General features: G+C 67.9%; 224 protein-coding genes and 4 tRNA genes (1 of these 228 only partly in view). 96 read left to right on the top strand and 132 right to left on the bottom strand.

Annotated features, from left to right (window positions below; genetic code table 11):
- Positions 1-905: the 5' portion of an efflux RND transporter periplasmic adaptor subunit gene (locus U742_RS0121095; protein ID WP_051661391.1), read on the bottom strand. 385 nt of this gene lie to the left of the window's left edge; only the first 905 of its 1,290 coding nucleotides appear in the window; the start codon lies at positions 903-905; the stop codon falls past the left edge of the window.
- Positions 906-923: 18 nt separating this feature from the next.
- Complete coding sequence (locus U742_RS0121090) at positions 924-1,742, bottom strand: alpha/beta hydrolase (RefSeq protein WP_038362295.1); 819 nt, start codon at positions 1,740-1,742, stop codon at positions 924-926.
- A gap of 153 nt (positions 1,743-1,895) precedes the next feature.
- Here U742_RS0121090 and U742_RS0121085 point away from each other — a divergent pair, with 153 nt between their 5' ends.
- A complete protein-coding gene (locus U742_RS0121085) occupies positions 1,896-2,819 on the top strand; it encodes a LysR family transcriptional regulator (RefSeq protein WP_029356693.1) in 924 nt (307 codons plus the stop codon).
- A gap of 8 nt (positions 2,820-2,827) precedes the next feature.
- On the opposite strand, the gene U742_RS0121080 is transcribed toward U742_RS0121085, so the two are convergent.
- Positions 2,828-3,727, bottom strand: a complete 900-nt coding sequence (locus U742_RS0121080) for a LysR family transcriptional regulator (protein WP_029356691.1) — start codon at positions 3,725-3,727, stop codon at positions 2,828-2,830.
- Between the two features lie 92 nt (positions 3,728-3,819).
- Here U742_RS0121080 and U742_RS0121075 point away from each other — a divergent pair, with 92 nt between their 5' ends.
- The 22 genes from U742_RS0121075 to U742_RS0120970 all read left to right on the top strand — a co-directional run bounded on the left by U742_RS0121075 (position 3,820) and on the right by U742_RS0120970 (position 25,857).
- Positions 3,820-5,112: an MFS transporter gene (locus U742_RS0121075; RefSeq protein ID WP_029356689.1), complete on the top strand. Its 1,293-nt coding sequence runs from the start codon at positions 3,820-3,822 to the stop codon at positions 5,110-5,112.
- An 84-nt stretch (positions 5,113-5,196) separates the two neighbouring features.
- Complete coding sequence (locus U742_RS0121070) at positions 5,197-6,573, top strand: sensor histidine kinase (RefSeq protein ID WP_248310451.1); 1,377 nt, start codon at positions 5,197-5,199, stop codon at positions 6,571-6,573.
- Between the two features lie 4 nt (positions 6,574-6,577).
- A complete protein-coding gene (locus tag U742_RS0121065) occupies positions 6,578-7,585 on the top strand; it encodes an NADH-quinone oxidoreductase subunit B family protein (RefSeq protein WP_029356686.1) in 1,008 nt (335 codons plus the stop codon).
- Positions 7,582-9,054: a nickel-dependent hydrogenase large subunit gene (locus U742_RS0121060; RefSeq protein WP_029356684.1), complete on the top strand. Its 1,473-nt coding sequence runs from the start codon at positions 7,582-7,584 to the stop codon at positions 9,052-9,054. Before U742_RS0121065 ends, U742_RS0121060 begins: the two co-directional genes overlap by 4 nt.
- A gap of 8 nt (positions 9,055-9,062) precedes the next feature.
- Entirely contained in the window at positions 9,063-11,348 is a 2,286-nt protein-coding gene (hypF, locus tag U742_RS0121055; protein ID WP_038362292.1) for a carbamoyltransferase HypF, read from the top strand.
- A 171-nt stretch (positions 11,349-11,519) separates the two neighbouring features.
- Complete coding sequence (locus U742_RS0121050) at positions 11,520-12,620, top strand: hydrogenase small subunit (protein WP_029356680.1); 1,101 nt, start codon at positions 11,520-11,522, stop codon at positions 12,618-12,620.
- Positions 12,617-14,428, top strand: a complete 1,812-nt coding sequence (locus U742_RS0121045) for a nickel-dependent hydrogenase large subunit (protein WP_029356678.1) — start codon at positions 12,617-12,619, stop codon at positions 14,426-14,428. The genes U742_RS0121050 and U742_RS0121045 overlap by 4 nt, the downstream gene beginning before the upstream one ends.
- A gap of 11 nt (positions 14,429-14,439) precedes the next feature.
- Positions 14,440-15,180, top strand: coding sequence for a Ni/Fe-hydrogenase, b-type cytochrome subunit (cybH, locus tag U742_RS0121040; RefSeq protein ID WP_051661390.1), 741 nt, complete (start codon positions 14,440-14,442; stop codon positions 15,178-15,180).
- Positions 15,181-15,469: 289 nt separating this feature from the next.
- Positions 15,470-16,084 carry a HyaD/HybD family hydrogenase maturation endopeptidase gene (locus U742_RS0121035; RefSeq protein ID WP_029356675.1) on the top strand — a complete coding sequence of 205 codons (615 nt, stop codon included), beginning with the start codon at positions 15,470-15,472 and terminating at the stop codon, positions 16,082-16,084.
- 11 nt (positions 16,085-16,095) lie between these two features.
- The gene (locus U742_RS0121030) at positions 16,096-16,419 is read left to right on the top strand and encodes a HypC/HybG/HupF family hydrogenase formation chaperone (protein ID WP_029356673.1); all 324 of its coding nucleotides are present in this window, start codon (positions 16,096-16,098) and stop codon (positions 16,417-16,419) included.
- Positions 16,416-16,829, top strand: a complete 414-nt coding sequence (locus U742_RS0121025) for a thioredoxin domain-containing protein (protein WP_029356671.1) — start codon at positions 16,416-16,418, stop codon at positions 16,827-16,829. Before U742_RS0121030 ends, U742_RS0121025 begins: the two co-directional genes overlap by 4 nt.
- 8 nt (positions 16,830-16,837) lie before the next feature.
- On the top strand, positions 16,838-17,713 hold the full coding sequence (locus U742_RS0121020; RefSeq protein WP_029356669.1) for a hydrogenase expression/formation protein: 876 nt from the start codon (positions 16,838-16,840) through the stop codon (positions 17,711-17,713).
- Between the two features lie 12 nt (positions 17,714-17,725).
- Positions 17,726-18,613, top strand: coding sequence for a [NiFe]-hydrogenase assembly chaperone HybE (gene hybE / locus U742_RS0121015; RefSeq protein WP_029356668.1), 888 nt, complete (start codon positions 17,726-17,728; stop codon positions 18,611-18,613).
- Complete coding sequence (locus tag U742_RS0121010; RefSeq protein WP_029356666.1) at positions 18,610-19,596, top strand: nickel-dependent hydrogenase large subunit; 987 nt, start codon at positions 18,610-18,612, stop codon at positions 19,594-19,596. The genes hybE and U742_RS0121010 overlap by 4 nt, the downstream gene beginning before the upstream one ends.
- A 1-nt stretch (position 19,597) precedes the next feature.
- Positions 19,598-19,939, top strand: coding sequence for a hydrogenase maturation nickel metallochaperone HypA (gene hypA, locus U742_RS0121005; RefSeq protein ID WP_029356664.1), 342 nt, complete (start codon positions 19,598-19,600; stop codon positions 19,937-19,939).
- Positions 19,939-20,820, top strand: a complete 882-nt coding sequence (hypB, locus tag U742_RS0121000) for a hydrogenase nickel incorporation protein HypB (protein ID WP_029356662.1) — start codon at positions 19,939-19,941, stop codon at positions 20,818-20,820. Before hypA ends, hypB begins: the two co-directional genes overlap by 1 nt.
- Complete coding sequence (locus tag U742_RS0120995) at positions 20,817-22,289, top strand: sigma-54-dependent transcriptional regulator (protein ID WP_029356660.1); 1,473 nt, start codon at positions 20,817-20,819, stop codon at positions 22,287-22,289. Before hypB ends, U742_RS0120995 begins: the two co-directional genes overlap by 4 nt.
- A gap of 11 nt (positions 22,290-22,300) precedes the next feature.
- Positions 22,301-22,606: a HypC/HybG/HupF family hydrogenase formation chaperone gene (gene hypC / locus U742_RS0120990; RefSeq protein ID WP_029356658.1), complete on the top strand. Its 306-nt coding sequence runs from the start codon at positions 22,301-22,303 to the stop codon at positions 22,604-22,606.
- A 12-nt stretch (positions 22,607-22,618) separates the two neighbouring features.
- Entirely contained in the window at positions 22,619-23,755 is a 1,137-nt protein-coding gene (hypD, locus tag U742_RS0120985; RefSeq protein WP_029356657.1) for a hydrogenase formation protein HypD, read from the top strand.
- Positions 23,752-24,816 carry a hydrogenase expression/formation protein HypE gene (gene hypE / locus U742_RS0120980; protein ID WP_029356655.1) on the top strand — a complete coding sequence of 355 codons (1,065 nt, stop codon included), beginning with the start codon at positions 23,752-23,754 and terminating at the stop codon, positions 24,814-24,816. Before hypD ends, hypE begins: the two co-directional genes overlap by 4 nt.
- Before the next feature lie 34 nt (positions 24,817-24,850).
- Positions 24,851-25,453 (top strand): HupE/UreJ family protein, encoded by a 603-nt coding sequence (locus U742_RS0120975; protein WP_029356653.1) that lies wholly within the window; start codon positions 24,851-24,853, stop codon positions 25,451-25,453.
- A complete protein-coding gene (locus U742_RS0120970) occupies positions 25,450-25,857 on the top strand; it encodes a hypothetical protein (RefSeq protein ID WP_156034298.1) in 408 nt (135 codons plus the stop codon). The genes U742_RS0120975 and U742_RS0120970 overlap by 4 nt, the downstream gene beginning before the upstream one ends.
- Before the next feature lie 22 nt (positions 25,858-25,879).
- Here U742_RS0120970 and U742_RS0120965 read toward each other — a convergent pair whose 3' ends face one another.
- From U742_RS0120965 to U742_RS0120890, 16 genes are all read right to left on the bottom strand, one after another.
- Positions 25,880-26,695, bottom strand: a complete 816-nt coding sequence (locus U742_RS0120965) for an NAD-dependent epimerase/dehydratase family protein (RefSeq protein WP_029356649.1) — start codon at positions 26,693-26,695, stop codon at positions 25,880-25,882.
- Positions 26,696-26,698: 3 nt separating this feature from the next.
- Entirely contained in the window at positions 26,699-27,901 is a 1,203-nt protein-coding gene (locus U742_RS0120960) for a pyridoxal phosphate-dependent aminotransferase (protein ID WP_029356647.1), read from the bottom strand.
- Positions 27,898-29,517, bottom strand: coding sequence for a hydantoinase B/oxoprolinase family protein (locus U742_RS0120955; protein WP_029356644.1), 1,620 nt, complete (start codon positions 29,515-29,517; stop codon positions 27,898-27,900). Before U742_RS0120955 ends, U742_RS0120960 begins: the two co-directional genes overlap by 4 nt.
- Positions 29,514-31,610: a hydantoinase/oxoprolinase family protein gene (locus tag U742_RS0120950; RefSeq protein ID WP_029356643.1), complete on the bottom strand. Its 2,097-nt coding sequence runs from the start codon at positions 31,608-31,610 to the stop codon at positions 29,514-29,516. The genes U742_RS0120955 and U742_RS0120950 overlap by 4 nt, the downstream gene beginning before the upstream one ends.
- A complete protein-coding gene (locus tag U742_RS0120945; RefSeq protein ID WP_029356641.1) occupies positions 31,607-33,277 on the bottom strand; it encodes a thiamine pyrophosphate-binding protein in 1,671 nt (556 codons plus the stop codon). Before U742_RS0120945 ends, U742_RS0120950 begins: the two co-directional genes overlap by 4 nt.
- A 150-nt stretch (positions 33,278-33,427) precedes the next feature.
- Positions 33,428-34,192, bottom strand: coding sequence for an amino acid ABC transporter ATP-binding protein (locus U742_RS0120940; RefSeq protein ID WP_029356639.1), 765 nt, complete (start codon positions 34,190-34,192; stop codon positions 33,428-33,430).
- A gap of 11 nt (positions 34,193-34,203) precedes the next feature.
- Entirely contained in the window at positions 34,204-35,277 is a 1,074-nt protein-coding gene (locus tag U742_RS0120935) for an amino acid ABC transporter permease (protein WP_051661389.1), read from the bottom strand.
- Between the two features lie 3 nt (positions 35,278-35,280).
- The gene (locus U742_RS0120930) at positions 35,281-36,444 is read right to left on the bottom strand and encodes an ABC transporter permease subunit (protein WP_029356637.1); all 1,164 of its coding nucleotides are present in this window, start codon (positions 36,442-36,444) and stop codon (positions 35,281-35,283) included.
- A gap of 67 nt (positions 36,445-36,511) precedes the next feature.
- The gene (locus U742_RS0120925) at positions 36,512-37,549 is read right to left on the bottom strand and encodes an amino acid ABC transporter substrate-binding protein (RefSeq protein ID WP_029356635.1); all 1,038 of its coding nucleotides are present in this window, start codon (positions 37,547-37,549) and stop codon (positions 36,512-36,514) included.
- 75 nt (positions 37,550-37,624) lie between these two features.
- On the bottom strand, positions 37,625-38,575 hold the full coding sequence (locus U742_RS0120920) for a LysR substrate-binding domain-containing protein (RefSeq protein ID WP_029356633.1): 951 nt from the start codon (positions 38,573-38,575) through the stop codon (positions 37,625-37,627).
- Positions 38,576-38,659: 84 nt separating this feature from the next.
- Complete coding sequence (locus tag U742_RS0120915; protein ID WP_029356631.1) at positions 38,660-39,409, bottom strand: SDR family NAD(P)-dependent oxidoreductase; 750 nt, start codon at positions 39,407-39,409, stop codon at positions 38,660-38,662.
- 11 nt (positions 39,410-39,420) lie between these two features.
- Entirely contained in the window at positions 39,421-40,134 is a 714-nt protein-coding gene (locus tag U742_RS0120910) for an SDR family oxidoreductase (RefSeq protein ID WP_081853133.1), read from the bottom strand.
- Positions 40,135-40,385: 251 nt separating this feature from the next.
- Positions 40,386-41,174, bottom strand: a complete 789-nt coding sequence (locus U742_RS0120905) for a FadR/GntR family transcriptional regulator (protein WP_029356628.1) — start codon at positions 41,172-41,174, stop codon at positions 40,386-40,388.
- A 60-nt stretch (positions 41,175-41,234) separates the two neighbouring features.
- The gene (locus tag U742_RS0120900; protein ID WP_029356626.1) at positions 41,235-41,582 is read right to left on the bottom strand and encodes a RidA family protein; all 348 of its coding nucleotides are present in this window, start codon (positions 41,580-41,582) and stop codon (positions 41,235-41,237) included.
- A gap of 12 nt (positions 41,583-41,594) precedes the next feature.
- Entirely contained in the window at positions 41,595-42,401 is an 807-nt protein-coding gene (locus U742_RS0120895) for an SDR family NAD(P)-dependent oxidoreductase (protein ID WP_038362284.1), read from the bottom strand.
- Entirely contained in the window at positions 42,394-43,314 is a 921-nt protein-coding gene (locus tag U742_RS0120890) for a shikimate dehydrogenase family protein (protein WP_248310450.1), read from the bottom strand. Before U742_RS0120890 ends, U742_RS0120895 begins: the two co-directional genes overlap by 8 nt.
- A gap of 89 nt (positions 43,315-43,403) precedes the next feature.
- Here U742_RS0120890 and U742_RS0120885 point away from each other — a divergent pair, with 89 nt between their 5' ends.
- Together U742_RS0120885 and U742_RS0120880 are read left to right on the top strand one after the other, a co-directional pair.
- Positions 43,404-44,168 carry an HpcH/HpaI aldolase family protein gene (locus U742_RS0120885; protein WP_029356620.1) on the top strand — a complete coding sequence of 255 codons (765 nt, stop codon included), beginning with the start codon at positions 43,404-43,406 and terminating at the stop codon, positions 44,166-44,168.
- A gap of 15 nt (positions 44,169-44,183) precedes the next feature.
- Complete coding sequence (locus tag U742_RS0120880) at positions 44,184-45,401, top strand: NAD(P)/FAD-dependent oxidoreductase (protein ID WP_029356618.1); 1,218 nt, start codon at positions 44,184-44,186, stop codon at positions 45,399-45,401.
- A 91-nt stretch (positions 45,402-45,492) separates the two neighbouring features.
- Here U742_RS0120880 and U742_RS0120875 read toward each other — a convergent pair whose 3' ends face one another.
- The 21 genes from U742_RS0120875 to U742_RS0120775 all read right to left on the bottom strand — a co-directional run bounded on the left by U742_RS0120875 (position 45,493) and on the right by U742_RS0120775 (position 66,818).
- Positions 45,493-46,425, bottom strand: coding sequence for a choline/ethanolamine kinase family protein (locus U742_RS0120875; RefSeq protein WP_029356616.1), 933 nt, complete (start codon positions 46,423-46,425; stop codon positions 45,493-45,495).
- 13 nt (positions 46,426-46,438) lie between these two features.
- On the bottom strand, positions 46,439-47,401 hold the full coding sequence (locus tag U742_RS0120870) for a phosphotransferase family protein (RefSeq protein ID WP_029356614.1): 963 nt from the start codon (positions 47,399-47,401) through the stop codon (positions 46,439-46,441).
- Complete coding sequence (locus U742_RS0120865) at positions 47,398-48,684, bottom strand: Zn-dependent hydrolase (protein WP_029356613.1); 1,287 nt, start codon at positions 48,682-48,684, stop codon at positions 47,398-47,400. The genes U742_RS0120870 and U742_RS0120865 overlap by 4 nt, the downstream gene beginning before the upstream one ends.
- A 24-nt stretch (positions 48,685-48,708) precedes the next feature.
- Positions 48,709-48,996, bottom strand: coding sequence for a hypothetical protein (locus U742_RS0120860; RefSeq protein WP_029356611.1), 288 nt, complete (start codon positions 48,994-48,996; stop codon positions 48,709-48,711).
- A 5-nt stretch (positions 48,997-49,001) separates the two neighbouring features.
- A complete protein-coding gene (locus U742_RS0120855) occupies positions 49,002-49,700 on the bottom strand; it encodes a tetratricopeptide repeat protein (RefSeq protein ID WP_197028304.1) in 699 nt (232 codons plus the stop codon).
- Between the two features lie 5 nt (positions 49,701-49,705).
- Positions 49,706-50,806, bottom strand: coding sequence for a Rieske (2Fe-2S) protein (locus U742_RS0120850; protein WP_029356608.1), 1,101 nt, complete (start codon positions 50,804-50,806; stop codon positions 49,706-49,708).
- Between the two features lie 73 nt (positions 50,807-50,879).
- Complete coding sequence (locus U742_RS0120845) at positions 50,880-53,276, bottom strand: N,N-dimethylformamidase beta subunit family domain-containing protein (protein ID WP_029356607.1); 2,397 nt, start codon at positions 53,274-53,276, stop codon at positions 50,880-50,882.
- A gap of 133 nt (positions 53,277-53,409) precedes the next feature.
- A complete protein-coding gene (locus U742_RS0120840) occupies positions 53,410-53,850 on the bottom strand; it encodes a hypothetical protein (RefSeq protein ID WP_029356606.1) in 441 nt (146 codons plus the stop codon).
- Between the two features lie 190 nt (positions 53,851-54,040).
- Positions 54,041-54,739 carry an urea ABC transporter ATP-binding subunit UrtE gene (gene urtE / locus U742_RS0120835; protein WP_029356605.1) on the bottom strand — a complete coding sequence of 233 codons (699 nt, stop codon included), beginning with the start codon at positions 54,737-54,739 and terminating at the stop codon, positions 54,041-54,043.
- A 2-nt stretch (positions 54,740-54,741) separates the two neighbouring features.
- Positions 54,742-55,488 (bottom strand): urea ABC transporter ATP-binding protein UrtD, encoded by a 747-nt coding sequence (gene urtD, locus U742_RS0120830; RefSeq protein ID WP_029356604.1) that lies wholly within the window; start codon positions 55,486-55,488, stop codon positions 54,742-54,744.
- Between the two features lie 6 nt (positions 55,489-55,494).
- Positions 55,495-56,598 carry an urea ABC transporter permease subunit UrtC gene (urtC, locus tag U742_RS0120825; protein ID WP_029356602.1) on the bottom strand — a complete coding sequence of 368 codons (1,104 nt, stop codon included), beginning with the start codon at positions 56,596-56,598 and terminating at the stop codon, positions 55,495-55,497.
- Positions 56,599-56,645: 47 nt separating this feature from the next.
- Entirely contained in the window at positions 56,646-57,521 is an 876-nt protein-coding gene (gene urtB, locus U742_RS0120820; protein ID WP_029356600.1) for an urea ABC transporter permease subunit UrtB, read from the bottom strand.
- Positions 57,522-57,656: 135 nt separating this feature from the next.
- Positions 57,657-58,958: a transporter substrate-binding domain-containing protein gene (locus U742_RS0120815; RefSeq protein ID WP_029356598.1), complete on the bottom strand. Its 1,302-nt coding sequence runs from the start codon at positions 58,956-58,958 to the stop codon at positions 57,657-57,659.
- Between the two features lie 491 nt (positions 58,959-59,449).
- Positions 59,450-60,286 (bottom strand): urease accessory protein UreD, encoded by an 837-nt coding sequence (locus U742_RS0120810; RefSeq protein ID WP_248310449.1) that lies wholly within the window; start codon positions 60,284-60,286, stop codon positions 59,450-59,452.
- 23 nt (positions 60,287-60,309) lie between these two features.
- The gene (ureG, locus tag U742_RS0120805; protein WP_029356594.1) at positions 60,310-60,960 is read right to left on the bottom strand and encodes an urease accessory protein UreG; all 651 of its coding nucleotides are present in this window, start codon (positions 60,958-60,960) and stop codon (positions 60,310-60,312) included.
- A 5-nt stretch (positions 60,961-60,965) separates the two neighbouring features.
- Positions 60,966-62,678 carry an urease subunit alpha gene (gene ureC / locus U742_RS0120800; protein WP_029356593.1) on the bottom strand — a complete coding sequence of 571 codons (1,713 nt, stop codon included), beginning with the start codon at positions 62,676-62,678 and terminating at the stop codon, positions 60,966-60,968.
- A 10-nt stretch (positions 62,679-62,688) separates the two neighbouring features.
- Positions 62,689-63,384 (bottom strand): urease subunit gamma, encoded by a 696-nt coding sequence (locus U742_RS0120795; protein ID WP_029356591.1) that lies wholly within the window; start codon positions 63,382-63,384, stop codon positions 62,689-62,691.
- Between the two features lie 14 nt (positions 63,385-63,398).
- Positions 63,399-64,064, bottom strand: coding sequence for an urease accessory protein UreF (locus U742_RS0120790; RefSeq protein ID WP_029356590.1), 666 nt, complete (start codon positions 64,062-64,064; stop codon positions 63,399-63,401).
- Complete coding sequence (ureE, locus tag U742_RS0120785) at positions 64,061-64,525, bottom strand: urease accessory protein UreE (protein WP_029356588.1); 465 nt, start codon at positions 64,523-64,525, stop codon at positions 64,061-64,063. Before ureE ends, U742_RS0120790 begins: the two co-directional genes overlap by 4 nt.
- Positions 64,526-65,047: 522 nt before the next feature.
- Entirely contained in the window at positions 65,048-65,656 is a 609-nt protein-coding gene (locus U742_RS0120780) for an ANTAR domain-containing response regulator (protein ID WP_029356586.1), read from the bottom strand.
- 7 nt (positions 65,657-65,663) lie between these two features.
- A complete protein-coding gene (locus U742_RS0120775; protein WP_029356584.1) occupies positions 65,664-66,818 on the bottom strand; it encodes a transporter substrate-binding domain-containing protein in 1,155 nt (384 codons plus the stop codon).
- A 227-nt stretch (positions 66,819-67,045) separates the two neighbouring features.
- Between U742_RS0120775 and recA the strand changes: the two genes are divergently transcribed.
- The 3 genes from recA to U742_RS0120760 all read left to right on the top strand — a co-directional run bounded on the left by recA (position 67,046) and on the right by U742_RS0120760 (position 72,721).
- Positions 67,046-68,125 carry a recombinase RecA gene (gene recA / locus U742_RS0120770; protein ID WP_029356582.1) on the top strand — a complete coding sequence of 360 codons (1,080 nt, stop codon included), beginning with the start codon at positions 67,046-67,048 and terminating at the stop codon, positions 68,123-68,125.
- Between the two features lie 277 nt (positions 68,126-68,402).
- Entirely contained in the window at positions 68,403-71,057 is a 2,655-nt protein-coding gene (gene alaS, locus U742_RS0120765; RefSeq protein ID WP_029356580.1) for an alanine--tRNA ligase, read from the top strand.
- A 407-nt stretch (positions 71,058-71,464) separates the two neighbouring features.
- Positions 71,465-72,721, top strand: a complete 1,257-nt coding sequence (locus tag U742_RS0120760) for a cyclic nucleotide-gated ion channel (protein ID WP_029356579.1) — start codon at positions 71,465-71,467, stop codon at positions 72,719-72,721.
- A gap of 117 nt (positions 72,722-72,838) precedes the next feature.
- Here U742_RS0120760 and U742_RS0120755 read toward each other — a convergent pair whose 3' ends face one another.
- Positions 72,839-74,050, bottom strand: coding sequence for an NADP-dependent isocitrate dehydrogenase (locus U742_RS0120755; protein WP_029356577.1), 1,212 nt, complete (start codon positions 74,048-74,050; stop codon positions 72,839-72,841).
- A 313-nt stretch (positions 74,051-74,363) separates the two neighbouring features.
- Between U742_RS0120755 and U742_RS0120750 the strand changes: the two genes are divergently transcribed.
- From U742_RS0120750 to rpsD, 4 genes are all read left to right on the top strand, one after another.
- Positions 74,364-75,194 (top strand): RNA methyltransferase, encoded by an 831-nt coding sequence (locus tag U742_RS0120750; protein ID WP_029356575.1) that lies wholly within the window; start codon positions 74,364-74,366, stop codon positions 75,192-75,194.
- A gap of 163 nt (positions 75,195-75,357) precedes the next feature.
- Positions 75,358-76,197 (top strand): glutamate racemase, encoded by an 840-nt coding sequence (gene murI / locus U742_RS0120745; RefSeq protein WP_029356573.1) that lies wholly within the window; start codon positions 75,358-75,360, stop codon positions 76,195-76,197.
- A 141-nt stretch (positions 76,198-76,338) separates the two neighbouring features.
- A complete protein-coding gene (locus tag U742_RS0120740; protein WP_248310453.1) occupies positions 76,339-77,514 on the top strand; it encodes a lytic murein transglycosylase in 1,176 nt (391 codons plus the stop codon).
- Positions 77,515-77,705: 191 nt separating this feature from the next.
- Positions 77,706-78,323 carry a 30S ribosomal protein S4 gene (gene rpsD / locus U742_RS0120735; RefSeq protein ID WP_029356568.1) on the top strand — a complete coding sequence of 206 codons (618 nt, stop codon included), beginning with the start codon at positions 77,706-77,708 and terminating at the stop codon, positions 78,321-78,323.
- 77 nt (positions 78,324-78,400) lie between these two features.
- Here rpsD and U742_RS0120730 read toward each other — a convergent pair whose 3' ends face one another.
- The 8 genes from U742_RS0120730 to purC form a co-directional block, all read right to left on the bottom strand.
- On the bottom strand, positions 78,401-78,793 hold the full coding sequence (locus U742_RS0120730) for a DUF1801 domain-containing protein (RefSeq protein WP_029356566.1): 393 nt from the start codon (positions 78,791-78,793) through the stop codon (positions 78,401-78,403).
- Between the two features lie 125 nt (positions 78,794-78,918).
- The gene (gene grxD / locus U742_RS0120725) at positions 78,919-79,257 is read right to left on the bottom strand and encodes a Grx4 family monothiol glutaredoxin (RefSeq protein WP_029356564.1); all 339 of its coding nucleotides are present in this window, start codon (positions 79,255-79,257) and stop codon (positions 78,919-78,921) included.
- Between the two features lie 135 nt (positions 79,258-79,392).
- Positions 79,393-79,629, bottom strand: coding sequence for a BolA family protein (locus U742_RS0120720; RefSeq protein ID WP_029356562.1), 237 nt, complete (start codon positions 79,627-79,629; stop codon positions 79,393-79,395).
- A gap of 12 nt (positions 79,630-79,641) precedes the next feature.
- Entirely contained in the window at positions 79,642-81,852 is a 2,211-nt protein-coding gene (gene purL, locus U742_RS0120715) for a phosphoribosylformylglycinamidine synthase subunit PurL (protein WP_029356560.1), read from the bottom strand.
- Positions 81,853-81,892: 40 nt separating this feature from the next.
- Entirely contained in the window at positions 81,893-82,591 is a 699-nt protein-coding gene (purQ, locus tag U742_RS0120710; RefSeq protein ID WP_029356558.1) for a phosphoribosylformylglycinamidine synthase subunit PurQ, read from the bottom strand.
- On the bottom strand, positions 82,588-82,824 hold the full coding sequence (locus U742_RS0120705; protein ID WP_029356555.1) for a hypothetical protein: 237 nt from the start codon (positions 82,822-82,824) through the stop codon (positions 82,588-82,590). Before U742_RS0120705 ends, purQ begins: the two co-directional genes overlap by 4 nt.
- A gap of 33 nt (positions 82,825-82,857) precedes the next feature.
- Entirely contained in the window at positions 82,858-83,100 is a 243-nt protein-coding gene (gene purS, locus U742_RS0120700) for a phosphoribosylformylglycinamidine synthase subunit PurS (protein ID WP_029356554.1), read from the bottom strand.
- A 108-nt stretch (positions 83,101-83,208) separates the two neighbouring features.
- The gene (purC, locus tag U742_RS0120695) at positions 83,209-84,021 is read right to left on the bottom strand and encodes a phosphoribosylaminoimidazolesuccinocarboxamide synthase (protein WP_029356552.1); all 813 of its coding nucleotides are present in this window, start codon (positions 84,019-84,021) and stop codon (positions 83,209-83,211) included.
- Positions 84,022-84,312: 291 nt separating this feature from the next.
- Between purC and U742_RS0120690 the strand changes: the two genes are divergently transcribed.
- The 3 genes from U742_RS0120690 to U742_RS0120680 all read left to right on the top strand — a co-directional run bounded on the left by U742_RS0120690 (position 84,313) and on the right by U742_RS0120680 (position 86,309).
- Positions 84,313-84,636: a DUF1476 domain-containing protein gene (locus U742_RS0120690; protein ID WP_029356550.1), complete on the top strand. Its 324-nt coding sequence runs from the start codon at positions 84,313-84,315 to the stop codon at positions 84,634-84,636.
- Positions 84,637-84,655: 19 nt separating this feature from the next.
- Positions 84,656-85,447 carry an HpcH/HpaI aldolase family protein gene (locus U742_RS0120685; RefSeq protein WP_051661386.1) on the top strand — a complete coding sequence of 264 codons (792 nt, stop codon included), beginning with the start codon at positions 84,656-84,658 and terminating at the stop codon, positions 85,445-85,447.
- A gap of 193 nt (positions 85,448-85,640) precedes the next feature.
- Positions 85,641-86,309, top strand: a complete 669-nt coding sequence (locus tag U742_RS0120680) for an SH3 domain-containing protein (RefSeq protein ID WP_051661385.1) — start codon at positions 85,641-85,643, stop codon at positions 86,307-86,309.
- A gap of 103 nt (positions 86,310-86,412) precedes the next feature.
- Here the strand turns inward: U742_RS0120680 and purB are convergent, their stop codons facing one another.
- Entirely contained in the window at positions 86,413-87,720 is a 1,308-nt protein-coding gene (gene purB, locus U742_RS0120675) for an adenylosuccinate lyase (RefSeq protein WP_029356546.1), read from the bottom strand.
- Between the two features lie 148 nt (positions 87,721-87,868).
- On the opposite strand from purB, the gene U742_RS0120670 reads away from it, so the two are divergent.
- Positions 87,869-88,138, top strand: coding sequence for a DUF3303 domain-containing protein (locus U742_RS0120670; RefSeq protein ID WP_029356545.1), 270 nt, complete (start codon positions 87,869-87,871; stop codon positions 88,136-88,138).
- Positions 88,139-88,147: 9 nt separating this feature from the next.
- On the opposite strand, the gene rpe is transcribed toward U742_RS0120670, so the two are convergent.
- Positions 88,148-88,834: a ribulose-phosphate 3-epimerase gene (gene rpe, locus U742_RS0120665; RefSeq protein WP_029356544.1), complete on the bottom strand. Its 687-nt coding sequence runs from the start codon at positions 88,832-88,834 to the stop codon at positions 88,148-88,150.
- 161 nt (positions 88,835-88,995) lie between these two features.
- Between rpe and U742_RS0120660 the strand changes: the two genes are divergently transcribed.
- Positions 88,996-89,325, top strand: coding sequence for a hypothetical protein (locus U742_RS0120660; RefSeq protein ID WP_029356543.1), 330 nt, complete (start codon positions 88,996-88,998; stop codon positions 89,323-89,325).
- Between the two features lie 93 nt (positions 89,326-89,418).
- Here the strand turns inward: U742_RS0120660 and U742_RS0120655 are convergent, their stop codons facing one another.
- From U742_RS0120655 to U742_RS0120640, 4 genes are all read right to left on the bottom strand, one after another.
- A complete protein-coding gene (locus U742_RS0120655) occupies positions 89,419-90,273 on the bottom strand; it encodes a glycine betaine ABC transporter substrate-binding protein (protein WP_029356541.1) in 855 nt (284 codons plus the stop codon).
- A gap of 71 nt (positions 90,274-90,344) precedes the next feature.
- The gene (locus U742_RS0120650; protein WP_029356539.1) at positions 90,345-91,199 is read right to left on the bottom strand and encodes an ABC transporter permease; all 855 of its coding nucleotides are present in this window, start codon (positions 91,197-91,199) and stop codon (positions 90,345-90,347) included.
- Between the two features lie 9 nt (positions 91,200-91,208).
- Complete coding sequence (locus U742_RS0120645) at positions 91,209-92,417, bottom strand: quaternary amine ABC transporter ATP-binding protein (RefSeq protein WP_029356537.1); 1,209 nt, start codon at positions 92,415-92,417, stop codon at positions 91,209-91,211.
- Between the two features lie 87 nt (positions 92,418-92,504).
- Positions 92,505-93,509, bottom strand: coding sequence for a P1 family peptidase (locus U742_RS0120640; protein ID WP_029356536.1), 1,005 nt, complete (start codon positions 93,507-93,509; stop codon positions 92,505-92,507).
- Between the two features lie 137 nt (positions 93,510-93,646).
- Between U742_RS0120640 and U742_RS0120635 the strand changes: the two genes are divergently transcribed.
- Together U742_RS0120635 and U742_RS23305 are read left to right on the top strand one after the other, a co-directional pair.
- Complete coding sequence (locus tag U742_RS0120635; RefSeq protein WP_029356534.1) at positions 93,647-94,378, top strand: cytochrome c biogenesis CcdA family protein; 732 nt, start codon at positions 93,647-93,649, stop codon at positions 94,376-94,378.
- Between the two features lie 30 nt (positions 94,379-94,408).
- Positions 94,409-94,801, top strand: coding sequence for a hypothetical protein (locus U742_RS23305; RefSeq protein ID WP_156034297.1), 393 nt, complete (start codon positions 94,409-94,411; stop codon positions 94,799-94,801).
- A 66-nt stretch (positions 94,802-94,867) separates the two neighbouring features.
- Here U742_RS23305 and U742_RS0120630 read toward each other — a convergent pair whose 3' ends face one another.
- From U742_RS0120630 to U742_RS0120605, 6 genes are all read right to left on the bottom strand, one after another.
- Positions 94,868-95,968 carry a branched-chain amino acid ABC transporter substrate-binding protein gene (locus U742_RS0120630; RefSeq protein WP_029356532.1) on the bottom strand — a complete coding sequence of 367 codons (1,101 nt, stop codon included), beginning with the start codon at positions 95,966-95,968 and terminating at the stop codon, positions 94,868-94,870.
- Positions 95,969-96,097: 129 nt separating this feature from the next.
- Positions 96,098-96,469, bottom strand: a complete 372-nt coding sequence (locus U742_RS0120625; protein ID WP_051661402.1) for a DUF6867 family protein — start codon at positions 96,467-96,469, stop codon at positions 96,098-96,100.
- Between the two features lie 106 nt (positions 96,470-96,575).
- Complete coding sequence (locus U742_RS0120620) at positions 96,576-97,289, bottom strand: ABC transporter ATP-binding protein (RefSeq protein ID WP_248310447.1); 714 nt, start codon at positions 97,287-97,289, stop codon at positions 96,576-96,578.
- Positions 97,290-97,342: 53 nt separating this feature from the next.
- Positions 97,343-98,305, bottom strand: a complete 963-nt coding sequence (locus U742_RS0120615; RefSeq protein WP_029356527.1) for an ABC transporter ATP-binding protein — start codon at positions 98,303-98,305, stop codon at positions 97,343-97,345.
- Positions 98,305-99,792 carry a high-affinity branched-chain amino acid ABC transporter permease LivM gene (gene livM, locus U742_RS0120610; RefSeq protein ID WP_029356525.1) on the bottom strand — a complete coding sequence of 496 codons (1,488 nt, stop codon included), beginning with the start codon at positions 99,790-99,792 and terminating at the stop codon, positions 98,305-98,307. Before livM ends, U742_RS0120615 begins: the two co-directional genes overlap by 1 nt.
- A gap of 12 nt (positions 99,793-99,804) precedes the next feature.
- Positions 99,805-100,722: an ABC transporter permease subunit gene (locus tag U742_RS0120605; RefSeq protein ID WP_029356523.1), complete on the bottom strand. Its 918-nt coding sequence runs from the start codon at positions 100,720-100,722 to the stop codon at positions 99,805-99,807.
- Between the two features lie 376 nt (positions 100,723-101,098).
- Here U742_RS0120605 and U742_RS0120600 point away from each other — a divergent pair, with 376 nt between their 5' ends.
- Positions 101,099-101,593 carry a flavin reductase gene (locus tag U742_RS0120600; RefSeq protein ID WP_248310446.1) on the top strand — a complete coding sequence of 165 codons (495 nt, stop codon included), beginning with the start codon at positions 101,099-101,101 and terminating at the stop codon, positions 101,591-101,593.
- Between the two features lie 9 nt (positions 101,594-101,602).
- On the opposite strand, the gene U742_RS0120595 is transcribed toward U742_RS0120600, so the two are convergent.
- Both U742_RS0120595 and U742_RS0120590 read right to left on the bottom strand, forming a co-directional pair.
- The gene (locus U742_RS0120595) at positions 101,603-102,799 is read right to left on the bottom strand and encodes a BaiN/RdsA family NAD(P)/FAD-dependent oxidoreductase (RefSeq protein ID WP_282568335.1); all 1,197 of its coding nucleotides are present in this window, start codon (positions 102,797-102,799) and stop codon (positions 101,603-101,605) included.
- On the bottom strand, positions 102,796-103,872 hold the full coding sequence (locus U742_RS0120590) for a lysine-2,3-aminomutase-like protein (protein WP_029356517.1): 1,077 nt from the start codon (positions 103,870-103,872) through the stop codon (positions 102,796-102,798). Before U742_RS0120590 ends, U742_RS0120595 begins: the two co-directional genes overlap by 4 nt.
- A 90-nt stretch (positions 103,873-103,962) precedes the next feature.
- Here U742_RS0120590 and U742_RS0120585 point away from each other — a divergent pair, with 90 nt between their 5' ends.
- From U742_RS0120585 to U742_RS0120575, 3 genes are read left to right on the top strand one after another with little or no spacing between them, the layout of a single operon-like run.
- Complete coding sequence (locus U742_RS0120585; protein ID WP_029356515.1) at positions 103,963-104,286, top strand: XdhC family protein; 324 nt, start codon at positions 103,963-103,965, stop codon at positions 104,284-104,286.
- Entirely contained in the window at positions 104,286-104,987 is a 702-nt protein-coding gene (locus U742_RS0120580) for an XdhC family protein (RefSeq protein ID WP_029356513.1), read from the top strand. The genes U742_RS0120585 and U742_RS0120580 overlap by 1 nt, the downstream gene beginning before the upstream one ends.
- Positions 104,984-106,651, top strand: a complete 1,668-nt coding sequence (locus tag U742_RS0120575; RefSeq protein WP_081853129.1) for an NTP transferase domain-containing protein — start codon at positions 104,984-104,986, stop codon at positions 106,649-106,651. The genes U742_RS0120580 and U742_RS0120575 overlap by 4 nt, the downstream gene beginning before the upstream one ends.
- Before the next feature lie 3 nt (positions 106,652-106,654).
- Here the strand turns inward: U742_RS0120575 and U742_RS0120570 are convergent, their stop codons facing one another.
- Both U742_RS0120570 and bcsS read right to left on the bottom strand, forming a co-directional pair.
- The gene (locus U742_RS0120570) at positions 106,655-107,614 is read right to left on the bottom strand and encodes a threonine dehydratase (RefSeq protein WP_029356509.1); all 960 of its coding nucleotides are present in this window, start codon (positions 107,612-107,614) and stop codon (positions 106,655-106,657) included.
- A gap of 62 nt (positions 107,615-107,676) precedes the next feature.
- On the bottom strand, positions 107,677-108,417 hold the full coding sequence (bcsS, locus tag U742_RS0120565) for a cellulose biosynthesis protein BcsS (protein WP_081853128.1): 741 nt from the start codon (positions 108,415-108,417) through the stop codon (positions 107,677-107,679).
- A gap of 201 nt (positions 108,418-108,618) precedes the next feature.
- On the opposite strand from bcsS, the gene U742_RS0120560 reads away from it, so the two are divergent.
- Complete coding sequence (locus U742_RS0120560) at positions 108,619-109,836, top strand: MFS transporter (protein ID WP_029356504.1); 1,218 nt, start codon at positions 108,619-108,621, stop codon at positions 109,834-109,836.
- On the opposite strand, the gene U742_RS0120555 is transcribed toward U742_RS0120560, so the two are convergent.
- Positions 109,837-110,295, bottom strand: coding sequence for a DUF488 domain-containing protein (locus tag U742_RS0120555; RefSeq protein ID WP_029356502.1), 459 nt, complete (start codon positions 110,293-110,295; stop codon positions 109,837-109,839).
- 175 nt (positions 110,296-110,470) lie between these two features.
- Between U742_RS0120555 and U742_RS0120550 the strand changes: the two genes are divergently transcribed.
- On the top strand, positions 110,471-111,949 hold the full coding sequence (locus U742_RS0120550) for an ATP-binding protein (RefSeq protein WP_029356500.1): 1,479 nt from the start codon (positions 110,471-110,473) through the stop codon (positions 111,947-111,949).
- A gap of 39 nt (positions 111,950-111,988) precedes the next feature.
- Here the strand turns inward: U742_RS0120550 and U742_RS0120545 are convergent, their stop codons facing one another.
- The 3 genes from U742_RS0120545 to U742_RS0120535 form a co-directional block, all read right to left on the bottom strand.
- Entirely contained in the window at positions 111,989-113,317 is a 1,329-nt protein-coding gene (locus U742_RS0120545) for a TRAP transporter large permease (RefSeq protein WP_029356498.1), read from the bottom strand.
- On the bottom strand, positions 113,317-113,937 hold the full coding sequence (locus tag U742_RS0120540; RefSeq protein WP_029356495.1) for a TRAP transporter small permease subunit: 621 nt from the start codon (positions 113,935-113,937) through the stop codon (positions 113,317-113,319). Before U742_RS0120540 ends, U742_RS0120545 begins: the two co-directional genes overlap by 1 nt.
- 151 nt (positions 113,938-114,088) lie before the next feature.
- On the bottom strand, positions 114,089-115,225 hold the full coding sequence (locus tag U742_RS0120535) for a TRAP transporter substrate-binding protein (protein ID WP_029356494.1): 1,137 nt from the start codon (positions 115,223-115,225) through the stop codon (positions 114,089-114,091).
- Positions 115,226-115,502: 277 nt separating this feature from the next.
- Between U742_RS0120535 and U742_RS0120530 the strand changes: the two genes are divergently transcribed.
- Entirely contained in the window at positions 115,503-117,713 is a 2,211-nt protein-coding gene (locus U742_RS0120530) for an esterase-like activity of phytase family protein (protein ID WP_029356492.1), read from the top strand.
- Positions 117,714-117,788: 75 nt separating this feature from the next.
- Here U742_RS0120530 and U742_RS0120525 read toward each other — a convergent pair whose 3' ends face one another.
- From U742_RS0120525 to U742_RS0120505, 4 genes are all read right to left on the bottom strand, one after another.
- Entirely contained in the window at positions 117,789-119,354 is a 1,566-nt protein-coding gene (locus U742_RS0120525; protein ID WP_038362271.1) for an ABC transporter permease, read from the bottom strand.
- Positions 119,355-119,474: 120 nt separating this feature from the next.
- The gene (locus U742_RS0120520) at positions 119,475-120,665 is read right to left on the bottom strand and encodes an acyltransferase family protein (protein ID WP_081853127.1); all 1,191 of its coding nucleotides are present in this window, start codon (positions 120,663-120,665) and stop codon (positions 119,475-119,477) included.
- Between the two features lie 137 nt (positions 120,666-120,802).
- Positions 120,803-121,828: an extracellular solute-binding protein gene (locus U742_RS0120510; protein WP_029356485.1), complete on the bottom strand. Its 1,026-nt coding sequence runs from the start codon at positions 121,826-121,828 to the stop codon at positions 120,803-120,805.
- A 104-nt stretch (positions 121,829-121,932) separates the two neighbouring features.
- The gene (locus tag U742_RS0120505; RefSeq protein ID WP_029356483.1) at positions 121,933-122,463 is read right to left on the bottom strand and encodes a hypothetical protein; all 531 of its coding nucleotides are present in this window, start codon (positions 122,461-122,463) and stop codon (positions 121,933-121,935) included.
- Positions 122,464-122,817: 354 nt separating this feature from the next.
- Here U742_RS0120505 and U742_RS0120500 point away from each other — a divergent pair, with 354 nt between their 5' ends.
- From U742_RS0120500 to U742_RS0120485, 4 genes are read left to right on the top strand one after another with little or no spacing between them, the layout of a single operon-like run.
- Positions 122,818-123,513, top strand: coding sequence for a TetR/AcrR family transcriptional regulator (locus tag U742_RS0120500; protein WP_081853126.1), 696 nt, complete (start codon positions 122,818-122,820; stop codon positions 123,511-123,513).
- Positions 123,510-124,469 carry an HlyD family secretion protein gene (locus tag U742_RS0120495; RefSeq protein WP_029356478.1) on the top strand — a complete coding sequence of 320 codons (960 nt, stop codon included), beginning with the start codon at positions 123,510-123,512 and terminating at the stop codon, positions 124,467-124,469. Before U742_RS0120500 ends, U742_RS0120495 begins: the two co-directional genes overlap by 4 nt.
- On the top strand, positions 124,466-125,446 hold the full coding sequence (locus U742_RS0120490; RefSeq protein WP_051661384.1) for an ABC transporter ATP-binding protein: 981 nt from the start codon (positions 124,466-124,468) through the stop codon (positions 125,444-125,446). The genes U742_RS0120495 and U742_RS0120490 overlap by 4 nt, the downstream gene beginning before the upstream one ends.
- Positions 125,443-126,606 carry an ABC transporter permease gene (locus U742_RS0120485; protein ID WP_029356474.1) on the top strand — a complete coding sequence of 388 codons (1,164 nt, stop codon included), beginning with the start codon at positions 125,443-125,445 and terminating at the stop codon, positions 126,604-126,606. The genes U742_RS0120490 and U742_RS0120485 overlap by 4 nt, the downstream gene beginning before the upstream one ends.
- A gap of 47 nt (positions 126,607-126,653) precedes the next feature.
- On the opposite strand, the gene U742_RS0120480 is transcribed toward U742_RS0120485, so the two are convergent.
- A complete protein-coding gene (locus tag U742_RS0120480) occupies positions 126,654-127,490 on the bottom strand; it encodes an oxidoreductase (RefSeq protein WP_029356471.1) in 837 nt (278 codons plus the stop codon).
- 121 nt (positions 127,491-127,611) lie between these two features.
- Between U742_RS0120480 and U742_RS0120475 the strand changes: the two genes are divergently transcribed.
- A complete protein-coding gene (locus U742_RS0120475) occupies positions 127,612-128,286 on the top strand; it encodes a TetR/AcrR family transcriptional regulator (RefSeq protein WP_051661383.1) in 675 nt (224 codons plus the stop codon).
- A gap of 156 nt (positions 128,287-128,442) precedes the next feature.
- Here U742_RS0120475 and groL read toward each other — a convergent pair whose 3' ends face one another.
- Together groL and groES are read right to left on the bottom strand one after the other, a co-directional pair.
- On the bottom strand, positions 128,443-130,080 hold the full coding sequence (groL, locus tag U742_RS0120470) for a chaperonin GroEL (RefSeq protein WP_029356467.1): 1,638 nt from the start codon (positions 130,078-130,080) through the stop codon (positions 128,443-128,445).
- Positions 130,081-130,163: 83 nt separating this feature from the next.
- A complete protein-coding gene (groES, locus tag U742_RS0120465; protein ID WP_029356465.1) occupies positions 130,164-130,478 on the bottom strand; it encodes a co-chaperone GroES in 315 nt (104 codons plus the stop codon).
- A gap of 302 nt (positions 130,479-130,780) precedes the next feature.
- Between groES and U742_RS0120460 the strand changes: the two genes are divergently transcribed.
- Both U742_RS0120460 and U742_RS0120455 read left to right on the top strand, forming a co-directional pair.
- Positions 130,781-131,068, top strand: coding sequence for an usg protein (locus U742_RS0120460; protein ID WP_029356463.1), 288 nt, complete (start codon positions 130,781-130,783; stop codon positions 131,066-131,068).
- Between the two features lie 185 nt (positions 131,069-131,253).
- Positions 131,254-131,856, top strand: coding sequence for an exopolysaccharide biosynthesis protein (locus tag U742_RS0120455; RefSeq protein WP_029356461.1), 603 nt, complete (start codon positions 131,254-131,256; stop codon positions 131,854-131,856).
- A gap of 3 nt (positions 131,857-131,859) precedes the next feature.
- Here U742_RS0120455 and U742_RS0120450 read toward each other — a convergent pair whose 3' ends face one another.
- The 6 genes from U742_RS0120450 to U742_RS0120420 form a co-directional block, all read right to left on the bottom strand.
- On the bottom strand, positions 131,860-132,627 hold the full coding sequence (locus U742_RS0120450; protein WP_029356459.1) for an SDR family oxidoreductase: 768 nt from the start codon (positions 132,625-132,627) through the stop codon (positions 131,860-131,862).
- Positions 132,628-132,895: 268 nt separating this feature from the next.
- Positions 132,896-133,642: a proteasome-type protease gene (locus U742_RS0120440; RefSeq protein WP_029356457.1), complete on the bottom strand. Its 747-nt coding sequence runs from the start codon at positions 133,640-133,642 to the stop codon at positions 132,896-132,898.
- A gap of 149 nt (positions 133,643-133,791) precedes the next feature.
- A complete protein-coding gene (locus U742_RS0120435; RefSeq protein ID WP_029356454.1) occupies positions 133,792-134,628 on the bottom strand; it encodes a transglutaminase family protein in 837 nt (278 codons plus the stop codon).
- 14 nt (positions 134,629-134,642) lie between these two features.
- Positions 134,643-135,587 carry an alpha-E domain-containing protein gene (locus U742_RS0120430; RefSeq protein WP_029356453.1) on the bottom strand — a complete coding sequence of 315 codons (945 nt, stop codon included), beginning with the start codon at positions 135,585-135,587 and terminating at the stop codon, positions 134,643-134,645.
- A gap of 11 nt (positions 135,588-135,598) precedes the next feature.
- Positions 135,599-136,222 (bottom strand): LysE family translocator, encoded by a 624-nt coding sequence (locus U742_RS0120425; protein WP_029356451.1) that lies wholly within the window; start codon positions 136,220-136,222, stop codon positions 135,599-135,601.
- 102 nt (positions 136,223-136,324) lie between these two features.
- Positions 136,325-137,746 carry a circularly permuted type 2 ATP-grasp protein gene (locus U742_RS0120420; RefSeq protein WP_029356449.1) on the bottom strand — a complete coding sequence of 474 codons (1,422 nt, stop codon included), beginning with the start codon at positions 137,744-137,746 and terminating at the stop codon, positions 136,325-136,327.
- A 223-nt stretch (positions 137,747-137,969) separates the two neighbouring features.
- Between U742_RS0120420 and U742_RS0120415 the strand changes: the two genes are divergently transcribed.
- From U742_RS0120415 to U742_RS0120375, 9 genes are all read left to right on the top strand, one after another.
- The gene (locus U742_RS0120415; protein ID WP_029356447.1) at positions 137,970-138,713 is read left to right on the top strand and encodes a competence/damage-inducible protein A; all 744 of its coding nucleotides are present in this window, start codon (positions 137,970-137,972) and stop codon (positions 138,711-138,713) included.
- Positions 138,714-138,996: 283 nt separating this feature from the next.
- Entirely contained in the window at positions 138,997-140,004 is a 1,008-nt protein-coding gene (locus U742_RS0120410; RefSeq protein ID WP_029356445.1) for an ABC transporter substrate-binding protein, read from the top strand.
- A gap of 7 nt (positions 140,005-140,011) precedes the next feature.
- A complete protein-coding gene (locus tag U742_RS0120405) occupies positions 140,012-140,848 on the top strand; it encodes an ABC transporter ATP-binding protein (RefSeq protein ID WP_051661382.1) in 837 nt (278 codons plus the stop codon).
- Entirely contained in the window at positions 140,841-141,665 is an 825-nt protein-coding gene (locus U742_RS0120400; RefSeq protein WP_248310445.1) for an ABC transporter permease, read from the top strand. Before U742_RS0120405 ends, U742_RS0120400 begins: the two co-directional genes overlap by 8 nt.
- Positions 141,666-141,785: 120 nt before the next feature.
- The gene (gpt, locus tag U742_RS0120395) at positions 141,786-142,292 is read left to right on the top strand and encodes a xanthine phosphoribosyltransferase (protein ID WP_029356438.1); all 507 of its coding nucleotides are present in this window, start codon (positions 141,786-141,788) and stop codon (positions 142,290-142,292) included.
- A 7-nt stretch (positions 142,293-142,299) separates the two neighbouring features.
- Positions 142,300-142,701 (top strand): hypothetical protein, encoded by a 402-nt coding sequence (locus U742_RS0120390; protein WP_051661381.1) that lies wholly within the window; start codon positions 142,300-142,302, stop codon positions 142,699-142,701.
- A gap of 92 nt (positions 142,702-142,793) precedes the next feature.
- Complete coding sequence (locus U742_RS0120385; RefSeq protein WP_029356435.1) at positions 142,794-143,204, top strand: DoxX family protein; 411 nt, start codon at positions 142,794-142,796, stop codon at positions 143,202-143,204.
- Between the two features lie 90 nt (positions 143,205-143,294).
- Complete coding sequence (locus U742_RS0120380) at positions 143,295-144,989, top strand: formate--tetrahydrofolate ligase (RefSeq protein ID WP_029356433.1); 1,695 nt, start codon at positions 143,295-143,297, stop codon at positions 144,987-144,989.
- A 12-nt stretch (positions 144,990-145,001) separates the two neighbouring features.
- A tRNA-Leu gene (locus U742_RS0120375) sits at positions 145,002-145,086 on the top strand.
- 47 nt (positions 145,087-145,133) lie between these two features.
- On the opposite strand, the gene U742_RS0120370 is transcribed toward U742_RS0120375, so the two are convergent.
- From U742_RS0120370 to U742_RS0120335, 8 genes are all read right to left on the bottom strand, one after another.
- Positions 145,134-145,814 carry a flavin reductase family protein gene (locus U742_RS0120370; RefSeq protein ID WP_051661380.1) on the bottom strand — a complete coding sequence of 227 codons (681 nt, stop codon included), beginning with the start codon at positions 145,812-145,814 and terminating at the stop codon, positions 145,134-145,136.
- On the bottom strand, positions 145,811-146,497 hold the full coding sequence (locus U742_RS0120365; protein WP_029356429.1) for a GntR family transcriptional regulator: 687 nt from the start codon (positions 146,495-146,497) through the stop codon (positions 145,811-145,813). Before U742_RS0120365 ends, U742_RS0120370 begins: the two co-directional genes overlap by 4 nt.
- Positions 146,498-146,620: 123 nt before the next feature.
- Complete coding sequence (locus U742_RS0120360; RefSeq protein ID WP_029356427.1) at positions 146,621-147,133, bottom strand: nucleoside deaminase; 513 nt, start codon at positions 147,131-147,133, stop codon at positions 146,621-146,623.
- A gap of 47 nt (positions 147,134-147,180) precedes the next feature.
- Complete coding sequence (locus U742_RS0120355) at positions 147,181-148,269, bottom strand: ABC transporter ATP-binding protein (protein ID WP_029356424.1); 1,089 nt, start codon at positions 148,267-148,269, stop codon at positions 147,181-147,183.
- A 14-nt stretch (positions 148,270-148,283) separates the two neighbouring features.
- Complete coding sequence (locus U742_RS0120350) at positions 148,284-149,096, bottom strand: ABC transporter permease (RefSeq protein WP_029356422.1); 813 nt, start codon at positions 149,094-149,096, stop codon at positions 148,284-148,286.
- Positions 149,093-150,022, bottom strand: a complete 930-nt coding sequence (locus U742_RS0120345; RefSeq protein ID WP_081853121.1) for an ABC transporter permease — start codon at positions 150,020-150,022, stop codon at positions 149,093-149,095. The genes U742_RS0120350 and U742_RS0120345 overlap by 4 nt, the downstream gene beginning before the upstream one ends.
- 27 nt (positions 150,023-150,049) lie before the next feature.
- Positions 150,050-151,180, bottom strand: coding sequence for an ABC transporter substrate-binding protein (locus tag U742_RS0120340; RefSeq protein ID WP_029356417.1), 1,131 nt, complete (start codon positions 151,178-151,180; stop codon positions 150,050-150,052).
- 299 nt (positions 151,181-151,479) lie between these two features.
- Positions 151,480-152,409, bottom strand: a complete 930-nt coding sequence (locus tag U742_RS0120335; protein ID WP_029356415.1) for a LysR family transcriptional regulator — start codon at positions 152,407-152,409, stop codon at positions 151,480-151,482.
- A gap of 158 nt (positions 152,410-152,567) precedes the next feature.
- On the opposite strand from U742_RS0120335, the gene U742_RS0120330 reads away from it, so the two are divergent.
- The gene (locus tag U742_RS0120330) at positions 152,568-154,106 is read left to right on the top strand and encodes an MFS transporter (RefSeq protein ID WP_029356413.1); all 1,539 of its coding nucleotides are present in this window, start codon (positions 152,568-152,570) and stop codon (positions 154,104-154,106) included.
- 70 nt (positions 154,107-154,176) lie between these two features.
- On the opposite strand, the gene U742_RS0120325 is transcribed toward U742_RS0120330, so the two are convergent.
- Positions 154,177-155,556 carry an aminotransferase class III-fold pyridoxal phosphate-dependent enzyme gene (locus U742_RS0120325; protein ID WP_051661378.1) on the bottom strand — a complete coding sequence of 460 codons (1,380 nt, stop codon included), beginning with the start codon at positions 155,554-155,556 and terminating at the stop codon, positions 154,177-154,179.
- A gap of 160 nt (positions 155,557-155,716) precedes the next feature.
- Positions 155,717-156,454, bottom strand: a complete 738-nt coding sequence (locus U742_RS22700) for a GntR family transcriptional regulator (protein ID WP_051661377.1) — start codon at positions 156,452-156,454, stop codon at positions 155,717-155,719.
- A 374-nt stretch (positions 156,455-156,828) separates the two neighbouring features.
- Between U742_RS22700 and U742_RS0120315 the strand changes: the two genes are divergently transcribed.
- Genes U742_RS0120315 through U742_RS0120300 form a run of 4 tightly spaced genes read left to right on the top strand, consistent with a single transcriptional unit; the run spans position 156,829 to position 161,077 of the window.
- Positions 156,829-157,770, top strand: coding sequence for a branched-chain amino acid--2-keto-4-methylthiobutyrate aminotransferase (locus tag U742_RS0120315; RefSeq protein ID WP_029356407.1), 942 nt, complete (start codon positions 156,829-156,831; stop codon positions 157,768-157,770).
- Positions 157,771-157,820: 50 nt separating this feature from the next.
- Positions 157,821-158,867 carry an amino acid ABC transporter substrate-binding protein gene (locus U742_RS0120310; protein WP_248310444.1) on the top strand — a complete coding sequence of 349 codons (1,047 nt, stop codon included), beginning with the start codon at positions 157,821-157,823 and terminating at the stop codon, positions 158,865-158,867.
- Positions 158,868-158,917: 50 nt separating this feature from the next.
- Positions 158,918-160,024, top strand: a complete 1,107-nt coding sequence (locus tag U742_RS0120305) for an amino acid ABC transporter permease (protein ID WP_038362266.1) — start codon at positions 158,918-158,920, stop codon at positions 160,022-160,024.
- A 3-nt stretch (positions 160,025-160,027) separates the two neighbouring features.
- On the top strand, positions 160,028-161,077 hold the full coding sequence (locus U742_RS0120300; protein ID WP_051661376.1) for an amino acid ABC transporter permease: 1,050 nt from the start codon (positions 160,028-160,030) through the stop codon (positions 161,075-161,077).
- Between the two features lie 3 nt (positions 161,078-161,080).
- Here U742_RS0120300 and U742_RS0120295 read toward each other — a convergent pair whose 3' ends face one another.
- Positions 161,081-162,178 carry an acyltransferase family protein gene (locus U742_RS0120295; protein ID WP_029356399.1) on the bottom strand — a complete coding sequence of 366 codons (1,098 nt, stop codon included), beginning with the start codon at positions 162,176-162,178 and terminating at the stop codon, positions 161,081-161,083.
- Between the two features lie 107 nt (positions 162,179-162,285).
- Positions 162,286-166,113, bottom strand: coding sequence for a trifunctional transcriptional regulator/proline dehydrogenase/L-glutamate gamma-semialdehyde dehydrogenase (gene putA, locus U742_RS0120290; protein ID WP_029356398.1), 3,828 nt, complete (start codon positions 166,111-166,113; stop codon positions 162,286-162,288).
- A 157-nt stretch (positions 166,114-166,270) separates the two neighbouring features.
- On the opposite strand from putA, the gene U742_RS0120285 reads away from it, so the two are divergent.
- Positions 166,271-167,356, top strand: a complete 1,086-nt coding sequence (locus tag U742_RS0120285; protein ID WP_051661375.1) for an LLM class flavin-dependent oxidoreductase — start codon at positions 166,271-166,273, stop codon at positions 167,354-167,356.
- Here U742_RS0120285 and U742_RS0120280 read toward each other — a convergent pair.
- The 4 genes from U742_RS0120280 to U742_RS0120265 all read right to left on the bottom strand — a co-directional run bounded on the left by U742_RS0120280 (position 167,296) and on the right by U742_RS0120265 (position 172,221).
- The gene (locus tag U742_RS0120280) at positions 167,296-168,282 is read right to left on the bottom strand and encodes a DMT family transporter (RefSeq protein ID WP_248310443.1); all 987 of its coding nucleotides are present in this window, start codon (positions 168,280-168,282) and stop codon (positions 167,296-167,298) included. The two genes, U742_RS0120285 and U742_RS0120280, sit on opposite strands and share 61 nt — an antisense overlap.
- Before the next feature lie 147 nt (positions 168,283-168,429).
- Complete coding sequence (locus U742_RS0120275) at positions 168,430-169,731, bottom strand: alpha/beta hydrolase (RefSeq protein WP_051661374.1); 1,302 nt, start codon at positions 169,729-169,731, stop codon at positions 168,430-168,432.
- Between the two features lie 35 nt (positions 169,732-169,766).
- Positions 169,767-171,377 (bottom strand): hypothetical protein, encoded by a 1,611-nt coding sequence (locus tag U742_RS22295; protein WP_156034296.1) that lies wholly within the window; start codon positions 171,375-171,377, stop codon positions 169,767-169,769.
- Between the two features lie 100 nt (positions 171,378-171,477).
- The gene (locus U742_RS0120265) at positions 171,478-172,221 is read right to left on the bottom strand and encodes an alpha/beta fold hydrolase (protein WP_029356391.1); all 744 of its coding nucleotides are present in this window, start codon (positions 172,219-172,221) and stop codon (positions 171,478-171,480) included.
- Positions 172,222-172,415: 194 nt separating this feature from the next.
- On the opposite strand from U742_RS0120265, the gene U742_RS0120260 reads away from it, so the two are divergent.
- Entirely contained in the window at positions 172,416-173,816 is a 1,401-nt protein-coding gene (locus U742_RS0120260; RefSeq protein ID WP_029356389.1) for an ethanolamine ammonia-lyase subunit EutB, read from the top strand.
- The gene (gene eutC / locus U742_RS0120255) at positions 173,813-174,676 is read left to right on the top strand and encodes an ethanolamine ammonia-lyase subunit EutC (RefSeq protein ID WP_051661373.1); all 864 of its coding nucleotides are present in this window, start codon (positions 173,813-173,815) and stop codon (positions 174,674-174,676) included. The genes U742_RS0120260 and eutC overlap by 4 nt, the downstream gene beginning before the upstream one ends.
- Here eutC and U742_RS0120250 read toward each other — a convergent pair whose 3' ends face one another.
- The 3 genes from U742_RS0120250 to U742_RS0120240 are packed head-to-tail and all read right to left on the bottom strand — an operon-like array spanning position 174,677 to position 176,789.
- Positions 174,677-175,360, bottom strand: coding sequence for a YoaK family protein (locus tag U742_RS0120250; protein ID WP_081853119.1), 684 nt, complete (start codon positions 175,358-175,360; stop codon positions 174,677-174,679).
- Entirely contained in the window at positions 175,348-176,529 is a 1,182-nt protein-coding gene (locus U742_RS0120245) for an FAD-dependent monooxygenase (RefSeq protein WP_029356385.1), read from the bottom strand. Before U742_RS0120245 ends, U742_RS0120250 begins: the two co-directional genes overlap by 13 nt.
- 11 nt (positions 176,530-176,540) lie before the next feature.
- Positions 176,541-176,789 (bottom strand): zinc-finger domain-containing protein, encoded by a 249-nt coding sequence (locus tag U742_RS0120240; protein ID WP_029356383.1) that lies wholly within the window; start codon positions 176,787-176,789, stop codon positions 176,541-176,543.
- 132 nt (positions 176,790-176,921) lie between these two features.
- Between U742_RS0120240 and U742_RS0120235 the strand changes: the two genes are divergently transcribed.
- The 5 genes from U742_RS0120235 to U742_RS0120215 all read left to right on the top strand — a co-directional run bounded on the left by U742_RS0120235 (position 176,922) and on the right by U742_RS0120215 (position 180,769).
- Positions 176,922-177,938 (top strand): hypothetical protein, encoded by a 1,017-nt coding sequence (locus U742_RS0120235; protein WP_248310442.1) that lies wholly within the window; start codon positions 176,922-176,924, stop codon positions 177,936-177,938.
- A gap of 65 nt (positions 177,939-178,003) precedes the next feature.
- Complete coding sequence (locus U742_RS0120230; protein WP_029356380.1) at positions 178,004-178,756, top strand: alpha/beta fold hydrolase; 753 nt, start codon at positions 178,004-178,006, stop codon at positions 178,754-178,756.
- A gap of 298 nt (positions 178,757-179,054) precedes the next feature.
- Positions 179,055-179,906 carry a serine O-acetyltransferase gene (gene cysE / locus U742_RS0120225; RefSeq protein ID WP_029356378.1) on the top strand — a complete coding sequence of 284 codons (852 nt, stop codon included), beginning with the start codon at positions 179,055-179,057 and terminating at the stop codon, positions 179,904-179,906.
- Positions 179,907-179,990: 84 nt separating this feature from the next.
- Positions 179,991-180,203: a DUF3126 family protein gene (locus tag U742_RS0120220; RefSeq protein ID WP_029356376.1), complete on the top strand. Its 213-nt coding sequence runs from the start codon at positions 179,991-179,993 to the stop codon at positions 180,201-180,203.
- Positions 180,204-180,238: 35 nt separating this feature from the next.
- Complete coding sequence (locus U742_RS0120215) at positions 180,239-180,769, top strand: gamma carbonic anhydrase family protein (protein WP_029356373.1); 531 nt, start codon at positions 180,239-180,241, stop codon at positions 180,767-180,769.
- A gap of 126 nt (positions 180,770-180,895) precedes the next feature.
- On the opposite strand, the gene U742_RS0120210 is transcribed toward U742_RS0120215, so the two are convergent.
- Positions 180,896-181,531, bottom strand: a complete 636-nt coding sequence (locus U742_RS0120210) for a transglutaminase-like cysteine peptidase (RefSeq protein ID WP_029356371.1) — start codon at positions 181,529-181,531, stop codon at positions 180,896-180,898.
- 307 nt (positions 181,532-181,838) lie between these two features.
- A complete protein-coding gene (locus U742_RS0120205; RefSeq protein WP_038362257.1) occupies positions 181,839-182,447 on the bottom strand; it encodes a PilZ domain-containing protein in 609 nt (202 codons plus the stop codon).
- Between the two features lie 467 nt (positions 182,448-182,914).
- Here U742_RS0120205 and U742_RS0120200 point away from each other — a divergent pair, with 467 nt between their 5' ends.
- Positions 182,915-183,685 (top strand): rhomboid family intramembrane serine protease, encoded by a 771-nt coding sequence (locus tag U742_RS0120200; RefSeq protein ID WP_029356366.1) that lies wholly within the window; start codon positions 182,915-182,917, stop codon positions 183,683-183,685.
- A 138-nt stretch (positions 183,686-183,823) separates the two neighbouring features.
- Positions 183,824-184,255, top strand: a complete 432-nt coding sequence (locus U742_RS0120195) for a CBS domain-containing protein (protein WP_029356364.1) — start codon at positions 183,824-183,826, stop codon at positions 184,253-184,255.
- 28 nt (positions 184,256-184,283) lie between these two features.
- Here U742_RS0120195 and hisI read toward each other — a convergent pair whose 3' ends face one another.
- Together hisI and folE are read right to left on the bottom strand one after the other, a co-directional pair.
- Positions 184,284-184,790, bottom strand: a complete 507-nt coding sequence (hisI, locus tag U742_RS0120190) for a phosphoribosyl-AMP cyclohydrolase (protein ID WP_029356363.1) — start codon at positions 184,788-184,790, stop codon at positions 184,284-184,286.
- Positions 184,791-184,821: 31 nt separating this feature from the next.
- On the bottom strand, positions 184,822-185,481 hold the full coding sequence (gene folE / locus U742_RS0120185; RefSeq protein WP_029356361.1) for a GTP cyclohydrolase I FolE: 660 nt from the start codon (positions 185,479-185,481) through the stop codon (positions 184,822-184,824).
- A gap of 230 nt (positions 185,482-185,711) precedes the next feature.
- Between folE and U742_RS0120180 the strand changes: the two genes are divergently transcribed.
- Positions 185,712-186,158: an iron-sulfur cluster assembly scaffold protein gene (locus U742_RS0120180; protein ID WP_029356359.1), complete on the top strand. Its 447-nt coding sequence runs from the start codon at positions 185,712-185,714 to the stop codon at positions 186,156-186,158.
- Positions 186,159-186,167: 9 nt separating this feature from the next.
- Here U742_RS0120180 and U742_RS0120175 read toward each other — a convergent pair whose 3' ends face one another.
- Positions 186,168-186,644, bottom strand: coding sequence for a hypothetical protein (locus U742_RS0120175; protein ID WP_051661372.1), 477 nt, complete (start codon positions 186,642-186,644; stop codon positions 186,168-186,170).
- 83 nt (positions 186,645-186,727) lie between these two features.
- On the opposite strand from U742_RS0120175, the gene yidD reads away from it, so the two are divergent.
- From yidD to U742_RS0120155, 4 genes are all read left to right on the top strand, one after another.
- Positions 186,728-187,045 (top strand): membrane protein insertion efficiency factor YidD, encoded by a 318-nt coding sequence (yidD, locus tag U742_RS0120170; protein ID WP_081853117.1) that lies wholly within the window; start codon positions 186,728-186,730, stop codon positions 187,043-187,045.
- Between the two features lie 49 nt (positions 187,046-187,094).
- The gene (thrS, locus tag U742_RS0120165; RefSeq protein WP_029356353.1) at positions 187,095-189,101 is read left to right on the top strand and encodes a threonine--tRNA ligase; all 2,007 of its coding nucleotides are present in this window, start codon (positions 187,095-187,097) and stop codon (positions 189,099-189,101) included.
- 71 nt (positions 189,102-189,172) lie between these two features.
- Complete coding sequence (locus tag U742_RS0120160) at positions 189,173-190,186, top strand: Nal1-like putative serine protease (protein WP_038362318.1); 1,014 nt, start codon at positions 189,173-189,175, stop codon at positions 190,184-190,186.
- A 9-nt stretch (positions 190,187-190,195) separates the two neighbouring features.
- Positions 190,196-190,426 carry a hypothetical protein gene (locus U742_RS0120155; protein WP_029356349.1) on the top strand — a complete coding sequence of 77 codons (231 nt, stop codon included), beginning with the start codon at positions 190,196-190,198 and terminating at the stop codon, positions 190,424-190,426.
- 24 nt (positions 190,427-190,450) lie between these two features.
- On the opposite strand, the gene parA is transcribed toward U742_RS0120155, so the two are convergent.
- Positions 190,451-191,092, bottom strand: a complete 642-nt coding sequence (parA, locus tag U742_RS0120150; protein ID WP_029356347.1) for a ParA family partition ATPase — start codon at positions 191,090-191,092, stop codon at positions 190,451-190,453.
- 77 nt (positions 191,093-191,169) lie between these two features.
- Entirely contained in the window at positions 191,170-191,883 is a 714-nt protein-coding gene (locus U742_RS0120145) for a L,D-transpeptidase (protein ID WP_029356345.1), read from the bottom strand.
- A gap of 168 nt (positions 191,884-192,051) precedes the next feature.
- On the opposite strand from U742_RS0120145, the gene U742_RS0120140 reads away from it, so the two are divergent.
- Complete coding sequence (locus U742_RS0120140; RefSeq protein ID WP_348981023.1) at positions 192,052-192,663, top strand: NAD(P)H-dependent oxidoreductase; 612 nt, start codon at positions 192,052-192,054, stop codon at positions 192,661-192,663.
- Between the two features lie 12 nt (positions 192,664-192,675).
- Here U742_RS0120140 and U742_RS0120135 read toward each other — a convergent pair whose 3' ends face one another.
- Together U742_RS0120135 and U742_RS0120130 are read right to left on the bottom strand one after the other, a co-directional pair.
- Positions 192,676-193,275, bottom strand: coding sequence for a flavin reductase family protein (locus tag U742_RS0120135; RefSeq protein WP_029356341.1), 600 nt, complete (start codon positions 193,273-193,275; stop codon positions 192,676-192,678).
- Between the two features lie 3 nt (positions 193,276-193,278).
- Positions 193,279-193,842 carry a nitroreductase family protein gene (locus U742_RS0120130; protein WP_029356339.1) on the bottom strand — a complete coding sequence of 188 codons (564 nt, stop codon included), beginning with the start codon at positions 193,840-193,842 and terminating at the stop codon, positions 193,279-193,281.
- A 226-nt stretch (positions 193,843-194,068) separates the two neighbouring features.
- On the opposite strand from U742_RS0120130, the gene U742_RS22290 reads away from it, so the two are divergent.
- Entirely contained in the window at positions 194,069-195,142 is a 1,074-nt protein-coding gene (locus U742_RS22290) for a hypothetical protein (RefSeq protein WP_248310441.1), read from the top strand.
- Positions 195,143-195,214: 72 nt separating this feature from the next.
- Positions 195,215-196,447: a DUF2336 domain-containing protein gene (locus tag U742_RS0120120; protein ID WP_248310440.1), complete on the top strand. Its 1,233-nt coding sequence runs from the start codon at positions 195,215-195,217 to the stop codon at positions 196,445-196,447.
- 13 nt (positions 196,448-196,460) lie between these two features.
- Here the strand turns inward: U742_RS0120120 and U742_RS0120115 are convergent, their stop codons facing one another.
- Positions 196,461-197,288 (bottom strand): NAD kinase, encoded by an 828-nt coding sequence (locus U742_RS0120115; RefSeq protein ID WP_029356332.1) that lies wholly within the window; start codon positions 197,286-197,288, stop codon positions 196,461-196,463.
- Positions 197,289-197,317: 29 nt separating this feature from the next.
- Here U742_RS0120115 and cutA point away from each other — a divergent pair, with 29 nt between their 5' ends.
- Positions 197,318-197,647 (top strand): divalent-cation tolerance protein CutA, encoded by a 330-nt coding sequence (cutA, locus tag U742_RS0120110; protein WP_029356330.1) that lies wholly within the window; start codon positions 197,318-197,320, stop codon positions 197,645-197,647.
- A 10-nt stretch (positions 197,648-197,657) separates the two neighbouring features.
- On the opposite strand, the gene U742_RS0120105 is transcribed toward cutA, so the two are convergent.
- The 8 genes from U742_RS0120105 to U742_RS0120070 all read right to left on the bottom strand — a co-directional run bounded on the left by U742_RS0120105 (position 197,658) and on the right by U742_RS0120070 (position 204,907).
- Positions 197,658-197,921 (bottom strand): DUF3297 family protein, encoded by a 264-nt coding sequence (locus U742_RS0120105; protein WP_029356327.1) that lies wholly within the window; start codon positions 197,919-197,921, stop codon positions 197,658-197,660.
- A gap of 103 nt (positions 197,922-198,024) precedes the next feature.
- On the bottom strand, positions 198,025-198,369 hold the full coding sequence (locus U742_RS0120100) for a cupin domain-containing protein (protein ID WP_029356325.1): 345 nt from the start codon (positions 198,367-198,369) through the stop codon (positions 198,025-198,027).
- A gap of 13 nt (positions 198,370-198,382) precedes the next feature.
- Entirely contained in the window at positions 198,383-199,369 is a 987-nt protein-coding gene (locus tag U742_RS0120095) for an MBL fold metallo-hydrolase (RefSeq protein ID WP_029356324.1), read from the bottom strand.
- Positions 199,370-199,472: 103 nt separating this feature from the next.
- Positions 199,473-200,276 carry an ABC transporter permease gene (locus U742_RS0120090; protein ID WP_029356322.1) on the bottom strand — a complete coding sequence of 268 codons (804 nt, stop codon included), beginning with the start codon at positions 200,274-200,276 and terminating at the stop codon, positions 199,473-199,475.
- 175 nt (positions 200,277-200,451) lie between these two features.
- Positions 200,452-201,489 (bottom strand): ABC transporter permease, encoded by a 1,038-nt coding sequence (locus U742_RS0120085; protein WP_029356320.1) that lies wholly within the window; start codon positions 201,487-201,489, stop codon positions 200,452-200,454.
- Complete coding sequence (locus U742_RS0120080; protein WP_029356318.1) at positions 201,482-202,558, bottom strand: ABC transporter ATP-binding protein; 1,077 nt, start codon at positions 202,556-202,558, stop codon at positions 201,482-201,484. Before U742_RS0120080 ends, U742_RS0120085 begins: the two co-directional genes overlap by 8 nt.
- Positions 202,559-202,725: 167 nt before the next feature.
- Positions 202,726-203,850 carry an extracellular solute-binding protein gene (locus U742_RS0120075; protein WP_029356316.1) on the bottom strand — a complete coding sequence of 375 codons (1,125 nt, stop codon included), beginning with the start codon at positions 203,848-203,850 and terminating at the stop codon, positions 202,726-202,728.
- Positions 203,851-204,013: 163 nt separating this feature from the next.
- Positions 204,014-204,907, bottom strand: coding sequence for a lytic transglycosylase domain-containing protein (locus tag U742_RS0120070; protein ID WP_029356314.1), 894 nt, complete (start codon positions 204,905-204,907; stop codon positions 204,014-204,016).
- Positions 204,908-205,150: 243 nt separating this feature from the next.
- Here U742_RS0120070 and U742_RS0120065 point away from each other — a divergent pair, with 243 nt between their 5' ends.
- Complete coding sequence (locus U742_RS0120065) at positions 205,151-205,891, top strand: TerC family protein (protein WP_029356312.1); 741 nt, start codon at positions 205,151-205,153, stop codon at positions 205,889-205,891.
- Positions 205,892-205,972: 81 nt separating this feature from the next.
- On the top strand, positions 205,973-206,656 hold the full coding sequence (locus tag U742_RS0120060; RefSeq protein ID WP_051661369.1) for a sulfite oxidase-like oxidoreductase: 684 nt from the start codon (positions 205,973-205,975) through the stop codon (positions 206,654-206,656).
- Positions 206,657-206,679: 23 nt separating this feature from the next.
- On the opposite strand, the gene U742_RS0120055 is transcribed toward U742_RS0120060, so the two are convergent.
- Positions 206,680-207,705, bottom strand: coding sequence for a chromosomal replication initiator protein DnaA (locus tag U742_RS0120055; RefSeq protein WP_029356309.1), 1,026 nt, complete (start codon positions 207,703-207,705; stop codon positions 206,680-206,682).
- 82 nt (positions 207,706-207,787) lie between these two features.
- Between U742_RS0120055 and U742_RS0120050 the strand changes: the two genes are divergently transcribed.
- Positions 207,788-208,702 (top strand): pirin family protein, encoded by a 915-nt coding sequence (locus U742_RS0120050; protein ID WP_029356307.1) that lies wholly within the window; start codon positions 207,788-207,790, stop codon positions 208,700-208,702.
- Positions 208,703-208,775: 73 nt separating this feature from the next.
- Here the strand turns inward: U742_RS0120050 and U742_RS0120045 are convergent, their stop codons facing one another.
- Together U742_RS0120045 and U742_RS0120040 are read right to left on the bottom strand one after the other, a co-directional pair.
- Positions 208,776-209,273: a YciE/YciF ferroxidase family protein gene (locus U742_RS0120045; RefSeq protein WP_029356306.1), complete on the bottom strand. Its 498-nt coding sequence runs from the start codon at positions 209,271-209,273 to the stop codon at positions 208,776-208,778.
- Positions 209,274-209,500: 227 nt separating this feature from the next.
- Positions 209,501-209,752, bottom strand: a complete 252-nt coding sequence (locus tag U742_RS0120040; RefSeq protein WP_029356304.1) for a hypothetical protein — start codon at positions 209,750-209,752, stop codon at positions 209,501-209,503.
- A 290-nt stretch (positions 209,753-210,042) separates the two neighbouring features.
- Here U742_RS0120040 and U742_RS0120035 point away from each other — a divergent pair, with 290 nt between their 5' ends.
- Positions 210,043-210,762, top strand: a complete 720-nt coding sequence (locus tag U742_RS0120035; protein WP_029356302.1) for a response regulator — start codon at positions 210,043-210,045, stop codon at positions 210,760-210,762.
- Positions 210,759-212,276, top strand: coding sequence for a sensor histidine kinase (locus tag U742_RS0120030; RefSeq protein ID WP_029356300.1), 1,518 nt, complete (start codon positions 210,759-210,761; stop codon positions 212,274-212,276). The genes U742_RS0120035 and U742_RS0120030 overlap by 4 nt, the downstream gene beginning before the upstream one ends.
- Here the strand turns inward: U742_RS0120030 and soxA are convergent.
- Genes soxA through U742_RS0119990 form a run of 8 tightly spaced genes read right to left on the bottom strand, consistent with a single transcriptional unit; the run spans position 212,273 to position 218,537 of the window.
- Complete coding sequence (gene soxA / locus U742_RS0120025) at positions 212,273-213,046, bottom strand: sulfur oxidation c-type cytochrome SoxA (RefSeq protein WP_029356297.1); 774 nt, start codon at positions 213,044-213,046, stop codon at positions 212,273-212,275. The genes U742_RS0120030 and soxA overlap by 4 nt on opposite strands.
- Entirely contained in the window at positions 213,046-213,366 is a 321-nt protein-coding gene (gene soxZ / locus U742_RS0120020) for a thiosulfate oxidation carrier complex protein SoxZ (protein ID WP_029356295.1), read from the bottom strand. The genes soxA and soxZ overlap by 1 nt, the downstream gene beginning before the upstream one ends.
- Entirely contained in the window at positions 213,363-213,812 is a 450-nt protein-coding gene (locus tag U742_RS0120015; RefSeq protein ID WP_038362251.1) for a SoxY-related AACIE arm protein, read from the bottom strand. The genes soxZ and U742_RS0120015 overlap by 4 nt, the downstream gene beginning before the upstream one ends.
- A 20-nt stretch (positions 213,813-213,832) precedes the next feature.
- Positions 213,833-214,285, bottom strand: a complete 453-nt coding sequence (soxX, locus tag U742_RS0120010) for a sulfur oxidation c-type cytochrome SoxX (RefSeq protein WP_029356292.1) — start codon at positions 214,283-214,285, stop codon at positions 213,833-213,835.
- An 11-nt stretch (positions 214,286-214,296) separates the two neighbouring features.
- A complete protein-coding gene (locus tag U742_RS0120005; protein ID WP_029356290.1) occupies positions 214,297-215,568 on the bottom strand; it encodes an NAD(P)/FAD-dependent oxidoreductase in 1,272 nt (423 codons plus the stop codon).
- The gene (locus U742_RS0120000) at positions 215,543-215,884 is read right to left on the bottom strand and encodes a c-type cytochrome (protein WP_051661368.1); all 342 of its coding nucleotides are present in this window, start codon (positions 215,882-215,884) and stop codon (positions 215,543-215,545) included. Before U742_RS0120000 ends, U742_RS0120005 begins: the two co-directional genes overlap by 26 nt.
- Positions 215,884-218,067 (bottom strand): xanthine dehydrogenase family protein molybdopterin-binding subunit, encoded by a 2,184-nt coding sequence (locus U742_RS0119995; protein ID WP_029356286.1) that lies wholly within the window; start codon positions 218,065-218,067, stop codon positions 215,884-215,886. The genes U742_RS0120000 and U742_RS0119995 overlap by 1 nt, the downstream gene beginning before the upstream one ends.
- Positions 218,068-218,078: 11 nt before the next feature.
- Positions 218,079-218,537 carry a (2Fe-2S)-binding protein gene (locus tag U742_RS0119990; RefSeq protein ID WP_029356284.1) on the bottom strand — a complete coding sequence of 153 codons (459 nt, stop codon included), beginning with the start codon at positions 218,535-218,537 and terminating at the stop codon, positions 218,079-218,081.
- A 451-nt stretch (positions 218,538-218,988) separates the two neighbouring features.
- Between U742_RS0119990 and U742_RS0119985 the strand changes: the two genes are divergently transcribed.
- Positions 218,989-219,063, top strand: a tRNA-Thr gene (locus tag U742_RS0119985).
- Between the two features lie 88 nt (positions 219,064-219,151).
- Complete coding sequence (locus U742_RS0119980; RefSeq protein ID WP_029356282.1) at positions 219,152-219,493, top strand: RidA family protein; 342 nt, start codon at positions 219,152-219,154, stop codon at positions 219,491-219,493.
- 180 nt (positions 219,494-219,673) lie between these two features.
- On the opposite strand, the gene U742_RS0119975 is transcribed toward U742_RS0119980, so the two are convergent.
- Positions 219,674-221,341 carry an MFS transporter gene (locus U742_RS0119975; RefSeq protein ID WP_029356281.1) on the bottom strand — a complete coding sequence of 556 codons (1,668 nt, stop codon included), beginning with the start codon at positions 221,339-221,341 and terminating at the stop codon, positions 219,674-219,676.
- A gap of 297 nt (positions 221,342-221,638) precedes the next feature.
- The gene (locus U742_RS0119970) at positions 221,639-222,487 is read right to left on the bottom strand and encodes a TrmH family RNA methyltransferase (protein ID WP_081853115.1); all 849 of its coding nucleotides are present in this window, start codon (positions 222,485-222,487) and stop codon (positions 221,639-221,641) included.
- Between the two features lie 238 nt (positions 222,488-222,725).
- Between U742_RS0119970 and U742_RS0119965 the strand changes: the two genes are divergently transcribed.
- The 3 genes from U742_RS0119965 (at position 222,726) to tuf (ending at position 224,274) form a co-directional block, all read left to right on the top strand.
- Positions 222,726-222,810: transfer RNA gene (locus U742_RS0119965), tRNA-Tyr, on the top strand.
- A gap of 29 nt (positions 222,811-222,839) precedes the next feature.
- Positions 222,840-222,913: transfer RNA gene (locus tag U742_RS0119960), tRNA-Gly, on the top strand.
- Positions 222,914-223,083: 170 nt separating this feature from the next.
- A complete protein-coding gene (gene tuf / locus U742_RS0119955; RefSeq protein ID WP_029356276.1) occupies positions 223,084-224,274 on the top strand; it encodes an elongation factor Tu in 1,191 nt (396 codons plus the stop codon).

Raw genomic sequence — 224,274 nt, 5'->3', positions numbered from 1 at the left:
GTGGCGGCGTCGACCTGGTTGTCGACCAGTTGGAGATGCCCGCGCATCGGCTCGGCGCCGGTGGTGGCCGTGGTGATCTCGACCGGGATGCGGTCGATCTGGCTGAGCACGTCGCCCTCGCCGATGGTGGCGAGCGCCTCGCTCACCGCGTTCTCGTCGGCGTCGAAGCCGACATAGATCGGGTCGACCGACACCAGTGAGGTCAGCACCGGCGAGGTGGGGCCGGCGGCGACGAGGTTGCCGACCGTGACCTCAAGCCGGCCGACGCGCCCGTTCACCGGCGCGCGCACCTCGGTGTAGTCGAGGTCAAGCTGCGCCGTCTGCACCGCGGCCTGGGCGGCGCGCAGATTGGCCTGCGCTTCCTTGAAGTTGTTGGTCCGCTGGTCGAGGTCCTGCACCGAGACGACCCGGGAATCGACCAGCTTCTGGCCGCGCTCGAGCTCGTTCTTGGTCAGCAGGACCCGCGCCTCGGCGGCGGCGGCCTGCGCCACGGCGCGATCCAGCGCGGCCTGGAACGGCTCGGGATCGATGGTGACCAGACGGTCGCCCGCCTTGACCAGCGCGCCCTCACGGAAATGCACGGTCTTGACCGCGCCGGCGACGCGCGGGCGAACCTCGACGCGCTCGACCGCCTGGAGGCGGCCGGAGAACTCGTCCCATTTCATGGTGTCGCGGACCTTCAGCACGGCGACCGAGACGGGCGTCGCGGGCAGTGCCTTTGCCTGGGCGGCCGGCGGATCGGTGGCGAGCGCGGCACCCATCGGCCAGGCGAACCACACCGCCGCGGCAGTGGCCGCGGTGGCAAGGCCAAGGGCGACGCCGGCCTCGCGCCAGCGGCGGCTAGACTTGCCTCCGCCCTGCGCGGGAACCTCGGCGGTGACATTGCGAGCGTGTTCGGTGCTCATGCGGCTATCTCCTGGCCTTCAGGCCTGAACGGTACGAACTGCGGCGGGCTGGGCCGCCAGAAAGCTGGTGAAGAGCGGAAGCAGCGACTGCGCCCAGGGCGGCAGGCTGGCGGTATCGGGCGGCGTGTCGGCGGCGTCCGGTTCCTCAGGGACGACATGGGTCTCGACCGACACCCCACAGGCGGCGAGGCGCTTGCCGTAATCGAGGCTCTCGTCGTGCATCGGACAGTCGGCGGCGGTGATGATCAGCGCCGGCGGCACGCCGCCGAGGCGGCGGGAGGCAAGCGGCGCGGCATAGGGATGCGCGGCCTTGTCGGCGGAGCCGAGATAGAAATGCCAGCCATCCGCCCATTTGCAGCCCATGGCGCCGGCCTCGGCCGCGTGGATCGAGCCGGAGGCGAGGCACGGGTCGAGCATGGGCGAGATCAGGATTTGCCCGGTGAGCGGCGGGCTGTGCTGGTCGCGCGCCATCAGGGTCAGCGCGGTGGCGATGTTGGCGCCGGCCTCCTCGCCAGCCACGAACAGACGCGCCCCACGGCCCGCCCACCGGGCGCGCTGGCGATAAAGCAGCGCGAGCGCGGCGAAACTGACGTTCAGCGCGGCGGGGAAGGGGTGCTGGGGGGCCAGCGGATAGTCCACCGAGACGACCACGGCTCCCGCCTCGGCCATGGTCCGGCAGATGATGGCGCTGCAGTCGAGGTCGCCGCAGGTGAAGGTGCCGCCGTGAAGATGCAGCACGAGCGGAGTCGGGCGCGCCGAAGCGGCCGCGCGATAGACGCGGATCGGCAGCTCCGTGCCGTTCAGATCCAGCCTGTCCTCGGTCCATAGAGCCGGCATGGCGCCACCTAACGCAAACGGGCGGACCATGGCCCACCCGATCTCATCCTTGCTGCAATGCGGCGAAAACTAGTCTCTTGCCGCGGACGAAAAAATACCGGAATCGGGATTTCATTATTCACACAAGGAAACAATCGGGCCCGGATGTCAGGCATGGATCAGTTCGCCGCGATGCGCGCCTTCGTCCGCGTGGTCGAGGCCGGGAACTTCACCCGTGCCGCCGACCTGCTCGAGATGCCGAAACCGACGGTGACGAAGCTGATCCAGCAGCTCGAGGCGCATCTGCGCACCAAGCTGCTCAACCGCACCACCCGCCGCGTTGGGGTGACGCCGGACGGCGCCGCCTATTACGAGCGCGCGGTGGCGCTGCTCTCGGACCTCGAGGAACTCGACGGCTCGATGACCCGCTCGCAGGCACGCCCGGCGGGGCGGCTGAGGGTCGATGTGGGTACGGCGCTGGCGCTCTACGTGTTCATCCCGGCGCTGCCGGACTTCCACGCCCGCTACCCCGATATCCAGCTCGACCTCGGCGTGTCGGACCGCCCAGCGGATCTGGTGGCGGAGAACATCGACTGCGCCATCCGCGGCGGCGACGTGCTCGATCCCAGCCTGATCGCGCGGCGGGTGGGGGAGATCGATCTGGTGCTGTGCGCGACGCCGGACTACATCCAGCGGCACGGCATGCCGCAGCATCCGCGCGATCTGGAGAACGGCCACCGCACCATCGCCTATTTCAGCCCGCGCACCGGCCGGCGCACGGGTTTCGATGTCGTGCGCGGCGAGGAGAGCTACGAGTTCGACCTGCCTTATGCGCTGGCGGTGAACGATTCCACCGCCTATCTCGCCGCCTGTCTCACCGGGCTCGGTATCGGGCAGTCCATCTATTCGCTCATCGAGCCGCATCTGGAGGCGGGCAGGCTGGTGCGGGTGCTACCGGAATGGCGCTCCGCACCCATCGTGCTGCATGTCGTCTACTCGCCCAACCGGCATCTGAGCAGCCGGCTGCGTGTCTTCGTCGACTGGGTGGCCGAGCTCTGCGCGACGTCGGGCACGCTGCGCCGCCGCCCGCCGTCCTGAGGTGGGTATCAGCGCCGGTCGCGCGCGACGTTGCGTGCGATCCGCGCGAAATTGGTGGCGAGGGGCGGGGGCAGGGTCTTGCGGTACACCACCGCCAGCCCGATGCGCGGCGTCGGCGCGCGGATCGAACGGAAGACGACGCCATGAACATTGAGCTGACGCATCGAGGCGGGCACCAGCGACACGCCGAGCTCGGCGGCGACCAGCGAGAGGATCGAGGCGATCTGCGGCGCCGGCTGGCCCAGCCGCGGCTCGAAGCCGGCCGCACGGCAGGCCGCCAGCGCGGCGTCATGGAGGCTGGTGCCGACCGAGCGCGGGGTGAGGATCAGCGCATCGTCCCTGAGCAGGGGGAGGTCGAGGGGGCGCCTGTCCTGCGCCGCCGGATGCGCGGCCGGCAGCACCACCACCAGCGGCTCCTCGGCCAGGCTCTCTTCCCTCAGCTCGACGGGATCCGACTCGGCGGGGCGCAGGATCGCGACGTCGAGCCTTCCCTCGACGATGTTGTTGAGCAGGGTGAGCGAGCTCGCTTCCTCGACCCTCAGCTCGACGTCCGGATAGGCCCGCCCGAAGGAGCGGATCGCGTCGGGCACGATCGGGTTGAGGGCCGCGGTTCCGGTGAGCCCGATGCCGAGCTGGCCGGTCTCGCCCCGCCCCGCGCGCTGGGCCACGCGGATGGCGGCGGCGAACTGGCCGGGCAGCGGCGCGACCGCGTCGCGGAACCCCTGTCCCGCCTCGGTCAGCTCGGCGCCGTGGGCGACACGGTGGAATAGCTGCACGCCGATCTCCGCCTCGAGATCCCTGATCTGCGAGCTGAGCGGAGGCTGCCCGATGCCGAGCCGCGCGGCGGCGCGGGTGAAGTTGCGCTCCTCGGCGACGGCGAGGAAGTAACGGATGTGGCGAAGCTCCATGCCATATCTATGACATATGGAGAAAGCCACTTCCATATATTGGACGGATGGGGCGGCGCTCGCTATTTCCCGGTCAAACAGGAAATAAGCGCATGTCTCCCCCCGTGGCCGTCGCGTCCGACGCCGTGTTCGATCCGTCCTCCCCCGTCTCCGGTTCCATGTTTGCCCGCGAGGAACAGGGCTCCCGGGCCGCCGTCTGGATCCGGCGGGGAACCCCCGAATATCGCCACGCGGGCCTTGCCCTCTTCCTCGTCGGCTTCGCCAGCTTCTCGCTCGCCTATTGCGTCCAGCCGCTGCTGCCGGCCTTCGCGAAGAGCTTCGCCATCACCCCGGCGGAGAGCTCGCTGGCCTTGTCGCTCACCACCGGCATGCTGGCCTTCTCCATCGTGCTGGCCGGCGCGTTCTCGCAGATGCTCGGCCGCCGCGAGCTGATGTTCGCCTCGATGACGCTGGCCGCGGCGCTCAACATCGTCGCGGCGATGGTGCCGAGCTGGCACGGCCTTCTGGTCGCCCGTGCGCTGGAGGGCTTCGTGCTGGGCGGTGTGCCGGCGGTGGCCATGGCCTATCTGGCGGAGGAGATCGAGCCCGGCCATCTCGGCAAGATGATGGGCCTCTATGTCGGCGGCACGGCGTTCGGCGCGATGACCGGGCGCGTCGGCATGGGCCTGATGACCGAGTTCACCTCCTGGCGCGCCGCGCTGTTCGTGCTGAGCGCGCTGTGCCTCGTCTCGGCCATCGGCTTCCTGCTGCTGCTCCCGCGCTCGCGCAATTTCGAGCCGGAGCGCGGCTTCCGTCCGGGATTCCATGTCGCGGCGTGGCTGCTCCACCTGCGCAACGTCGGGCTGGTGCGCCTCTATGCGCTGGGCTTCGTGCTGACGAGCATCTTCGTCACGCTCTTCAACTACGCGACCTTCCGGCTGTCGGGCGCGCCCTACAATCTGAGCCAGACCGCCGTCAGCATGATCTTTCTCGCCTTCGGCTTCGGCATCGTGTCGTCGTCGGTGGCTGGCGGATTCGCCGACCGCTTCGGGCGCCGCCCGCTGCTGATCGCCGGCTTCCTGATCATCCTCGCCGGCGTCGCGCTGACGCTGATCGAGTCGCTGGTCGCTATCGGCGCCGGCATCGCGCTGGTGACGACTGGCTTCTTCATCGGGCACTCGGTTGTGAGCGGCTCGGTCGGCCCGCTCGCCGGGGTGTCCAAGGGACATGCGGCCTCGCTCTATCTGCTCTTCTACTACATGGGGTCGAGCATCACCGGCTCGGTCGGCGGCTGGTTCTGGCAGCATGGCGGCTGGGGTTATGTCGCCGCGCTGACAGGCACGCTGGCGCTGGCGGGTGTCGTGCTGTCGAGCATCGGCCCGCGCCGGGCGAAGGGCGCCGGCTGAGCGCCGCCGGTCGCCGGGTTCGGTTGCGGGGTTCGCGGGCTTCGCCCTACTATGCCCCGCTTAGCGGAAGGATCGGCCCTCGACGTGTCCGAGCAGCATGACAGAGCGGCAGCCGGGCATGCGCAGGGCTCGCCGGCGATGGCGGACCCCGGATCGGCGCCCGCGGAGACCGATCGTGCCTGGATCGCCGTCATCCGCAAGATGGACGAGACCTACGCCGAGCTCGTCACCCAGCAGGTCGCCCTCGAACAGAAGAATGCCGAGCTCGAAGAGGCGCAGACCTTCATCGCCGGCGTGATGGCGTCGATGACCGACGTGCTGATCGCCTGCGACCTCAACGGGCGCATCGAGCAGGTCAACCTTGCCGCCGAGCGCATCTTCGGCGCCGGCGGGCGCAGCCTCACCGAGCGCCGGGTCGAGGAACTGCTCGCGCCCGGCACGCCCACCAGCTTCCGCGACGTGCTCTCGGCCGTCGAGCGGCGCGAGCGCATCACCGACCGCGAATTCGCCTTCCGGACCGCCGAGGGCGACCTGCCGGTCTCGGTCAACGGCGCGGTGCGCTTCGATTCGCGCGGGCGCGCGGTCGGCATCGTGCTGGTCGGCCGGCCGATCGGCGAGCTGCGGCAGGCCTATAGCGACCTCGCCGCGGCGCATGAGCGGCTCAAGCAGACCCAGCAGCAGCTCGTCCATTCGGAGAAGATGGCTTCGCTCGGCCGGCTGGTGGCCGGCGTGGCGCACGAGCTCAACAATCCGATCTCCTTCGTCTACGGCAACGCCCATACGCTGAAGCGCTATGCGGGCCGGCTCACCAGCTATCTCGACGCGGTCAACAGCGGCGTGAGCGGACCGGCACTCGCCAAGCTGCAGGCCGATCTCAGGATCGACGCTACGCTCGCCAACATTGCCGGCACGCTCGACGGCATGCTGGAGGGCGCCGAGCGCGTGCGCGACATCGTCGCGGACCTGCGGCGCTTCTCCTCCGACCGGCGCGAGACCCGCGAGGCACTCGATCTGGCGGCGCTGGTCCGCTCGGCGCTCGACTGGGTGGCCAAGGCGCAGATGCCGGGCATCGAGACCCGCATCGACATGGCCGAGGGCCTGACCGCCACCGGGCATTCCGGCCATATCCATCAGGTTCTGATGAACCTGATCCAGAACGCTGTCGACGCGATGGAGGACCGGCCGGTGCGCCGGCTGGAGATCATCGGCACCGGCGCCGGTATTGGCGGCGAGGCCGCCGTGCTGACCATCCGCGACACCGGGCACGGCATTGCCCCGGACATCGCTTCGCGTATCTTCGATCCGTTCTTCACGACCAAGCCGGTCGGCAAGGGCACCGGCCTCGGCCTGTCGATCAGCTACCGCATCGTGCAGGAGCACGGCGGCACGCTGGAGGCGGGCAACCATCCCGATGGCGGGGCCGTCATGACACTGACGCTGCCGACGGCGCAGGGAGGCTGAGGCCATGCCCGAGAGCTTCAACGTGCTGTGGGTCCAGTCCGGCGGCTGCGGTGGCTGCACCATGTCGATGCTGTGCGCCGAGGCGCCCGACCTCGCCACCACGCTCGCGAGCGCGAACATCCGCATGCTCTGGCATCCGACCCTGTCGGAGGAGACGGGCACGGAGGCGGTGGCACTGTTCGAGCAGGTGCTGGCGGGCGAGGTCCGGCTCGATGCGCTGTGCGTCGAGGGGGCCATGCTGCGCGGGCCGAACAATACCGGGCGCTTCCACACCCTCGCCGGCACCGGCGTCGCGACCATCGAATGGGTGCGCCGACTCGCGGCGGTCGCCGAGAATGTCGTGGCGGTCGGCACCTGCGCCGCCTATGGCGGCGTCACCGCGGCTGGCGTCAACCCGACCGACGCCTGCGGCCTGCAATATGACGGCCGCCGCGAGGGCGGGGCGCTTGGCGCCGATTACCGCTCGCGCTCGGGCCTCCCGGTGATCAATGTCGCCGGCTGCCCGACGCATCCAAACTGGGTGACCGAGACGCTGATGCTGCTGGCCGCCGGGCTGCTCGGCGCACACGATCTCGACGTCTACCGGCGGCCGCGCTTCTACGCCGACCACCTCGTGCATCACGGCTGCCCGCGCAACGAGTATTACGAGTACAAGGCGAGTGCCGAGAAGATGTCTGATCTCGGCTGCATGATGGAGCATCTCGGCTGCCTCGGCACGCAGGCCCATGCCGACTGCAACACCCGGCTGTGGAACGGCGAGGGCTCCTGCACGCGCGGGGGCTATGCCTGCATCAACTGCACCGCGCCGGAGTTCGAGGAGCCGGGGCATCCCTTCATCGAGACGCCGAAGATCGCTGGCATCCCGGTCGGCCTGCCCACCGACATGCCGAAGGCCTGGTTCGTGGCGCTGTCCTCGCTCGCCAAGGCGGCGACGCCGGAACGGCTGCGCCGCAACGCGACGAGCGACCACGTGATCACGCCGCCGACCGTGCGCGACATCAAACGGCGATGAGCGAGCGTAGCCCGGCCGACGCCACGACGCGTCTCGTCGTCGGCCCGTTCAACCGGGTCGAGGGCGACCTCGAGGTGCGGCTCGAGGCCCGGCAGGGACGTGTCGAGGCGGCCTATGTGTCGTCGCCGCTGTTCCGCGGCTTCGAGCGGATTCTCGAAGGCCGCGATCCGCGCGACGCGCTGGTCATCGCGCCGCGCATCTGCGGCATCTGCTCGGTTTCCCAGTCGCATGCGGCGGCGCTGGCGCTCGCCGGCGTGCAGGGGCTGGAGCCTACGCAGAACGGCCGGACCGCCACCAATCTCATCGTCGCGACGGAGAACGTCGCCGACCACCTGATGCACTTCCACGTCTTCTTCATGCCGGACTTTGCCCGCGGCATATATGCCGACCGGCCGTGGTTCGCCAAAGCCGAGGCGCGGTTCAAGGCGGCGCAGGGGACGAGCGTGCGCCGGGCGCTGGAGACCCGCACGACGCTGCTGCACATACTCGGCCTGCTCGCCGGGCGCTGGCCGCACACGCTGGCGATCCAGCCGGGCGGGGTGACGCGCGGTGCGGATGCGCGCGACCAGATGCGGTTGCTGGCGACGCTCGGCGCGGTGCGGCGCGCGCTGGAGGACCACCTGTTCGGTGCGAAGCTGGAGCGCGTCGCCGCGCTGGCCTCGGTCGAGGAGATCGAGCAGTGGCGGGCGAACGGGCCCGAGGGCGATTTCCGCCTGTTCCTGGAGATCGCCGCCGATCTTGATCTCGGCCGGCTGGGTCGCGCCTATGACCGCTATTTCAGCTATGGCGCCTATCCCGGCATGGAGGCACCGCTCTATGCGCGCGGCACCTTCACCGCCGAGGGACCCGGCGCCATCGACACCGGCGCGATCACCGAGGACCACACCAATGCGCGGATGGAGGGGCGCTCGCGCCCGCACCATCCATTCGAGGGCTCGACACTGCCCGACCCGGACGACGAGGAAGGCTATACGTGGTGCAAGGCGCCGCGGCTCGGCGGCGTGCCGTTCGAGGCGGGCGCGGTGGCGCGGCAGATGGTGGACGGCCAACCGCTGATCCGGGACATCGTCGCGCGGAGCGGCGGCAGCGTGCTCGCCCGCGTGGCGGCGCGGCTCGTCGAGACCGCGCGCACGCTGATCGCCATGGAGGGCTGGGTGCGCGAGCTGAGGCCCGGCGAACAGTGGTGCGCGCAGGGCACCATGCCGAGCCGTGGCCGCGCCGCCGGCCTGACGGAGGCGGCGCGCGGCGCGCTCGGCCACTGGCTGAAGGTGGAGAACGGGCGCATCGCCAGCTACCAGATCATCGCCCCCACCACCTGGAACTTCTCGCCGCGCGACGCTGCAGGCGTGCCGGGGCCGCTGGAGGCGGCGCTCGTCGGCGCGCCGATCCGGCAGGGTGAGACGACACCGGTCGCGGTGCAGCACATCGTGCGCTCCTTCGATCCCTGCATGGTATGCACGGTGCACTGAGCCCCGCCATGCCGGCCGAGCAGATCATCGTTCGCGGCCTCGTGCAGGGAGTGGGTTTCCGTCCCTTCGTCTGGCGGCTGGCGCAGCGGCTCCAACTCGCCGGCGAGGTGAGCAACCGGGGCGACGCGGTGGTGATCCGCGCGGCGGGCATGCAGGCCTCGCTCGACGCGCTGGCGCTCGCGCTGGAGAGCGAGGCGCCGCCGCTCGCCCGGGTCGACAGCGTCGAACGGACGCCGACCGATGCCGTCGCCGGGCAGGGGTTCGTGATCGCGGCGAGCGCGCCCGGCGCGCTGTCGGTCGGCGTGGTCGCCGATATCGCGACCTGCGGGGCGTGCCTTGCCGAGGTCCACGATCCCGGTGCGCGGCGCCACCGCTACGCCTTCACCAACTGCACCGATTGCGGGCCGCGCTTCTCCATCGTCGAGGGCCTGCCCTATGACCGCGCCACCACCACCATGCGCGGCTTCGCGCTGTGCCCCGACTGCCGCGCCGAATACGCGAACCCGGCCGATCGGCGCTTCCACGCCCAGCCCATCGCCTGTCCGCAATGCGGACCGCGCCTGCGGCTGGAGATGAGAGGAGCGGAGGTCGCGGGCGATCCGGTCGTCACCGCCGCGGAGTTGCTGCGGGTGGGGAAGATACTGGCGATCAAGGGCATAGGCGGCTTCCACATCGCCTGCGACGCCACGGATGAGGCCGCCGTCGCCGAACTGCGCCGGCGCAAACACCGCCCGGCCAAGCCGCTGGCGGTGATGCTGCGCGACCGCGCCATGCTGGAGGCGTTGTGTGCGGCCGGGGAGGCGGAGCATGCCGCGCTCGCCCATCCCACCGCGCCGATCCTGCTGTTGCGCGTCAGGGCCGAGGCGGCCATCGCCGCCGGTGTCGCCCCGGGCCAGACGCGGCTCGGCGTGATGCTGCCCTACACGCCGCTGCATCACCTGCTGATGGAAGCATTCGGCCGCCCGCTGGTGCTGACCAGCGGCAACCACTCCAGCGAGCCGCAGATCTTCCGTGATGCCGAGGCGTATGCCGGGCTCGGCGGTATCGTCGACGCCTTCCTCACCCATGACCGGCCGATCGCGCGGCGGCTCGACGATTCCGTGGCGCAGGTGATCGGCGGCCGGATTCAGGTGATGCGGCGCGGGCGCGGCTTCGCCCCGGTTCCGCTCGACCTGCCGGCGGCGCTGGCTGGCGCGCCTCCCGTGCTGGCGCTGGGCGGCGAGCTGAAGAGCGCGATCTGCCTGACGCTTGGCCGCAAGGCGCTGCTCTCCAACCATCTCGGCGATCTGGAAGAACCGGCGACGCAGGACGAGTTCGAGCGCGCCATCGCCGACTACAGCGCCATCTTCGATCACCGGCCGGCGGCCGTCGCGGTCGACCTCCACCCGAACTACCGGCCGAGCCGGCTGGGGGCGGCGCTCGCGGAGGCGCGGGGGCTGCCGCTGATCGCCGTGCAGCACCACCATGCCCATATCGCCGCGGTTATGGCCGAGCACGGCCGCCCGCCCGAGGCCGGGCCGGTCATCGGCATCGCGCTGGACGGGCTGGGGTTCGGCGAGGACGGCACCGTATGGGGCGCCGAGGTCCTGCTCTGCGACTATGCGTCGAGCCGCCGTCTCGCCCGGCTGCTACCGATCCCGCTCGCCGGCGGCGACGCCGCCAGCCGCGAGCCGTGGCGGGTGCTGCTCGCCCATCTCGACGCCGCGCTCGGACCCGATGCCGTTCCCCCGACGCTGTTCGAGGGTCGACAGGTGGCGACGCTCCGGGCGATGATCGCGCGCGGGATCAACGCGCCGCCGGCGAGCTCGGCGGGCCGGCTGTTCGACGCCATGGGGGCACTGCTTGGTCTGGCGCCGGCGCGCCTCGGCTTCGAGGGCGAGGCGGCGATGGCGCTGCAGGCGCTGGCGGAGGCCGCGCCCTCCGGCCTGCCGCCCTATCCCTTCGCGACCGCGTCCGTCGACGGCCTCGTCGAGATCGATCCGTCTCCGATGTGGCGAGAGGCGCTCACCGACCGGCAGGCGGGTGTGCCCGCCGCGACCATCGCCCGGCGCTTCCATGAGGGCGTGGCCGCCATCTTCGCCGACACCGCCGCCTCGCTCGCCGCCGTGCATGGCGCGAACGCCGTCGCGCTGTCCGGTGGCGTGTTCCAGAACGCCCTGCTGCTGGAGGCGGTGGCGGCGCGGCTGGCCGACCGGTCGCTCGAACTGCTGCTGCCCGGACAGGTGCCGGCGAATGACGGCGGCCTTGCCTTCGGCCAGGCGGCGGTGGCGGCCGCGCGGCTCCTCGGGCGGTAAGCAGCTTTCCGCCGGCGCTGGAAAGCGCATTTCCGGCTTCCGCCGGCAGATCCGGCCTGATCCTTCAATTCATTGAAATATAATGGAAATCAACCGTGGCATGGCGGTTGCTGAAGCCTTCGTTCAGCCGGGCGCCTCGAAGCGTCCGGGCCGAAAATGGAGGGATGCCGCATGCAAGGGCTTGAGACGTTCTACGAGGTGATGCGACGGCAGGGCATCACCCGCCGCTCGTTCCTGAAATACTGTTCGCTCACCGCCGCGGCGCTCGGCCTCGGCCCGGAATTCGTGCCGCAGATCGCCCACGCCATGGAAACCAAGCCGCGCACCCCGGTGCTGTGGCTGCACGGGCTGGAATGCACCTGCTGCTCGGAGAGCTTCATCCGCTCGGCGCATCCGCTCGCCAAGGATGTCGTGCTGTCGATGATCTCGCTCGACTACGACGACACGCTGATGGCCTCCGCCGGTCATCAGGCCGAGGCGATCCTCCATGAGGTGATGGAGAAGTACAAAGGCAATTACATCCTCGCCGTGGAGGGCAACCCGCCGCTCAATGAGGACGGCATGTTCTGCATCATCGGCGGCAAGCCCTTCATCGACCAACTACGCATGGTGGCGAAGGACGCCAAGGCGGTGATCTCCTGGGGCTCCTGCGCCTCGCATGGCTGCGTGCAGGCGGCGCGCCCGAACCCGACCCGTGCTACGCCGGTGCACGAGGTCATCACCGACAAGCCGATCATCAAGGTGCCGGGCTGTCCGCCCATCGCCGAGGTAATGACCGGTGTCATCACCTACATGCTGACCTTCGACCGCATCCCCGAGCTCGACCGGCAGGGGCGGCCGAAGATGTTCTATTCGCAGCGCATCCACGACAAATGCTACCGCCGGCCGCATTTCGACGCCGGCCAGTTCGTCGAGGCGTTCGACGATGAGGGCGCGCGCAAGGGCTATTGCCTCTACAAGGTCGGCTGCAAGGGGCCGACCACCTACAATGCCTGCTCGACCACGCGCTGGAACGAGGGCACCTCCTTCCCGATCCAGGCCGGCCACGGCTGCATCGGCTGCTCGGAGGACGGCTTCTGGGACAAGGGCTCCTGGTACGCCCGCCTCACCGACCTGCATAACGCCGGCTTCGGCATCGAGGCCAATGCCGACAAGATCGGCCTTACCGCCGCCGCCACGGTCGGCGGCGCGGTTGCCGTGCATGCCGCCGTCAGCGCGCTGAAGCGCGCCCAGCACAAGGGAGACGTCGGGCACCAGGGAGACGCCAAATGACCATCCAGACGCCGAACGGCTTCACCCTCGACACCTCCGGCAAGCGCGTCGTGGTCGATCCGGTCACCCGCATCGAAGGCCATATGCGCTGCGAGGTGAACGTCGATTCCAACAACGTCATCCGCAACGCGGTCTCCACCGGCACCATGTGGCGCGGGCTGGAGGTCATCCTCAAGGGCCGCGACCCGCGCGACGCCTGGGCGTTCGTCGAGCGTATCTGCGGCGTGTGCACCGGCTGCCATGCGCTCGCCTCGGTGCGCGCGGTCGAGGACGCGCTGCAGATCAAAATCCCCACCAACGCCCATCTGATCCGCGAGATCATGGCCAAGGTGCTGCAGTGGCACGACCATGTCGTGCACTTCTACCACCTGCACGCGCTCGACTGGGTGAATCCTGTCAATGCCTTGAAGGCGGATCCGAAAGCGACCTCTCAGCTCCAGCAGATGGTCGGGCCGGACCATCCGATGTCGAGTCCGGGCTATTTCCGCGACATCCAGAACCGACTGAAGAAGTTCGTCGAGAGCGGCCAGCTCGGTATCTTCAAGAACGGCTACTGGGACAATCCGGCCTATAAGCTGTCACCGGAAGCCGACCTGATGGCGGTGGCGCATTATCTGGAGGCACTCGATTTCCAGAAGGAGATCGTGAAGGTCCACACCATCTTCGGCGGCAAGAACCCGCACCCGAACTACATGGTCGGCGGGGTGCCCTGCGCCATCAACATGGACGGCAACATGGCCGCCGGCGCGCCACTGAACATCGAGCGGCTGTACTTCGTGCGCCAGCGGCTGCTGGAGGCCTTCGAGTTCTCCAAGAACGTCTACGTGCCGGACGTCATCGCCATCGCCAGCTTCTACAAGGAATGGCTCTATGGCGGCGGGCTCTCGGCGACCAACGTGCTCGACTATGGCGACTACGAGCTGGTGCCGGGCGACAAGTCGAGCGAGCAGCTTCCCGGCGGCGTCATCCTGAACGGCAACTGGGACGAGGTGCACCCGATCGACCCGCGCGATCCCGAGCAGGTGCAGGAGTTCGTCGCGCATAGCTGGTACAGCTATGGCGACGAGACGCGCGGCCTGCACCCCTGGGACGGCGTGACCCAGCCGAAATACGAGCTCGGCCCGAACGCCAAGGGCACCCGGACCGATATCCGGCAGCTTGACGAGGCGGCGAAATACTCGTGGATCAAGTCGCCGCGCTGGCGCGGCAACGCCTGCGAGGTCGGGCCGTTGGCGCGCTACATCCTCGCCTGGGGGCACAACGTCACCTATGTGAAGGACCAGATCACCGACTCGGTCGGCCGCTTCAACGCGCTGGCCGGCACCAGCCTCACGCCGAAGCAGGCGCTGCCCTCCACCATCGGGCGCACGCTGGCCCGCGCGCTGGAGGCGCATTACTGCGCCAAGATGATGCTGGAGGACTTCGATCGCCTGATGGCCAACATCAAGGCCGGCGACAGCTCCACCGCCAATGTCGAGAAATGGGACCCGGCGACCTGGCCGAAGGAGGCCAAGGGCGTCGGCACGGTGGCGGCGCCGCGCGGCGCCAATGCGCACTGGATCAAGATCAAGGACGGGCGCATCGAGAACTACCAGTGTGTGGTGCCGACCACCTGGAACGGCGGTCCGCGCGATCCGAAGGGGAATATCGGCGCCTTCGAGGCCTCGCTGATGAACACGCCGATGGAGCGCCCCGAGGAGCCGGTCGAGATCCTGCGCACGCTGCATTCCTTCGACCCGTGCCTCGCCTGCTCGACGCACGTCATCTCGCCGGACGGCGAGGAGATGGCGCGGGTCACGGTGCGCTGAGGGAGGGGGCGATGAGCAGCATCGAACATCCTGACATCGGCCGGCCGGACGAGTTCCACGTCGACGGCGAGACCGCTGGCCGCGTCACTGCGGTCTATGTGTACGAGGCGCCGGTGCGCCTCTGGCACTGGATCAACGCGCTCTCGATCACCGTGCTCGCGGTGACCGGCTATCTCATCGGTTCGCCGCTGCCGACCCTCTCGGGCGAGGCGAGCGCGCATTACCTGATGGGTACCATCCGGTTCCTGCATTTCGCGGCGGGGTACATCTTCGCCGTCGGCTTCGTTTTCCGCATTTACTGGGCGTTCGTCGGCAACCACCATGCGCGGCAGCTTTTCGTGCTGCCGTTCTGGCGCCGTTCCTTCTGGGCGGGGCTGCTCGGCGAAGCGAAGTGGTACCTGTTCCTGGAGCGGCGGCCGAAGAAATATATCGGCCACAACCCGCTGGCGCAGTTCGCCATGTTCTGGGCGATCGGGGTCGGCAGCATCTTCATGATCGTCACCGGCTTCGCGCTCTATTCGGAGGGTGCAGGCCCGGACAGTTGGCAGGCGCATCTGTTCGGCTGGGTGATCCCTCTGCTGGGCGGCAGCATGGCAGTGCACACCTGGCACCACCTCGGCATGTGGGCGATCCTGCTGTTCGTGATGATCCACATCTATGCGGCGGTGCGTGAGGACATCATGTCCCGCCAGTCGATCGTCTCCACCATGATTTCCGGCGTGCGCACCTTCAAGGACGACGATCCGGACTGACATTCCGGCTCCCAGCCGGGGTCCGGTCATGTGGGGACGTGACCGGTATTGGGCGCGGCTTCGGCCGCGCCCTTTCTTCTTGGATAGCAGCTTTCCAGAAATCGAATAAAGTGATCATTATCTTTCCATGCGCACGTGGCCTGCTTCGCGGTCTTCGTAAAATTATCGTTTAATTTCAATGTGATGCAGGGTCTCGAACGCTTGGCACGGCGCTTGAATTGAGAAGCATTCGAAAGAGGCGGCAGCAGACCGCCCGGACGCCTAGGGAAAACGCACAGGAGACGTCGCGATGGGCGGCGAACGCATCCTCATACTCGGCATCGGCAACATATTGTGGGCGGACGAGGGCTTTGGCGTCCGCGTCGTCGAGGCGCTGCACCAGCGCTACGAGCTGCCCGAGCATGTCCGCGCCCTCGATGGTGGCACGCAGGGCCTTTATCTGCTGCCCTATCTGGAGGAGGCGACCGGCGTCGTCATCGTCGACGCCATCGATTACGGCCTGCCGCCTGCCACCATGAAGGTGCTGCGCGACGACGAGGTGCCCGCCGTGCTCGGCGCGCGCAAGGTCAGCCTGCACCAGACCGGCTTCCAGGAAATCCTCGCGCTTCTGCAACTGCGCGGCCGCATGCCGCCCAGACTGCGGCTGGTCGGCATCCAGCCGGAGCTGCTCGACGACTATGGCGGCGGCCTGACGCCGGCGATCGCGGCGCAGATCGAGCCCGCTATGGCGATGGTGCTGGAGATCCTCGCCCGCGAATTCGGCGTGATGCCGACCGTCCGCTCGAACGCCGAGAGCAGTTGCCTCGCCCCGGCCATCACCCGCGACGCCTATGAGAGCGGGCGGCCGAGCGCCGAGGACGCGTGCCGGATCGGCGACGAGCGCGTGCTCGTCAACTGGCGCTAGGAGCGGCGGCGATGTGCCTCGGCATTCCCATGCGGATCGAACATATCGACGGCCTTCAGGCGCAGTGCAGCCATGATGGCGAAGTCCATCTCATCGACCTCGCGCTGCTGCCCGACGCCAGGGTCGGCGACCATGTGCTGACCTTCCTCGGCACCGGGCGCCGCCTCCTCGACGCCGAGGAGGCCGGGCTCATCGGCGAGGCGCTGGCCGCCGTCGCCGCCGTGATGAGCGGTTCATCCGCCGACATCGAGGCCGCCTTCGCCGACCTCGTCGGGCGCGAGCCGCAACTGCCGGCCCATCTCGTTCCTCCCGCACGCCAGGAGCCCGCCGCATGACGACCGACACGCTGCATCCGCTGGTCGCCCGGCTCACCCGCGAGTTCGGCTTCCCCTATCTCGACGCCGGCGGCGAGGCCGCCCTGCCGGCCGGCGACAGCCTCCTGTTCCTGCCGGCCCACGGCAAGGGGCATCTGGAGACGCCGGACCTCGCGGTGGTGCTTCCCGAGCTCGTTCAGGCACTCGGCGGGCCGTCGTCCGGCATGGGTGGCGCGGTGGCGAGCCCGGCCTACGAGAAGCAACTGCGCGAGCAACTCGGCGGCATCGCGCTGCCGGCCATCGTGGTGATGCGCGACGGGCGGCCGCTCGGCTCGCTGTCGCGGATGCGCGACTGGGACGAGTTCCTCGAGCGCTTGTCCGCCGTGATCGCCCGCGCGGACGCGCCCGCGTCCGTCCCCACCAGCCATTGAGGCCCGTCATGTCGTCGATCCCCTTCGCCACGGTACCTCCAATCGGCTACGGCCCCGGCAGCCAGCCGGATGACGGCGAGGAGGGGCTCGCCTATCTGCCCATGCCGTCCGGCATGCGCACCTATGATGCCCGCCTGCCGGAGATCGATGATCCCGGACGCTTCGCTCCGGCGCTGGCGACGCTGGAGGCGATCCGCGCCGCGCTGGCCGCGTGGACGCCGAACGGCACGACCACGATTGCGCTCGGCGGCCTCGACGCGGAGAACCGGGCGCTGCTCGACGAGACGCTGGGCGAAGGCGAGGTGTCGATCGTGGTGGAGGCGCCCGGCGAGCGCATCGAGATCCAGGAGGCAAGTTGCGCCGGCATATGGCGGGTGCGCGGCTCGACGACTGGCGGTCCCGGCAAGGCGCCCGCGGTGCGCGAGCGCATCGAGATCGCCGCCTTCCCGCGCGGCGCGCTGGTACGGGCCTTCCCACGCGAATGGCCGGTCGATGCCGACTTCGCCACCCGGCTGCGTCCGGGCGTGGTCAATGCGCCCGCGATCCTCACCGAGATCGTCCACCGCAGCCGCGAGCGCCGGCCCGGTGGCCTGCCGCATGTGGTGAATATGAGCCTGCTGCCGCACACGCCGGAGGACCGCGCGATGATCGAGGCCGGCCTCGGGCGCGGTGGCATCACCATCCTGTCGCGCGGTTACGGCAACTGCCGGATCGACGCCACCGCGATGAAGGACGTCTGGTATGTGCGCTACTACAACTCGGCCGACACGCTGATCCTCGACACCATCGAGGTGACCGAGGTGCCGGACGTCGCCTGCGCCGCTCCCGAGGACATCGCCGATTCCGCCGTGCGGATCGCCGATATCCTGGATTCGCTGAAATAGGGGGAGGCGACGATGCTCACGAGGCGCTTCGAAGGCTCCTTCCTCGGCGACGCCGCCCGGCTGGCGCCGACCGCCGTGCTGGAATGCAAGATCTGCTGGCATGTCTACGACCCGGCCGAGGGCTGCGAGGTTTGGCAGGTACCTGCCGGCACGCCCTTCGCCGAGCTGCCGGAGGACTGGCGCTGCCCGAAATGCGACGGCGCGCGCGAGCAGTTCATGGTGATCGACGACGGCGCGGGAGCCGCGTCTCTTCCGGCCTCCGTGGAACCCAAGGCGCCGGCGCATGACGGGCGCCTCGAGGCGCTGGTCGCCGGGATGCCGGCCCGCTTCGAGGCGCTGTTCCGCGAAATACACATCGGGCAGATGCGCGGCGTGCCGCTGCTGAACGAGACGCTGGAGGTGAAGGCCGTCGGCTTCCGTCCGCATGAGGGGCGGGTACTCGGCATGCTTATCACCCCCTGGTTCATGAACATCGTGCTGATTCCCGGGCCGGAGGACGACTGGTCGGGGCTGGTGCCGGGCGCCAAGGAGCTCGTCGCCTTCCCCTCCGGCCATTACGAGTTCCTTGGTGCCAATCGCGCGGAGACCGGTCCCTACAAGGCGTGTTCGCTGTTCTCGCCGATGTTCGACTTCACCTCGATGCTGCAGGCCGAGGAGACCGCGCGGGCGGCGCTCGCCGCGCTGTTCGACGCCGCGATCCGTGAAGAGGGCGACCGCTCCGGCGACATCCGCCGGGCGCGCGAGGATGCCCTTCGCGCCATGGAGGAGGGCGGTGCAGCCGAAGTGGTGGCGGCGGACGCGGTGGAGGTGGCGCCTCCTCCCGCCGTACCGACGCGGCGGGCGCTGATCTTCGGGGCGGGTCTCGCCTCCGACGCCTCGGGAGACCGGGTGGCATCATGACCGGCGCTCTCGACATCGAGCTGGTGACAGAGCGGGGAAGGGCGGACTGGCGCCTGACGCTGCTGGGCGGTGTCGACACCGCCGCCTGGGCGGCCGGCCGGAAGCCGGAGCAGGTCGCGGCGCTGGTCCCGCGGGTCTTCAATCTGTGCGGGGCGGCCCATGCGCAGGCGGCCCGTGCCGCCCTCGACCTGCCGACACCCGAGGATGGCGCGCGGCAGGACGAGGTGGCGCGGCAGGAGCGGCTGCGCGACCACGCGGTCGCGATCCTTGCCGACTGGCCGCGCATCTTCGGGCAGGAGCCGTCGCGCGACGCGCTGAGGGGGATCGGTGGCGGCGAAGCCGCGTGCTCGTCGCTTCGCGCCGCGCTGCTCGGCACCGAGCTCGACCTCGCCGAGGCGATGCCGCCGGCGCTCGACCGTTGGCTGGAGGCGGGCGTGAGCCCGACCGCGCGGCTGCTGGCGCGCTGCCGCCGCGAGATCGATCCCGCCTGGGGGCGCGCCGAACTGGCCTCTCCCGCGATGGACGATATCGCCGCGGCGCTGGATGCCGGCCGCCCGACTGTGGCGCGCGAATCGACGGCGGCCGATCTCTGGCGCGGCTCGCCGCTTCTCGCCGCGCTCATGGCGCACGAAGGCGCCAGCCTGTTCGTGCGCATGGTGGCGCGGCTGCTCGATCTGCTCGGCTGCCTCGAACCGTCACGCCGGGAAGGCGAGGGCGCATTCGCGGCACCGCGTGGCATCGGCCTCGCCCGCGCCGCGCGAGGCCTGCTCGCGCATCGCGCCCGCGTCGAGGACGGCATCGTCACCGACTATAGGGTGCTCTCGCCGAGCGCCTGGAACCTCGCCGGCGGCGGGCTGCTGGCGCGGATGCTGGCCGCCTTGCCGATCAATGCGCGGACGCCGATGCTGGCGCGGCTCGTGGTCTCCTGCGTCAATCCCTGCGTGCCGGTGAGACTGCGGCTCGGCGTGGCGGGGGAGGGCTGACATGCATGAGATGGCGCTCTGCGAAAGCCTGCTGGACTCGATGCGCGATGCCGCGCGCACCCACGGCTTCGACCGGGTGAAGCGGGTGCGGCTGGTGGTCGGATGCTTCGCCGGGGTCGAGGTCGAGGCGCTGCGCTTCGGCTTCGATGTGGTGATGCGCGGTTCCCTCGCCGAAGGAGCGGAACTGGAAGTGCTCGACGAGCCCGGCACCGGCTGGTGCTTCGACTGCTCGCAGACCGTCGACATGCCTGACCGCCTCTCCGCCTGCCCGAGCTGCGGCGGCGAGCGGCTGCGGCCGAACGGCGGCACCGAGATGCGGATCAAGGACCTGGAGGTGGTGTGATGTGCGTTTCATGCGGCTGCGGAGCGGACAAGGTGACGATCTCGGACGCGCATGGGCACGGCCACGCGCATCATCACGGCCACCATCATCACGGGCACGATCACGGCCACCACGGGCATGATCATCCTCACCGGCCTGACGCTCCCACGGACGAAATGCATCGGACGGTGGAGATCGAGCAGGCGATCCTCGCCAAGAACGACGCCTATGCGGCGCGCAACCGCGCCCGGCTCGGGGCGGGCGGCATCCTCTCGCTCAACCTTCTCGCCGGGCCGGGCGCCGGCAAGACGACGTTGCTGGTCGAGACCCTGCGCACGCTCGGCGGCCGCATTCCGGCGGCGGTGATCGAGGGCGACCAGCAGACGGCGAACGACGCCGAGCGCATCCGCGCCACCGGCACGCCGGCGGTACAGATCAATACCGGCAAGGGCTGCCATCTCGACGCGCACATGGTCGGCCATGCCCTCGACGAGCTGGAGCTGCCGCCCGACGGGGTTCTGTTCATCGAGAATGTCGGCAACCTCGTCTGCCCGGCCGCCTTCGATCTCGGCGAGGACAGGCGCGTCACTCTGCTCTCGGTCACCGAGGGCGAGGACAAGCCGCTGAAATATCCCGACATCTTCGAGACGGCCGATCTCGTCCTGCTGACCAAGACCGATCTGCTGCCGCATCTCGACGTCGACCTCGCCGCCATCGAGCGCAACATCGCCCGCATCAACCCCGTCGCCCGGATCATCCACACCTTCGCCCGGGGCGAGGGCGGACTGGGCGGGTGGCTGGACTGGCTCGGCGAAGCGCGCCGGGAGCGGCTGGCTGGGCTCGCCGCGGAATCCGAGGGCCGTGCGAGCCGGCTGCGCGCCGTCGCGGAGGCGCTGCCATGAGCCAGTCGCGCGCCGGCATATTGGTGGTCGACGACGAGCCGCGCTCGGTCGAGGTGATCGCGCGCGTCCTCGGCGAGGAGTTCGACGTCCACACCGCCTTCGGCGCCTCGGACGCCCTGAAAATCCTCGAGAACGAATGGATCCAGGCGATCTTCTGCGACCAGCGCATGCCCGAGCGTTCCGGCGTCGACCTGCTGACCGAGGTGCGCGCGCGCTGGCCCGAGGTGGTGCGCATCATCGTCACCGGCTACACCGACCCCGAGGACATGATCGGCGCCATCAACGAGGCGGGCATCTATCAGTTCATCACCAAGCCCTGGCACCCGGACCAGCTATTGCTGGCGGCGCAGGGCGCGGCCCGCCTCTACCACCTTCAGCGCGAGCACGACCGCCTTTCGCTCGAACTCAAGCTCGCCGCCCCCGCCGCCGAGGTGCGCTTCGCCGAGCAGCATGAGCGGGTGCTGCGCAACTTCCATTTCGACGCGCTGATCCGCACGCCGGGCAGCCCGCTGAATGAGGTCTGCCGCCGCGCCGCGCAGGTCGCCGCCTTCGACGTCCCGGTGTTGGTGCTGGGCGAGACCGGCACCGGCAAGGAACTGCTCGCCCGCGCCATCCACTATTCCAGCCTGCGTTCGGAACGGCCCTTCTTCGCGGTCAATTGCGGGGCCATTCCCGACGAACTTCTGGAGTCCGAACTGTTCGGCCACAAGAAGGGCTCCTTCACCGGCGCCCACGCCACCCGTATCGGCCTGCTCGACCAGGCTGACGGCGGCACCGTGCTGCTGGACGAGATCGGCGACGTCTCGCCCGCCTTCCAGGTGAAGCTGCTGCGCTTCATGCAGGAGGGCGAGATACGTCCCGTCGGCTCCAACGAGACCAAGCGCGTCGACGTCCGCGTGCTCGCCGCCACCCATCGCGACCTCGCCCGCGAGGTGCAGGGCGGCCGCTTCCGCGAGGACCTCTATTACCGGCTCTCCGCCATGGTGCTGTCGCTGCCGCCGCTGCGCGAGCGCAGTGCCGATCTGCGGGTGCTGGCGCAGCGCATCCTCGACAGCCTCTCCGGCACGCATGGAAAGCGCACCAAGGGCTTCACCGAGGAGGCTCTGGCCTGCATCGAGGCCTATGAATGGCCGGGCAATGTGCGTGAGCTGCAGAACGAACTGACGCGGATGCTGGTCCTGTGCACGGGCGACCAGCTTGGCGCCGACCTTTTGTCACCGCACGTGCTGCGCGGCGCCGTCGCCACCACCGCGAAGGCCGTGCCGGCCGAACTCGACGTGAGGAACGACGGTCCGCTGAAGGACCGCATCGAGCGCATGGAAGCGTTGATCCTGATGGAGACGTTGGTGCGCTGCCGCTGGAACAAGAGCCGCGCGGCCGAGGAACTCGGTCTCTCGCGGGTCGGATTAAGAGCCAAGCTCGACCGTTACGGCATCGCCCGCGACGGTACGTTCGGGCGTAGCCATTAGGAGGATTCGCCATGTGTCTCGGGATACCCGGCTGTATCGTCTCGATCGTCGATGCGGATGCCATGCTCGCCAGCGTCGACGTCTCCGGCGTGCGGCGCACCGTCGATGTGGTCTGCGTCGCCGAACCGGGACGCAGCCTCGATGAACTCGTCGGCGCCTGGGTGCTGGTTCATGTCGGCTTCGCCATGAGCCTGATCGACGAGGAGGAGGCCGCCGCCACGCTCAAGGTCCTCCACGAGATCGGGGAGGCGCAGAGCGAGATCGAGGCGATGCGCACCGGCAGCGTCGAACCCTTCCACCCCTCCACCACGCACTGAAGGATCATCGCCATGCGCTATGTCGACGAATTTCGCGACCCAGCCCTCGCGCGCGGTCTGATCCGCGAGATCGGCGCGATCGCCGCCCGCATGGAGCGCGGGCGCGACCGGCCCTTCGCCATCATGGAGGTGTGCGGCGGGCACACCCACGCCATCTTCCGCTACGGCCTCGAAGACCTGCTGCCCGACGTCATCGAGTTCGTGCACGGACCGGGATGCCCGGTCTGCGTGCTGCCGATGGGCCGGGTCGACGACTGCGTCGCCATCGCCGAGCGGCCCGAGGTGATCTTCGCCACTTTCGGCGACGCCATGCGCGTGCCGGGCTCGCGCAAGAGCCTGCTCGCCGCCAAGGCCGACGGCGCCGATGTGCGCATGGTCTATTCGCCGCTCGACGCTCTGGCGCTCGCCCGACGCAATCCGGACCGCGAAGTGGTGTTCTTCGGCCTCGGCTTCGAGACGACGATGCCCTCCACCGCGCTCACCGTGCTGCGTGCGGCGCGCGAGGGCGTCACCAATTTCTCGGTCTTCTGCAACCACATCACCATCATCCCGACGCTGCGGGCGCTGCTGGAGAAACCCGATCTCGGCATCGATGCCTTCATCGGCCCCGGCCACGTCTCGATGGTGATCGGCATGGCGCCGTACCGCTTCATCGCCGAGGAGTTCGGCAAGCCCATGGTGGTGTCGGGCTTCGAGCCGATCGACCTCCTGCAGTCCCTGCTCATGGTGCTGCGCCAGCTCGAGGAGGGCCGCGCGGCGATCGAGAACCAGTATGCGCGGGTGGTTCCGGATGCCGGCAATCCGCAGGCTATGGGCGCGGTCGACGAGGTGTATGAGCTGCGCCCGACCTTCGAGTGGCGCGGTCTCGGCTCGATCGCTCAGTCCGGCGTCCGCCTGCGCGAGCCCTATGCGCAATTCGACGCCGAGCGGCGCTTCGCCGTGCCGGAGGTGCAGGTCGCCGACCCCGCCGCATGCCGCTGCGGCGAGGTGCTGACCGGCCAGATGAAGCCGTGGGCCTGCCCGATGTTCGGCACCGCCTGCACGCCGGAGGCGCCGCTCGGGGCGCTCATGGTCTCCTCGGAAGGCTCCTGCGCCGCCTACTATCAGTATGGCGGCATGCGCCAGCCCCATCTGGAGGGTGTGGCATGAACTCGCTCTTCCTGCCTCCCGGCCGCGTGGCACGCCGTGCGCTGCCGAAATCCGTCACCCTGGCGCATGGTGGTGGCGGCACCGCCATGCGCGACCTGATCGACGAGATCTTCGTCTCGGCCTTCTCGGAACGGCCGGTGGCGCTGGAGGATCAGGCGCGCATCGATCTCGCCGCGCTCGCGGGGCAGGGCGACCGGCTCGCCTTCACCACCGACGGCTTCGTGGTCGACCCGCTGTTCTTCCCGGGCGGCGACATCGGCAAGCTGGCGGTCTGCGGAACGATCAACGATCTCGCGGTCGGCGGGGCGCGCCCGGTGGCGTTGTCCTGCGCCGCGATCATCGAGGAGGGGCTGCCGGTCGAGACGCTGCGGGCGGTCGCGCAGTCCATGGCCGAGGCGGCGCTGGCGGCCGGCGTGCCCATCGTGACCGGTGACACCAAGGTCGTGGCGCGCGGCGCCTGCGACAAGCTCTTCCTCACCACCACCGGCGTCGGTGTGGTGCGGGCGGGGCTGGAGATCGGCATCGGCCGCGCCCGGCCGGGCGACGTCATCGTGGTGAACGGCCAGCTCGGCGATCACGGCGCGGCGATTCTCAATGCACGGGGTGATCTCGCGCTGGAGGCCGCGATCGAAAGCGACTGCGCGCCGCTGCATGACATCATCGACGCGCTCATCGCTGCCGCGCCGGGCGTGCGCTCAATGCGCGACGCGACGCGCGGCGGGGTGGCAGCGGTGCTCAACGAGCTCGCCGAGGCGAGCGGCGTCGGCGTGCGCGTCCGCGAGACCGACACCCCGGTGCGCGCCGACGTGCAGGGCTTCTGCGAGATCCTCGGGCTTGATCCGCTCTACCTCGCCAATGAAGGCAAGTTCGTCGCCGTCGTGCCGCCCGAGCAGGCCGAAAGCGCGCTTGCCGCCCTGCGCGGCCATCCGCTCGGGCAGGGCGCGACGGCGATCGGCATCGTCACCGACGGCCGTCCCGGGCGGGTGGTGATGGAGACCCGCTTCGGTGGCGAACGCATCGTCGACATGCTGGTCGGCGACCAGCTTCCCCGCATCTGCTGACACCTCAAGAACAGTCCTCAGGGAGACAACGCCAATGCCTATCCGCGCCCTCCGCATCGCCGGCCTCGCCACGCTGGCCGCGCTGACGCCCACGCTCGCCTTCGCCCATACCGGCGTCGGTGAAGCTCATGGCCTCGTGCACGGCTTCCTGCATCCGGTGACCGGGATCGACCATGTGCTCGCCATGGTCACCGTCGGGCTTCTGGCCTGGCAGCTCGGCGGTCGGGCGCTGTGGGCGGTTCCGGCCACCTTTGTCGCCGTCATGGCCGCCGGCGGCGGGCTCGGCGTGGCGGGGATCGAGGTGCCGTTCGTGGAACTGGGCATCGCGCTGTCGGTCGTCGCGCTCGGCGCCTGCGTCGCGTTCCGCGTAAAGGCGCCGCTCGCCATCATTGTCGGTCTCGTCGGCTTCTTCGCGATCTTCCAGGGCTATGCCCATGGCGCCGAGATGCCCGAGGATGCGGGCGGCGCCGCCTATGGCCTCGGCTTCATGCTCGGCACGGCGCTGCTGCATTTCGCCGGCATCGGCGTCGGCTATCTGATCGGGCGCTTCGCCGACATGCGCGGGCCGATATGGATGCGTGCCGCCGGCGGCGCGGTCTGTCTCGCCGGGGTGCTGATCCTCGTCGGCGTGGCGTGAGCCGACGTCTCCGGCCGCGCGGCACCGCCATGACGATCCGGGTCGGCGACGTGTTGAAGGCGGCCGGCTGCCCGCTGGTCGAGGTGGCGGCCGACGAGCCGCTGCCGTCGGTCGCCGGCATGATGGCCTTTGCCGGCCTGTCCGCGGTTCTCCAGGTGGCTCCCTGCGGCCGTCCCGTCCGCCTCCTGTCGGAGCAGTGCCTCGCGCATGCGCTCATCGCGGATAGGCATGAGACGGCGAGGGCCGGCGTGCCGTGGTGCACGCCGGCGGACGAGCTTCCGGGCGTCGTCGACGTCATGCTGCAAAGCCGGGAGCAGGCCGTCCTGGTCGAGCATCAGGGCGATCGGATCGCCATCCTGACGCTCGACGCTGTGGCTGATTTCCTATGTGACAGAGTGGTGTAGGCTCGAAACCTCAACACCTTTGTCACGGCTTCGGGTCGTCGTCCGGGTGGCCGAGCTCGCAGAACCAGCCGCCGAGATATTTGACCGACGGCTTCGTCGGGTCGGGAAGAGGAGTCCTGGCTTCCACGCCGGCGCGGAAGGGTTCCGAGCTGTCCTGCGGAATGAAGCCGAGGTGAGCCGCTCCTCCGTTGTCGACGGTCTTCACCTTGTTGTCGGAGATGCCGAAGGAGATCGTGTGGCCGACGCGCGGCGCGGTGAGCGATGCCTCGACCAGCCGCACGCAGTCGGCGAAGGACAGGTACGACCACAGCATCCGCCGGTCGGCGGGCTCGGGGAAGGACGAGAAGATGCGCAGGCACACCGATTCGATGCCGAACTTGTCCCAGTAGAGCCGGCTGAGGCTTTCCACGAAGGTCTTCGAGACGCCGTAGAGACTGTCCGGCCGCACCGGGTCATCGACGCCGATATGAGCTTCCAGCTCATGGTAGCCGATGGCATGCACGGAGGAGGCATAGACGACGCGCCTGGCGCCATGCTTCCGGGCGCCTTCATAGACGTGATAGGAGCCGCGGATATTGGCATCCAGAACCGTTTGCCACGGACTCTCCAGCGAGGCGCCGCCGAAATGGACGATGGCGTCGCAGCCTTCGGTGGCCGCGATGGTGGCCTCCATGTCGGCGAGATCGAATACCGCCTGCTCTTCGTGAGGCGCCAGATCGCCCAGCGGCTCGAGGGCCGCAAGCCGGATCTTGCCCGCCAGCGGCGCTAGCGCCTTGCGCAGTTCCGATCCGAGCCGGCCGGCCGCGCCGGTGATCAGGATGCGTTCGTAGTGCGGCATAATCTACTCCACATGCGCGACGGCCGCGCCGATACGCGTGATCGCTTCGGTGAGCACCTCCTCGCCGGTGGCGGTGGAGATGCGGAAATAGGGGGAGAGCCCGTAGGCGACGCCGGGCACCGACGCCACGCGGCCCTCGTTCAGCAGATAGTTGGCGACGGCGGCATCGTCTTCGAGCACGGCGCCGCCCGGCGTCTTGCGGCCGATCAGGCTGGCGCAGCCGATATAGGCGTAGAAGGCGCCTTCCGGCGGCGAGAGCGTCAGTCCGTTGATCTTCCTGATGCCGTCGACCACCAGATTCCGCCGCGCCTCGAAGGCTTGGCGGAACTGCGCGACCGCCTCCTGCTGACCATTGAGAGCGGCGACTGTCGCCGCCTGCGCGATCGAGCAGACCGAGGTGACGGACTGGCTCTGGATGGTCGCCATCGCCTTGACGAGCGGCGCCGGACCCGCCGCGTAGCCGACGCGCCAGCCGGTCATCGCATAGGACTTCGAGACGCCGTTGACGATCAGGCTGCGGTCCTTCAGCTCCGGGCAGGCCTTGCCGAAGGAGACGAATTCACGCCCGTCGAACAGGATGTGCTCGTAGATCTCGTCCGACAGCACGAGCACCTGCGGATGGCGGGCCAGCACCGCGCCCAAGGCCTTCAGGTCGCGCTCGGAATAGACCGCGCCCGAAGGATTGCCCGGCATGTTCAGGAACAGCCACTTGGTCTTCGGCGTGATGGCGCGCTCCAGCAGCTCGGGCGTGAGGCGGAAGCCAGTCTGCTCGGGGCATTCGACGATGACCGGCGTGCCGCCCAGCAGCTTCACCATCTCCGGATAGGAGACGAAATAGGGCGCGGGCAGGATGACCTCGTCGCCGGTCTCCAGCGTCGCCATCAGCGCGTTGAAGATGATCTGCTTGGCCCCGTTCGCCACGACGATGTCGTCGGCCGTGTAGTCGAGCCCGTTCTCGCGGCGGAACTTGCTGGCCACTGCCTCGCGCACCTCCGGCGTCCCGGTCGCGCCGGTATAGAGCGTCTGGCCCGCCTTGGCCGCCGCATAGGCTGCCTCGATGATGTGATCGGGGGTCGGAAAGTCGGGCTCGCCGAGGCCAAGGTCGATCACCTCGACGCCCTTGGCCCTGAGTGCCTTGGCAGCCTGCGATGCCGCCATCGACGCCGATGGCTTGACCGCCGCGAGGCGCGAGGAAATGTAGCTCATTGGTCGTTCTCCGACACATATCCCTTGGATTTGTCCTCCGCCCGCGCCCGCGCATCGCGTCTGGCCGGATCGCCATAGCCGCCGCCGCCCGGCAGCTCCATGACCAGCCGGCGGCCGGCGGGGACGTGCTGCCATCCCTTGGGCCGCAGCAGCGTGCCGTCGTCCAGCCGCACCACGCCGGCCGCGCCATCGCCGCCGCCATTGCGGCCTTTTGCGGGATGCCGCACGCGATCGAACATGGCGGAGAAATCGAATTCGTGACCTTCCAGCGGGGCGATCTCGATCACCTGTCCGAGGCCGCCTCGGAACTCGCCGTCGCCGCCGGAGTCGGGGCGCAGCTCCTTGCGCCAGATGACGATCGGGCCGGTGTGCTCGGTGGCTTCGATCGGCATGGTGTGCACGCCGGAGGGGAAGGCGGTGGCCGACAGGCCGTCGAGGGAAGGACGTGCACCCATGCCGCCGGAATTGAACATCAGCACCTCGGCCCGGCGCCCGGCGACGCCGTTGGAAGGCCGCACCGAGATGTGGATGTTCCACAGCGCGGCCGCGCCCTCGGCGAGGATTTTTCCGGGCAGCGCCTTGGTTAGAGCCCCCAATATGAGGTCAGGGACCATGTGGCCGATGACGTGCCGCAGTGCCACCGGCGCCGGACGGGCCGCATTGAGGATGTTCGTCGGCGACGAGACGGTGAAGAAGGCGAGCGAGGCGGCGTTGTTGGGGATGTCGGGCGCCACCACGCATTTGAGCGCGTAGCAGGCATAGGCCTTGCTGTAGATGATGGGCACGTTGATGCCCCAGCGGCTCATCGGGCTGCTGCCGGTGAAGTCGACGTCGATATGGCTGTCATGCACCGTGACGGCGGCAGCCAGCCTGACCGGCTCGTCATAGCCGTCGGTCACGAGTTCGTTCGACCAGGTGCCCTTCGGCAGGGCCCTGATCCTTTCCAGCATGGCATCATGCGTGCGCGAGAAGATGAAGGCGCCGAGAGCGTCAAGCGACGTCAGACCGATCTCGTTCATCATGTCGACGAGGCGCCGGTGGCCGACATCGTTGCAGGCGGCCAGCGAATAGAAGTCGCCGACCACCTGGTTGGGCTCGCGAACGTTAGCGCGCAGGATGCGGATCAGATCGCGATTGACCTCGCCCCGCTCGGCGAACTTCATGATCGGGATCTGGATGCCTTCCTCATAGACCGACTTGCCGTCGGCGCCGAAGCCGCGCCCGCCCACGTCCACGACATGCGCCGTGCAGGCGAAGAAGGCGACGAGTTCGCCATTGAGGAAGGACGGCGACACCATGGTGATGTCGTGCAGATGACCGGTGCCCTGCCAGGGGTCGTTGGTGACGTAGGTGTCGCCTTCGAACATCTCCTCGTGGGGGATCTCGTTCATGAACTGCAGCACGGCCTCGGCCATGGTGTTCACGTGGCCGGGCGTTCCCGTCACGGCCTGCGCCAGCATCTCGCCGCGCGGGTTGAACACGCCGGCGGAGAGGTCGCCGGATTCGCGCACCGAGGTGGAGAAGGCGGTGCGCAGCAGCGTCAGCGCCTGTTCCTCGACCACCGAGACCAGCCGGTTCCACATGACCTGCATGCGGATGTCGCTCACGTCGCTCATGCCGCGATCTCCTTGCGGACCAGAAGTATCCCGCCGTCGCTCTGCATGACCGCGTCGAAGGTGGTGGTGACGACCGTCGAGGTCTCGCGTTCGACGATCACCGCTGGACCGGGGACGCGGTCGCCGGGGGCGAGGCTGGCGCGCTCGACGATCGCGGAGATCTGCATCGTCCCGGTTGCGGGATCGAAGACGGCACGGGTATCGCGTGCCGGGACGGTCCGCGTGCCTGTGGTGATGGCATGCCGTTCCGGGGCCGGGCGCTCGTCGCTGGCCTTGACCGACCAGGTGACGACCTCGATCTCCAGACCGTCGAGGCCGTCGATGGCGCGACCGAAGAAACGCGCATAGTTCCTGCGGAAGGCCTCGGCGAGACCGGCGGCGGCGTTGTCGCCGAAGGGCTCGTCGGGCAGCGGTACGGGGATTTCCCAGCCCTGCCCGGCGTAGCGCATGAAGGCGGTGATCTCGCGCCGGATGATGCCGCTGGTGCCGGCGCGCACGAAGCTTTCGGCCGACGCCTTGAGGTCGGCAAGCAACGCGTTCACCTCGTCGGCGCGGAACTGGGACAGCCGCACCAGCTTCGAGGCCAGCGCCTCATAGCCGAAGGGCGCCTTGAGGAAGCCGATCGCCGAGCCGACGCCGGCGCCCTGCGGGACGAGGCAGCGGTCGAGGCCGAGCTTCTCGCACAGGCGCGCGGCATGAAGGGGGGCGGCGCCGCCGAAGGCGATCATGACGTTGTCGGAGATGTTCTTGCCGTTCTCGACGGCGTGGACGCGGGCGGCATTCGCCATGTTCTCGTCCACGACCTCGCAGATGCCGAAGGCGGCGGCCAGAGGCTCCAGCGACAGGCGGTCGCCGACATCGCGGGTGATTGCCCGCAGCGATGCCGCGGTGTCGAGCCGGATGGCGCCGCCGGCAAAGTTGTCGGGGTCGAGCTTGCCGAGCAGCAGATCGGCGTCGGTGATGGCGGGGCGCTCACCGCCGCGGCCGTAGCAGGCGGGACCCGGCTCGGAGCCGGCGCTTTCCGGCCCGGTCTGGATGCGCCCCATGGCGTCCACCCAGGCAAGCGAGCCGCCGCCGGCCCCGATCTCGATCATCTCGATCACCGGGATCGAGATCGGCATGCCCGAGCCCTTGCAGAAGCGATAGGTGCGCGCGACCTCGAAGGTCCGCGCCGTCTGCGGCGCGAAGTCCTCGATCAGGCAGATCTTCGCGGTGGTACCGCCCATGTCGTAGGAGACGACGGAATCGAGGTCGAAGCGCCGGGCGATGTCGGCGGCGAAGATGGCGCCGCCGGCCGGACCCGACTCGACGAGGCGGACCGGGAATTCCGAAGCGGTCTCCACCGAGATCAGGCCGCCACCCGAATGGATCATAAAGACCGGGCAGTTCGCGCCCATGTCCTTCAGGCGGACCTGGAGCCGGGCGAGGTAGTCGGCCATCTGCGGGCGCACATAGGCGTTGGCGCAGACCGTGTTGAAGCGCTCGAACTCGCGCATCTGGGGCGAGACCTCGGCGCTGATCGAGATCGGCACCGAGAGCCTACGGGCAAGGATTTCGCGCGCCCGCCGCTCATGGGCCGGGTTCATGTAGGAATGGATGAAGCCGATGGCGACGGCGCCGAAGCCGCTGGCGGCGATGGTGTCGGCGATCTGTTCGAGTGCCGCCTCGTCGAGCGGCTGCAACTCCTGTCCCTCGGCGCCGATGCGCCCCTTCACGGTGAAGCGGTGCTCGCGGGGGATCAGCGGCGTGGGAAGCTTCAGGTTCAGGTTGTACTGCTCGAAGCGGTTTTCCGTGCGCATCTCGATGACGTCGCGGAATCCCTCGGTGGTGACCAGCGCCGTCCTGGCGCCGCGCCGCTCGATCAGCGCGTTGGTGGCGAGCGTCGTGCCGTGGATGACGAGGCCGATCTCGGCGGGAGAGATGCCGGCGTCGCGGATGACAATCGCGATGCCGTCCAGAATCGCCTGTTCGGGGGCAGCGTAGTTGGTCAGCACCTTGGTCGAGAAGATCGTCCCGCGCAGGTCGAGGGCGATGTCGGTGAAGGTGCCGCCGATGTCCGCGCCGAGACGGATGTCGTCAGTCCTGGAAGTCATGCGGGGGCCTTCTGCGAAGCGAGCGCAGCATCGCGCATCTGTGACAGGGTCTGGCGGGGCGTCAGCGCCTCGGCCGATATAGCGAGCTCCAGCACGGCGCCCGTCGGCGAGGTGAGCGCCCGCTCGAACGCGGCGGGGAAAGCGGCCGTGGAGCGGACGTGCTCGGCATGGAAACCATAGGCGCGGGCAAGGCCGACGAAGTCGGGGTTCTCCAGCGTCGTGCCGGAGACGCGCGTCGGGTAGTTGCGCTCCTGATGGGCGCGGATGGTGCCGTAGACGCCGTTGTTGAGGATGAGCACGATAGGCTGCGCGCCGGCCTGCATGGCGGTGCCGAGCTCTTGGCAGTTCATCTGGAAATCGCCGTCGCCGGCGAAGCACACGACGGTGCGCTCGGGGTAGGCGACCTTGGCGGCGATGGCGGCCGGCAGTCCGTAGCCCATCGCGCCCGATTGCGGCGCCAGCAGCCGCGCCTTGCGGCCGAACTTGAAGAACTTGTTCGGCCAAACGGTGAAATTGCCGGCGCCGTTGGTCAGGATCACATCGTCGGGCAGGTTCTCGCGCAGCCAGGCGCAGACCGCGACCATGTCGACCGGGCTCGGCTGCGCCGGCGCCTCGAACGAGGCCTCGTATGCGGCCCGCGCGTTGCGCCGCCATTCGCCCCAGCCTCCCTCGACGGGGATGAGCGCCCGGGCGAAGGCGTTGGGGCCGGCGACGATGCCGAGGGCGGGCACATAGATCTTGCCAATCTCACGGTCCGACGCATGGATGTGGATCAGCTTCTGCCGTGACTCGGGCACGGAGAGCAGGGTGTAGCCGTCCGTCGTCATCTCGCCGAAGCGCACATTGATGGCCAGGATGACATCCGCCTCGCGGATCAGCGCCTTGACGTGCGGCGCCATGCCGACACCGGCCTCGCCGACGAAGGCCGGGGAATGGTTGTCGAACTGGTCCTGAAAGCGGAACGCCGCGACGATCGGGATGTCCGAGGCCTCCACGAAGGCCTGCAGCGCGGCGCGTCCCTCGGGGCTCCAGTTGACGCCGCCGATCAGCACAAGCGGGCGCTGTGCCTGCGCGAGCATGGCGCGGGCGGCGGCCACCGCCTCGCGGGCGGGCGAGGGCTCGAACACCGTCGCCGGGCCGCGGAGAGGCGCGATATCCGTTTCGGCGCTCAGCATGTCCTCGGGCAGGGCGACGACCACAGGTCCCGGCCGCCCGGTGAGCGCCGTCGTCCAGGCCCGCGCCACGATCTCCGGCAGGCGGGCGACGTCGTCGATCTCCACCGCCCACTTCGCGAGGGTCCCGAAGACGGCACGGTAGTCGAGCTCCTGGAAGGCCTCGCGGCCCTTCATATCGGTACCGACCTGGCCGACGAACAGCAGCATCGGCACGCTGTCCTGCATCGCAGTGTGCACGCCGATCGAAGCGTTGGTGGCGCCGGGACCCCGGGTCACGAAGCAGATGCCGGGCGAGCCGGTCAGCTTGCCATAGGCGCTCGCCATGAAGGACGCGCCGCCCTCGTTGCGGCACAGCACGTAGTCGAGCTTCCCGGTGGTGTCGTGCAATGCGTCGAGAACCGCGAGGTAGCTCTCGCCGGGGACGCCGAAGCTCTTGGTCGCGCCCAGCGCGATCAGGCACTCGACAAGAAGGCGGCCCCCGTTCCTCACCATACTCGACGTCCTCACTTCAACGGCCCTGAGCCTGCTCGACCGTGGACCGGGGCGGGCCATGGTGAAATCAAGAAATCCGGCCCACAGGAAAGTTCTTCTTTATTCCGCAGGGTTGGGCCGGAGCATCCGGAAGCGGCGCACCCTTCGCCCTCAATGGTTCAGTATCTGCGCCAAGAACTGCCGGGTGCGCTCATTGCTCGATCCGGCGAAGAACTCCTCCGGAGGCGCCTCCTCGATGATCTCGCCGTGGTCCATGAAGATCACGCGGTCGGCGACACGGCGTGCAAAGCCCATCTCGTGCGTCACGCAGATCATCGTCATGCCGTCGGCGGCGAGGGTGACCATCACGTCCAGCACCTCGGAGATCATTTCCGGGTCGAGCGCCGAGGTCGGCTCGTCGAAGAGCATGATCTGCGGCTGCATGCACAGCGCCCGCGCTATGGCGACGCGCTGCTGCTGGCCGCCCGAAAGCTGGCCCGGATATTTCGAGGCCTGCTCGGGAATGCGCACCTTCTCCAGAAAGCGCAGCGCGGTCGCCTCCGCCTCGGCGCGCGGGAGTTTGCGCACCAGCATCGGCGCCAGCACGCAGTTCTCCAGCACGCTCATGTGCGGGAACAGGTTGAAATGCTGGAACACCATGCCGACCTCGCGGCGTATCTCGTCGATGTTGCCGATGTCGTCGTTCAGCTCGGTGCCGAGCACGACGATCCGCCCGCTATTGTGTTCCTCGAGCCGGTTGATGCAGCGGATCATCGTCGACTTGCCCGACCCGGATGGTCCGCACACGACGATCTTCTCACCGCGTGCCACGCTGAGATCGATGTTCCGCAAGGCGTGGAAGCCTCCGTAATATTTGTTCATGGCCTCGATCCTCAGCGCGAGAGCCGGGGAGTGAGACTGGGCGAGGGCAGCCATGCGACGCGTCCCTATCGTTCGCCGACCGACATGCGCCGTTCGAGGAAGGCGCCGTAGCGGGACAGGCTGAAGACGAAGATGAAGTAGATGAAGGCGATGAAGGTGTAGACCTCGACATAGGCGAACCGCCATTCACCGGTTCCGTAGGCGGCATTGCCCGAGGCGAGGATCTCGAAGAAGCCGACGATGACCACGAGCGAGGTCTCCTTGAAGGCGATCACGAACTGGTTGATCGTCGCCGGCAGGGCGTTGCGCATCGCCTGCGGCAGCAGGATGCGGCTGATGCGGTGCCAGTAGCCGAGGCCGAGTGCCATCGCGGCTTCTTCCTGCCCGTGTGGGACGCCCTGCATGCCGCCCCTCACGATCTCCGCCTGATAGGCCGAGAAGAACAGCGCGGAGCCGACGATCACCCGGTACAGCTTGTCGCCCTGCAGCCAGTGCGGCAGCGCGAACGGAAGCACGATGGCGAAGGTGAAGAGGATGGAGATCAGCGGCAGCGAGCGCACCGCATCGATGATGAGGCCGGTCGTGCTGGATATCCACGGCAGCTCGGACCGGCGCAGCAAAGCGAGAACGATCGCCAGCGGAAAGCCGATCAGGCAGGTCGCCACGAAGATGAAGAGCGTCAGCGCGAGGCCGCCCCACATCTCCTCGCCGACATGGGAGAGGCCCAGCACGCCGCCCTTCATCAGGATGTAGAAGGCGCTCGTTCCGGCCAGCCAGATGGCCGCGATGCGGCGCCCCGTCCAGAAGGCGGGGATGCAGGACAGCACGGTCATCGCCACCACGACGGCGCAGGCCAGCGCTGAGCGCCACTGCTCCTCATAGGGGTAGAGGCCGAACAGGATGATCCGCCAGCGCGCCGCAATGACCGACCAGCAGGCCCCGCCCGCCGCCTGGCACGCCTCGGCGCCACCGGCGGTGCCGAACACGGCGGAGAAGAGCGCCCAATCGAGGAGTTTCCAGCCCAGAAAGGCGATCACGCCGAGGCAGAGCAGCGATATGAGCGACTGCAGGGAACTGGCGAAGAATCGTCGCCGCAGGTCTTCCACCATGCCGGGCATCGGCGGAGCGAGATCGGCCATGTCCTAGCCCCGTAGCTGATTGCCCTTGAGGGCAATCGCCTTGTTGATGCGGTTGAACACGGCCGCAAGGCTGAGGTTGATCACCAGGAAGCCGGCCATGAGGATGCCGATCGCCTCGATGGTCTGGCCGGAATGGTTGATGGTGAGGGCGACGATCATGAAGAAGTCGGCGAAGCCGACGGCAATCCCCAGCGTCGTGGCCTTCATCAGCCAGATGTACTGATTGGCGAGGATCGGCAGCATGGCCCGCAGGGCGAGCGGCAGGCGGATGCGGGAGAAGACCTGCCAGGGCGTCAGGCCGAGCGAATTGGCGGCCTCGACCTGACCCTTGCTCACCGCGTTGAAGCCGCCGCGCACGATCTCGGCGATATAGGAGCCGCCATAGATCGCGATCGCCACGACCAGCGCGGTGAATTCCGGCGGGATGCGGAGACCGCCCTGCAGGTTCAGCCCCTTCAGTGCCGGCAGGTTCAGCAGCGGCGTATCCGGCAGACGGCCGAAAGACAGAATGAGCACGGCGCATGCGAGGGTGGCAGCAGCGGCCGCGAGCTGAATGGAGCGACGCTGATCCGGAGTCTTGCCGAAGCGCGATGTCTTGCCGACCCAGATCGGCAGGGCGATCGCGGCGACCAACGCCACCGCGGCCCCCAGAAGCGCGAGGCCGTGGACATTGAGGGAGGGGGTGTAGACTCCGCGACTGGTCAGCACGAAGCCCCACGCCTCATGCGCGCTGCGCGGGGAGGGAAGGTGAGTGATGACCGCGTTCCAGAAAAACACCTGAAGGATCAGGGGAATATTGCGGAACACGTCAACATAGGAGCGGCCGAGCAGTCGGGCGAGATCGTTCGACGATGTCCTGGCGAGCCCGACGACCGCTCCCACCAGCGTCGCGGAAACGAGGCCGAAGCTTCCCAGGAACAGCGTGTTGATGATGCCGATCAGGAAGTACCACCAATAGGGGTCGGTCGGCGAAGCCGGCAGAAGCGAGAAGGTCACCTCCCAGCCGGTTGGCTTCAGGAGGAAATCGAAGCCGGAGGTGATGCCCTGCGCCGCGAGGTTCTGCCGCGCGATGAGGAAGCCGGCGAGAACCAGCGAACCCAGCGTGCCGACATAGAGCACCTGCAACACTGCGTTGCGGGCCTTCTGATTTCTCAGCAGGCTTCCCATCAACCGACTTCTCCGGAAAGGGAACGACGGCTCCACCCGATGTCGACCGGGTGGAGCCGGAGCGCGCTCAGTCGATGACCAGCGGGAACAGGACGCCGCCATTATTCCAAAGGTTGGTCAGGTCGCGGTCCATCTTGTAGGGGGAGTCCTTGCCGAGATCGCGATCGAAGATCTCGGAGTAGTTCCCGACCTTCTTGATGACGTTGTAGGCCCAGTCGTCGGACAGGCCGAGGCCCTTGCCCATGCCGGGCGTCGCGCCGAGGAACTTGGCGACCTGCGGCGAGGTGGGCTTGGCCCGGAGCTCGTCGACGTTCTTGGAGGTGATGCCCTCCTGTTCGGCGAACAGCAGCGCGGTCAGCGTCCAGTTCGCGATGTCGACCCAGTTGTCGTCGCCCTGCCGCACGATCATGACTTCCGGCTCGACGGCCAGGACGTCGGGCAGCAGCACGTGCTCGTCGACCTTGCCCTTGGCGACGCGGGCGATGGCGAGCACCGGCCCCCACTGGGCGTAGAGATCGCAGCGCTTGGAGAAATAGGCCTGCTCCAGCTCCTCGGTCTTCTCGATGACGACGGGCTGGAGCTTGATGCCGATCTTCTGGGCGTAGGCCGCGACCTGCTGCTCCTGCGAGGTGCCGGCCGGAATGCAGATGGAGCCGCCGTCGGCGTCCTTGAGCGTCTTCAGGTTGAGTTCCTTGTGCGCCATCACCTTGGTGGTGCCGAGGTAATAGGACATCGAGAACTGCAGGCCGAGCTCGGTGTCGCGGCTCAGCGTGCCGCCGGACGCCTTGATGATGATGTCGACGTCGCCGGACTGCACCGACGGCCAGCGCTGCGCCCAGCTAATCGGCACGATCTTCAGCTTCGACGGATCGCCCAGGACGGCCGTTGCTACGGCGCGGCACAGGTCGATGTCCATTCCCTTCCAGTTGCCCTTGTCGTCGACCTCGGCGAAGCCGAGATAGGAGCCGTCGTGGCCCGTACAGTTCAGCACGCCGCGCGCCTTCACGGCGTCGAGCGTCTTGCCGCCGGCGGCTTCCGCCGACGGGGAGATCTGCGTGAGACCGAGCGCCAGGGCGGCGGCCGCACCCCATTTGAGAAGCTGCATGTTCCGTTCTCCACTCTTGAAGTTGTTCGGTTTTCCGGTTGTTGGGGCGCTGCCGCCCGGTTCGCAAAGCGGTCGTCAATCGGGCCGGCGGGTCAGGTCGGGGAGGGGCGCGATCTTCAGGTCGCTTCCCCAATCCTGCTGAATGAGCCAGCGATGCAGGGCCGCGACGGCCTTCACACGCAGATGGCCCTTGGGCACGATGAGGTAGAAGCCCGGGATCTCCTCCGGCGGCATGTCGACGAGGGCGTCGCGGCCGAGCGGCGCGACGAGTGCGCCGGAGCGCAGATCCTCCTCGGCGTCGATCACCGAGACCAGCCCGACGCCGATGCCCTGCAGCGCCGCGCGCCGCATGGTGGCGGCGTCGTCGAAGCCGATGCTCCGGTCGCTGTCGGCCTGCTGCACGCCGAGATGGCGCAGGATGTCCGGCCACAGGCGCTTCGACTTGACGGTGTCGAGCAGCGTGAAGCGCGTCAGGTCCTGCGCCGATCTGATCTGTTCGCCGATCTGCCGCGTGCAGCAGATGATCTTGGGGTCGGGAACCAGCAGGATCGTCTCGTAGTCGGACCAGCCGCCATAGCCCCACTGGACGGTCATATCGATGTCGTCGCGGGCGAAGTCGGGCAGATCGACCATGGTGGTCAGGCGCAGGTCCGCACCGGGCAGGATCTCGCGGAACGAGGACAGCCGCGGCAGAAGGTAATGCGTGGCGAAATACGGGCTTGCATTTAGGTTGATGCGGTCCCGGTAGGTGGTCTTGGTGACCCGGCGCACCCCTTCGGCGAACTCGTCGAATCCGGCCTTCACGTAGTGCGACAGCAGGATCGCCGACTCCGTCGGCTCGATCGAGCGACCCTTGCGCTCGAACAGCGTCACCTGGAGGATGTCCTCCAGAAGCTTGATCTGCTGGCCAACCGCCTGTGGCGTCACCAGCAGCTCATCGGCCGCGTGGCGAAAGCTCTTGTGCCGCGCGACCGCGTGGAAGACCCGCAGCGCGTTCAGCGGGGGAAGACGCAGCTTTCCGGTCATTGCCTCTCCCACCCCGTCCCGCTTCAGGACACCATCGATCACGCGAACAGACGGAACACCGCCGCCGAATGGCCGCGCCGGCCGTCAGGCATAGATGTAACCGCCTGACACGATGACGTTTTCGCCGGTCATGTAAGTGTTCTTCGGCCCGCCGGTCATGAGCACCCACTGGGCGATCTCGGTCGGCTGCGCGCCGCGCCCGAGCGGGCTCGCCTTGGCGAGCTCCTCGAGGAAGCCGAGCTGGCGCGCGCGCTCGGTCGCCATGCCGGCCGGGGCGACGGAATTCACCAGGATGCCATCCTTGGCGACGTGATGGGCGACCGAACGGGTCAGGCTGACCACCGCGGCCTTGGTGGCGGCGTAGTGGGCGTTCTGCGGATGCGCCTTGAAGGCGTCGACCGAGGTCAGGTTGACGATGCGCCCGCGCACCTGGTCTTTCGGCTCCTGGGACTGCATGTGCCGGATGGCGGCAACCATCATGTGATAGGTGCCCTTGATGTTGATACCGTTGGAGGCGTCCCACTCCTCGTCTGTGATTTCAAGGATGGGGCGGCGCGGATAGATCGCGGCGCAGTTGACCAGCGTGTCGATGCGCCCGAGCTGGGCGGCGACGGCCTCAAAGGCAGCATGGCACTGGGGACCGACCTGGATGTCGCATTCGGCGACCGCCGTCGGCAGCCCCTTGGCGCGCGCCGGCTCCAGCGCGGCCTCAGCCGCCGCGCGGTTGATGTCGATGATGCCGATGGCGGTCGCACCGTCGTCGACCGCCATGCGGGCGAGCAGAGCGCCGAGCCCGGAGCCGCCGCCAACGATGAGCGCGGAAAGTCCCTGCATTGTCCTTAACCTCACTTGCTGCCGCTCGGCGTGGTCGGGCGGGTGGGCATGATGTCGAAGCGGGTGACGTCGGCCCATTGGGGCAGGCTGAGGAGGGTAACGACCATGCTGGCGACGTCCTCGGGCTGGACCGCGACGTTGCCGGCGTACATGGCGGCGCGCGCCTTGGCGTCGAGAATGTCCTTGTAGAGCTGCGTCTCGACGCGGCCGGGTACGATCTCGGTGACGCGGATCCCGTAGGGCGAGAGATCGGCCCGCAGGGCGGCGGCGAAGCCGGCAAGGGCCGCCTTGGTGGCGGAATAGACCGCGACGTTGGGAAACGGCGCATGGGCCGCGGACGAGCCCGTGAAGATGACGTGCCCCGACTGCCGCTCGCGCATCTGCGGCACGACCAGCCGCGTCAGGAGGATCGCCGCGCTGAGATTGATCTCCAGCGCGGTGTCGATGTCCGACAGCTTCATGTCCGCGAAATTGCCGAGCGGCGGCATGATGCCCGCATTGTTGATCAGCACGTCGATGTGCAGATCGCTGACGATGGCCTCGATGGCCTCGCGGTCGGTGACATCGACGGCGATCGGCGTGATGCCCGGGCGCTCGGACCGCAGTTCCTCCAGCGCGGCCTTGCTGCGGCCGATGGCATAGACCTCGTAGCCGGCCTCGCTCAGCGCCAACGCCATCGCCCGGCCGATACCGCTCGTCGCACCCGTGATGAAGGCTGTGGTCACGTGGGCTTCCCCAATTGTTCCGCAGACGAGTGTGTGGCTTCCGTCGGCGACGGCAAACCAAGAAAACCCCAGAGATTCGAAAGATAAGCTTTCCAATCCCTCCGGTGCGCGAAGAACGGCGCGCGGTCGGCGGGCTCGCGCCAGCGCCGGAGAAGCCTTGGCTCTTGCTGAAAGTCGGCGGCCCCGGATTCCGGTGGCAGGGCCGCAGCGGATGGGTGCGGCGACAAACCTGGCTTTCGCGCGCCGCGCGATCACTTGTCGACGCGGGCCGGCCTTTCCAGATCGGCGAAAAGAGACGCAGCGGTTGCCTTCTGGTCGCCGCCCGCCGCGTCGATGCCGGATGCCAGAGCGAGCGCGCGCACGCGCGCAAGGCTGTTGGTCAGATGCCCGCGCATGGCCCGTCGCGCCGCGCGCGCATCCTGCTTCTCGATCGCCGTCACGATCTGCCGATGCTCGTCGTGGATGCGGGCATAGTAGGTCTCCTTAAACTCTGCGGCCACGATATGCCCGAGCTGGAAGCGCGGCACGATGATGGGGCGCAGATACGTCAGGAAGCCGTACATGAACTCATTGCGTGCGGCCTTGGCGATGGCGAGGTGGAAATCGTAGTCGTAGTGGATCTGGACCGCGTCCGGGTCCTCGTGCCGGGCATCGACCTGTTCCATCAGCGCGCGGATGCTGCTGGCCTCCGCGGACGTCCGGCGCTCGGCGCAGAGTCCCGCCGCCTCCACCTCGACGCTCAGGCGTAGTTCCAGCAACGAGATGGTTTCCGGCAGCGTCCTGAGCGCCTCCTCCGGTATCGAGAAGTTGTGCGGCGCCGGTGCCTCGCTGACGAACATGCCGCGCCCCTGCTGCGGCACCACCACGCCTTCGGAGCGCAGGCGCGCGATCGCCTCGCGCACCACCGTGCGGCTGACGTCATATTCGGCGCAGAGCTCGGCCTCGGTCGGCAACTGGGCGCCGGGCTGCAAGCCGCCGGAGCGGATCTTCTCGCTCAGGCTTTCGGCGACCATGGCGGAGAGCGGCTTGCGCTTCGTCATCGCGTTCCCTTCATCCTGTCAGGCGCGGATGGACGATGTTGCGCCGATCGGCAAGCCCCTTCAAATCGCGGCCGTGACGATCAGCTCGACGAGCATGCCGGGCTTGGCCATGCGGCCCTCGCCCGAGGAACGCGCCGGCGCGTGTTCCTTCGGCATCCAGGCGTCCCACACCGTGTTGACCTCGTCGAAGTCGCGCACGTCATCCAGCCACATCTGGACGTGCAGGATCCGCGTTTTGTCGGTACCCGCCTTGGTGAGCAGCGTGTCGATCTTGCCGAGCACCTCACGCATCTGCGCGGCGGCGGATTGCCCCGGCGTCGCGACCTGCCCGGTCAGATAGAGCGTCCCGTTGTGGATGACGCCGTGGTGGATGCGGGTATCGAACTCGAAGCGCCGAATGTCGTTCACGGGTCTCGCCTGTCATGTCGTGGGGGTGGGGCGGATCGGATTGCCCTGCAGATATTGCGCGTAGGGCGCCTGGACCAGCCAGCCGGCATCGACCGGCAATGTCACGCCGGTGATGGAGGCCGCGCGTTCCGAGCACAGGAACAGCGCGGCTTCTGCGACGTCCCGCGGGTCGACGAAGCGGCGCAGCGCGGTGGTCGCCTGAATGGCCTCGGGGTTGCGCTCGCCCTTGGCGATCTTGGCCTTCAATCCGTCGGAGAGGGTGTAGCCGGGCGCCACGGCATTGACCCGCACGCCATGCGGTCCGAGCTCGGCGGCGAGTATCTGCGTCAGCGCCAGCACGGCGTGCTTGCCGGGCGTATAGGCCGGCAGCGACAGTGGTGCGAAGGAGGCCAGCGAGCCGACATTGAGGATGGCGCCGCGGCCGGCGCCCGACATCAGCCGGCCGAAGACCTGACAGCCCAGCAGCGTGCCGCGGTAGTTCACGCGCCACATCCGCTCGTCCTCGTCGAGGTCCTGATCGAGCACGTGCTTGCCGCTCTGCAGGATGCCGGCGCAGTTCACGACGACGTCCGGCACCCCGAACGCCGCCTCTACCGCCTGCGCCAGCGCCTCGACCGATGCGGCATCGGCGACGTCCGTCTCGAAGAACGCCGCGGCGGGAGCGCCCGCGGACAGGCAGGCCGCCGCGACGGCCTCGCCGCGCGCCGCGTTGCGCCCCGAGACCGCCAGACCCCAGCCATCCTCCGCGAAGCGCAGGGCGATGGCGCGGCCGATACCGGACGTGCCGCCGATGACGACAGCCGTGCGCGTTTCAGCCATTGGACCGGCTCCGGCGTTCGATGTCGAAGAATTCGGACATGCCCTGGACCTGGAAATCCATCATCGGGCGGCCGGGCTGGATGCGGCAGCCGATCTCCTTGGCCGCGCGAAGCAGGGTGGTTTCGGCCGGTTCCATGATGATGTCCACCACCGTCATGTCCGGTGTCAGCCTGCTGACGTCGAGGGGGAGGGGGTCGGTCGCCTTCAGCCCGGAAGGGGTCGCGTTGATCGCCATGTCCATTCCGGACGGATCGGGCTCGCCGACGGTGACGCGGCATTGCGGGAATGCCTTGTTCACCAATGCCGCGAGGTTCTCCGCCCGGGCAGAGTCGATATCTGCGAGGCGGATCTCCGCCGCTCCGGCTTCCGCGAGACAATAGGTGAGGGACGAACCGGCGCCGCCGGCGCCCACCTGAAGGATGCGCTGGCCTGCGATCCGGTGGCCGCCCGCCTTCAGCCCGTCGATGAAGCCCACACCGTCGAAATTGTCGGCGTACCAGGTCCCATCCGGCAGCCGGCGGACCGAATTGGCGCTCTGCACCCGCGCGGCACGGTCATGGGCAGCAGCGCATTTGCGGAAGACTGCCGTCTTGTAGGGGACGGAAATGATCACGCCGCGAATGTTCTCGGCCGCGGTGATGCCGGCCCAGAAGGTTTCGAAGTCCTCTGGGCGGCAGCTAAGCGGCACCATCAGGCTGTCGAGGCCCTTGCGCTCGAAAATCTCGTTGAAGATTCCGGGGCTTTTCGCGTGCCCAACCGGATGGGCCAGCATCACGAAGACATCGGCCTTGCCAGTCCCGCGCATCGGTTCACTGCCTTTCGTTCGTGGGTTCGCGTAATCCCGATGGCAGCCGAACTTGCCGGCGCGGCGCTGGCCGAACGCGCGACTGGGGCGCCGCGACTTCCAGCTCACACAACACGTAAAGTGGCTTCCGTCTCTGACTCATACGATATATGACATAATACAAATTTCAATGCGCGCGTTCTATGGAGACCGACGAGATGCAGGAGCGACCCAATTCCCTGAAGGCGGCGGTGACGGCCGGTCGGCCGCATATCGGCGTCTGGTGTTCCCTCGCTTCCGCCCTGACGACGGAGATCGTCGCGGGCTCGGGCGCGGGCTGGGTTCTCATCGACGGCGAGCACAGCCCCAACGACCTGCGCAGCATCATGGCGCAGCTCCAAGTGCTGAACGGCTCCACCTGCGAGGGCGCCGTCCGGCTTCCCTCCGACGATCCCAATCTGATCAAGCAGATGCTGGATGCCGGGGCGCGCAGCCTGATGATTCCCAATGTCCGCTCGGCGGATCAGGCGCGCGCCATCGTCGCCGCGATGAGCTATGCGCCGCACGGTATCCGCGGCTTTTCCGTCGCTCATCGGGCCAATGCCTTCGGCCGCATCGCCGGCTATCATGCCAATGCCCGGCGGGAGCAACTGCTGGCGGTGCAGATCGAGTGCGAGACGGGCGTCGCCAAGGCGGCCGAGATCGCGGCGGTCGAGGGCGTCGACGTGCTTTTCGTCGGCCCCGGCGACCTGTCCACGAACATGGGGGCCATGGGCAATCCCGGTGCCGCGCATGTGCAGGAGGCTATCGCCTCGGTTCGCAAGGCGGCTGCGGCGGCCGGCAAGGCCAGCGGCATTCTGGCGCCGGTGAAGGCCGATGCCGACCGCTATATCGCGGACGGTTTCACCATGGTGGCCGTCGGTTCGGACCTCGGCCTGCTTGCCCGCGGTTCCGACGCTCTGGTCGCTTCTTTCGCCCGCTGAGCTGGAACCTTCGCCATGGCCATTCCTCCCTACAAGCCGCCGGCGCGCGCGGCCTACGACATCGTCATCGTCGGCGGTGCGGTCGTCGGATCCTCGGTCGCCTACTGGCTCAGCCAGGCTCTCGGCACGCGCCTGTCCATCCTCGTGGTGGAGCGCGACAGCAGCTATGAATTCTCCTCGACGGCGCTGTCGACGAGCGCGATCCGCCAGCAATATTCCAACCCGATCAACGTCAAGATCAGCCAGTTCGGCATCGAGATCATCCGCAGCTTCGCGGAGCGGATGGCGCCTTTCTACAAGGACGAGCCGGCCCCCGATCTGGGCTTCAAGGAGCACGGCTATCTCTATTGCTGCTCGCCCGAGGGCGTCGAGGCGGCCAAGGACCGGGTGGACCTCCAGCGCAGCCTCGGTGCTCACACCGTCTTCCTCGATCCCGGCCCGCTGAAGGATCGCTTTCCCTGGCTCAATGTCGAGGACCTCGGCGGTGGCGCGTGGGGTTCGCGCGACGAGGGCTGGTTCGATTCGATGGGCCTGCTCAACGGCTTTCGCCGCGCGGCCCGCGCCTCCGGCGTCGAATATATCGACAATGCCGTGACCGCCCTGTCGGTGACGGGCGGGCGCGTCGTCGCCGTGCATCTGGCGACCGGCGAGACCGTCTCTTGCGGAACGCTCGTCAACGCCGCCGGTCCGCGTGCCCAGCAGGTCGCCGCGATGGCCGGGCTGTCGATCCCCGTCGCGCCCTTCAAGCGCTACAGCTTCGTGTTCTCCAGCGCGACGCCGATCCCCGGCCGGATGCCGAACGTGATCGATCTGTCGGGCACCTTCGTGCGTCCGGAGGGCGAGCTCTTCCTGACCGGAAACACGCCGGTCGACGACGGCCCGGCCGATTACGACGACTTCCAGATGCATCACGAGGAATTCGACGAGCGCATCTGGCCCGCGCTGTGGCACCGCATTCCCGCCTTCGAGGCGCTGAAGGTGCAGCAGAGTTGGACCGGCCACTACGAGTACAACATGCTCGACCACAACGGCATCGTCGGCTTCCACCCGGAGGTGACGAATTTCATGTTCGCCAACGGCTTTTCCGGGCACGGGCTGCAGCAGTCGCCGGCGGTCGGGCGCGCGGTCTCCGAGCTGATCGTCCACGGCGCCTTCCAGACCCTCGACCTGTCGCCCTTCCGCTACGAGCGAGTGCCGCGCAACGAGCCGTTCCTCGAGGAGGCCGTCATCTGAACGATCCGCGAAGGGGCTGCTCGCGCGGAGGCGGCGCGGGCAGCGATTGCCCGCTGCGGGCGGAGACGCGCCGTTCCGACTAGCCGCCGGCTCACAGCGCCTTCAGGAAGGCCGGCCAGCGAGTGTCCTGGATGATCGAGCGCGCCCGCATGTATTTCCAGATGCCGTATTTGTAGAAATCGAAATCCAGGGCCGACACCCGGTTCTGCACCATCGCCCATGTCGACCACTTGATGTCGGCAAGCGCCTTGTGGACGGCAAGGCGGGCGTAGAGCTGCTCCGTGCAGCGGCCGTAATAAATCTCGATCAGCTCCCGCTCGACCGGCTCGGAGAAGAACATCTCGCCGCTCCAGATGGCGAGGTCGTACATCCGGTCATTGTTCGACGCATATTCGAAATCGATGAGCAGGATGGAGCCATCACCGCGCATCAGGAAGTTGCCCGGCATCGGGTCGTTGAAGGACGGCACCAGATCGAGACCGGCGGCCTCCATCGCGGAGCGCGCCATGGCGTATTGCCGGTCGAGCCAGGTGAAGTCCGCCGGCACGGCGCCGCCCAGCTCCGCGACCTGCCGTTTGTGCTCGTCGATCATGTCGAACACCGTCTTCGTCAGCGGCAGCAGCGGCGCCTCGTGGAGGAGGCGATAGACGCGCACCACCTCGGCCCGCACGCCTGAATCGGCGAAATCGCGATTGGTGGAGGGACGGCAATCGTCGAGGAATTCGGTAATCTCGATGCCCCGGTCGGCCAGATGGTCGAAGGTGCACGGGCCGATGCCCAGCATCTCGGCCTGACGGCCGGCGGCGGCCGCGACGTTGCGGTCGATGAACATCTCGGTGCCGCGGCCGGGGATCTTCACGAAGTAGACGCCATAACCCTCCACCTCCACGCGCCAGTTGGTGTTGGAGATGCCGCCGAGCACCGGGCGATAGCCGATCTGCCGGCCGTGCCAGGGTCGCACAGCCGCTATCGCGGCTTCGATGTCGCGTTCAGCCTCGGTACTCGCCATGCCGAGCCGGTTCATGAGCACGCTTCCTTCACAGCGATCGCAGGGCTTCCTCGAAGCCGGGGCGGCCGACCAACATGCGGCACCGCAGGAACCGCCAACTGGCGTATTTGCGGAATTCGAGGCCCCGGCGCGGATGCAGCCGGTCGAGCAGGAGGCTGCGCAGCGCCCAGTAGAGATCGTCCGCCGCCGCATAGGCCCGGCAGCGCTGGAAGGCGCTCTCGCGCACGGCGCCGTCGAACATCTCGAGCGCAGCCCGCATTTCGGTGTCGAACTGGTAGGCCTCGTTCATCAGGGCGCCGAGCTGATAATAGGGGTCCACATTGGCGGCCATGTCGAAATCGACGAGCCGCAATGCCCCGCCGGGACCGATCATCAGATTGGAGGCATGCGGGTCGGCATGCGCCGGTTTCAGGTCGCTGCCGGCCGCGGCGATGGCCTCGCCGATGGCATCGACGTTCTGCTTGAGCCACCAGCCATCGGGAGGAAGACCGGGATCGGCGGGGTCGAAGGCCGCCCACAATTCGCCGATGCCGTCGAACACGTTCCAGTCCCGGCCCAGCGGCGGTCCATCCGCGATGCTCCGATGCGCGACGATCACGCCCGCCATGATGTCCGGCCGGCGAAGGTCGTCGATGCGGGCGACACGCCATCCCTCGCCGAGATGCTCGAACAGGATGGCTCCCTCGTCCCCGGCGACGAAGAGTGGCTTGGGGGCGAGCCCGAGCGAGGATGCCCACCGGGCGGCCTCCGCCGCGGCGGTGACATCCACCAGATGACGGATTTCGGCGACGGCGACCTTCAGGAAGCCGGTGGGCGCCCCCTCCACCACGACCTGATAGGTCGAGGATTCGACGCCGTGATAGGAGGGCGAGGCCACGCCCGGCACGCCGGGGGCGAGCTCGGTATCGCGTCCGGCGAGTATCGGCGCCTTGGCCAGCGCGGCCCTCGCCAGCAACTCCTGCGGGTCCGAGAGCGTCTGCGGCTTGTTCATCGACTTTCCCCACCGTGCCGGATGGCCGAGAGACCCTGCGTCGCCAGCGCCAGAAGCATGTCGGCGAGAATCTGCGCTCCGAATGCCTGATGTTCCGGCGCGGTCAGCTCGGTCGGATGGTGGATGACGCCGCCGACGCTCGGCACCGCCAGTATCAGGGCGGGACAGACCGCCGAGAGGCTCACCGCATCGTGGCCGCTCACGGTATCGAGCGCGATCACCGGTACGCCATGCGCGCTGGCGGCTTTCTCCGCCAGAGCGAGCAGGCCCGCATCCATGCGGCCGGCCGCGCGCCGATCGATCGCACGCACCTCGAAGGCGACATCCGCCCTGGCCGCCGCCGCGCTGATCATCACCTCCAGCCGCTCTTCCGCCTTTGCTAGGATTTCCGGCGAGGCGGAGCGCAGCTCGATGAACAGCAGCGCTTCGCCCGGCACGGTGTTGGGCGAATTCGGGAACACTTCGAGCCGCCCGACCGAGGTGTGCAGCTCGAGCCCGTACTCGCCCGCCAGATCCTTCAGGCCGGCGATGACATAGGCCCCGGCGAGCAGCGCGTCCTTGCGCTCGGCCATCGGGGTCGGACCGGTGTGGGCCTGTCGGCCGATGAAGGCCAGACGGTATTTGGAGGCGCCCCAGAAGCGGGCGAAGGCCCCGAGAGGCCGTCCGGCGCGCTCGAGCACCGGCCCTCCCTCGATGTGGAGTTCGAGAAAGGCGTCGGGCACCGCGACCGTGTCGACACCGGCATAGCCTATGGCATCCAGCGCCTGCGCCACGCTCACGCCGTCCCCGTCGCGGCGCCCGAGCGCCCAGTCGAGCTCGGCGGCGCCGGTGAAGACGCTGGAGCCCAGCAGGCTCGGCTGGAAGCGGGCGCCTTCCTCGTTGGTCCAGTTGACGATCACGAAATTGCAGGCCGGCGCCACGCCGCGCCGCTGCATCTCCGTGCGGACGGCCAGCACCGCCTCGCAGGCGCAGACCACGCCGAGCGCGCCGTCGAAGCGCCCGCCATTGGGCTGGCTGTCGAGATGCGATCCCACCATGACGACCGGCGCGCCTGGTCCGGCGAGCTCCAGCCTGCCGAACTGGTTGCCGATCGCGTCGACGGCCGGCGCAAAGCCGTTATCCCGAAACCAGCCGGCCAGCCAGCCGCGGGCTGCCTTGTCCTCGGGCGAGAGCGCGAGGCGCATCATGGCGCCGCCTTCACCGCCCCCGAAGACCGAGACGGCTTCCATCATCGCCGCGAGCCGCGCCGGGTCGATGGGCGCCCCGGCTGCGGAGGGCGGCATGGAAGCCGCGGGTCCGGCCCGCATTCAAACGGCTCCCTTGCGGAACAGGAACACGCAGCGCCCCTCGCCGCTGCGCTCGGCGGGCGGCACATGGAACTGCTCGGTCATGTAGCGGTAGACGGTGCGCGCCGCCGCCGGCGTCAGCGCCGGCTTCCAGCACCAGATGTCGACCTTCTCGTCGACGGCGTTCTCCTGGAACAGGGCCCGCGGCGCGTCGTCGGCCACGCCAACCTTCCAGTCCGCGGCACGCCCTCCGAACTCCTTGATGTACAGGAGCAGCTCGTACTTGATCTGCTGGACGCTGAGGATCATCGCCATCACCCCGGAAGCGGCATGAGGCGCGCGTGGCGCGAGACGTCGCGCGTGCGGGCGCGCCATTTGTCGACCTCGGCCGCCGCCCGGTTCTTCTCCGCGGCCGACATCTGGGTGACGATCGCCTCCAGCGCCGCGAGCGCCGCGCCGATGCCGTGCTGGGCGGCAAGCGAGAGCCAGAGATAGGCCTGGACGAAGTCCTTCTCGACGCCGATGCCGTTGGCGCAGAGATAGCCGAGCCGCGCCTGCGAGGGGTAATGGCCGGCCTCGGCGGCGCGGCGATACCATTTCGCCGCCGCCTCGTCGTCGCGCGCGATGCCCTCGCCCCTGGAATAGAGCGTGGCCAGATTGTACTGGGCGTAGAGATCGCCTTGCTCCGCGGCACGGGCGAGCCACGCCGCGCCCGTCGCGACATCGCGCGCGACGCCGTTGCCCATGACCAGCATGGCGCCAACATTGGTCTGCGCCATCGGGTTTCCGGCTTCGGCGCCGACCAGATAATGGGCGAACGCCTTGGAAAGCGAGGCCTCGACGCCCTCGCCATGCGCGTAAAGCGCGCCGAGCCAGGTCGCGGCCTCGGCATCTCCCTGCTCGGCCTGCTCGGAGAACAGAGCGAACGCCGTCGTGAAATCCCCGGCATTGTAGGCATGGACCGCCCCGGCGAGCGGGGAGGCGTGATCCGGTTCCATTCGAAGGGACAGCACGGCTATCAGTTCCTCGGATTCTGGTAGATGGGCTGCTCGATCGCTTCGCTCGGCACGCGGGCGACCCGCGCGACGAGCTGCCGCTGGAGCCACAGGCCCTGCGGCACGGTCTGAAGCGGCGGCGCGAGACCCACCGTCTCGGGACGGTGGCTCGCCCCCCAGCGGGAGAAATTGGCGTGATCGGCGACGGCCCGTTCCGCCCGCGCGCGGACCTCGCCGCACCAGCGTTCCAGCTCCTCGGCGTCGGGATTGCCATGGACACGGACGCGGCAAAGCGTCTGGCCGAGCGCGGTGGGCTGGAGAATGATCGCGCAGGTTTCGCCGGCAGCGGCCATCAGAACGAGATTGGGGAAGACGAGCGCCGCGCGGGCGGTCGCGCCGCCTTGCAGCGAGATCTCGGAAAGTTGCCAGACGCCGGTCTCGTCCTCGTCGACCGGCGTGCCCGCCGTCAGGCTCTGGGCGACCAGCTTCCAGTTCGCCGCGAATTCGAGCCAGCGTTCGTCCGAGCAGGCGCCATGGCCTTCGCCGAAAAAGCCCGCGGCGTGATCGAGCGCCGCTAGGCTCGCCTCCGGCGCTGCCGGAAACATGTCGAGATTGACGAAGATCAGCGGCCCCCAGTTGCGGACATGGACGCCGAGCAGCCGCTCGGGCCTCAGGCCGAGATACTGGTGCATCTCCGGGGTGCCGTCGCCGAGCGCGCCCGCCGGAATGGCCGGCCGGTCGCGGCTATAGCCGCAGGAGGTGAAGGAACAGCGCGTCTTCGTTCCGGTCTGGCACTGAAGGGGCACCATCCGGCAGCCGCCGTGCTGCGCCTTGTTGAACCGGCCCCTGAGACCCTGCGGCGTGCGCTGGACATGGATGCCGTGCGTGCCCACGGTGAACGGCAGCAGGTCACCGACCTCGGGTAGTGCCCCCCGAGAGCCGATGCAAATCCAGTCCCGCGTCCAGACCGCCTCGTCCTCCAGATTGGAGAAGACGAGCGAACGATAGGCTTCCGGCGGCAGCACGCGCGCCTGGCCGATCTCGCCGACAGCCGCCGCGTAGAAGTCCGGGCTCGCGAGGTCCTTGCCTTCGTCGACATAGCCGAGGTCCGGCCGGTTGAGCATGTTCGACCCTCCTGCACCTGCACGGTCCTGCCCCGCGCCGCGCGTGCGGCGCGGGGCAATGGTCGATATCCGGTCAGCGACCGGCGGCGACCGGGGCCTCGTAGTCCGCACGTCCGCGATACTTGATGGCGTCGGCGGGCGGAGGCGGCAGCGGCCCGTCCGTCGAGAACCGGTCCAGAACGTTTTTCACCAGCGTGGAGATGTTGTTCTGGCAGTTGTTCCACGGCAGCGAGCCGCAGAAGGCGATGGACGAGAAGGAGAAGGCCGCGCCGCCGTTCGGCGTCTCGTGATAGGCGATGTCGGCGCGCACGCGGGGATGCACCGTGCCGTCGAGGCCCTGCTGGTTGAAGCCGAAATCCTCCATGACGAGGAGATAGGCCTCGGTGTGCCGGCCGGCCGAGGTGGCGACCGCCAGGGTGTGGGGCGGCGAGCCGAGCATGGTGTCGACGATATCGAGCTCGAGGCCGGCGGCGCCGCCGCCGACGAGGCCGAAATTGCCGAGCGGCTCGTCATAGGTGATGCCGTCGAACGCCCAGGAGACGCGCGGATCGAGGCTCTCCGGCGTGCGGCTGAAATAGCTCGATATGTCGAAGCCCTCGGACGACATGCCAACGCCGGCGACCGAGTGGAGGTAGCGCCCGCGATAGCGCCACATGCCGCCGAGCTCGCCCGTGCCCTGATGGTAGTACTCGCCCGGATCGGCGCGCCAGGTGCGGATGCCGGACTCGCAGCGCCGCATCTCGGTGACGACGCCGCGCCCGAGGCCGTCATAGGCCGGGTGATAGGAATGCACCCAGTACCAGGCGTCGGCGCCCATATACATCAGGCGCCCGCCGCGCTGCGTGTAGTTGTGCAGGGCATCGAGCTGCGGGCCCGAATTGTGCTCGGGATGCGAGCCGGTGATGACGACGTTGTAGTTCTCCAGCCGCGCGAGGCCGTCATAGGTGACGTCCTCGTCGGTGACCACGTCGTACTCGTAGCCCATCGTCTCCAGCCAGTAGATGAGGTGGAGGTCGGCCGGGTACTGCCACGGTGCCTGGGCGAGGAAGTGATCGTATTTCGGCCGGATCGACAGGATCGGGCGCAGCCGCGACGACAGGCAGATGCCCGAGCCGTCGGTGTGCGTGTCGTAGATCGAGCCGCCATATTCGCGGTGCTCGGCCAGGAACATGTTCTGCTGCTGCATGATCGGCACGCGGTAGACGAACAGCTCCGCGCCGCCGGCGTTGCAGGCCACATGCTCGTTGGCATAGGCCATGTAGCTGATGGTCGGGACCATCACCGCGATCTTGGACTGTTCCTTGCCGACGCGCGGCACGATCCAGAACGGGACGTAGTCCTCGTCGCCTTCCGAGGTGGTGAGCTTGAGGGCGTAGAAGCGGCTCTTGAGCCCCTCCGCCGGCACCGTCCACTCGACATCGACCTCCCAGCGGGCGTCGTCCACGTCGTCGTCGTGGAAGTGGATCGCGCCGTATTCCTTCTTGGCGAACTTCCAGTCGAAATTCTCGCCGGCCCAGTTGTGGCCGGTCATGGCGCGGGTCGGGCAGTTCACGAGCTGTGCGTCGAAGCGGTAGGGGCCGTTGTCCTTGGCGACGATGGTGTCGATGCCGTCCCAGAAGTCCCAGGCGGCGACGATGGCTTCGGACAGCGCGCCGGTCGGGCCGGAGTTGCGGCGCTCGGTGAGGCCCGGTTGGGCGCCTGCCTTCATCTGCTCGATCTCGAAGCGCGACAGCGCCTTGTTGCAGATGCGCGGGCTGTCGATCTTGCCGTTGTATTTGCCGGTGAACCAGACACCGGCCGGACGCGCCGACTTGGCGAGCGGGCTGTCGTCCATCTTCTCGACATAGGCGGCGAGGGCGACCGGGGCGGCGCTATGCTCGATCTTCGCCGCGACGGTGGTCTTGACCGGCTCGATCACCGGGTCGAGGGCATAGACGATCTGCGGCTCGTGATAGAGCACGACCTCGCCGGTGGTGGCGTCGAAGCTCGCGGCGATGAAGTGCCAGGCGTGATCGCGGATCGGCGCACCCGTCGTGATCCTATGCTCGTTGATGCGCAGCTCGACGAAGCCCTCCTCGTTGATGAAGAGACCATAGCCCTTGCCCTGCGACCACTTGGTCACGAGGCCCTGCGCCCCGTGCTTCCAGTAGCGCGGATGGGTCTTCGGCGTGGTCGGCCAGATCCAGCACTGCAGAGTGAAGCTGTCGACATGGAACTGCGGCGCATCCACGACATAGCCGTAGGAGCCGCCGTGGATGATCTGCTTGCGCCCCTTATAGGTGCCGTTGCAATCCGCCGCGATGAACTTCTCGATGAAGCCCGGCCCGCGCGGGTTGGTGTCGCCGTTGATCATGTGCACGACCTCGGCCTTGAACTCGGCCGGGCCGTCGCAATTGACGTAGAACTTGATCTTGTCGCCGGGGTGGACGCTGAATTTGTCAGCGTAGCCAGTCAACCGCATGGCGCACATGGCATTCTCCAGTCCTTGAGACTTGCGCGAGGCAAGCAGCCGCCGTTCGCGCCCTCGCTCGAAGGCGCGCTTTCAATCGATCGGGAAAAGGCGGAGCCGGACCGACTGTCCGGCCCCGGAGGGGAAGCGGGCGTCAGGTCACCGGCCAGTTGTCGTCCCTGCGCTTCCACCCCTCTCTGAAGTGCTCCGGCATGCCCGCCGTCTCCGGCAGCTCGTCGAGCCGCATCAGGAAGATGTCGTGCTGGATCTCCTGCTCGTCGGTGTAGACCTTGTCGTTGACGAATTCCGGCGGCACGCCGCGGATGCCCGACAGGCGGCCGATGCGCCACTCGGCGTCGACCTTGGTGCAGATGACGACGAGCTTGCCCTTGGGCGACTCGCCGCGCATGCGCAGCAGGACACGGCGGAGCACCGGATTCTCGTGCACGCCGCCGGTGACGACCGTGGTGTCGCCGGGCGTCTCGCATTTCAGGACCGAGAAGCCGGCGACGCCCTTCATGGAGTCGACGCATTCCCGATGCTCACGGATGAGCGCCTCGCGCTCAGGCGTTCCCTTCTTTGGAATAGGGATCATGACGACCTCGCTTTTTGGAAGAGCGCCCCTGCCCCGGAGCGCAACACATCAGTCGGCCAGCAGTTAAAGGCCGATCATGCTCAGTAACGACGATGCGTCACCAAGATTTTTTACGATTCAAAATCTACAGTAACGCGCCGTATCGGTCAATACTAAAGAATAAAGTTTTCTGCTCAGGAAACTAAACTCGTCAGATGGTCATGTGCTCTTCGACGAGCTCGTCGGTCATCTCCGCGATGGCGCCGCGGGCGACGACGCGGCCGTTGTCGACCATCAGGAAGGCGTCGCCGAGCTTGCGGGCCACCTTGATGTGCTGCTCGGTCAGGATGAGGCTGATGCCGAGCTCCCGGTTCAGCATCTGCAGGATCTCGCCGATCTCGTGGACGATGTTCGGCTGGATGCCTTCCGTCGGTTCGTCCAGCAGCAGCACCTGCGGCCCGACGGCGAGCGCGCGGGCAATGGCGAGCTGCTGCTTCTGGCCGCCGGACAGCAGTCCGGCCCGCCGGTCAAGGTTGTCGCGCAGATAGGGGAAGATGCGCAGGCAGATTTCCGGAATCTCCGGCGCCTTGTCCTTGCGGGCGAAGGTGCCGAGCAGGATGTTCTCCCGCACCGTGAAGTCCGAGAGTATGCCGCGCCCCTGCGGCACATAGCCGATGCCGTAGGTCGCGCGCTGATAGGGGGCCTTGCCCTCGATCGCCTCGCCATTGATGCGGATCGAGCCGGTCGAGCGGTCGGTCAGCCCCATGATGGTGCGCATCAGCGTCGTCTTGCCGACACCGTTGCGCCCGAGCACGCACAGGCACTGCCCCTTCTCCATCTCGAAGGAGAAGTCGCGCAGGATGCGCGTCGCGCCGTAATAGGAGGAGACGTTGTCGAAGTTGAGCAGCATGGTCAGGCGGCCTCCTGCTCGCCGAGATAGACGTCGCGCACCCGCGGGTTGGCCTCGATCTCCTGGATCGAGCCCCGCGCCAGCAGCGAGCCCATGTGCATGACGGTGACGACGTCGGCGATCTCGCGGACGAAGCCCATGTCGTGCTCGACCACAATGAGGGTCGTGGTCTGGCGGAGTGCCCTGAAGATGCGGGCCGTCTTCTCGATCTCGCTCTCGGTCATGCCGGCGATGGGTTCGTCCATCAGCATGAGCCGCGGCTCCTGCATCAACACCATGCCGATCTCCAGCCACTGGGTCTCGCCATGGGAGAGGATGCCGGCGCGCTCGTTCAGCCTGTCGGTGAGGCCCGCGAGCGTTGCGATCTCGTCGAGCTTCTGGTCGAGGCCCGGCGCGCGGAAGCGGAACAGGTTCCAGAACGGATTGGTCTGCCGGCTATAGGCGACGGTAAGGTTCTGCCGGACCGTCAGGTCGCGCAGGACCGCCGGCACCTGAAACTTCCGGCCGATCCCGGCGCGGGCGATGACGTGCTCGTCGAGGCCGGTGATGTCCTGGCCCGCGAAGACGACCCTGCCGGCGGTCGGCTTGATGCGTCCGGTGATGAGATCCATCGTCGTGGTCTTGCCGGCCCCGTTCGGGCCGACGAGGCAGCAGAGCGTGCCTTCGACGACTTCGAGACTGAAGTCGTCGATCACCTTGATGGTGTCGAAGCTCTTGGAGAGGTTGTGGATTTCGAGAAGTCCCGGCATCGGCCTTTACTCCGCTGGAACCGGCTTGGTGCCGTTCGACTGCTCCGGGGAGGCGCCGTTCTTCCGGGTCGAGAGCAGGCCGAGGGCGGCTTCGAGCAGGCTCGAAAGACCGTTCGGCAGGAAGCGCACGATCACGATGAAGAAGGCGCCCAGGATCAGCAGCCAGGTGGAGAGGAAGGTGTCGCCGAGATAGCTCTGCGCGCCCTGGATGACGAAGGCGCCGACGATCGAGCCGATCAGCGACAGCCGCCCGCCGATCGCCGCCCAGATGACCATGGAGAGACTGAAGCCGACATCGAGCTGAGCCGGCGACACATACTGCACCAGCATCACCCACAGGCAGCCGGCGACCGACGCGATAAGGCCGGCGACCGTGTAGATCATCGTCTCGTAGCCGGCGACGCTGTAGCCGAGGAAGCGCACGCGCTCGGCATCGTCGCGGATCGCCTGGGTGACGAGGCCGAACCAGCTCTGGGTGATCAGCTTGGCCAGCACGGCGGCGATCAGCAGCGCGAAGAACACGCACCAATAGGCGAGCGGGCTGTAGGGATCGACCTCGATGCCGGCGAACTGGAACGGCGAGGGCGGGGTGATGCCGTTGACGCCGCCGGTATAGGGCTGCCGGTCGAGGATGATCGTGTAGAAGGCGGACAGCATCGCGAGCGTCATGATCGCGAAGAACGGACCCGAGACGCGCGCGCGGAACATGATGCCGCCGAAGATCGCGCAGAACAGCGTCGGCACCGCCACCGCGAGGATCAGCCCCAGCATGGTGCTCTGGAAGGGCTGCCAGAGCAGGGGCAGGTAATCCAGGCTGTTGTTCAGCATGAAGGGCGGGATCGGGTTCGATTCCGTCTGCGTCTGCATCTGCATGGTCATCGCCATGCCGTAGGCGCCGAGACCGAAGGCGATGCCCTGCCCGAGATTGAGGATGCCGCCAAATCCCCAGCACAGGCTGATCGACAAAGCGAGCATGCCGTAGACGCCGTAGGTGGCGAGCTGGTTCAGCAGGAAGTCGTCGTCGATGTTCAGCGGGATGGCGGCCAGGGCGGCGAAGAACGCCGCATAGGCCACCCACTGCGCCGTCTTGTTGTGATAGAGATTTCCCATGGCGCCTCAGCCCGCGTCCCGCGTGATCTTCAGGTTGCTCTTCCGTTTCATCGACGCGCTCCTGCCTGGGCGAAGAGGCCCTGGGGCCGGAACCTGAGGAAGACGACGATCAGCACGAAGATGACGAAGCGCGCGAAAGTGTCGTTGGTGAAGAAGGCGAAGACCGACTGCAGCTCGCCCGTCACGCCGCTCGCGACGACGCTGCCAGCGAGCGAGCCGCCGCCTACCACGACCATGAGGAAGGCCTGCACGACATAGCTCGACCCCATGGTCGGCAGCACGATGTTCAGCACGCCGAACAGCGAGCCGGCAACGCCGGCCAGCCCCGCGCCGAGCGCGAAGGTGAGCATGTAGATGCGGCTGGAATTGATGCCGAAGGAGGCGGCCATCTCCTTGTTCTGCATTACCGCGCGCACCTGCACGCCGAAGCGCGTCTTGTAAAACAGCGCCCAGAGCGCCAGCACCAGAAGCGCGGTGATGCCGAACACGATGACGCGGAAAGTGGAGATCGACACGAAGCCGAGCGAGAGGTTCGAGGAGAAGATCTCCGGCACCGCCAGATACTTCGGGTCCGAGCCGAAGATCAGCCGTACGCCCTGCATCAGCACGAGCGAGACGCCGTAGGTCGCGAGCAGCGTGTCGAGCGGGCGCTTGTACAGATACTGGATCAGCCCACGCTCGAGCACGAGCCCGACCAGGGCGACGATGACGAAGGAGATCGGAATGCAGAAGAGATACGGGACCCCGACGTAATATTGCAGCATGTAGGAGCTGTAGGCGCCCAGCATGATGAATTCGCCATGCGCCATGTTGATGACGCCGGCAGCTCCATAGATGATGGTCAGCCCTAGAGCGGCGATAAGCCAGATACTCGCGATGCTGATACCCAGTATGAGCGCGTTCAGGATCGATCCGAAGTCCATCGCAAACCCTTCGTCGCGGAAAGCTGCCACCGATATCCACCGCGGATTCCGCCGCGTCTGAACTCCTGGTGGCCTGATCGTTTCTTTGGGGCGGCCGCCCCGCCGGCCGGAGCCGGCGAGGCAGTCTGATCGCGGTCAGATGACGCTCTTGCGGACCTTGCCGTCGGGGGCCTTGAGGCCTTCCTTGGTGCACACGCCGGCATCGGGGTAGATCGAATAGGGATCGGGTGCGACCTGCTCGGAGGCGGCCTTCACTACCTTGAACGTGCCGTCCGCCTGGCATTGGCCGATCTTGGGCTTCAGCCAGGTGTTGAAGTTGTTCTCGTCGATCCAGACCAGGCCTTCCGGCGAGACGTTGTCCTCGATGCGGATGCCGCCCGAATTGTCGCGGATGGCGCGCGGCGTAACGTTCTCGAAGCCGACGGCCGCCGCCGCCTTCTCGAAGCCGGCTTTGAACACATAGGCGGAGAGGTAGGTCTCCTCCATGTTGTAGTGGGTCGTGCCGTTCTTGCCGTACTTGCTCTTCAGGAAGCCCTCGACGAACTTCTGGTTCGTGGGGTTGTCGAGCGTCTGGAAATACGGCGCGGAGAGGAAGTGCCCGGCGCCGAACTCGGCGCCCATCGCCCGCGTCTCGATCTCGCCGGTGGTGAGCGAGGCGATCGGCATGGAGTCGACCTTGAAGCCTTCCTGCTTGAACTGCTTGTGGAAGGCGATGTCGGAGGCGCCGACCACGGTGGAGAAGATGAAGTTCGGCTTGGCGTCGCGGATCTTGTTCAGCACCGGGCCGAACTCCGAGCTGCCGAGCGGGATGTATTCCTCGCCGAGCAGCTCGCCGCCCGCCTGCTGCAGCCAGATCTTGGCGTTCTTGTTCGACTCCTTCGGCCAGACGTAATTGGAGCCGACGAAGAAGACCTTCTTGCCGAAGTTCTGCACCATGAAGGGGATCAGGTCCTTCGAGTGCTGATTGGCGAGCGGGCCGGTGCAGATCGTGTTCTGCGTGCACTCCGCGCCTTCGTAGCAGGTCGGATAATAGAGCAGGTGATCGCGCTGCATGACCGTCGGCAGGATCGCCTTGCGGCTCGCCGAGGTGTAGCAGCCGAAGATCGCGGTGACCTTCTCGCGCAGGATCAGCTCCTTGGTCTTCTCCGAATAGACGTTGAAGTCCGACTTGGCGTCGACGATCACCGGCTCGACCGGCACGCCGCCGACGCCGCCGGCCTTGTTGATCTCGTCGAAGGCGTATTGGAGCACGAGGGTCGAATCCTCCTCCGGAACGGCCAGTGCGCCGGTGAGGGAGAACAGCAGGCCGACCTTGAGCGGCTCGCCCTTCTTGAGCGCCGCGCCCCAGGCCTCGCCGGGGATCCAGAGATGCGGAGCCGCCAATGCTGCAGATGCGAGGCCGGCGGTCTTGAGCAATTTCCTACGCGTGAAATCCATCGTTGCGACCCCTTGGAAGTATGGAAACGGTGAAAGCGCGGGCACCCGCCAGCCCCAGGCCAAGCACTCGGAGCGCCGATCGCTACGACAAGACGCTATGTCGAAGCATTCTTACCTGTCAATAATATTTCTTCTCAGTTATAATAATATTCTCGTGCGGAAAACGTGTGGCAAAATATTGATCAGCGTATTGATGAATTTATGTGCATCTCAATATTGAGAATATTCCTTTGAAGCCGTGAATATATTCATATGCATTCCTACATTATCGGTATGAATGACTACATCGATCCATAATTATCTAACATCCGTACGCATTTAACTGATGGCGCTCTTCATATAGACAGTATCCCACCCGTCTCACGCGAACCCGGGATGCGCGCTCATGGTCGGAGCGCGCAGCGGGAATGCCCGCGAAGACGGCACCCCGGTCGAAGCGGCGGCCCGCAGCCCGCCGCCGGCGCAGCCGGGTTCGGAGCGCCCCGCGGGGCTCATTTGCGGCGACGAGCGGGCTCAAAGCCGAGCATCCTTTCGACACCGAGGGAAAAGAGACCTTCGACGGCGCGCACGATCTGCCCTCCGTTCGGCGCGATCATCCGGACGGAAATCCCCATGTCGTTCGGCGCGGCGCAGGCGCCACCGAGGCAGCCGGTGCGATCCAGCATGTCCTCGATGGCTGCCGCCTCCGGCAGGCGCTCGGTCGGCCCCAGCAGCAGGGCCGAGCCGAAGGCGCCGGCCCCGGCGCCCAGAATTGAGGCGGCGCCGGCGAGCTCCGCGCCGGTGATCGTCGCGCGGTCGATCACGGCCGTCCGATCGCCCCCGTCGAACACCAGCGTCTCCGAGGAGAGCCGGCCGAACGGGCGCCCCTCGCCGGAATAGTCGTGCCAGGCCACGCCTTCCGCGAAGATCGCGCACGCGCCCTCGGCGAGATGGATTTCGGTGCGGGTGTCGAGCTCCGCACCGGGAAACAGGATCAGTGGATCGAGGGTTAGCGCCGTGAAGGCCTCCCGTCCCAAGCGCAGGACCGTGTGCTGGCTGGCGGGCCGCGCGCCGGTGTCGTGCACCACGGTCGCCGCCTGGCTGGTGACATGGGCGAGCGCACCATCACGCACATCGATGCGCAGGCTCAGCTCGTCGCCGCGATAGATCCCTCCGGATGCCGACTGGAGATAGAGCGTGGCGAGGTCAGCGCGCTCGGCATCGAGCGCGAAAGGGCGCGTGATGTGAAAGGGGTAGGGCGCGATCTGGCGGATGAGGGCGGATCGTCCTCCTCCTTGCGCGAAGACGAGTTCGGCGGCCCGCCGGCGACCGGCGGCGGAGGGGCCCATACCTTCGGAATAGGTCGCCGGCCTCATGTGTGAAACAGCACGGCGCGACAGATCATGTCGGCCACCGTGTCCACGCCTTCGCCCGACCGGGCATTGGTGGCGACGACGGGGCGCTCGCCCCGCGCCGCCTGTGCCTCGGCGAGCATGGAGGACAGATCGACCCCGACATGCGGCGCGAGATCGACCTTGTTCACCACCAGCAGGTCGCATTTCAGGACGCCGGGACCCTTCTTGCGGGGGATGTCGTCGCCGCCGGCGACATCGATCACGAACATCCACCAGTCGACGAGGTCCAGCGAGAAGGTCGAGGCGAGGTTGTCGCCGCCGGATTCGAAGATCACCAGCTCGAGCCCCGGGAAACGGCTCTCCAGGTCGTCGCCCGCCGCCATGTTGAGGGTGGGGTCTTCCCGAATGACGGTATGCGGGCAGGCGCCGGCCTCGACCGCCGACACGCGTTCGGGGTCGATCAGGCCGGAGCGTCGCAGCCGCTCGGCGTCCTCCTTGGTGACGAGATCATTGGTGACGACCGCGAAATCGACGTTGCGCGCGTCGAGCGCCGGGATCAGCCGCTCGATCAGCGCGGTCTTGCCCGACCCGACCGGGCCGCCGATGCCGATCCGCGCCGCGGACGACGTCCGCGGTCCGATCCCCTGTGTCGCTCCCCATTCCAGCATGGCGGTCACCGCAGCATGTAGCGCTGCGCGAGCGGCAGCGTCTCGGCGGGCTCGCAGGTCGCGAGCTCCCCGTCCACGAACACGTCGAAGGTCTGCGGATCGACGCGGATGTTCGGGCAGGCGTCGTTGTGCAGCATGTCCGACTTGCGCAGTCCGCGCGTGCCGCTGGCCGGAAGCAGCCGCTTCGACAGGCCGAGTTCCTCGCCGAGCCCGCGTGCAATGGCGAGCGGATGGACGAAGCAAGCCGAGAGCGCCGGTGCGGCGCGGCCGAAGGCGCCCCATTGCGGGCGCAGCAGCACGGGCTCGCAGGTCATCAGCGAGGCGGCGCTGTCGCCCATCGCGCCCCAAGCGATGAAGCCGCCCTTGATGACGAGTTCGGGCTTGATGCCGAAGAAGGCCGGCCGCCAGACCACGATGTCGGCCATCTTGCCGGCTTCCAGCGAGCCGACATGTTCGGCGATGCCGAAGGTGCGCGCCGCGTTGATGGTGTATTTCGCGATGTAGCGCCGGATGCGCTCATTGTCGCCGAAGCCCGGCTTCTCTTCCGGCAGGGCGCCACGCTGGTCCTTCATCTTGGAGGCGAGCTGCCAGGTCCGGCAGATCACCTCGTGGATGCGGCCCATGCCCTGGCTGTCCGAGCCGAGCATCGAGATGGCGCCGATGTCGTGGAGGATGTCCTCGGCGGCGATGGTCTGCGCGCGGATGCGGCTCTCTGCGAAGGCCACGTCCTCCGGCAGGGCCGGATTGAGGTGGTGGCAGGTCATCGTCATGTCGAGATGTTCGTCGAACGTGTTGACCGTGTAGGGATTGGTCGGGTTCGTCGACGAGGGCAGGCAATGCGCTACGCCCGCCACGCGGATGATGTCCGGCGCGTGGCCGCCGCCCGCGCCCTCCGTGTGGTACATGTGGATGGTGCGCCCGCCGATGGCGGCCAGCGTGTCTTCGAGGAAGCCGCTTTCGTTCAGCGTGTCCGTGTGGAGCTGGACCTGGTAGTCGAGTTCGTCCGCCGAGCGCAGGCAGGCGTCGATGGTCGCCGGCATGGCGCCCCAGTCCTCATGGATCTTGAGGCCAAGGCAGCCGGTTTCCAGTTGCTCCTTCAGCGAGCCGGGAATGTGGCTGTTGCCGCGCCCGAGGAAGCCGAAATTCATCGGCCAGGCCTCGGAGGCCTGCAGCATCTTGCCGGTGTTGAACGGCCCGCCGGAATCGATGCCCACGGTGATCGGCCCGAGCGAGCCGCCCAGCATGGTGGTGATCCCGCTCGCCAGCGCGTGCTCGACAAGGCCGGCGCTATCGAAATGCACATGCACGTCGATGCCGCCGGCGGTGGCGATCAGCCCCTCGCAGTCGCGCACCGTAGTGCCGGCGCCGACGATGAGCCGCGGATCGACCCCGTCCATGACGGCGGGATTTCCGGCCTTGCCGATGCCGACGATGCGCCCGTCCTTGATGCCGAGATCGCCCTTCACCACGCCGAGGACGGCGTCGATCACCGTCACGTTGCAGAGCAGGAAGTCGAGTGCGCCCTCGGCATTGGTGATGCCGGCGGCGAGACCCATGCCGTCGCGCAGCGTCTTGCCGCCGCCATGCAGGCATTCGTCGCCATAGACCGCATGGTCCTTCTCGACCACGGCGACGAGGGACGTGTCGCCCAGGCGGACGCCGTCACCGACGGTCGGGCCGTAGAGGGCTGCGTAGTCGCGACGCCGGATGATCGCCATCGCCGCCTCCTCACGCGCCCCGGAAGCCGGCGGCGCGCGCTCGTTCGAGCGCTGCGTCGCGGGCTTCCGCCGTGGTGGTGTCGCCGTCCGAGAGGCCGTTCAGGCCGCCGAGGAAGCGCCGGCCGCCGAACGGGACAAGCGTGACCTCCTTGGACTGGCCGGGCTCGAAGCGCAGCGCTGTCCCTGCCGGAATGTCGAGTCGCATGCCGAAGGCCGCCGCGCGGTTGAACTCCATCGCGCGGTTCACCTCGAAGAAATGGAAGTGCGAGCCGATCTGCACCGGCCGGTCGCCGGTGTTGACGGCCTGAAGCGTGACTTTCGGGCGCCCGGCATTGAGCTCGATCTCGCCGTCCAGCGGCAGGCTCTCGCCGGGTGTCACCGTCGCTGCGGCCGAGCCTTCCTCGGGACGGATCGGCTCGTGCACGGTCACCAGCTTCGTGCCGTCGGGGAACACGCACTCGACCTGCAGTATGTCGATCATCGCCGGCACGCCCGGCATCACGTCCGCGCTGGTCAGGATGGTCGCGCCATGGCCGATCAGCTCGGCGACCGAACGGCCGTCGCGCGCGCCTTCCAGTATCTCGTCGGTGATCAAGGCCACCGCCTCCGGATGGTTGAGCTTGCAGCCGCGCGCGCGGCGCTTTCGCGCCAGCTCCGCCGCGGAGAAGATCGTCAGGCGTTCCAGTTCGGTCGGCGTCAGCAGCATGGGCGTTCAAGCACTCAATTGGAGAACAGGCGGACCTCGCCGCGCGCATGACGCATCGCGGCGATGTCGAGACGCGGGGAGAAGCTTTCGATCCGGGACGGCAGCGGAGCGGCCGCGAGTTCGGCCAGCAGCGGCAGGAGGCGGCGCACAATGCCCTGCGCGCTCACCGCGCCGAGCAGGCCGAGCCGGACCGCCGCCGTGGTGAAGCCGGAAAGCGCCACATAGCCGGACGCCAGCATGGCGCTGGCGGCATCCAGCCCGGCGCCGCGCCACAGCACGCCCTGCGCCACCGGCAGATGGCCGAGCGCGCGGCCCTGCCGCACCCGCCCCTGGAATTCCCGCGCACCGGGCGTGCCGATGCGCGCATGGGCCGCGATCAGGCTCGCCCCGTTGCGCCGGGAACCGAGGCGGAACGGCTCGGCGAGGGTCGAGGCCTCGACCTCGCGATCGATCGCCTCGACGCGATCGAGATCGTCGGCCACCCGATAGGCCCGAGCCAAGGCCACCCGATCGGCGCTCGCCCAGCGGCGGCGCAGTGCGTTGGCGACGACATTCTCCAGCTCCATCTCGTCGATCGGCCCGGAGAGCGCCGCGAGGCCTTCCAGCCCGTTGGAGAAAGCGAAGCCACCGCTCGGAAAGGCCGTGTCGGCCTGCCAGATGGCGAGGAGCTGCCCGATCATGCCGCCATCTCCCCGGTCACGACCAGACGGGGGATCGAGGAGACGCCGGGCAGCGCGTCGAGCCGCGCATAATAGGTCTCGATCGGGCCTTCGAGCGCGACGAGCAGCCGTTCGCCCGCGAAGCGCACGCGCCAGTGCAGATTGCCGGCGTGATAGCCGAGCTCGACCCCTTCCGCGATGGAGCGCGGCTGGAAGCTCAGCCAGCGCTCGACCTCGGCCCGCACCACGATCGCCCGCTCGTCGTCGATCAGCAGCACGGCGCCGTCGAACAGCTTCTGGTCGCGGGGCAGGGCGATCGCGATGTCCTCTCCCTTTGCGGAAAGCAGCCGCAGGCGCCGGCGCGACATGTCCATCGCGGAGACCGTCACGACATCGACGGTGCCGTGGTGCTCCAGGCGGTGGATCCGCTCGTGCAGCGAAGGCTCCAGTCGACTTCCGAGAACACGTTCGATCATCAGCATGGGAGAGACAGCTCGACGCAATGAATCCGTTCCGGGCCGGACCCTGCGCGATGCGCACAGGGCCGACGCTGCATCACCTGCGGGCGGGAGCCTCGCCGGGGATGCCATCGATAGAGTCTTCGAGTGCGACGATCCCGCACACGATCCGCCCGGCCGTTATCGAGCGCCAATGCTTAGCCGGACACATATCTCCCGACGAAATGTCACCATGCTGCATGCGCAAGCCTCCTGTGGCGCCGCGTGGCGCAAACCGGGATCGTTCAGAGGTGTGACGGAGCGACGTCAGGACCGGCCATCCAGCCGTGTGGCGGTGGAAGCAACCCTGCAGGGACGGGGCGACCGGTAAATGCCGCCGCGGCAATGTCATTGGATCGGCGGAACGTCCCTGTTCCGCGCAAACAAAAAAGCCCGCCAAACCCATGTCATGGGGTTTGCCGGGCTACATCGCCTCTCCGGATAATCAGCCTTGATTATCCGGCTATGTCGACGGCCAGCGCAATGCAGCCATGCGACGAAAGCAAGCTAAGCATTATCGGGACGGAAATTCAAGAGCTCGCTCGCGTTGATGATGGCGGTCGCCATCTCCTCCATCGATATCCGCTTGGCCATCGCCTGCCGGCGCAGCGACTGATAGGCCTCGTCCTCTGAGATATTGTGGCTCGCCATGAGGATGGCCTTGGCCTTCTGGATCTGCTGCATGCTCGTGACCTTGCGCTCGAGCTTGCGTATGCGGCGGGCCTGCTCCTTCCGCTCAAGCCACAGGCTCCGCGCCAGGGTGATCTGCGTCAGCAGGCCGAACGGCTTGATTGGGCGCTCGATCACGGCGAGCGCCCCGCTCTCCAGAACGAGGGCGAGGGTCGACGGGTTTTCGTAGCCAACGATGGCGATCACCGTCGGCGCGTTCGCGGATTGCGACCGGATGAGCTTGTAGAGCGTGTCGCGATCCTCCTGGTCGACCGAGAGGAGCACGAGATCGGCATGCTCGGCATAGGCCGAGGGCGGCGGCCATGTCGTCTCCACGACGCAGCCGATGCGCTTGAGGTGGTCGACGAGCTGCTGGCCCTCCACGTCGTTGGCGTGGATGACCTGCACCCGCAGTCCTCTGATGTCCCGCAGGATCTGGATCGTCATGGCGCGCTCAGAAGATTTCCGTCTGCTCCACGAAATCCGCCGACCAGTCGTCGAGGCTCTGCGAGATGCAATAGGGGTCCGGCTTCACGCGCACACCCGGGTTCCAGATGATCTGGAAACGCCCCTTGGCATCGAGCCGCGCGACGCGAGGCCAGAGATAGGTGTGATGGTTCTCGGCGTCGACGCGCACCCGCCCCTGCGGCGCATCGAACTCGATCGACTTGATCTCGGCGATGACCCTGCGGGGATCGTCCGTGCCGGCCCGGGCCAGCGCCCGCGCCGCCAGATGCATCTGGAAATAGGCCGCCTCGGCGGCTGAGGGGACCGGCGCATCCGCTCCGAAGCGGGCCCGGTAAGCGGAGACGAAGGCGCGCGCAGCCGGCGTCGCCAGCGTGTCGAAGAAGGTGGCTGCCGAGATGTGGCCTTCCGCCACGCCCGGCGCCATCTCCGCGACGTCCGCCTCCGAGGTGGTGACGGTGGCGATCGGCATGGTGGACGGATCGAGCCCGGCCTGCCGGTAAGCCTCGTAGAAGGGCGCCGTGGCCTGACCGACGATGGTCGAGAAGATCACGTCCGGGCTGTGCTTCTTGATCCGCTTGATGGCGCGGGAAATCTCGTCCGGGCCGGCGTCGAGCGCGATGTAGAGCTCGTCCACCACCTTGCCCCGGGCCTGGGTGACGAAGTCGCTCATGATCCGGTTGGATTCATAAGGGTAGATGTAGTTGGAGGCGATGAAGAACACCCGCTGGCCGTGCTTGGTCAGCACGTATTTCGCGAGCTGGAAGGCGTTCTGGTTCGGCACCGCGCCGGTGAAGATCGCCTGCGGCGAATATTCGAACCCCTCGTAGAAGGTCGGGTAGAACAGCGCCCCGCGATAGCCGTCGATCAGCGGCAGGACCGCCTTGCGCACGCTCGACATGTAGCAGCCGAACAGCAGGCGCACGCCCTCGACGCCCAGCATGCGCTCGGCGATCTCGCGGAAGCGCCGGGGGCGGGAGCCGCCATCCACGTGCAGCGGCTCGATGGGCCGCCCCAATACACCGCCGGCGGCGTTGATTTCCTCGATCGCGAGAAGGGCTGCGTTCAGCTGCGTCTGCTCGATGTTCGCGGTCACGCCCGTCGTCGAATACAACAGACCGACACGCCACGCTCCGCCAATCAAACCTCAGACCTCCAAGCGCTATCCAAATCTTGCCGTATTCATGAACGTTCGCCGGCGGTTTGAACAGAGCGCTCCCGACGATTGCGCAACGCGCAGGTCGCCGCATCTGCCATTGCTCAGCGGGTGCGATCAAAGGCGGGAATGGAACATATTGCGAACAGGGAACATATAGGGTACAAACAAAAACATACCTCAACCAGCCCTTGCGCAGACACCGGAGCCCAGCAATGACTCAGTCGACGTTGCGACTCGTCGAAGGATCTTCCATGGACAAGGCCAAGGCGCTGGACGCAGCGCTCTCCCAGATCGAGCGGCATTTCGGCAAGGGCTCGATCATGCGGCTGGGCAAGAGCGACAAGGTGATCGAGGTCGAGACGGTCTCCACCGGCTCGCTGGGCCTCGATATCGCGCTGGGCATCGGCGGCCTGCCGCGCGGACGGGTCGTCGAGATCTTCGGCCCGGAATCCTCGGGCAAGACCACGCTTGCGCTGCACACCATTGCCGAGGCGCAGAAGAAGGGCGGGATTTGCGCCTTCGTGGATGCCGAGCATGCGCTCGACCCCATCTATGCGCGCAAGCTCGGGGTGGACCTCGACAATCTGCTCATTTCGCAGCCGGATGCCGGCGAGCAGGCGCTCGAGATCGCCGATACGCTCGTGCGCTCCGGTGCCGTCGACGTGCTGGTCGTGGATTCGGTCGCGGCGCTCACCCCCCGCGCCGAGCTCGACGGCGAGATGGGCGACAGCCAGCCCGGCATGCAGGCGCGCCTGATGAGCCAGGCGCTTCGAAAGCTGACCGCCTCGATCAGCCGCTCCAACACCATGGTAATCTTCATCAACCAGATCCGGATGAAGATCGGCGTGATGTATGGCAGCCCGGAGACCACGACGGGCGGCAACGCGCTGAAGTTCTACGCCTCGGTCCGGCTCGACATCCGGCGCATCGGCGCGATCAAGGAACGCGACGAGATGGTTGGCAACCAGACCCGCGTGAAGGTGGTGAAGAACAAGCTGGCGCCTCCCTTCAAGCAGGTCGAGTTCGACATCATGTATGGAGAGGGCGTCTCCAAGATGGGCGAGCTCATCGATCTCGGCGTCAAGGCCGGCGTGGTGGAGAAATCGGGGGCCTGGTTCTCCTATGACAGCCAGCGCCTTGGCCAGGGTCGCGAGAACGCCAAGGCCTTCCTGCGGCAGAATCCCGACGTCGCCGGCCGGATCGAGGCCACCATCCGCCAGAATGCCGGTCTGATCGCCGAGCAGATCCTCGGTGGCGCGGCTGAGGAAGGCGCGGACGGCGAACCGGAGTGATGGCCGGTTTCGGGAGCCGGGTTCGGGGCGGCTGGCTGCGGGCCTGCTCCTCCATCCGGTACGCGATCCGGGAAGGCTGATCGCGGCCATGGATATCGGACGCCGGGATGCCGGCGCGGATCGCCTGCGTTTGAGGCGTTTGGCCGGCGTGGCGGGGCGGCGCGCGGCCTTTCTGGACAAGGCATTGGCGCGTCGGTAGAACCGGGGCTCGCGCATGGTTGCGCGGGCCGGCGCCCCGAGCGCCGGTCGTCTGAGTGAACCCGGCGGACCCTGTTCAATGAGCGGCGTAAACGAGATTCGGTCGACCTTCCTCGACTATTTTGCGAAGAACGGCCATCAGGTCGTGGAGTCCTCGCCGCTGGTTCCACGCAACGACCCGACATTGATGTTCACCAATGCCGGGATGGTGCAGTTCAAGAACGTCTTCACCGGCATCGAGAAACGGCCCTATTCGCGTGCCGCCACCTCGCAGAAATGCGTGCGCGCCGGCGGCAAGCACAACGACCTCGACAATGTCGGCTACACCGCCCGGCATCACACCTTCTTCGAGATGCTCGGCAATTTCTCGTTCGGCGACTATTTCAAGGCCGACGCCATCGAGTTTGCCTGGACGCTGATCACCCGCGAGTTCGAGCTGCCGGTCGACAAGCTCATGGTTACGGTCTTCCATGAGGACGACGAGGCCTTCTCGCTGTGGAAGCGCATCGCCGGTCTGCCGGACGAGAAGATCGTGCGGATCGCGACGTCCGACAATTTCTGGCAAATGGGCGACACAGGTCCGTGCGGGCCGTGCTCCGAGATCTTCTTTGACCACGGACCGCATATCCCCGGCGGGCCGCCCGGCTCCCCCGATGCGGATGGCGACCGCTTCATTGAGATCTGGAATCTCGTCTTCATGCAGTTCGAGCAACTGCCAGGTGGCGATCGCATCCTGCTGCCGCGTCCGTCGATCGACACCGGCATGGGGCTCGAGCGCATCTCCGCGGTGCTGCAGGGCACGCACGACAATTACGAAACCGACCTCATGCGGGCGCTCACCGGTGCGGTCGCGGATCTCACCAATGTCGACGCCGACGGCCCGCAGCGGGCCAGCCACCGCGTGATCGCCGACCACCTGCGCGCCTCGACCTTCCTGGTGGCGGACGGCGTGCTGCCCTCCAACGAGGGGCGCGGCTACGTGCTGCGGCGGATCATGCGGCGCGCGATGCGCCATGCGCAATTGCTCGGCGCGCGCGACCCGCTGATGTATCGCCTCGTTCCAGTGCTGGTGCGCGAGATGGGGCGCGCCTATCCGGAGATCGTGCGCGCCGAGGCGCTCGTCACCGAGACGCTTAGGCTGGAGGAGACGCGGTTCCGCAAGACGCTGGAGCGCGGCCTCACCATCCTCGAGGCGGAGAGCGAGGGGCTCGGCGCCGGCTCGAAATTCTCCGGCGAGACCGCCTTCAAGCTCTACGACACCTATGGCTTCCCGCTCGATCTGACCGAGGACGCGCTGCGCGCGCGTGGCGTCGAGGTGGACGTGCCGGCGTTCCAGACGGCAATGGAGCGCCAGCGGGCGGAGGCGCGCGCCTCCTGGGCCGGCTCCGGCGAGGCGGCAACTGACACGGTGTGGTTCGCGGTGCGCGAGGAGGTCGGCGCGACCGAGTTCCTCGGCTACGGCACCGAGAATGCCGAGGGCGCGGTCACCGCACTGGTGGCGAACGGCGCGCGCGTCGAGGCGCTCGGCGCCGGTGAGCGCGGCCTCGTCGTGCTGAACCAGACGCCGTTCTACGGCGAGTCCGGCGGCCAGGTCGGCGATACCGGGATCATGACGGGCGATGATGGCCTCGCCGTGCGCGTGCTCGACACCCAGAAGAAGCTCGGCGACGTCTTCGTCCATGAGGTGGAGGTCGAGAGCGGCACGCTGACGCCGGGCACGGCGGTGGTGCTCGCGGTCGATCCGTCGCGGCGCACGCAGATCCGCGCCAACCACTCGGCGACGCATCTGTTGCACGAGGCGCTGCGCCGCGTGCTCGGCGAGCATGTCGCGCAGAAGGGCTCGTTGGTCGCGCCGGACCGGCTGCGGTTCGATTTCAGCCATCCCAAGCCGGTGGAGGACGGCGAGCTGCGCGCCGTCGAGGACATCGCCAATGCGATGGTGCTGCGCAACGAGCCGGTGGAGACACGCCTTATGGCGGTCGACGACGCCATCACCTCCGGCGCCCGCGCGCTGTTCGGCGAGAAATATGGCGAGGAGGTGCGCGTCGTCTCGATGGGCACCGACGCTGGCAACGGCGCGCCCTATTCGGTGGAGCTGTGCGGCGGCACCCATGTGGCGCGCACCGGCGACATCGGCCTCGTCACCGTGCTGTCCGAGAGCGCGGTCGGTGCCGGCGTGCGGCGCATCGAGGCGATGACCGCCGATGCCGCCCGCCATCATCTCAATGCCGAGAGCCGGGCGCTGCATGGTGCCGCGGCGCTGCTCAAGGCGCCGGTCGCGGATGTCGAGGCGCGCGTCGGCGCGCTGGTGGAGGAGCGCCGGCGGCTGGAGCGCGAGCTCGCCGATGCCAAGCGCCGCCTCGCCATGGGCGGCGGCGCGGCGGAGGAGGAGCCGGCCCGAACGGTCGGCGCGGTGAAGCTGCTCACGCGCCAGGTGTCCGGCATCGACCTGAAGGACCTCAAGAGCCTCGCGGACGAGGGCAAGAAGCGCCTCGGTTCCGGCGTCGTGGCGATCGTCGCGGTGACGGAGGAGGGGCGCGCCGGGCTCGTCGTCGGGGTCACGCCCGATCTGACGGAGCGCTACGACGCGGTGGCGCTGGTGCGCCGTGGCGCCGAGGCTCTCGGCGGCAAGGGCGGCGGCGGCCGTGCCGACATGGCGCAGGCCGGCGGGCCGGACGGCGCGCGCGCGGCGGAGGCATTGGCGGCGATCGAAAGCGCGCTGGCGGCGGTCTGAGTACGGCCAGCCGGCGGCAACGGTTGTCGCGTGGTGAAGCCGGCGGCCGACTTTGGGTCGGGATTGCCCTTCGCCCTTGATAACGTGTCTGCGGGCAGGTTGCGCCGGAGGATCGGCAGTCGCTCGCCATCAGGTTTGAAGGGCGGAGCCAGCTCGGGAGGGCTCCATCGGCTCCGATGGGGCTGTAGCGCGATCCTGGGCGCAGCCGGCTCGGGAGGGGCTCCCTCGGCATCCGAGGCCGCGACGTGCAGAATAGGCTTGGACAGGCCCGGCTACGTGTCGACGCGTCCGGCTCGGCGTACGGGTTTGCGTCGGGTCGACCGGCACGTGCCGTGAGAGCGTTTCGAGCCGAGTGAATGCGGGCGCAGGGTGCGCCGGCAGGCCGATTGCGTGGGGCAGGGGCGTTGATGACGGCCCACAGGAAGGGCAGATGGTGGGAGGCGTTCCGGCCGACGCGCAAGCACCGCCGCCGCGTCTACGAGATATTGGAGCGCGATGCCGCCCATGATCCGCTGGCCGAGTGGATCAATTACGGGCTCATCCTCCTCATCCTCACCAATGTCACTGCTGCGGTGCTGGAGACCGTGCCGAGCCTCGCGCTCCGCGACCGCGTGGAATTCCATCTGTTCGAGGCGTTCTCGCTGGTCGTCTTCGCCGTCGAATATGCCGGCCGCGTCTGGGTGTCGCCGGAGAATCCACGTTATCGCGGGCTCAGCCAGGCGAGGGCGCGGCTGCGCTACATGGCGACCCTGCCGGCCATCGTCGATCTTCTGGCCTGGCTGCCTTTCGTGCTCTCCGCCTTTCTCGGCCTCGAGCTGCGCACGCTCGCCATCCTGCGCCTGCTGCGCTTCGTCAAGCTCGCGCGCTACTCGCCCGGCATGCAGTCGCTCATCGAGGTGCTGCGCTCGGAGCGGCAGTCGCTGGTCGCCTGCTTCTGGCTGGTGGTGGCGGTGGTGCTGGTCTCGGCCTCGGCCATGTATGTGGCCGAGCGCAACGTGCAGCCGGACAAGTTCGGCTCGATCCCTCAGGCGATGTGGTGGGCGATCGCGACGGTGACGACGGTCGGCTATGGCGATGTCTATCCCATCTCGGCGCCGGGCCGCGTCATCGCCGGCTTCACCATGCTCTCCGGCCTTATCATGATCGCCCTGCCGGTCGGCATCATCGCCACCGCCTTCGTCGAGGTGATCAAGCGGCGCGACTTCATCATCACCTGGGGCATGGTGGCGCGCGTGCCGCTGTTCGCCGATCTCGACGCCGCCGGCATCGGCGAGATCCACAAGATCCTCTCGGCGCACCGCGCGGAACCGGGCGAGATCGTGGTGCGGCGCGGCGAGGTCGCGAGCTCCATGTATTTCATCGCCTCGGGCGAGGTGGAGCTCGAGTTCGTGCACGAGACGGTGCTGCTCGGCGAGGGCCAGTTCTTCGGCGAGATGGCGCTGCTGCACGAGGCGAAGCGCGCCGCCACGGCGCGGGCGCGCACCGGCTGCATGCTACTGATGCTCGATGCGCGCGACCTCGACGAGGTGGTGCATCACCATCCGCAGATCGGCCAGCGCATTCGCGCCATGGCGCGGGAGGTGGAAGGCCCGCACGCGCTGAAGCGCAGCGCCGATATCGCGGGCGACGAGATACCCGCGCGGGGCGACACAAAGCCGATGTGAGGCGCGTCTCGGGCCTGGCGCCGTGGCTCCTCGGGGCCGCGGAGGCCTAAGCGGTGCCTGCGGGGCAGGGATGGCGCGGCGGCGCATGTCCGCCGCGCCCTGTCGTATGCGGAGGCGTCAGGCGAGCGCCTTCGAGAGATTCTCGGACACCTTGTCGAGGAAGCCGGTGGTGGAGAGCCACTTCTGGTCGGCGCCGACGAGGAGTGCGAGATCCTTCGTCATGTCGCCGCTTTCCACCGTGTCGACGCAGACCTTCTCCAGCGTCTTGGCGAAGGTGGCGAGCTCGGCATTGTCGTCGAGCTTGGCGCGATGGGCGAGACCGCGTGTCCAGGCGAAGATCGACGCGATGGAGTTGGTCGAGGTCTCCTTGCCCTTCTGGTGCTCGCGATAGTGGCGCGTCACCGTGCCGTGCGCGGCTTCCGCCTCGACCGTCTTGCCGTCCGGAGTCATCAGCACGGAGGTCATCAGGCCGAGCGAGCCGAAGCCCTGCGCGACGATGTCGGACTGTACGTCGCCGTCATAGTTCTTGCAGGCCCACACATAGCCGCCGGACCACTTCAGCGCCGAGGCGACCATGTCGTCGATCAGGCGGTGCTCGTACCAGATCTTCCGCTTCTCGAACTCGGCCTTGAACTCGGCGTCGTAGATCGACTGGAAGATCTCCTTGAAGCGGCCGTCATACTGCTTGAGGATGGTGTTCTTGGTCGAAAGATAGACCGGATAGTTGCGCATCAGGCCGTAATTGAGCGAGGCGCGCGCAAACTCCCGGATCGACTCGTCGATGTTGTACATCGCCATGGCGACGCCGGAACCGGGATAGGAATAGACGTCCTTCTCGATCACGGTGCCGTCCTCGCCGACGAACTTGATCGTCAGCTTGCCCTTGCCCGGCACCTTGAAATCGGTGGCGCGGTACTGATCGCCGAAGGCGTGGCGGCCGACGACGATCGGCTGGGTCCAACCGGGAACAAGGCGCGGCACGTTCTTGCAGATGATCGGCTCGCGGAAGATCACGCCGCCGAGGATGTTGCGGATGGTGCCGTTCGGCGACTTCCACATCTCCTTCAGGCCAAACTCCTTCACGCGCGCCTCGTCGGCGGTGATGGTGGCGCACTTCACGCCCACGCCGACGCGCTTGATCGCTTCGGCAGCATCCACCGTGACCTGGTCGTTGGTGGCGTCGCGGTGCTCGATGCTGAGGTCGTAATACTCAAGATTCACATCGAGGTAGGGGTGGATCAGCTTGTCCTTGATGTACTGCCAGATAATGCGGGTCATCTCGTCGCCGTCGAGTTCGACGACGGGATTCGCCACCTTGATCTTCGCCATGATCGTTCCTCGTGCGGATGGTAATATCGTATTGGGGCCTCAGCGAGTGTCCGCGGCACGCGCCGGTGCGGGCGTGATAACGCGTCGCCCGGAATTGGGAAAGCATCCGCTGCGCCGACTTTAGGTAAATCGTGAGGATCCGAGGCCCGTCGCGGGCGATTTTCCGGCAATCGGGAAGTCCTTCCGTATCAACGGCTTGACGTCGCCGGCTCCAAACCGCGGCGCGGTTCGCGGAAATTGCGCCCGCGACCGGTGGGGCGCTTCGCAAGCGGACCGCGCGCGGCTATATCAGCGGGCTTTGCGGAGGGGCGACATGCCGGGCGCGGGAACCGACAGCACGAAGGCGTGGGCCGAGGGCGGACCGGTGGTCATCCTCGTCGAGCCGCAGCTTGGGGAGAACATCGGCTCGGCCGTGCGGGCCATGGGCAATTTCGGGCTGTCGCGGCTGCGGCTCGTCAATCCGCGCGAGGGGTGGCCGAACCCCAAGGCCGTCACCTTCGCCTCCGGCGCCGACCGCATCCTGGAGGGCGCGGAGCTCTTTCCCGACCTGCGCTCGGCGATCGCCGACCTGAAGTTCGTCGCCGCCACTACGGCACGCGAGCGCGGCATGGCCAAACCCGTGCTCGGGGCGGACGCGATGGCGGCCGAGGTGGCCTTGCGTCTCGCCGGCGGCGAGGATGTCGGCCTGCTGTTCGGGCGCGAGCGCACCGGCCTCTACACCGAGGAGGTGTCCCTGGCCGACGCCATCCTGACACTGCCGGTGAACCCGGCCTTCGCCTCGCTCAATCTCGGCATGGCGGTGGCGATCGTCGGTTATGAATGGTTCAAGCTCGCCTCGCAGGGCGCCTTGCCCTTCGCGCCGCCGGATCGCTCGCCGATCGCCGACAAGGCGGACCTGCTCGCCCTGTTCGACCATATCGAGCGCGAGCTCGACGAGGCGGCGTTCTTCCGCTCACCGGAGAAGCGCCCCTCCACCACGCGCAACATCCGCAACATCTTCCACCGCGTCGGCCTGACCAAGCAGGACCTCGCGACCCTGCACGGCATGATCACCGCTCTGGTCGAGGGCAGGGAAGGGCGCATGGCGCGCCGGGCCGCGCGTTTCGAGCGCAAGGGTGCGAAATCCCCCGAAGCCGAGGACTGACCACGCGATTTTTCCGCCACAGCTCTGCGCGGAAACGCTCCGTTCACCAAGACGCGCCACAATGCCGCCTGGGATGGGGGACATGACGATGCGTATCGAGACTTCACCCGCTTCCGGTTTCGGCCCCGCGCCGTCCACCGGGCCGAGCTTCGGGCTGTCATCCGTGTCGTCGCATACGCCCGCCACCGCGCTTCGTCCGCCCACCATCCTCGTCTTCGATTCCGGCCTCGGAGGCCTCTCGGTGTTCCGCGAGCTGGCCCGGACCCGGCCGGATGCCCGCTTCGTCTATGCGGCCGACGATGCCGGCTTCCCCTATGGCCGGCTCTCCGAGGACGAACTGGTGCGGCGCGTGCTGGCGGTGGTCGGCGCGCTGATCGCACGGCTCGATCCCGACGCGGTGGTGATCGCCTGCAACACGGCCTCCACGCTGGTCCTGCCGGCGCTTCGGGCCCGCTACACTATTCCGTTCATCGGCACCGTGCCGGCGATCAAGCCGGCCTGCGAGGCCTCCCTCACGCGGCAGGTCAGCGTGCTGGCGACGCCGGGTACCGTGAAGCGCGACTATACCCAGGCGCTGATCCGCGATTTCGCCGGCGACTGCCGCGTGACGCTGGTCGGCAGCACCAACCTCGCTACCATGGCTGAGGCAGCGATGGCGGGCGACGAGGTGCCGGACGCCGCCTTCGCCGCAGAGATCGGCCCCTGCTTCGTGCGCGAGGTGCGCGCGCGCACCGACACCGTGGTGCTCGCCTGCACGCACTATCCGCTGGTGCTCGACCGGCTGAAGCGCGCCGCGCCATGGCCGGTGCGCTGGGTCGATCCGGCGCCGGCGATCGCACGTCGCCTTGGCTCGCTGCTCGGCCCCGTCGCCTTCTCGGCGAGCCCGGCGCCGCTGCGGCTGTTCTCCACCGGCCATCCGCTCGACGCGGCGCTGGTCGGTCACATCGTCGAGCGCCCGGTGCGCGCCGGCGAACTCATCGAGGCGATGCCCGTAGTCGCCTGACGCGCAACACGCGTCTTGCCGCCGCCGCGATCCACCCGCAATGTGTCGCAAGGTGAGGTGCGTGCGGGTGCATTGGTGATTCCGAGCTCTGCTGAATCCGTCTTCGACCGTCGGTCGCTGCTGGCTGGTGCCGGCGCGCTACTGCTGGCCGGGAGCGGAGCCTTCGCGCAATCCGCCAAGCAGTCCTTTCCGGCCTGGGTCGAGGGGTTCCGCGCCCGCGCGCGGGCGCGCGGCATTTCCGACGCGGTCTATGATCGGGTCACGCGGACGCTGAAGCCCGACATGAGCGTGTTCGCCAAGGAAAGCGCACAGCCGGAATTCCGCGAGGAGCTCTGGCAATATCTCAACCGCCGTATCTCGGAATGGCGCCTCGTGACCGGCCGGGCGGCGGCGAAGAAGCACGCGGCGCTGCTGAAGCGGCTGGAGGCCGACTACGGCGTCGCGCCGGACGTTCTGCTCGGCCTATGGGGCATGGAGAGCGCCTTCGGCGAACTGGTCGACGATCCGGATCACATGAAGCCGGTCTTCGCCTCGCTCGGCGCGCTCGCCTGGGGCGAGCCGCGACGGCGCAAATATTGGGAGACCGAGTTTCTCAACGCGCTCGTCATCGTGCAGCGCGGCTGGGCGACGCCGGAGGAGATGCGGGGCTCCTGGGCCGGCGCCATGGGCCATACGCAGTGGATGCCGGAGGTCTGGCTCAATGTCGGCACGGATTTCGACGGCGACGGGCGCATCTCGCCCTACGACGTCGACGACGCGCTCGCCGGCAGCGCCATTTACCTGATCAAGCGCGGGCGCTATCAGCGCGGCATCCCGTGGGGCTTCGAGGTGACCATGGCCGGCCTGCCGGACAAGCTTGCGGACGCGCGCACCGTGCGCACCGTCGAGGTATGGCAGGGGCTCGGCGTGAAGCCGGCGGCTGGCCGCTTCGCTTATCCCAAGGCTTCCGCCCGGCTGTGGGCGCCGGTCGGCACGGACGGACCGTGCTTCCTGCTGACCCAGAATTTCTACGCGGTGAAGTCCTACAACCCGTCGATGAACTACGCGCTCGCGGTCTGCCATCTCGGCGACCGGGTACTGGGAGACCCTCCGTTCAAGACGCCGTTCCCCGGCGGGGAGCGGGCGCTGACGCTGGCCGAGGTGCAGGAAGTGCAGAAGCGCCTCACCGCCGCCGGCTTCGACACCGGCGGCACGGACGGACGGGTCGGCAACATGACGATGCGCGCCGTGCGGAACTTCCAGGAGAAGGTGGGCCTCGCCCCCGCCGACGGCTATGCCAGCCTCGACGTGCTGGATGCGCTGAGGAAGGGGCGCTGAGGCGCCCGGCTCTTGACCTTCCGCGCTTTTCCGCCTATGCACCGCCTCCTCGCGGGACTGGAAACGGTCCCGCGTGACGTTTCACGCACCCGTGGTTCTGTCCGGCGCGTTCGGACAGTGCCTGTCGACCCCGAGAGGGGGAGAGGAGGGGGCGCGATCCAAACCGCAACCGATGCGAAGAGGACCAGCGCATGAGCAAGCGCGTTTCGGCCAAGCACAAGCTTGACCGCCGTATGGGCGAGAACATCTGGGGCCGCCCGAAGAGCCCCATCAACAAGCGCGAATACGGCCCCGGACAGCACGGCCAGCGCCGCAAGGGCAAGCTCTCCGATTTCGGCGTGCAGCTGCGCGCCAAGCAGAAGCTGAAGGGCTACTATGCCTCGATCGGCGAGAAGCAGTTCTATTCGGTCTATGTCGAGGCCTCGCGCCTCAAGGGCGACACCGGCGCCAACCTGATCGGCCTCTTGGAGCGCCGTCTCGACGCGGTCGTCTACCGCGCCAAGTTCGTGCCGACCGTGTTCGCCGCCCGCCAGTTCGTGAGCCACGGCCACGTGAAGGTGAACGGCCGCCGCGTCAACGTCCCGAGCTACCAGGTGAAGGTCGGCGACGTGGTCGAGGTGAAGGACGCCTCCAAGCAGCTCGCCCTCGTGATCGAGGCAGCCGCCTCCGGCGAGCGCGACGTGCCGGACTATCTTGAGGTCGACCACTCCAAGATGACCGCCAAGTTCGCCCGCGTGCCGGAGCTGAATGAGGTTCCGTATCCGGTCGTGATGGAGCCGAACCTGGTCGTCGAATATTACTCGCGCTGATCTTTTCGGATCGCCGATACGAAAAGCCGCCCCAATGGGCGGCTTTTTTGTTGCTGTATTCAGCCTCGCAGCGGCGATCACCGCGCTTTGGCTCTGTTCAGCTTCACAGCCGAGCGGATGAGCGCCTTGAAGGCGCCCGCGTCGATATGGTCGCCCGCGTGGAGGTCGAGGGCGCGCCTCAAATTGCCGTCGAGGCTGGCGTTGAACAGCTTGGAGGGGTCATCGAGCGAGGCGCCCTTGGCGAAGGTCAGCTTGACCACGTTCTTATAGGTCTCGCCGGTGCAGATGATGCCGTCGTGCGACCAGACGGGCACGCCGCGCCATTTCCATTCCTCGACGACGTCGGGATCGGCCTGCCGGATGAGCGCGCGGACATGGGCGAGCATCGCGCCCCGCCAGTCGCCGAGTTCGCTGATCCGCGCGTCGATGAGCTGGGAAGCGGTCTCCTGTGGAGGCGAGTTCTTCGTCACGCGGCCTGAACTCCCTGTTCCGTCGCCGAGAACGGAAAGGCTAGAACGTTCGTTCTGGTCATCCGTTCAAACGAAAACGGGGCGCCGAAGCGCCCCGCAATGCATGTCGGTCGGCACGGGAAGGCTCACGCCGAGGCGCGGCCCATCACCGGCACGCCCTTCTCCTCGAGCAGGGTCTGCAGCTCGCCCGACTGGAACATCTCACGGACGATGTCGCAGCCGCCGATGAACTCGCCCTTCACGAAGATCTGGGGGATGGTCGGCCAGCTCGTGAATTCCTTGATGCCCTGGCGCATCTCGTCGGAATCGAGGACGTTGATACCCTTATAGTCAACGCCAAGATGGTTCAGGATCTGCACCACCTGACCGGAGAAGCCGCACATCGGGAATTGCGGCGTGCCCTTCATGAAGACGACGACGTCGTTGCTCTTCACCTGGCTGTCAATGAAATCGTGGATGCTCATGTGGCGCCTACCCCGTCTCAGGCTCCGCGCGGGAGCCAGTGTCCTGTCGATCCATAGGTGAGGACGCGAGCCGCGCCGTTCAACCCTTGCCATCACAATAACGCAAGCCCGGCGCGCTGTCGCCGGGCGGCCGGATCAGCTCTTCGGCACTTCGGTCTGTAGAGCGAGAGCGTGCAGCACGCCGCCCATCTGCTCACCGATCGCCTTGTAGACGAGCTGGTGCTGCTGCACGCGCGACTTGCCGCGGAACGCCTCGCTTACCACCGTCGCGTGGTAGTGATTGCCGTCTCCCGCAAGATCGCGGATGACGATCTCAGCGTCCGGCAGCCCGGCGCGGATCAGCCGCTCGATCTCGGATGCTTCCATGGCCATGGTCCGACTCCCTCACATGCGGCCCGCGCCCATATAGATGGGCAGCCATGCCTCGTGCCGCTCGCGCAGCGCGTCGACGATGATCGGGCGTTCGCCCGGCAGGTTCAACCGGTCGCCGCCGGTCGAGCCGAGTTTGGCGATCGGGATGCCGGCGGCCTCGGCGCGCTTCAGAATAGCGCTCTTGGCGGAGGCGGTGGTGACCACGTAGCGGGCCTGATCCTCGCCGAACCAGAAGGCATGCGGGTTCATGCCGGCCGGCGGCCCGATGAGCGTCGCGCCGATGCCGGAGGCCATTGCCATCTCGGCGAGCGCGACCAGAAGGCCGCCGTCCGAGACGTCATGCACCGCGGTGACGAGGCCCTCGTCGATCAGCGCGCGCACGAAGTCGCCGTGCTTGCGCTCGAGCGCGAGGTCGACCGGCGGGGGCGCGCCGTCCTCGCGGTTCAGGATCTCGTAGAGGAAGGCCGACTGGCCGAGCCAGCCGGTAGTCGCGCCGATGACGAGGATGGTCTCGCCCGAATCCTTGAAGGCCAGCGTCGCCATCTTCTCGACGTCGGTCAGCACACCGACGCCGCCGATGGTCGGGGTCGGCAGGATGGCCCGGCCGAAGGTCTCGTTGTAGAGGCTGACATTGCCGGAGACGACGGGGAAATCGAGCGCCCGCGCGGCTTCCGCGATGCCGCGGATGCAGCCGACCAACTGGCCCATGATCTCCGGCTTCTCGGGATTGCCGAAATTGAGGTTGTCGGTGAGCGCCAGCGGGCGGGCGCCGACGGCGGTGATGTTGCGCCAGCATTCCGCCACCGCCTGCTTTCCGCCCTCGAAGGGGTCGGCCTCGCAATAGCGGGGCGTGACGTCGGTGGTCAGCGCGAGAGCGCGCGGGCCATCCTCGACGCGCACCACCGCCGCGTCGCCACCAGGGCGCTGCACGGTGTTGTTGAGGATGAGATGGTCGTATTGCTCCCAGATCCAGCGCTTGGAAGCGAAATCCGGCGAGCCGATCAGCCGTTCCAGCGCCCCCGGCACGGTGGCCGAAATGGAGAGCGAGGCGGGATCGATGCGCTGCTGGCGCGGCGTCTCGGTCCAGGGGCGGTCATAGAGGGGGGCCTCGTCGCCCAGCTCCTTGATCGGCAGGTCGGCGACGACCTCGCCCTTGTGCTTCACCACGAAGCGCAGCGTGTCGGTGGTGTGGCCGACGATGGCGAAGTCCAGCCCCCATTTGCGGAAGATGGCTTCCGCCTGCTCCTCCTTGCCCGGCGCGATGACCATGAGCATGCGCTCCTGGCTCTCGGAGAGCATCATCTCATAGGCGCTCATGCCCGCCTCGCGGCAGGGCACGTTGTCGAGGTTCAGCTCGATGCCGAGGTCGCCCTTGGCGCCCATCTCGACCGCCGAGCAGGTCAGCCCAGCCGCGCCCATGTCCTGGATCGCGACGACGCAGCCGGCGGCCATGATTTCGAGGCAGGCCTCAAGCAGCAGCTTCTCGGCGAAAGGATCGCCGACCTGCACGGTCGGGCGCTTCTCCTCGGCGCCCTCGCCGAACTCGGCGGAGGCCATGGTTGCGCCGTGAATGCCGTCGCGGCCGGTCTTGGAGCCGAGATAGACGACGGGAAGCCCGACGCCGGTCGCCTTGGCGTAGAAGATCTTGTCGGCCTCGGCGAGGCCGACCGCCATGGCGTTGACGAGGCAGTTGCCGTCATAGCGCGTGTGGAAGCCGACGAGGCCGCCCACCGTCGGCACGCCGAAGGAATTGCCATAGCCGCCGATGCCGGCCACCACGCCACCGACGAGGTGGCGGGTGCGCGGATGCGTCGGGTCGCCGAAGCGCAGCGCGTTGAGCGCCGCGATAGGGCGCGCGCCCATGGTGAAGACGTCGCGCAGAATGCCGCCGACACCCGTCCCCGCGCCCTGATAGGGCTCGATATAGGAGGGGTGGTTGTGGCTCTCCATCTTGAAGACGGCGGCGAGGCCGTCCCCGATGTCGATCACGCCGGCATTCTCGCCCGGGCCCTGGATGACCCACGGCGCCTTGGTCGGCAGCCCGCGCAGATGCAGGCGCGAGGACTTGTAGGAGCAGTGCTCGTTCCACATGGCCGAGAAGATGCCGAGCTCGGTGAAGCTCGGCTCGCGGCCGATCAGCTTCAGAATGCGCTCGTACTCGTCCGGCTTCAGCCCATGCTCGGCGACGAGCTCGGGGGTGATCTTCGGTTCGTTGGGGATCATGCGACCGCCATCATCTCAATTTCGGGGGCGTGGGCAGGCCTCAGGCCCGCTCCAGCACGCTCGCAAGGCTCTCGAACAGCGGCCGGCCATCGGTGGAGCCGAGCAGCGGATCGACATGGTTCTCGGGGTGCGGCATCAGGCCGAGCACGTTCAGCTTCTCGGAGGCGATGCCGGCAATGGAGTTGGCGGCGCCGTTCAGCACCTGCTCGTCGTCGCGCTGGCCGCTCGCCGTGACATAGCGGAAGATCACGCGGCCATCGCCCTCGAGGCGGCGCAGCGTCTCGGCGTCGGCGGTGTAGTTGCCCTCGCCATGGGCGACGGGGAAGCGGACGATGGCGTTCTTGGCGTAGCGGCGGGTGAAGGGCGTGTCGATGCGCTCGACGCGCAGCAGCGCCTCGCGGCAGATGAAGCGCAGCCGGGCGTTGCGCACCAGCACGCCGGGCAGCAGGCCGCTTTCGCATAGGATCTGGAAGCCGTTGCAGATGCCTAGCACCAGCCCGCCTTTGGCGGCATGGGCGTGCACCGCCGGCATGATGCCGGCGCGGGCAGCGATGGCGCCGCAGCGCAGATAGTCGCCATAAGAGAACCCGCCCGGCAGGACGACGAGGTCAGTGCCGGGGGGCAGCTCGCTGTCGGCGTGCCAGACGATGTTCGGCTTGGTGCCGCAGATGCCGGCGATGGCGCGAGCGACATCACCCTCGCGATTGGAGCCGGGAAACAGGATGACGGCGGATTTCATGGAGCGAGCGGGCTTTCGGTCAGTTCGAGCCGACGTTCAATGCGCTCGAGGCGCGTGTCCTGACGCGTGAGGGCCGAATATATGTTCTGGGTATCCTGCTGCATGGCGAGTTGGTGGGTGCGGATCGCCTGAAGCTCCTGCTTCACTTCATCCATCTTGTCTTCGAGCTTCCCCAGACGATCCGGCATCGCCTTGAGCACCTCGTAGATCAGCTCACTGGTAACTTCAGCCATCGCGAGCGCCTTTCCCGAGCGGAGCCTAGGATATCATCCGACGAACTCGATGCGGTAGCTCTCGATCACCGTATTGGCGAGCAGCTTCTCGCAGGCATCCTTCAGAGTCGCCTCGGCCTTGTCCTTGTCGGCGCTTTCGAGCTCGACGTCGAACACCTTGCCTTGCCGCACGCTGGCGACACCCGGCACGCCGAGCGAGCGCAGCGCGCCCTCGATGGCCTTGCCCTGCGGATCGAGCACGGCGGATTTCAGGGTGACGAGGACACGCGCCTTCATGGTGCTTCTCTTCGGATAGGCTTCGGGCAAGCTCGGGATCAGGCTTGAAAAACGAAGCGGGGGCCTTCCAGCCCCCGCCTATCATCGGGCCGCACGCGGCTCAACGTTTCATTTGCTGGGCTCGGCGGACTTCACCAGAACCGGGCCGGTGCCCTGCGGGCGCTCGCCTTCGGACATGATGCCGAGCCGGCGGGCGACCTCGGAATAGGCCTCGACCAGCCCGCCCATGTCGCGGCGGAAGCGGTCCTTGTCGAGCTTGTCGTTCGACTTGATGTCCCACAGCCGGCACGAGTCCGGGCTGATTTCATCGGCGACGACAATGCGCATCATGTCGTTCTCCCAGAGGCGGCCGCATTCCATCTTGAAGTCCACAAGACGGATGCCGACGCCGAGGAAGAGGCCGGACAGGAAGTCATTGACGCGAATCGCCAGCGCGATGATGTCGTCGATCTCCTGGGTGGTGGCCCAGCCGAACGCCGTGATGTGCTCTTCCGACACCATCGGGTCGTTGAGCTGGTCGTTCTTGTAATAGAATTCGATGATCGAGCGCGGTAGTTGGGTGCCTTCCTCGATGCCGAGGCGGGTCGACAGCGAGCCGGCAGCGACGTTGCGCACCACGACCTCGAGCGGGATGATCTCGACCTCGCGGATGAGCTGCTCGCGCATGTTCAGGCGCTTGATGAAATGCGTCGGGACGCCGATTTCATTCAGCTTCTGGAACACATATTCCGAGATGCGGTTGTTCAGCACACCTTTGCCGTCGATGACGTCGTGCTTCTTGTTGTTGAAAGCGGTGGCGTCATCCTTGAAATGCTGGATCAAAGTGCCGGGCTCGGGTCCTTCGTAAAGGACCTTCGCCTTACCTTCGTAAATGCGGCGGCGGCGGCTCATGGGTGGGTACCGTCGATTGAGGAAATCCATCGTGCCGGGGCTCCGGTTCTAACTGGTCCACGGCTTTGGGCGCCGAGCTTTGAGGCGGCGTGACGTGCTCCGTCGATTCGTGTCGCATTGCACAAGCGCCCACCGCCGGACACTAGCCGATCGGCGGTCGGGATACAACGCGATGGCCGCGTGGCTGCCATGGGTGCTATGGTCGCTCTTACCGGCGTCACATTGACGTAGGGGCCGGTTGGCTAGGTTGACGCCGTTGATTTGGTGTCGGCTGCGCGATAATCAAGCCGGCGATCCGTGACATCACAAGCGTGAGGCTCAATGAGCACGTTCGACAACCGTGAAGACGCGTTCGAGGCCAAATATGCCCATGACGAAGCCTTGAAATTCAAGGCTCACGCACGTCGCAACAGGATGCTCGGCCTGTGGGCGGCCCAGAAGCTCGGCCTGACCGGCGAGGCGGCCGACGCCTATGCGCGCTCGCTGATCGAGGCCGACCTTGAGGAGGCCGGTGACGAGGACGTCTACCGCAAGCTCAAGACCGACTTCGACGCCAAGGGGCTCGACGTTTCCGAGCATCGCATCCGCCGGACGATGGACGAGTTCCTCATCGAGGCCAAGGAAGCGTTGAAGCAGGGCAACTGAGCGTCGGCGGGGGCGGGGCATGTCGGTCAACCAGTCCGCGGAGGCCGGGCCTCTCGCGCTTGCAGGGCGTCTGCGCGGCGGTGCGCCGGTTTTCGCATTCTGGTCGGTCGTGCCCAGCCCGCAGATGGCCGAGGCGATTGTGCGCTCGGGCTATGGCGCGGTCGTCCTCGATGCCCAGCACGGGCTCTATGATTTCGCCGCGATCGAGCAGGCGGTTCCGGCGATCGCGACCTTTGGCGGCAGCGCGATCGTGCGCCTGCCGCTCGGCGCCATCGCGCTCGGGGCGCGCGCGCTCGATGTGGGCGCCGCGGCGATCATCGTGCCGATGGTGAATACCGCCGAGGAGGCGCGCGCCGTCGTCGCCGCCCTGAAATATCCGCCGGTCGGCGGACGCAGCTTCGGCCCGCTGCGCGGCATGGCGTTCTCCGGGCTGGACCGCACGTCCTATGTCCACCGCGCCAACCACCTCACTCCCGTCTTCGTGATGATCGAGAGCGAGACGGCGCTGCGCAACCTCGACCAGATCGCCGCCGTCGACGGCATCGACGGACTCTTCGTCGGACCCAACGACCTTGCCGTGTCGCTCACCCGCGGCCATGCCACCGATCCCGCGCATCCTTTGGTGACTCAGGCGGTGGAGAAGGTCCGGCTGCAATGCGTGCGGCACGGGCGCATCGCCGGCATCTACGCCAACACGCCGGAACTTGCCCGGGACTATGTCGCGCGCGGCTATGCGCTGATCGCTATGGGCAACGAGATCGCCTTCGCCTCTGCCGGTGCCGCCGCCGCGCTGGAGCGGGCCGGGGGCTGAGGCCTCGGTCCATGGCATAAGCCCTCCGCGGATCGGGCCTCGCGCGGGCTGGCGCCGTGGCATACGCCTCCCCATGTCATCCAGCGTCAAATGATCGGGCTTGCTTGCGGCGGATCAGAGCGCCGCGGGCCGGCGTGTTTGAAATATGCATCATGTGCCGCCTCGCTGGTGCGGCCGCGCGTGGGAGGTGACAATGAGTGCGATGAAATCCCTGGGGCTGGCGGCCGGCCTGCTCATCGGCGGCACGGTGGCCGCTGCGGCTTGGCCGGCGACTGTCACGGCGGACGTCAATGTCCGCAGCGGACCGGGCACGAAATATCGCGTCGTCACCTCTCTGCCAGCGGGCACCCGCGTCGACGTCGCGAGCTGCGGCGGGAGCTGGTGCCGTATCGGCGGCGGCTATGTCAGCGCGCGCTACCTGTCGCGCGGGCGCGGCACCAGCGTCGTGGTGCGCCCCTCGCAGAGCTACTTCTACAACGACTATTACGACGGCGGATATGGCTACGGCTATTACGCCGGCCCCGGCTATTGGGGGCCCGGCTACATAGGCGGCCCCGGCTATTGGGGCCCCGGCTACTGGGGGCCGGGCTATTGGGGCGGCGGCTATTACCGCCCGAACTATCCCCCTTCCTCGGGTGGCGGCAAGCCGCCGCCCGGCTGGAGCGGTGGTTCGCCCTCCGGCGGTCCGCCGCCCGGAATGCGGCCGCCGCCGAGCTATCGCCCGCCGTCCATGAGTGGCGGTCCGCGTCCCGGCGGGCCGTCCGGCGCGCCGGCCTATCGGGCCAGCGGAGGCGGGGGCGGCCCCTCGGGTGGGGTCATGTTCCGTCCTAGTGGCGGGCCGGCCGGCGGCATGAGGCGCTGAGTCGGAACAACGACTTAGCGGTGCGGGCTGAGAGAACGATTCCGGTCCTTGCAGTATCGATTCAAGGCCTTGAGAAACGGAATCGGCGCGTTCACGCGTCGATTCACGCGCGACCGAAGACCCGCCGGAAGATCGTGTCGACGTGCTTGAGGTGGTAGCCGAGGTCGAATTTCTCGGCGATCTCCTCCGCGCTCAGATATTTGCGGACGTCGGCATCGTTGGTCAGCAGCGTCTGGAATTCGCCTTCGCCGCGCCAGACCGGCATGGCGTTGCGCTGCACCAGCCGGTAGGCGTCCTCGCGCGATGCGCCCTTTTGCGTCAGCGCCAGCAGCACGCGCTGCGAATGGACGAGGCCGCCGAGGCGGTCGAGGTTCTTCCGCATGTTCTCCGGATAGACCATCAGCTTCTCGACCACGCCGGCGAGCCGGTTCAGCGCGAAATCGAGCGTCACCGTCGCATCCGGGCCGATCATCCGCTCCACCGAGGAATGCGAGATGTCGCGCTCGTGCCAGAGCGCGACGTTCTCCAGCGCCGGGGTCACCATGCCGCGCACGAGGCGGGCGAGGCCGGTGATGTTCTCGGTGAGCACGGGGTTGCGCTTATGCGGCATGGCCGAGGAACCCTTCTGGCCTTCGGAGAAGAACTCCTCCGCCTCCAGCACCTCGGTGCGCTGCAGGTGCCGGATCTCGATCGCCACGCGCTCCATCGAGGAGGCGACGACGCCGAGCGCGGCGAAATAGGCGGCGTGGCGGTCGCGCGGGATGACCTGCGTCGAGACCGGCTCGACCTTCAGCCCCATCCTGGCCGCGACATATTCCTCAACGCGCGGGTCGACCTGCGCGAAGGTGCCGACCGCGCCGGAAATCGCGCAGGTGGCGACCTCTTCGCGGGCGGCGACAAGACGGGCGCGGTTGCGCTGGAACTCGGCATGTGCCTGCGCGAGCTTCAGCCCGAAGGTGGTCGGTTCGGCATGGATGCCGTGCGAGCGCCCGATGGTCGGGGTCAGCTTGTGCTCGAAGGCGCGCGTCTCCAGCGCCGTGAGCAGGCGATCGACGTCCTTGATCAGAATGTCGGCGGCGCGCACGAGCTGCACGTTGAGGCAGGTGTCGAGTATGTCCGAAGACGTCATGCCCTGATGGACGAAGCGCGCCTCGGGGCCGACGATCTCGGCGAGGTGCGTCAGGAAGGCGATGACGTCGTGCTTGGTGACCGCCTCGATCTCATCGATGCGGGCGACGTCGAAGGTGGCGTCCTTCGCCTTCTCCCAGATCTTCGCCGCCGCCTCCTTCGGCACCACGCCGAGCTCGGCCAGCGCATCGGTGGCGTGCGCCTCGATCTCGAACCAGATGCGGAAGCGGGTCTGCGGCTCCCAGATGGAAGCCATCTCGGGACGGGTATAGCGCGGGATCACGGGCGGCTCTTTCGACGGACGGACTGGATGGCGCGGATTAGCAGATAGGCGGGTTCGGGACAAATGCCGCGCGGCGGCACGATGTGCTTGAATGGGCCTGCGCGCCCGGCGCGCACCTCAGCGGTCTCAACCATCTGCAGGGCCACCTATGCTGTTCATGGTGATCGAGCGTTTCCGCGACCAGAACGCCAAGGCGGTCTATCGCCGCTTTCGCGAGCAGGGCAGGCTCATGCCCGATGGCATCGCCTTCGTGGATAGCTGGGTGACGGCTGATCTCGGCCGGTGCTTCCAGCTTATGCAATGCGACGACGTTACGCTGCTGCAGCGCTGGGTGGCCGAATGGGCCGATCTCGTGGAATTCGAAATCCTGCCGGTGACGCCGGGTCGGGACACCGGTGCGGCGCTGGCGGCGAGCTGATCGCCCGCCTCAGACCAGCTCGCCGCGTGCCTGCGCGGCGGCGTCGCGGATGGCGGCGATGTTGCCGGCATAGGCTGCTGCGCCGCCCTTGAACGCCGCCGATCCGGCGACCAGCACGTTGCCGCCGGCCCGGGCGCAGGCCGCCGCGTTGTCTTTGGTCACCCCGCCGTCGATCTCGATGTCGATCGGCCGGTCGCCGATCATCGCCTTGATGCGGGCGATCTTCTCCAGCATGGGCGCGATGAAGGCCTGCCCGCCGAAGCCCGGATTGACCGTCATCACCAGCACCAGGTCGACGTCGTCGAGCACGTTCTCGATGGCGCTGGCGGGTGTCGCCGGGTTGAGCGCCACGCCTGCTCGTCTGCCGAGCCCACGGATCGCCTGCAGCGAGCGGTGAAGATGCGGGCCGGCCTCGGCGTGGACCGAGATGAGGTCGGCGCCCGCTTTGGCGAAGGCCTCGAGATAGGGATCGGCCGGCGCGATCATCAGATGCACGTCGAAGAACTTCGCGCTAAGCGGACGGATGGCGCGCACCACCTCCGGGCCGAAGGAGATGTTCGGCACGAAATGCCCGTCCATCACGTCGATATGGATCCAGTCGGCGCCGGCCTCGTCGATGGCGCGGACTTCCTCGCCGAAGCGCGCGAAGTCGCTGGCGAGGATCGAGGGGGCGATGATCAGTGGGCGATGGGTCATGTCGGTCTCCGGCGCGGGCCTAACATGCGCGCTCAAGCGCCGCAATCCGGCCCGCGAAGCGCAGAGCGCCGATGCCCTGCACCTTGGGTTGCAGTACAATTGCGAGGGGCCGCGGGGGTTCGATTCGATGCGGCTTCGCTCGGGAACAAGGAGAAGGTCGCATGAAGAAGACGAGCCTGTTGCTGGCCGTCGCTCTCGTCTCCGGCGCGGGTGCGACGCTGCCGGTCAGGGAAGCCGGTGCGTGGGTGGCGTGCGGGCCGGCGGGCTGTGCGGCCGGGCGGCCGCGCGTCTATGCTCCGCCGCGTGGCGTGGTGGTGGTGACGCCGCGGCGCTATTGGCGGCCGGGTGGAGCCATCGCGGCCGGCGCGGCGATCGGCTTCGTTGCCGGCGCCGCCGCGGCCTCGCTGGCGGGACCGCCGCCGCAGCCGGGTTATTGCTGGTACTACACCAACCCGCAGCGCACGACCGGCTTCTGGGACGTGTGCCCCTGACCGGGTGGCCTGCGGACGGTCGATACGAAAAGGCGGCCGGAGCGATCCGGCCGCCTTTCTCATGTCAGGGACGGATTCGGCGCCCCGGCCGGCTCACTTCGACCAGGCGTCGACCTTGGCCTTGTTGGCGGCGACCCATGCCTTGGCGGTCTCGACCGGATTGGCGCCGGGCTTCTCATTCTCCACCATCACCGCCTGCTCGTCGGCCAGCGACAGCGCGAAGTTGTCGAGGATCTTGTAGGCCTCGGGCGCCTCGGTCTTCAGCTTGGTGGAGACCACGGTGTTCACCGTCTCCTCGCCGCCGAACACGCCCTTGGGGTCCTCGAGGTACTTCAGGTCCCAGGTCGCGAACATCCAGTGCGGCGTCCAGGTGGTGATGACGATCGGCTCCTTCTTGCCGTAGGCGTCCTTCAGCGCCGCTACCATGGTGGCGTCCGAGCCTTCCACCAGCTTCACCGGCAGGGCGTATTCCTTGATCGCCTTCTCGGAAGCCTTCATCAGGCCGGCGCCGGGATCGATGCCGATCACCTTGCCGCCGAACTTGGCGGGATCCTTCTTGATGTCCTCGATGGTGGCGATGTCGACATAGGTCGGCACCGCCCAGCCGATCTTGGCGCCGGTGACGTTCGGGCCGAGATTGTCGACCTTGTCCTTCAGCTTGGCATAGTAGGCGGCGTGGGTGCCCGGCAGCCAGGCGGCGACCATGGCGTCGGCCTCGCCGCTCGCCACCGCCTGCCACATGGCGGCGCCGGAGAGCGGCACGATCTTGACCTTGTAGCCTTTGTCCTCGAGCGCGGTCTTCACGATGTTGGTCGCTACGACGGCGTCCGACCACTCGACATAGGCGATGGTGAGGTCCTTCTTCTCCGCATGCGCGGCGCCGATAGCGAGGCCGAGCGCGGCAGCGCCGGCGGCGGCGGATTTCAGGAAGGAAGCGATCTTCGACATCTCGTCAGTTCTCCAATCTCGGGAAGTTCGGTTTCGGGCCGGAAGTCGTTGATCCGCTTCCGGTTTGGCTGTCAGGCGGTGTGCTTGTCCATGCGCATGCGCCGGGCGACGTACTGGGTGATGCGATCGAGGATGACGGCGAGCACGACGATGGCGATGCCCGCCTGGAAACCCTGGCCGGCCTCCAGCCTCTGGATCGCCTTCCACACCTCGCCGCCGAGGCCGCCGGCGCCGATCATGGCGGCGATCACCACCATGGAGAGCGCCAGCATGATGGTCTGGTTGATGCCGGCCATGATGGTGGGGATGGCGAGCGGAAGCTGCACTTTGAACAGCTTCTGCATCTTGCTGGAGCCGAAGGCGTCGGCGGCCTCCACCAGCTCCGGCGGCGTCTGCATGATGCCAAGCGCGGTGAGGCGGATGGTCGGCGGCATGGCGAAGACGATGGTGGCGAAGGCCGCCGAGACCGCGCCGAGGCCGAAGAACGGAATCGCCGGGATCAGATAGACGAAGCTCGGCATGGTCTGCATCATGTCGAGCACAGGACCGACGACACGCCAGAAGCGCTTGCTCAGTGCCGCGCCGATGCCGATCGGGATGCCGATCATCAGCGCGAACAGCGTCGACACCAGCACCAGCACCAGCGACTGGAGCGTGGCGCGCCACAGTTCCAGGTTCCACAGGAAGGCGAAGCCGAGCACGCTGAACAGCGCGATGCGCAGCGTCGTCAACCGCCAGATGATGAGGCCGAAGGCCACCATCACCAGCCACGGCGGCAGCGCGACAAGGAAATCAGTCGTCGCCTCGATGCCGGTGCCGACCACGGCGCTGATGGCGCGGGTGACGCTGGAGAAGTGCTCGGTCGCCCATTCGAGCGCGACGTCGCACATCTCGGCGAGGGGGATGCGGGGGATCTCGAACTCCATCGCGTCCTCCTACCGCGCCGTACCGGCCGACGACCCGTTGCGCCGGGCGAGCGCCTGCACGAGGTCGGTGTTGGTGATGACGCCGCGCAGATGCCGGTCCGGTCCGACCACCGCGATCTCGCCGCGTCCGGAGGCCAGCTTGGCGACGGCCGAGGTCAGCGTCGCGCTCTCGACGACGCAGGCATCCTGGTCGGAGAGCAGCAGTCTGATCGGCGTGGTGCCAGCGCCACGCAGGGTCGGCGCCTCGACGGTGCCCTGGAAGCGTCCCTCGTTGCAGACGACGGTGACGGCCGGATCGCCGGACTGTTCCAGTCGGCCGAGCGCCTCGTCGGCGGTGGTGCTCCATTCGGCGACGCACGCGGCCTCGCGCATAGCGTCACCCGCCGTCACCACGCCGAGCACGTCGATATGCTCGACGAAACGGCGCACATAGTCGTCGGCCGGATTGGCAAGGAAGTCGGCGGCGAAGCCCTGCTGGACGATGCGCCCGTCCTTCATCAGCACGATGCGCCCGCCAAGTGCGATCGCCTCGTCGAGGTCGTGCGAGACGAAGACGATGGTCTTCTTGAGCCGCTTCTGCAGGGTGACGAGCTCGCCCTGCATGTCGCGGCGGATCAGCGGGTCGAGCGCGCTGAAGGCCTCGTCCATCAGCAGCACGTCCGGGTCGAGGGCGAGGGCACGGGCGAGGCCGGCGCGCTGCTGCATGCCGCCGGAGAGCTGCGAGGGGAAATGCTGGTCCCAGCCCTTCAGGCCGACCTGCTCGATGGCGGCGAGCGCTCGCTCGGTGCGGATGGCGGGGGCGACATTCTGGATCTCGAGGCCGTATTCGACATTCTTGAGGATGGTGCGGTGGGGGAACAGCGCGAATTGCTGGAACACCATGCCGAAGCGGGTGCGGCGGAAGGCGAGCAGGTCCTTCTCGGACAGCGCGGTGACGTCGATATCGTCGACCAGCACCTTGCCGGCGGTCGGCTCGACCAGCCGGTTGATGCAGCGCAGGCAGGTCGACTTGCCGGAGCCCGACAGGCCCATGACGACGAGGATCTCGCCCTCGTTCACGTCGAAGTTCACGTCCTGAAGGCCGACCACCGCGCCGGTGGCCGCGAGAATCTCCGCGCGTCCCTTGCCCTGCTCGAGCAGCCGGAGCGCGGGCAGGGGATTTTCGCCGAAAATCTTGGTCAGTCCACGAACTTTGATACGCGGCTGTGCTTCGCTCATGCGCCCCTCTTTATGAGGGGAGTGTCGGGCGCATGGCTGCTCTGCCGATTGTACATATGCGACGGCGCCGGCCAGTGAGGCGACAACTCAGGCCGGGGCGTGCTCCGGCCAGCGGTCGCGCCATGCCGGCACGGCACCAGGGTAGGGGAGAGCGGTTGCCTCATAGACGGCGCGGGCACAGGCGCGGGCGAGCGTGACCTCCGCGGCGATGCCGAGAAAGGCGAGGCCGTGGACCGGATCGGTGAGCGGCCTGCGGGCGGTGGCGGCGGCGAACACCGTGTCGCCTTCGAGCGGGGTGTGGACCGGCCAGATGGCGCGCACTAGGCCGTCATGCGCCATCGCCGCCATGCGCTTGCACTGCGCCTTGGTCAGCGCCGCGTCGGTGGCGACCACGGCGAGCGTGGTGTTCGCACCGGCCGGCAGGCTCTTCAGCGCCGGGCGCGCGCCGAGGGCGGGGAAGGGGGAGGGCAGGCCGAGCCCGCCGAACTCGCCCTCGCGCTCGAAGGGCGCGGCGAAGAAGTGCGGGCCTCCCGGCACCACCGCCGAGCCCGCCGCGTTGACGGCCACCAGCGCGCCGACCGTATGGCCGCTCGCCGTCACCATGGAGGCTGAGCCGAGCCCGCCCTTAAGGCCGGCCGTAGTGGCGCCGAGGCCGGCGCCGTGGCTGCCGAGCGCAAAGTCGAGCCCGGCCGCCTCGGCCGCCGCATAGCCGAGCTCGCGATAGGGCGGGAAGCGGCCCCAGTTCTTGTCGCCGCCGTTCAGCAGATCGAACAGGATGGCACCGGGGACGATTGGCACCCGCGCGCCGCGGACCTCGAAGCCGACGCCGCGCTCGGCGAGCAGCGCCATAACCCCGGCCGCCGCCTCGAGCCCGAAGGCAGAGCCGCCGGACAGCATGAGGGCGTCGACGGCGCCGACGGTCGCATCGGCCGCCAGGAGATCGGTTTCGCGCGTGCCCGGGCCGCCGCCGCGCACATCGACCGAGGCGACGGTCGGCGCGTCGAACAGGATCGCGGTCACGCCCGAGCCGATGGCGAGGTCGCCCGCATGGCCGACCCGCAGCCCGTCGACGTCGGTGATGAGGTTGCGCATCTCTTCAGCCTGCCCCGGTTGGAGCGCCGATGCCTATCACATCCCGGCGATGGGCGGAGCCGCCGCATTGCCTTCGCCGGCCCGGCCTGCCATGCAGCCATCATGTTCGGGCTCCCGAACGGCAGGTAGGGACCAGAATGGCCGACGTCACGCTTCCGGCAGCCTTCGCCGCGGGTCTCGCGAGCTTCGTCTCGCCTTGCGTGCTGCCGCTCGTCCCGCCCTATCTGTGTTATCTCGCCGGCACCAGCCTCGACCAGATCACCCACAAGGCGCCGACCGACGCGGCAGCACGGCGCACGCTGGGCGCGGCGCTCTTGTTCGTCGCCGGCTTCTCGACCGTGTTCGTGGCGCTCGGCGCGGGCGCTTCGGTGGTGGGGGGGTATCTGCGGCTCTACTCGCAGGAACTTGCGATCATCGCCGGCGTCTCCATCCTGCTGATGGGCCTCCATTTCCTCGGCGTGTTCCGGTTCGGATGGCTCAGCACCACCAAGCGGGTGCATGTCGACGCGCCGGTAGGCCTCGCCGGCTCCTATGTGATGGGGCTGGCCTTCGCCTTCGGCTGGACACCCTGCATCGGGCCGGTGCTGGCGGCGATCCTCGCGGTGGCGGCCTCCGAGCAGACGCTGGCGCATGGCGCCGGTCTGCTCGCCATCTATTCGGCCGGGCTCGGCGTGCCGTTCCTGCTGGTCGCGGCGATGGCGCGCCCGGCGCTCGGGCTCCTCGTCCATGCGCGGCGCTACCTGCCGATGGTGGAGAAGGCGATGGGCGGCCTCCTGGTGCTCACCGGCATAGGCTTCCTGTCCGGCTGGATCGCCAATGCGAGCTTCTGGCTCTTGGAGACGTTTCCGGCGCTGGCGCGGCTGGGGTAGCCTCGCCAGTCCGAGCCGCCGAGGGCCGCCGTGTTGTACCATCTCTATTACAGTTGCGAGCCGATCGAGGCGTTCGTGGCCCGAGAGGGCATGAATGTCTTCCTGTTTCGGATCGCTGATTTTCAGCTGGAACCGGTGGCGAAGCATCCGCTGAGACTTCCCCTCGACCACAGCAACGCGCTGCTTGGTACCCGAGGAGGTCTTCTTGGCTGTGTATCGGTGGATAACGACTGCGTGCGGCAGCGTGCGCGGGACTTCTTCGCCGCGACGGCGAGTGAATGCTCAAGAGACGATTTCCTCGTCATCCCCTATGCCAATGGCGGCCTCGTTACGGCCTGCCACTCATCCATGCCGTTTCACCAGAATCCAGATGCCAGACAGGCGGATTGGTGGGAGCCGGATCATCGTCTGCACCCCAAATAAAAACCCGCCGGATCGCTCCGGCGGGTTCTTGATCGCATCAGGCGCCAGGCGCGATGGAGCTTCAGCTCACATCTCGGTGTAGCCGCCGTCCTTCCAGACATAGAGGACGTAGTCGAGGTTGGTGCGGTCGCCCTTCTTGTCGAAGTTCAGCTTGCCGAGCACCGTGTCGAAGGTCGCGCCCGAGTGGATGTACTCGGAGACCTTCTTGGTATCGACCGACTTCACCGCTTCTGCAGCCTGCTGGATGACCTGGCCGGCAGCGTAGGAGTAGAGGACGTAGCCTTCCGGATCGATGCCCTTCGCCTTGAAGGTCTCGACGACCTTGGCGGCGGCCGGGTTCTTGCGCGGATCCGGGCCGAATGTCATCAGCGTGCCCGCGGCGCCGGGGCCGGCGATGGTCCAGAATTCCTTGTCGGTGATGCCGTCACCCGAGAACAGCACGGTCTTCATACCCTGGTCGCGCATCTGGCGCACCAGCAGGCCGGCTTCGGTGTGCAGGCCACCATAGTAGAGAATGTCGACGTTGGCTGCCTTGAGCTTGGAAACAAGCGCCGAATAGTCCTTCTCGCCGGGGTTGATGCCCTCGTAGAGGACTTCCTTCACGCCGGCCTTGTTCATGGCCTTCTGCGTCTCGTCGGCGAGACCCTTGCCGTAAGGGGTCTTGTCGTGAACGATCGCGACCTTCTTGTCCTTCAGGTTCTTCACGATGTACTCGGCGGCGACCGCGCCCTGCTGGTCGTCGCGGCCGCAGGTGCGGAACACGTTGGTGAGGCCGCGCTCGGTCAGCTTCGGATTGGTCGAGGCCGGGGAGATGGCCACCACGCCCGCTTCGGCATACTGCTCGGAAGCCGGGATCGACACGCCCGAGTTGAAGTGTCCGATCACGAACTTGACGCCGTCCGAGATGAACTTGTTGGCGACCGACACGCCCTGCTCGGGTTTGGAAGCATCGTCACCGACGAAGAGTTCGACCTTCTGGCCGAGGATGCCGCCCTTCGCGTTGACGTCCGCCACCCACTGCTCGGCGCCGTTCTTGAGCTGCGCGCCGAAGGTGGCGTTCGGGCCGGTGATCGGGCCGCCGACGCCGACTTTCACCTGTGCCGACGCCGGAGCGGTCAGCGCCATCGCGGCGCCGAGCGCAATGCCGGCAAACAGAAGCTTCTTCATGAAAGATCCCCTAAGTGGTTCTGAGGTTCGAACTTACGCAGCCGGTCCGGCGCGGCATTCGCCCCACCAGACCATCATGCCCTTTTCCACGCCGGAGTCGACGGTGATCCGAATCATGGTGAAGCGGATTCACGCAACGTCCGGCGAGGGTTTGCCCTCCGTCCCCGCCTTCCAGCCGAAGCGGCCGGCCTTGCCGTAGAGCCAGCCGTAGCGGGTCGACATCTGCGCCGCCCGCTCGGCGCGGAAGCCCAGCGTGGAGACGGCGGCCAGGAAAGCGGTGTCGGTAAGGAAGTAGTGCAGCGAGAGCAGCGTGCCCTCGAACAGCGCGAAGTGGAAGAAGCGCACCACGCAGCCGAGCAGCACGGCATAGAAGATGGCCTGTCGGTAGGGGCGCCAGGTCGAGGCGATGGCACGGCCCGAGAGCCAGGCCGCGCCGCCGCCGAGGAACAGGGTGATCAGCGCGAAGTCGCCGCGCGAGACCTCGACCACGAGATCGGGCAGGAAGAGGAAGGCGGCGACGACGGCCGCGACGATCGCGAAAGGCAGCAGCACCGCGATCGCGCGGGGCGAGCCGTCGGCGATGGCGGTGCCGGATTGCGTGACCATCTCAGTGCCTCCCGCCTTCGAGATAGGCGGCACGCACCTCCGGCCGTTCGAGCAGCTCGCGCCCCTCGCCGGACATGGTCACCAGCCCGTTGACCAGAACATAGCCGCGATGGGCGAGCTTGAGCGCGTGGAAGGCGTTCTGCTCGACCAGGAACACGGTCAGCCCCTCGGTGCGGTTGAGCTCGCGGATGGCGTCGAAGATCTGCTTGACGATCAGCGGCGCGAGGCCGAGCGAAGGTTCGTCGAGCATGAGCAGGCGCGGGCGGCTCATCAGCGCGCGGCCGATCGCCAGCATCTGCTGCTCGCCGCCGGACAGCGTGCCCCCGCGCTGGTTGATGCGCTCCTTGAGGCGGGGGAACATGGTGAAGACGCGCTCGAGGTCATTGTCGAAATGCGCCATGCCGTCGATGGAGGCGCCCATCTGAAGGTTCTCGAAGACCGTCATGCGCGGGAAGATGCGCCGTCCCTCGGGGGACTGGGCGATGCGCAGCATGGCGATCTCGTGCGTCGGCATCTTGGTGATGTCGCGCCCCTCGAACAGGATGGCGCCTTCGCGGGCGCGCGGCTGGCCGAAGATGGTCATCATCAGGGTCGACTTGCCGGCCCCGTTGGAGCCGATCAGCGTGACGATCTCGCCCGCATTGACGTCGATGTCGACGCCCTTCAGCGCCATGATGTTTCCGTAGAAGGTCTTCACGCCGCGAACGGACAACATGGGCGCGGACGGCATGGATGCCGGCGAACCCGACGCGGCGGCGCTTACTGCATTCACGATTGGGCCCCCGTGGCGATCTCGGCCTCGATCTCCGCTTCGACCTCCTCGACCGCGTCCTCGTCGACGCCGAGATAGGCGGCGATGACGCGCGGGTCGTTCCTGACCGCCTCGGGCGTGCCGTCGGCGATCTTGGTGCCGTAGTCGAGCACGACGACGTGGTCGGAAATCTCCATCACCACGCTCATGTCGTGCTCGATCAGGAGGATCGAGGTGTTGTGCTCGGCGCGGATGGCGCGCAGCAGCGTGTTCAGCTCAAGGCTCTCGCGTGGATTGAGGCCCGCGGCGGGCTCGTCGAGGCAGAGCAGGATCGGGTCGGAGCACATGGCGCGGGCGATCTCGAGCCGGCGCTGGGCGCCGTAGGGTAGGTCGCCGGCCGGATCGTCTGCGCGATCGGTCAGGCCGACCTTGTCCAGCCAGTATTGCGCCTTCTCGGTCGCCGTGCGCTGCGCCGCGCGCCAGCCCGGCAGGCCGAACAGGCCCTTGAGCGAATAGCCCGAGGCCGACATCAGCGCGTTGTGCTGGGCCACCATCAGGTTCTCCAGCACGGTCATGCCGGTGAACAGGCGGATGTTCTGGAAGGTGCGCGCCACCTTTGCCTCGCCGGAGACCCGGTAGTCGGGCATGCGCTCCAGCAGATAGACGGCGGCGTCGGAGCCGACCAGCGCCCGCTCGCCATGGGCGGTGACGGTCGCCACCTCCTCGGGTGTCGGCGCACGGCCGTGGCCGAGCACGAGCCGGCCCTCGCTCGGCTTGTAGAAGCCGGTGATGCAGTTGAAGACTGTGGTCTTGCCGGCGCCGTTCGGGCCGATCAGCGCGGTGATGTCGCCGCGCCCGACATTGAAGGAGAGGTCGTTCACGGCGACGAGGCCGCCGAAGCGCATGAACAGGTGCTCGACGAGGAGGATGGGATCGGCATCCCAGCGATAGGGGGCAGCGTTGCCGGTCGAGGGTTGCATCAGCCGTGGCCCTCCTTCACGAGGTCGCCGGAGACCGCCTTGCGCTCCTTAAGGAAGATGGTCGGCTCGCGGGTCGAGACAAGGCCGCGCGGCTTCCACACCATGATCGCCACCATGGCGAAGCCGAAGATCAGCATGCGGTAGAGGCTCGGGTCGAAGTCGTTGCCGAAGATCTGCTTCAGGAAGCCGAGGTTGCGCAGCATCTCCATGCCGCCCAGCATCACCGCCGCCGCCACCGCGACGCCGATCTGCGAGCCCATGCCGCCCAGCACGACAATGGCGAGGATCATCGCCGAGATGTCGAAGGTGAAGCTCTCCGGGCTCACGAAGCCCGCGCGCACGGCGAAGAAGCAACCGGCGAAGCCGCCGAACATGGCGCCGGTGGCGAAGGCCGAGAGCTTGGTGTTGGTGGTGTTGATGCCCAGCGAGCGGCAGGCGATCTCGTCCTCGCGCAGCGCTTCCCAGGCGCGGCCGACGGGCAGCTTGCGCAGCCGAACGGTAGCGAAGGCGGTGATCAGCGCGAGTGCCAGGATCACGAAATAAAGGAAGATGATGCGGTGCATCGGGTTGAATTCGAGCCCGAACAGCGCCGCGAATCCGTCCTCGCCCGCGGTGAAGGGGACGCCGAAGAAGGTGGCGCGAGGGATCGAGGCGATGCCGGCGCCGCCGCCGGTGAAGTCGACCCAGTTGATCAGCACCAGGCGGATGATCTCGCCGAAGGCCAGCGTCACGATAGCGAGATAGTCGCCGCGCAGCCGGAGCACCGGGAAGCCGAGGATCATGCCCCACAGGCCGGAGAAGATGCCGGCGATGGGCAGGCAGATCCAGAATGCCCAGTTGGCCCAGAAGGTCTCGCCGAGCAGCCCGGAGAAGAACTCGTTGATCGGCGCGGAGGTGGCGAGCAGCGCGTAGGTGTAGGCGCCGACCGCGTAGAAGGCGACGTAGCCGAGATCGAGCAGGCCGGCGAGGCCGACGACGATGTTGAGGCCCCAGCCGAGCATCACATAGGTGAGGATCAGGATGCCGAGGTCGATCAGGTAGCGGCTCTCGTTGAGCCCGCCCATCAGCATGGCGGCGAGGAGCGGGAAGGCGACGGCGAAGGCGAACAGCGCCGGCTTGACCACCGGGCCGACCGCGGTGCCCATGCGATCGAACACCGAAGGCCCGGAGCGGGTCTTCACGACGCGGTTGGGTGACCAGACGGTGAGATTGAGGACGAGCCGGCCGACCATGATGATGGCGACCATGACGGCGACCACCACCGGCCGGTAGGCGAGACCGAGCGCGCTGCCGGCTCCGGTGTCGCGCACCACGGTCTCGAAACCGACCAGCGGGCCGAGCAGGCCGAGGGCGATCAGCCCGGTGATCAGCGTATCCTTCAGCGCATGGCCGAAGGCAGAGTTCGTGTCAGCGGCGGTCGTCTGGGCGGGCGGGGTAGCGGGCGGCTGGGTGGCGGCCGGAGGAGACTCGGCAAGCTGGACGGCCATGATGGGCTTTCCTCACACCTTCTCGACTTCCGGCCGGCCGAGCAGGCCCTGAGGCAGGAAGATGAGGGTGATGGCAAGGATGGAGAACGCCGCCACATCCTTGTATTCGATGGAGAAATATGCCGACCAGAAGACCTCGATCAGGCCGATCAGCAGCCCCCCGAGCACGGCGCCGGGCAGCGAGCCGATGCCGCCGAGCACGGCGGCGGTGAAGGCCTTCACGCCGGGCACGAAGCCGTCCGCGAAATTCGCGACGCCATAATACATCAGGTACATCACGCCGGCGACGGCGGCGAGCGCCGCGCCGATGACGAAGGTCAGCGAGATGGTCTGGTCGACATTAATGCCGAGCAGCGAGGCCATCTTGCGGTCCTGCTCGCAGGCGCGCTGGGCGCGGCCGAGTGCGGTCTTCTGCACGAGATACCAGAAGCCGGCCAGCAGAACCGCCGTGACCACCATGATCAGCACCTGCTTCCAGGCGAGGGTGACCTGGTAGCCATTGTTCTCCATCAGCACGATCACGTCCGTCACCATCGGCGGCACCGGCTTGTTGCGCGGGCCCTGGGCGACCTGGACGAAATTGGCGAGCAGGATCGACATGCCGATCGCCGAGATCATCGGCGCGAGCCGGAACGAGCCGCGCAGCGGCCTGTAAGCGACACGCTCTATGGCCCAGGAGGTGAGCGAGGTGAAGAACATCGCCACCACCAGCACGATCGCCAGCGCGAGGAAGATCGAGGTGATCCCCAGCACCGTGGTCAGCAGCAGGAAGCAGATCAGCGCGATGAAGGTCGACATCATGAACACGTCGCCATGGGCGAAGTTCACCATTCCGATGATGCCGAACACCATCGTGTAGCCGATAGCGATGAGGCCGTAGATCGACCCGAGAGTCAGCCCGTTGATGAGCTGCTGAACAAAAACGTCCATATGACCAGACGGCTCCCCTCAGCCGGTTGCAACGCCGCGGGTGCACGTTCGGGCTATGCCCATATTATGGCCGTGCACCGCACATAGGCGATGGCTTCTAGTCTTAGCCCGGCCTTCGAGCGGATACAATTCGATCGAAAGACGAAATGCAAACCATCGACGAAAATGATATTTAGGTAATAAAATACCTCTACCGAACGATGCCGGCTCGGATGATGCCCGGTGACGCGGCAGGCTTGCCGCCATAGCGCGGCCTCGTATGCATCACCCGCCGAGATGCCCTGCAGGCGGCAATTTTCCTCGCGCTGCACAATCGTTATGTATAGCCATATTGGAGGTGCGCCGGGCGGCATCGCACCGATCCGGGATGCAGCGGGTGGACAGCGTGACAGAGCATAATGTGGAGCCGACACTCTACCGCGAGGCGATGAGCCGGCTGGTGGCGGCGGTGCATGTCGTGACCACGCGCGAGGGGACGGCACGTGTCGGTTTCACCGCGACGGCGGTCGCCTCCGTATCCGACAGTCCACCGACATTGCTCGTGTGCATCAACCGCCGCTCCCGCTCGGCCGCCGCTTTCCGTGGTGCGGGCTGTTTTGCGGTCAACATGCTGCGTGGCGATCAGGAGGCGGTGGCGCAGAGCTTCGGCGGACGGCTCACCGGCGAGGAGCGCTTCGCGGTCGGGGAATGGCATGACGGGATTCTCGGCGCGCCGTGCCTTTCCGGAGCGCTCGCCGTGTTCGAATGCAGCCTTGTCGAGATGCGTACAGTGGCGACCCACGACGTCCTCGTCGGGCGGGTCGACGCGGTCATTCTCGGCCCGAAGGTGCCGGGCCTCGCCTATGTCGGGCGCGAATACCGGGTGGTCTGACGCCCGCCGTCAGGCATATTGCCCGGCGCACCAGCCGGACGACCATGCCCACTGGAAGTTATATCCGCCAAGCCAGCCGGTTATGTCGACAACTTCACCTATGAAGTAAAGTCCAGGAACCGCCTTGGCCTGCATGGTGCGCGAATCGAGTCCGGCGGTGTCGACGCCTCCCAGCGTCACCTCGGCCGTGCGGTAGCCTTCCGAGCCGACCGGGCGGATGCGCCAGTCCTTCACCGTCGCGGCGACGGCGTCGAGCCGCTTGTCCGAGAGGTCGGCCAGATTGCCGGCGGCTTTCGCTTCCTCCGCGACGAGCTGCGCGAGCCGCTTCGGCAGCAAAGCCGCCAGAGCGGTGGCCAGCGACTGCCGGCCATTGGCGGCGCGCGCCCGGCGCAGCTCTCCGAAGACGTCGACGCCGCGCGCGATGTCGAGCGCGATCTCGTCGCCCTCGCGCCAGTAGGAGGAGATCTGCAGGATAGCCGGCCCGCTGAGGCCCCGATGGGTGAACAGCATCGCCTCGTCGAAGCGGATTTTGCCGTGGTGCACGCTCGCATCGACCGAGACGCCGGCGAGCGGACGCAGCCGCTCCAGCGTCGCCGCCTCCAGCGTCAGTGGCACCAGGGCTGGACGGGTCGGCACGATAGCGAGGCCGAACTGCTGGGCGAGGTCGTAGCCGAAGCCGGTGGCGCCCATCTTCGGAATCGACTTGCCGCCGCTCGCGACGACGAGCGAGCGGCAGGAAATCGCCTCGGCGCCTACGCGGAGGCGGAAGCCGTCTTCCGTCTTCTCGACGCCGTCCACCGAGGCGCCGAGCCGCAGCTCGGCACCGGCATTGCGCATCTCGGCGAGCAGCATGTCGATGATCTGCCGGGCCGAGCCGTCGCAGAAGAGCTGGCCCAGCGTTTTCTCGTGCCAAGCGATGCCGTGCGCCTCGACGAGGCGGATGAAGTCGTGCTGCGTGTAGCGCTTCAGCGCCGAGATGCAGAAGGCCGGGTTGTTCGACAGGTAGTTCTTCGGGCTCGCGCCGTGATTGGTGAAGTTGCACCGCCCGCCGCCGGAGATGCGGATCTTCTCGCCCGGCGCCTGCGCGCGATCCAGGACGAGAACCGAGCGCCGGCGTCTGCCGGCCTCGATGGCGCACATCATGCCGGCCGCGCCGGCGCCGATCACCACGACGTCGACGTCGACGTCGGCGATGCGCTGGCTCACGCGGCGGTCTCGTAGGCGTGGACGCCGCCGCAATAGTCGGTGACGCGCCAGCCCTCGGGCGCCGCCTCCAGATAGTCCGGGCCGACCGGCACCTTTCCGTAGCCGCCGGGTATGTCGAGCACATAGGTCGGCAGCGCGAGGCCGGAGAGACGCCCGCGCAGGGCGCGCATCAGCTCCTGTCCGCGCGCGATCGGCAGGCGGAAATGCGCGGTGCCGGGCGCGAGATCAGGGTGGTGCAGGTAATAGGGCTTCACCCGGCATTCGACGAGCGCGCGGAACAGCTCCGACAGCGTCTCCGCGTCGTCGTTCACCCCGGCGAGCAGCACGCTCTGGCTGACCAGCGCGATGCCGGCATCGCCCAGCCGGCCGATCGCGGCTCGGGCCTCGTCCGCGATCTCGCGGGCGTGGTTGGCATGCACCGCGACGAAGGTGGTGACGCCCGGCGCGCGTAGCGCCGCGACCAGTGCGGGGGTGACCCGTTCCGGCGCGGCGACCGGCACGCGGGTGTGGAAGCGCACGATCTTCACATGCGGGATGGCGGAAAGCCGTGCCATCAGATCGGCCAGGCGGCGAGGGGCGACGACCAGCGGATCGCCGCCGGTGACGACGACCTCCCAAATCTCGGGATGCCCTGCGATATAGGTGAGCGCCACCTCCAGCGCCTCTTCCGACAGGCTGGTCTCGGCGCCTGGGCCGACCATCTCGCGGCGGAAGCAGAAGCGGCAATAGACGGCGCATACCCCGACCAGCTTCAGCAGCACCCGATCCGGGTAGCGATGGACGATGCCGGGAACCGGGCTGTGGGCCTCATCGCCGATCGGGTCGACGCGCTCCTCGGGGCGGGTGTCGAGCTCGCGCGCATCGGGGACGAACTGCCGGGCGATCGGATCGGCGGGATCGGCCGGATCGATCAGGCCGGTGAGCGTCGGCGTCACCGCGACGGCATAGCGCTCCGCGACGGCATCGAAGTCCGCGCGGTCCGCGAGCAGCCCCGCCGCGGCGAGGTCGTCGACGGAGCGCAGCGTTCGCGCCGGGACGGGCAGGGCGGTTGGAAGTGGAGAAGGTCGGCTCATGCGCGACCTTGTGATCCGTCTTGCCTTTATCGGCAAGGCACCTTGTGCTGCATTGCGTTATGTTCGGCTGGATATGATGGGAGCGGCGCCATGTTCGCACGCGAAGAGGATGTTCTCGAAGCGGCCGCCCGGTGGCGGCGGGAGGGGCGCGGCGTCGCGCTCGCCACCGTGGTCGAGACCTGGGGCTCGGCGCCCCGTCCGGTCGGCAGCCACCTCGCCATCGACGAGGCAGGCGGCTTCCTCGGCTCGGTCTCCGGCGGCTGCGTCGAGGGGGCGGTAGTGGCCGAAGCGGGCGAGGTGATCGCCACCGGCGAGGCGCGGCTGCTGGAATTCGGCGTCGCCGACGAGACCGCCTGGCAGGTCGGGCTCTCCTGCGGCGGGCGCATCCGCGTCTATCTCGAAAAGGTCGTCTGATGGAACTCGCGCTGCTCGAAGCGCTGAATGCCGAGCGGGCGGCGCGGCGCGCCTGCGTGCTCGTCACCGAGATCGGCCGTGGCCGGCAGCGTCTCGTCAGGAGCGCGGAAGCCGCCGCCGATCCGCTCGCCGAAGCGTTGGCCGAGGCGTTCCGCACTGGGCGCAGCTTCATGCTGGAGCTCGGGAACGAACGGGTGTTCCTGACCGTGCAGGTTCCGTCGCCGCGCCTCGTCATCACCGGCGCGGTGCATATCTCGCAGGCGCTGGCGCCGATGGCGCGGACCGCAGGCTTCGACGTCACCATCGTCGATCCGCGCACCGCCTTCGCGACGCCCGAGCGCTTCCCGGATGTCGACCTGCGCGCCGAGTGGCCAGACGTCGCGCTGCCCGCTCTCGCGCTCGACCCCTTCACCGCGCTGGCGGCGCTGACGCACGATCCGAAGATCGACGACCCAGCGCTCGCCGAGGCGCTGGCACGCGGCTGCTTCTATGTCGGCGCGCTGGGCTCGCGGAAGACCCATGCGGCGCGGCTGGAGCGCCTTGCCGCGCGCGGGATCGGGCGGGAGGCGCTCGCGCGCATCCACGCGCCGATCGGGCTCGACATCGGCGCGGCGAGCTCCGCCGAGATCGCCGTCTCGGTGCTGGCGCAGCTCGTCGGCACGCTGCGCCGCCGTCCGGCGGAGCGGGAGCAGGCGGCGTGAGGTTCGGCCCGCTGCCGCTCGACGAGGCGGAGGGCGCGCTCAACGTCCACGCGATCCGGCTGCCGAGCGTCGAGCTGCGTAAGGGCGCGCCGATCGGCCCGGACGCCTTGGACGGCCTGCGGCAGGCCGGCCTCGGCGCGATCATCGCCGCGCAGATGGAGCCCGGCGACGTGCCGGAGGACACGGCCGCGGCACGGCTGGCGCGTGCGGCGGCCGGGCCAGCGACCGTGGTCGACGCGGCCTTCACCGGGCGAGCCAATCTCAGGGCCGCAGCCGCCGGTGTGCTGGTGGTCGATAAGGCGAGCGTCGACGCCTTCAACGCCATCGACGAGGCGGTGACGCTGGCGACGCTGCCCAATTTCAGGCCCGTGCGCAAAGGCGAGATGATCGCGACGGTGAAGATCATCCCCTTCGCCGTGGCGGGTGCGGCGGTCGAGGCGGCCGCGAGCGTCGCCGCCGAGGGGCTCGTGCGCGTCGCGCCCTACAGGCTGCGCCGCGCCGCCGTGATCTCGACCCTGCTGCCGGGCCTACCCGACAAGGTCGTCGCCAAGACGTTCCGGGTCACGGCGGCGCGGCTGGCGGGCGCCGGTGTCGCGATCGTCGCCGAGGAACGGGTGCCCCACGCGGCGGAAGCGGTGGCTGAGGCGGTGCGCGGGAGCATCGGGCGCGGCGCGGAGATCGTGCTGGTGTTCGGCGCCTCGGCGATCGCCGACCGGCGCGATGTGGTGCCGGCCGGCCTCGTCGCCGCGGGCGGGGCGATCGAGCATTTGGGTATGCCGGTCGATCCGGGTAATCTTCTCATGGTCGGCCGGCTGGGCGAGGTGCCGGTGCTCGGAGCGCCGGGCTGCGCGCGAAGCCCGAAGGAGAACGGCTTCGACTGGGTGCTGCACCGCCTGCTCGCCGGGCTCGCCGTCAAACGGGCCGACATCGTCGGCATGGGTGTCGGAGGGTTGCTTATGGATATCGCGACACGTCCCCAACCGCGTGAAGAGCTAGGCGGGCGGCAGGGTCGCACCGCCGCCATCGTGCTTGCCGCCGGTCGCGGCACGCGGATGGAGGGCCGGAACAAGCTCGCCGCCGAGCTCGACGGCACCGCCCTTGTGCGCCGCGTGGTCGAGGCGGCGCTCGGCTCGTGCGCCCGGCCTGTCGTCGTGGTCACCGGCCACGAGCCGGAGCGGATAGCGCAGGCGTTGTCCGGCCTTGAGGTTAGCTTCGCCCACAATCCGGATTTCACCGAAGGCATCTCGACCTCGATCCGCACCGGCATCGCCGCGCTGCCGCCGGATGTCGAGGCGGCGGCCATCCTGCTTGCCGACATGCCGCGCGTCGACGCGGCACTGATCGACCGGCTCGCCGGCGCGCTGGCGCCGGAGGAGGGGCGGTTGATCGCCGTGCCGGTGCGCGGGGGGCGGCGCGGCAATCCGGTGGTCTGGTCGCGGCGCTTCTTCCCCGAGCTGATGGCGCTCGCCGGCGATGTCGGGGCGCGCCATCTGATCGGCGCCAACGCCGAGGCGGTGGCCGAGGTCGAGGCGGGCGACGAGGCGCCGTTCGTCGACATCGACACGCGCGAGGCGCTGGAGGCGGAGGCGCTGCACATCATCGCCGAGAATGCCGATGTCGACGCCCGGCCGGCGCTCGACGGCATGCGCGCGGAAGACGCCTGAGCTTCAGCGCGCCGCCAGCACCCAGTCGCGGAACAGCGCGAGGTCGATATTGCCGCCGCTGAGCGGCAGGCCGACGCGGCGTCCCGCGACCCCGTCGCGTTCCTTCAGCAAGGCGGCGAGGGCGGCCGCGCCGGCCCCTTCGGCGAGATTGTGGGTGTCGGTCCAGTAGATGCGGATCGCCTCGGCGACCTCGTCGTCGCTCACCGTCACGATGCGGGCGGCACCGCGCCGGATGATGGCCAGCGCCTCGGGATCGGGGATGCGCACCGCGAGGCCGTCGGCCCTGGTGTCGGCACTGGCCGTCTCGACGACATGCCCGGCGGCGAAGGAACGGGCATAGGCGTCGGCGGCCGCGCTCTGCACGCCGACGATCTCGGTGTTCAGCCCGAGCAGGTCGCGGGTGAGGATGGCGCCGCAGATGCTGGAGCCAAGGCCGATCGGCACATAGAGCACGTCGAGCGCGCCCGCCGCCTCGAACAGCTCCAGCGCCCAGCCGGCGACGCCCAGCACGAGGTCGCGATGGAAGGACGGCGCGAAGCGCAGGCCCTCGGTGACGGCGAGGCGCTGCGCCTCGATCCGTGCCGCGTCGAAATCGGCGCCGTGCTCGATCAGCCGGGCGCCGAAGGCGTGCATGGCGGCATTCTTCTCGACGCTGTTGCCTTCCGGGACGACGATCGTCACCGGCACGCCGAAACGCCTGCCGGCATAGGCGAGCGACTGGCCGTGATTGCCCCGCGTCGCCGAGATGATGCCGTTCGGCGCCGCCCGTTCGCTCACCAGCCTTTCGAGGTGGATCAGCCCGCCGCGCACCTTGAAGGCGCCCGTCGGCGTATGGTTCTCGTGCTTGACCCAGACTTCCGCGCCGACGCGCTCCGCCAGCAGCGGCCAGGCATATTGCGGCGTGGCGGGAAAGGCGGCATGCGCGCGCCGCTGCGCCTGGCGGAGTTCATCGAGCGAAAACAAAACCGGACCTCGTCGCTAAAGACGGGCGGTTCCTAGCATCGCTGGACGTGCGTGACAGCCCGCTAATAGCGCATGAAGAGCGAGATCGTGCCGTAGGGGCCGTCCTCGCTGTCGTCGTCCCAGCGCCAGCCGCCGGCGAAGCGGAAGATGCGCCCTTCCCATGGCAGGGCAAGGAAGAGCCCGGCGCGCGCCTCGGTCGATTCCTCGTCCGCGAAGGTCGCGGCCTCGGTGCCGATCTCCATGTCGCCATCGAGTCGGTGGGCGATCGTCGCGCGCGCCGTCACGGTCCGGTCGGCGGTGGAATAGCCCGCCGCGGCGGTGGCGACGAGGTGCTCGCCGAGCCGCGCATACCATTCGGCGAGGAACTTGGCGCCGACATGCGTGCCCTGGTCGCGGTTCCAGGGATCCGGCTGGGCCAGCAGGTCGCTGGTGACGTTGATGCCGCCATAGAGCGCGAGCGCCTGCTGGCCGCGCAGGAACTGCCAGCCGGCGAGCAGCTCGCCGTCGCTCTTGGTCACGGTGTTCCAGCCGCCGGCCACGGACGAGGTGCGGTAGCGGTATTGGCCGCCGCCGCCTTGGAAGCGCAGGCGCAGCCCTTCGCGGTCCATCAGGTCGAAGGGCGCCCAGGCGACGCCCGCCCAGCCATAGGCATTATCGCTCGCGACATCGAGGCCGGAATAGAAATACAACCTGTTCTTGAAGCGGGACGAGGCGGCGTCCTCGGCACCTGCGGGATCGCCGAGGCACGCGAAGACGGGTGCCGCGGCCAGGAGCCGAGCACTGGTAAGCCTCGGCGCGCGCATGCGGCATCCGCGGGAAAAAGATTGATGAAAAATTCACGCTAATTCTTGTGATTCGTGCCGTTGCCAAGGGTTGCAATCAACCATTTAGTGGTTGTGTGATCTGGAAATTCAGGTTGTATTCCAGGTTGTGCACCCGAAGCCCGCATCATTGTCGCGGTTGATGCCGCGATGTATGTACGCGTGCGACTGCGAGGTGCCCCCATGTCCGATATCCAGGCGTCCGACGCCAATGCGCGCGCCATGATCGGCTTTATCAACTGGGCGCACGCACTCGACCATTACGTCATCCTGATCTTCCCCACCGCCGTGCTGGCGATGGGGCCCGAGCTCGGCCTCGCCTATGGCGAGATGATCGGGCTATCGACGGCCTGCTTCGTGGCGTTCGGCGTGTTCGCGCTGCCGGCCGGCTGGCTTGGCGACCACTGGAGTCGGCGCAACATGATCGCGCTGTTCTTCCTCGGCTGCGGTGTCTCGTTGGTCGCGACCGGCCTTGCCTCCAGCCAGCTCGCGCTTGCTGTCTCGCTGCTCTCGCTCGGCGTGTTCGCGGCGATCTACCATCCGGTCGGCACCACCATGCTGATCGCCGCCGCGACGCGGCGCGGCCGGGCGCTGGCGGTGAACGGGGTCGCCGGAAATCTCGGCGCGGCGCTGGCGGCGGCGGTCACAGGGCTGATCGCCGCCTATGCCGGCTGGCGCGCCGCCTTCGTGGTGCCGGGCCTCGTCTGCATCGTCACCGGCATCGCTTTCATGATCGTGGTGCGGGAGGCGGCGAACGCCAGAGCACAGCGGGTCAGCAAGCCGGAGGTGCCGATCGACCCGCGCCTGCTCGTCGTCTTCGTCGGTCTTTTCGCACTGGCCGTGCTGCTGGGCGGGCTCTTGTTCACGGCGCTCACGGTGTCGCTGCCGAAGCTGGTCGATGAGCGTCTCGGCGATACGTCGCTGCCGCTGGTGCTGATCGGCGGGGTGGCCACCGCCGTGTTCCTGGTGGGCGCCATGACGCAGCTCGCGGTCGGCCGGCTGGTCGAGCATTTCCGCGCGACGACCGTGTTCGTCGGCACCGCGCTTCTGCAGCTCGCCGGCCTTGCGATCGCAGCAGGCACCACCGGTCTGCCGATGATCGCGGGCCTCGCCCTCGCGATGGCCGGCATCTACGGTCAGGTCACCGTCAATGACGTCGTCATCGCCCGCTTCACGGCGGATGCCTGGCGCGGCAAGGTCTATGCGGTGCGCTTCTTCCTCGGCTTCGGCACGGCCGGGCTCGCGGTGATGGCGATCGGCTTCCTGCACGATCACGGCGGCTTCGATCCCGTCTTCAAGGTGCTGCTCGGCATGGCGGCGGTGTTCGTCGCCTCGATCGCCGGCATCGCCGTGCTGGCCTATCGCATGGAAGAGCGGGCGGCGGGACTGCCGGCGGAGTAGTCAGCCGAGCGGGTCGGCCGCGAGATGCTCGACCTCGACTCCAAGGTCCTCGCAGACGAGTTCGGCCACCATCTGGCGATGGCAGTGCTCCGGGTGGCGCTCGAAGCAGAGCAGGCAGATGCGTTTTCCGCCGGCCACCAGCTTCTTCAGTTCGTCCATCTGCTCGATTGCGACGGGCGTGGCGAGGTGCGCGTCATAGATCCGGCGCAGCTCGTCGTAATGGCCCGAGCGGGCCGCCTGCCGTCCTTCGGCCGGTGTGCCGAGGCCGCGCAGATGCAGATAGGAGATGCCGCGCTCCTCGACGCCCGCCGCGAGCTGCCGCTTGGAGAAACCCGGACGGCGCGAGGCGGCGATCGCCCGCACGTCGACCAGCAGCTCGACGCCCGCATCGGCCAGGGCGTCCAGCACGGCGCGGGAGGAGGCCTGCTCATAGCCGATGGTGAAGAGGGGCGGTGGCATGGCGTTAGCTCTCGCATGGCCGGACGCCTGCGTCGAGTGCAAGCCGCCATCGCGGCTGTCCACTTGCTCCCCCGGCCCGAATCTGTGGACGTTTCCCGGGTGGCCGCTCGGCGCGGGCGCCGGACATGGTAAACGCGCGGGGACGGCCGTAGGTGCGTGAGGATCGGTTGCAGGCATGAAGATCGGCATCGAGATCGGGACCAACACCGCCGGCTCTCCGGTGCGACTCGACCTCGAGGAATTGCTCTCGACGCGCCTGCTGGTTCAGGGCAATTCCGGCTCGGGCAAGTCGCATCTGCTGCGCCGCCTGCTGGAGCAGAGCGCCGGCCATGTGCAGCAGGCGATCATCGATCCCGAGGGCGACTTCGTCGGGCTCGCCGAGCGTTACGGCCATGTGGTGATCGACGCGGAGCGCACCCAGGGCGAGATCACCCGGCTCGCCGGGCGCATCCGCCGCCATCGTGCCTCGGTGGTGTTCAATCTCGAGGGCCTCGACGCCGACGCGCAGATGCGCTCGGCCGCCGCCTTCCTGAACGGCCTGTTCGACGCCGAGCGCGAGCACTGGTTCCCGATGCTGGTGGTGGTCGACGAGGCGCAGCTCTTCGCCCCGGCGGGCGGCGGCGAGATCTCCGACGAGGCGCGACGCATCTCGCTCTCGGCCATGACCAACCTCATGTGCCGCGGCCGCAAGCGCGGGCTGGCCGGCGTCATCGCCACGCAGCGCCTCGCCAAGCTCGCCAAGAACGTCGCCGCCGAGGCCTCGAACTTCCTGATGGGCCGCACCTTCCTCGACATCGACATGGCACGCGCGGCGGACCTGCTCGGCATGGAGAAGCGCCAGGCGGAAAGCTTTCGCGACCTCAACACCGGCTCCTTCGTGGCGCTCGGCCCGGCGCTCTCCCGCCGGCCGCTGCCGGTGAAGATCGGGCATGTGGAGACCGCCAGCCGCAACGGGCGTCCCGCGCTGATGCCGCCGCCGGAGATGGGCACGGCAGAACTTCAGGACCTGATCTTCGACGACAGCGCGCCCGACGAGCCGCTGCCCGAGCGCCGCCCGCCGCCGCCGCGTCCGACCGACGAGCTGTTGGCGAGCCTCGCGGAGGCGCCGGCGCCGGAGCCTGGCGTTGCCGACCCCGAGGCCGCGCGGGCCTTCGACGCCGAGCGCGAAGCGATCCTCGACGAGATCGTGCACCAGTTCGTCGCCGATCCTGACGCCCCGTTCCGTTCGGCCGCCGCGCTCTATCCGGATTTCCTGGTGCATTGCCGCGTGCGGCGCATCGGCTCGAAGGTGCCGGACCTCGCCGACTTCACCCGCCGTCTCGCCATAGCCCGCGCCGGCGTCGACGGGCAGGGAGCAGACGAAGAATGGCAGCGTGCGGTGGAGCAGGCCGCGGCGCTGCCGGAGGAGATGCAGGGCGTGTTCCTCATGCTGGCGCGGGCCGGCATGGAGGGCGCTCCCTCGCCCGGCGACGAGGCGCTGGCGCGCGCCTATGGCAGCCGCTCGCCCTCGCGCGGGCGCTGGCTGCTGACCTATATGGAGGAGCGCGGCTATCTCGTCTGCGAGGCGGATTTCCGCGGCAAGCGCGTGGTGCGCTTCCCGAGCTTCGGCTGGAAGACAGCGCCGGCCGATCCCCGCGCCCTGGCCGCCGGCTGAACTCCGGGACGGCGGCGCCGTCCCGGAACCATCCGCTTCCTAGCCGCCATACAGCGCGCTTGGCAGCCACAGCGCGATGCCCGGGAAGATGTAGAGCAGCGCCATGGCGAACACGACGATGGCGATGAACGGCATCACGCCCGAGAAGATCTCGTCGATCGAGACATGCTTTGGCGCCACGCCCTTCAGATAGAAGGGTGCCATCGCAACCGGCGGCGACAGGAACGAGGTCTGCAGGTTCAGGGCCACCAGCACCCCGAAGAAGATCGGGTCGATGCCGAAATGGTCGAGAAGTGGCAGGAAGATGGGCAGGAAGATCACGATGATCTCCGTCCATTCCAGCGGCCAGCCCAGGATGAAGATGATGACCTGGGTGAGCAGCAGGAATCCGACCGGTCCCAGGTCCAGCCCCATGATGAACTCTTCCACGACGCGCTGCCCGCCGAGCAGCGCGAACACGGCCGAGAACACCGCCGATCCCACGAACAGCCAGCACACCATCGCCGAGGCGCGGGCGGTGAGGAAGACCGAGTCCTTGAGCTTCTGAAGGCTGAAGGTCCGGTAGGCGAGCGCCAGCACGATCGCTCCGAAGGCACCAATGGCTGCCGCCTCCGACGGGGTCGCGAGCCCTAGTATGATGCAGCCCAGAACTGACGTGATCAGCAATACGAGCGGGAAGAACGATGTCAGCAGCGCCCATAGGATGGTGAGCGCCGGCACGTTCCGCTCCGCCGCCGGCAGCTTGGGAGCCAGCGCCGGATTGATCATGGCGCGGATGATCACATAGAGCATGTACATCAGCGCGAGGCCGAGGCCCGGAATGAAGGCGGCGGCGTAGAGCTTGACCACCGACACGCCGGCCGTGGCGCCGTAGAGGATCAGCATGACGCTCGGCGGAATGAGGATGCCGAGGCAGCCGCCCGCGCAGACCACCCCGGCGGCAATGCGCGTGTCGTAGCCCGCGCGCAGCATCGCGGGGAAGGCGAGCAGGCCCATCAATGTGACCACCGCGCCGACGATGCCCGTGGCGGTGGCGAACAGCGCGCAGGTGATGAGGGTGGCGACGGCCAAAGATCCCGGAATCCAGCCGGCGGCGAGCTGGATGGAGCGGAACAACCGGTCGAGGATGTTGGCGCGCTCGATCACATAGCCCATGAACAGGAACAGCGGGATCGAGATCAGCACGTCGTTCGCCATCACCGAATAGGTGCGCTGGACGAAGAGCTGAAAGATGCTGTCGCCCTGTGTGAAGTAGCCGAAGCCGACGCCGAGAGCCATCAGCGTGAAGGCGATCGGGAAGCCGAGCATCAGGAAGATCAGGAACAGCACCAGCATCAGGATGCCGAGTGCGGGATCGGACAGGAACATCAGAGCGCTCCCCGCGTGGTGGCTTCACGCTCGGCGGCGTTGAGCGCTTCCTCTTTTCGGGCGGCGGCCTCTTCGAGGATGACCTTTTCCATTTCCTCGACATCGTGCAGGCGCTGCGGCCAGTCGCCGCCGCGTATGCAGATGATGCAGCGGACCACCTCGACCACGCCCTGCGCCAGCATCATGACGCCGACGATGGGGATGATGCCCTTGAACGGCCAGATCACCGGCCCGTCCGGACTGAAGGACGAATGCTCGTTGAGCATGTAGGAGAGCTGGAAGTAGTTCCAGCCGGAGTAGATCAGGGCAAGGATGCCCGGAAAATAGAACAGGAAGTAGAGAACCAGATCGCACTTGGCCTGTGCGCGCGGCGCCCACTTCCGATACAGGAAGTCGCCCCGCACATGGCCGTTGCGCGAGAGGGTGTAGGCACCCGCCATCATGAACAGCGCGCCGTACAGCATCAGGCTGACGTCATAGGCCCAGGTCGTGGGGTCTCTCAGCACGTAGCGGCGGAAGACCTCGTAGGTGATGGCGAGCATCAGGATGACGATGCACCAGGCGAACGTCTTGCCGATGAAGGCGTTCAGCCGGTCGACGGCGAGCAGCACGGATTGCATGGGGATCTCGGGCGCGGAGCGGGGAGGGGCGTAATCCCGGCCGCAGCGAACGCAGGGTCGCGGCGTCGGGACTGGTATGCGACGCCCTCATTGACCGACGATCCCGGAGCGGCCTTTCGGCCGTCCGGGATCGTGATTGGTCAGCGAGGGTTTACGCCTTGCCGAAGAAGTGGTCGTAGGCCATGCGCGAATCCACCTCGTACTGCAGGCGGAAGCCGACGATGCGCTGCGCCCAGGCCTTCTGGCTGTCGATGACCTTCTTGAAGAAGGGATCGGCCGAGAGGTTGGCGATGACCTTGTCCCAGGCGGCGAGCTGGGCTTCCAGCACCGGCTTCGGGGTCGGGATGACCTTCACGCCGCGCGCCTTGATCGCCTCGAGGTCCTTGGAGTAGCGGTCCTGTGCCTTCCACATCATGTCGGAGGAGGCGGCGTCGCCGGCCGATTTGAGGATGGCCTGGACGTCGGCGGGCAGGGCGCTGAACTTGGTCTTGTTGAACAGGATCTCGAAGCATTCCAGCGCCTGGTGGTAGCTCTGGATCATGTAGGTCTTCGAGACGTCCGGGAAGCCGAGCACGAGGTCCGAGGACGGGTTGTTGAACTCGGCACCGTCGAGCAGACCACGGTCGATGGCCGGCACGATCTCGCCGCCGGGCACGATCGTCACCGCCGCCCCCAGCTCCTTGTTGAGGTCCGCGCCGAGGCCGACGGTGCGGTACTTCATGCCCTTCATGTCGTCGGCGGAAGTGATCTCCTTCTTGAACCAGCCGAGCGGCTGGGTCGGCATCGGCCCGTAGAGCATGCCGACCACGTTCAGCTTCAGCACGTCGGTGATCAGCTCGTCATAGAGCTGCTGGCCGCCGCCATAGCGTACCCAGCCGAGCAGCTCGTCGGCGTCCCAGCCGAAGGCCGGGGCGGTGCCGAACAGCGAGAAGGCCTTGTTCTTGCCGTACCAGTAGGCGGAGACGCCGTGGCCGCCGTCGAGGATGCCGGTGGAGACGGCGTCCGCCATCTGGAAGGCGGGGACCACCGAGCCGGCGGCGAGCAGTTCGAGCTCGACGCGCCCGCCGGTCATCGAGTTGACGCGCTTCACGTAGTCGCCGGCGAATTCGTGGAAGATGTCCTTGTTCGGCCAGGTCGACTGGAATTTCAGCTTGATCGGCGCCTGAGCGTGGACGGCGGGCGCGGCGACCACGGCCGCGCTCGCTGCGGCGGCCGTGGCGATGAAGGTGCGGCGGCTGGTCGGGGCCGCTTCATGCGCGCCCGTGCTCTTCCCTGACGTATCGGTCATGGGTGGTTCCTCTTTTGGCGTTTCCTCGTGGCGGGTCCTATCCCGCCGGGCGACGCTTGTGCGCCTTGTCCCTAAAGGAAGGAGACGCTGCCCTCTCGTTAAGTGCAAGTCCAAATATTGTATTTCCGGACGATTTGACCCCGACCAAAGTCGTAGGCGAGCCTGTTCCGGGCCTTGTCCTGCCTGACTTTCGGGCAGGCGGTGTCATCCGGCTGTCATGCAAGCGCGCTGGAAGTGCCCCCCGAATGGAATCGTCCGTTCGAGGAGGAGAGCTTTCATGCGCGCGCTGCTTTTGTCGGGCATCTCGCTCGCGGTACTCGGTGTCGCCTGCGCCGAGGCGCAGACGCCGCCGGTGTTCAACCGTATCGCGACGTTCAATGTGGTGGACAACCTGCCGGCGGGGGCCGATCCGGCGAAGAAGACGGTGTCCGAGATCATCTCCGCTTCCGAGGACGGCCGGACGCTGGTCTATACCGACAGCCCCGGCGAGCGCATCGGCATCATCGACATGGCCGACCCGGCGGCGCCGAAGCCGGCCGGCACGGTGGCGCTCGGCGGCGAGCCGACCTCGACCGTGGTGATCGGCGGCAAGGCGCTGGTCGGCGTGGTCACCTCGGAATCGAAGGCGAAGCCCTCCGGCTTCCTCGCGGTGGTGGACCTCGCCAGCAAGAGCGTGATCGAGAAGTGCGAGCTCGGCGGCCAGCCGGATTCGCTCGCCAAGAGCCCGGACGGCAAGTTCCTCGCCATCGCCATCGAGAACGAGCGCGACGAGGAGATCAATGACGGCGCCATCCCGCAACTGCCGGGCGGCAACCTCACCTATTTCCCGCTGAACAACGGCTCGGTCGACTGCGCGGCGAAGAAGGTGATCGACGTGTCCGACCTCGCCGCGGTGGCGCCGGAAGATCCGGAGCCGGAATATGTCGACATCAACTCCCGCAACGAGGTGGTGCTCACCCTGCAGGAGAACAACCACATCATCGTCGCCGACCTCAACACCGGCAAGGTGGTCTCGCACTTCCCGGCGGGCACGGTGACGCTGGAGAAGATCGACACCAAGAAGGACGGCGTGATCGACCTGTCCGGCACCATGAAGGACGTGCCGCGCGAGCCGGATGCGGTGCAGTGGATCGACGACGAGCGCTTCGTCACTGCCAATGAGGGCGACTGGAAGGGCGGCACGCGCGGCTACACCGTCTTCGACAAGACCGGCAAGGTGCTGTTCGAGAGCGGCGCGGCGCCGGAATACGAGGCGGTGCGGCTCGGCCACTATCCCGACAAGCGCAACAAGAAGGGCATCGAGATGGAGGGCGCGGAGACCGCGACTTTCGACGGCGAGAAGCTGCTCTTTCTCGGTTCGGAGCGCGGCTCGCTGGTCTTCGTCTATCGTGACAAGGGCGCCGGTGCGGCCCCCGAGTTCCTGCAGGCGCTGCCGGGCGGCGTCGGCCCCGAGGGCCTGCTCGCCATCCCCTCGCGCAACTTGTTCGTCACCGCGAGCGAAACCGATCTGCGAGAGGACGGCGGCATCGGCTCGGTGGTGACGATCTATCAGCGCGCGCCGGGCAAGGCCGCCTATCCGACCATCGCCTCGGTGAACGGTGCCGACGGCCTGCCGATCTGGTGGAGCGCGCTGTCCGGCCTCGCCGCCGACGCCTCGGCGCCGGGCAAGCTCTACACCGTCAATGACAGCGCCTATGCGCAGGCCCGCATCTACAGCGTCGACGCGACGAGCGCGCCGGCGAAGATTACCGCCGCGACGATCCTCACTCGCGACGGCCAGCCGGCCAAGGGGTTGGACCTCGAAGGCGTCGCGGTGCGCCCGCAGGGCGGCTTCTGGGTCGCCTCCGAAGGCAATCCGGAGAAGAAGGAGAACCCGACGCAGAACCTGCTGCTGCGCGTCTCCGCGACCGGCGCCATCGAGGAGGAGATCGCGCTGCCGGCCGAGCTCGCCGCGCAGGCGACCCGCTTCGGCTTCGAGGGCGTGACGGTGACCGGCAGCGGTGCCGACGAGACGGTGTGGATCGCCGTGCAGCGCGAGTGGAAGGACGACGAGAAGGGCTTCGTGAAGCTCATCGCCTACAAGCCGGCGGACAAGAGCTTCGGCTATGTGCGCTATCCGCTCGACAAGGCGGACAAGGGCTGGATCGGCCTCTCGGAGATCACCGCCAGCAATGGCGGCCTCTTCCTCATCGAGCGCGACAACCAGATCGGCCCGAAGGCCAAGGTCAAGAAACTGACCTATGTCTCGCTGAAGGATGTGAAGCCAGCTCCGCTCGGCTCCAAGGACGCCCCGGTGGTGACCAAGACGATGGTGCGCGACCTCATCGCCGATCTCGCCGCGCCGAAGGGCTATGTGATCGAGAAGGTCGAGAGCTTCGCGATCGACGCCAACGGCACCGCCTACATCGTCACCGATAATGACGGCGTCGACGGCTCGTCGGGCGAGACGCAGTTCGTCAATCTCGGCAAGATCGAATTGAAGATGTGATTCAGGCGGCGGCCGCAAGGCCTTGCAGTTCCGACGCTTTCGATCCCCGGGTGCTCGCGCCCGGGGATTTTCTTTTCAGTCGCCGCGCCGCCCGGTCTTCAGCGTGCGCAGCGTGAAGACATAGACCGGCACGCCCGAGACCAGCACCAGAAGTGCCGCGAAGGGGGCGGCTGCGGCGTAGGAGCCGTCATTGGTGTAGGACCACACCTCGGTCGCCAGCGTCGTCACCCCGGCGGGGGCGAGCAGCAGCGTCGCGGTGAGCTCGCGCATCAGCTCCAGTACGATCAGCGCCATGGCGGCGCCGATGCCGGGCGCCAGTGCCGGCAGGGTGACGGCGGCGAAGGCGGCGAGCGGTCCACGCCCGAGCGTACGCGCGGCCTGCTCCAGCTCCGGTGGCACCAGCTCGGCGGCGGCGCGCAGGCCCGATTGCGCCAGCGGCAGGAACAATATGGCGTAGGCGATCAGCACCAGCGCGGCCGACTGGTAGAGCGCCGGCACCCAGCGGATCGAGGCGTAGATCAGGGCGAGCGCCACCACCAGCCCGGGCAGGCCGTGCACCACATAAGGCAGGCGCTCGGCGAGGCTTGCCGCGGCCGAGCGATAGCGCACCACCAGCAGCACCAGAGGCAGAGCGAGCAGGGTGGTGAGTACCGCGCCGCCGATCGAGAGCTCCAGCGAGCCGGCGATGGCGGCCGGCAGGTCGCCGGTACCGGCGCCGATTGAGAACCCGACCCTCAGCCAGTAGGCGAGCATCGCCAGCGGCACGCCGAGCGCGGCGGCGGTGAGCAGGCCGAGGCCGGCCTGCACCAGCGGCATCGCTCTGCCGAGCCGGGCGAGCGGTGGCTGGCGCCGGCTGCGGCGGTCGGTGCGGGCGAGCCGGTGGCGGCCGCGCAGCCGCGCCTCACCGAGCGCGACCGGCAGGCACAGCGCCATCAGCACGCCGGAGAGCAGGGCGGCGTTGGCACTGTTGAACTGCAGCTCGTACTCCTGAAAGATCGCGGTGGTGAAGGTCTGCACCCTCAGCAGCGAGAGCGCGCCGAACTCCGCCAGCATGTGCGAGAGCACCAGCAGCGCGCCGCCGCCGAGCGCCGGGCGGAGCTGCGGCAGCACCACCCGCCGGAAGGTTGCCGGCGCGGTCTCTCCCAGCGAGCGGGCGACGTCCTCGAGGCGGGTGTCCATGCGCCGCAACGCGGCGGCGGCGGGCAGGTAGATCAGCGGGAAATGCGAGAGCGTCAGGATGAGGATGGCGCCGCCGAGCCCCTGGAAGCCCGGGCCGAGCGAGGCCCAGGCATAGGAGGAGACGAAAGCCGGCACGGCGAGCGGCAGGCAGACGAGGGTGCGCCACCAGCGCCGGCCGGGCAGGTCGGTGCGCTCGATGACCCAGGCGCAGGCGGTGCCGATGAGTGTCGAGGCGAGGGTGACGCCGATGGCGAGGCCGAGCGTGTTGGCGAGCAGGAAGCCGGTGCGCGGGCGTGCGAGCGCGTCCCACATCGCCGTCAGCCCGGCCTCAGTGCCGCGCGATACCACGTAGAGGAGCGGCAGCGCCGCGAGCGCCACCGGCACCAGCGCCGCGACGAGCAGCCAGGCCGGCGGCCGGCGCATCGGGCCGGGTGCGCGTGACGAGGGCGGGGAGAGGCTCATGGTCGAGGCGGCCTCATGGGCGGACGGCGGTCATGGCTGCGCGCCTTCTCGTCGATGGTGGCCGGCATGAGCGGCGAGCCTGACGCGAAGCCGTGCGGGCCGTAGCCAACACACCGATGGTCAAGGGGTCGTGCCAAGGCTCGCGGTCCGATCCGAGCGCGCGGCGGCACGTCGCCTGCGCAGATAGGTGCCAAGCGCGTAGCCCGGCCCTTCGATAAGCCAGTAGGTGAATGCGCTCAGGGCGAACAGGAGTGGAAGGGTGATTGCCGCGCAGGCGAGAAACGCCCAGTTTCCGATGGACGACAGCTCCCGGTAGACCAGCGTGTAGACATCGCCAAGGCTGTAGATCAGCAGGGGATGCAGCAGATAGAGGCTGTAGCTGCGCTCGCCGGCCCACTGGGCGGCCCGGGTATTGAACGGCCAGCACGGCCAGAGAGCCTGCCAGAGGCAGGCCGCCGCGAAGGCGTAGATCCAGACCAGCATGTTCATCTGCCCGTCGCGGAACAGGAAAAGGCCGGGGCTGCCCAGGAGGAGCGCCATGGCCACAAGGGCTACCGTTGCTGCAATCAGGGCGACCGGTTTCGCGTGCCGATCCTGGACGCCCAAATAGATCCGGTAGGCGACGATCCCGGCGAAGAAGACCGCCAGATTGGTGGGGAAAGCCATCAGGCTGTAGGTCGGCACCGACGCAATCGACTGCGCTATGAGGAAGTAGCTGCTGTAGCTGACGAGCACCGTCACCACCGCGCCTACGGCGAGCGCGATGTTCGACGCACAGACGACGAGGATGATCGGCAGCATCAGATAGAAGAGCATCTCGACGCCGATGGTCCAGCCGGCCCAGACCACGCTTTGATGCTTGCCGGGGATGAGGTTGAACGTAAACGTCAAGTTCGAGATCAGCACCGGAATTGACGGGGCCTCGAAGCACACGCTGTAAACAACAATCATGACATAGAATAGCGGTGCTATCCGAAACAGGCGCTTCAGATAAAAGCCGCCGACGTCGTCGATCGCCCGCGGATTGGAAAAGGCCAGCGAGAAGGCGCTGAGTATGAAGAATATGTAGACGCCGAAGCCGAAATGCGTCGTGACGATCCTGAGGCTGTCCGGCACCGCGAGGCCAAGTATTCCGTGCAGGTGAAACAGCACGACCATCAGCGCCGCCATGGCGCGCAGCCCATGAAGGCCATGGAGCCGGGGCTTCCGCCCCATGGTTGGCAGGCTCAGGCTGTGGGAGGAAATGAAGGCGATCAGTCTCTTCGGCGCTGACGCGAAATCCCAGCCTTTCGGAGCGGTGAAGTCAGACATCTTTTTCTCTGGCGGCGGGGACTTCCTGTCCTAGCGAATTCCACCTCCCGTTTCCAGCCGCGCTCCGGATCCTCGCCCGCGTGGGCTCGAAGACGTCGAGGGGCGGCACGCGTGGCCTCGGAGCTGAACTCGATCGGTCAGGCGAGCCCGGCCTCGCGGGCGAGGGGGATCGCCTCCGCGGCGTCGCCGATGTCGGCCGGCGTCACCGGCGGCGGGTCGAGCTTGTCCCACGGCTCCAGCGCATAGGGCGAGACGATGCCAGCCCGCAGCGGATATTCCGCCATGGAGTTGGCGATCACCTGTTGGCCCTCGGCGCTGACGAGGAAGGCGAGGAAGCGTTGCCCCGCCTCGGGATTGCGCGCCGTCTTCAGCATGGCGGCGGCGGAGACGGTGACCAGTGCGCCGGGATCCTCGTGGCGAATGTAGTGCAGCGCCGAGCGCATCTTCTCGGCGCCGACCTCCTTCGCCACGGTGAACCAGTAGTAGTTGTTGACCAGCGCCGCCGCGATCTCGCCGCGCTCGACGGCCTGCATGGCGCCGATGTTGTTGTTGTAGACGCGCCCGACCTCCTTCATGCCCTTCAGCCAGTCGAGCGCCGCCTGCCGCCCCTTCAGCCGCACGATGGCGACGATCTGCTCCTGGAAGGCGTCGCTCGCCGGGGCATAGGCGATGCGGTCGGCCCATGCCGGATCGGCGAAGCCCAGCAGCGAAGCGGGCAGGTCGCTCTCCTTCACGAGGTCGCGGTTATAGGCGACCACGCGGGCGCGGGCGCTGACCCCGACCCATTCGCCGCTGGTCGCGACATAGGTCGCCGGCACCTGCTTCAGCGTGTCGGGCGCGACCGGGGCGAGCAGGCCGCGCTTCGCCAGCGCCGCCACCGGCGGGCTGCCTTCCGAATAGAAGATGTCGGCCGGCGAGAGGTCGCCTTCCTCCAATATCTGGTTGGCGATCTGCGGGCTGCCGCCATTGCGCACTAGCACGTCGATGCCGGTCGCCCTGGTGAAGGCAGCGACCACGGCGTCGGTGGTCTGGCGGTGCTGGCCGTTATAGAGGGCCAGCTCCTCGGCGCCTGCCGCGCGCACCCGACGCGCGGCGCCAAGCCATGCCGCGCCACCCAGCGCAAGGCCGGCGCGGAGCAGCGACCGGCGATCGGGCCGATACATTGGAATTCCTCTAACCTATTGTCAGGCCGACGATTTTCGTGAAGCAACGCGGCTTCGGCGCGGTTGTCAACCTGACGCAGGGAGAGGAGTGCGGCCGATGCCGCTCATTTGACCGGGCAGGCCTCGATGCGGGTGATCTTGCTCGCGTAGCGCACCGTCGGGTAGCCGTCGAAGAAGTCCATCACCACGATGGTCGTCGCATGGCCCGGCGGGACGATGGTCCGCGTGGTGAAATAGGCGTCGGACAGGTTCATCGTCTGCGTGCCGATCTCGACCATGCGGATGACCTTGTCGGGCAGGCGGTTGCTGAACTCCCAGGAGAGCACGTTGCTCTGCACGGAGAAGGAGTGGTTCTCGCCGCGCAGCCGCTTGAACTCCTCGTCGGACAGCGGCTTCGGCTTGCAGGCGACGTAGGCGTCGTAGAGGCCTTCGGCCTTCAGCGATGCGGTCTCCTCCGCCGCGCAACCGTCGCGGCATTCGCGCATGGCGTTGCGCATGGCGAGGTCGCTGTCGGCGCTGCTGATGCGTTCCGAAACGCAGCTACGGAAACAGCCGGCGGATGCGCCACCGGCTCCCGCGAGCAGGGTGGCGAAGGCAAGCGCGCCGGCGAGGACCGGCGTCGTGGAGGCAGGCATCGGCGTTTCCTCTCATGTCCTCCGCGCTGCGTTTCCCGAGAGTGCGCGGCGTGTTCCCGCCGCTTGAACGGACCTCCTGGGGTCGGCCGATCTTAGTCCTCCACCCGGCATCCCGGAATGCCGGGCGCGGCTTCGGCATCTTCGGATACCCAAGGGCGTGAATGGCCGGGTCAAGCCCGGTCATGACGGTTGCGTGCTGGCTGTCGCGTTTCTCGATGATGCCTCTTCGTCCTGAGGCGAGGGCTTCGGGAGGAGGCGTTTCACCAGGGGTTTGTACATATTTGACTGACTGGTCAGTCAAATTCTAATCTTATACGAGATCGGTGCAGGCGCGCGACGTTCGGATAGCTTCGCATGGCACGGGGAAAAGACGGGAAACCCGCGGCATCCGCGCAGAAGGCGGGGAAGCCTCAGGGCGAGCCGAAGAAGGGCCGGGCCCGCGCGCCGCGGCTCGATCCGCAACTGCGCCGGCAGGCGATCCTCGCCGCCGCGCTGGCGGAGTTCGGCGAGCGCGGCTTCACCAGTGCCCGCATGGAGGACGTCGCCGCCCGCGCCGGCGTCGCCAAGGGCACGGTCTATCTCTATTTCGAGGACAAGAAGGCGTTGTTCGAGGGGTTGGTGCGCGAGGCCATCGACCCGGTGCTCGGCTTGATGGAGCGGCAGCTCGCCGGCTTTCCCGGCACCACGCGGCAGCTTCTTGAGATGTTCATCGGACATGTCGTGACGCAGGTAGTCGAGACGCCCCGCCGCGACCTCGTCCGGCTGATGATCGGGGAGGGCGAGCGCTTTCCCGATCTCGCGGACTTCTATTTCGACGAGGTGGTGGCGCGCGGTCTGCGCCTGTTGCGCGCGATCAATGAACGCGCGCTCGCGCGGGGCGAGATCACCTCCGACATCGGCCTGCGATTCCCCCAACTGTTCATCGCGCCGCTGCTCGTCGCGGTGACATGGGAAGGGCTCTTCGGCCGGCACGAACCGCTCGACGTGCCCGGCATGCTCAATGCTCACGTCGAGCTGATCCTGCGCGGCCTCGGCTGGAGAGAGACATGAAGCGGCTGATCCTCGTCACCCTGCTCGCGATCGCGGCGGTCGGCTGCGACAAGGCGCCGGACGGACGCTTCCAGGGCTATGCCGAAGGCGATCTCGTCTTCGTCGGCCCGGACGAGGCGGGGCGGGTGACGCGGCTCGACGTCGACGAGGGCGACCGCGTGAAGCCGGATCAGAAGCTGTTCTCTGTCGACACCGAGCTGCAGCAGGCCGACGTCAATTCGGCGCTGGCCAATGTCGCGCAGGCCGAGGCACAGCTCGCCAATCTCGAGGCGGCGGCGCAGCGCCCGCAGGAAATCGCGGTGCTGGAGGCGGCAGAGCGGCGGGCGGCGGCGGCGCTTGACCTCTCGCGCATCGAGCTCGACCGGCAGAAGGATCTGCTTGCCAAAAGGGTATCCTCGCAGGCGGCGCTCGACACCGCGCAGCACACCTTCGACCAGAACCAGGCGGCGCTCGACGAGGCGCGCCGGCGTATCGAGGTGGCGCGATTGGCGGGCCGCGAGCAGGAGATCGCCGCCGCGAGGCAGGCGGTCGACGTGGCGCGGGCTAGTCTCGCCGCCGCGCAGACGCGCCTCGCGCGCCGCGACCGCACGGCGCCGGTGGAGGGCTCGATCGAGACGGTGTATTTCCGGCCGGGCGAGCTTGTGCCGGCCGGGCGGCCGGTGGTGTCGATCCTGCCGCCGCGGCAGATCAAGGCGCGCTTCTTCGTGCCGGAGCCGGACCTGCCGAAGTTCAGGATGGGCATGGCGGTCGACGTCACCTGCGACGGCTGCGCCGCGCCGATCCCCGCCAAGGTCAGCTTCATCGCCTCCAGCGCCGAATATACGCCGCCGGTGATCTATAGCCTCGACGAGCGGGCCAAGCTGGTCTTCATGCTGGAGGCCCGGCCCGACGATCCGCTGGCGCTGCGCCCCGGCCAGCCGATCACCGTCGGGATCGCGCCGGGGGGCGCGCCATGACCGGCGAGGGGCACGCGGACACGAAGACGGCACCCGCCGCCGAGGTCGGGGCCGGCTCGCCCTATGCCATCGAGGTGGAGGGGCTATCGAAATCGTTCGGCGGCCGCGTGGTGGTGCGCAACCTCACCATGCGGGTGAAGCGCGGGCAGATCTACGGCTTCCTCGGTCCCAACGGTTCGGGCAAGACTACCACCATCCGCATGCTGTGCGGCCTGCTCACCCCGGATTCCGGGCGCGGCACCTGTCTCGGCATGGACATCCTCACGCAGTCGCGCGAGATCCGCCGCCTCGTCGGCTACATGACGCAGCGCTTCAGCCTCTATGGCGACCTCTCGGTGCGCGAGAACCTCGAATTCGTCGCGCGCATCTATGGCGTGCGAGAGCCGGAGGAGGCGGCGCGCAAGGCGGTGGAGCGGCTCGGCCTCGCCGGCCGCGACCGGCAGCTCGCCGGCTCGCTCTCCGGCGGCTGGAAGCAGCGCCTCGCGCTTGGCGCCTGCATCCTGCCCTCGCCGCGGCTGCTGCTGCTCGACGAGCCGACCGCCGGCGTCGATCCCAAGGCGCGGCGGGAGTTCTGGGCGCAGATCCACGAGCTCGCGGCCGAAGGGCTGACCGTGCTGGTCTCCACCCACTACATGGACGAGGCCGAGCGCTGCCACGAGATCGCATATATCGCCTATGGCGACCTGCTGGCGCAGGGCACGGTGGAGGAGGTGGTCGCCGGCGCCGGGCTCACCACCTACACCGTCACGGGCGGCGATCCGGCGACACTTGCGCGCGAGCTTGCCGGGACGCCGGGCATCGAGCTGGTCGCGCCCTTCGGCACCAGCGTGCATGTCGGCGCCCTCGACGCCGCGGCGCTGGAGGCCGCCATCCGGCCGTTCATGCAGCGCCCGGAGCTCACCTGGCGCAAGGACGAGCCGACGCTGGAGGACGTGTTCATCGACCTGATGAACCGCTCGCAGGACAATTTCAGATGAGCGCGTCCGCCGGGTTTTCTGGCTTCTTCCGCCGTGTCGGCGCGATGATGCGCAAGGAGTTCCTGCAGCTCCTGCGCGACCACGTCTCCTTCGCGACGATGATCTCGATCCCGCTGCTGCAGCTCGTGCTGTTCGGCTATGCCATCAACACGACGCCGCGACACCTGCCGACCGCCGTGCTGGCCTATGAGAACACCTCGATTACCCGCTCCATCCTGGCGGCGCTGGAGAACACCAAATATTTCGCGGTGACCCATCACCCGAGGAGCGCGGAGGAGGCCGAGCATCTCGTGCGCTCGGGCGACGTGCTGTTCGTGGTCGAGATCCCGGCCGGCTTCGAGCGGGCGGTGCGGCGCGGGGAGAGCCCGTCGCTGCTGGTGGCGGCCGATGCCACCGATCCGGTCGCCTCGTCGAGCGCGCTCGCCGCGCTCGGGCGCCTTGTCGAGACGGCGATGGTGCGCGAGCGCTTCGTGATCGATGCGGGGCCGGAGGGCAGCGGGCTGGAAAACCAGCCGCCGGCGTTCTCCATCGTCACCCACCCACGCTACAACCCGGCGGCGGTGACGCAACTCAACATCGTGCCGGGGCTGCTCGGTACCATCCTTACCATGACCATGCTGATCTTCACGGCGCTCTCGGTGACGCGCGAGATCGAGCGCGGCACCATGGAGGCGCTGCTGGCCATGCCGATCCGCCCGGTCGAGGTGATGCTCGGCAAGATCGCGCCCTATGTGCTGGTCGGCGCCATGCAGGCGACGATGATCGTGGTGGCGGGGGTCTATCTGTTCGGCGTGCCGATGGTCGGCTCGCTCGGGCTGCTCACCGTGCTGACCACGCTGTTCATCGTCACCAACCTGTCGATCGGCTACACCTTCTCGACGCTGGCGCAGAACCAGTTGCAGGCGGTGCAGATGACCTTCATGTACTTCCTGCCGAACATTCTGCTGTCCGGTTTCATGTTCCCCTTCGCCGGCATGCCGACCTGGGCGCAGTGGATCGGCGAGACGCTGCCGCTGACGCATTATCTGCGCATGGTGCGCGGGATATTGCTCAAGGGCTCGACGATGAGCGACCTCACCAGCGACATCCTCGGGCTCACCGCGATCATGCTGGTCGCCATGGTGATCGCGGTGAAGCGCTTCCGGCAGACGCTGGATTGAGGCGCACCCGGCGGAAACCTCCTTCGCTCGCCGGTGTCGCGGGAGGATCAATCGAAATCCGTTGAAACGCTGACATGCTTCCAGGCGGCGATCTCGGCCTCCATGGCCGCGATCTTGTCAGCCACCAGCTTGAGCGCGTCGCTGCCGAGATAGAGCCGGACCGGCGGGCTGTCGGAAGCGATCAGCTTCATGAGCGCCTGTCCCGCCTTGGCCGGATCGCCGGGCTGGTTGCCGCTCTTGGCGCGACGGGCGGCGCGGATCGGGTCCATCAGGGCATCGTAGTCGGCGATGCTGCGCTCGGTCCGCTGCATGGAGCGTCCCGCCCAGTCGGTGCGGAACTGACCCGGCGCCAGCGCGGTGACGTGAATGCCGAAAGGCTTCACCTCCTTGCCGAGCGCCTCGGAAATACCTTCCAGCGCGAACTTGCTGCCGCAGTAATAGGTGATGCCGGGCATGGTGATGAAGCCGCCCATCGAGGTGACGTTGACGATATGTCCCCGGCGCCGCTGGCGCATGCCCGGCAGCACGGCCTTGATCACGGCGACGGCACCGAACAGGTTGGTTTCGAATTGCCGACGCATGTCGTCGAGCGGCGATTCTTCGAGGATGCCTTCATGGCCGTAGCCGGCATTGTTCACCAGCACGTCGATGGGGCCGACCTGCCGCTCGGCCTCGGCGAGAGCCGGCACGATGGCGTCGAAGTCGGTCACGTCGAGCCGGACTGCGTGGGCGCTGCCGGGCGCCGTGGCCTCGAACGCGGCGGCGGCGTCCGCGCCGCGCACGGTGCCGATCACCCGATGGCCGGCCGCGAGGGCGGCCTCGGCGAAGGCCTTTCCCAGTCCGGAGCTGACGCCGGTGATGAGGATGTTTTTCGGATCGCTCATGTCTGTTTCCCTGCAACGCACGGCCGGGCCGGCAACCTCGCCAAGCCCTCATCCGTAATTATATCGTGATATTAAATTTATATCATGATATAGATATTTCCAGAGACACCAGGGACGAAAAATGACGGATGCCGAACGGCCGCCGCTTCGGGAGCGGAACCGGCAGATGGTGCGGGAACTCGTGCTGGACGCGGCCGAGCGGTTGCTGGGCCGGGATACGACGGCCGATTTTTCCATGCGCTCGCTGGCGGCGGAGGCCGGCGTCGGCTTTGCCACGCCGTTCAATCATTTCGGCAGCAAGAACGCGATCATGCAGGCGCTTTCCGAGCGGGTGATCGCCCGGATGCGGACGCGTTTCGAGAGCGAGGCGCCCGCGGGCGACGCCATCGACCGGGTACTGGCGATGGGCCGGATCGGCATCTCGCTGCTGCTGGAGCAGCCGGGCGTCTACAAGGCGGTGGTCGGTTCGCTGGGGGTGGTCAGTCCGGAGCCGAGCGTGGTGCGGCAGCGTTCGAGCGAGCTCTGGGCCCTTGCGCTGGGCGATCTCTCCGGCCTTGCCGGCGAGACGGCCGGACTCGCGGGCGGCATGCTGGCGGAGCAACTGGCCTTCAGCTTTCGTGGTTGCCTGTCGTTCTGGATTGCCGGCGAACTCAGCGACGGGGAACTGGCTCAGGCGTTTGCGGCGGGCGCCGGGGCGCTTCTCCTCGGCTTTGCGGAGCCGCGGCGGCGGCCTCATCTGCTCGCGCATCTCCGGGACGGGCAGGCGCACCGCCCGTCGAGCCGACCTGACGACTGACCGACGCGTCGGGCCAGCCAAACGAAAAGGGCGCGGCCGAAGCCGCGCCCTTCCGTAGTCTTATGCGGATGGACTTCGATCAGAAGTCCATGCCGCCACTGAAGCCGGGCCTGCCCGGCTTCAGCATTGGGGAACCGCAGGGGCTGATGGACTTCCTCAGAAGTCCATGCCGCCCATGCCGCCGCCCGGCATGGCCGGGGCGGGAGCGGCCTTCTTCGGCAGCTCGGCGATCATCGCCTCGGTGGTGATCAGCAGGCCGGCCACGGAGGCGGCGTCCTGCAGCGCAGTGCGCACGACCTTGGTCGGGTCGATCACGCCAGCCTTGTACATGTCGACGAACTGGCCGGTCTGGGCATTGTAGCCGTAGGCGTAGCTGTCCTTCTCGAGCACCTTGCCGACGATGATCGAGCCGTCGTCGCCCGCGTTCAGGGCGATCTGGCGGGCCGGCGACTGGATCGCCTTGCGGACGATCTCGATGCCGGTCTTCTGGTCCTCGTTGGCGGTCTTGAGGTTCGCGAGCGCCTTGGCCGCGCGCAGCAGGGCGACACCGCCGCCCGGCAGCACGCCTTCTTCGACGGCCGCGCGGGTCGCGTGCAGCGCGTCGTCGACGCGGTCCTTCTTCTCCTTCACCTCGACCTCGGTGGCGCCGCCGACGCGGATCACCGCGACGCCGCCGGCGAGCTTGGCCAGGCGCTCCTGCAGCTTCTCACGATCGTAGTCCGAGGTGGTCTCCTCGATCTGCGCCTTGATCTGCGCGACGCGGGCCTGGATGTCGGCCTTCTTGCCGGCGCCGTCGACGATGGTGGTGTTCTCCTTCTCGATCACCACCTTCTTGGCGCGGCCGAGCATGCCCAGCGTGACCGAGTCGAGCTTGATGCCGAGGTCTTCGGAGATCGCCTCGCCGCCGGTGAGGATGGCGATGTCCTGCAGCATGGCCTTGCGACGGTCGCCGAAGCCCGGCGCCTTCACCGCCGCGACCTTCAGGCCGCCGCGCAGCTTGTTGACCACGAGGGTGGCGAGCGCCTCGCCCTCGATGTCCTCGGCGATGATGAGGAGCGGACGCGAGGTCTGCACCACCGCCTCGAGGATCGGCAGCAGCTCCTGCAGGCCGGAGAGCTTCTTCTCGTGGATGAGGATGTAGGGATCCTCGAACTCCACGCGCATCTTCTCGGCATTGGTGATGAAGTAGGGCGAGAGGTAGCCGCGGTCGAACTGCATGCCCTCGACGACGTCGAGCTCGGTGGCGGCGGTCTTGGCTTCCTCGACGGTGATCACGCCCTCGTTGCCGACCTTCTGCATGGCCTCGGCGAGGAACTTGCCGACCTCGACGTCGCCATTGGCCGAGATGGTGCCGACCTGGGCGATCTCCTCGTTCGAGGTGACCTTGCGGGAATTCTTCTTGAGGTCCGTGACGATGGCGTCGACGGCGAGGTCGATGCCGCGCTTCAGGTCCATCGGGTTCATGCCGGCGGCGACCGACTTGGCGCCTTCCTTCACGATCGCCTGGGCCAGAACGGTCGCCGTGGTGGTGCCGTCACCGGCGAGGTCGTTGGTCTTGGAAGCGACTTCGCGCACCATCTGCGCGCCCATGTTCTCGAACTTGTCCTCGAGCTCGATCTCCTTGGCGACGGTGACGCCGTCCTTGGTGATGCGCGGGGCGCCGAAGCTCTTCTCGATGACGACGTTGCGACCCTTCGGGCCGAGCGTGACCTTCACCGCATTGGCGAGGATGTCGACGCCGCGCAGCATCTTCTCGCGCGCGTCTCCGGAAAATTTTACGTCCTTGGCACTCATGTTCTTCTGCTCCCGAGGAGGATTTCGGTCTGATGGCCGGGGATGGCGCGTGTCACGCGGCCACCGTCATGCGGCCTTGGCTATCACGCGGCCTTCTTGGCCGAGGTGGTGACGTCCAGCACACCGAGGATGTCGGACTCCTTCATGATGAGGTAGTCGACGCCGTCGATCTTCACCTCGGTGCCGGACCACTTGCCGAACAGCACGCGGTCGCCGGCCTTCACGTCGAGGGGGACGAGCTTGCCGGCCTCGTCGCGGGCACCCGGGCCGGCGGCGACAACTTCGCCCTGCGAGGGCTTTTCCTTGGCGGTGTCGGGGATGATGATCCCGCCGGCGGTCTTCTCTTCCGCGTCGACACGCTTGACCACGACGCGGTCATGCAGAGGACGGAACTTCATCGCATCTCTCCAGAAAGTCTTGAATCTCAAGGCGGATTTCTTGCGGTTCACGGCCGCGCTCACGCTGGCGTGAGGGGCCGCCAGACATCTAGGCGGCACCCTCAAGCCTCGCAAGAGGGGCGCGGCAAAAAATTAGCAGTCTCGCGCAGTGAGTGCCAGTGCCGTCGCGCTGCATTGTCAGCACTCTGTCGCATATGCTGCTAGTGCCTTGATATTGAACGATAAATTGAAATTTTTGGCTTGCCGGCGCCGAGATTCCGGCGGCAGAATCACTGTCACGAGTCGTGACATGGAGGCTTCGCATGACGGTGCAGAGCGTTTCGGCGTCGCAGGATTTCGTGAAGCAGATGGCGGGCTACGGCCTGACCACTGCGCACATCCTCTATCGCATGCCGGACCATCCGGTGCTGCTGCAGACCTATCTCTGGCAGCATTACGACCTCTGCCCCGATTTCCCCGAGCTCAACAAGTTCCTCGAATTCTGGCGGCGCGAGCTTGACGGGCCGGTGCACTCGGTAACGGTGGCGCATTCGCGGCTGATCCGGCCGGCGGAGCTGCGTCCGGTCGGCGGCATGTTCCGGCTCAACTGACGAGGCGCGCGGGACGGGCGCAAGAGGGGCGCGCGCAGCCCCTTTCGCGGCGGTTTGTTTCCCGCCGCGTTTCCGGATGTTGCCTGTTGGCCCTCACCTTGCCGCGATCGGCGTGCTATACGGCCCGCCGAGCGGGATGCCTTTCTGGCGCCCCGGGAGTGCTGGAAAGTCGTCTGGATACCGCCTTGGATCACCGTGCGCCGCGTACTTCGGAGCTGCTGGCGGCCATCACCGCCGCGCACTCGGCCGAGCGAATCTCGCTCGGCGAGTTGGTGCATGCGCTGCGCAACCGCGCCTTCGGCCTGACCGTCCTGCTGTTCGGCATCCCCAACTGCCTGCCGATGCCGCCGGGTATCCCGGTGATCTGCGGCGTGGTGCTGTGCCTCGTCGGCGTGCAGATGGCGATCGGCCGGGACGAGCTGTGGCTGCCGGGCTGGCTGGCGCGCCGCACCATCTCGCACAAGGTGCTCGACCGGATGGTCAATGGCGCGCTGCCCTGGGTGCAGCGCTTCGAGGCCTATTCGAAGCCGCGCCATCTGCTCTTCGCCAATGCCGCCGCGACCCGCGTCGTGGGCGGGCTGGTGCTGCTGCTCGGCCTGCTGCTGATGCTGCCGATCCCGATCTTCGGCAATCTGCCGCCGGGCATCGCGGTGTGCATCCTCGGGCTCGGCCTCGTCGAGCGCGACGGCATCTTCATCATCGCCGGCGCGGTGGCGACGCTGATCAGCCTCGGCGTGATGGGTTTCCTGAGCTGGCTGCTCTACCAGGGCGCGCTGGCGGTCTTCTGAGCCTCACCCGCGCCCGACGAAGGGGGCGTTGGTCGCCATCACCGTCATGAACAGCACGTTGGCGTCGAGCGGCAGGCTCGCCATATAGGCGACCGCGCGGCCGGCATGGGCGGGGTCGAAGGTCGGCTCGACCATGATCTGCCCATTGGCCTGCAGGATGCCGCTCTTCATCTTCGCCGCCATGTCGGTGTCGGCATTGCCGATATCGATCTGGCCGCAGGCGATGGAATGGGCGCGGCCCTCCAGCGCCACCTGCTTGGTGAGGCCGGTCACCGCGTGCTTGGTCGCCGTATAGGGGCCGGTGAGCGGGCGGGGGGCGTGCGCCGAGATCGAGCCGTTGTTGATGATGCGTCCGCCCTTCGGGTCCTGCCGCTTCATCAGCCGGATGGCGGCCTGCGTGCACAGGAACACGCCGGTGAGGTTGACGGCGACGACGTGCTGCCAGTCCTCGAAGGGAATGTCCTCGATCGGCATCCCCGGCGACCAGCCGCCGGCATTGTTGAACAGCACGTCGAGACGGCCATGGGCGCGCTCGACATGCTCGAACAGCCCGGCGACGCCGGCGGGGGTGGAGACGTCCGCCGGGGCGACGTCCGCTTTCCACCCGGCCGCGGCGATCGCGGCGGCGAGGGCCTCCAGCGGCTCGCGCCGGCGCCCGTTCAGCACCACGGTGAAGCCGGCCTCCGCGAGAGCGAGGGCAGCCGCCTTGCCGATGCCGGTGCCGGCGCCGGTGACGAGCGCGATGCGGGGGGCAGATGTCGGGTCGATCATGGGAATCCTCCAGCCTGTTCTTCTTGCCGCGCGGAACCCTCGCGCCATGGTGGCGTTGTAAGGCAAGTCGAGATGTCAGGGAAGGACAAGGACATGCCCGCTATTCTGATGTGGCTTATCGGTATTCCGATTCCGATCATCATCCTGATCTATCTGCTCACCTGACGAGGGCGAGCATCTATTTTCTGTCTCATGGACAAGACGCAGCCGGAGCGCGACATTCCTGTCGTGATCCGGCATTTTATTTGAATCGGCGCTTAGCGCACGCTCAGCGGCCCTGCCCATAGGGCGGGCGCGGGATGGCGTTGTGCGCCGCCCTGAGCGCCGCCGACCAGCGCTCGCGCAAATCGTGGAAATAGGGCTCGCCCGGCTCGATGCGGTGGTTCAGTTCGGCGCATCCGGCATCGCGGCGGGCGATGAGGACGTCGATCGGCATGCCGACGCCGAGATTGGAGCGCATCGTCGAATCCATCGAGATGAGGCCCGATTTCAGCGCGTCGTAGAGGTCCATGTCGTAGGTGATGGAGCGGTCGAGCACCGGCTTGCCGTATTTGTGCTCGCCGATCTGCAGGAAGGGCGTGTCGGTGGTGCACTCGATGAAGTTGCCGGCCGCGTAGAGCATGAACAGGCGCAGCCGCCCGCCATTCACCTGCCCGCCGAACAGGAAGGAGACGTCGAAACGGACATCCGCCTCCTTCAGCGCTTCGCCATAGAGGTCGTAGACATGGCGGATGGCGGCGCCGACCAGCTCGGCGGCGCGGAACATGGAGGTGCATTCGGCGAGCGTGCGCCGCTCGCCGGTCTCCGGATCCTCCAGCCCTTCCTGAAGGGTCGAGATCACCGCCTGCGATATCGAAAGGTTGCCGGCGGTGGACAGCGCCATCACATGGCGCCCCGGCTCCTCGAAGACGTGAAGCTTGCGGAAGGTCGAAACGTTGTCGAGACCCGCATTGGTGCGGGTATCCGCGATCATCACCAGGCCGTCCCGAACCAGGATGCCGCAACAATAGGTCATCTATACGCGCCCCAGCATTTCCCCCGCGCGTCTTATACCGACGCGGTTTCGTCAGCGGCAACCGATCTTCGCGAAAATGAAGAGGATGGGGCGGTTCCGTCGCGCCCCGGCAACAGGGTGATGGACATGCCGAGGCCCGGCAAGCGCCACTAACCCTGCACCTGCCGCGACGACTGGTCGACCGTGATGGCGACCGAGAGGTTCTCCTCGCCGCCGCCATAGCGGTTGCCGCGCACCGGGGCGGCGCCGAGATAGTCGAGCCCGGCGGCGACGCGCACATAGACCTCGGTCGGGCAGAGGTCGTGCACGGGGTCGAAGCCGACCCAGCCGAAGCCTTCCACATAGGTCTCCGCCCAGGCATGGCCCGCCTGGTGGCCGGCATGCTGCTCCGGCGTCGAGCCGTCGCCGACCAGATAGCCGCTGACATAGCGCGCCGGCATGCCGAGATGGCGAGCGCAGGCGACGTAGACATGCGCGTAGTCCTGGCAGACGCCGCGCTTCAGCTCGAACGCCTCGCGTGCCGTGGTCGAGGCCTGGGTGGGGTCCGGATCGAAGGTCATCGCCTCGTGCACCGCGCCCATCAGGGCGTGCAGGCGCGCCAGCGGGTCGTTGGCGCCGGCGACCGCCTCCTCGGCGAAGCTGCGCAGTGCCGGATGCGGGGCGGTCAGGTCGGTCTCGCGCAGGAACAGCGAGGGGTGGAAGCGCTCCACCGAGCCGCGAAGCACGCCGGAGGTGTCCTGCGTCTCCACCTCGCCCTCGACCAGCACGCGCAGCTCGGAGATCGGCCCGTCCACCGCGAAGGTGTGGGTGAGGTTGCCGAAGGCGTCCTCATGGGCCTGCAGCCGGCAGCTCTCCGAGACATCGATGCGCCAGGAGACGACGTACTGGCCGTCATGGTTACGCGGGGTGAGGCGCAGGATCTGGATCGCGCCGAGCGCCGGCGGTTCGTAGCGGTAGACGGTGGCGTGGTTGACATGGATGCGCATGGGACATCACCCGCTCAGACGAGATACTGCTCGGTGATGGTAGCGCCAAGCCTGTTGTTCTCGGCGATGAAATTGTCGATGTATTCGTGCAGCCCCACCTGGAAGATTTCGTCCATGCGGCTGTTGCCGAGCCGGGTGAGATTGGAACGGGCGAGCCGCTGGGCGGTTCCCTGCCGGCCGTAATAGGCGGCTATGTCGTCGAGATAGCGCGAGATGTTCTGGTAGCAACTGGTCAGCGAGCGCGGCATTTGCGCGTTGAGGATGAGCAGGTCGGCGACCAGCCAGGGTTTCACGCTCTCGCGGTAGACCCAGTGGAACGAGGTCAGCGCCGAGACCGAGCGCAGGATCGAGGCCCACTGGAAATAGTCGAGCGGGCCGCCGACATGCTCGGAATCCGGCAGCAGCACGTGATATTTCACGTCGAGGATGCGCGCGGTGTTGTCCGCCCGCTCGACATACATGCCGACCCGCGAAAACCAGAAGGCGTCGTTGCGCAGCATGGTGCGGTAGGCAGCGCCGTCGAAGCGCAGCGAGGTCTCCTTCACGAAGTTGAGGAAGCGGGAGAGCTCCTCGCGCGTCATGCTCTTGGTCGAGTAGCGCTTCAGCTCCAGCCAGGCCGAGTTGATGGTCTCCCACATCTCGATGGTGAGCGCGGTGCGCACCGAGCGGGCATTGGTGCGCGCGGTCTCGAAGCAGTTGCGGATGGAGGAGGGATTCTCCGGCGCGAAGGCGAGGAAGGAGACGACGTTCTTCTCGTTCACCTCGTCGCCGTGCACCTGCTTGAACAGGTCCTCGCAGCCGGCGGTGAGCAGCGCCGAGCTCCATTCATTGGTCGAGCCGCCATAGGCGGCCGGAAGCTGGGCGAGGCGCTGGGTGACGTCGAGGATGCGGGCGAGGCACTCCGCGCGCTCCATGTAGCGGGCCAGCCAGTAAAGATTGTCGGCGGTACGTGACAGCATGGGACCCTGAACTATTTGGCGTTGCGCCAGGCGAGCGTCATGACGCCCGCCCCGATGAGCAGCGAGCCGCCGGCCCGGTTGATGGCGGCGATGATGCGGGAATTGCCGATCGAGCCCCGCAGCCGGCCGGCGGCGAGCGCGTAGCCGAAGGCATTGGCGGCGGCGAGGGTGAGGAAGGTCGCCTCGAAGATGACGAGCTGGGTGACCACGTCGCCGGCGGGATCGAGGAACTGCGGCAGGAAGGCGACGAAGAAGGTGAGGCTCTTCGGGTTCAGCGCGGTGACCAGCCAGGCATGCGCCAGCATGCGCAGCGGCCGTCCGCCGGCCGGCGTGCCGGGCAAAGCGAGCGTGCCGGCCGAGCGCCAGAGCTTGATGCCGAGCCAGATCAGGTAGCAGGCGCCGATCACCTTCAGCACGGTGAACAGCGTCGCCGAGGCGGCGAGCAGGGCACCGAGGCCGAGCATGGACAGCGTCATGGCGGTGAAGTCGCCGAGCGCGACGCCGGCGGCGACCGGGAGCGCCACCCGCCGGCCCTGGCCAAGCGCGTAGGAGACGACCAGGAGGATGGTCGGCCCCGGTATGACCAGCAGCACCGCCGAGGCGGCGACGAAGGCCAGCCATGTTTCGATGCTCATCGTGTCCGCTCCCTCACCGCGTCTTCGCGTCGATCCCGTGGGACGCATCCCGCCTATCGTCATCCCCGGCCGCGCCTCAGCGGAGAACCGGGGTCGTCTCGCTCAGCTATCCTCCAGTACCCAGGTGTCCTTGGTGCCGCCGCCCTGGCTCGAATTGACCACCAGCGAGCCGGCCTGCAGGGCGACACGGGTGAGCCCGCCGGGCACGATGCGCACGCCGTCGCTGCCGGTGAGCACGAAGGGCCGCAGATCGACATGGCGCGGCGCGATGCCTTCCTCGACGAAGGTCGGGCAGGTGGAGAGCGCCAGCGTCGGCTGGGCGATGAAGTTGGTCGGGTCCTGCTTCAGCTTGGCGCGGAACAGTTCGATCTGCGCCTTGTCGGCGCGCGGGCCGATCAGCATGCCGTAGCCGCCGGAGCCATGGACCTCCTTGACGACCAGCTCCTCCAGATGGTCGAGCACGTATTTCAGGTGGTCGGCCTCGCGGCAGCGCCAGGTCGGCACGTTCTTCAAAAGCGGCTCCTCGCCGAGATAGAAGCGGATGATCTCGGGCATGTAGCTGTAGACCGCCTTGTCGTCGGCAACCCCGGTGCCGACCGCGTTGGTCAGCGTCACGTTGCCGGCGTTGTAGGCGCTCATCAGGCCGGGCACGCCGAGCGCGCTGTCCGGGCGAAAGGCCAGCGGATCGAGGAAGTCGTCGTCGAGGCGGCGATAGATCACGTCGACCCGCTTCGGCCCCTCGGTGGTGCGCATGAAGACGGTGTCGTTCTTGATGAAGAGGTCGCGCCCCTCCACCAGCTCGACGCCCAGCTTGTCGGCGAGGAAGGAGTGCTCGTAATAGGCCGAGTTGTAGATGCCGGGGGTGAGCACGACGACGTTGGGGTCGCTGGTGGCGGTCACCGGCGCCAGCGATTTCAGCGTGGCGAGCAGCGCGTCGGTGTAGTTCTCGACCGGCGCCACGCGGTTGTCCGCGAACAGCTCGGGAAACAGCCGCAGCATGATCTCGCGGTTCTCCAGCATGTAGGAGACGCCGGAGGGAGTGCGAGCATTGTCCTCGAGCACATAGAAGGTGTCGGCGTCGATGCGCACCACGTCGATGCCGGCGATGTGCACATAGAGGTCGTGCGGCACCTTCTGGCCGTTCATCTCCGGCCTGAACACCGGGTTCTGGTAGACGAGGTCTTCCGGCACGACCCCGGCTTTCAGGATCTCGCGCTTGGAATAGACGTCCTTGATGTAGAGGTTCAGCGCCTTGGTGCGCTGCTCGAGGCCCGCCGAGAGGCGCTTCCACTCCGCGCTGGTCAGGATGCGCGGGATGATGTCGAAGGGAATGAGGCGTTCCTGCGCGTCGCTGTCGCCATAGACCGCGAAGGTGATGCCGATGCGGCGGAAGATGAACTCCGCCTCCTTGCGGCGATAGTCGAGCACGTCGGGCGGTACGTCGCGGAGCCAGCGGGACAGGGCGGCATAGGCGGAACGGATCGAGCCGTCCGGATTGGTCATTTCGTCGAACGCGACGGTCATAGGTGACATCTACTCCCCAACTGCCTCACGTTAGCTACAAACCTCGTGCCAGCGGAAGGGGAGGAACGATGGGTCGTTCGAATATCCATCGATCCGCTGCGGATTGCCCATTTGTGAGGCGTATTGCCCTCGCCGGCGGCGCATCCTGCCCTTGCTTGCGGCGCGGGTTGCGTTCATTTGCGACGGTAGCCTGCGGATGTATCGGGGAGGGGAGAAGAATCAGATGCGGAACAATGCGGACGCGGTGACCGCCGCCGTGCTGGTGATCGGCGACGAGATTCTTTCGGGGCGCACCAAGGACAAGAACATCGGCTACATCGCCGAATATCTCACCGGCATCGGCATCGACGTGTCCGAGGTGCGCGTCGTGCCGGATATCGAGGAGGAGATCGTCGCGGCGGTGAACGCGCTCCGGGCGCGCTACACCTATGTCTTCACCACCGGCGGCATCGGGCCGACGCATGACGACATCACCGCCGATTCGGTGGCGAAGGCCTTCGGCGTGCCGATCGACGTCGATCCGCGCGCCCGCGCCATGCTGCTCGAATACATCGCCGAGAAGGACCTGAACGAGGCGCGCCTGCGCATGGCGCGCATTCCCGAGGGCGCCGACCTCATCGTCAACAAGGTCTCGAAGGCGCCCGGATTCCGCATCGGCAACGTCATCGTCATGGCCGGCGTCCCGACCATCATGCAGGCGATGCTCGACGAGGTGGCGCCGACGCTCGGCACCGGGCGCAAGATGCTTTCCGAAACGGTGCGGGCGGATGCGCGCGAAGGCGACATCGGCGGTCCGCTGGCCCGCGTCGCGGCGGCGCATCCGGACACCTCGATCGGCAGCTATCCCTTCCTGTCCGACGAGGGGCGGCCCAACACAAATCTGGTGGTGCGCTCGCGCGATCCGCAGAAGCTGGCTGCGGCGGTGGCGGATGTGCGGGCGATGCTGGCGGAACTGGTGCGGGGGTGAGAGGGACTTGGAACGCGCCTGTGTGCTTAAGGGCCGTCGTCCTGAAGTGCTCGGGCAATGACCGAGCTTCGAAGGATGGCCGACCGGGCGCGTGAGGAGAGCATCCTTCGAGGCCGGCTTCGCCGGGCACCTCAGGATGACGGAGCTGTTTGGTCGGCCGCGCAATAGGGTGGACGTGGGGTGTCTACTCGTTGATGTCTCCCAAATAATCTATAAAAACAATTGACATTATGTTTTTCACTTCCGATGCTCCGCCGACCCTTGGAAAGCATCGGAGACGACCATGCGCAGACGCGCGCTCATCCTGTCCGCCGGCGCGCTGGCCGCCGCCGTCGCGCTCGCACCCTTGCCGCCGGCGAAGGCTGAAACGGCGCAACTGCGCATCGCGCAGCAGTTCGGCATCGCCTATCTGCCGCTGATCGTCGCCAAGGAGCAGGGGCTCATCGAGAAGCATGCCAAGGCGGCGGGCAATCCCGACCTCAAGGTCGAATGGCTGCGCATTTCCGGCGCCGCCGGCATGAACGACGCGCTGATCTCGGGCGGGCTCGACTTCGCCACGGCCGGCGTCGCGCCGGCGATCCTCACCTGGGACAAGACGCGCGGCAAGACGGACATCACCCTCATCGCCGCGCTCGGCTCGATGCCGAACGTGCTGACGACCAACAATCCCAAGGTGAAGACCATCGCCGACTTCACCGAGGCGGACCGCATCGCGCTGCCCTCGGTCAAGGTGGGCTTCCAGCCGATCGTGCTGCAGATCGCGGCGGACAAGCAGTTCGGCCAGTACGACAAGCTCGACGCGCTCACCGTCTCCATGCCGCATCCGGACGCCACCAGCGCACTGCTCTCCGGCACCGGCGGCATCACCGCGCATTTCACCTCGCCGCCCTTCGTCCAGCAACAGCTCGCCAGCGGCAAGGTGACGGCGGTGTTGAACAGCTACGACGTGCTGGGCGGCCCGCACACCTTCAACGTCGTCTACGGCACGAAGAAATTCGCCACCGAGAACCCGAAGACTATCGACGCCTTCGTCGCCGCGCTGGACGAGGCCAACGCCTGGATCAAGGCGAACCCGGCGGCGGCGGCCAAGCTCTACATCGCGGCGGAGAACTCCAAGCTCTCCCCGGAGCTGGTCGAGGGCATCATCCGCGACCCGCAGATCAACTTCACCACCCAGCCGGAGCGGGTCGACGTCTTCACCGAGTTCGAGGCGAAGATCGGTCTGATCAAGTCAAAGCCGGGCTGGAAGGAGCTGTTCCAGCCGGGCCTGCACGGCAAGGGCGGGAGCTGACCCGGCCATGGATGGCGGGCGCGGACCCTTCCGCGAGGTCTCGGCACCGCTGAGTGTCGACAAGGTCTTCCTGCGCTATGCGGGCGATGCCGGCATCGTGACGGCGGTGGAGGACGTCTCCTTCGCCGTGGAGGAGGGCGAGCGGCTGGTGCTGCTCGGGCCGTCCGGCTGCGGCAAGTCCACCCTGCTGCGCGCCATCGGCGGCTTCCTGCCCGTCGCCGAGGGAGCGATCCGGCTCAACGGCAGGCCGGTCACGGGCCCCGGCCCCGACCGGATGATGGTGTTCCAGGAATTCGATCAGCTTCTGCCCTGGCGCACCGTGGCCGGCAACGTCGCCTTCGCGCTGCGCAAGGCGCGAGGACTGCCGAAAGACGAGGCGTGGCGGCGGGCTCGCGAATGGGTCGGCCGGGTCGGGCTCGCCCGCTTTGCCGACGCCTATCCGCACACGCTCTCCGGCGGCATGAAGCAGCGCGTCGCCATCGCCCGCGCCTTCGCCGTGCAGCCGGCCATCCTGTTGATGGACGAGCCCTTCGCCGCGCTCGACGCGCTGTCGCGCCGGCGCATGCAGGATGAACTGCTTTCGCTGTGCGAGGCCGCCGGCTCGACGGTGATCTTCGTCACCCACGGCATCGACGAGGCGGTGCGCATCGGTACCCGCATCCTCGTGCTGTCGCCGCATCCCGGCCGGCTCGCGGCCGAATACCTCGTGCCCGAGGCGGCGCGCGAGCGCGGTTCCGCCGCCTTCGCCGAGATCGAGGCCGACATCCATGCCCGCGTCTTCTCCGGCACGCCGCCGGAGCCGCAGGCGGTGCTTGCGGATTTTCGGGAGCCGAGCCTTGTCTGACCACGCCCTCGACGCGCCACGCCGGGCTGCATCCGGCGCGCGGTTCCACCTCTCCACCTCGTTCTGGCGGCGCGCCGTCATCCTCGCCGCGCTGGCGCTCGCCTGGGAGGCCTATGCGCGCTGGCTCGGCAACGGCCTGCTGCTGCCGACCTTCGGCGAGACGCTCGCCGCGCTGTGGAACTCCTCGATCAATGGCGAGCTGCCGGCGCGGGTGGCGACCTCGCTGTCGCTGCTGCTGGCCGGCTACGGCATCGGCATCGCCGTGGCCGCGACCCTGACGGCGCTTGCCGCGCTGTCGCGCTGGGGCGAGGACCTGCTCGGCCTGCTCACCTCCATGTTCAACCCGCTCCCCGCCATCGCGCTGCTGCCGGTGGCGCTCCTGTGGTTCGGCATCGGGCCGCCGAGCCTGATCTTCGTCATCGTCCACGCCGTGCTCTGGCCGCTGGCGCTCGCCTGCCATGCCGGCTTCCGGGCGGTGCCGCCGACGCTGCGCATGGCTGGGCGCAACATGGGCCTCGCCGGGCCGTCCTATGTGTTCGGCCTGCTGATCCCGGCCGCGCTGCCGGCGATCCTCTCCGGTCTGCGGCTCGGCTGGGCGTTCGCCTGGCGCACCCTGATCGCCGCCGAGATGGTGTTCGGGGTGAGCGCGCGTTCCGGCGGCCTCGGCTGGTTCATCTATACGAACCGCGCGCAGCTCGAGACGGCCAACGTCTTCGCCGGGCTACTCGTCGTGGTGCTGATCGGGCTGGCGGTGGAGAACGTGGTGTTCCGCACCCTCGGCCGGCTGACCATCCAGCGCTGGGGTCAGGAGAGCTAGCCGCAGGTTCTCGTCGCGCTGATCGAACCCGCGTGTTCGCCCCACTGGAGCCGGCCGCGCGCAGCGGCTAATGATGGCGCCTCGCGCAGCCGCGCAATGCCTTCGAGGATGCCGCCTTAAATGTCCGATACGCGCCAGCAGAAAGCCTTCCCGGTATCATGGGACCAGTTCCACCGCGACGCCCGCGCCCTTGCCTGGCGCCTCGCCGGCGCGGGGCCGTTCGAGGGCATCGTCTGCATCACCCGCGGCGGGCTGGTGCCGGCGGCCATCGTCGCCCGCGAGCTGGGCGTGCGAATGATCGAGACGGTGTGCGTGGCGAGCTATCACGACTACCAGACCCAGGGCGACACGCTGATCCTGAAGCCGATCGCCAAGGCGGTGACCGATGCGGCGGGCTCGGGCGGGCAGGGGCTCCTGGTGATCGACGACCTCGTCGACACCGGTAAGACGGCGAGCGTGGTGCGCGAGATGCTGCCGAAGGCGCATTTCGCCACCGTCTACGCCAAGCCGCTCGGCCGGCCGATCATCGACACCTTCATCACCGAGGTGAGCCAGGACACCTGGATCTATTTTCCGTGGGATATGGGGCTGAGCTTCCAGCCGCCGATCCGCGACGGCGTGGCGTGAGGCGCAAATGGCTGGCTTCAAGGATGAATTCGGCGGCGACGATCCCGAGGACGAGGGCCTCGACGATTTCGAGGAGGTGTATGAGAGCCACCGCCTCGCCATCTACGACATGATCCTCGCGTATGGCGACGACCAGGATCTGAGCGACGGGTTCCTCTCGCAGCTCATCTCCGACATCGGCCTGTCGCTGCGCATGGTCGCCTATGCCTCGGAGACCGAGAAGCCCTCGGTCGGCGGGCTGCGGCTCGATCTCGACCGCTACACCCGCGAGCTTGGCGATTCCGTGCGCGAGGCGAAGAAGGGTGCCGCCGAGTTCATTGCCGAGGCGCGGCAGGCCCGCGAGGACGAGGAGCGCGCCGCCGCCGACGATGCGGCGAGCGACGAGGGCGGCGGGGACAAGACGCAATAGCCGGGGACGGCGTCACGCGGCGCCTCGCCACGCCGTTCGGCGCAGGCTATGCGGATGGGTCGCTTTCGGCCTCCAAGGACACTCGACCCGCCATGACGCCCGCCATCATCTCCGCGACCCTGCGTTCGCCCGTTACCGCCTTCGTGGGCCGCCTGCTGCTGGTCTTCATGTTCCTCGGCAGCGGCATTTCCAAGCTCGTCGACTTCGCCGGCGCGCAGGCGGAGATGGCGCAGTTCGGGCTCAACCCGCCCTGGCTGTTCGCCGTCCTCACCATCATCACCCAGCTTGCCGGCTCGGTGCTCATCCTGCTCAACCGGGCGACCTGGCTGGGGGCCGGAGCGCTCGGAATCTTCACGCTGCTGACCATCCCGATCGCGCATCATTTCTGGTCGATGGAAGGCCAGATGGCGCAGATGGAGTTCTATTTCGCCATCGAACATCTCGCCGTCATCGGCGGCATGCTGCTCACCGCCGTGCTGGCCGAACGCACGGCGCGGCCATAGCCCATAGGTTCCGCGACCGTTTGGAGCACCTTGAAGGCCGGTGCCGATCCCGGATATGCATCGGGCAGTCGAGACGGGAGTGGGAAGCACATGAAGAGCGCGGCGCGCACAGTCGATCCCGGCAGCGACGCCGCCATCGCGGCTTCGATCACCCCACAGCCGATCGAGGCGATCGGCGCCAGGCTCGGCATCCCCTCCGACGAGCTCTACCGCTACGGGCCGCACAAGGCGAAGATCGCGCTCGATCTCGCCCGCCGCGCCGAGGCGAGCCCGAAGGGCAAGCTGATCCTCGTCACCGCCATCAACCCGACCCCGGCGGGCGAGGGTAAGACCACCACCACCATCGGCCTCGCCGATGCTCTGGCGCGGGCCGGCAAGAAGGTGGCGATCGCGCTGCGCGAGCCGAGCCTCGGCCCGGTGTTCGGCGCCAAGGGCGGCGCCACCGGCGGCGGCCGGGCGCAGATCGTGCCGATGCAGGAGATCAACCTGCATTTCACCGGCGACTTCCACGCCATCAGCGCCGCGCACAATTTACTCGCCGCCGCCATCGACAATCACATCTACTGGGGCAACGCGCTCGACATCGACGTCCGGCGCGTGAACTGGCGCCGCGTGGTCGACCTCAACGACCGGGCGCTGCGCCGCGTGACGGTCGGCCTCGGCGGACCGGGCAACGGTTTCCCGCGCGAGGACGGCTTCGACATCACCGTCGCCAGCGAGGTGATGGCGATCTTCTGCCTCGCCCGCTCGCTGGCCGATCTCGAGGAGCGGCTCGGCCGCATGGTGGTGGCGCAGACCCGCGCCCGCAAGCCGGTCACCGCCGCCGACCTGCAGGTGACGGGGGCGATGACGGCGCTGCTGCGCGACGCCTTCCAGCCGAACCTCGTGCAGACGCTGGAGGGCACGCCGGCGCTGGTGCATGGCGGGCCGTTTGCGAACATCGCGCATGGCTGCAACTCGGTGTTCGCCACCCGCGCCGCGCTCGGCCTCGCCGACTATGTGGTGACGGAGGCCGGCTTCGGCGCCGATCTCGGGGCCGAGAAATTCCTCGACATCAAGTGCCGGCAGGCGGGGCTCAAGCCCTCCGCGATCGTCATCGTGGCGACGGTGCGGGCGCTGAAGATGCATGGCGGCGTCGCCTACAAGGACGTCGGCATCGAGAACGTCACCGCGGTGAATGGCGGCGCCGCGAACCTGGTGCGGCACATCGACAACATGAAGTCGTTCGGCGTGCCGGTGGTGGTGGCGATCAACCGCTTCACCGCCGACACGCCGGCCGAGGTCGCGGCGGTCGAGGCGGCGTGTCGCGCGGTCGGCGCCGACGTGCATCTGTGCACCCACTGGGCAAACGGCTCGGCCGGCGCCGAGGGGCTCGCGGCGGACGTCATCCGTCTCGCCGACCTGCCTTCCGCCTATCGCCCGCTCTATGCCGATGAACTGCCGCTGGTGCAGAAGATCGAGACCATCGCGCGGCGCATCTATCGCGCCGGGACGGTGTCGTTCGAGCCGTCGGCGCTGACGAAGCTCGCCGAGTTCGAGGCGCAGGGCTTCGGCGCGCTGCCCATCTGCATGGCGAAGACGCAGTACAGCTTCACCGCCGATCCGACGCAGCGCGGCGCGCCGGAGGGTTTCGTGCTGCCGATCCGCGAGGTCCGGCTCTCGGCCGGCGCGGGCTTCGTGGTGGCGCTATGCGGCGACGTGCTCACCATGCCCGGCCTGCCATCGAAGCCGGCGGCCGAGCACATCTTTGTCGACGAGACCGGCTTTATCGGCGGCATTAGCTGACGGAGCCGGCATGCGGACGTGGCGAAACCGGTAGACGCACGAGACTTAAAATCTTGCGCCGCAAGGCTTGCGGGTTCGAGTCCCGCCGTCCGCACCAGCCGGCTTCGGCCGGCCACCTGTCGCGCCGGCCGGGCGGGCCGGATGCTAGTCGACGCTCTCGCCGGCCCGCGACAACTCCTGCCACTGCGCCAGCGTCGGCGTCGGCATGTTGAAGCGGTCGCGGATGGTCGAGCAGGTACTGCCGCCGAGCCGCGCTATGGCATCGAGCCGCTCTGGATCGACGCGCAGCCGCTCCGGATCGACGACGTCGGCGCGGTAATGCGCATAGACGATCTCGCCCAGGATGATCTGGCGCGACTTGCCGAGCTCCAAGGTGAGATGGCGCCGGCACTCGAAGGCGGCCGGCGCCTCCCTTATCCAGGGCGAGGCGACCTTGACGCCGGGCGCCGCGGTGAAGCCGGCGGCGGCGAGCTCGTCGGTGTCCGGAGGGAATTCGACGGCGCAGACATGCATGCCCTCGGCGAGGGCGTGCGAGACGATGTTCACGGTGAATACCTCGGTGAGGCGTATGTTCGCCGCCGTGTCCTTGAAGGACATGTCGGCATGGTTCTCCACCCCGAGCGCCAGGATTGGCGGATCGGCCGAGAGGCAGTTGAAGAAGCTGAACGGAGCGGCGTTCACGCGCCCCTGCTGATCGACGGTGGTGACCAGCGCGATCGGGCGCGGCACGATGGTGCCGATCATCAGCTTGTAGCGCTCGCGCTCGCTCAGCGCGCGGAAATCGAAGGCGACGGACTGCGTCGCCGGCTCGGCGATCGCGGTCATGCTCCGACCCCCCTGATCCGCGCCGCATAGGGCGCGAGCACGTCGCGGATGTCCCGCTCGGCCTTCTCCTGCAGGAGGGCGCGGCTGGCGACGGCGGCGAGGTGATGGTCCATGAGATGGCAGGCGCGCGCGGCATCGCCGGCGATCAGCGCGTCGACGATCTCGCCATGCTCGCTCACGCCGCAATCGGAGGAGTGCGGGCGGCCATACATGGCGAGGATGAGCGAGCAGCGCGAGACCACCTCGGTCACATAGCGCACCAGCACATGGTTGCCGGTCAGACGGGCGAGAAGGAGATGGAATTCGCCGGCGAGGCGGATCGATTCCACCTCGTTATGGCCGGAGACCTCCTGTTCCCGGGCGACATGGTCGCGCAGGACCCGGATCTCCTCGGCCTTCAGCCTGCCGGCGAGGCATTCGGTGACGATGCGCTCCAAGCCCCGGCGGACGACGAACACGTCGCGCCCCTCGTCGAGGCTGGGATTGGCGACGAAGGCGCCGCGATTGGGTTTCAACTCCACCAGTCCTTCAACGGCGAGACGGCCGAGCGCCTCGCGGGCGATGGTGCGGCTGGTGCCGAAGGCGTCGCCGATGGCGTCCTCGGGAAGCTTGGCGCCGGGCTGGAGCCGCTGCTCGATGATGGCTTGCCGAAGCGCCTCCTGGACCGCCTCGGTGCGGGACATCGCGGTCCCGGCCTCGGCCGGAGGCGGACCTTTCCCCTTCGCCGTCGGGTCATTGACCGAGCGCGAGGCGCCCTTCGATCGCGTGATGCTCATGCTCTTGTCCTGTCGTGTGCTGCAACCGTATCAGCCCGCCGCCCCAGCGGCGGCCGTCTTCCGGGCCTGTGCCCAGTTTTCGAGAATCGCTACCGCATCCGCATCCATCGCCTGCTGTGACGGCATCGCCCGGTCCTCGACAAGGGCGCCGGCGGCCGCGCGCAGCGCGACGACGTCTATGGGATGGCGCTCGGCGCGGGTGAGCGCGGCGAAGGCGGCCCCCGCCTGGCTCATCGAGGCGGCGTAATAGAGCTTCGAGATGCCGGCGACCTCCATGGTGGCGACGCACATCGCGCAGGGCTCGCACGAGGTGTAGAGGTCGCAGCCCGACAGGTCGACGCACTGGAGCCGGCGGCAGGCGTCGCGGATCGCCTCCACCTCGCCATGCGAGGTCGGGTCGAAATGGGCGAGCGAGTGGTTCAGGCCCTCGCCGACGACGGCGCCGTCCTTGACGACGATGCAGCCGAACGGCTCAGTGCCGGGCTCGGTCAGCGCGCGGCGCGATATCTCGATCGCGCGGCGCATGAAGTCTTCGCGGTACATTGTGCCTCCTCCTTGGAAAGTTCAGGCCGCTTGCGGCAGCAGCCGGATCAATGCATCGGACCTGGCTGCGGTAGCAGCCAGGCGTGGCGCGGATCCCAGCTCAGCCGGACGCGGCGGCCCGGAACGAGATCCAGCGCCTCGATCTCGTGCTGCTGCTTCTGCACGCGGAACTCCGCGCCGTCCTCGATCTCGACGAACACGGTCTGCGTCGAGCCGACGAATTCGAGGCCGAGCACCGTGCCGGCGATGCCCGGTCCTCCGGTGTCGGGCGCGAGCGCGATGCGGTCGGCGGCGATGACGAAGTCGCCACGGCTGCCTTCGGGCCTCAGTGCATCGCTCGGCACGCGGAAGTCGCCCAGTGTGCTGCCGACGTCGAGCAGCCCGTCGGCGCCGCCGCGCACTTCGCCGCGGATCAGGTTGTTCATGCCCATGAAGTCGGCGACGAAGGCGTTAGCCGGCGCGCGATAGACGTCCTGTGGTCGTCCGACCTGCTGGATGTGGCCGTCGCTCATGATGACGATGCGGTCGGCCAGCGCGAAGGCCTCCGACTGGGCGTGCGTCACGTAGACGAAGGTGATGCCGAGCTCGCGGTGCAGGCGCGACAGCTCGGTCTGCATGCGCACGCGTAAGTGCGCATCGAGCGCCGAGAGCGGCTCGTCGAGCAGCAGCACGGAGGGCTCGGTCACCAGCGCGCGGGCGATGGCGACGCGCTGGCGCTGCCCGCCGGAAAGCTGGGCGATGTTGCGCCCGGCCATGCCGGCAAGGCCGAGCCTGTCGAGCCAGTCGAGCGACCGCTTGCGCCGCTCGGCGGCGCCGACCTTCTGCATGCGCAGCGGGAAGGCGACGTTCTCGGCCACGGTGAGGAACGGGAACAGTGCGAGGCTCTGCCACACCATCGGGGTGTTGCGCTGGAAGGCGGGTACGCCGCGCATGCTGTCGCCGCCGATGCGGATGTCGCCGCCGCTCGGCTCGTCGAGGCCGGCGATGAGCCGGAGCGTCGTGGACTTGCCGCAGCCGGAAGGCCCCATGATGGCGATGAACTCGCCGGCGTCGATGTCGAGGTCGATGGCGTTCACGGCGTGATGGTCGGGATAGCGCTTGTCGAGCTTGTCGAGCGCGATGAAAGGCGTCGGCATGGGGTTCTCCCTCGTCATGGGTTCGGGTTGCGGCGTCCGGCCCGGACGCCGGTGAAGCGCTGGGCGATGAGCACCAGCGCCACGCTGACGACCAGCACCACCGCGCCGATCGCGTTGATCTTCGGATTCACCTGGCCCTGCAGCAGGTTGAGGATGCGCACCGGCAGCGTCTCGTGCACGCCGCCGACGAACCAGGCGATCAGGAACTCGTCGAACGACACCGCCGCCGACAGGAAAAACGAGGCGATGAGCGCCGGCTTGCAGAACGGCAGGACGACATGGACCAGAGCCGCCGTCGGAGAGGCGCCGAGGTTCCACGCCGCCGGCTCGAGGTCGCGGCTTAGGTCGTTCAGCCGCAGCCTTATCAGCGCCATGGAGAAGGAGGTGGCGATGGCGACATGGCAGGCCATGATCGTCTCCAGCCGTCCGAACAGGCCGATCCGTGACAGGAAGGCGAGCATCGCCATGCCGAGGATGGTGGCCGGCACCGCCGGCGGCACGGCAACCAGCAGCACGAAGGGCAGCTTCAGCCGGAAGCGGTAGCGGAAGTCGAGATAGGCCGCCGCAAAGCCGAGCAGGGTGGACAGCACCGCCGTGCCGCAGCCGACCAGCACGCTGTTGACGAAGGCGTCGCGGATCATCGGATCGGCAAGGATCGCGCGGTGCCATTCGAGGCTGAAGCCGCCCCAGGGGATGGTAGGGAAGCGGTTGGCGTCGAAGGAGAAGACGACGATGACCAGCATCGGCGTCGCGATGAAGAGGAAGAGCAGGCCGAGAAAGCCGAATTGCGCGAGGCGCGAGACGCGGGTGGCGAGGCGGGCGTTCATCGCGCGTCCTCCCGGCGGGCCGTCCGCCCGCGCGCCAGCCACTGGCCGAGGCCGAGCGCCAGCGCCAGCATGACCAGCATGGCGACCCCGATGACCGAGGCGCGCGGCCATTGCGAGCCGGACTTCACCGTGTCGACGATCAGGATGGAGAGCGTCGGCGGCTTGGAACCGGTCATGAAGAGCGGGCTGATGTAGTCGCCGAAGGCGAGCAGGAAGCTCGTCGTCGCGGCGAGCGCGATGGCCGGGCGCACCGAAGGCACGACGACATGGAGGATGACCCGGCCGCGGCGGCAGCCGAGATTCTCCGCCGCCTCGACGAGGGTGCGGTCGATGCCGGCCATCGCGAACACCAGGATCAGCACGGCGATGGGCAGGCTCAGCGTGAGCAGGCCTACCTGCAGGGAGAAGGCACCGCCCAGCAGCGGCAGCGGGCCGATGCCGATTGACCCCAGCACGGCGTTGGCCATGCCCTCCGGGCTCAGCACGATCTGCCACGCATAGATGCGCAGCATGTAGCTGGAGAAGATCGGCACGATGAGGAAGGCGACCGCGAGGTCGCGCATCCGCGGGGTGAGCCGGAAGGCGATGGTGTAGGCGGCGGGAAAGGCCAGCGCGACCGCGAGCACCGTCGTCGTGGAGGCGACAGCGAAGGTGTGCAGGAGGGCGCGCTGGAAGGTCGCGGAGAACAGGATCCGCGACCAGTTGTCGAGAACGAAGGCGGGTTCCAGCCGGAATGACCTGACCTGCCAGAAGGTCACGACGACCAGGAACACCAGCGGCGCCGCGAAGAACACCGCCTGCCACAGCACTACCGGCAGGCTGAGCATGGCCGGCAGCACGGCGGGCGACCCCGCCATGCGCGGCCTGCTCAGCCAGGACCAGCGCCGGATGGCGCTGGCACGCGTCGTCACGGAGGCGGCCGTCATGGCGTGGCTCCTTCGTTCGCGTTGATTTCAGAGGCTCTTGAACTCGCTCCAGGCGTCGTTCCAGTCCGCGATCTCCTGCTGCTTGGGCAACTGGCGGAACTGGATCTTCTTCGCCTTGTACTCGTCCATCACGTTCGGGCCGGTGAGCGTCATGCGCAGGATCTCGGCTTCCTTCGGCATGGTCTGGTTCAACAGCTTCCAGCCGGCAATGGAGGGGATCGACTTCTTGTTGTCGACCTTGGTCGCCATCTTCACCTGGCCTTCCGGCGAGGTGGTGTACTGGATGAACTTGCGGGCGAGATCGCGCTTCGGGGTGCCCTTCACGATGGAGAGCGACTCGGTCCATTGCAGGCCGCCTTCCTCCGGGATGATGGTGTCGACCGGCACGCCGTTCATGCGCAGGCCGAGCGTGATCCACTCGCCGATGCCGGGCACCAGTTGGGCGCGGCCGTTGGTGAGCGAGGAGAAGATGTCGGCGATGGTGTAGAAGCCCGAGGCCTGCGGCTTCAGCGAGAACAGCTTCTCCTTCATGGCTTCGAACTTCGCTTCGTCGATGTCGAAGGGCGGGCGATTGCCGTTGGACAGGCTGATCGAGCCCATGGAGGGCAGATACCAGTCGAAGAAGCCGACCTTGCCCTTGGCCTTGTCGCTCCACAGGGCGGCGTAGGAGGCGACCTCCTTCGGCGTGAACTCCTTGGTGTTGTAGGACAGGCCGAGATAGCCGAAGTCGGTCATCACGCCGTAGAGCTTGCCGTCGAACCAGTGCAGCGGGAAGTTCTGGAACTCCGGCCAGAAATCCTTCAGCGGGTAGTCGGCGGGATCGAGCTCCTCGACGAAGTCGGCTGCATGCAGCAAGTGCATGTACTCGGCGTCGGCCAGCACCACGTCGAACGAGCCGGGCGGCGACTGGTTGATGACGGCGAGCATCTGGTCGCCGCCGACATATTCCTTGATCCGGATCTTGACGCCGTTCTCCTTCTCGAATTGCTCGACGAGATAGGGGTCGGCATTGCCCGGCCAGGAGAGATAATTGAGCACCTTCGGATCGTCGGCATCGGCCGGCGACCAGCGGGAGGTAGCGGCAAGCGCGCCGGCGGCGACGCCGGCCTTCAGGAAGGAGCGGCGACTGATGTCGCCCATGGGAAAGGAAGTGCGCATCGGGTCTGTTCCTGCTTCTGGGTTATATCGCATGCATCAAGTGCATGCGATATTATATGCATGGTGCGTGCCAGATGCGGCTGCAAATGGTTTTCGGGGTGAAATCAGTTGGTTAGCGAAATCGGGGTCGCGCGCTCAGCGACTTCGGATGCCGAGTGCAGCATCGTGATGATTATTTTGCGTGCACTAAGTGCGTGCAATGCATGTCAAGGAATGGATGCTGTTCATCGGCCGGCAACGGCGGATGGGCACTGCGGCCCTCTCGATTTCTCTTTCGGCGCGGGGCTGAAGCGCTCGGATCAACCCGCGTCGTCGTTTTCGCTGGAGAGGACGTCACAGCGTGTCGAGAACAGCGTGTCGCCGATGAAGTCGACGAAGACCCGCACCTTCGGCGAGAGATTGCGGTTGGAGGGCCAGATCAGGCTGAAATGACCCGGGGCGTCGATCCATTCGTCGAGGACGGTTCGGAGAGCCCCGCTGGCCAGCGGCTCGCGTGCCAGGAAATCCGGCATGCATCCGATGCCGAGGCCGGCGACGGTGGCGCCCCGCAACGCCTCCATGTTGTTGCAGGTCATGACCGTGCGCGGGCGCAGCTCGCGCTCGCCGGCGGGCAGATGGAGGGGCCAGGACTGGATCTTGCCGCTGTTGGGATAGCGGAAGCGGATGCCCGTGTGGCGGTCGAGATCACGCGGGCAGGCCGGCGTGCCGTGCTGCGCCAGATAGGAGGGAGCGGCGCAGAGCAGCATCTGGAACGGCCGCAGCCTTCGGGCCATCAGGCGCGAATCCGGCAACTCGCCGCTGCGGATTGCGACGTCGATGCCCTCATCGATCATATCCACTATCCGGTCGTTGAAATCGAGATCGAGCTCGATCTGCGGGTAGCGCGCCAGGAAGCGCGGCAGCACGGGCAACAGGAAATGGTAGCTGACGATCGGCGCGCTGACGCGCAATCGGCCGCGCGGCTGCTCCATGGTCTGGGCGAGCATGGCGCGGGCATCGTCCAGCTCGTCGAGAATGCGCCGGCAGCGCTCATGGAAGGCGCGCCCTTCCTCGGTCAGCCGCAGGCTTCGGGTCGAGCGCTGAAACAGCCGGACACCGAGCTCCTTCTCCAGTCGGGTCACCGCCTTGCCGATCGCGGAGGCCGATACGCCGAGTACCCGTCCGGCGGCGACGAAGCTGCCGAGATCGGCGGTCCGGACGAACGCCATCAGGCCGTTGAGCTGATCCATGCGGGCGAAGATCCTGGAATTTCATTCGAGCCTTTTTGTCCGATAAACTCGGATCATACGGCGCATTGGCCGATATTGCTTCCTGAATATCCTGACTGAAGCGAACCGAGCGCCGGCCTGGCCGGGCGCCGCTTTTTCGAACAGCAAGCAGGATTTCCATGACGCAAGACATCGAGCGGCCCGGCGCGGCCGGGCAGGCGTTCATCCTTCTTTCGGTCTGTCTCGCCGCAGCGGCGATGCCGCTGACCTTCACCGGCGCGGCCGTGGCCCTGCCGTCGATCAGCAAGGCGTTGGGCGGCAGTCCGATCGCGCTCAACTGGGTCACCAACGCTTTCATGCTCACATTCGGATCGACCCTGATGGCAGCCGGCGCGCTCGCCGACGCCTATGGCCGCAAGCGCGTCTTCCTGACGGGTACAGGCCTGTTTGCGCTGCTGTCGGCGGCGCTCGCCTTCGCGCCCGACCTGTTCTGGTTCGATCTCGGCCGCGCGGCGCAGGGAATCGCGGCGGCGGCCGCCTTCTCCGGCGGCATGGCGGCGCTCGCCCAGGAGTTCGACGGGCTAGCGCGGGTGCGGGCCTTCAGCGTCGTCGGCACGAGCTTCGGTGTCGGCCTGGCGTTTGGCCCGATCGCGTCGGGAATGATGATCGACGCTTTCGGCTGGCGCAGCATTTTCGGCATCGTGGTGGCGCTGGCCGCTCTCGCCGTGGTCCTCGGCGCTCGCGTGCTTCGCGAATCCCGCGATCCGCAGGCTGCAGGCCTCGACTGGTCCGGCGCCCTCAGCTTCACCGCGGCGCTCGCCCTTCTCACCTACGGGGTGCTGCTGGCGCCGGAGCGCGGCTGGTCCGATACGGGCGTGATCGGGCTGTTGCTCGGATCGCTGGTCTTTTTCATGGTTTTCACCATCATCGAGCATCGGGTCGCCCGGCCGATGCTGGACCTGACGCTGTTCCGCTATCCGCGCTTCGTCGGGGTGCAACTGCTCGCGGCGGCGCCGGCCTACGCCTTCGTCGTGCTTCTGATCCTGCTGCCGGTCCGCTTCGTCGGCATCGAAGAGCTGGGGGAGATCGCGGCCGGCCAGTTGATGATCGCGCTTTCGGCGCCACTGCTCGTGCTGCCGCTGGCGGCCGGAATGCTGACGCGGTGGCTCGCGCCGGCGACCATTTGCGGCGCCGGCCTGCTGATCTCGGCCGCTGGGCTGTTCTGGCTGAGCGGCGTGCCGGTCGGCGACAGCACGGATGCGGTGTGGCCGATGGCGCTGATCGGCATCGGTATCAGCCTGCCATGGGGGCTCATGGACGGGCTCGCGGTCAGCGTCGTGCCGAAGGAGCGCGCCGGCATGGCGACCGGCATCTTCAGCACCACGCGCGTCGCGGGCGAGGGGATCGCGCTCGCCGCGGTCGGCGCCGTGCTCTCGGGGCTGACGGCGAGGCATCTGGCTGGAGGCGGCGCCACCAATGAGGCCGCGCAGCGGCTGGCAACCGGCGACCTGGAGGGAGCCGCGAGTGCCATGCCAGAGGTCGGCCGGGCGGCCCTGATCCAGGGCTACAGCGCCGCCTTCGCCACGCTGCTGATCGTGCTCAGCGCCATCACGGTCGTCACTGCGGTCGTCGTCTTCGTCTTCCTGAGGCGTCGCGACGAGGACGCGGCCGAGGCGCGCGGCGAGGTCGACGAAGCCCTGTGCACGTCGCAGGCGTGAACCGGCAATCGTCTTTCATTGCGGGAGGCCACGGCAGGAAGGCGTGTCGTCCTGCCGTAGCCTTGGCGCGTCAGCGCGGGAGAGTGGAGAGCGTGGCGTCGAGCGCGAGGCGGAGGCGGCGCGCCAGTTCGCCGATCTCCGCTTCAGTGATGATCAGCGGCGGCGAGAGGACGACGCAGCCCTGCAGAGGACGCACGACGACGCCCGCCGCCAGCCCGGCCTCGTACAGCGTCTGGCTGAGGCCGCCGGGCGCGAGCGAGGGCGAGGCGGCCGCGGGCCCCCTTTCGCCCGGCGGTGCGATCTGCACCGCGCCGGCGAGGCCGAAGCAGCGGGTGGCGGTGACCAGCGGATGGTCCTCGAGCCCGGCGAGCGCCTTCTGCCAGACCGGCATGATCGACTGGACATGGCCGAGGATGTTGCGCCGCTCATAGATGTCGAGGACCTTGAGCGCCACGGCGGCGGATACGGGGTGGCCGCCATAGGTGCTGCCGTGGTTGAAGATGCCGGCGGCGTTGCTGCCGTCTTCGAGATGGCCGTAGAACGCATCCGACATGACGACCGCCGAGATGGGCTGGTAGGCGCCGGACAGGCCTTTGGCGCAACTGATGCAGTCCGGCTCGATGCCGAGTGCCTCGCTGCCCCACATCTTCCCGGTGCGGCCGAAGCCGGTGACGACCTCGTCGGCGTAGAGCCGGATGCCGTAGCCATCGAGCAGCGCCTTGATCTTCTGGAAATAGCCCTTGGGGGGAGGGAACATGCCCGAGGAGACCGACACCGGCTCGGCGATAAAGGCGGCCACCGTCTCGGGGCCGGCCTCCTCGATCACCTGCCTGAGCTCGTCGACCAGGCGGTCGGCATAAGCCTCCTCGGTTTCGCCGGGCAGGGCGCCGATCGGCCATGTGGGGTGCGAGACGAAGAGGCTGTCGCCGGTCGGGATGCCGAACGCCTCCTGCAGGCCGGGGCTCCCGCCGAGTGCGGTGGTGGCGATGGTGCCGCCGTGATAGCTGGCGCGCCGCGAGATGATCTTGCGGCGCCTGGGCTCGCCGGCGACGCGGTTTGCATACCAGGTGAACTTGACCAACTGGTCGTTGGCCTCCGAGCCGGTGGTGGCGAACATCACATGACCACCGCGCACCGGCGAGACCTCGGCGAGCCGCTCGGCCAGCTCCATGACGACCGGCACGGTGCGGTGGATGCCGGAGGGGTACATCGGCAGCGCGCGAAGCTGCTCCACCGCGGCCTCGACCAGCTCCTCGTCGCTGAAGCCGAGATTGACGCAGTAGAAGGTCGAGACCGCCTCGATGTAGTCGCGGCCGTGCTCGTCGAAGGTGTAGATGCCCTTGCCCCGCACGAACATCAGCGGGCGCTCTTCCCGCAGCTTCTGCAGGTTGGAGAATGGCAGCATGGCCAGATTGCCGGGGTGGTTGGCACCCCTTATCGCGACGTTCATCGGCGTCCTCGCTCATGTGTGATCACACGTACGCGAAGGCTAGTGGCGGATCGTGGCGCAGGTCAAGCGGCGAACGTTGTCGTCAGGTATTTGCGCAGTATAATTTCGTCGGCGATGCGTCGTCCGACGAGCCCTCTCCGGCCGCGGCTTCCGCTTGTGATCACGGAGGAGACGTGAAGCCCTGCGACGTTGCCGTGGCCTCGGTCTCGAGCTGCCAGCCGAGGCGGCGATACAAATAGCGCTGATAGGTGAGGATGTCCGAGCGCCTCAGGTCGCGCATCCGCCCGCCGTCGCGCGAGCGCGCGGCCCAAGCCATCTCCATCATGATGTGGGTGGAGAATTCCAGGAAGGAGTAGTCCTCCTGCGCGTCGCGCGTGAGGGCCAGCGCGACGATCGGCGCCATGCGCACGCGCAGCCGCCGGATGAGCGTCGTCATGAAGGGCGAGCCGCACCGGTCGGCGATGAAGAACGACCAGTCGTTGAAGCCGCGGATGTGCTCGAGCATGTGCTGGGTGAAGGGTACTCCCATCTGCGCGGGCCTGACTGCCTCGGACAGCGCATGCAACTGGACGAATTCCCGCTCGGTCGCCCGCAGCACGAAGAGGGCGGCGGCCTCGCCTTCGACGAGCGCGCGCATGCGGAAGATGTCGTCGCAGCTCTGGCGGCTCAGCTCGGGAACCTGGATGACGCGCGCGGACGTGATCTCCAGCGCGTCCTCGGCCACGAGCGAGGAAATGGCATCGCGCACCGGCTGCATGCTGGTGCCGTAGCCGGCCGCCAGCGAGCGAAGGGAGACCTTGGCGCCGGGCAGGAATTCGCCCATCAGCAGCCGCAGCCGCAGGGCGTCCGCGATCTGCCCCGAGAGTGTGCCGGTCTTCGCCGCATCGAGATCGGTCATTGCTTGCCTGTCCAAATTTCCAGCAGCCGGCGAAAGCGCCCCCGCGTGCCGGCTCGCATCGGCTATACCACGGAATTCACTTACGGAACGGCGCGCTCCGATTTGCGAATGATCGTGATCACACGAGGTCGATGGTCATTGGTCGTCAGTAGATATTTGCACATTTTTCCATCCATGTTCGCATATTTTATGCTCACCCGAAGTAATTGACAGCTTGTATGACCTCCTTATAGTTCCTGCATTCCTGCTGTGATCACAGAAGGACGCCGCGCCAACTCCCGGATTTCCGCTGTTCGCCCAGGTGCTGGATGGTGTTGGCGCTCGGCCATGCCATGTCACGGCGGCAGCCATTGCGCCGAAACGGACCAGGTGACATGACCCTCCTGAGCACTTCGCCGACGGACGCCGCCAGTTCAGCCTTCGCCACAGGGGCCGCCTATATGGACGGCGCCTATGTCCCGCTCAGCGAGGCCCGCATTCCGGTCACCGACTGGGGCTATCGCCGATCGGACGTGGTCTATGACGTCGCCAGCGTCTGGGACGGCGCGTTCTTCCGTCTCGACGACCATCTCAAGCGTTTCCGCGCCTCGATGGAGTTCGCGCGGCTGGTGCCGCGGGAGACCGACGCGGAAATCCGCGAGATCCTGCACAAGCTCGTGGCGCTGGCCGGCCTGCGCGAGGCCTATGTCGCGATGGACTGCCTACGCGGGCGTCCGGTGCCCGGCGTCCAGTACCATCCCAAGAACGCGCGGCCCTATCTCGTCGCCTATGCGGTTCCGTTCATCTGGCTCATGAAGCCCGAGGTGATCGAGCGCGGCGCGCACATGATCATCGCCTCGACGCCGCGCATCCCCGAGGCCTCCGTCAATGCGCGGGCGAAGAACTTCCACTGGGCGGACATGACCGCCGCCCTGTTCGAGGCCGATGAGCGCGGCGCCGACAATCCGATCCTTCTGGACGCGGCCGGCAACGTCACCGAAGGCCCCGGCTACAATGTCTTCTGCATCACCGACGGGGTCGTCGCGACGCCGGATCGCAACGTGCTCGGCGGCATCACGCGGCTGTCCGTACTCGAGCTTTGCGCCGAGCTGGGCCTGCCCTGCGAGGTGCGGGACGTGAGCGTCGACGAATTGCGCGATGCCGACGAGATCCTGCTGTCGTCGACCGCCGGCGGTCCCATCGGCGTCAGCCGCCTCGACGGGCGGATCCTCAACAACGACCGGCCGGGTCCGCTGAGCCAGAAGATCCGCGAGACCTACTGGGCCAAGCGGAAGGCCGGCTGGCACGCCGATCCCATCGACTACGCCGCCGCCTGAAATCCCAACAAAACAAAGAGCCCTTCCAACCTTCACAGAGGAATATCGCCGTGACGAAAGCTGGCCGTACTCTCCTCAAGACCATGTTTTCGCTCGCCGGCGGCGCGCTGCTGAGCGCCTCCGCCATGGCCCAGACGATTCCGCCGCCGGGGCCGACGGTGGAGGCGATCAAGAAGCGCGGCGAGCTGGTCTGCGGCGTCGACGCCGGCATTCCGGGCTTCGCCTTCCAGGATTCCTCCGGCGCCTGGAAGGGTTTCGACGTCGCCTATTGCAAGGCGCTGGCCGCCGCGGTGCTCGGCGATCCGAACAAGGTGAAATATGTCGGCACGACCGCCAAGGTGCGCTTCACCGTGCTGCAGTCGGGCGAGATCGACGTGCTGATCCGCGACTCGACCCTCACCTTCGGCCGTGACATCGATCTCGGGCTCACCGAGGTCGCCATCAATTTCTATGCGGGCCAAGGCTTCATGGTGCGCAAGAGCCTCGGTGTGAAGTCGGCGGCCGAGCTCAACGGCGCCACCATGTGCATGCTCACCGGCGCCACGCTCGAGCTCAACATCGCGGACTATGCACGCTCCAAGGGCACGACGATCAACTCGCTGCTGTTCGAGAAGTCGGAGGAGGCCTTCGCCGCCGCCGAGAGCGGGCGCTGTGACGGCTACACCGACGACACTGGCTCGCTCGCGGCGGCGCGCTCGACCATGAAGGTGCCGGACGACTGGATGATCCTGCCGGAAGTGATCTCCAAGGAGCCGCTCGGCCTCCACACCCGCGACGGCGACTATCGCTGGTCCGACATCGTCTTCTGGGTCGACGCCGCGCTGAAGACCGCCGAGGAGTTCGGCATCACCAAGGAGAATGTCGACGAGAAGAAGAGCTCGACCGATCCCTTCGTGCGCCGCGTGCTCGGTCTCGAGGGCGATTTCGGCAAGAAGCTCGGCCTCGACAACGAGGCCTTTGCCCGCGCCATCAAGGCGGAAGGCAATTACGGACAGATCTACGATGCCTATTTCGGCCCGAAGGCCCTCGGCCTGCCGCGCGGCATCAACAACCTATGGAACCAGGGCGGCCTGCATTATCCCCTGCCGTTCCGTTGAGATCGTTCATGGCACGGAAGAGCCGTTCCGGAAACTCCGCGCTGTGGCCGATGAAACCCTCCCACGCCCTGCTCGTGCAGGGCGTGGCCATCGCGATCGGCGGGTTCTTCATCCTGTGGTTCGGGCATAACGCGGCGAGCCATCTCGCGCGCCGCGGCATGCAGCTCGATTTCGGCTTCCTCGGCAGCGTCGCCGGCTTCGGAATGCCGTTCCAGATCCTGTCCTTTGCGCCGACCGACACCTATTTCATGGCGCTGGTGACCGCGTTCGCCAACACGCTGCTGGTGTCGGCGCTGGGTATCGTGACGGCGACGATCCTCGGCTTCGGCCTCGGCGTGATGCGGCTGTCCGGCAACTGGCTGCTGGAGACCGTCTCCAGCGCGATCATTGAGCTCGTGCGTAACACGCCGCAGCTCCTGCAGATCGTGTTCTGGTATGTCGGCGTTCTGCAACTGCTGCCATTGGCGAGGGAAAGCCTCTCCATCGGCGGCTTCGCTTATCTCAATATCCGCGGTCTGTTCCTGCCGGCGCCGATAGGCGGCGCGTGGAGCAGCGTGTTGCTGATCGTCTTCTTCCTGAGCTTCGCGCTGGTGCCGCTGCTGCGCCGCTGGCTTCCGGTCGAGCCGCGCAGGAGCAGCGTCTTCTGGCTGCTGCCGCTGGCGCTGCTCGCCGCCCTCGTCGTCAGCCTGAAGGGCTGGAGCATGCCGGCGCTGAAGGGATTCAACTTCTCCGGAGGCATGGTGCTGCCGCCGGAGCTGGTGGCGCTCTGGGCGGGGCTTTCGCTCTATAGCGCCGCCTTCATCGCTGAGATCGTCCGTGCATCGGTCGAGGCAATCAGCCGCGGCCAGGTGGAGGCGGCGCGCAGCCTCGGGCTCAAGCCATGGCTGACGCTCCGGCTGGTGATCCTGCCGCAGGCGCTGCGGCTGATGATCCCGCAGATCACCAATCAATATCTGAACCTCATCAAGAGCTCATCGCTTGGCGCCGCCATTGCCTATCCGGAGATCGTGCAGATCTTCGCCGGTACGGTGCTGAACCAGTCCGGCCGCGCCATCGAGGTGATGGTGATCGTCATGGGCGTCTTCCTGGTCATCAATCTCGCGGCCTCCGCCGCCCTTGCCCGGCTGAACGAGCGGGTCGCGCTGAAGGAACGCTGATCGATGACCGAGAAGATCCGGCGCTGGATCCATACCAACCTGTTCAGCTCGCCGCTGATGGGCCTGCTGACCGTGTTCACCATCGTGGTTCTGGCCGTCGTCCTGCCGGCGCTGTTCCGCTGGGCCTTCCTCGACGCGGTCTTCGTTGGCTCCAGCCGTGCCGTCTGCGGCGGCGGCGCGTGCTGGGCCTTCATCGCCGATCGGCTGGACCAGTTCATCTATGGGCGCTATGCGCCGGCGGAACGCTGGCGGGTGAACCTCGCCGGGCTCGTGCTCCTCGCCTTCACCGCGCTCGCCATCTGGCCGCGCAATCCCTTCCGTGTGTTGTGCGTGGCGCTGCTCGTCACGCTCTGCCCGGCGATCGTCGGCGTGCTGATGGTGGGCGGCGTGTTCGGCCTCGCCTTCGTCCCCACCGATCAATGGGGCGGGCTTTCGCTCAATATCATCCTGACCTTCGCCACCGTCGCCATCTCGCTGCCCCTCGGCGTGCTGCTGGCACTCGGGCGCCGCTCCGGCCTGCCGGTCATCCGCTGGGCCTGCACGATCTTCATCGAGGTGCTGCGCGGCGTGCCGCTGCTCACCGTGCTGTTCATGGCGATGGTGATGCTGCCGATGTTCCTGCCGGAGGGCATCACCTTCGACCGGCTGCTGCGCGCCATCGTCGGCCTGTCGCTTTTCGTCTCGGCCTATTTCGCCGAGATCATCCGGGGCGGCCTGCAGGGCGTACCCAGGGGGCAGTACGAGGCCGCGGCAGCGATCGGCCTCGGCTTCTGGGGCGCTCACCGGCAGGTGGTGCTGCCGCAGGCCTTCCGGCTGGTGGTGCCGGGCATCGTGAACACGGTGATCGACCTGTTCAAGGACACGACGCTGGTCTCGATCATTGGCCTGTTCGACCTGCTCGGCATCGTCGGCCAGTCGCTGAAGGACCCGAACTGGCTCGGCCTCGGCCGCGAGGGCTACGCCTTCGCCGCCCTCGTCTTCTTCGTCTGCTGCTATGCGATGTCGCTGTTCAGCCAGAGCGTCGAGCGCCGGATCAAGAGCGCCCGCCACTGATCCTCAGGCCGCGTTGTTCAGCGCCTCGGAGGGCTCGCTCACGGGCACGGCGGGCCGTGGCGTGCGCCGCAGCCTGCGGCGCAGGGCGAGGGCGGGCGCCTCGACGAGCTTCCACGAGAGGAAGGCGAGCGCGAAGGTGACGACCAGCGTGAAGGCGTAGATGCCCCACACCGGCAGGGTGCCGGCGAGGTAGGTCGCGCCGAAGTTCGACACCGGATAGGCGTAGAGATAGACGCCATAGGACAGGTCGCCGACACGGTCGACGCGCGAGAGCACCGGAATGCGCAGTCGCGCGATGCCGAGCGACAGCGTGCAGATGAGCAGCAGATTGGCCGCGCGTCCGAGATCGGTGCCGGGGAGGGCGAAGACCAGCGCCGCCGCCACCACGGCCGCCAGCCGGAAATCGAACCAGCGCAGGCTCGACAGCATCGCCAGTGCCGAGCCGAGGCCGAAGCAGAAGGTGAACAGCACGAAATAGTAGCGGTTCACCCATGTGAACAGGATATCCGGCGAGGGGGGCGGCAGCTTTGGAAAGACGACATAGGCATAGATGAAGAAGGTCGCGACCGCACAGGCCATCGCCGCGAGCCTGAGCCGCGGCTGCGGGATCAGGCAGAAGGCGAAGAAGATTAGGTAGCAGATCAGCTCGTATTTGATGGTCCAGAGCGAGCCATTGACCGCCGGCCATATGGCGGTCTCGAACACGCCGGGCAGGGCGATCGGCTGTTCCTGGAAGAACGGGACGAGGTTGCCGAACAGGAAGCGCAGCGTACCCGGATCGGCGAGGAACTGGGCGGGCGGCAGGCGGCCGATGACAAGGCCGAGCGCGATCGAGGCGAGCAGCGCCACGATGAGGCCCGGATAGATGCGCAGCATGCGCGAGGCGATGTAGTAGCGCGCAGAGGCGCCGCGCAGCACGCTCCGCGAGATCAGATAGCCGCTGACGAAGAAGAAGATGGTGACGCCGACGCTCTCCAACGGCAGGTGGACCAGCGGGACCATCGCCAGCGGATTGCCGAGCATACCGTGCAGGTGGCCGACAAGGACGAGCAGCGCGGCGAGCAGCCGCAGCGCGTCGAAGGAATTGCGGTGTTCGTCCATCGCCTCCCGGCCTCGGTCCCGGCCCGGCGTTATCGGCGCCGGCTGCGGGGGCCGCATCTTCGCAAAATGACGCAGCGGCCGCCAGCCTTCCGCTGGCGGCCGGAGGCTCAGCCGATCGTCATCAGGCTGGCATTGCCGCCGGCTGCCGCTGTGTTGGTGCTGGTGGAGCGCTCCAGCACCAGCATGTCCAGCGGATAGGTCTCGCCGCCGCGTGCGAGGCCCTCGGAACTCGCGCCATGCACCATGACGAGCGGACCCGGCCGCGCCGCCATCTGTTGGGCGAGTTGGCGCAGCGTGTCGCTGTCGCCTTCGAACAGCACCGCATCGAACCTCGCTTCGGCGAGGTCGGTCGTCGTGTCGACGAGCCCGCGGAGCGCCTTGGGCAGCTTGGGAGCGTCGGTAGTCTCCAGCAGCACGCGGTTTCCGGTCGCCAACGCCGCTGCGACCTGCACGGCGAGACCGAGCTCGGTCGAGGGCAGGCACAGCACGGTGCCGCGCGGCTCCAGCGCATAGATGTTGCGCTCGCCGACCGGGCCCGGAAGCTCGATCGCGGTGCCGGGGAGCGCGGCGTCGAGGACGGCGGCGACGCGTTCGCGCGCCAGCGGATCGGTGAGGAAGTCGAGCCAGAGACGCGCCGGCTCCGGCGCCTGCGCCGTGCCGGCGAGCGGCGAAGCCTCCGGGCGGAGGGAGAGCAGGCGGCGCAGATAGAGCGGGCCGCCGGCCTTCGGGCCGGTGCCGGAGAGGCCGTGGCCGCCGAAGGACTGCACGCCGACCACGGCGCCGATGATGTTGCGGTTCACATAGACATTGCCGACCGAGATGCGCTCGGTGACATGCGCGATGGTCTCGTCGATGCGGGTATGCAGGCCGAAGGTGAGACCGTAGCCGGTGGCGTTGATCGCGGCGATCAGCTCGTCCAGCGCCTCGCGCTTGAAGCGCACCACATGCAGCACCGGGCCGAACACCTCGCGCTTCAACTCGGCGATGTCATCGATCTCGATCAGCGTCGGCGGCACGAAGGTGCCGTGCGCGCATTCGGGCCGCAGCTCGAGCTGCTCGACAGCGCGGCCCGCCTCGCGCAGCCGCTCGATATGCGCCTCGATGGTCGCGCGTGCCTCGTCGGTGATGACCGGGCCGACATCGGTCGACAGCCGCACCGGATTGCCGACCGCGATCTCCTTCAGCGCCCCCTTCAGCATGGCGAGGATGCGGTCCGCCACGTCGTCCTGAACGCAGAGGATGCGCAGGGCGGAGCAGCGCTGGCCGGCGGAATCGAAGGCGGAGGCGATGACGTCGCCGACCACCTGCTCGGCGAGCGCCGAGGAATCGACGATCATCGCGTTCTGGCCGCCGGTCTCGGCGATCAGCGGGATCGCGCGGCCCTCGGGGCTGAGGCGCTTGGCGAGCTCCGCTTGGATCAGCCGGGCGACCTCGGTCGAGCCGGTGAACATCACGCCGCGCGTCGCCGGATCGGCGACCAGCGCCGCGCCGACATTTCCGGCGCCGGGCAGATATTGTACCGCGCCGGCCGGCACGCCGGCCTCGCGCAGGATGCCGACGGCAAGGCCGGCGATCAGCGGGGTCTCCTCCGCCGGCTTGGCGAGCACCGGATTGCCGGCGGCGAGCGCGGCGGCGACCTGCCCGGTGAAGATGGCGAGCGGGAAGTTCCACGGGCTGATGCACACCACCGGCCCAAGCGGACGGTGGGTGTCGTTGGAGAACTGGTCGCGCACCTGCACGCCGTAGTAGCGCAGGAAATCGACCGCCTCGCGCACCTCGCCGATGGCATTGGCGAGCGACTTGCCGGCCTCGCGGACGATGACGCCGATCAGCATCGGCATGCGCGATTCCATGAGGTCGGCGGCGCGGATCAGGCACTGGGCACGCTCGGCCGGGGGGGTGGACTGCCAGATCGGCGCGGCGGCCGCCGCCTGCTCCATGGCGCGCGCGACGATCTCGGGCGTCGCGTCCTCCACCGTGCCGACGACGTCGCGCCGGTCGGCGGGGTTGAGCAGGGTGCGCGGAATGCCGGCCGCCGGGCCGTCGCCGAGTAGCGGCGTCGCATGGAGAGGCGCGGCCGAGGAGGCCAGCAGCGCGGCGGCGAGTGAGGCGAGGCGCTGTTCGTTGGAAAGGTCGAGCCCCTCCGAGTTGCGGCGCTCGGCCCCGAACAGGGCCGCCGGCAGCGCGATCTTCGGGTGCGGGCTGCCGAGCGGCTCGACGGCCCGGGCCACGTCGACCGGATTGGCGACGAGCTCGTCGATGCTGACTGTCTCGTCCGCGATGCGGTTCACGAAGGAGGAATTGGCGCCGTTCTCCAGCAGGCGGCGGACGAGATAGGCGAGCAGCGTCTCATGCGTGCCGACCGGCGCATAGACGCGGCAGGGGCGGTTCAGCTTGTCGCGGCCGACCACCTCCTCATAGAGCGGCTCGCCCATGCCGTGCAGGCACTGGAACTCGTACTGGCCGCCATAATAATTGCCGCCCGCCATCTCCATGACGGTCGCGAGGGTCTGCGCGTTGTGGGTGGCAAATTGCGGGAAGATCGCGTCCGGCGCCGCGAGCATCTTGCGGGCGCAGGCGAGGTAGGAGACGTCGGTGTGCACCTTGCGGGTGTAGACCGGGAAACCCTCCAGCCCGTCGAGCTGGGCGCGCTTGATCTCGCTGTCCCAATAGGCGCCCTTGACCAGCCGGATCATCAGCCGGTGGCCGCTGCGGCGGGCGAGGTCGATCAGATAGTCGATCACATAGGGGCAGCGCTTCTGGTACGCCTGGACGACGAAACCGATGCCGTTCCAGCCACTTAGCGTCTCTTCGAAACAAAGCGATTCAAGCAGGTCGAGCGACAGTTCGAGCCGGTCGGCCTCCTCGGCATCGATGTTGAGGCCGATGTCGTAGTGCCGCGCGAGGCGGGCGAGATGCACGAGGCGCGGCAGCAACTCGCCGATGACGCGGTCATACTGGGCGCGGGAATAGCGCGGGTGCAGGGCCGAGAGCTTGATCGAGATGCCCGGCCCTTCATAGATGCCGCGCCGGTCCGACGCTTTGCCGATGGCATGGATGGCCTGTTCGTAATCCGCCAGATAGCGCGCGGCATCCGCCTCCGTGGTGGCGGCCTCGCCGAGCATGTCGAAGGAATAGCGGAAGCCCTTGGCCTCCATCTTCCGCGAATTGGCCAGCGCCTCGGAGATGGTCTGGCCGGTGACGAACTGCTCGCCCATCATCCGCATGGCGAGGTCGACGCCCTTGCGGATCAGCGGCTCGCCGCCGCGACCGATCAGCCGGGTGAGGGCGCCGGTCAGGCCGGTCTCGCTGGTTGTGCTGGTCAGCTTGCCGGTGACGACGAGGCCCCATGTGGCGGCGTTCACGAACAGCGAGGGCGAGTGGCCGACATGCGACTGCCAGTCGCCGACGCCGATCTTGTCGCGGATCAGCGCGTCGCGAGTGGCGCGGTCGGGAATGCGCAGCAGCGCCTCGGCGAGGCACATCAGCGCGACGCCTTCCTGGGACGAGAGCGAATATTCGTGGATCAGGCCTTCCACCGCGCCCTTCTGGCCCTTTTCGCGCAGCGCGGCGACGAGGGAGGCCGCGCGTTCCTTCGCGGCCTGCGCCCTGTGGTCCGGCAGCGTCGCCTCGGCGATGAGCAGCGGCACGCATTCCGGCTCCGGCACGCGATAGGCGCCGGTGATGCGGGCACGCAGCACCGATTGGGGGCGTACGCCGCGGGCGAAATCGAGGAAGGGGCTCTCGACGTCGGAGGGCGTGAAGGGAAGCGGTGGTTGCTCCTCAGGGTGCAACCCGAGCTCGGCGCGCTCGACGGCGTTCACCAGCGCCTGCTTCACCAGCGCATGCGGCGTGCGCCCCTGACCTTCGGCGGCGGCCTTGAGCCGGGACCGCAGCTCGTCGTCGATCTTCACGCCGATGGTCGTCGTCGCCATGCCCGCCCCCGAAGGTTATACCCGATCAAGATCGCCCACCACATACAGGTGCAACCGGTTTCTGGCAATGGGTGCAACCTGGAAGCCATGAGAGATTCTCAATTCGATCGTTATCGAACCATCTTGCGCTCCCCCATGTCGCGCCTATCTGCCGAACATGGACGCCACCACACCTGTCTCGCCCGCGGCCTCGAACGAGGCCTCCGATCCGTCGCGCACGTCGCTCTCGGTGCTCGATCTGTCCTTCGTCGTCTCCGGCGGGACCGGACCCGAGGCGCTGCGCGGTACCATCGAGCTCGCGCGGCATGTCGATGAGCTAGGCTACACCCGCTTCTGGGTCGCCGAGCACCACAATCTGCCCTCCATCGCCTCGGGGTCGCCGGATGTGATGAGCGGGCAGATCCTGGCGGCGACGCAGCGCATCCGGGTCGGCTCGGGCGGCGTCATGCTGCCGAACCACGCGCCGCTGATGGTCGCCGAGCGCTTCAAGGTGCTGGAGGGTCTCTATCCGGGCCGCGTCGATCTCGGGCTCGGCCGGGCGCCGGGCACCGACCAGCTCACCGCCCATGCGCTGCGCCGCCGGCAGGGCGTCGAGCCGGAGGACGATTTCCTCGACCGGCTGCAGGAGCTGATGCTGTGGGACAGCGGCGCCTGGCCGGCCGACCATCCCTACCGCAAGATCCAGGTGATGCCGGTCGACGTGCGGCTGCCGCCGATCTTCCTGCTCGGTTCGAGCGGCTACAGCGCGCGGCTCTCGGCGCAGCTCGGGCTTCCCTTCGCCTTCGCGCATCATTTCGCCACCCATGACGTGCTCGACGCCATGCTGAGCTATCGCGCCAATTTCCGCCCCTCGGACCGGTTGGCGAAGCCGCATGCGATCCTCGCCCTTTCGGTGATCTGCGCCGAGACGGACGAGGAGGCCGAACGTCTCGCCTCCAGCGCCGACCTGATGCATCTGCGGCGCATGCGCGGCGAGTTCGCGCCGATCCCCTCGCCGGAGGAGGCGGGCGCCTATGACTACAAGGACAGCGACCGGGGCATGATCCGGCGCAACCGCGAGCGGCTGCTGGTCGGCGGGCCGGAGAAGGTGAGGGAAGGGCTCGCCCGCTTCGTCGAGACGACGTTGGCGGACGAGCTGATGATCACCTCGCCGATCCATTTGCTGGAGGCGAAGAAGCGCTCCTACGAATTGCTGGCCGACATGCAGGTGCCCTCGGCCGCGGCGCTGTCTTCCCGCCGCTGAAGCTCGGCCGGTTTTCTGCCCGGCCGCGTCACCAGCCAGATGCCGAGCGCGATCGGTGCGATGCCGACGAAGTCGAGCGGCGGCACCGTCTCGCCGAGCAGCAGCCAGCCGAAGGCGAGGCCGAGCGGCGGCATCAGGAAGTGCAGGCTGGAGGCCGCCGTCGCGCTGGAGCGGGTCAGCAGGTAGAACCAGAGCCCGTAGCCGCCGATCGACACGCCGACCACGAGGAAGGCGAGGCCGCCGAACAGGTTCGCGGTCAGCCGCACGTCCGAGACGCTTTCGGTGGCGAGGGCAAGGGGCACCAGCACAAGCCCGCCGGCGAGGCACTGGATGGCATTGCCGGTCCACACGCCGCCACGCGGGCGGAAATATTTGAAGGCGAGCGTGCCGGCCGCCAGCGCCGTGACGCCGCCGCCGATGAGCAGCGTGCCGGCGAGGCTCTCATGAGCGCCTTCGAGCCGTGAGCGCAGCACGATGACGACGCCGGCAAGGCCGAGGCCGATGCCGATCCATTTGCTCAGATTCAGCTTCTCGCCCAGCAGCGGCCCGGCGAACAGGGCGACGAGCAGCGGCAGGCAGCTCGTCAGCACCGCCGTATAGGCGGATGAGGTGAAGGTCAGCGCTGTCCAGTTGAGGCCGAGATAGACGGCGTTGTTCAGCACGCCGATGAAGACGAGCGCGCCGATATCCCGCCGGCCGAGGCGCGGGCGCCCGTCCACTGCCCAGGCGAGCGCCAGCATGATAGCACCGGCCAGCAGCAGCCGGATCGCCAGCAGTGTCAGCGGCGGGGCGTCGGCGAGCGCCATCTTCGCGCCGGCGAAGGCCGACGACCACAGCACGCAGAACAGTCCCACCAGCATCGGCAAGGGCAGGAAGGTATGGGACTGCGAAGGCATGGCGGTCGAGGCGGATGTCGGGGCGGACATGGGGCGCGCTCCAGCTTCAGTGGGGCGCGACCATAATTCAGGCGCCATCCATCGGAAAACGAGATGTTTTCATGGGGCCTATGAAAGGACGCGATCGATGGCGACTCGCTTTCGCCGACGGAACGGTTCGGCCGCCTGCGGCACGCGCTATTGCGGCTGCGCTGCCTGTGCCGCCTCGGCGACCTCCGTCGTCGTCGCCGCCGGTGCCGGCTCGGCAGCGGTGGCGGCCGGGGTCGTCGCGGCGACGTCGTTGCCGGTCGACGCGTCCCGCCCTCTCTGCCGCGTCGTGCCACGGCTGGGCTGCTGCAAGGCGAACTGCTCCAGGCCGAACAGCTTCACGCCGGCGACGGTGATCTGGCCGCCTTCCTTGTTCTTCTTGGCGGAGGCGACGACGGATTGCAGCTCCGGCGCCATGGCGACGAGCTGGGCAAACTTGCCGTGGTTATACTCGTCGAGCGATTTCACGTCGGTCATGTCGGCGACCACCGCGCCGAGCGCGACCAGCTCGTCGTCCTTGGTGTAGGAGCCGAGGCGGCTCTTGCCACCGGCGATGAACTGCGAAAAGCCGAGCGCCTTGTCGTCCGCCGACACCACCACGATGAAGGGCTTCGGCGGCTTGCCGAAGCGCTTGAGCTGGGTCTTGAAGACGTCGACGTCGATGTCCGGCGCGGCGAGGATGATGTTGCCGAGCTTATCGACCGGCAGACCCTTGCCGGAGATCTTGATCTGCCGCAGCGCCTCGACCGTCACCCAGTTGCCCATCGAGTGGGCGAAGATGCTCACCTGGTCCGCGCCGCTGGCGAAGACCATGCGGATGGTGTCTTCCAGCCGGTCGCGCGCGGCGGTGGCGCTGTTGGTGTCGTAGACATAGTCGGCGGTGTCGCCGCGCGAGGCCCAGGTGAACAGCACCGGAACGGCGGTCGACTTGGAATCCTCGGCCATCTGCGCGAGGCGGTAGAGCGCCTCCGAGAACTGCGTGTTGTAGCCGTGGATGAAGATGACGGCGTTGCGCTGGCCGGCCGGGCGGCGCGCCAGCTCGGCCTTGAGATCGGCGTTGAACTCCTGCGGCGTCTCGCGATAGGCGGCGCTCTGCACCACCATCTCGGTGGCCGGGTTGCCGGGCGGCTGCTTCGGCCATTCCACCTCGCCGACCTGATGGCTCGGCGGCACGGTGAGGTCGACCTTGGCGAAGCTCAGCGCCGGGGTGCGTTCGCCGCTGTAGAAGGTGCCGGGGTGGGGATCGCGCGCCCGCGTCGAGGCGACGAGGATGGTATGCCTGGTGGCGCCTGGCGCGGTGGCGTCGCTGGTGGCGAGCGAGTCCGGTCCGGGCCGTGAGCCGCAGCCGGCGACGACGAGCAATGTGGCGGCAACTGCGGCGATGCGGATGCGCCCGATGGTCCGTGCGCCGCCCTTCCGTCCTGAAACGCCTGCCGGATTGATCCCGCTCACCGCTTACGCCCCCACAACCTCACCGCGCAGCTTTATCACTTCGGGCGTCCGGCAGGTAGCCATGTGCTTACGCGAGCGGAAAGCTGCGACAAAGGTGCCACAGCGCCGGCCGGCAGGCGGGGCATGGCTGGGACGCGGTCGAGCCGTTGCGAAGCTTCGGGCTGCAGCCGCAGGGTGACGAGCGTGGCGGCGGCGATGGCGACGAGCGCTCCCACGAGGATGAGGAACGCGACGCCCCAGGAGCGTAGCGTCACGCGTGGCCGGATCGCCGCGGGTGGTGCATGAGGTCGGGCGGCCGCGGCGCGGGCCTCGCGCGCGAGCATCGTCGGCAGATCCGCGACGGCGCCAGAGGCTTCGCGTCCCTCGATCGCGTAGCGGCCGGCGTCAAGATCGATCGTGACCGCCAGCGAGGCGCCAGTGCGATAGGACCTCAGTGCCAGCCGCACCGCCCGCTCGCGCGGGAAGCTGGCGAAGGCGTCCCAGTCGCTTCCCGCGAGGTCAAGCACGATCCTGCCGGTGGCGACCTCGGTCACGCGCGGCGAGTGCACCCAATGGGTGTTGAACCATTCGACGGCCGCCAGCTCGACGATCATCGACCCGTCGGGCGCGACGCGCCGGCCCATATAGGCGTTGGCTTTATCAAGGCTCTCGCGATGCGCCGCGGCCGCCGCCCCGGCGAGTTCGCCGAGCGGCCGCTCGGGATCGCTGCGCGCCAGATCGAGGAAGACGGCGCGTGGCGGATCGATGTGGAACAGTGTCTGCCGCTGGTTCTGCTCCAGATCGAGGATGAGTCCGCCATCTGCCTGCGGCACGACACGGCTGGAGAACCAGTCCTTCCCGTCGAAGACCAGAGCGCCGGTGCGCGCGTCGCTCAGCGTGGCGGTGGGCGCGACGGCGTCGTAGCTCCCACCGATCAGCTCGCCATGGCCATGGGTGTAGCGCAGCGTGCCGTCCGCTGAGCAGCCCTCGGAGGCGTCGGCCGGCACGATCCAGCGGTAGAAACCCCATACGCCATTGGAGAGCTCCGCCGCTGCGAAGCGGGTCGCGCTGCGACCGTCATCGACCGAATGAACGGTGAAGTCGTGTAGCTGCCCCGGATGGGCAGGGTGCTCCAGCCTGACGGGCGGGCCCGCTTCGGTGCGCCAGGGCAGGGACCAGACGGCCAGACCGTCGATGACGAGATCATCATGGTCGAAGCCGACATGCACCGCCCGCCAGCCGGACGGCGGCTGAAGGGCGGGGGTGATGGGCGGAGCCGCTGGTGTGCGTGGCGCTGCTCCGGCCGAAGCCTTGGGTGCTGGCTGGGCGGATGTGATTTGCGAGGGTGCCGCCGTGGTGCTTGCTTGCCGCGTGCCTAACATGCGCCGCAGCGCGAGGCCGATGCCGAAGCCGAGCAGGCAGGCGAGCAGCCAGGGCAGGGCGGCGATCGAGCCGATCAGCGCCAGCCCGTACAGCAGGTTGCCGAGGTCGGCGCCCGTCGGATTGCGCGCCGCCTCGACACCCGCGAGTGCCAGCAGCAGGACCAGCGGGGCGAGAATCCACAGCACCAGCGTGCCGACGCGCCAGCGTTTCGGCATGGCGAGGCCGATCAGCGCCGGCACGCCGAACGCCGCCAGCATCGATAACATGTTCAATGCGGCGTTCATCGCCCTGCGCGCCCTCCATCCGCTGCCGCCGATGAATAGGGCCTCCGGGCGAGTGCGCAAAGCGGGATCGGCAGGTGCCGGCGGTACCGGCATGCGGGCGCTAGGCGATCCCCAGCAGGACCTCCGCGACGTCCTCCGGTGCGCTGAGGAAGGGCGAGTGGCCGGTGGCGAGCTGGTGGACCTTGGCGCCCGGCACGGCGGCCTGCATGTCGCGCTGCACGGCGAGCGGCAGGCCGCGATCCTGAAGGCATTCGATGTAGTGGCGCGGCAGCCTGCCGAAGCGGTGGGGCGTGATCGCCGAGACCGCGGTGAAGGGGGCGTGCGGGGTGGTGCGCACGAGGCTCTTCAGAGCGACGTCGATGTCGTGCTCGGTGCAGTCGGAATAGAGCGAGCGGGCGATGAGGTCGCGCTTCGACAGGTCGAGGCCCAGGCCCTCCTTGCCGAGGCGCAGCATGCCCTGGCTCTCGACGATGGCCGGGTCCTTGAGATAGGCGGGAGTCATCACGAAGTCGCGGGCGCATTTGCCGGCCGGCGCCATGAAGCCGGTGAGGTAGACGAGGGCGTGTATGCGCTCGGGCATCTCCTCGCCGAGCCAGGTGCAGGTTGCCCCGCCGACGCTGTGGCCGACGAGGATGGCCTTGCCCTCGATCTCCTCCAGCGCCGTGCGCACCGGCGCGGCATAGATCGATATGTCGGTGACGGCGGCGGTCGGGGTCGGGTCGAAGCCGTGGCTCGCCAGATCGGGCGTGATCACCGCATGGCCGGCGGCGCCGAGGATATTGGCGACCTTCACGAAGCAGCCGCCCCAGTGCCAGGAGCCGTGGATCAGGATGAAGGTGGCCATGGGGTTCCTCGTGGTTCCTCGCCGTCGCCGTTCGGTCTGGCATTTTGTGTGCCTCGTCCTAGTGCGGCCGCCGGCGGTCGTCCAGAGATAGGTCGTCTTCGTCCTCCTTCCGGCTTTCCCCTCAGGCCGGGCCCGAATATATTTCGCAGGCATGGCGCCGAAATGGGCAGTGGCGCGCCGGATGAGGAGAGGACATGGCCTATCGTCACATCATCGGCGCCCGTACATGGGCGTTCGCGGACCTCAGGGACCTGATGGCGAAGGCGACGCCGATCCGTTCCGGCGACATGCTGGCCGGCATCGCCGCCGGCTCGGCGGAGGAGAACGTCGCGGCGCGCATGTGCCTCGCCGAGGTGCCGCTGAGGGCCTTCCTGACCGAGGCGCTGATCCCCTATGAGCGGGACGAGGTCACGCGCCTCATCATCGACACCCATGACGAGGCTGTGTTCCGCCCCGTCGCGCATATGACGGTGGGCGATTTCCGCGACTTCCTGCTCTCCGAGGCGGCGACTTCCGAGGCGCTCGCCGCGCTGGCGCCAGGCATCACGCCGGAGATGGCGGCGGCGGTCTCGAAGATCATGCGCAACCAGGACCTCATCGCGGTGGCGAAGAAGTGCCGGGTTGTGACGCGCTTTCGCGACACCATCGGCTTGGCCGGGACCATGGCGGTGCGCTTGCAGCCGAACCACCCGACCGACGACGCGGCCGGCATCACCGCCTCCATCCTCGACGGCCTTCTCTATGGCTGCGGCGATGCGGTGATCGGCATCAACCCCGCTTCCGACAGCATCCCGGTGCTGGCCGACCTCCTGAAGCTCATCGACGACGTCATCCAGCGCTTCGCGATTCCCACGCAGGGCTGCGTGCTGACCCATGTCACCACCTCGGTGGAGGTGATCAATCGCGGCGTGCCGGTCGACCTCGTCTTCCAGTCGGTGGCGGGCTCGGAGGGCGCCAACGCCTCCTTCGGCATCAGCCTCGCAACGCTGAAAGAGGGGCACGAGGCGGCGCTGTCGCTGGGGCGCGGCACGCTCGGCGACAACGTCATGTATTTCGAGACCGGCCAGGGCTCCGCGCTCTCGGCGAACGCGCATCACGGGGTCGACCAGCAGACGCTGGAGGCGCGCGCCTATGCGGTGTGCCGGCCGTTCCGGCCGCTACTCGTCAACACCGTCGTCGGCTTCATCGGGCCGGAATATCTCTATGACGGCAAGCAGATCATCCGCGCCGGTCTGGAAGACCATTTCTGCGGCAAGCTGATGGGCGTGCCTCTCGGCTGCGACGTCTGCTACACCAACCACGCCGAAGCCGACCAGGATGACATGGACACGCTGATGACGCTGCTCGGGGCGGCGGGCGTCACCTACATCATGGGCATTCCGGGCTCGGACGACGTGATGCTCAACTACCAGTCCACCTCGTTCCACGACCAGCTCTATCTGCGCGAGGTGCTGGGCCTGAAGCGCGCGCCGGAATTCGCCGCCTGGCTCATGGAGATGGGCATCACCGGGCCGGACGGGCGGCTGAAGCCGCAGGGCGCGAGCCATCCGCTGCTGGCGGCGGCCAGAGGGCTCGGCGCGGGGCTCGCGGCATGAGCGCCGCCGGGGTGGGGGACGAGCGTCCGATCAACGAGCCGCAAGCGGCGCCTTCGGAAGGTCAGTCGGAGGGCCGAGCGGAAGGTTACGTGCATCTCGACTCATGGCGGCGCCTCGCCGCGATGACGCCGGCGCGCATCGCGCTTGGCCGGGCCGGTGCCGGGCTGCCGACCCGCGAGGTGCTGCGCTTCTCCCTCGCCCATGCGCAGGCGCGCGACGCGGTCCACACGCCCTTCGATGCCGAGGCGGTGGCGGAAGGCATCGCCGGGCTCGGCTTGGCGACGCTGCAGGTGTCCTCCGCCGCGCCGGCGCGCGACGCGTATCTGCGCCGTCCGGACCTCGGGCGGCGGCTTGCCGACGAGAGCCGCGCGCTGCTCCGCGAGACGGGCAGAGGCCCGGTCGATCTCGCTATCGTGGTGGCGGACGGTCTTTCCTCCACCGCGGTGCATGTGCAGGCGGTGCCGTTCCTCGCCGCGTTGAAGCCACGCATCGCTCAGGCGGGCTGGAGCGTCGCGCCGGTCGTCATCGCGCGCGAGGCGCGGGTGGCGCTCGGCGACGAGGTGGGCGAGGTGCTCAAGGCGAAGGCGGTGGCGCTGCTGGTCGGCGAGCGGCCGGGGCTCTCCTCGCCGGACAGCCTCGGACTGTACCTCACCTTCGACCCGAAGGTCGGGCGCACCGACGCCGAGCGCAACTGCATCTCCAACGTGCGCGGCGAGGGCCTGTCCCACGACCTCGCCGCCTTCAAGCTCGCCTGGCTGATCGGCGAGGCGTTCAGGCGCCAGCTCACCGGTGTGAACCTCAAGGACGAGAGCGACCTGTTGCTGGAAGCCGGCAGGCCGCCGGCGATCGGGTCGGCCTGATCAGCGCGTCCGCCGCCACGCGGCAAGCGCGAGGGCGGCGAGTGCAGCGAAGACGATCGCGAGGGCCGTTAGAAGGTTGGTGTTGAGCAGCACGGTCGCGCCCGTCGTCACGCCGGCGATGAAGCTCAGCCAGGAGGCCGCATAGACGAGCCATTCCCTCGGCGAGGCGCGGTCGCGCAGCGCGCGGGCGAAGGACTGGCCGAGGCTGAACAGCGCGCCGGTGACGAAGCTCTTGCCGATATCGGCGTGCAGCACGACCTGATGGGCGTTGTTCTGCATGCCCATCGCAGCCGCCACCGGCACCAGCGCGGACGCGCTTCCGAAAGCCGCGAAGAGCGCCATGGCGACGGCGACCAGCACCGCTTCCGCACCCAGCAGGCAGGAGAGGCTGCGATGCGCAGCGCCCTCGACGATCAGCGTGCCGAGGCCCGAGCCGACGACGAAGCTCGCGATGACGGCGCCGGCGAGCACCACGAGGGCATAGTCATGTCCGGCCAGTGCCATGCCGAGCCGGGTGGTGTTGCCGCTCATGAAGGAGAGATAGAGGTTGCCGACATGGGCATAGCCGACGGCGTCGATGAAGCCGGCGACGAAGGTGATCGCGCTGGCGAGGCCGAAGGCGCGGAACGGGTCCTTCGTCCCGGCGCGGCTTTCGCCGGTGGCGGCTTCGTCTACGGCCCCCATTCATAGATCCAGGCATAGCGCTCAAGCAGCGCGGCGCCGGAGCGGGCGCGGATGGCGAAATCGCGCGCGACGCGTGCCGGTCCCTTCAGGTGATAGACCCGGCCATTGGCGCGGGCGGCCTTCTGCACGCGGGCGGTGCGGGCGACGCGGAGCTGCTCGTAGACGCGCAGGGCCGCGGGCATGTCGTCGCCTGCCTCCTGGAGCGCGAGGCCGAGCACGCAGGCATCCTCCAGCGCCTGCGCGGCGCCCTGCGCGAGGAAGGGGAACATCGCATGGGCGGCGTCGCCGAGCAGGGTGACCGGACCTTTGCCCCAGCTCTTCATCGGATCGATGTCGAAGAGCGCCCAGCGCAGCCAGCGCTCCGGCCGGCCGACGAGGGCGCGCGCGTCGCGGCTCCATCCGGCGAAGCGCTTGGTCAGCTCGTCGCGGTCGGCGCCGACACCCCAGCCCTGCGCGGGCCGATCGTCCGGCGTCACCGCCACGAGGTTGACCGCCGCGCCGGCGCTGATCGGATAGCTGACGAGATGCGCGCCGGGGCCCAGCCAGAGCCGCACGATCGGCTCGGCGAGGTGCGCGGGCAGGCTGTCGGCCGGCACGGTGGCGCGCCAGGCGGCGCGGCCGCTGAAGATCGGCACGGCCGAGGGATGGAGCCGGTTGCGCACGGTGGAGCGGATGCCGTCGGCGCCGATCAGAGCGCGACCGACATAGTCCTCCGTCGTGCCGGCATTGTTGGCGAGCACCGTTACCGCGCCGTCATGCGCGGCGAATTCCTCCACCGTGCGGCCGAGCCGGATGGCGATCATCGGCTCGGCCTCGGCGGCGGCGAGCAGCGCCGCCTGCAGGTCGGCGCGATGGATGACGAGGAAGGGGCTGCCGAAGCGCGTCTCCGCCTCGCGGTCCATGCGGGCCTCGGCGAGGCGTCCGCCACCCTTGCCGTCGGTGACGCGGAACAGGCGAGGGCGCACCGCCGTCTCGCGCACACGGTCGAGCACGCCGAGAAAGGCGAGGCACCGCGTGGCGTTGGGCGCGAGCTGCACGCCGGCGCCGGCCTCCTCGATCTTCAGCGCGCGTTCGAGCACCGTCACCCGATAGCCGACGCGCGCCAGCGCGAGAGCGGCCGCGAGGCCGCCTATGCCGGCGCCGGAGACGATGATGTCGTCGCGGGACACCGCATCACCGCTCAGGCGGCAGCGGGCACGTCGTAGAGGCAGCCCGGCGGGTTGGTCTCGTCGCCGTGCAGCGACACGTCGAAGCGGTAGAGGGTCGAGCAATAGGGGCAGACGATCTCGTCGTCCGATCCCATGTCGAGGAAGACGTGGGGATGGTCGTAGGGCGGCTTGGCGCCGACGCACATGAATTCCTTGGCGCCGATGCGGATCGTCTCGACGCCCGCCGAATTGTGGAAGTGAGGAACGACGTGTCCCGCCATGATGTGTCCGCCTGCGCCTGCCGTGATGTGCGGCGAACATAGCCGCTCGCGGCGCTGCGGCAAAGCGCGGCGGATCGGCGCTGGCGCCCTTCTCCCCGCCACAATGCCGCAGCATATGGAAAGGCGTTTCCGTTGGGTCGCCTCATTGCGATGACTCGCTTCCTCGCCGCTTTGTCCTTTCTCCTCGCCTTCGCGGGCGCGGCCCACTGGGTCGTGCCGCCGGGGCGGGAGGCACTCGCCTATGTCGTTGCGGGCGACGACGCGGCGCGCATCGCCGACCTTCAGCTCGATCGCGTGCTGGACGGCCCGCGCGTGGCGGCAGAGATCGAATCGGCGCTGGCAGCGGATGACGGCGAGCTTGCCGCGAGCTTCGTCGCGCTCGCCGATGCGCGCGGCATTCCGGTCGACGCCGGCCTGCGGGCGCGAGTCACGGTGGAGACCAGCGGCGCGACACAGGCGGCGCGCGGCGCCGGGCGCTTCGGCTGGGGCTTCGTCACCGGCCGCGCGGACGACCTCGCGGGCCTCGCCGGCGCCACGGCGGGCGATCTCACCGTATGGGGCGACGTGCGCGACCTCGGCCGCGAGGGCTGGCACTGGGCGCGCGGCGAGGACGTGGACGAGCTGATCGTCGGGCTGTCGGCGGCCGGCATCGCGGCGACCGGCGTGACCTATGCGACGCTCGGCGCCTCCGTGCCGGTGCGCACCGGCCTCTCGGTGCTCAAGGGCGCGCGCCGCACCGGCGCCATCGGCATCCGCCTCGCCGAGGACATGACCCGCCTGCTGCGGCGCGGCGCAAAGGGTTCAGCGGTGCGTGTGGTCGGCGATCTCGGCGCGGTGCAGGGCAAGGCCGGCACGCGGGCCGCGCTCCTCGGGCTGCGCCATGTCGACGAGGCGGCCGACGCCGCGCGGCTCCGGCGGCTCGCCGAGGTGAAGGGCGGGCAGACGCTGGCGGTCCTGAAGACGCTCGGGCGTGGCGCGCTGTTCATCACCGAGGCGATGGCGAAGCTCGCCTGGTGGCTGATCGCCGCCGCCGCCAACCTCGTCGGGCTGATCGCCTCCTTCAACGCGATGGTGGTGTCGATGCTGCGCCCGCTGTGGCGCAAGCGGCGGCCCTCGCTCGCTGGGCGATGGATGCCGGTGCTCGCGTAGAGTCCACCTTTGGCGGAACATGCCTTAGCGTGCGCGCTCCCTGAACGTCGGAGTCGCGCCTGCCCATGCCCAGCTTCACCCATGACGGCATCGAGTTCGCCTATCTCGACGAGGGGAAGGGCGATCCGGTCATCCTCATCCACGGCTTCGGCTCGACCAAGGAAGTGAACTGGGTGGCGCCGGGCTGGGTGTCGACGCTGACGCGCGCCGGGCGGCGGGCGATCGCCTTCGACAATCGCGGCCACGGCGCCTCGGGCAAGCTCTACGAGGCCGAGCTCTACGATCCGGCGCTGATGGCGACCGACGCGCTGGCGCTGATGGACCATCTCGATATCCCGCGCGCCGACATCATGGGCTACTCGATGGGCGGACGGATCGGCGCCTGCGTCGCGCTGGCGGCGCCGGCGCGGACGCGCTCGCTGATCATCGGCGGCATCGGCATCCATCTCGTCGAGGGGGCGGGGCTGCCGGCGACGGTCGCCGAGGCGCTGCTGGCGCCGAGCCTCGAGGACGTCACCGACCCGACGGGCCGTACCTTCCGGGCCTTCGCGGAGCAGACCAAGAGCGACCGGCGGGCGCTCGCCGCCTGTATCTTCGGCTCGCGACGCACGCTTACCCGCGCGGAGGTGGCGAGCATCGAGACGCCGACCCTGATCGGCGTCGGCACCAAGGACCCGATCGCCGGCTCGGCCCATGAGCTCGCCGCGCTGATGCCGGATGCCGAGGTGGTCGACATTCCCGATCGCGACCACATGCTGGCGGTCGGGGATCGCGTCTGGAAGCACGCCGTGCTGGCCTTCCTCGACGCGCGGCCGTGAGAGATCCGTCCCTCACGATCCGATTCAGGTGCGGCGCAAATCGCGAGTCATCGGAATCGCTTGGAGGCTCCTGCTGAGATGTCGATTCCGCGTGAAGGCGTTCATGTGTCGATTCCGACGTGTCGGTTCACCGGCGCGCGAACAGCGAGTCTTCCGTACGGCTTGTCGGAAAGTCTTCACGATGCGCGGCGTGCACGGGTCTGCCGCCTCTGGACGGCATAGGCCCGAGTTCCCACCTGTGCTAAAAAGCCGGTCCGAACAAAAAAGCAGGCTGCCAAGCGGCCCTCGGGAGCGATCCATGGCGCAGAATAATTTGCAGGTGGTGGATGCCGCCAAGCGGACGATCGAGAAGATCGATCCCATCTGGTCGCGCATCCGGGCCGAGGCGGAGGAGATCGCCGAGCGCGAGCCGGCGATGGCGAGCTTCGTCTTCGCCACCGTGCTCTACCACTCCTCGCTGGAGAAGGCGGTAGCGCACCGCATCGCGCAGCGGCTCGATCATGTCGACATGCCGGGCGAGCTGATCCGCCACGCCTTCGACGAGGCCTTCGCGGCCGACCCGTCTATCGGCCTCGCCATCCGCGCCGACATCACGGCGGTGTGCGACCGCGACCCGGCGACGACGCGGGCGATCGAGCCGGTGCTCTATTACAAGGGCTTCCACGCGATCCAGACCCACCGTCTGGCGCACTGGCTGCACAATAGCGGCCGGAACGATTTCGCGCTCTACCTGCAGAGCCGCTCGTCGAGCGTGAACCAGGTCGACATCAATCCGGCGGCGCCGTTCGGGCGCGGCATCTTCTTCGACCACGCCACCGGCATCGTGGTCGGCGAGACCGCGGTGATCGAGGACGACGTGTCGATCCTGCAGGGCGTGACGCTCGGCGGCACCGGCAAGGAGCACGGCGACCGTCACCCGAAGATCCGCCGCGGCGTGCTGATCGGCGCCGGCGCCAAGGTGCTCGGCAATATCGAGGTCGGCCATTGCGCGCGCGTCGCTGCCGGCTCGGTGGTGCTGAAGCCCGTCCCGCCCAAGAGCACGGTGGCCGGCGTGCCGGCCAAGGTGATCGGCGAGGCCGGCTGCGCACAGCCCTCGCGCAGCATGGACCAGATGTTCGACATCCCGCTGTTCGCGGGCGAGGCGATCTGAGCCCCGCCTGACCTTCGCGGTTGCGCGGGCGCGTCGGGCGTGGCAAGGCTGCGCCCGAACTTTCGCTTCGCAGGAGTGTCGGCGTTGGAAAAGAAGGACCTCGAACGGGTGCAGACTTATATGCGCCGCCTGTTCGGAAACGCGCAGATCAGGGTCGTGGCCCGGCCCAAGAAGAAGGACTCCGCCGAGGTCTATATCGGCGACGAGTTCATCGGCGTCATCTTCGAGGACAAGGAAGACGGCGACCTTTCCTACAACTTCCAGATGGCCATTCTCGACACCGATCTCGACGACTGACGGCGGGACCCGAAGGTCGGCGAGGCGAGGGCGCGATGGCGATCTATATGCTGGACGGCATCGAGCCCGATCTGCCGGCGCTCGGCCGCTACTGGGTCGCGCCGGATGCCAGCGTGATCGGCAAGGTGACGCTCGGCGACGAGGCCAGCGTCTGGTTCGGCTCGGTGCTGCGCGGCGACAATGAGCGCATCACGCTCGGCGCCCGGGTCAATATCCAGGAGCTGTGCATGCTGCACACCGATCCCGGATATCCGATGACCATCGGCGAGGACTGCACGGTCGGCCACAAGGCGATCCTGCACGGCTGCATCATCGGCCCGAACAGCCTGATCGGCATGGGCGCCACGGTGCTGAACGGCGCCCGCATCGGCCGGAACTGCCTCGTCGGCGCCGGTGCTCTCGTCACCGAGGGCAAGGAATTCCCCGACAATTCGCTCATCGTCGGCGCGCCCGCGCGGGTGGTGCGCGAGCTCGATGCCGAGGCGGTCGCCCGCATCGCCGCCACCGCTGGGCGCTATGTGCGCAACTGGCGGCGCTTCGCCGACGGGCTGAAGAAGATCGGCTAGATTTCGCTGTCTTCCATCGCACGCTGAAACAAAAAAAGCGCCGGCTCCCAGGGGCAGGGAGCCGGCGGCAATGCGCCGGTCTTCGGGGGAAGTCAGGGGCGACCGGCGAATCTGGCTTGGAGTTCCTCAGTTGCGGCCGACGGTGACCGGGGCGCGCACGTCGCCGAGCGAGACCCACTCGTCCGGATTACCCTGGGCCTGGCGCTTCACGAAGCGGTAGCCGGTCTCGTACCAGGGCATGACGCCGGGCTGCTGGTTGTCGAGCACGAGATCGCCGTGGTCGGTGGCGACGGTGAGTACCGAATGGCCGTCGCCGTTCTTGTCGCGCACCACGGTGATGAGCAGCGTCTCGGCCGGCCAGCCGAGCGCGATCAGGGCGCGGCGCTTGGCCAGCACATAGTCCTCGCAGTCGCCGAAGCCGTCATCCGGATAGGCCCAGCGTTCCACCACGCCGTAATGGTCCATGTCGGTCATCGGCTGGACGCGCTCGTTGACGGTGTCGTTGACCGACTTGAGCTGCGCGAGGTCGGGCTCGCCGAGGGCGATCTTGCCGCCGCGCTGGTTCCCCCGGCCACATTCGTGCGGATTGGCCTCGCAGAATTCCACATAGCCGACCGGCGGCGTCGTCACCCGGCCGACATTCATGTTGGTCACGTCGGCCAGCATCGCCAATTCGCTGCTTGCCGCCTTTGCCGACGCCGCGCCAACCATGGTCCCCACCACGATCGCCGCGATCAGGGCCCATTCGAGCCTCTTGTTCATCGCGTACCTCATCCCCTGTCGATGAGGCCATATTGGCAGACGCGCTTTTATCCCGATCTAAGCTTGAGATGTAATTCCGATATACCTGAAACAGGAATTGTTAACGCCTGTTTTGCTTGGCATTAACCAAGAATATCCCGTTAAGGATGCGGGGACAGGTCGCGTTGACCGAGCGGCGGACGATGCGCGAGGCGATGCGAGGAGGGAATCTACATCGGCTCGCACGCCATGCGCGGCGTCGCACCGGACCTGCGCGCGGCGGGCTGCCAACGCGTCGGGTTATCTCAGAGGGCTGCGGAGCAGGCTTCTAGAGCTGCGGCTTGCCGTCGGGCTGCTCGTCGACGAGCCGGATGAACTCGATGCCGAAGCCGTTGTCGAGGTGGCGCACCACCTTGCCGGGCGTCTTGCCCAGCATCACCACCGTGCCGATCGGCGGACGCAGGTCGCTGGCGATGCCGGCGCCGGAGAGCGAGACGTCGATGACGCGGCAGCTCACCTCGACGCCGTCCGGCAGCACCAGGGTGGAGACCGGCTCCTGCGGGGCGCTGCGCTCGTGCCGGCGGCCTTCCGGCAGGCCGAGCATTTCGCGGTTGGCGAGCCAGGTCAGTTGCTCGGCGAGCTTGTCGCGCCGGCGCAGCGTCGCCCAGACGGACATGGCGAAGCCGCGCTCGAACTGGCGGACCACGACGCCCTCGATGCGGCCGACATGATCGAGATAGGCGACCACCCGCTCGCCGACGCGGCCGAGCACCGGCGTCGCCATGGCCACGCCGCCCGGCGACATGTTGATGGTCTGGCAGGGAAACTCCCGACGGTCCTCAAGCATGAAGCGCCCAAGAATAGCGACGCGAACCCGCTGGTGCCGCCGACGTTCGTCCGAGATCGGCAGGATGAGCGCTCGCTGAGCTTCGTTCATGACGGCCGAAGAATCCTGTGACCATGAGCAATGGGAAAACTATGCAGGGCGTTAGTTTAACGGTGCGTTAGGATAACAGTTAATCATGCCACAATTTCGCATCATTGCCTTTGCAGCCGGTCCAGCCGCCACAAAGACGGGAATGCCAGGGCAGGGGACCGTTAACTTTAATGGAAGGTTGACGAGCCGTCCGGGTTGGCGCGGTCGGCGGGCATGCTATCTCTTGGCTCATCCACTGACTGCAATTCGGGATGCCGCCATACGCGAGCGGCGGCATCCTCCGAAACATGGGAGGCGGGAAGCGACAGGAGCCGGCATGACCGGACGCATTCCGCATCGACCAGGGGAGAGCTAAGCTCTCCCCTTCTTTTTTGCCCTTCGTTCCGCTCGTCCGCCCGTCGGATTGCCGCGCACGGCTGCGTGAGTTGCCGCTTGCCGGGCGTGACGCGCCGGCCTATGTGATCGGCGTGCTCGACCGAACCAACGCCGCAGTCCCGGGGCGTCAGCCCATCTTCAACGTGCCTGCGGTGATCACCGTCCTGGCCGCGCTGATGCTTGCCGTGCATGGCCTGCGCGCGCTGGTGAGCGCGGATACCGACATCGACATCCTCGCGCTGTTCGCCTTCATCCCGGCCCGCTATGACCCGTCGATCCTTTCGGACGGCGTGCTGCCAGGCGGCGTCGGGGCGGATGTGTGGACCTTCGTCTCCTATGCCTTCCTGCATGGTGACGTCACCCATATCGGGGTGAACCTGCTCTGGCTCGTGGCGTTCGGCAGCCCGGTGGCGCGCCGCTTCGGCGCCGTGCGCTTCCTCGCCTTCTTCGCGGTCACGGCGGCGGCGGGCGCGGGGCTGCATCTGCTGACCCATACCGGCGAGCTGGTGCCGATGATCGGCGCCTCCGCGGCGATCTCCGGCTGCATGGCCGCGGCGATCCGCTTCGTCTTCGCCGCGCACGGCTTTTCCGGTCTCGGCCCGGCCGGATTCGAATACACGGTGCGGGCGCCGGCCGCCCCGCTCTCGACGGTGATGCGGGACCGGCGCGTGATCGGATTCGTCGCCGTGTGGTTCGTGATCAACCTCGCCTTCGGGCTCGGCGCCCCGACTGGCAGCGCCGATGCGACGGTGGCCTGGCAGGCGCATATCGGCGGCTTCATTGCCGGGCTGCTGCTCTTTCCGCTGTTCGATCCCGTGCAGCGTTCGCGGCGAGAGCCGGTCTCGCCGGGCGAGCCTTATTGACGGCTGCAATCGCGCCGCCGCTATTGCCCTACGCAGCGTAACGATCAATCATTCTCACAAGGGAACGCCGCGAGGCGGCACCCAACAACAAGGCGCGACGGGTTTCCGATCGCGGTCCGGCTGGTGAGGAGAAACGATATGACAGTGCGAGCGATTCTCGACGGGAAGGGTCACGACGTCCTGACGGTGACACCCGACCTGTTGCTGCGCGATGCCGCCCGCCTGCTTGCGGAACACCGTATCGGTGCCGTGGTGGTGACCGATGCGGATCGCCGCGTGGTCGGCATCCTGTCCGAACGCGACGTCGTGCGGGTGGTCGGCACGGACGGGCCGGGGCGGCTCGACGAGCCGGTGTCCGCGATCATGACGCGCAAGGTGGTGACCTGCGACGAGGCCCAGACGGTGCCGCAGCTCATGGAAAACATGACGTCCGGGCGGTTCCGGCATGTGCCGGTGGTGCGCGACGGGCGGCTGATCGGCATCATCTCGATCGGCGACGTGGTGAAGGAGCGTCTCGCGGAAATGGAGCGCGAGAGCCACGCCATGCGCGAATACATCATGTCGACCTGACGGATCATCAGGCCGATTGGATGAATGGTCAGAAGCGCGGTTCGTCGGTCTTCTTCGGCGTGCCGTAGACGGTGGCGGGATCGAACAGCCTGCCGCCGTCATTGACGGTGAGCTTCAGCTCCGGCGAGGGACGCGCGCCGAGCGGCACCGAGCGGAAGAAGCAGGAGCGGTGCCCGGTGTGGCAGGCGGCGCCGGGAGTGCCCGTGCCGAGTTCCGCCATTTCGACCCGCAGCACGACCGCGTCCTGGTCGCAGTCGACCCTGAGCTCGACGACGCTCTGGACCTGCCCGCTCTCCTCGCCCTTCTTCCAGAGTCGGCCGCGCGAGCGGCTGAAATAATGCGCCACGCCGGTCTCGATGGTGAGCGCCAGCGCCTGCGCGTTCATGTGCGCGACCATCAGCACGTCGCCGGTCCCGGCATCGACCGTGACCGCGGTGATCAGGCCGCTGGCATCGAATTTCGGCGTGAGGCGATCGCCCTCCTCAGTCTCGCGCTTGCCGGCGGGCGGCGCGAAGAGGGCAGGGACGTCGGTCACGGCAAATATTCCTGAGAGCCGCGTCCCGCCGTCACGGGCGCACGCCGCGCACGAGGCTGAGGAAGCGGATCTGCTCCTGCGGATCGTCGCGGAACACACCGGTGAATTGGGTGGTGACGGTCGACACACCCGGCTTCTGCACGCCGCGCATGGCCATGCAGAGGTGCTCGGCCTCGACCATCACGGCAATGCCGCGCGGCTTCAGCGCCTCGTCGATGGCGCCGACGATCTGTGCGGTGAGGCGCTCCTGCGTCTGCAGGCGGCGTCCGTAGAGTTCGACCACACGGGCGAGCTTGGACAGGCCGACCACCCGCTCGACCGGGAAATAGGCGATGTGCGCCTTGCCCGAGAACGGCACCATGTGGTGCTCGCAATGCGAATAGAACGGGATGTCGCGCACGACGACGATGTCGTCGAAATTGGCGATCTCGCCGAAGGTACGGTCGAGCACGCTCTCCGGCGGCACGCGATAGCCGGCATAGAGCTCCTCATAGGCGCGCACCACCCGCTGGGGCGTGTCGAGCAAGCCCTCGCGGTCCGGATCGTCGCCTGCCCAGGCGATCAACGTGCGCACCGCTGCTTCGGCTTCCTCCTGGGAGGGACGCTTTACGGCGCCATCGGCCTTCGGGGTACCAGCTCTGGCCGCCTCGGCCTGGGCACTCTGCATCAACGACTTCAGCACGGCATCCATGACGAACTCCGTTCGACGGCGCCTATTGACCGGGGCGCCGGGGTGTCACCGGTTTTTCTCGTCATGTACGCGACCTGAAGCCGTCCGGCTCAGCCCGTACTCTGACAAATTGACCACCAAACCGAAACGGCTCGCGCCGTCCGCTTTCGTGCACCAACTCGGCAACCTATATAAGGCTCCGGCCAGAGGCTGCAATATTGCCGCAAGGCTCCGGGACGGATGGGCAGGGCATGCTGAACGAAGTCTATAATCGCCGCATACTCGAGCTTGCGGCCGACATACCACGATTGGGGCGTCTTGCCTCCCCCGATGCGACTGCAACCGCGCATTCCAAGCTTTGCGGCTCCACCGTAACCATCGATCTTTCCATGCGCGACGGGAAGGTGAGCGATTTCGCCCATGAAGTGCGCGCCTGCGCGCTCGGGCAGGCCTCCTCCTCCATCATGGCCGGGCTCGTCGTCGGCTCAACCGCCGACGAGCTGCGCGCGGTACGCGAGACGATGCGCCGCATGTTGAAGGAGGGCGGCGAGCCGCCTTCCGGCCGCTGGGCGGAGCTCGCCGTGCTGGAGCCGGTGCGCGACTACAAGGCGCGCCATGCCTCCACCATGCTGACTTTCGACGCGGTGGTCGACGCGGTCGACCAGATCGAGGCGCGCGAGCGCGCTGCGGCCGAGTAAGGCCACGCTTCAGCGCTCGGTGAAGAAGGTGAACAGCACCTGGCCCTTGTCTCCGGTGAGGCAGAGGAAGCGGTGCACCCGGTCGGAGCGGTCGCGTTGGATATAGGCCTCGCCCATCAGCACGCCCTTCACCGCGGTGTCGCCGAGCCTGCCATCGGCCTCCGCGACGGTGAGCCCGTCGACATCAATGAAGATGTCGTCGATCTCGGGGCTCTTCTGTTTCAGCTTGCCGAGGGCCTCCGCCTTGCACGCGGCGACGAGGTCCATCTCGGCGTCCGGCGTCGCGGCTTCGCCGGGTGGCGACGGCGCGGCCGGAGCCGGGGTGTTCGCCGGAGCGGTGCCTTTGGCGGGTGGCTGGGGCGGTGTGGGCGTCTGCGCCTCGGCGGGCTTTCCCGGCGGCACGGGCGGCGCATTCTGCGCGAGAGCGGGAGCCGCGAGCATCAAGGCGGCGAAAAGCGCCGGAGCTGTCCTTTGCATGCGGATCATGGCGGGCGCCTCCTGACGACCTTTGAGCGGGCTTCGGTAAATGCGCGCGAGGCGCGTGCGTTCCCCTCGGCGAGGGCGACGCCATGAACGGCGCGACGCTTTCCCGCCTGCCGCGCCTGCTGCTGAAGGTGCCGATCCGGCTCTATCGCTACTCCTTCTCGATGTTCATGGGCCGGCAGTGCCGCTATCTGCCGACCTGCTCGGAATTCGCCGAGGAGGCGATCGAGCGTCACGGCGTCTGGGCCGGGAGCTGGATGGCCGGCGGGCGGGTCTGCCGGTGCCATCCCTGGGGCGGCTCGGGCTATGAGGCGGTTCCGGTCGAATTGCCGCGCGACGGGGCGTGGTATATGCCGTGGCGCTACGCCCGCACCCCGAAACGCGCGGGAGCCGGCGACAATTGACCAACAAGCCTACCTGCGTGGTTCGCAGGAGTGGGCGGGAGAAAAGCTTATGTCCGACAGTCTCGCGAGCAAGAACGTTGCCGGCCAGCCGGCAACTGTGAATCTCACCTTCCCCGATGGCGCCGTCCGGGCCTATGCCTCCGGCACCACGGGCGCCGAGGTCGCTGCCTCCATCGCCAAATCCTTGGCGAAAAAATCGCTCGCCATGAAGCTCGACGGCACGCTGAGCGACCTTTCCGACCCGATCACGCAGGACGCGAAATTCGAGCTCGTCACCCGCGAGAGCCCGGAGGCGCTGGAGCTGATCCGGCACGACGCCGCGCATGTGCTGGCTGAAGCGGTGCAGACGCTGTGGCCGGGCACGCAGGTGACCATCGGCCCGGTGATCGAGAACGGCTTTTATTACGACTTCTTCCGCAACGAGCCGTTCTCGCTGGAGGATTTCCCGGCGATCGAGCGCAAGATGCAGGAGATCATCGCCCGCGACGCGGCCTTCACCAAGGAGGTGTGGAGCCGCGACGAGGCAAAGCGCGTCTTCGCGGAGAAGGGCGAGGCCTTCAAGGTCGAGCTGGTCGACGCCATCCCCGCCGATCAGTCGATCAAGATCTACAAGCAGGGCGAGTGGTTCGACCTCTGCCGCGGCCCGCACATGCCGAGCGTCGGCAAGGTGGGCAGCGCCTTCAAGCTGATGAAGGTGGCCGGCGCTTATTGGCGCGGCGATTCCAACAACCCGATGCTGACCCGCATCTACGGCACCGCCTGGCGCACGCAGGAAGAGCTCGACGCCTATATCGTCCAGCTCGAGGAGGCCGAGAAGCGCGACCATCGCCGGCTCGGCCGGGAGATGGACCTGTTCCACTTCCAGGAGGAGGGGCCGGGCGTCGTGTTCTGGCACCCGAAGGGCTGGTCGCTCTTCCAGGGTCTCGTCGCCTATATGCGCCGGCGGCTCGCGGCGGACTACAGCGAGGTCAACGCCCCGCAGGTGCTCGACAAGTCGCTGTGGGAGACCTCCGGCCATTGGGGCTGGTACAAGGAGAACATGTTCAAGGTGCAGCCGGCCGGCGACACCGAGGACAATGACCGCGTCTATGCGCTGAAGCCGATGAACTGCCCCGGCCATGTGCAGATCTTCAAGCACGGTTTGAAGTCTTACCGCGATCTACCCATGCGTCTTGCTGAATTCGGCGCCGTGCACCGCTATGAGCCGTCCGGCGCGCTGCACGGGCTGATGCGCGTGCGCGGCTTCACCCAGGACGACGCCCACATCTTCTGCACCGAGGAGCAGATGGCGGCGGAGTGCCTGAAGATCAACGACCTCATCCTCTCCACCTATGCCGATTTCGGTTTCGACGAGATCGTGGTGAAGCTCTCCACGCGTCCGGAGAAGCGCGTCGGCTCGGACGAGGTGTGGGATCACGCCGAGGACGTGATGATGCGCGTGCTCAAGACCATCGCCGCTCAGTCCGGCAACCGCATCAAGACCGACATCCTGCCGGGCGAGGGTGCGTTCTACGGCCCGAAGTTCGAGTACACGCTGCGCGACGCCATCGGCCGCGAATGGCAGTGCGGCACCACGCAGGTCGACTTCAACCTGCCGGAGCGCTTCGGCGCGTTCTATGTCGATGCGGACGGTACCAAGAAGACCCCGGTGATGATCCACCGCGCCATCTGTGGCTCGATGGAGCGCTTTACCGGCATATTGATCGAGCATTTCGCCGGGCATTTCCCGCTCTGGCTGGCGCCGGTGCAGGCGGTGGTGGCGACCATTACCTCGGAGGGCGACGAGTACGCTGCCGAGGTTGCGGCGGCGGCGAAGCGCCTCGGGCTGAAGGTTGAGCTGGACCTCAGGAACGAGAAGATCAATTACAAGGTCCGCGAGCACTCGCTTGCCAAGGTGCCGGTGCTGATCGTCGTCGGGCGCAAGGAGGCGGCCGAGCGCACCGTCTCGGTCCGCCGGCTCGGCTCGCCGAACCAGACCTCGCTACCTCTCGACGAGGCGCTCGCGGCGCTCGTCAAGGAAGCGACGCCGCCGGATCTGGTTGAGGCCAACGTCTAGGCGCGGGAAGCGCCCGGCTTTCCGGCCCTGCCTTTGGCTGTATGATGCCCGCTCCGAACGCGGGGCGGGCCATGCAGCTGAAATCGGCACGGGAGCTCAAGCAGGAAATCCTCGCGCGCATCGTTCCGTCAGCCTACGAGACGATACGCGCCGAGGGCGGCTTCTCGGTTACGACGTTCTCGGTGAACAAGCTCACCGGCGTCGAGCCGACCGTCGCGGTGGGCATCATTCAGGGCAAGAAAGCTGGCGATGTGCGGCTTGCCCTGCGCATTCAGCGACATTCGTTCGAGCAAACCAAAAGCTTCATCACGGATGTCAGCAAGCTCGCCAAGAACGAGATCGACATCCGCTATGTCGGGCGCATCGCCCGAGGGCAGGCGCCGACGCCGTGGTACCGCACCAAGCTGCGGCCGCTGGAGGCCGGCAGCTCGGTGGGGCATTTCCGCGTTACCGCCGGAACGCTGGGCGCTTTCGCCAACCGTCGGCGCGACGGCGAGCTGGTGATGCTGAGCAACAATCACGTGCTCGCCAACGAGAACAATGCGCGGCGCGGCGACGCGATCCTGCAGCCGGGCCGCTACGACGGCGGCCGGCGGCCCCGCGACGTCGCGGGCCGGCTGGCCGACTGGGTGCCGCTCAAGAGCGGCACGCCCAACCATGTCGATGCCGCGATCGCGGCCCTGGCGGAAGGCGTCGATGCCCTCGTCGGCAGCTATCGCGACATAGGCACGCTGGCCGGCGTGCGGAACGAGCCGCTTTTGCCGGGACAGGAGGTGGTCAAGATCGGCCGCACCACCGGCCTGACGCATGGCCGGGTGACGGCCACCGAGGTCGACGGGCTGGCGATCGAATATGACGTGGGGACAGTCATTTTCGACGATCAGATCGAGATTGAGGGGCTTGGCAACGGCCCGTTCAGCAGCGGCGGTGATTCCGGCTCGCTCATACTGGACGACAAGCGCCGCGCGGCCTGCCTCCTGTTCGCCGGAAGCGAGCGCGGGGGCACCAACGGGCGCGGCCTGACCTATGCCAACCCGATTGGCCGCGTGCTGGACACACTGGCGATCGACCTTGCGCTCGCATAGATTGAGGGCATGAGCGATCAGGCCGGATATCAGCGCGCACGCGATGCCAAGGTGCATCTGCGGGCCATTCTGCCGCCGGGACTCGAGCTCGCCGGCATCGGCATCAGCCTTGTGGACGGGCGCACGGCGGTGAAGGTCAATCTCGGCAGCGCTCCGGCCAAGGAACTCGACCTGCCGAAGACGGTCGATGGCGTGCCCGTCATCTATGAGGTCGTCGGCAAGATCCGGGCTCGGTTCTAGAACCCTTTCCAAAGCCGGGGGCGGTCAAAGGCCCAGATTGCGCGCGATCTCGGCCGCCAGCGCCTCGATCTCCTGCGCGCCCTTGCTGCCGGGCGCGGTCTCCAGGATGGTGCGCCCGTCGCCCATGGAGGCGGCGAAGGCGAGGCGGTTGCCGAGCTGGGTGGCCGCGGCGGGGTGGCCGAGCGCGCGGATCGCTTCGCTCATCTCGACGGTCAGCGCCCCGCGGGCAGCGGCGCGGTTGATGACCAACAGCGAGGGCGTGCCCTCCTTGGCGATCATCTCTAGCGTCGGCTGCGTCGCCCAGAGGTCGATCGGGGTCGGCTGCACCGGCACCACGACGAGGCTCGCCGCCTCGATGGCCGGGCGGGATTCGATGTCGGATTTCGGCGGCGTGTCGATAACGACGACGTCATAGTCGCGGGAGAGGCTGCGCGCCTCGCGCCGGGCGCCCCAGCCGCTGGCGGTGCGGAAGTCGAGGCCGGTGCCGGCCTCGCCGAGGCTCTCCTCGCGGGCCTCGAACCATTCGCCGAGGCTGCCCTGCGGGTCGCAGTCGAGCAGCGCGACGCGGGCCTGCCCGCGGGTGAGCGCGACGGCCAGATGCGCGGCAAGGGTGGTCTTGCCCGAACCGCCCTTCTGCTGCGCAAGCGTGATGATTCGGCCAGCCATCCCTCACTCCCCCCGCAAAGGTTGCACTGCAGCAGCGCCGCCGCAACCCCCGACGGAAGTCGGTGGGACGCTGCCTGTCAGGAGACGCGCGCGCCGGAGCCGAGGACCACCACCCGCGTGCCGGTCGGCGTGCGGTTGTAGAGGTCGATGGCGTCCTGGTTGATCATGCGGATGCAGCCGGACGAGACATTGGTGCCGATCGAATAGGGCTCGACCGTGCCGTGGATGCGGTAGAGCGTGTCCTTGCCGTCCTGCCAGAGATACATGGCCCGGGCGCCGAGCGGGTTGCCCGGCCCGCCATGCATGCCGATGCCGCTCTGCAACTGGCTGAGCTGCGGCTTGATGTCGGGGCGACGCTCGATCATCTCCTTCGGCGGATACCAGTCCGGCCATTCCTGCTTGGAGTTGATGGTCGCCGTGCCGGACCAGGCGAAGCCCTGCTTGCCGACGCCGACGCCGTAGCGGATCGCCCGCCCGCCGGGCTGCACGTAGTAGAGGAACTTCCCCTGCGGATCGATCACGATGGTGCCCGGCGGCTCCTTCGTGACATAGGCGACCTCCTGACGCAGGAACATCGGGTTGATCTTCGAGGTGTCCACTGCGGGCACCGGGAAGCGGTCGGACGTCGCGCCGTAATTCGCCGGGGTGTAGCTGTAGACCGGCGAGGTGATGGGAGCGGGCGAGGGGCCGTTGCTGGCCGTGCTGGTGGTGCGGCTGCAGCCGGCGAGGCCGAGACCGACCCCGGCCAGGGAAACGCCGGCAAGAAAGTTACGACGATTGACGTCACGCATGGTTCCGAAAGCCTCCGCAGGCGCGATTCGTCAAATGTTAGCGCGCGCTACACGCAAAGCGATATGGCCGTTGCGCCACGCCTGAAATTTCTCTTGGTAACCGAATGACTTCCGCTGCGTCACCGATGCTGATCCACCTCAATGCGCCGGCTGCGGCGCGAGGCATCGTTGCCGGGTGAGATTGGCGAGGTCACCCCGATGCGCCGCATCCTGATCATCCAGGGCCATCCCGACCCGGTTCCGGCCCGCTATTGCCGGGCGCTGGAGGCCGCCTATGCCGAGGGCGCCGCCGCTGCGGGCCACAGCGTCGAGCGGATCGACCTTGCCCGGCTCGATGTTCCCTTCCTGCGCTCGCAGGTGGAATTCGAGACGTCGGGGGTGCCGCCGGGCCTTGCCGGGCCGGCGGAGGCGATCCAGCGTGCCGAGCATCTTGTGATCATCTTCCCGCTCTGGCTCGGGACCATGCCGGCGCTGCTGAAGGCCTTCCTCGAGCAGGTGCTGCGGCCCGGCCGCGCCTTTGCCTATCGCGAGGCCGCCACGCCGCAGAAGCTGCTGACGGGGCGCACGGCGCGGATCGTCGTGACCATGGGTATGCCGGGCTGGCTGTTCACGCTCTGGTATCGCGCCCATGGCGTGAAGTGCCTGGAGCGCAACATGCTCGGCTTCGTCGGCATCCGCCCGACCCGGCGCGACGTGATCGGCATGGTGGAGCAGATGGGCGAAAGAAAGCGCCTCGCCTGGCTCGCGCGCCTGCGCGAGGCCGGTCGGCGCGGCGAGTGAGCGCGGCTCCGCTCAGGTCGGGCGCGGCAGCGAGACCGTCTCGTCGACCCAGGCATAGTCGAAATAGCCGCAGCGGGCGAGCGGCTGCATCAGGTCCGTGCGCAACAGGCCGTTCTCGATGAAGGCGTCGTCGATATGGATGCCGACGATCTCCCCCAGCACGAGGAAATCGCCGGCAGGACGGCGATCGCGACCCTTCAGCTCGATGGTCTCGATCCACACGCATTCGAGCGCACAGGGCGAGGCGGCGACGCGCGGAGGCTTCACGAGGCGCGAGGGCGCGCGCTCCAGCGCGGCGAGGTCGAACTCGCTCTCGTCGGCGGGGATCGGCTTCGAGGTGAGGTTCACCTGCGCCACCAGCGCGTGGGTCGCGAGGTTGCAGACGAATTCGCCGGTCGCCTCGATGTTCGCCACCGAGTGCTTCCGCCCCGTGCTGGAGAAGGCGACGATGTCCGGCTGCTCGCTCACCAGGTTGAAAAAGGAATAGGGGGCGAGGTTGGCCGTGCCGCCCGGCGTCAGGCTGGAGATCCAGCCGATCGGGCGCGGCGCCACCACCGCCTTCAAGGGATTGTGCGGCAGGCCGTGGTTCCGCTTCGCCGGTTCGTAGAACATGGCTCAGAACCTCGTCACGATGTCGGCGAGGGCCGGGCGGGGCCGGTCCTCCTGAGGGCGGACGAGCGTGCCGATGTGCACGAAGCCGACGATCCGCTCGTTCTCGGCGAGCCCGAGCGCGGCGCACACGCGGGCATCATAGGCGTACCATTCGGTGAGCCAGGTCGCGGCGTAGCCGAGTGCGTGGGCGGCGAGCACCAGAAGCGTCGAGGCCGCCGCGCCGGACATAAGCTGCTCCCATTCGGGAATCTTCGCATGCGGGCCGGCTTTCGAGACCACGGCGATCACTAGCGGCGCGCGGGTGAGGCGGGTGCGCTCGACCGCGACACGCTCCTCGTCGGCGCCCGGATTGTCCGACCGGAACACGGCGGCGATGGCCTCGCTCGCGCGGGCACGGGCCTCGCCCTCGAACACGACGAAGCGCCAGGGCGCGAGTTTGCCGTGGTCCGGCACGCGGGAGGCGATCCGTAGCAGGGTGTCGATCTCCTCCGCCGACGGACCCGGACCGGTGATGTCGAAGATCTTCGGGCTCTTGCGGGTCTCGAGCAGGCGTAGCGCATCGGTCATGGATTCGTCCTTCGGTGGTCGACATATGTCCCGGCCGAGCGGCGGTAGCACGCGGCCGGCGCCGCACCAAGCGCCGGACCGCCTGTTCCCAATGACTTGAATTCGCCCCGGTTTACGGGCACGACAGGACAACGCCGCTGGAAAAATGTCTGCTGCCTCCATGACTGCGCGCCGCGATTCGCGTCGTTTCTCCCCGTTCCGCCGAAGCATGGCCTGCGCGCTCGCCGTGGCGTTCGCTGCCGCGCCGGCGTCGGCCGAGACCGGCGGGGCGATGGAGGTGCGCAGCTTCGATCTCGCCCAGGCGATGCCCTTCACCGGCACGCCCGGCGGACCGGGCATGCCGCCGGTGACGGGATTCTCGCCCTCGACCATCCTCAATCCGAACGGGCTTCCGCCGGCGGGGCCGGGGGAGCGCGATCCGCACACCGTGCTGCCGCAGCCGCCGGCCGGCAAGGCGGCGGTTGGCGTCAGCGCCCGGTTCGGCGAGAAGGAGGGGTTGATCCCGCGCGGCCTCGTCTGGCGCGTCTTCGCCGACAAGGCCGAGGCCTCGGGCGCCTATCCGCTGGTCGCTGAGGCGGTGGAGCCGGCGCCGGTGTTCTTCCTGTCGCCCGGCGGCTATGTGCTGCACGTGTCCTACGGCCTCGCCAGCTCGGCCCGCAAGATCATCGTCGGCGCCAATTCGCGACGCGAGCAGCTCGTCATCCAGGCCGGCGCGGTGAAGCTGCAGAGCGATGTGAACGACAAGCCGATCCCAGCTCAGAAGGTTGCCTTCGACATCTTCGAGGGCAGCTTCCTGCAGGGCAAGACCTCGACGCGGCCGTTCTTCCGCGGCGCCAATTCCGGCCAGCTGGTCGTGCTGCCCTCCGGCACCTACCACGTCGTCTCCACCTATGGAGAGGGCAACGCCGTCATCCAGGCGGACCTCAACGTCCAGCCGGGCAAGCTCACCGACGCGGTCATCCATCACCGGGCGGCGGAGATCACCCTTAAGCTGGTGCAGGGCGTCGGCGGCACAGCGCTGCCGGACACGCAATGGTCGGTGCTGACGCCGGGCGGCGACACCATCAAGGAAGCGACCGGCGCCTTCCCGGTGTTCGTGCTGGCCGAAGGCGAATATGCGGTGATCGCGCGCCACGATGGCAAGACCTACACCAAGGAGTTCGTCGTCGAATCGGGCAAGGACACCGAGGTCGAGGTGCAAATGAACGCGCAGGCGGCGCCGAAGAGCGCCCAGCCTTCCTTCGACGGCACCTCTGGAGAGGTTCCCGCCGGCGAGATGAACCTCAACGACACCGAATGACGGGCGCGGCGGCCGTGTCGCCGATTATGGTCAACGGTTTCTTAATGCCGCTCGTGCATCCTTGACGGGACCATGGATGCGCGGGTTTCCATCATGATCGTGCGGCATTTTCTGCGCTGGGTGAAAACGGCTCCGGCCGGCGAGCGGGCGGACGCCACCAGCGCATTGGCGCGGGCCTATCTCTATTCCGATCTCGACATGGACGACCGGCAGGCCGCCGAGGCGGCGCTGCTCATTCTGCTCGACGATCCCTCGCCGCTGGTGCGGCTCGCCCTCGCCGACGCCTTCGCCGAGCATCGCCGGGCGCCGGTGGGCGTCATCCTGGCGCTGGCCAACGAACCGGGGGAGATCGGCGCCATCGTGCTCTCGCGCTCGCCAGTGCTGAGCGACGGCGAGCTCGTCGAGATGCTCGCCGAGGCGAACCCGCTGCGCCAGTCGGCCATCGCCGCGCGCGAGCGGCTGCCGGCGCCGGTCGCCGCCGCGATCGCCGAATCCGGCTGCTCGGAGGCCTGCCTCACGCTGATCGAGAATGCCGGCGCCGACGTGCCGGGCTTTGCGCTCGGCCGGATCGTGGCGCGGTTCGGCCATCTGCCGGCGCTGCGCGAGGCGCTGCTCGCGCGGTCCGATCTGCCCGCCGAGGCGCATCAGGCGCTGATCCGCTCGGTCGCCGACACGCTCTCCGCCTTCGTCGTGCAGTGCGAGTGGCTGCCGCCGGAGCAGGCGGCGCGGGTCAGCCGCGAGGCCTGCGAGAAGGCGACTGTGGTGCTCGCCGAGGACCGCGCCACGGGCGAGCTGCGCGCCCTCGTCGAGCATCTGCGCGGCAAGGGCCAGCTCACGCCTGGCCTGGTGCTGCGCTCGCTGCTCTCCGGCCATGTGCGGCTGTTCCTCGAAGCGGTGTCGCTGCTTTCCGGCCTGCCGACGGCGAAGGTGGCGGCGCTGGCAGCGGACCGTTCCGGCGGCGCGTTCCGCGCGCTCTACGACAAGGTCGGCCTGCCGCGCGGGGCCTATCTCGCCTTCCGCACCGCGCTGCAGGTGGTGCAGCGCGAGAACTACCTCGATGATCGCACGCAGCCCTCCGGCCTCAAGCGGCGCATCGTCGAGCGCGTGCTGGAGGAATATGCCAAGCAGCCCGCGCGCGAGGAGCTCGGCCACCTGCTCGCGGCGCTCAGGCGCTGGCAGATGGAGGCCGCCCGCGAGGAGGCCCGCGCGCTGGAAGCCGGGCTGGTGGCCGATGTCGACCCGGTTATTCGGGTTGAACCCGCCGATGAGACGGCGGATGTGCTGGTGACCGAGCTGGCGGCGTGAGTCCGGCGGGGCGTCAGTAGTCGAACTGCTCGCGCAGGATGCGTTCGTCGATCGAGTGGTCGGGGTCGAACAGCATGGTCATCGACGAGGTCGGGTCGAGCCGCGCGGACACGTTCACCACGTTCAGCACCTGGAAATGGTCGGCGGTGGCGTTCACCGGCCGTTTCTCCGCTTCCAGCACCGTGACCTCGACATGAGCGCGGTCCGGCACCAGCGCGCCGCGCCAGCGGCGGGGACGGAAGGCCGAGATCGGGGTGATGGCGAGCAGCGGCGTGCCGATCGGCAGGATCGGACCCTGCGCCGAGAGGTTGTAGGCGGTCGAGCCGGCCGGGGTGGCGATGAGCACGCCGTCGCAGATGAGCTCCTCCAGCCGCACCTTGCCGTCGATGGCGATCCGGAGCTTGGAAGCCTGATAGGACTGGCGGATCAGTGACACCTCGTTGATCGCGGGGGCGCGGTGCAGACGGCCATTGGCGTCGGTCGCCTCCATCATCAAAGGATGGATGACGACGCGCTGGGCGCTGGCGATGCGTTCGTGCAGGCGATCGACGCGGTAGCTGTTCATCAGGAACCCCACCGAGCCGCGGTTCATGCCGTAGATTGGCGTGCCGGTGTCGCGGAAGCGATGCAGGGTCTGCAGCATGAAGCCGTCGCCGCCGAGCGCGACCACGACATTGGCGTCCTCCGGCGCCACGCTACCGTAGCGCGCCACAAGGATCGCGCGCGCCTCGACCGCATCGGCCGCTTCGCTCGCGACGAAAGCGATGCGATCATAGGCCGGCTCAGAATCAGGCCGGCGCAGGCCGGTCGCGGCGAGATCGGGTCGGGCGGCTTCGTTCATGCGGATCGGCCGGACATGGAGGAAGGGCGATGGCGCAGGGATATAGCACAGTCGTCGTCTATACGACGTGGCCGTCCGGCGTCGAGGCCGAAGCGGCCGGCCGGGCCATCGTCGCCGACGGGCTCGCCGCCTGCGTCAACATCCTGCCCGGCATGGTCTCGCTCTATCGCTGGCAGGGCGAGATCGAGCGCGCCGAGGAGGTGGTGATGCTGTTCAAGACCCGCGCCGACCTCGCCGAGCCGGTGGCGCAGGCGGTGAGGGCGCGCCATCCCTACGAGACGCCGGCAGTGATGTTCCTGCCCGTCACCGGCGGCGATCCCGGCTACCTCCAGTGGATCGACGCCGAGACGGAGGAGTAGCCTTCGCCGCTCAGCCCGTCTGTCCGGGCGAACGCAGATAGGGTTCGACCGTCCCTTTCAGCTTCATGGTCATCGGGTTGCCGGCGCGGTCGCGGGCCTTGCCGACGGCGACGCGGATCCAGCCCTCGCTGACGCAATATTCCTCGACATTGGTCTTCTCGGCGCCGTTGAAGCGGATGCCTATGCCTCGCTCCAGAAGCTCGGCGTCGTGGAACGGGCTCCGAGGGTCGGTCGAGAGGCGGTCGGGCAGGGTGGCGGGGAACGTGTCGGTCATGGTGCATCCGGTTGGCACGGCGGGATTCGCGCAGACATAATCCGCTTCGCCGGCCAAGCCAACGCCGAGCGCTTCGCGTGCATGGTCTGCCGAGACACGTCCCTCACGCCGAAGCGGAGGGCACGTCGCCGATCCAGACCACCAGCCAGACCGTGTGCATCGACGGGTCGGTCGCCTCGACACGATGCCGGCGATGTGGGGCGATGAAGACGTGGTCGCCCGGCTTCAGCGTGCGGGCGTCGTGCTCGTCCTCGAAGCGCAGCCGCGCCGCGCCGGCGACCAGCAGCACCCATTCGGCGATCGGCTGGTCATACCAGAAGCCGGGCGGGCTCGACTGGCCGGTGGAGACGATCCGCTCGATGCGGGTGCCCGGCAAGGCGAGGATATCCTCCAGCGCCTCGCCATCCGATGCGAGCGGGGGAAGCCCGTCGAGCAGGTTGCCGTCCATGCCGGCGCGCGAACTACAGGACCGGATTCCAGACGGCCGGCACGACCCGGTAGCCCGCCCCGTCCTTCTCGACAAAGCCGGTCGAGGGGAAGGGATAGTGGAAACCGGTGATCTGCAGCCGCTCGGCTGCCACCATGTCGTAGACCTTGCGGCGGGTCTCGATCGCCTTGTCCGCGTCCATGTCGTACTGCACCCGCCATTCCGGATTCACCGCGAACAACGCCGGGTGGTTGGTGACGTCGGACTGGACGAACAGCTTACCGCCTTCCGAGGCAACCACGAAGGCGGTGTGGCCAGGCGTGTGACCGGGAGCAGCGACCGAGGTCACGCCCGGCGCGATCTCCTTGTCCCACTCATATTTCTTCACGCGGCTGTCGATATCCTTGAAGACGCGGCGCACGTTCTTGAAGTTCGCCTGCAACCCCTCGGGGGCGCGGCTCATCTCGCCCTCGTCCATCCAGAACGCCCATTCCGGCGTCGGCACCAGCACCTCGGCGTTCGGGAAGGCGAAGCCGCCGTCGTCCGAGCGCAGGCCGTTGATGTGGTCGCCGTGGAAGTGGGAGATGATGACGATGTCGATGTCGGCCGGCTTCACGCCCGCCCAGGCGAGATTGGCCGGCAGGCGGCCGACCGTCGCATTGCCGCTCTGCGGGCCGTTGCCGGTGTCGATCAGCACCAGCTTGCCGCCGGTGTTGAGCAGCAGCGGGTTGAACTGGATGCTCATCTGGCCCTTCGGCAGGAAGGCGGCCTCCAGCGCGCCGTTGACCTGATCGAGCGTCGCGTTCTTCACGAAGCCGTCGGCGAGCGGGAAGGTGCGCACGCCGTCATTGACGGCGGTCGCCTCGATGCCGCCGACCTTGTAGCGGTAGATGCTCGGCACCTGCTGACCCATGGGCGGTTGGGAAGCCTGGGCTTTTGCGACGGCGCCGAATTCGAGCGCGCCCACGGCCGGGAGAAGGGCGGCGCCCACCATGAGATCGCGACGGTGCAGGTTGCTCATGGCGGTTCCTCTTCAGGTGATTTGGTGTGGCGGCAGGCTAGGTGTCCGGGCGCGGCGGGTCACGGCAGCCGGCTTCACATTCCGGTGAGACGCTCACCCATCGTCAGTGCGCCACGGCGCGGCGACCTTTAAGCAGCACATAGGTGACCGCCGCGACGACGGTCAACACCACGAAGATGACGCCCACCACATTGATCACCGGCGAGAGGCCGAAGCGCAGGCGCGAGGCGATCTCGGTGACCAGCGTCCACTCGCCGCCGATGGCGAAGACGGTGGTGTTGTAGTTCTCGAAGGACTGCAGGAACGCCACCACCGCCGCCGTGAAAGCGGTCGGCGCCAGAAAGGGCAGGGTGATGCGGCGGAACACCATGGTGTGGCTGGCGCCGAGGTCGAGCGCGGCTTCCTCCAGCGTGCGGTCCTGCCGCTGCAGGCGGGCGAGGAACAGCAGCATGGCGTAGGAGGCGATGAAGCTCGACTGCGCCATCACCGCCACGAACAGCCCGCCCGGTACGCCGAATTCGCGCCAGAAGATCAGGCTCGAAATGCCGAGGATGATGCCCGGGGTCAGCACCGGCGAGACCAGCACGGAATAGAGCATGGTGCCGGAGCGCTGGCCTAGCCGGGTCAGGATCAGCGCGCCGGCGAGCCCGGCGGGGATCGACACCGCTATGACGCCGAGCGCGACCAGCACCGAATTGCGCAGGCCCTCGAGGATGCGCTGGTCATGGGCGAGCGCGACGAACCATTTCAGGGTGAAGCCGCGCCATTGGGTGACGGACGGGTAGTCGAACGAGTTGAACGCCGCCGCCGACATCACCCCCAGCGGCAGGAAGAGATAGAGGCAGAACAGCGCCACATAGGCGTTCAGCAGGAACTGCGCGCCGCGGCTCTCGGTGGAGGTGCTCATGGGGCGACTCCGATCCCGGCAGGCGGCCCGACCAACGTCATCCTGAGGTGCCCGGCAAAGCCGGGCCTCGAAGGATGTTCGCCATACGCGCCCAGACGGGCATCCTTCGAGGCCGCCTGTGGCGGCGCCTCAGGATGACGGCGCTCGCGGCGGCGAGCGTGAAGCAGACACGCGCTCATTTGGCGATGTCCCTCAGGCCGACGCCGAACAGGCGCATCATGATGAGGATGAAGGCGGTGCAGACGACGAGCAGCGATACCGCATAGGCCGAGCCCATGTTCCAGTTGTTGCTCTCGTAGAACTGCCGGTAGACGAGCTGGGAGAACCAGTCGCCGCCCTGGCCGCGGGTCATGATCGCCGGCACCGAATAGGAGCCGGCCGAGAGCATGAAGGTCATGATGCAGCCGACCGCGATGCCGGGCTTGGCGTGCGGGATGATGATGCGCCGGTGGATACGCAGCGTGCCCGCCCCGAGGTCCCGCGCCGCCTCGATCTGGTTGCGGTCGAGCGTCTCCAGCGTGTTCACCATCGGGAACACCATGAACAGCACATAGGTGTAGATCATCGCCACGAAGACTGCGGAGGGGCTTTCGAGGAAGGGGATCCAGCCGCGATTGTCGAGGTCGAGGAAGCCGAGCCAGCCGAGCACGCCGTTGATGACGCCGCGATAGTCGAGGATCATCAGCCACGCATAGACGCGCAGCAGCTCGTTGATCGCATAGGGGATGATCAGCGCGACGGTCAGCACGATGGCCTTGCGCGGCCCGCTCGCCAGCGCGACGACATAGGCCACCGGATAGCAGACCACGAGCGCCAGCAGCGTCACCATCAGGGCGTAGAGGATGGTGCGCACGAAGATGTAGAAATGCAGCCCGCTCATGCGGGTGAAGTTGGCGAAGCCGTAAGTCTTGGGCGGGTTCTTCTCCTGCGCCTCCAGCGCGGTCGCCTCGGCCTGCTTCTGCGCGATCTGCTGGTCGAGCGCTGCCTGCTTGGCGGGGTCCTTCTCGCTGTTGCGGTCGAGCTGCGCCAGCGCGATGTCGTTGTAGAGGCGGTCGATGGCGAGCGAGACGTCGCCCTTGGATTCGCGCCACCACAGCGCCTGATCGATCATCGCGCCGAGCGGCACCAGGACCAGAACGAGGATCCACAGCAGCGTGATGGCCGCGAAGAGAAAGGCGAGGAGGCGCCCATAGGCGCGCGCGAGGCTAGCCATGGGCGAGCGGCCCCTCGGCATAGACGAGCGCGTCGTCGCGCCCGAAGCTCAGCGTCATCTCGGAGGGCAGGTCGCGCAGCTCGGGGCCGTTCGGCACCGTGACGACGAGGCGCCGACCATCGTGCTCGAACTCCAGATTGACCGAGGGGCCTTCCAGATGCCGGGCGGCGAGCCGGGCGGTCACCGTGTTCTCGCGGCCGGTGCCGAGCGCCACGCGCTCCGGGCGCACCATCACCAGCGCGGCGGCGCCGGGCGCGAGCGTCGCCTTGGCACGGCCGGTGATCGGCCCCAGCGGGGTATCTATGCGCGCCACGCCATCGGCGACCGAGGCGACGGTGCCGGGCAGGACGTTCTGCTCGCCGACGAAGGTGGCGACGAACGGCGTCGCCGGATCGGCATAGAGCGTCTCGGCGGTGGTGACCTGCTCGACGCGGCCGCGGCTCATCACCGCCACGCGGTCGGACATGGCGAGTGCCTCGCCCTGGTCGTGGGTGATGTAGATGAAGGTGATGCCGACGCGCCGCTGGATGGCGCGCAGCTCCGCGCGCATGTGCTGTCTGAGCTTAAGGTCGAGCGCCGAGAGCGGCTCGTCCAGCAGCAGCACGGAGGGCTCGACTGCGAGCGCGCGGGCGATGGCGACGCGCTGTCTCTGGCCGCCGGACAGGTCGGCCGGCTTCTTGCCGCCGAAGCCGCCGAGCGCGACGAGGGCGAGCAATTCCTCGGCGCGCTTCAGCCGCTCGGCCTTGGCGACGCCGCGCGCCTCAAGACCGAAGGCGACGTTCTCGGCGACGCTCATCAGCGGGAACAGAGCGAGGTTCTGGAAGATCAGCGCGGTGGGCCGCTCGTTCGGCCCCTTGCCGGCCATGTCCTCGCCGCCGATCAGCACGCGCCCCTCGGTGGGCTCGATGAAGCCGGAGATGGTGCGCAAGAGCGTGGTCTTGCCGCAGCCGGAGGGGCCGAGGATCGAGAAGAACTCGCCGGCATGGATGGCGAGGTCGGTCGGATGCACGGCGGTGGTGTCGCCGAAGCGGATGGTCACGTTGTCGAGACGCACGTCCTTGCCGCGCATGGGCCGATCCAAAGAGCCAGCTAGATTGCCGTCATGGCCGGGCTTGTCCCGGCCATCCACGTCTTCGGGGGCCATCCGGAAGAGGGCGTGGGTCCCCGGGACAAGCCCGGGGATGACGTCGTGCGGGAGAGCCGGCCCCACCGAAGGCCGGCCCGAGCGGCGGGAGATCAGGCGTTGGTCAGCTTCTCGACATACTCGGCGCGGAGTTTGGCGTAGAAATCGGTCTGCATCGGCCACCAGAACAGGTTGTCGATGGTGCCGGCGGGATAGGCGGCCTTGAAGTCCTCCTGCGCCTCGATGGAGAGGTAGTTCTCCGCACCGGTGGCGCAGGAATTGTAGCCGGTGGTGTTGGCGAACTTCGCGCCGACTTCCGGCTGGTAGAGGAAGTTCACCAGCGCATAGGCCTGGTCGGGGTTCTCCGCGCCGGACGGGATGGCGAAGGTGTCGGTCCAGGCGAGGCCGCCCTCCTTCGGCATGCCGTAGCGCCACTTCGGATCGGTCTTGCGCTTCAGCAGGATGCCGGTGGTGTCCCAGGTCTGGCCGATGGTGCAGCCGGCGTCGGTGAAGGCGGCGGTCGCCTCGGTGGCGTTGTTCCAGAAGGCGCCGACATTGCCCTTGTGGGCGGTCAGGAACTTCAGGCAGCCGTCGAAGACGCGGCGGCTGTCGGCTTCCGACTTGTACATGTCGAGGCCACGGTTCGACGGCAGCTCGCCGGTGGCGTCGAGATAGAGCGCGATGCCGTTGAACACCGACTTCTGGCGAATGGCGGTCTGCTTCGGATTGCTGGCGAGCCAGAGGTCGCCATAGGAGATCTCGCCTGACTTCTTGTTGAACTTGGTGGAATCCCAGGTGATGCCCTCGGTGCCCCAGTCGAAGGGCACGAGGTAGCGCTTGCCGCGATAGGCGGCGCCGAGGGTCAGCGAGTTGCGGTAGATCGAGGGGACGACCTGACCGGCCTTGAACTTGGCCTCGTCGATCGGCGCCAGCAGGTTGTCCTTGTAGTAGTTCGGGCCGGTGTCGACGGACGGGAAGATGAGGTCGAAGCCCTTGCCGCCGGCGGCGCGCAGCTTGTTCTCGCATTCCTCGTTCGAACCGTAGGTCGACAGGTTTACCTTCACGCCGGTGGCGTTGGTGAAGTCGGCCAGCACGGTGTTCTTGTCGAAGTAATCGCCCCAGGCATAGACATTGATCGAGCCGGAGGAGGCCAGCGCGTCATGGGCGCGCAGCACGGCGGGCGCGGCGAGCGCGAAGGCGCCGGCCTTCATCAGATCGCGACGGGAAAAGCGGTTCATCAGGTCCTCCCAGAGCCGAAGCCTGCCCCCTTGGGGCGGAATGGCGTCCGCTCTAGTTGGGGGCGATGAACGGACGATGACACGAGCCGGCGGGGCGAGAAAGCCGATGTCGCCGGGTGACAGGAGACTCGTCGCTTCCGTTCAAAGTTGGGCTCGCAAAGCCTCAGCTCGGCAGCACGATGCAGGCGCCGCCGGCGGCGCGAAGCCTGTTGCACAGGGCGGTCGCCGCCTGCCGCGTCGGCTGGGCGACCCGTACGCGGTAGAAGGCTCGCGTGCCGCGCGAGCGCATGCGCGTGCCGATGATCATCGGCTCGGTGCCGTCGAGGACGGCGGCGTAGCGCTTCAGGGCGCGCTGGTAGCTGGCGAGGGCGCGCGTCTTCGAGAAATTGCCGGCGAGCTGCACGCCCCATGGCGCGGTGACGGTGGCGATCTCCTGCGCGATCTCGCCGCCGCCGCGTCGGAGCGCGGCGGTCACGGTGAGGCAGTCGGTTTTCGAAGCTGCCGGTTTCGGCGGGGCGACATCGTTCGGCGGCGGGGCGGGTGTCGCCGCACGCTCGGCCGCCCAGTCCTCCGCCGCACGGCCGGTGATGAACAGGAGATAGTCCTGTGTCTCCAATGGCAGGCCGCCCTGGCCGCCGAGCCAGCGCTCCACCCGGGTGGGTCCGGCATTGTAGGCGGCGGCCGCGAGGCCGAGATTGCCGAAGCGCGCGCGTAGGTCGGCCAGCAGCTCCGCCGATGCGGGAAGGGCGGTCTCCGGGTCGAAGGGATCGTCCAGTCCGCGCTCGGCGGCGGTGCCCGGCATGAACTGGGCGATGCCCTGCGCGCCCTTCGGGCTCACCGCGCCGGCGCGAAAGCTGCTCTCGCGCCAGATCAGCCGGGTGAAGAAGTCGACCGGGATCGCGTGCCGGCCGGCCGCGTCCTCGATCATGCGGCACAGCGCCTCCTCGACCGTCTCCGCCTGCGCCGGGACGCGGGAGGGCTCGGCGCCGGCCGGCGCGCAGAGGCCGAGGAGAAAGGCGAGGGCCGGGAACAGCGCGCGCCAACGGGCGTTGACCACCCCGGCGCGGTGCCGTGCCCATTGCGATAAGGCCGGTCGTGCCATAAATTGCCGCTACCCGATCCGGGCCCCTCTGACGCGAGCCAAGCCGGCGTTCGCGTGATGTCGGATCTACCCCGACATCCGTGCCGGCCAGAGGAGCTTACCTTGCCGTCCTTGATTGTTCAGTATTCCGTTGCCGCTGTGGCGGACGCGGTGATTCCGCTTGTGCCCTTCGTGACCCTCGTTTCGGCGGAGTGACCGATGGACTATCTGCTTCAGCTCGCGGCCGATCCCACCGCCTGGGCCGCGCTCATCACCCTCATAGCGATGGAGGTGGTGCTCGGCATCGACAATCTGCTGTTCATCTCGATCCTCACCAACAAGCTGCCGGAGGATATACGCCCCCGCGCGCGGCGCATCGGCATCGGCCTCGCGCTGATCATGCGGCTCGGCCTGCTCTCGACGGTCGCCTTCATCGTGCAGCTCACAACGCCGATCTTCACGATGTTCGATCATGCCTTCTCCTGGCGCGACCTCATCCTGGTCGCCGGTGGCCTGTTCCTGGTGTGGAAGGCGACCAAGGAAATCCACCACAACATGGAGGTGCATGAGGAGGAGGCCGAGGCGGGCGCCGGCAAGCTGCTCGACATCAGCTTCCGGGCGGCGATCATCCAGATTCTAGTCCTCGACCTCGTCTTCTCCATCGACAGCATCATCACCGCGGTGGGCATGACCGACCACATCCCGATCATGGTGATCGCGGTGATTGTTGCAGTGCTGACCATGCTGCTGGCGGCGGGACCGCTCGCCAACTTTATCGCCCGCAACCCGACCATCGTGATGCTGGCGCTCGGCTTCCTGCTGCTGATCGGCACCACGCTGATCGCCGAGGGCTTCGGCGCCCATGTACCGAAGGGCTACATCTATACGGCGATGGCCTTCTCGGCGGCGATCGAGGGGCTGAACATGCTCCAGCGCAAGCGCCGGACGAGGGCGTACTGACGACGTCGCCGTGCCGTCTTGCAGCGGCACGGCGCAGGCGATGCTATGCTCGGGCTTCCTCTCCTCCGACGGAGCCCGAGCATGGATGAGAAGATCGACCCGCCGGCCGCCGACACGCCGCCCGACAGCAAACTCACCACCACCAAGCAGCGCTGGGCGCGGGAGGGCAAGTTCCTCACCGGGCGCGTGGCGCGGCCGGAATCCGAGCGTCTGCCGCCGGGCCAGCATCTGGTGAAGGACTGGCCGGTGCTCGATCTCGGCATACAGCCGCACATCCCGCTCAGGGTCTGGAAGCTCGACGTCTTCGGCGCCGTGGAGAATCCGCTCGTCTGGGACTGGGAGACCTTCCTCGCCCAGCCGCAGACCCATCTCGTCACCGACATCCATTGCGTGACCACCTGGTCGCGCTACGACAATGGCTGGGACGGCGTGCTGACCCGCGACCTGCTCGCGCTCGTGATGCCGAAGGAGGAGGCGAGCCATGTCGTCCTCCACAGCCGCGACGGCTACACCACCAACATGGCGCTGGAGGACTTCGCCGCCGAGGACGCCATGCTGGTGCATAGCTGGCAGGGCGAGCCGCTGACCCGCGAGCATGGTGGTCCGATGCGCCTGCTGGTGCCGCACCTCTATTTCTGGAAGAGCGCCAAGTGGGTGCAGCGTATCGAGTTCCGCACGGCGGACGAGCGCGGCTTCTGGGAGGTGCGCGGCTATCACAACCGCGCCGATCCGTGGAAGGAAGAGCGCTACTCCGACGACGAGTGACCGATCCCGTCGCCGTATGCCGCTCAGCGCGACGGACGGCGCAGCGTGCGCTTGGGGGGCGCGCGCTCGTCCGTGCGTTCGTCGCCGGCGGCGCGCGGCCGTGCGGTGGGCTCGTCCCGGTCATCGACCGGCCGCAGGGACACGGGCTCATAGGGGCGTGCCGCATCGTCGCGCCGGGTGCCGGAGAGATAGTCCTCGGTGCGGCGCGTCAGCGCGCGGTAGCGCTCCAGCCGCTCGGATTCGCGCGCGTCCTCGTAGCGGGGCAGATCGTCCGGGTGAATGCCTCCCGCCTCCCGCCAGCCGATGCCCTCGCGCGGATCGGGTCGCTCGGGGGGCGTCAGGTCGCGGAGCGGCCGCGGCGGATTGGGCGCGGTGCGGCCCGAGGAATAGGTGGACGCAGGCGGATCGCGGCGTGCCGGTTCGCGCGGCGCGGGTTCCCGTTCCCGGCTCTCCGGCGGCAGATCGCGCTCCCACGCTCGGGGCCGCGTCGGCTCCCGCATCGGGGCCTCCCGCCGCGCGTCGTCCCGGGTATCCGGGCGCGGCGTCTCCTGGCGCCCGGCCGTGCGGTGGAACTCCTCATAGGCGCGGGCGAGCAGGCTGTTCGGCTGCCGCATCCGCTCCTCGCGCTGCCGATCGTCCGGGTAGGCCTGTCGTTGTGTCTGCGCGGCGGCCGGCCGGTGCTCGGGCCGGTGTTCCTGCCGGCGCGGCGCCAGCTCACGGGGAGCGAAGTCCTCCGGCTCCCCGGCAGGATCGCCGTAAGCCTCGTAGCCGTCGCTGGCAGGGTCGGGTTCGGGCGCGCGCCGGCGGGCGAAGAAGGAGCTGCGGGCCTGCCGGGGGCGACGGGCAGGCGCATCCCCGCGATGGCCCTCTTCTGGCGTGCGGCGAGCGGCGACCGTCTCCCAGTCGTTCAGCGCCCACATGGCCGCCGCGCCGAGCCCGGCGCCGGCGCAGATGTCGATCAGGTCGACGCTCGGCACGATGAAGATGTAAGCGAGGCAGAGAGCCGCCGCCGCGACATAGCACGCGCGTGCACGCCATTCCGGGTTCATTCCGTTCTCCGCCTGTTTGCGGAGAGGATAAGGTGATTCGTGCGGAGCCGGCCCTAGAAGCTTAAGATTACGGAGAAACGTGATGAGCTGGATGCCTGCGAGCGACCCTGTCCAGGGCGACGACGCCTCCTGCGCGGCGCTCGAACTCGTCGTCGTGCCGCGCACGCGCGACATCGGTCCGTTCCGTGTCCGCCGCGCGCTGCCGCACGGCAAGCGACAGATAGTCGGTCCGTTCATCTTCTTCGACCAGTTCGGCCCGATGCAGTTCCTGGCCGGGCAGGGGATCGACGTCGCCCCGCATCCGCATATCGGGCTCTCGACCGTCACCTATCTGTTCGACGGCCGGATCACCCACCGCGACAGCGGCCGGCATGTGCAGGACATCGTGCCGGGCGCGATGAACCTGATGACCGCGGGGCGCGGCATCGCCCATTCCGAACGCACGCCGCAGACCAGCCGGGCGGCGCCGCATGCCGTGCTCGGCCTGCAGAGCTGGATCGCCCTGCCGCGTGATCGGGAGGAGATTGAGCCGTCGTTCCAGCATTTCGACGCCGCCTCGCTTCCACTGGTGGAGGGGGACGGCCTGCGGGCGCGCGTGATCGCCGGCCGGGCCTTTGGCCTTGCGGCGCCGGTCCAGACGCTGCACGACTGGTTCTATGTGGAGGTCGGGCTCGCGGCCGGCGCGAGCGCGCCGCTCGACCCGGATTACGAGGACCGCGCGATCTATCTCGTCGACGGCACCATCGAGATCGCGGGCGAGAGCTTCGAGGGGCCGCGCCTGCTCGTGTTCCGCCCCGGCGACCGCATCACCGTCCGGGCCGTCACGCCCGCGCGCATGATGCTGCTCGGCGGCGCCACCATGGAAGGGCCGCGGCACATCTGGTGGAACTTCGTCTCCTCCTCGCGCGAGCGGATCGAGCAGGCCAAGGAGGACTGGCGGCAGGGCCGTTTCGCGGCGGTGCCGGATGAAAGCGAGATCATACCGCTTCCGGAATGATCTCGCGGAAAGGGCCGCCCCTTTCGGAGCGGCCCCGTGAGTTTGCCGGCCGGCCTGCGAAGGCTCTTTCGCGTCACGCGGCTTTCAGCGCCTTGGTGTTGGTGACCTTGTCGGCGAGGGCGGTAAGCGCGACGTCGGTCTTGATCTCTTCCTGCAGATTGGCGTCGAGCAGCTTCGCCGCGTCCTTCATGCCCAGCATCTCGGCCCAGCGCTTCAGCGTGCCGTAGCGGGCGATCTCGTAGTGCTCCACCGCCTGGGCGGCGGCGGTTAGGCCGGCGTCGAGCGCGGGCGCGCCCTTGAACTCCTCCATCACCTCCTCGCCCTCGGCGACGATGCCCTCGATGGCGTCGCAGGTCTTGCCCTGCGCCCGCTTGCCGAGCATCTCAAAGACCTGCTGCAGGCGCTCGACCTGCCCCTCGGTCTCCTCGCGATGCTTCTCGAACGCCGCCTTCAGTTCCGGCGACTGCGCGCCGCGCGCCATCTTGGGCAGCGCCTTCAGGATCTTGCGCTCAGCGTAGTAGATGTCCTTCAGGGTCTCGTGGAACAGAGTGTCGAGTGCCTTGGCAGCCATGTGAGGTCTCCTGATACGTCTCGTTCCCCCGCTGCCCCGGCGGTGAACGAGCGCCGCCCTGCAAGGTTCCGGGCCGGAGCAACTTCTTTGGCGATCAGGTAGCCCGCTCCCTTATTTGGCTGGGTCACATGGCAAAGGCCGCGGAGGATACCTCCGCGGCCTCGCCGGTCAGTCGCTGTGCCGCGGGGCGGGAGATGGCCCAGCGACCGATCCATCCGGTTTTCGGATCAGCGGCTGCGCTGGTCCGCCTCGATCTGCCGCGCGATGTAGGGCTCGACACCCTGCGCCGGCGCCGGCGCGGCATAGACGTTGCGGCCTTCGAACACGGTGGCCGGGGCGGCGTTCGCCCCGGGAGCGGTGTTCACCGTGCGGCCATAGGCCGGCTGGCCGGCCTGCGTGGTCTGCGCGACGGCAGCCGGGGCAAAGGCGATGCTGCCCAGAAGAGCGGAAAGAAGCGAAAAGGCGACGATCTTTTTCATAGGATAATTCCCGAAATCGTGAGCGGGCCATTGTATTCGGCGCGCTGGGGTTGTGATGTATTCTGAAACATGCCGTTGGACATGCTTCAGCGATGTCATCCACTCGAAAGCGCCGTGGTCCCGTGCTTTCGAATGCTGACGTTCTAGGGCTCGTCTGTCGCAGATATTTCGCAGGGAAGGGGCCGGACTGTCGTCGGCTGTCGCGCCTCGCGGACTTCACAAGCTTTGATACACTTTTTCCGCAGCGGCGGATGTCGGCCAGCGGTATGTAGAGGGCGCGGAGAAGCCGAATGGATGCAACGCCTCACATTGCCATCGTCGATGACCATCGCGACATCCGCGATCTGGTCGGCAAATACCTTGCCAAGCACGGCTATCGGACGAGCCTTGCCGAGAGCGCGGCCGCCTTCCGGCGGCTGGCGGAGCGCAATGCTATCGATCTGGTGGTGCTCGACGTCATGATGCCGGGCGAGGACGGGCTTTCGCTCTGCCGTTCGCTGCGCGAGACCACCAACCTGCCGGTGATCATGCTCACCGCCATGGCGGAGGAGACCGACCGCATCGTCGGGCTGGAGCTCGGCGCCGACGACTATCTCGCCAAGCCGTTCAACCCGCGGGAGCTGCTGGCGCGCGTGAAGGCGGTGCTGCGGCGGGTGCAGAGCCTGCCGCCGCAGCGCGGTCAGCTCAAGGCCAGGGAAATGCGCTTCGACCGCTGGGTGCTCAATGTCGGTCGGCGCGAGCTTGTCGGCGAGGATGGCCTCGTCGTGCCGCTGAGCACGGCCGAGTTCCGGCTGCTCAGCGTGTTCCTCGACCATGCGGGGCTGGTGCTCAGCCGCGACCAACTGCTCGACCTCACCGTCGGGCGCAGCGCCGAGCCCTTCGACCGCGCCATCGACAACCAGGTCAGCCGGCTGCGCAAGAAGATCGAGGCGGATCCGAAGTCGCCGACGCTCATCAAGACGCATTGGGGCGGCGGCTACAGCTTCTCGCCCGAGGTGGCCCCGCAATGATCGGCCTGTGGAACCGCAGCCTCACCGCGCGTTTCGTCACCATTATGCTGCTCGCCCTGGCGCTGTCGCAGGGCATCAGCTTCCTGCTGTTCATGGATGAGCGCGGGCAGGCGCTCTACAAGGCTGCGAAGACGGAGTTCCTGAGCCGCAGCGCGTCGGTGGCGCAGGTGCTGGAAGCGACGCCGCCGGAGCTGCAGGCCGACATATTGCGGGCGAGCAATACGAGCTATACGCGGTTCTGGGTATCGCGCGACTTCCCTGCGGACGCCGACAATTGGCGGGGAACCGCGCGCGAACATCTCGCCGAGCCGCTGCCGAGCGTCGCCAGCCTCGCCGGCACGCGGAGCGCCACCGCGCTCGACCCTCCGACGCCGGTTCCGGCATCCATGGTGGCGGCGCCGCTTGATCCGGCACGCGCTTCCTGGGGCGAAATGCCGGCCTATGCCTGGCCGCTGTCGCGACCGGCGAAGTTTCTCTATCTCGGCGAGAACAACGGCATGGGCCTCGCCGTGCAGCTAAAGGACGGCTCCTGGCTGAACACCGCCTTCGCCAAGAAGATGACCAACGGCCTGTGGACCACCCAGTCCATCATCTCGCTGGCGGTGACGGCGGTGATCCTTTCCATCTGCGCGACCTTCATCGCGCGCGGCATGACGCGGCCGATGCGGCGACTCGCCGTCGCGGCCGAGGCGCTGGGGCGCGGGGAGACCGTCGAGCCGCTGCCCGAAACGGGCCCGGACGACATCCGCCAGACGGCGGTCGCCTACAATCTCATGCAGGCGCGACTGCAGCGCTTCGTCGAGGACCGGACCCGCATGCTGGCGGCGATCGGCCACGACCTGCGCACGCCGATCACGTCGCTCAGGCTGCGCGCCGAGTTCGTCTCCGACGACGAGACGCGCGAGAAGATGCTCTCGACCCTCGACGAGCTACGCGCCATGACCGAGGCGACGCTCGCCTTCTCCCGCGAGCAGGCCGCCGAGGAGCCGACGCGCAATGTCGATCTCACCGCGCTGGTCGAAAGCCTGTGCGACGACCTCGTCGAGATCGGCCATGATGTCGTCGTCGCCGACGCGCCGAAGATCGGCTATCGCTGCCGGGCCGACGCCCTGAAGCGGGCGGTCCGCAACCTCGTCGAGAACGCCGTGCGTTATGGCGGGCGGGCGCGCGTCTCGGTGCTGAGCAGCGCTTCCGCCATCGAGATCGCCATCGAGGATGACGGGCCGGGCATTCCGGCCGACAGGCTGGAACGCGTCTTCGCGCCGTTCTTCCGGCTAGAGGATTCGCGCAGCCGCGAGACCGGCGGCATCGGGCTCGGCCTGTCCATCGCCCGCAACATCGCGCGGCACCATGGCGGCGACATCACGCTGACCAATACCGGCGCCGGGCTTCGGGCGACCATCTCGCTGCCGCATGCCCCGCCGGCGGCCGAGACGCAGCGGCCGGTCAAGCCGTCTCGGAAACCCGGCCTGCCTATCGCCGCCGGTGCCCGGCTGCGGCCATCCGACGGTTAGGGCCTGACGCCCGGCGTCTCCATCGCCATGCCGGCGGCACGGGACATCAGATAGGCCTCCAGCGCGACATAGGCGTCGGAGCCATAGGCGAAGGGCTCGGCGCGGACGCCGACCATGCAGCCGCGCATGCGCCGCTGCAGCGAGCCGACCGCCTGCCATTCGAGCCGGTAGATCGGGTAGCCCGTCGGGTGCGCCTGCGTGACCGCGCTGCCGCCGAGCCGGCCCTGCCAGTTGTCGTCGTGGCAGGAGGCGCAGGCGAGGTCGAGCTGGCCCATGCGGGTCTCGAACAGCCGGCGTCCCTCGGCGCGGGCCGGCGCGAGGCGCTCATCCGCGGGCGGAGCCACGGGGAGGCCGCGCGACTGGTGGGCGACATAGGTGGTGAGCGCGACGAGCTCGTCGCCCTCCCGTGCCGGGATTTCGGCGCCCTGGCGCTCGGTGCGGCAGCGGGCGATGCGGCCGGCGAGGTCGATCGGCTTGCCTGAGGCATCGTCGAAGGCCGGGTAGCGCGCCGCGACGCCCTTCATGCTCTCGGTTGCCTCACCGTGGCAGGAGGCGCAGGAGAGATTTTTCGACCCCGCCGGATCGCTCCAGAGCTGCTCGCCCTGCAGCACCCAGAGCATTCCGGGATTGGAATTGTCGTCGGCCTGCATGGCCCGCGTTTCGGCCGACATGAAATCCCGGCCGGAACGCCGCTCGCTCGGGCCGATCTCGCCCGCCGCCACGCCGCCGGCGAGCAGCGCGAGGCCGAGCGCGGGCCAGCGCGCGCGCATCAGCTCACCGCGATCTCGGCGGTGGCGGTCTCGACCTTGCCGGCATCGTCGGTCCAGCGGAAGGTGAGCGTGCCGCTCGCCGTCGCCACCGTCGAGAAGGAGATGAAGGGGTTCGCCGACATGGCGGGGAAGAACTCGGCAGCGAAGACGATCTCGCCGTCATAGAGGCATTCGAAGCGGGTGATGATGTCGCGCGGGATGGGCACGCCGTTCGGACCCATGCGATAGCCGGTCTCCATCGGGTGGGCGATCATCGCGCGGACATCGATGACGTCGCCGCGCTTCGCGGTCTTGGGGACGTTCACCAGCGCGCGGGTCATGACAGGTCCTCGATGCAGGCGGCCAGCGTGACGATGACGCTGGCCGAGCTCGACCAGTAGCTGCCGTCGCTCATCTCGGCGACCGCCACCACGGTCTGCGAGGTGGCGAGCCTTATGCGCGTGGCGATGCGGGCGCGCCCAGTGCGCGGGCCGAGCGTGAAGATGGCGATGTCGGGTTGCGGGTTCTTCTCGTTGAACAGGGCGATGCGGCGCACATGGTCGGCCGCTGTCATCGGGCTTTCAACGGCGAGATTGACGCCGACCGCGTTGCCGTTCTCGACCAGCGGCGGGATGGTGAGCGTGACGCGCCCTGTCTGCACCGGCGCGCCGCCGGTGAAGCCGGCGACCGCCTCGGCGAGCGAGGGGCGGGCGAGGGCGGATCCGGGCAGGGCGCACACCAGCAGCGAGGCGCCGCCCGCCGTGAGCAGCTCCCGCCTGTCGATCATGCCGTGACAGTCTCCTGCCATCACTCGTCCTTCAGCGTCACGAGATAGGCCACGATGTCCTCGATCTCGCCGGGCTCGAGGATCGGGCGGCCCCGCCATGTGGCGGCGACCCGCTCGCCGGCCGGCAGGCCATAATAGGCCGGCATGATGCTCGCCGGATTCAGCCTTTTCATGTCGACGACGCGCAGCCTGATCTGGCCCTCGGAAAGCCGGACGCCGACGCCCTTCAGGTCCGGCGCGAGGTTCCCCTGAAGATGCGGGTCGGGGAAGGGGCCGGAATGGCAAAGCACGCACAGGCTCTTCTGCCGCTCGGCGACCAGCTTCGCGCCACGGTCCGCATCGCCACGCGTGCCGCCGAGCGGGCCGGTGATGGCATCGCCCGCCACCTCATAGGCAATGAGGGTCGGCACGTCGGTCGCACCCACCGGCTGCGCGCCGGCCGGCGCCGTCAGTGCGAGCAGGGCGGCACCCATGCCGGCCATCCTCAACCGAACGCCTCCGTGGTGATGGTCTCGAACCATGCCTCGCCGAAGGCCGCCTCTTCGGCGCGCACGCTCGCCGGCGCGTCGAGCGGCGAGGTTCCGCCAGCGCCCTCCACATCCGCGAGCAGGCCGTTCTTCGGGCTGTAGACCCCGGCGATGGAGATGCCATAGCCGGGCGCGACGAGGCTGTAGCAGACATTGACCAGCTTCGGCTCGCCCGGCGCACGCCCGCGCAGCAGGGCGGCGAGCGCGGTGGCGCAGGCCTTGGCGTGCGCATTGGCGGTAAAGGCGGATTTCGGCATGGCGCCGCCGATCGCCGCGTCGCCGACGACGTGGATGCCCGGCACCAGCTTCGATTCGAAGGTCACCGGATCGATCGGGCACCAGCCGGTGGCGTCGGCCACGCCGATGCGCGCGGCGATGACGCCGGCGCGCTGCGGCGGGATAACATTGGCGACCGCCGCCTCATGACTGCCGAGCTCGGTTACCAGCGTGCGTGTCTTCGGATCGACCTCGATGACCTTGCCGCCGAAGGAGAGCGATACCCATTCGATCAGCCCCGGATAGAGCGCCTTCCATGCCGCCTCGAACAGGCGCTGCTTGGAGAAGCTGTCCTTGGCGTCGAGGATGATGAGCTTGGAGCGGGGCTTGTGCGTCTTGAGATAGTGGGCGATCAGGCTCGCCCGCTCATAGGGGCCCGGAGGGCAGCGGAACGGGCTTGCGGGTGCGGATATGACGACGAGGCCGCCATCCTCCATGGCCTCGAGCTGGCGGCGCAGCAGCAGCGTCTGCTCGCCGGCCTGCCAGGCATGCGGCATCAGCTCCGCCGCCGCGGCATCGTAGCCTGGCAGCGCATCGAAGTTCAGCGCAATGCCGGGGGCGACCACCAGCCGGTCATAGTCGAGCGTTCCGCCGTCGGCGAGGCGCACCTGCCGGCGGGCGGCATCGACGTCGACGGCGGCCTGCGGCACGACGGTGATGCCGTTGCCGGGAAGGCGCTCATAGCCGAAGCGCTGCGCCTCGATGTCCCGGAGCCCGGCGATGACGTAATTGCTCAGCGGGCAGGCGATATAGCTTGCCTTGGGCTCGACCAGCGTCACCGCGATGCCGGCGTCCTCGCGGCGCAGCGCCTGGGCGAGGCTGGCGCCGGCGAAGCCGCCGCCGATGACGACGACGCGCGGCGGCGCCTGCGCGCGCAGCGCCGGGGCGCCGAGCATGGCGGTGGCGGCGAGGCCGCCGACCACGCTCCTACGGCTGGGCAGCAGCGGGCGCATTTGCGGGGGCCGTGGAGGGCTTGGCGCCGGGCGCGGCGTTGGCGGCAAACCATTCCGCCAGCGCGCGGATTTCATCCTCCGAGAAACCCTTGGCGATGCGCGTCATGACGGTCGAGGGGCGCTCGCCGGTCTTGAACGCCGTCATCTGCTCGGCGATCTCGGCGGCCGGACGCCCGTTGAGCGTGGGCACGGGTCCGCGCGAGGCGGTGCGCGGGTGGCAGCCGGTGCAGGAGGTGGCGCCGCGCGGAGGCGCGGCGTCCGCCGGCGCGGTGGCGAGCCACAGCGCCGGCACGAGGAACACGAGGGCAAGGCGCATCAGGACAGCTCGTGGTTCTTGAGCGGCAGCGTACGATAGCGCTTTCCGGTCGCCGCGAAGATGGCATTCAGCACCGCCGGCGCCGCCACCGCGATGGTCGGCTCGCCGACGCCGCCCCAGAAGCCGCCGGACGGGATGATGACGGTCTCGACCGCCGGCATCTCGTCCATGCGCAGCACCTCGTAGGTATCGAAGTTCTCCTGCTCCATGCGCCCGCCCTTCACCGTGCATTCGCCATGGAGGCAGGCGGAGAGGCCGTAGACGAAGGAGCCTTCGACCTGCCGCTCGATCTGCGCCGGATTGACCGCGTGGCCGGGGTCGGTGGCGGCGACGATGCGATGGATCTTCAGCCGTCCGTCCGTCACCGACACCTCGGCGGCGGCGGCGACATAGCTGCCGAAGCCCATGATCTGGGCGAGACCGCGCCCGCGCCCCTGCGGCACCGGCGTCTCCCAGCCGAGGCCCTTGGCGGCGGCTTCCAGCACGGCGAGGTGCTTGGGATGGTTCGCCATCAGCTTGCGGCGGAACTCCAGCGGATCGACGCCGGCGGCGGCCGCCAGCTCGTCCATGAAGCTCTCCACATAGATGGCGTTCTGGTTGAGGTTCACGCCGCGCCAGAAGCCCGGCGGGATCGGCGGGTTGCGCATGGCGTGATCGATCAGCAGGTTCGGCACGGTGTAGCCAAGATGGCCTTCCGGCGCCTTCTCGGTGAGGCCCTGGAAGACAACCGGGTCCATGCCGCCTTGCATGCCTTCCGGGCGCACCGCCGCGAGGATCGACTGTCCCGAGATGCGCATGTGAAGCGCCGTGAGGTTGCCCTGCGCGTCCAGCGTGCCGGTGAGCTTGGCCTGCGTGGTGGGGTGATAGGCGCCGTGGAGCATGTCCTCCTCGCGCGTCCACAGCAGCTTCACCGGCGTGCCGGGTATCTGCCTCGCGATGCTCACCGCTTGGCGGACATAGTCCTGGAAGTTGCCGCGCCGGCCGAAGCCGCCACCGAGATGGATTTTGTAGACCTCACACTTGGCGACCGGCAGGCCGGCCGCTTCCGCCGCGACGGCGAGGCTGGATTCGCCGTTCTGCGTCGGCACCCACACCTCGCACTTCTCGGGTGTCCAGAGCGCGGTGGCGTTCATCGGCTCCATGGTGGCGTGGTTCTGGTAGGGGTAGGCATAGGTCGCGGTGACGATCTTGCCGCCGGTCGGCGCGCCCTTGGCGAGCTCGACGCGGGCATCGCCCCGGCTCTGGCCGACGAAGGCCTCCCGGGCGTCGAGCCCCTCGCGCAGCATGTCGGCGATGGCGGCGCTGGAGAGGTCCTTGTTCGGTCCCTCGTCCCAGGTCACGGGAAGGGCGTCGAGCGCCGTCTTGGCGTGCCACCAGGTGTCGGCGATTACGGCGACCGCGGTGTCGTCGACCTTCACCACCTTCTTCACGCCCGGCATCTTCTCGACCGCCGCGGCGTCGAAGCTCGCGAGCTTGCCGCCGAACACCGGGCAGGCCTTCACCGCCGCGTTCAGCATGCCGGGCAGCTTCAGGTCGGCGCCGTAGACCTGCTTGCCGGTCAGCTTGTCGACCGTGTCGAGGCGCGGCAGCGGTTTGCCGGCGATCTTCCAGTCCTTCGGGTCCTTGAGCGTCACCTCGGCGGGCGGGGTGAGGCGGCCGGCGGCGTCCGCCACCTTGCCGAAGGTGACGGTGCGCCCGCTCGGCCCATGGGTGATGACGCTGCTGGCGGCGGTGCATTCGCCCGCCGGCACGTTCCACTGCTGGGCGGCGGCGGCGATCAGCATCTGCCGCGCGGCGGCGCCGCCCTTGCGGACATAGTCGTGCGAGTCGCGGATGCCGCGGCTGCCGCCGGTCGAATAGCTGCCCCAGACACGGTTACGGGCGAGATTCCGGCCCGGCGGCGGATATTCCGTCGTGACCTTCGACCAGTCGCACTCCAACTCCTCGGCGACCAACTGGGCGAGGCCGGTCAGCGTGCCCTGGCCCATCTCCGAGCGGACGATGCGGATGACCACGGTGTCGTCCGGCTTCACCACCACCCAGGCATTGATCTCGGGCGAGGCGGCTTCCTGCGCCGTCGCTGTCGCGCCGAAGGGGATGTGGAAGCCGAGGGAGAGGCCACCCAGCGCGGCGGCCGATCCGGCGAGGAAGTTACGGCGGGAAACGCTCTGCGCGATCGTCATGCTCGCCTCCCTCAGCCGGCCTTGTCGGCGGCAGCCATGTGGATGGCGGCGCGCACGCGGTTATAGGTGCCACAACGGCAGATATTGGTGATCTCGGCGCTGATGTCCTCGTCGGTCGGCTTCGGGTTCGCCTCCAGAAGTCCGGCCGCGGCCATGATCATGCCGGACTGGCAGTAGCCGCATTGCGGCACGTCGAGCGCCAGCCACGCCTTCTGCACGGGGTGCGAGCCGTCCGGGGAGAGGCCCTCGATGGTGACGATCTTCTGGCCTTCCTCGACGCTGGCGAGCGGGGTGACGCAGGAACGCGTCGGCACGCCGTCGATATGCACCGTGCAGGCGCCGCACTGGGCGATGCCGCAGCCGAACTTGGTGCCGGTGAGGCCGACCTGCTCGCGGATCACCCACAGCAGCGGCGTGTCGGGATCGGCGTCGATGTCGTGGGTCTGGCCGTTGATCGTCAGTCGGGTCATGGCGGTGCCTCGCTGCGCGCTGGGGGTCATGCCTGCTTCGAACCGGACGCTAGGCGGGCGCTGTCGCAGAAGCTTGTCGATCCGATCGAGGATTGTCGCAGAGACTTCGCGATCCACGCCCTTGGCAAGAATTGATACAATTCGATGGTGGGCGGCACACCTCTTCCCTTGCGGAATGCCGGGAAGTTGATGGCGCGCCATGGCCGCCGCGCCGGCCCTGCGATGCCTCGCAGGGCGCGCATATTCACGCCCCCTCGCGTGCGGGGAGATCGTGCGGGTTGCGGGCGCGCGGCAGCGCTGCTACCTCCAGCGCAGGCCGGGTTAGCACAGCGGTAGTGCAGCGGTTTTGTAATCGGAGGGCCTTGAGGCCGAAAGGCGAATCGGATCATGCGCTTAGGGCGCGCGCGGTCCGCTTAAGTACCGAATAGGCACCGGGTACCGGTGTCTGAGGGCCGGATTAGCTCAGCGGTAGAGCAGCGGTTTTGTAAACCGAAGGTCGGGGGTTCAATCCCCTCATCCGGCACCATTCTTTTCGCCCTTGACCGGCCGGGGGCCGGCGCCTTATCCGCCCTTCCGAGCGCCGCGCCGTCGCGCTGCGCCGCAAGGAGACGATCATGAGCATCCAGAGGATCGAAACCGGCCCGCGCATGAGCAAGGCGGTGGTGCACGGTTCGACCGTCTATCTCGCCGGTCAGGTAGGGACCGGCGCGACCGTTGCCGAGCAGACCCAGGACGTGCTGGCCCAGGTCGACAAGTGGCTGGCGGCTGCCGGCACCGACAAGACCAAGCTTCTCGCCGCCACCATCTATCTGTCGGACATGTCGACCTTCGCCGAGATGAACAAGGTGTGGGATGCGTGGGTCGCGCCGGGACAGACGCCGGCCCGCGCCACGGTCGAGGCGAAGCTGGCGACGCCGGACTACAAGGTCGAGATCGTGGTCATCGCGGCGCTCTGAACGGTCTGCCGCAAAAGCGACGGCCCCGCGCGAGGCGGGGCCGTTTTCTTTTCTGAAGATGTGATCGGCTGGAGCATATTCTGCGAAAGTTGAGAGACTTTCGCGATCAGAACATGCTCCAGCTTCTTGAACGAGAGCACTTTCTTGTCGATCAGGCATTCCGCCTGATCGGAAAGGGCTCTAGTGCCAGTCTTCCAGGTTCCGGTCCTTGGTCTCCGGCAGGAAGATGAGGCCGACCACCACCGTCATCAGCGCGATGACGATCGGGTACCACAGGCCGGAGAAGATGTTGCCCGAGGCCGCCACGATAGCGAAGGCGGTGGGCGGCAGGAAGCCGCCGAACCAGCCATTGCCGATGTGGTAGGGCAGCGACATGCCGGTGTAGCGGATGCGGGTCGGGAAGAGTTCGACCAGCAGCGCCGCGATCGGGCCGTACACCATCGTCACGTAGAGGACGAGGATGAACAAGAGGCCGATCAGGGTCAGCGTCCGGCTGTCCGACAGCACGCCGGCGATGGAGGGCTGCTTGACGATGCTCGGATCGCCCACCTTCGGATAGCCGGCGGCCTGCGCCGCGGCCACCACGGCGGCGCCGGTGTTGTCGGCGGTCGGCACGTCGGTGCCGTTCACCGCGACGGTGACGGGGGAGCCGGCCGGGCCTGGCAGTAGCTGGTAGTGCATCGAGTTGGTCGCCAGCGTGCGGCGGATCACGTCACAGGGCCGGGTGAAGACGCGCACGCCGACCGGGTCGAACAGCGTGCCGCAGCTCGCCGGATCGGCGGTGATGTCGATCTTCACCTCCGTGGTGGCGGCGATCAGCTTCGGATTCGCGGTGCGGGCGATCAGCTCGAACAGCGGGAAGTAGGTGAGCGCCGCGATCAGGCAGCCGGCGAGCAGGATCGGCTTGCGGCCGATCTTGTCCGACAGCCAGCCGAAGAAGATGAAGAAGGGCGTGCCGAGCAGCAGGCCGGCGGCGATCAGCAGGTTCGCCGTCGTGCCGTCCACCTTCAGCGTCTGGGTGAGGAAGAACAGCGCGTAGAACTGGCCGCAATACCAGACGACGGCCTGGCCGGCGGTGCCGCCGAGCAGGGCGATGAGCGCGATCTTGGCGTTGGACCAGGTGCCGAAGGCTTCGGTGAGCGGCGCCTTCGAGCGGCGGCCCTCGTCCTTCATCTTCTGGAAGGCCGGCGATTCGGCGAGCTGCAGGCGGATCCAGATCGAGAAGCCGAGCAGGATGATCGACAGCAGGAACGGAATGCGCCAGCCCCAGGCGTTGAAGTCCTCGGGCGTCATCGACAGGCGGAGCGTCAGGATGACGAGCAGTGACAGGAACAGGCCGACGGTCGCCGTGGTCTGGATCCACGAGGTATAAAAGCCGCGCCGCCCGTGCGGGGCATGTTCGGCGACATAGGTCGCGGCGCCGCCATATTCGCCGCCGAGCGCGAGGCCCTGCAGCAGTCGGCAGACGATGAAGATCACCGGTGCCGCGTAGCCGATGGTGACGTAGCCGGGCAGCAGGCCGACCACGAAGGTGGCGATGCCCATCAGCGTCATGGTGACAAGGAAGGTGTATTTGCGGCCGATGAGGTCGCCGAGCCGGCCGAACACCAGCGCGCCGAAGGGACGGACCGCGAAGCCGGCGGCGAAGCCGAACAGCACGAAGATGAACTTCGCGGTGTCGTTGGTGCCGGGAACGAAGGTGGCGGCGATGTTCGCGGCGAGCGAACCGGCCAGATAGAAATCGTACCATTCGAAGACGGTGCCGGCGGAGGAGGCGATAATGACCTTCCTCTCCTCCGGCGTCATCGGGCCGGTCTTGGCTACCGGCCCTGCGGTGGTCACGCTCATTTCGTTTCCCTTCCCCTGTGCGTTTTCATGCGTCGGCGCGCGCGTCCTGCAAGACGCACGGCATCGTCGGCACAACGGTGCCGTCACGAATTATGTCGAGTTGCGGGATTCCCCTAGGGAACGCCCTTCACCCTGGCCCGTATTTCCTCCCGGATACGACCCGCCATCTTGAGGCAGCAGTGTCGAAAGCCGGATTTCACGGCGCACGACTTCATCGAGAGCGCGCCGAATATCGGGAGATTGGCGAAATCACGGCGCGTTGACGATTGGTAATTGGTCGTAAGCGCTATGACGGGTTCATGAAGACGTTGGAGTTCCCGCATGCCCGATCGCACGACGCGCGATATGCAGGGCGAGGACGGCGGCGTTGGATACGTTGAGGCTGACGATCCGGCCGGGCAGGTCAATGCGCGCGAGCGTGTCGCAGGTCTGCCGGGTGAGCTGGCGCAGGCCCTTGCCCTCGGCTCCCAGCACAAGAGCGAGCGGCGCCTGCAGCGGCGTGTCGACGAGGTCGGCCGGTCCCTCGCTGTCGAGGCCGACCACCTGCACGCCGGACGCCTTCAGCTCGTCGAGCGCGCGGGCGAGATTCGGCACGAAGCAGAACGGCACGTGCTCGAGCCCGCCGCTGGCCGCCTTGGCGAGCACGCCGGTCGCCGCGGGGCTGTGGCGCGCGGTGGTGACGATGGCGCCGACCGCGAGCGCGGCGGCCGAGCGCACGATGGCGCCGACATTGTGCGGGTCGGTGATCTGGTCGAGCACCAGGATGAGGTCGGACCGGGCCGCCTGCTTCAGGCTCGGCGAGGGCAGGGGATCGGCTTCGGCGAGCATGCCCTGGTGCACGGCGTCGGGCTCCAGCAGCCGGTCGATCTCGCCCGGCCGGACGACCTCGACCGGGCAGGTGGGCGTGATTCCCTCTTCGGCGAGCCGCTTTGCCGCATTCTCCGTCACCATGAGCCGGCGCACCCGCCGGCGCGGATTGCGCAGCGCCTCGGCGACGCTGTGCCAGCCGTAGAGGATGGCGACGTCGTCCGGCCACGCGCCGAACGGCCGTCCGGCCGGTCGTTCGCCGCGCGAGGGGGCATGGCCTCGCGCCGGCCGGCGCGACGGAGTGCGGTTTTTGGGGGCGCGGGGCGGACGCTCGTTCATCCGCCGGTTCTTGTCATGCCGGGAGCCGGTTGGCAATTTCCCGGCAGCGGAGTGCGACAAGCTTGCCTGCCTGCCGGCACCCCGCCGGTGGAGGAGGCCGCGGGCGGGGTTGACAGGGCAGGGGCACCCCACCATAAAGCCGGCCGCACGGGATTCCCAAGGCTTCGGCGCAGGGTGCTCCGTGTGGTCGAAAGGCCGGTGTCGATTGATTGCGTAACCGGGCGCGACCGACGTGCGAGGGGGAGTGTCCCGAGCGGCAAAGGGGGCGGACTGTAAATCCGCTGGCTATGCCTTCGTAGGTTCGAGTCCTACCTCCCCCACCACGTCGCCTATCCGCCGAGCTCCGGGCTTCGCGGGTGTAGCTCAATGGTAGAGCAACAGCCTTCCAAGCTGATGACGAGGGTTCGATTCCCTTCACCCGCTCCAATTCTTTCCCGCCTGATCCGACATCTTGCCGAAACTGCGCCGCGCGCCATATCTGCGCCGATGCGGGCGCGGGATCTGTTCCGTGACATGGGTGCTTGCGGAATTGACTGAAACCGCATATCCCACGCCCGATTTTTCGCGGCGCGGTCTGCCGCTGAGGGAAGCGAGTTATGGCCAAAGAGAAGTTTAACCGTTCGAAGCCGCACTGCAACATTGGGACGATTGGGCATGTTGACCATGGCAAGACGTCCCTGACGGCGGCGATCACGAAGGTATTGGCGGAGTCGGGCGGGGCGACGTTCACCGCGTATGACCAGATCGACAAGGCGCCGGAAGAGAAGGCGCGTGGGATCACGATCTCGACGGCGCATGTGGAGTACGAGACGACGAACCGTCACTACGCGCATGTCGACTGCCCCGGCCACGCGGACTATGTGAAGAACATGATCACCGGTGCGGCGCAGATGGACGGCGCGATCCTGGTGGTTTCGGCGGCGGACGGCCCGATGCCGCAGACCCGCGAGCACATCCTTCTGGCGCGCCAGGTCGGCGTTCCGGCGCTGGTGGTGTTCCTGAACAAGTGCGACATGGTGGACGATCCGGAGCTTCTGGAGCTGGTCGAGCTCGAGGTCCGCGAGCTTCTGTCGAAGTACGACTTCCCGGGCGACGACATCCCGATCATCCGCGGCTCGGCGCTGGTTGCGCTGGAGAACGGGGATCCGGAGCTGGGCAAGAACGCGGTGCTGAAGCTGATGGAGGCGGTTGACGCCTACATCCCGCAGCCGGAGCGCCCGATCGACCAGCCGTTCCTGATGCCGATCGAGGACGTGTTCTCGATCTCGGGCCGCGGCACGGTGGTGACGGGGCGCGTCGAGCGCGGCATCGTGAAGGTCGGCGAGGAAGTCGAGATCGTCGGCATCCGCCCGACGGTGAAGACCACGGTGACCGGCGTCGAGATGTTCCGCAAGCTTCTGGACCAGGGCCAGGCGGGTGACAACATCGGCGTGCTGCTGCGCGGCACCAAGCGCGAGGACGTGGAGCGCGGCCAGGTTGTGTGCAAGCCGGGTTCGGTGAAGCCGCACACCAAGTTCAAGGCCGAGGCGTACATCCTGACCAAGGAGGAGGGCGGCCGCCACACGCCGTTCTTCACCAACTACCGTCCGCAGTTCTACTTCCGCACGACCGACGTGACGGGCGTGGTGACGCTGCCGGAAGGCACGGAAATGGTGATGCCGGGCGACAACATCTCGGTTGACGTGCAGCTGATCGTGCCGATCGCGATGGAAGAGAAGCTGCGCTTCGCCATCCGCGAAGGCGGCCGCACCGTCGGCGCCGGCGTCGTCGCCGCCATCATCGAGTGA

It is taken from the genome of Allobosea sp. 117 (genome assembly GCF_000702305.1).
GTDB lineage: Bacteria > Pseudomonadota > Alphaproteobacteria > Rhizobiales > Xanthobacteraceae > Ancylobacter.
Note: the sequence above shows the minus strand (reverse complement) of the source record. Positions and strands in the feature narration are given on the sequence as shown.

Coding starts and splice junctions, on each gene's coding strand:
- U742_RS0120450 (WP_029356459.1), bottom strand. CDS start 132,627: ATGATCGACCCGACATCTGCCCCCCGCATCGCGCTCGTCACCGGCGCC.
- cutA (WP_029356330.1), top strand. CDS start 197,318: ATGGCGCAGGGATATAGCACAGTCGTCGTCTATACGACGTGGCCGTCC.
- U742_RS22700 (WP_051661377.1), bottom strand. CDS start 156,454: ATGACCGATCTCGATGCGGCGAAGACCGGCACACTCTCGGGGCAGATC.
- U742_RS0120405 (WP_051661382.1), top strand. CDS start 140,012: ATGGATGGCGGGCGCGGACCCTTCCGCGAGGTCTCGGCACCGCTGAGT.
- U742_RS0119970 (WP_081853115.1), bottom strand. CDS start 222,487: ATGAACGAGCGTCCGCCCCGCGCCCCCAAAAACCGCACTCCGTCGCGC.
- U742_RS0121050 (WP_029356680.1), top strand. CDS start 11,520: ATGCAAGGGCTTGAGACGTTCTACGAGGTGATGCGACGGCAGGGCATC.
- U742_RS0120780 (WP_029356586.1), bottom strand. CDS start 65,656: ATGACGATCCAGATCCTGCGGGACATCAGAGGACTGCGGGTGCAGGTC.
- U742_RS0120620 (WP_248310447.1), bottom strand. CDS start 97,289: ATGTTGTCCGTTCGCGGCGTGAAGACCTTCTACGGAAACATCATGGCG.
- U742_RS0120875 (WP_029356616.1), bottom strand. CDS start 46,425: ATGAACCGGCTCGGCATGGCGAGTACCGAGGCTGAACGCGACATCGAA.
- U742_RS0120085 (WP_029356320.1), bottom strand. CDS start 201,489: ATGGCTAGCCTCGCGCGCGCCTATGGGCGCCTCCTCGCCTTTCTCTTC.
- U742_RS0120005 (WP_029356290.1), bottom strand. CDS start 215,568: ATGCGCCCGCTGCTGCCCAGCCGTAGGAGCGTGGTCGGCGGCCTCGCC.
- U742_RS0120265 (WP_029356391.1), bottom strand. CDS start 172,221: ATGGCCACCTTCATCCTGATCCACGGCTCCTGGCACTGGGGCGGCTGC.
- U742_RS0120530 (WP_029356492.1), top strand. CDS start 115,503: ATGCGCGCGCTGCTTTTGTCGGGCATCTCGCTCGCGGTACTCGGTGTC.
- grxD (WP_029356564.1), bottom strand. CDS start 79,257: ATGAGCATCCACGATTTCATTGACAGCCAGGTGAAGAGCAACGACGTC.
- U742_RS0120050 (WP_029356307.1), top strand. CDS start 207,788: ATGAGCTGGATGCCTGCGAGCGACCCTGTCCAGGGCGACGACGCCTCC.
- U742_RS0120590 (WP_029356517.1), bottom strand. CDS start 103,872: ATGAGCCGACCTTCTCCACTTCCAACCGCCCTGCCCGTCCCGGCGCGA.
- U742_RS0120415 (WP_029356447.1), top strand. CDS start 137,970: ATGCGGAACAATGCGGACGCGGTGACCGCCGCCGTGCTGGTGATCGGC.
- soxZ (WP_029356295.1), bottom strand. CDS start 213,366: ATGACCCGCGCGCTGGTGAACGTCCCCAAGACCGCGAAGCGCGGCGAC.
- U742_RS0121090 (WP_038362295.1), bottom strand. CDS start 1,742: ATGCCGGCTCTATGGACCGAGGACAGGCTGGATCTGAACGGCACGGAG.
- U742_RS0120100 (WP_029356325.1), bottom strand. CDS start 198,369: ATGGACGGCAACCTGCTCGACGGGCTTCCCCCGCTCGCATCGGATGGC.
- yidD (WP_081853117.1), top strand. CDS start 186,728: ATGAACGGCGCGACGCTTTCCCGCCTGCCGCGCCTGCTGCTGAAGGTG.
- purL (WP_029356560.1), bottom strand. CDS start 81,852: ATGATCCCCAACGAACCGAAGATCACCCCCGAGCTCGTCGCCGAGCAT.
- U742_RS0120690 (WP_029356550.1), top strand. CDS start 84,313: ATGAGCACGTTCGACAACCGTGAAGACGCGTTCGAGGCCAAATATGCC.
- hypD (WP_029356657.1), top strand. CDS start 22,619: ATGCGCTATGTCGACGAATTTCGCGACCCAGCCCTCGCGCGCGGTCTG.
- U742_RS0120435 (WP_029356454.1), bottom strand. CDS start 134,628: ATGCGCATCCATGTCAACCACGCCACCGTCTACCGCTACGAACCGCCG.
- folE (WP_029356361.1), bottom strand. CDS start 185,481: ATGGATGCCGTGCTGAAGTCGTTGATGCAGAGTGCCCAGGCCGAGGCG.
- U742_RS0120440 (WP_029356457.1), bottom strand. CDS start 133,642: ATGACCTATTGTTGCGGCATCCTGGTTCGGGACGGCCTGGTGATGATC.
- hypC (WP_029356658.1), top strand. CDS start 22,301: ATGTGTCTCGGGATACCCGGCTGTATCGTCTCGATCGTCGATGCGGAT.
- U742_RS0120545 (WP_029356498.1), bottom strand. CDS start 113,317: ATGTTCCTGTCCGATCCCGCACTCGGCATCCTGATGCTGGTGCTGTTC.
- U742_RS0120370 (WP_051661380.1), bottom strand. CDS start 145,814: ATGACCGCGATCGCCGAGCCGGCGACGCAGTCCGTCGCCTTCGATTTC.
- U742_RS0120810 (WP_248310449.1), bottom strand. CDS start 60,286: ATGGGCCCCTCCGCCGCCGGTCGCCGGCGGGCCGCCGAACTCGTCTTC.
- U742_RS0120660 (WP_029356543.1), top strand. CDS start 88,996: ATGAAGAAGACGAGCCTGTTGCTGGCCGTCGCTCTCGTCTCCGGCGCG.
- U742_RS0120155 (WP_029356349.1), top strand. CDS start 190,196: ATGAGCGATCAGGCCGGATATCAGCGCGCACGCGATGCCAAGGTGCAT.
- U742_RS0120995 (WP_029356660.1), top strand. CDS start 20,817: ATGAGCCAGTCGCGCGCCGGCATATTGGTGGTCGACGACGAGCCGCGC.
- U742_RS0120540 (WP_029356495.1), bottom strand. CDS start 113,937: ATGCAATCCGTGCTGCTCGCCGTCGACCGGCTGAACGCCTTCATCGGC.
- U742_RS0120615 (WP_029356527.1), bottom strand. CDS start 98,305: ATGCAACCCTCGACCGGCAACGCTGCCCCCTATCGCTGGGATGCCGAT.
- U742_RS0120460 (WP_029356463.1), top strand. CDS start 130,781: ATGACGGTGCAGAGCGTTTCGGCGTCGCAGGATTTCGTGAAGCAGATG.
- U742_RS0120510 (WP_029356485.1), bottom strand. CDS start 121,828: ATGTATCGGCCCGATCGCCGGTCGCTGCTCCGCGCCGGCCTTGCGCTG.
- U742_RS0120330 (WP_029356413.1), top strand. CDS start 152,568: ATGACGCAAGACATCGAGCGGCCCGGCGCGGCCGGGCAGGCGTTCATC.
- U742_RS0120585 (WP_029356515.1), top strand. CDS start 103,963: ATGTTCGCACGCGAAGAGGATGTTCTCGAAGCGGCCGCCCGGTGGCGG.
- livM (WP_029356525.1), bottom strand. CDS start 99,792: ATGGCCGTCCAGCTTGCCGAGTCTCCTCCGGCCGCCACCCAGCCGCCC.
- purC (WP_029356552.1), bottom strand. CDS start 84,021: ATGGATTTCCTCAATCGACGGTACCCACCCATGAGCCGCCGCCGCCGC.
- U742_RS0120495 (WP_029356478.1), top strand. CDS start 123,510: ATGAAGCGGCTGATCCTCGTCACCCTGCTCGCGATCGCGGCGGTCGGC.
- U742_RS0120250 (WP_081853119.1), bottom strand. CDS start 175,360: ATGGGGGCCGTAGACGAAGCCGCCACCGGCGAAAGCCGCGCCGGGACG.
- U742_RS0120685 (WP_051661386.1), top strand. CDS start 84,656: ATGTCGGTCAACCAGTCCGCGGAGGCCGGGCCTCTCGCGCTTGCAGGG.
- U742_RS0120315 (WP_029356407.1), top strand. CDS start 156,829: ATGACCCTCCTGAGCACTTCGCCGACGGACGCCGCCAGTTCAGCCTTC.
- U742_RS0120560 (WP_029356504.1), top strand. CDS start 108,619: ATGTCCGATATCCAGGCGTCCGACGCCAATGCGCGCGCCATGATCGGC.
- U742_RS0120260 (WP_029356389.1), top strand. CDS start 172,416: ATGGCCTATCGTCACATCATCGGCGCCCGTACATGGGCGTTCGCGGAC.
- purQ (WP_029356558.1), bottom strand. CDS start 82,591: ATGAAATCCGCCGTCATCCTGTTTCCCGGCTCCAATCGCGAGGGTGAT.
- putA (WP_029356398.1), bottom strand. CDS start 166,113: ATGGCGACGACGACCATCGGCGTGAAGATCGACGACGAGCTGCGGTCC.
- U742_RS0120305 (WP_038362266.1), top strand. CDS start 158,918: ATGAAACCCTCCCACGCCCTGCTCGTGCAGGGCGTGGCCATCGCGATC.
- U742_RS0120755 (WP_029356577.1), bottom strand. CDS start 74,050: ATGGCGAAGATCAAGGTGGCGAATCCCGTCGTCGAACTCGACGGCGAC.
- U742_RS0120015 (WP_038362251.1), bottom strand. CDS start 213,812: ATGATCGACAGGCGGGAGCTGCTCACGGCGGGCGGCGCCTCGCTGCTG.
- rpsD (WP_029356568.1), top strand. CDS start 77,706: ATGAGCAAGCGCGTTTCGGCCAAGCACAAGCTTGACCGCCGTATGGGC.
- U742_RS0119995 (WP_029356286.1), bottom strand. CDS start 218,067: ATGACGATCGCGCAGAGCGTTTCCCGCCGTAACTTCCTCGCCGGATCG.
- U742_RS0120295 (WP_029356399.1), bottom strand. CDS start 162,178: ATGGACGAACACCGCAATTCCTTCGACGCGCTGCGGCTGCTCGCCGCG.
- groL (WP_029356467.1), bottom strand. CDS start 130,080: ATGAGTGCCAAGGACGTAAAATTTTCCGGAGACGCGCGCGAGAAGATG.
- U742_RS0120505 (WP_029356483.1), bottom strand. CDS start 122,463: ATGCCTGCCTCCACGACGCCGGTCCTCGCCGGCGCGCTTGCCTTCGCC.
- U742_RS0121085 (WP_029356693.1), top strand. CDS start 1,896: ATGGATCAGTTCGCCGCGATGCGCGCCTTCGTCCGCGTGGTCGAGGCC.
- U742_RS0120520 (WP_081853127.1), bottom strand. CDS start 120,665: ATGTCTGACTTCACCGCTCCGAAAGGCTGGGATTTCGCGTCAGCGCCG.
- U742_RS0120655 (WP_029356541.1), bottom strand. CDS start 90,273: ATGTCGAAGATCGCTTCCTTCCTGAAATCCGCCGCCGCCGGCGCTGCC.
- U742_RS0120860 (WP_029356611.1), bottom strand. CDS start 48,996: ATGATCCTCAGCGTCCAGCAGATCAAGTACGAGCTGCTCCTGTACATC.
- U742_RS0120865 (WP_029356613.1), bottom strand. CDS start 48,684: ATGCCGCCCTCCGCAGCCGGGGCGCCCATCGACCCGGCGCGGCTCGCG.
- ureE (WP_029356588.1), bottom strand. CDS start 64,525: ATGCTGATGATCGAACGTGTTCTCGGAAGTCGACTGGAGCCTTCGCTG.
- U742_RS0120000 (WP_051661368.1), bottom strand. CDS start 215,884: ATGCGCCTTGCCCTCGTGTTCCTCGTGCCGGCGCTGTGGCTCGCCACC.
- U742_RS0120195 (WP_029356364.1), top strand. CDS start 183,824: ATGACAGTGCGAGCGATTCTCGACGGGAAGGGTCACGACGTCCTGACG.
- U742_RS0120975 (WP_029356653.1), top strand. CDS start 24,851: ATGCCTATCCGCGCCCTCCGCATCGCCGGCCTCGCCACGCTGGCCGCG.
- bcsS (WP_081853128.1), bottom strand. CDS start 108,417: ATGCGCGCGCCGAGGCTTACCAGTGCTCGGCTCCTGGCCGCGGCACCC.
- U742_RS0120580 (WP_029356513.1), top strand. CDS start 104,286: ATGGAACTCGCGCTGCTCGAAGCGCTGAATGCCGAGCGGGCGGCGCGG.
- U742_RS0120475 (WP_051661383.1), top strand. CDS start 127,612: ATGACGGATGCCGAACGGCCGCCGCTTCGGGAGCGGAACCGGCAGATG.
- U742_RS0120960 (WP_029356647.1), bottom strand. CDS start 27,901: ATGAGCTACATTTCCTCGCGCCTCGCGGCGGTCAAGCCATCGGCGTCG.
- U742_RS0120420 (WP_029356449.1), bottom strand. CDS start 137,746: ATGACCGTCGCGTTCGACGAAATGACCAATCCGGACGGCTCGATCCGT.
- soxX (WP_029356292.1), bottom strand. CDS start 214,285: ATGGGTGCCGCCCTGCTCGCACTGACGGCGCCGGCCGGCGCGCAGCCG.
- U742_RS0120840 (WP_029356606.1), bottom strand. CDS start 53,850: ATGATCCCTATTCCAAAGAAGGGAACGCCTGAGCGCGAGGCGCTCATC.
- U742_RS0120430 (WP_029356453.1), bottom strand. CDS start 135,587: ATGCTGTCACGTACCGCCGACAATCTTTACTGGCTGGCCCGCTACATG.
- rpe (WP_029356544.1), bottom strand. CDS start 88,834: ATGACCCATCGCCCACTGATCATCGCCCCCTCGATCCTCGCCAGCGAC.
- U742_RS0120550 (WP_029356500.1), top strand. CDS start 110,471: ATGAAGATCGGCATCGAGATCGGGACCAACACCGCCGGCTCTCCGGTG.
- U742_RS0121060 (WP_029356684.1), top strand. CDS start 7,582: ATGAGCGAGCGTAGCCCGGCCGACGCCACGACGCGTCTCGTCGTCGGC.
- U742_RS0120525 (WP_038362271.1), bottom strand. CDS start 119,354: ATGAGCCTCTCCCCGCCCTCGTCACGCGCACCCGGCCCGATGCGCCGG.
- hypA (WP_029356664.1), top strand. CDS start 19,598: ATGCATGAGATGGCGCTCTGCGAAAGCCTGCTGGACTCGATGCGCGAT.
- U742_RS22295 (WP_156034296.1), bottom strand. CDS start 171,377: ATGAACGCCGCATTGAACATGTTATCGATGCTGGCGGCGTTCGGCGTG.
- U742_RS0120210 (WP_029356371.1), bottom strand. CDS start 181,531: ATGAACAAGAGGCTCGAATGGGCCCTGATCGCGGCGATCGTGGTGGGG.
- urtC (WP_029356602.1), bottom strand. CDS start 56,598: ATGGGAAATCTCTATCACAACAAGACGGCGCAGTGGGTGGCCTATGCG.
- U742_RS0120205 (WP_038362257.1), bottom strand. CDS start 182,447: ATGAACGAAGCTCAGCGAGCGCTCATCCTGCCGATCTCGGACGAACGT.
- U742_RS0120490 (WP_051661384.1), top strand. CDS start 124,466: ATGACCGGCGAGGGGCACGCGGACACGAAGACGGCACCCGCCGCCGAG.
- U742_RS0120145 (WP_029356345.1), bottom strand. CDS start 191,883: ATGCGTGACGTCAATCGTCGTAACTTTCTTGCCGGCGTTTCCCTGGCC.
- alaS (WP_029356580.1), top strand. CDS start 68,403: ATGAGCGGCGTAAACGAGATTCGGTCGACCTTCCTCGACTATTTTGCG.
- U742_RS0120350 (WP_029356422.1), bottom strand. CDS start 149,096: ATGAACGCCCGCCTCGCCACCCGCGTCTCGCGCCTCGCGCAATTCGGC.
- U742_RS0119980 (WP_029356282.1), top strand. CDS start 219,152: ATGAGCATCCAGAGGATCGAAACCGGCCCGCGCATGAGCAAGGCGGTG.
- U742_RS0120090 (WP_029356322.1), bottom strand. CDS start 200,276: ATGAGCACCTCCACCGAGAGCCGCGGCGCGCAGTTCCTGCTGAACGCC.
- U742_RS0120035 (WP_029356302.1), top strand. CDS start 210,043: ATGGATGCAACGCCTCACATTGCCATCGTCGATGACCATCGCGACATC.
- U742_RS0120045 (WP_029356306.1), bottom strand. CDS start 209,273: ATGGCTGCCAAGGCACTCGACACTCTGTTCCACGAGACCCTGAAGGAC.
- tuf (WP_029356276.1), top strand. CDS start 223,084: ATGGCCAAAGAGAAGTTTAACCGTTCGAAGCCGCACTGCAACATTGGG.
- U742_RS0120650 (WP_029356539.1), bottom strand. CDS start 91,199: ATGGAGTTCGAGATCCCCCGCATCCCCCTCGCCGAGATGTGCGACGTC.
- gpt (WP_029356438.1), top strand. CDS start 141,786: ATGTCCGATACGCGCCAGCAGAAAGCCTTCCCGGTATCATGGGACCAG.
- urtB (WP_029356600.1), bottom strand. CDS start 57,521: ATGGACTTCGGATCGATCCTGAACGCGCTCATACTGGGTATCAGCATC.
- U742_RS0120670 (WP_029356545.1), top strand. CDS start 87,869: ATGCTGTTCATGGTGATCGAGCGTTTCCGCGACCAGAACGCCAAGGCG.
- U742_RS0120680 (WP_051661385.1), top strand. CDS start 85,641: ATGAGTGCGATGAAATCCCTGGGGCTGGCGGCCGGCCTGCTCATCGGC.
- U742_RS0120410 (WP_029356445.1), top strand. CDS start 138,997: ATGCGCAGACGCGCGCTCATCCTGTCCGCCGGCGCGCTGGCCGCCGCC.
- cysE (WP_029356378.1), top strand. CDS start 179,055: ATGGCGCAGAATAATTTGCAGGTGGTGGATGCCGCCAAGCGGACGATC.
- U742_RS0120340 (WP_029356417.1), bottom strand. CDS start 151,180: ATGCGCACTTCCTTTCCCATGGGCGACATCAGTCGCCGCTCCTTCCTG.
- U742_RS0120640 (WP_029356536.1), bottom strand. CDS start 93,509: ATGCGCAACCTCATCACCGACGTCGACGGGCTGCGGGTCGGCCATGCG.
- U742_RS0120285 (WP_051661375.1), top strand. CDS start 166,271: ATGGACGCCACCACACCTGTCTCGCCCGCGGCCTCGAACGAGGCCTCC.
- hybE (WP_029356668.1), top strand. CDS start 17,726: ATGCTCACGAGGCGCTTCGAAGGCTCCTTCCTCGGCGACGCCGCCCGG.
- U742_RS0119990 (WP_029356284.1), bottom strand. CDS start 218,537: ATGACCCGACTGACGATCAACGGCCAGACCCACGACATCGACGCCGAT.
- U742_RS0120630 (WP_029356532.1), bottom strand. CDS start 95,968: ATGAAGAAGCTTCTGTTTGCCGGCATTGCGCTCGGCGCCGCGATGGCG.
- U742_RS0120905 (WP_029356628.1), bottom strand. CDS start 41,174: ATGACGAAGCGCAAGCCGCTCTCCGCCATGGTCGCCGAAAGCCTGAGC.
- U742_RS0120105 (WP_029356327.1), bottom strand. CDS start 197,921: ATGACCGACACGTTCCCCGCCACCCTGCCCGACCGCCTCTCGACCGAC.
- thrS (WP_029356353.1), top strand. CDS start 187,095: ATGTCCGACAGTCTCGCGAGCAAGAACGTTGCCGGCCAGCCGGCAACT.
- hypB (WP_029356662.1), top strand. CDS start 19,939: ATGTGCGTTTCATGCGGCTGCGGAGCGGACAAGGTGACGATCTCGGAC.
- U742_RS0120790 (WP_029356590.1), bottom strand. CDS start 64,064: ATGATCGGGCAGCTCCTCGCCATCTGGCAGGCCGACACGGCCTTTCCG.
- U742_RS0120955 (WP_029356644.1), bottom strand. CDS start 29,517: ATGAGCGACGTGAGCGACATCCGCATGCAGGTCATGTGGAACCGGCTG.
- urtE (WP_029356605.1), bottom strand. CDS start 54,739: ATGCTGCTCAACTTCGACAACGTCTCCTCCTATTACGGCGCGACGCGC.
- U742_RS0120060 (WP_051661369.1), top strand. CDS start 205,973: ATGGATGAGAAGATCGACCCGCCGGCCGCCGACACGCCGCCCGACAGC.
- U742_RS0121030 (WP_029356673.1), top strand. CDS start 16,096: ATGTGCCTCGGCATTCCCATGCGGATCGAACATATCGACGGCCTTCAG.
- U742_RS0119975 (WP_029356281.1), bottom strand. CDS start 221,341: ATGAGCGTGACCACCGCAGGGCCGGTAGCCAAGACCGGCCCGATGACG.
- U742_RS0120345 (WP_081853121.1), bottom strand. CDS start 150,022: ATGACGGCCGCCTCCGTGACGACGCGTGCCAGCGCCATCCGGCGCTGG.
- U742_RS0121035 (WP_029356675.1), top strand. CDS start 15,470: ATGGGCGGCGAACGCATCCTCATACTCGGCATCGGCAACATATTGTGG.
- U742_RS0120925 (WP_029356635.1), bottom strand. CDS start 37,549: ATGCAGCTTCTCAAATGGGGTGCGGCCGCCGCCCTGGCGCTCGGTCTC.
- purS (WP_029356554.1), bottom strand. CDS start 83,100: ATGAAGGCGCGTGTCCTCGTCACCCTGAAATCCGCCGTGCTCGATCCG.
- U742_RS0120535 (WP_029356494.1), bottom strand. CDS start 115,225: ATGACCGATACGTCAGGGAAGAGCACGGGCGCGCATGAAGCGGCCCCG.
- U742_RS0120040 (WP_029356304.1), bottom strand. CDS start 209,752: ATGAAAAAGATCGTCGCCTTTTCGCTTCTTTCCGCTCTTCTGGGCAGC.
- U742_RS0120485 (WP_029356474.1), top strand. CDS start 125,443: ATGAGCGCGTCCGCCGGGTTTTCTGGCTTCTTCCGCCGTGTCGGCGCG.
- U742_RS0120845 (WP_029356607.1), bottom strand. CDS start 53,276: ATGTGCGCCATGCGGTTGACTGGCTACGCTGACAAATTCAGCGTCCAC.
- U742_RS0120300 (WP_051661376.1), top strand. CDS start 160,028: ATGACCGAGAAGATCCGGCGCTGGATCCATACCAACCTGTTCAGCTCG.
- U742_RS0121075 (WP_029356689.1), top strand. CDS start 3,820: ATGTCTCCCCCCGTGGCCGTCGCGTCCGACGCCGTGTTCGATCCGTCC.
- U742_RS0120940 (WP_029356639.1), bottom strand. CDS start 34,192: ATGGCTGCCCTCGCCCAGTCTCACTCCCCGGCTCTCGCGCTGAGGATC.
- U742_RS0120705 (WP_029356555.1), bottom strand. CDS start 82,824: ATGGCTGAAGTTACCAGTGAGCTGATCTACGAGGTGCTCAAGGCGATG.
- soxA (WP_029356297.1), bottom strand. CDS start 213,046: ATGCGCGCGCGCTGGCCCGCGCTCGGCCTCGCGCTGCTCGCCGGCGGC.
- U742_RS0120480 (WP_029356471.1), bottom strand. CDS start 127,490: ATGAGCGATCCGAAAAACATCCTCATCACCGGCGTCAGCTCCGGACTG.
- hypE (WP_029356655.1), top strand. CDS start 23,752: ATGAACTCGCTCTTCCTGCCTCCCGGCCGCGTGGCACGCCGTGCGCTG.
- U742_RS0120605 (WP_029356523.1), bottom strand. CDS start 100,722: ATGGACGTTTTTGTTCAGCAGCTCATCAACGGGCTGACTCTCGGGTCG.
- U742_RS0121010 (WP_029356666.1), top strand. CDS start 18,610: ATGACCGGCGCTCTCGACATCGAGCTGGTGACAGAGCGGGGAAGGGCG.
- ureC (WP_029356593.1), bottom strand. CDS start 62,678: ATGGCGATCATCCGGCGTCGCGACTACGCAGCCCTCTACGGCCCGACC.
- hypF (WP_038362292.1), top strand. CDS start 9,063: ATGCCGGCCGAGCAGATCATCGTTCGCGGCCTCGTGCAGGGAGTGGGT.
- U742_RS0120645 (WP_029356537.1), bottom strand. CDS start 92,417: ATGAGCGAAGCACAGCCGCGTATCAAAGTTCGTGGACTGACCAAGATT.
- U742_RS0120135 (WP_029356341.1), bottom strand. CDS start 193,275: ATGTTCTACGAACCGGCGAAGCGGAACCACGGCCTGCCGCACAATCCC.
- U742_RS0120850 (WP_029356608.1), bottom strand. CDS start 50,806: ATGCTCAACCGGCCGGACCTCGGCTATGTCGACGAAGGCAAGGACCTC.
- U742_RS0120945 (WP_029356641.1), bottom strand. CDS start 33,277: ATGGTGAGGAACGGGGGCCGCCTTCTTGTCGAGTGCCTGATCGCGCTG.
- eutC (WP_051661373.1), top strand. CDS start 173,813: ATGAGCGCCGCCGGGGTGGGGGACGAGCGTCCGATCAACGAGCCGCAA.
- U742_RS0120175 (WP_051661372.1), bottom strand. CDS start 186,644: ATGATCCGCATGCAAAGGACAGCTCCGGCGCTTTTCGCCGCCTTGATG.
- U742_RS0120885 (WP_029356620.1), top strand. CDS start 43,404: ATGCAGGAGCGACCCAATTCCCTGAAGGCGGCGGTGACGGCCGGTCGG.
- U742_RS0121025 (WP_029356671.1), top strand. CDS start 16,416: ATGACGACCGACACGCTGCATCCGCTGGTCGCCCGGCTCACCCGCGAG.
- U742_RS0120095 (WP_029356324.1), bottom strand. CDS start 199,369: ATGAGCAACCTGCACCGTCGCGATCTCATGGTGGGCGCCGCCCTTCTC.
- U742_RS0120075 (WP_029356316.1), bottom strand. CDS start 203,850: ATGAACCGCTTTTCCCGTCGCGATCTGATGAAGGCCGGCGCCTTCGCG.
- U742_RS0120325 (WP_051661378.1), bottom strand. CDS start 155,556: ATGAACGTCGCGATAAGGGGTGCCAACCACCCCGGCAATCTGGCCATG.
- U742_RS0120360 (WP_029356427.1), bottom strand. CDS start 147,133: ATGTACCGCGAAGACTTCATGCGCCGCGCGATCGAGATATCGCGCCGC.
- U742_RS0120215 (WP_029356373.1), top strand. CDS start 180,239: ATGGCGATCTATATGCTGGACGGCATCGAGCCCGATCTGCCGGCGCTC.
- U742_RS0120230 (WP_029356380.1), top strand. CDS start 178,004: ATGCCCAGCTTCACCCATGACGGCATCGAGTTCGCCTATCTCGACGAG.
- U742_RS0120425 (WP_029356451.1), bottom strand. CDS start 136,222: ATGAGCATCGAAACATGGCTGGCCTTCGTCGCCGCCTCGGCGGTGCTG.
- U742_RS0120390 (WP_051661381.1), top strand. CDS start 142,300: ATGGCTGGCTTCAAGGATGAATTCGGCGGCGACGATCCCGAGGACGAG.
- U742_RS0121065 (WP_029356686.1), top strand. CDS start 6,578: ATGCCCGAGAGCTTCAACGTGCTGTGGGTCCAGTCCGGCGGCTGCGGT.
- U742_RS0120065 (WP_029356312.1), top strand. CDS start 205,151: ATGGACTATCTGCTTCAGCTCGCGGCCGATCCCACCGCCTGGGCCGCG.
- U742_RS0120950 (WP_029356643.1), bottom strand. CDS start 31,610: ATGACTTCCAGGACTGACGACATCCGTCTCGGCGCGGACATCGGCGGC.
- cybH (WP_051661390.1), top strand. CDS start 14,440: ATGAGCAGCATCGAACATCCTGACATCGGCCGGCCGGACGAGTTCCAC.
- U742_RS0120055 (WP_029356309.1), bottom strand. CDS start 207,705: ATGAACCCGGAATGGCGTGCACGCGCGTGCTATGTCGCGGCGGCGGCT.
- U742_RS0120720 (WP_029356562.1), bottom strand. CDS start 79,629: ATGGCCATGGAAGCATCCGAGATCGAGCGGCTGATCCGCGCCGGGCTG.
- U742_RS0120130 (WP_029356339.1), bottom strand. CDS start 193,842: ATGACCGATGCGCTACGCCTGCTCGAGACCCGCAAGAGCCCGAAGATC.
- U742_RS0120895 (WP_038362284.1), bottom strand. CDS start 42,401: ATGGCTGAAACGCGCACGGCTGTCGTCATCGGCGGCACGTCCGGTATC.
- U742_RS0120280 (WP_248310443.1), bottom strand. CDS start 168,282: ATGTCCGCCCCGACATCCGCCTCGACCGCCATGCCTTCGCAGTCCCAT.
- U742_RS0120120 (WP_248310440.1), top strand. CDS start 195,215: ATGGATGCGCGGGTTTCCATCATGATCGTGCGGCATTTTCTGCGCTGG.
- U742_RS0120335 (WP_029356415.1), bottom strand. CDS start 152,409: ATGGATCAGCTCAACGGCCTGATGGCGTTCGTCCGGACCGCCGATCTC.
- U742_RS0120385 (WP_029356435.1), top strand. CDS start 142,794: ATGACGCCCGCCATCATCTCCGCGACCCTGCGTTCGCCCGTTACCGCC.
- U742_RS0120815 (WP_029356598.1), bottom strand. CDS start 58,958: ATGGATTTCACGCGTAGGAAATTGCTCAAGACCGCCGGCCTCGCATCT.
- U742_RS0120965 (WP_029356649.1), bottom strand. CDS start 26,695: ATGCCGCACTACGAACGCATCCTGATCACCGGCGCGGCCGGCCGGCTC.
- U742_RS0120180 (WP_029356359.1), top strand. CDS start 185,712: ATGCTGAACGAAGTCTATAATCGCCGCATACTCGAGCTTGCGGCCGAC.
- U742_RS0121045 (WP_029356678.1), top strand. CDS start 12,617: ATGACCATCCAGACGCCGAACGGCTTCACCCTCGACACCTCCGGCAAG.
- U742_RS0120870 (WP_029356614.1), bottom strand. CDS start 47,401: ATGAACAAGCCGCAGACGCTCTCGGACCCGCAGGAGTTGCTGGCGAGG.
- U742_RS0120795 (WP_029356591.1), bottom strand. CDS start 63,384: ATGCTGCTGACGCCGACCGAACTGGAACGCCTGACGATCTTCTCCGCG.
- U742_RS0120760 (WP_029356579.1), top strand. CDS start 71,465: ATGACGGCCCACAGGAAGGGCAGATGGTGGGAGGCGTTCCGGCCGACG.
- U742_RS0121080 (WP_029356691.1), bottom strand. CDS start 3,727: ATGGAGCTTCGCCACATCCGTTACTTCCTCGCCGTCGCCGAGGAGCGC.
- U742_RS0120355 (WP_029356424.1), bottom strand. CDS start 148,269: ATGCCGACGCCTTTCATCGCGCTCGACAAGCTCGACAAGCGCTATCCC.
- parA (WP_029356347.1), bottom strand. CDS start 191,092: ATGGCTGGCCGAATCATCACGCTTGCGCAGCAGAAGGGCGGTTCGGGC.
- U742_RS0120380 (WP_029356433.1), top strand. CDS start 143,295: ATGAAGAGCGCGGCGCGCACAGTCGATCCCGGCAGCGACGCCGCCATC.
- U742_RS0120500 (WP_081853126.1), top strand. CDS start 122,818: ATGGCACGGGGAAAAGACGGGAAACCCGCGGCATCCGCGCAGAAGGCG.
- U742_RS0120935 (WP_051661389.1), bottom strand. CDS start 35,277: ATGGCCGATCTCGCTCCGCCGATGCCCGGCATGGTGGAAGACCTGCGG.
- U742_RS0120115 (WP_029356332.1), bottom strand. CDS start 197,288: ATGAACGAAGCCGCCCGACCCGATCTCGCCGCGACCGGCCTGCGCCGG.
- U742_RS0120240 (WP_029356383.1), bottom strand. CDS start 176,789: ATGGCGGGACACGTCGTTCCTCACTTCCACAATTCGGCGGGCGTCGAG.
- U742_RS0120160 (WP_038362318.1), top strand. CDS start 189,173: ATGCAGCTGAAATCGGCACGGGAGCTCAAGCAGGAAATCCTCGCGCGC.
- urtD (WP_029356604.1), bottom strand. CDS start 55,488: ATGCCGGGACTTCTCGAAATCCACAACCTCTCCAAGAGCTTCGACACC.
- U742_RS0120555 (WP_029356502.1), bottom strand. CDS start 110,295: ATGCCACCGCCCCTCTTCACCATCGGCTATGAGCAGGCCTCCTCCCGC.
- U742_RS0120635 (WP_029356534.1), top strand. CDS start 93,647: ATGGCCGACGTCACGCTTCCGGCAGCCTTCGCCGCGGGTCTCGCGAGC.
- groES (WP_029356465.1), bottom strand. CDS start 130,478: ATGAAGTTCCGTCCTCTGCATGACCGCGTCGTGGTCAAGCGTGTCGAC.
- U742_RS0120365 (WP_029356429.1), bottom strand. CDS start 146,497: ATGTCCCGCACCGAGGCGGTCCAGGAGGCGCTTCGGCAAGCCATCATC.
- ureG (WP_029356594.1), bottom strand. CDS start 60,960: ATGCTGGAATGGGGAGCGACACAGGGGATCGGACCGCGGACGTCGTCC.
- U742_RS0120915 (WP_029356631.1), bottom strand. CDS start 39,409: ATGCAGGGACTTTCCGCGCTCATCGTTGGCGGCGGCTCCGGGCTCGGC.
- U742_RS0120920 (WP_029356633.1), bottom strand. CDS start 38,575: ATGACCGGAAAGCTGCGTCTTCCCCCGCTGAACGCGCTGCGGGTCTTC.
- U742_RS0120750 (WP_029356575.1), top strand. CDS start 74,364: ATGCCGGGCGCGGGAACCGACAGCACGAAGGCGTGGGCCGAGGGCGGA.
- recA (WP_029356582.1), top strand. CDS start 67,046: ATGACTCAGTCGACGTTGCGACTCGTCGAAGGATCTTCCATGGACAAG.
- U742_RS0120880 (WP_029356618.1), top strand. CDS start 44,184: ATGGCCATTCCTCCCTACAAGCCGCCGGCGCGCGCGGCCTACGACATC.
- U742_RS0120930 (WP_029356637.1), bottom strand. CDS start 36,444: ATGGGAAGCCTGCTGAGAAATCAGAAGGCCCGCAACGCAGTGTTGCAG.
- U742_RS0121020 (WP_029356669.1), top strand. CDS start 16,838: ATGTCGTCGATCCCCTTCGCCACGGTACCTCCAATCGGCTACGGCCCC.
- U742_RS0120030 (WP_029356300.1), top strand. CDS start 210,759: ATGATCGGCCTGTGGAACCGCAGCCTCACCGCGCGTTTCGTCACCATT.
- U742_RS0120080 (WP_029356318.1), bottom strand. CDS start 202,558: ATGCGCGGCAAGGACGTGCGTCTCGACAACGTGACCATCCGCTTCGGC.